This window comes from Streptomyces sp. NPDC045899, assembly GCF_056431485.1.
The window spans coordinates 1-181,202 of record NZ_JBWKKP010000016.1; the positions used below are offsets into that span (position 1 = coordinate 1).

A 181,202-nucleotide genomic window follows, 5' to 3' on the forward strand; every position below is an offset into this window, starting at 1 on the left:
ATCTGCCTGGCCGGCGGCTCCAGCACCGCCGTCCCCATATGCCGCACCTGCCCGATCGCCACACCGTGGCTCACACCGACGCCTCGCAGCGTTGTTCCCATCTCACCCGTCTCCGGTAGTGCGGCCTCCGCGCCGCGGGGCGGTTCGTCCTGCGCCTGCGCGCCGCCGTGGCGACGGCGGTGGCGTCACGTCCAGAGGAAGAGTCCGTCGCCGGACTTCACCTCGCCGTCGACGCGGACACCCGAGAGGGCGTCGGCGGTCGCCTCCACCGCCACGACCGGGGACACCGGAGACTTGCCCGCGGCCTCGACCGCGGCCGGGTTCCAGCGCACCACGGCCTGGCCGCGGAGCACGGTGTCACCCTTGCGGACCAGGAGCTCGAACCCCTCGCCGCCCAACTGCACGGTGTCGATGCCGAGATGGGTGAGCACACCGTGGCCCTCGTCATCGACGACCACGAAGGCGTGGTGGTGCAGGGACAGCACCACGCCGTCCACCGGCGCAACCGCCTCCTGCGGCTCCCGGACCGGATCGACGGCGGTACCCGGACCGACCATCGCGGCCGAGAAGACGGGGTCCGGCACTGCCGCCAAGCCGATGGCGCGCCCGGCAAGCGGTGACGTCACATGGGTCACGATGGCCCTCCTGAACAACGCGGCACGGGTCCGCGGCCAGATACGTGGGGGTGCGGCGACGGACCGCAGGGCCCGCCGCCGCACAGTGGTGTAGACCAGTTGTAGCACGGCGGCGACCCCGTACGGAACCTTGTCTCCCACCTTTTCGTAACCGTCTCACCCATGAGACACAGCACTGACCTGCAGTTTCATGGAGTGGCCAGAAATTGGTCCAGTCCTGTGCGGCTTTTGTGCAGACACCCAGGGCCCGGGCCGGAGCGATTCTCAGACCGGCTGCCTGATGCTCTCGATGATCCGGGCGAAGCCCTCCTTTCCGTGGCCCGCGTCGATCTGACGTCGAATCAGCTTCTGGACCATGGAGATGACCTCCGTACTGACGCCTTGCTCCTCCGTGGCCCGCACGAGCTCGTCGAGGCTGGAGAACTCCAGGCTCTGCTGTCCTTCGACGGTGTAGTCGCCACCATCGACCACCTCGGCGAACCCCGCGAAGGCCCCCGTCATGGCGGTCAGCCACGGCGCCGCCATGGCAGCGAACCGGCTCGCCGACACACCGGCCGGGGCGACCATGGCCGCGCCGTGCAGGAATCCGGCGAACATGACGTACATGCCCGCGAGCAGCGCGAAGTCATAGAGGGAGGCGAGTCCGGCGTCCTCACCGAAGTACGTACTGTCGCCCCAGAGTTCGAGCAACGGCCGGTGCCGCTGGAAGACGGCGGCCGAACCGCTGTAGAGGACCGACGCACCCGGCTTCCCGATCATTTCCGGTACGGCCATGATGCCGCCGTCCAGATAGTCGATCCCCGCCTCCGCCGCCCAGCCGGCCAACTCCCGTGACTGCTCCGGGGTGGTGGTCGTGACATTGATCAGGGTGCGTCCGGCCAGCTCGGCGGCGAGCGGATCGAGCACCTCATGGACCGAGGCATGGTCCAGCAGACAGGCGATCACCAGTGGGCCGGAACGGACCGCCTCCGCCGCCGTGGCGGCGGCGGCCGCGCCCTGGCCGACGAGGTCGTCCACCTTCCCGGCGGTCCGGTTCCAGACGGTGGTCGGGTGGCCGGCCCTCAGCAGTGTGTCCGCGAGGACACTGCCCATCGCGCCCAGTCCGAGGACACTCACCGGCGTGTTGGTGTTCGTGGTCATGGCGTGGGGCTCCCCCTCGTGTTGCGTGTTGATCGTCCGGCTTCGATCCTCGCCACCGCCGGTAGGGTTGACCAGTACGGACTTATAAGTCAGGTACTCACCTCCGGGTAAGTGCCCCCGGCCGGATCCGGAGGGGCGGATGGCACCGTCAGCGCGACGCGGTCCCTATTTCTGCGGTATCGACGCGGCGATGGACGTCGTCACGGGAAAGTGGAAATCGCTCATCCTCTGGGAGCTGGACCACCACGGGACGCGCCGGTTCGCCGAGCTCCGGCGCGGACTGCCGGGCGTCAGCGAGAAGATGCTGATCCAGCATCTGCGGGAGATGGAGGAGGACGGTCTCGTCCATCGCGAGGTCTACCGTCAGGTGCCGCCGAAGGTGGAGTACTCCCTGACCGAGCACGGTGTCTCGCTGAACGCCGCGCTCGCTTCCCTGGGGCGGTGGGGCACCGAGCGCATAGGGCGGATCGGGGCCGAGAAGATCATCCCTCGGGGCGATGCCTGAGACCGCCTACTTGGATTCGATCCGTCCGAGCGGATCAGGGCTGGAGGCCAGCGCGTCCCGCGCGGTCTGCCAGGCGGAGTCCTCGGGGTAGAACTCGCCGCGCAGATAGGCCACGGTGAGCCGCCCGACCGCGGCGACCCGCTCGGGGTTCTCGTCCGTGGTCTCGGCGACGTCGTATCCGGAGATCCCGCCGAGCCCGTGCTCCGCGCCGAACAGGGTGAGCAGGGACTTGGGGCCCGGGGAGAGGGCGTACGGGTCGGCGTGCCAGTCCGGGCCGGCGACCGTCAGGAAGGCGGAGTCGTCCTTGTCGCCCGCGACCACGAGGGCGGGCGCCGTCATCGTGGAGAAGTCCGTGTTCAGGAAGAACGAGTAGTTCTCGACGGTGAACTCGGTGAGGGCGTCACCGCCCCGGCCGGGCGCGGCAAGCAGCACACCCGCCGTGATCCGGGGCTCGGCGAGGTCCACCTCGGTTCCGTCCTGCGGATCGGTGAGGCGTGCCCCCAGCAGCAGGCTCGCGGTGTGCCCGCCCATCGAGTGCCCGGCCACCGCGACCCGGCTGTGGTCCACGCGGCCGCGGAGCTGCGGAACGGCGGCCTCGATCGCGTCGAGCTGGTCGAGGACGCGCGTCATGTCCTCCGCCCGGGTGCGCCAGTGCGCCACAACCGGCGACCCGCCGGAATCCCGGTTCAGCGTCCTGGAGTCCAGATGGGTCGGCTGGATCACGACGAAGCCGTGTGCCGCCCAGTGGTCGGCGAGCGGGGCGTAGCCGTTCAGCGAGGAGAGGTGGTGGGAGAAGCCGAGACCGTGCGAGAGGAGGATGACCGGAAGCTCGCCGCCGGTCATCGGGGCGGAGACGCGCACCTGCAGGTCCACTCCACGGCCGGGAGCCGGCAGCACCACCGGGCTGACCGAGAGGACAGGCGTGGGTGCACCGAGGGTCTCGGTCACGGAAAGGGGATTGCTCATGAGGAGTGTGCCTTTCGATGGCCCCTGCCGTCGGTCGCGTACGGCCGGCGGCGGGTAAGGCGGAGCACCCGCCTTCAGCTACCCTGAAAGCGGATCGTTGTTCCATTTACGATACGGAACACCGATCCGTTTCGTCAACGACGACTGGAAGGAGTGCGTGGTGCCTACGACAGGCCGGCCCAAAGGGGCGTCCGCCCGCAGCAAGCGGGCAGACGCGGTGCGCAACCAGCAGACGCTGCTGGACGCCGCCGCGGAGGTGTTCGTGTCCTCGGGGGTCGATGCGCCGATCCGGGAGATCGCGGCCCGGGCGGGCGTCGGACTGGGCACCCTCTACCGCCACTTCCCGACCCGGGCGGACCTCGTCACCGCCGTCTACCGCCACCAGATCGAGGCATGCGCCGAGGCGGGCCCGGCCCTCCTGGCCGACGCCAGCTCCCCGTTCGACGCGCTGCGCCAGTGGATCGACCTCTTCGTCGACTTCCTGGTCACCAAGCACGGGCTCGCGGACGCCCTGCAGTCCGACAGCGACCGCTTCGCCGCACTGCACACCCACTTCCTCGACCGGCTGATGCCCGTCTGCGGGGAGTTGCTCGACGCCGCCGCCGACGCGGGCGAGATCAGGACCGGCGTCCAGCCCTACGAACTCATGCGCGGCATCGGCAACCTCTGCATCGGACGGGACACCGACCCCCGCTATGACCCCCGTCGGCTGATCGGACTGCTCCTCCAGGGGCTGCGATCACCGCACTCACCCGGCGGCGGCGCGTGATGACCGGCGCGTGCGCCCACGCCGCCGAACTGCTTGGTCACCATCAGGTTCCTCGGTCACCAAAAAGTACGTTCTTCCAGGTCAGCGATAACTCTCCTACGGTTTCCCCGTCACCACGGGAGAGCACCAGCGGCCGGGGCGCACCCCCGGCTCCGATGACGAGGAGAACGCACCATGGCCATCACCCTGCTGAACCCCGAAGGACTGCCGACGATCGATGCCTACCGTCAGGTGGCGGTCGCGACCGGGTCCCAGCTGGTCTTCATCGCCGGGCAGGTGGCCTGGGACACCGATGGCGTCACGGTCGGCGAAGGCGATCTGGCCGCCCAGGTCGAGCAGTGCTACCTCAACGTGGGCACCGCCCTGGCCGGGGCCGGTGCTTCCTTCGGCGACGTGGCGAAGCTGACGCTCTACGTCGTCGACTGGACTCCCGACAAGATGCCCCTGCTCCTGGAGGGGATCGCCCGGGCGGCCGGGAAGCTGGGCGTCACACCGGTGCCGCCGGGCACGCTGCTGGGCGTCGCCGCGCTGGACGTACCCGAACACCTGGTGGAGGTCGAGGCCACCGCGATCATCGACTGAACTCCCGCCCACCGGGCGGGACGTCGCCGAAATCATGTTGCCGCCGCCGGCGGACGCATACGATCCTCCTGGCATGGACCTCCCACAGCAGGTGATCGAGCTGGACGGCCTCACGCTGCGCCGCTTCGACGGCGAGGCGGACCTCCCGGAGCTCTTCCGGGTCATCGAGGAGTCGCTGGAGCACCTGCGGCCCTGGACCCGCTGGCTCCCCGAGCACAGCCTGGCCAGGACCAGCACCTTTCTGTCCAGCCGCGCGGAGCGCTGGGCGAGCGGGGAGGCGTTCTCCTACGCGATGGTGCTCAACGGTGCGATCGTCGGCGCCTGCACGCTGTTCCGGCACGAGGACACCCCGGACCGCAGCTACGAGATCGGGTACTGGCTGCACCCCGCCGCCACCGGACGCGGGGTGGCCACCCGGTCCACCCGCGCCCTGATGGAACAGGCCTTCCGCCTTCCCGACGTCGACTTCGTCGAGATCGTCCACGATCAGGCCAACCATGCGAGCGGCGCCATCCCGGCCCGCCTCGGCTTCGTCGAACAGCTCCGCCGCCCGGCCGAGCGGCTCGCTCCGGCCGAGACCGGCGAGGACCGGGTGTGGCGGATGACGCGCGGCCGGGCCGAGTCGCTCACCGCCTCCGATACCCGATGAGGGGCCGGGCGGGACGACGGAGCGGGGAGGTCCGGCGGTGATCACCTATCTCCCCGAGTTCGAGCAGGTCTTCCTCCACACCTGGCGGAACGACCCGGAGGAGGAGACACCGTCGCTCCTCTCGGTGGTGTACGCACCGACGGCCACCGGACGGCGGTGGCTGCTGTGGGCCGGGCCGCCGTCCTTCCGGGAGTTCGTCCCGTTCGACGACGCCGATCACGTACGGGAGTTCGCCCGCGCCGTACTGGACCTCCCGGCCACGGCCGTACCGTACGAGCGGGAGGTGGACCTCGCCGAGGAGGAGCCGGAGGGCGGGGCGGATCCCGCCGGCCTGTGCGTGGCCACCGTGACCGTCGGCCGTGACATGTCCGCGGAGCACCGCCCCTACCTCGCCTACGGGTCGTACTACGTCCTGCCCGGCAGTCCGGACCAGTACGACCCGGGGCCGTCGATCCTCTGCCGTGATCCCGACGTCGGCCGTCTGCACTCCGAGGCCAGAGCACTGCTCACCGCACTCGACGGCGGTTGAGGTGGTCGGCGGTCGCGCTCGGGGGTGAGGCGCGACCGCCGGACCTCGGTTCCGGTCCTTGCGGCCGGTCCTAGTCCTTGCGGCCCGTCACCGCCACGCCGAGGCCGAGGCCGATCATGGAGAGCCCTCCGGCACCGCCCACCATCGAGAGCCGACGCGGGGAGCGGGCGAACCAGTCCCGTGTGGTGCCGGCCACCAGTCCCCAGACGCTGTCGCAGATCAGCGCGATGAGGTTGAACACCAGCCCGAGCAGCAGCATCTGCGCGGCCACGTTCCCTTCGTCGCGTTCGACGAACTGCGGCAGGACGGCGGCGAAGAAGACGATGGTCTTGGGGTTGGTGACACCGACGGCGAACCCCTCCCAGAAGGCGCGCCGCGTTCCTTGCTGATCACCGTCGAAGGACTGGAACGCCGTCAGCATCGACTTGCGCCGGCGCACCGCCTTGACCCCGAGATAGATCAGATAGGCGGCACCGACCAGCTTGAGCGTGGTGAAGACGAGGACCGACTGCTCGACGATGGTGCCGACACCCAGTGCCACGGCTATCACCAGCACATACGCCCCCACCGTGTTACCGGCGACGGTGGTGAGGGCGGCGCGGCGGCCCTGTGCCAGTGCCCGTCCGATCACAAAGAGGACGCTGGGCCCGGGAACGATGATGAGCAGAAACGAAGCGGCCGCAAAGAGGGCCAATCGATCGGGAGAGACCATGCGGCGATGGTAATGAGGGAGCCGCCCGCTCCCAACCGAATATTCACCGGGCGCGGAAAAACATGGGATCCCCCCCACCGGCCCGGAGCCGTCCGGCCGGGCTCGGAGCCCCGGCCGGACGAGAGCGACGGAGCCGGTGGCTAGTCCGCCGCCTTGGCGCAGGCGGGGTGGCCCCAGCCGTCGGAGTTCTTCATGATCGTCTCGCCCTTGCCGTAGGACGCGCCGCAGCGGCACCGACCGGGGAACTTCGCCGTGATGGACACCTTCGCGCGGGCACCGCTCCCCCGCTGCGCCGCCGCCTTGCGCGGACGCGCCGTGCCGGTCCGCCCCGCGCGCGCCGTCGGGGCCTCGGGCGGCGGCAGTGCGGACCCGAGAGAGGTACCCGCCGGCTCCTGGGTACGGGCGGTGTGGCTGGCCGCCTGGTCCGCGGCCGCGTTGAACGGGTCGCCGTCGACCTGGTGCGCGGCCACGTGGACGAACTCCACCGACCGCCCGTCCAGCAGTTCGTCGATGCGCATCACGAGCTCGCGGTTGGCCACCGGCGAGCCCGAGGCGGTCTTCCACCCCTTGCGGCGCCAGCCGGGCAGCCAGGTGGTGACCGCCTTCATCGCGTACTGGGAGTCCATCCGCACCTGGAGGGGCTGGTCCGCGTCGGTGGTCTCCAACAATTTGAGCAACGCGGTCAGTTCGGCCACGTTGTTGGTGGCGGTTCCGAGGGGCCCCGCCTCCCAGCGCGCCACCGAGCCCTCACTGTCCGCGACGACCCATGCCCAGGCCGCGGGCCCGGGGTTCCCCTTCGATGCCCCGTCACACGCGGCGATGATCTGTTCAGCCATACGCCGATACTGCCAGGACCCGGCCCGGGGCGGTGGCGCCTCCCCCGTCGGCGCCGTGTCCCCGGCCTAATATTTCCCCCGTGATGAATAACGGGCCCCGCCGGGGGCGGCGGACCGGGAGCCCGGACACCCGGACACAGATCCTGGAAGTGGCCCGGCGACGGTTCTTCTCCGAGGGGTACCAGAACGTGACCCTTCGTTCGATCGCCGCCGAAGCCGCCGTGGACGCCGCCTTGATCAGTTACTTCTTCGGCTCGAAGAAGGGGCTCTTCGGAGCGGTCCTCTCGCTGTCCGCCAACCCGGCCGACTTCTTCGCCCAGGCCCTCGAGGGAGACCTCGCCACCCTCCCCCAGCGGGTACTGCGCTCCCTGGACCTCGTCTGGGCGGACCCCGAGGCCGGTTCCCGGCTGCGTGCCGTCGTGAGCGGCGCCGCGGACGACGTGGCCATGGCCGCCCTGGTGAAGGAGGCACTGGAACGCGAGATGGTCGACCGGCTCGCCGCCCGGCTGGGCGGGCGCGCCGCCCACCGGCGCGCGGGGGCCTTCTGCGCCCAGGTGACCGGTCTGGTCATGACGCGGTTCGTGCTCCGGGTGGAGCCGATCGCCTCGATGCGCGCGGACGCGCTGGTCCGGCTCTTCCCCCCGCCGCTGCGGGCCGTGCTGCTGGAGCCCGGCCGACGTCGGCCGGGAGGCGACACGTCCGCCCCGGGCCGGAAGCGCTCCGGATCCCCCGGGCCGGATCAGTCCAGGAGGGCGCGCACGGCGGGTGCGTAGAGCTCGACGATCTCGTCGGGGGTGAGGGCCACGGCCGACGGTTCGCGGAGCACATAGCGGGCCGTGGCGAGGCCGATGAACTGGGCGCAGAGCAGCCCGAGCCTGCGCGCGTCGGTCAGGGCGGTCAGGGCCGGGGTGAGCTGGGTGGCGACGATCTCGCGGGCGCGGGCGGCCGCGTGTTCGTTGGTGACGGCCGAGCGGAAGACGACGAGCAGGACGTCATACCGGTCCACGCCCTCCCACAGCTCCAGGAAATGGCGGAGGAGCACACGCGGTACGTCCTCGCGGGGGACGCCGTCGAGGGAGGGCGGCCGAGTGTCGACCGCCGCGGCCGCGTCGAACAGCTGCTCCTTGCTGCCGAAGTGGCGCATCACCATGGCGGCGTCGATGGTGGCCTCCGCGGCCACCGACCGGATGGTGGTGCGCTCGTAGCCGCGTGCGGCGAACTGCCCACGGGCGGCTACGAGGATCGCGGCACGGGTGGCGTCGGAGCGTGAGGGAGTGCCGGTGCCGGTGCGGGGTCCGGCCTCGGTACCCCTGCCATCGCTCATGACCACCCACTGTAGGTCTCCGGCCGTCGGCGGCCAACCCGCCGCCGGGCGGCCGGAGTCGGAGCGGCTCGGCCGATGGGGCCGCGCCCGGGGCCACCGGGTGGACTCCGGCCTCCGGGCGCGTGCCGTGCGGGATGGGCGGTGCGGGGTGGGCGGTGCGTCCCGCCCACCGCTCACCGTTCACCGGTGTGTGCGCCTCCCCGCGGATGGCATGGAGCGCACCGTGCCGGTGGCTTCCGCACCGGGGTCCTCCGCGCTGGTCTCCGGTGTGCCGGTGTCCTGCGCGGGGTGGTGGGGACGCCCCAGCAGGACGAACACCACGACGGCGCACACGAGCGGCACTCCGGCGCCGCCCAGCAGGGCGCCGTGCAGACCGTCGATGAACGCGGACCGGGCGGGATCGACCACGGGTCCGCCGATGGCGGTGGCCGCCGCGAGCGAGGAACGGGCCGCCTCGGCCATGTGCTCGGGTATCCCGGGCAGTTCGAGGTTCTCGCGGTAGCCGGTGCTCAGCACACTGCCCAGTACGGCGATGCCCAGAGCGCCACCGAGCTCGCGGGACAGGTCGTTCATGGCGGAACCCACGTTCTGCAACGCCTTCGGCAGCGCGTCCGTGATCACCGTGGTGGCCGGGGTCGTGGCGATGCCCATGCCGATGCCGAGCGGGACCAGACCGGCGGCCACGAACGCGTAGGGACTGTCCTCCGTCAGCTGGGCGAGTGTCCCCAGACCCACCGCGACCAGGAGCAGACCGGTCACCCACGGGCCGCGTACGCCGAGCCGGGCGGTCAGCCGCGGGGCGAGCCGGGCGCTGGGCACCATGACGACGGCCATGGGCAGCAGACTGAGCGCGGCGATCAGTGCGCTGTCCTCCCGGATCATCTGGAGGTACTGCATCATCACGAAGATGTAGCCGAAGAACCCGAAGAACTGGAGCATGATCGAGAGCGAGGCCGCGGCGAAGCGGGGGTTGCGGAACAGCCGGGCGTCGAGCAGGGGATCGCGCCGCCGCAGCGACCAGCCGGTGAATCCGGCCACCAGGACCAGTCCCGCGGCGATCCCGCCGAGTGTCCGCGCGGCGCTCCAGCCGTGCTCGGGTGCCTCGATGACGGAGTACACCAGGACGGCGAGGCCCGTCACCACGAGCACCGCGCCGATGACGTCGACCTAGGGCGCGGCGGCGGCCGAAGCGGTCGCCCAGGGTGCCGGCGGGGAGCAGCAGTGAGGCGAAGACCAGACTGTAGGCGTCGATGATCCAGGACAGTTGGGTCTGGCTCGCGTGGGTGTCCCGCGCGATGAGCGGCAACCCCACGTTGAGTGAGGCCATGGCGGCGACCACGGCCCCCAGTGCCAGACAGGTGACGACGAGGACGAGGCCGTGGCGTACGGGTGGCCGGGCAGAGCTCCGGGCCTCGGGAGGGTGCGTGGCGGGCATCGGTGATCGGTCTCCAGGAGAGTTCGGCAACGTGACCGAGACTCGCCATCCGACCCGTGTCATTTCAACGCTGATGAATTAATTCCAGGGGCCCCGTCAGGCCGGAGCGCGGCCCCGGCCGCGGCCGCACCGTGGATGCCCAGGGCCCTTGGCGCGCACTGATGAATTAGGGTCCGCGCTGGTATCAAGGCCCCGCTCCTGGACTGCCCCGCGCAACCGCCCCCCGGGCGCTCAGCTCTGGAGGATGTCGGCCGCGGGCGCGGCGGCCGGGGTGGCCACCGGCGGTGTCGTCGGCCCCGACCGCTCCGCCCACCGCACCGCCGGTCCCATCGCGTACGAGGCGGCGACGAACAGCCCGCCCAGCACCAGCCATCCCGGTACCCCCCAGGTGACCAGCAGCGCGGTGAGCAGCAGGGGCCCGGCCGTACGGGCCACGATGAGCCCCGTTCCGAAGAAGCCCTGGTACTCACCCACCCGGCCGTCCGGCGCGAGACCGAAGGCGATGTGCCACGATCCGGCCGAGTGCAGCATCTCGCCCACCACGTGCAGCACCGCGCCCGCGAGCAGCGTCAGGACCGCCACCCACACCGGCGCGGCGGCCGCCGAGACCGCGCACACCACGCAGGACACCAGCAGGATCCAGCCCGAGCGGCGGACGGCCCGCATCGCGGTGCCCGTCGAGGAGACCCCTCGTGCGGCACGCACCTGGAACGCGGCCACCGCCAGGGTGTTGAGCAGGAACAGCGCGGACACCAGCCACTCCGGCGCCCGGGTGTGCTCACTGATCCACAGCGGTATGCCGAGGCTGAGCAGTGGCATCCGCAGCAGCAGCACCGCGTTGAGCAGGGTGATCAGTGTGAACGGACGGTCCCGCAGCACCGCGAGCGCCGGCCCCCTGGCACCGTTCGCCGGGGCGACGACGGGCAGCCGCCACAGCACCAGGGCACATCCCAGGAAGCTCACCGCGTCCATCGTGAACACGGCGAGGAAGCTGCCCCGGGTCCCGGAGTAGAGCGCGTATCCACCGAGTCCGGCGCCCACCGCGAGCCCGGCATTGAGGGTGGACTGCAGATGCGCCAGCACACTGGTCCGTTCACCGGGCGCCACCAGCCCGGCGAGCAGGGCCTGCCGGGCCGCCGCGAGCCCGGACTGCGCCACGGCGTAACAGCACGCCGCCACCAGGAACGGCCAGAAGGACCGGATGAACAGGAACGAGGCCACGGACGCGCTGGTGGCCAGTGCGAGCAGCACCGCGGTACCGCGCGGCCCCCGTCGGTCGGCGAGCGTCCCCAGCCAGACGCCCACCACCGCGCCGACCGCCCAGGCCACGGTGAGCCCGAGGCCGACGCGTGCCGCGTCGAGACCGACGACGGTGGTGAAGTAGAGCGCGGAGGTGGTGTAGAACGCCCCGTCGCCGAGGGAATTGATGAGCTGGGCGAGGGCGAGGGTTCGGGGCGGACCGGCGGGCGGCAGGAGGCGGTGTCTGATCACGCTACGACCCTAGAGGGCTGATCCCCCTTCCCCCAGGGCCACTTCATCGGAGATCGCATGGTCCACTTGCCCGCTTCCTCGTCCGGGCCACCGCCCTGGCCGCCGCCACCCCGGCCGTGCGAAGTCACCTGTCGCATGGCCACGTTGGAGTACGGCGTCGCTCTTGACCCCGGCAGGGACCACCCCCATAGTTACCCACTGGTAAGTCAGAGGTGCGGCGCCGTGGGGGCGCGGACCGGCACCGCGGAAACCCAGAGAACGGGATGGTGGACGGTGACGGACAACGCCCGAGCCGCGCTCGATCAGCTCCGCGACGCGAGCCACTTCGAGTGGTACGTGATACCGCTCCTGTTGGTGGTGCTCTACGTGTACGCGGTCGAGGTGGAACGCAAGAATTGGAACGTGTTGTTCGCCGGTCTCGCCCTGTGGGGCATGGACTGGTTCAACGAGATCTGGAACTCACTGGTCTTCCACTTCACCGATCGCGCCCCCATGTGGGGCGCGCGAGGCGAAACCGCGTATCAGATCCTCATCGGGCTCAACATCGAGATCTGCTTCATGTTCGCCATCATGGGTGTGGTGGCCGCCAAGTTCCTGCCGCCCCGCGAGGTGCGCATCCTGGGGCTGCCCAACCGTCCCGTGATGGTCGCTGTGAACTCCGCAGCGGCGGTGTGCGTCGAACTCATGCTGCACAGCGCGGGTGTGCTGACCTGGGACTGGTCCTGGTGGCAGGCGAGCTTCCCGCTCTTCATCTTCCTCCTCGGCTATGTGCCCTTCTTCATCGCCTGCTTCGCCGTCCACGACATGCGCACGGTGCGCGCGAAGGCCATCACGGTCGGCGCCATCCTCGGTCTGGACGCGGTGGCACTGATCGTGTTCGGGGCGCTCGGCTGGCTGTGAGCGGCACGGCACTCGACCGGCGCACCGCCGGACACCGTCGGCCGACTCCCGCGCACCGGCGCGCGCCAGGCCGGAACACCGGATCGGGGCAGGCGATGTTTGCTCTCCGGCCAATCGGTTACGCGGAGACCATGGCCGAATCAAAGAGCACACGCACCACTGACCGGAGCGCCACCGTGAACGCCAAGGCCGCCGCCACCAAGGCCAAGGAGACGACCGCCTCCCAGGCCAAGGCGGCGACGGACAAGGCTGAGGACACCGCGAAGGAGGCAGGGAAGAAGACGGCTCGGACCGCGAGTCGAGCGACACACGCCGCCGCGGAAAAAGCGCAAGCCACCGCGGGAAAGGCGGTCGCCACCGGCCGTACCGTGGCGGTCGAGGCACCCAAGAAGGCCGCGGCCGCGGCGGGTACCGCATGGATGGTGATCAAGGCACGGAAGATTCTGACCGCCGCCACCGGTGCCGGGGCAGCCGCCACGGCCGCCACGGTGGTCGTCCTCCGCAGGAGGGCAGCGCGGCGCCGTCGCCCTCTGGCACGGCTGACCGGTGGACGACTGGGCACCTGAGGTCGCCCACCACCAGGCGGTTCCCTTCCGTGATCCGCCGCCGTACGCCCCGGCAGCGCCCCGGCGGGCCCGTCGGCGCCGTACACGAGCGAGGATCACACCAGCTCGGCGAGGTGTCCGAAGACATCGTGTGCAGACCCCCCGCGCACAGGTCATCGGGCACCTCGTCGGCATATCAGGACCCCTGCCGGGCGTCGGCCGTTTCCGCGTGAGGTTTCCGTTCACACCGGGCCGACGTTCACACGTAGCGGTCGAAGAGGGCCTGGATGTAGTCCTCGAGCCTGCCGGTCAGCACGCTGGGCGTCAGATCCGCCCGGCCCAGCTCACGCCAGGGGACAGCCACCTTCTCCGCATCCGGGGCGAACGCCAGTGCGTCCAGGAGCCGCCAGTACAGATGGGCCGGACCCTCCCCGGTCAGGGTCCCGCCCGCCGCCGCATAGCGGTCGGCGAAACCCATGCCCGCCGGAACACCGTGCAGCAGGGCCAACGTGGTGGAGCAGTGCGCCACATCGAGATCGGCGGGCCCCCACGAGGTCTCCACCCAGTCCACGACACCACTGATCCGTGTCTCCTCGCCCTCACCCGTGAAGAGCACATTGCCCGGGTGGAAGTCGCGGTGCAGGAAGCGGGGTTCGAACGGCGGCGGATCCTGCCGGATGATGTCCACGGCCCGCCGCCACAGCCCGGGGCGGCGCGTGGCATCGGGGGGTGTCACCCGCTCGGGCGCGGTCCACGCCTGATAGTCCCGTGGCCGGGTCCCCTCCGTCACCCGCACCCCGTGGATACCGACCAGTTGACCGGCCAGCAGCGCGGCCCGCACATCGGCTCCATGGTCGGTCACACGAACGGTCCCGGGCAGCAGGGACATCAGCAGGGACGGGTGGTCGCAGTGTTCCGCCGTGGCATCCACGTCCACCAGCACGGCCGCGGGTACGTCCGTGGCGGCGAGCAGATCCAGCACTCCCGCTTCGCGGGTGAGCAGACCCTCGGCATGCCGCAGGTAGAACGGTTTCAGGAAGGAGCGGAGGACCAGCGAACGACCGCCGCCCGGACCTGAGAGGTCCAGCCGGCGCATCTGTGAGGTCCAGCCGCCGCGCAATCTGGTGACCGCTTCGATCCGGTCCCCCACGGGCAGCCGCTTCTCCACCCAGGAGCGCGTCGCGCTCCAGTCCTCCTCGCCACTGATCATGGCCGCCAGGCTAACCGCCGCCTCCCGGCCGGTCGACACCGCTCGACACCACCGCGATCCCGGAAACCCTAGGCTCTTCCCCATGAGTGAACGGAGTCCGGCCACCGGGGATCTGACGGCCGATGTCTCCCCGGCGGAGATCTTCGGCGACTCGGACCTGCCGGCGTGGCGCAACCGCGCGCTGCTCGTCTTCGACCGCGTCCCGATCCCGGCCGCGGTGTGCCGCACCGACGGCACCGTCCTGCTGGCGAATCCGGCCATGGCGGCCGAATGGCGCACCACTCCGGGACGGCTCCGGGGCCGCGATGTGCTGGAGCTGTTCCACCCCCGTTCCGTGGAGCAGGTCCAGCGCATCGTCGAGGCGGTGCGGCACGGCCATCGCTCCCGGTATCCGGTCCTGGTGCACTGGCCCGGCCCCGATGGACTGCAGCGGTACGGGGAGTTGACGGCGGACACGGTGAGCGATACGCCCGAGGCGCCACTGTGGCTGCTGGTGCTGCTGAGGGTGCTCGGTACCCAGGACACGCCCGAGGAGCCACCGCGCTCGCCCACCGAGAAGGTCACCGCCCGGGAGCGCACCGTCCTGGCACTCGCCGCGGGCGGCGCCACCACCGCCCAGATCGCCCGCGCGGTCGGGCTGACCACGGACGGGGTCAGCTATCACATCACCCAGCTCTCCCGCCGCTGGGGCGTGGCCAACCGTACGGCACTGGTGGCCCGCGCCTATGTGCTGGGCGTTCTGGACGCCGGTATCTGGCCACCGAAGGCGCGGGACCTGTGAGAAGGCCGCCCACATGACCCCCGAGGTCTCCCCTTCGGATACAGCGGCACCCGCCGCGGAGGCAAGAGTCAGGAGACCTGGGTCACTACAGATTCCGGTAGGAGCGGGTCTGCGGACACCCCGCCCGGAACGCCACGCTGAGGGATGCGCCGTACCAACGGCATCCACCCGCACGGCAGTTTCCGGCTTCCGGGGAAAGGCATCTCCATGACCGAGGTCATCCTCCCTCCGCACGACGGGGTCCGCTCCGGCCCTCCCGTCGTGGACATCTCCGCCACCGGCATGACCGCCACCCCCACCCTGCAGGCGATGGACCACGCACGGCGTCACGGTCCCGTCTTCGTCCAGCGGCTGCACGGCAGGGACACCCTGTTCGTCAGCGGCCTGGACCTGGTCACCGAACTGGCCGACGAACAGCGGTTCAGCAAGGCGGTCGGACCGGGACTGCGCTACGTGCGCGAGTTCACCGGCGACGGGCTGTTCACCGCCTACAACGACGAGGCCAACTGGGCCAAGGCCCATGACATCCTCATGCCCGCCTTCGCGCTGGGCTCGATGCGCACCTACCACCCGGTGATGCTGCGCGTCGCCCACCGGCTGATCGCCGGCTGGGACCGGCACGCCGCCGTCGGCACCCCCGTGGACGTCCCGGGCGATATGACCCGGATGACGCTGGACACCATCGGACTGGCCGGGTTCGGGTTCGACTTCGGCTCGTTCGACAGCGAGGAGGCGCATCCCTTCGTCGACGCGATGGTGCGCTGTCTGGCCTGGTCGATGGCGGGGCTGAGCCGGAAGCCGGGCGTCGACTACAGCGAGCGCGACGAGGCGTTCCGCCAGGACGCCGACTACCTGGCCTCGGTGGTGGACGAGGTGATCGCCGCACGCACCGCGCAGGGCGGCACACCGGACGAGGAACCCGCCGACCTGCTGGGTCTGATGCTCCGGGCCCCGCATCCGGCCGACGGCGCCACCCTGGACGAGGAGAACATCCGCAACCAGATCATCACCTTCCTGATCGCGGGACACGAGACGACCTCGGGCACCCTGGCGTTCGCCCTCTACTTCCTGGCCAAGCACCCGACCGTGCTGGACCTGGTGCGGCGCGAGGTGGACGGACTGTGGGGCGACACCGCCGGCCCCGAGCCGACGTTCGAGGACATCGGCAGGCTGCGCTACACCCGGCAGGTGCTCAACGAGACGCTGCGGCTGTGGCCCACCGCCCCCTCGTTCACCCGTACACCGCACCAGGACACCCTGCTGGGCGGCCGCATTCCGCTGCGCGCGGGACAGGACGTCCGGGTGCTCACCACGATGCTGCACCGCGATCCGGTCTGGGGCGACAACCCTGAGCTGTTCGACCCCTCCCGGTTCGCCCCGGAGGCGGAGGCGGCGCGTTCACCGCATGCGTTCAAACCGTTCGGCACCGGTGAACGTGCTTGCATCGGACGGCAGTTCGCCCTCCACGAGGCCACCATGCTGCTCGGCATGCTGGTCCACCGCTACCGGCTGATCGACCATGCCGACTACCGGCTCCGTCTCAAGCAGACACTCACCATCAAACCCGAGGGCCTCACCCTGACCCTCGTTCCGCGCACCGCCGCCGACCGCGCCCGCCAGGACACCGCACTTCCCACGGCCTCCGTCCCCGGGACCACCCCGGTCGAGGACAGCTCGCTGCCCGCGCGGGTGCTGCCGGACACCGGCCTGCTGCTGCTCCACGGCTCCAACTACGGCACCTGCCGCGACCTCACGGAACGCCTCGCCGACACCGCCGGGGAGATCGGCTGCGCCACGGCATGTGCTCCGCTGGACGCCCACACCGGCGCACTGCCCACCGACCGGCCCGTGGTCATCACCGCCGCCTCCTACAACGGGCAGCCCACGGATGACGCCTCCGCCTTCGTGCGGTGGCTGGAGAACGCCGCGCCGGGCGCCGCGGACGGTGTCACCTATGCCGTCCTCGGGGTCGGCGACCGCAACTGGTCCGCCACCTACCAGCGGGTCCCCACCCTGATCGACGAACGGCTCACGGCCCTCGGCGGCACCCGGCTGCTGCCCCGCGCGGAGGCCGACGCCTCGGGTGACCTGTCCGGATCGGTGAAGGAGTTCACCACGGCGCTGCGCACCGCACTGCTCGAACACTCCGGGGACCCGGCCACCGTCGGCGCCCGACGGGACGAGGTGGCCGACGACGGCGGCTACACGGTCACCGAGGTGACCGGCGGTCCGCTGGACGCGCTCGCCACCCGCCACGGGATGACGGAGCTGACGGTGACCGAGGCCGGGAGTCTCAGCCACCCCGCGTACCCGCGGGTCAAGCGGCTGGTCCGGCTGGCGCTTCCGGACGGTATGACCTACCGGACCGCGGACCACCTCACGGTGCTCCCGGCCAACGCCCCCGCGCTGGTGGAACGCGCGGCCCGGATCCTGGGCCTCGGGCTGGACAGCGTCGTCCAGATCACCACGCGCCGCCCGCGCCGCGACGGGCTCGCCGTCGACCGGCCACTGACCGTCCGTGAGCTGCTCACCCGGCACGTCGAGCTCCAGGACCGGCCGACCGCCGAGCAGTTCGCCACCCTGGCCGGGCTCAATCCGTGCCCACCGGAGCGGCGGGAGCTGCTGAGGCTGGCCGAGGACGCGACCGCGCGCGCCGCCGACCACCGCACCGTGCTGGACCTGGTCGAGGACCACCCGGCCCTGCGGGAGGCGCTCACCCTGCCGGTGGCACTGGAACTGCTGCCGCCGGTCCGCCCCCGCCACTACTCGATCTCCTCCTCCCCCGCCGTCAGCCCCGGCGTCATCGACCTGATGGTCTCGGTGCTCCGGGCTCCCGCACGCTCCGGACGCGGTACCTTCCACGGTTCCGGATCCGGCCATCTGGCCTCCCTGCGCCCCGGTGACACCGTGCTCGCCCGGGTCCAGCCGTGCCGTGAGGCGTTCCGCATCCGCCACGACGCACGGGCCCCCGTCATCATGGTCGCGGCCGGAACCGGGCTGGCCCCGTTCCGCGGTGCCATCGCCGACCGCGGCGCCCTGATGGCCGGTGGCGCCGAACTCGCCCCGGCCCTGTGCTACTTCGGCTGTGACGCTCCGGACGCCGACCTCCTGCACGCCGATGAGCTGCGCGCCGCGGACCGGTCCGGTGCCGTATCGCTGCGGCCGGTCTTCAGCGAAGCGCCGGTCGAGGGACTGCGGTTCGTCCAGGACCGCGTCATGGCCGAGGCCGACGAGGTGTGGCAGCTGCTGGAGGCGGGAGCGACGGTGTACGTGTGCGGTGACGGCAGCCGTATGGCGCCGGGTGTCCGCGACGCCTTCCGGGCCCTGTACACACGGCACACCCCGGGCGCCGGGGAGGACGCGGCACATGACTGGCTGCGGTCGCTGACGGTCCGGGGCCGGTACATCGAGGACGTCTACGCCGGCTGAACCGGCTCCGCCCGCGGCCCGCCCCCGGTGGACCGCGGGCGGACGCCCGGCTCAGCCGGGCGGAAGAGACCGTGGCGATGGGCCAGCACGATGGCTCAGGCGGCTGCCCCGGCGGACCGGTGACCCGCTACAGCACGGAGGCGCTGTCCAGCACCGCGTCCACTTCCTGACGCGCAGACTGCTGCGGCGACTCGGCAACGCCGAGGAGAAAGGCCACGCGGTCGTCGCGCACCGAGACCAGGGTCAGCCGCAGGTGGTTCTCGGTGCCGCCGTCGGCGTCGCGGACGGTCAGCGCCACCGTGTACGCCGGGCGGCCATCCACCTCGACCGCGCGGGACTCCTCCTGGGTGGAGCTGCCGTCCGGGTAGAAGTACTCCGCGTTCGAGCGCGCCGCGCTCTCCGTCCGCTGCCGCAGGGCGGACCGCGGCACCGGGTCGCCTCGGCCGGCGAGGACCACACCGCCGTCTTCCTCGGCGTCGTCCCCGGCCTCCGTGGCGTCCTCGGCGGGGCGCCGGCTGATGGACGAGGTGTAGGCGTCGACCAGGTCCTCGTCGGACTGCCGCCAGCCCTCGGGGACGGCATAGGACAGCCCCGCCGCGCGGTCCGTGACCCGCGGCCGCCCGGCCAGCGGTGCCCCGTCCTCGTCGTGGGTCAGCGACCAGGTCGCACCGGCGCCGGCGGCCAGGACGAGGAGCACCACGACGATCGCGGTCACCGTCCCCCGTCGGCCCCGCGGCGGGGCGTCGGGGGGCGGAGGCAGGTGGCCGGGGGCGGCCGGAGTGGACCACGGGGCATCGTGTGGAGCGGTTGTCATGGGGGCAGTATGCGGCGGTGCACCGGTCCGGGACGTGAGCGCTGCTACTCAGACGGCTACTCAGTTCTCCCCGGGGACACCGCCCGGGACACCGCGCGGTGCGGTGTCCGCGCCCTCGGCCGCCGGTGTGACGACTGATGGAAGGGCGCCGGGCTCGGACAGGGTGCGCAGCAGGAGCCAGCCGACGGCGGGCAGGGCGATCAGCGGCATCAGCGCGGTGTGCAGCGACGTGGCGTCGGCGAGGGCACCGATGGCCGGGCTCGCGACACCGCCGACGCTGACGGCCAGGCCCAGGGTGACACCGCTGGCCGTTCCCACCCGCCGTGGCAGGTAGTCCTGGCCGAGGGTGACGTGGAGGGAGAAGGGCACGTACAGACCGGCCGAGGTGAGCGCCACGCAGAGGTAGAGCGCCGGACCGGGGACGAACACCACTCCGGCGACGGCGAGAACGCTCAGGGCGTAGGACCACCGCACGACCGTGACGCGCTGGTGGCGGGCAGCGAGCCGGCCCCCGGCCACGGTGCCCACCGCACCGCCGAGGTAGAGCACGAAGAGGGCGGCGGTACCGGCGGCGCCACCTCCGCCGGTGCGCTCTCGGACGTAGAGCGAGATGAAGGTGCTCAGGCCGACGAAGACGATCGAGCGGCACACGATGGCGCCGGTGAGCCGGGTGAAGGAACGCCAGTCGTCGCGGCCGGCGGGCGTGGCCGCGCGGGCCGTGGCGGACGCGGCGGCGGGTGGCCGCGCCGCCCGCAGCGCGGCCGCACACAGCACGGCCCCGGCGACGGCGGGCACGGCCAGCAGGGGTGAGGCGCGCAGCCCGGCGGTGGCCACGACGGCGGAGACCAGCAGCGGGGCGAGGGCGAAACCGATGTTGCCACCGAGGGAGAACCAGCTCATCCCGGTGTGGCTGCCGCGGCTGATCTCACGGGCCGCCCGCGCCGCCTCGGGGTGGTAGGCGGCGACACCGATGCCGGTCACCGCGACGGCGAGGAGCGTGAGGGGATAGGAACCGCCGAGGCCGCTGAGGGCGACGCCCGTGCCGGCCGCCAGTGTGCTCACCGGCAGCAGCCAGGGCAGGGACCAGCGGTCGGTGACCGCTCCGAACAGCGGCTGGACCACGGACGACAGCAGGGTGGCGGCGAGCACGACACCGGAGGCGGCGGCGTAGGTGTATGCGCGCTCGGAGACGAAGAACGGCACCAGCGCGGCCACCGCTCCCTGGTAGATGTCCACACAGGCGTGTCCGACGGACATCAGCGTGATGGGCCGGTGGCGTGATGGGGTCTTGGTGGTCAGCACCTCTCGATCGTGGGCCGGTGGCGGGGTGTCCCGCTTCCGATAAAGTGCCAATCGATGCCGGATATCCGCCACACGCCGAAGGCCCCGACCCGCGCCCGGACACTGGCCGCCGGGGAGGGCATCGACGCGCACCGCCATGACGAGCACCAGATCATCTACGCGGGCTCCGGCGTGGTCGCCGTCACCACGGACGCGGGCACCTGGTTCGCACCCGGCACCCGCGCCCTGTGGGTCCCGGCGGGAACCGTCCACGCCCACCGTGCGCACGGCACCCTCGATCTGCATCTGGTGGGGCTGCCCGCCGATGACAACCCGCTCGGACTGGACGACCCGACCGTGCTCGGCGTCAGCCCGCTGCTGCGTGAGCTGATCCTCGCCTACACCCGCTCACCGGAGGACACCAGCGCCGAACGCGGCCGTCTGCGGGCCGTGCTGCGCGACCAGTTGCGCGCTTGTCCGCAGCAGCCCGTGCATCTGCCGACCCCCGGCGATCCGCGCCTGGCGGCGGTGTGCGCACTCGTCCACGACCACCCGGAGGACCCGCGCACCCTGGCCGCGCTGGGTGCGGTGGCGGGGGTCGGCGAACGCACGCTCAGCCGTCTCTTCCGCTCCGAGCTGGGCATGACGTTTCCCCAGTGGCGCACCCAGTCACGGCTCTTCCACGCGCTGCGGATGCTGGCCGACGGTACGCCCGTCACCTCCGTGGCCCACCGCTGCGGATGGGCGTCGACCAGTGCGTTCATCGATGTCTTCCGCCGCGCCTTCGGCTACACCCCCGGCACCCACAGCCGCCGCGGCTGAACGCCCGCCCGCGCCCGGACCGCGACGCGGTGGATGCCGAGTTAACTGACCTCGGGTCGTAAAAGTTGGTGCGATCTTGAAATATCTGTGTCTACACTGGGCCGCACCACCCCGGAGAATGAGGTGACCATGGGTTATAAAAGTGCCGCATCAGCCTCGAACACCACCCCCGCCAGGGATCCGGACGTCGGCGGCGACACACCGGACGACACCCCGATGGAACGCACCCTCCCCGGCGACGCCTATCTCTCGGCGGACGCATGGCACCGCGAGCGGGAGCGGATCTTCACCCGCGAGTGGTTCTGTGTGGGCCGGGAGGAGTCGCTGCCGGACCGCGGGGACTACCTCCGGGTCGATGTGGTCGGCGAGAGCGTCCTGGTCGTCCGCGACAGGGACGGATCCCTCAAGGGCTTCTACAACGTGTGCCGCCACCGCGGCGCCCAGCTGGTCGCCGACCCCCCGGCCGAGGCCGCCGACGGGGAACCGCCCTGCCGCAGCGGCCGTTTCCGGGGAGCCATCGTCTGCCCGTACCACGCCTGGACGTACGCGCTCAGCGGTGAGCTGCGCCAGGCGCGATTCCTCGACGAACGCCACGGTGTGCGCCGTGACCAGCTGTCCCTGCACGAGGTGGGCGTCGCCACCTGGGGCGGCTTCGTCTTCGTGAACCTCTCACCGGCAAAGGCCGGCCCCCTGGAGGAGCAGCTCGGCCCCGCCCCCGAGAACTTGCGCCGCTATCCCCTCGACCGGCTGCGGACGGCACGGCGGATCACCTATGACGTGGCCGCCAACTGGAAGGTGGTGGCCGAGAACTACAACGAGTGCTATCACTGCGGACCGGTCCATCCCGAACTCTGCGAACTGGTCCCGGCGTTCCGTGAGGACGGCGGCGCCGGGCTCGACTGGGAGGGCGGCGTGCCCCACCGGGAGGGCGCCTGGACCTTCACCTTCTCCGGCACCAGCGACCGCCGGCCGTTCCCGGAGCTGTCGGAGGAGGAACGGGAGCGGCACAAAGGCGAACTGATCTACCCGAATATGTTCCTCAGCTGCTCCGCCGACCACGTGGCGGCGTTCCTGCTGTGGCCGGACGGCCCCCATCGCACGATCATCACCTGCGACTTCCTCTTCGACCCGGCCGAGATGGAGCGCCCGGAGTTCGACGCGTCGGACGCGGTGGACTTCTGGGACCTCGTGAACCGCCAGGACTGGCGGATCTGCGAGAGCGTGCAGCGGGGCATGGGGTCCCGGCCGTTCACCTCCGGCTACTACGCCCCGATGGAGGACCACTCCCTGGACATCCGCCGCTACGTCCGGGAAAGGCTCGGAGATGACTGACCGACGGTCCGGACCCCGGAACGTGCGCTCAACGCACCCCGATGGCGCTGCGCACCAGCTCCAGGAACTGGGCCATCCTGGCCGACGTGGTCTCGCCCGCTCGGCCGGGGTGATGGAACAGCCCCGGGTCGAGCTCTTCGGTGACCAGGGCGTCCTGGATCCGCTCCACCAGCCAGTCGACCATGGCCACGATCATGTCGATGGCGATGTCGTCGCGGACCTCACCCCGTTCGACGCCGAACCGCACGAAGGCGAAGGTGCCGTACGGGTCCTCCTCCGCCAGGAACCGGTTGATCTCCCGCTTGACCGACAGCTCCACCGCGTGTGAACCGAGCAGGGCCACCCGGTAGGGCACCCAGTCCTCCTGGATGTACCCCTCGGTCCGGTTCAGCCAGTACTCCAGCGTGGCGAAGAAACCCTCGGCCAGCACCTCGTCCGGGGCGTCCAGATAGGCGGGAAAGGTCTCCACGGCCTTCCGGAACGCGGAGACGAACAGCTCCTCCTTGGTCCCGAAGTGCTGGAAGACCGACGCCTTCGAGATCCCGATCTCCCGCGCGACGCGATCGACCCGCGTCCCGTGGTAGCCCTCGTCGGCGAAGCGCCGCATGGCGACCTCGATGATGCGCTCGCGCGTCTTGATTCCGCGCGCCCGCCGCCGCACCGCGGGCTGTCCGGACGTCGAGGACGTCTTCGAGCCGGACGCCGAAGACGACTTCGGGTTCGCCGCCACAGGGACCACCGATGAGTGAGTGAAACAGAAGTGTGACCGGCGGTCAGCTTAGTGACCGCGCAGAACGAAGGCAAGTCACGGTGATCGACATGCCTCGGAGCAGGAGGAGGTGTTCGCCGATGGACGCCCACGGCACCGCGCCATCGAAAGAAGATCCGGCCGACCCGGTGTCCGTGGACATCCTGGTCGTGGGCGCCGGACCGGTCGGGCTCTACGCCGCCTATTGCGCGGGCTTCCGCGGCCTGAGCGTGGCGGTGATGGACTCCCTCCCCGAGGTGGGCGGCCAGATCAGCGCCCTCTACCCCGAGAAGCTGATCCACGATGTCGCCGGATTCCCCGCGGTCCGGGGGCGGCGGTTCGTCGAAGGACTGGCCCGGCAGGCCGAACAGTTCGGACCCCGGCTGCTGCTCGGACAGCAGGCGGACACCCTGTGGCACGCGCCGGAGGGGCGGATCGCGGTCGTCTCGCAGCAGGGGACCCGGGTGGAGGCCGGCGCCGTCGTCGTCACCGCGGGTATCGGCCGGTTCGCCCCCCGGCCGCTCCCGGCCGCCGCACACTTCACCGGCCGGGGCGTGGACTTCTTCGTCCCCGACCCCGAGGCGCACCGGGGACGTGAGGTGGTGGTGGCCGGAGGCGGCGACAGCGCCGTGGACTGGGCCCTCGCCCTCGCGCCCCTCGCCGAGCGGATCACCCTGGTGCACCGGCGCACGGCGTTCCGGGCCCACCGCGCCGGTGTGCGCGCGGCGGCCGAGGCGGGCGTGGACATCCGCGTGAACACGGAGATCGAGGCGGTGCTCGGCGGCGCCAGGGTCGACGGGGTGCGTCTGGTCGACCGGGCCTCCGGCGAGACCGAGGAGATCCCGTGCCAGTCGGTGATCGCCGCCCTGGGTTTCACCGCCAGCCTCGGACCGCTGGAGCGCTGGGGACTGGACATCGCGGACCGCAGGATCGTGGTCAACAGCCGGATGGCCACCAGCGTGCCGGGCATCTTCGCCGCCGGGGACATCACGGAGTACCCGGGCAAGGTCCGGCTGATGTCCGTGGGCTTCGGCGAAGCCGCCACGGCGGTGGCCAACGCGGCCGTCGGCCTCGACCCCGCGGCCGACCTCTTTCCCGGCCACTCCACGGATGACGCCGGGCAGTTCGGGAACACCCAGGAGAAGGAGACCGGCGATGCCCTACGCGATCGGTGAGAGCTGTGTGGATGAGATGGACGGCTCCTGCGTGGAGGTCTGTCCGGTGGACTGCATCTACGAAGGCCGCCGCAAGCTCTACATCCACCCCGGCGAGTGCATCGACTGCGGTGCCTGCGCCGAGGTGTGTCCCAACGGCGCCCCCGTGGTGGTGTGGCGGGGCTCCGCACCCGACCCCGTCGCCGCCGAGGACGCGGTGTTCTTCGCCCGCCCCCTGCCCGGCCGGGACATCGCGCTCGGCTCCCTGGGCGGCGCGTCGTCGGGCCCGCCGATCGGTGTGGACACCGAGGCGGTCGCGGCGTACGAGCCCCCGGCGGCCGACGGCAGCGGGTGACCGGAGGCGGCCGGGCTCGTAGGCTCACAGACATGCGCATCGTCTCCCTGCTCCCGGCCGCCACCGACATCGTGGCCGAGCTCGGTCTGCTCCCGGACCTGGTGGGCCGTACCCATGAGTGCGACTGGCCCGAGGGCGAGGTCGACCGTGTCCCGGTGGTCACCGCCTCCACCCTGTCCACCGACGCCATGACGAGCCGTGAGATCTCCGACGCGGTCGGCGGTGCCACCCACCGGGGCTCATCGCTGTACACGCTGGACACCGAGGTGCTCGCGGGCCTGGCCCCGGACGTGGTGCTCACCCAGGACCTGTGCGATGTGTGCGCCGTCTCCTACGACACGGTGTCCCGGGCGCTGCGGGTGCTCGACGGGGGTCCACGGGTGCTCAGCCTGGAACCGCGGACCCTGGACGACGTCCTGGACTGTCTGCTCCGGGTCGGGCAGGAGCTGGGCGTACCGGAGGTCGCGGAGGAACGGTGCCATGTGCTGCGGAACCGGCTGGCGGCGGTGGGACGGGCCACCGCCGGGCGCCCACGCCGCCGGGTGGCCGCCATCGAATGGCTGGACCCGGTGTGGCCCGCGGGCCACTGGGTGCCCGAGCAGATCGCGCACGCCGGTGGCGATCCGCTGCTCGCGGCGCCGGGCGAACACACCCAACCGGTGGACTGGGAGGCGGTGCGCGCCGCCCGGCCGGAGGTCATCGTGCTGATGCCGTGTGGCTTCAGTCCGCAACGCACCGAGCAGGAGAAGGAGTTGCTGTTCCGGCTGCCCGGCTGGGACGATCTGCCAGCCGTGCGCGCGGGTGAGGTGTGGGTGGTGGACGGCCCGGCGTACTTCAACCGGCCGGGGCCACGGGTGGTGCGCGGGGCCGAGGTCCTCGCCCAGGTGCTGCACTCCGTCACCTCGGGTGCCCCCGTCACCGGTGGTGAGGCGCACCGGCTGGCGCCGGGCTGAGAAGCCGGGCCCCGTCCCGTCGCCGGGACCTCGCCGCGCGGTCAGGCCGCGACGGCCGGCCGGATGTTCTGGTTGGCGTGGAAGAGGTTGTCGGGGTCGTAGGCGCGTTTGACGCGCGCGAGGCGGTCGTAGTGGTCGCGGTAGGTGGCGCGGACCCGTTCCTGCCCCTCCCCCGCGCCCATGAAGTTCACATACGAACCGCCCATGGAGTACGGGTGCATCTCCTCCCAGTAGTCCACGCACCACCGGGTGATGGCCCCGGCGTTGGCCGGGTCGGGGTCGACTCCGGCGAAGACACCGGACCAGACGGCGTCACGGTAGCTCCAGGCCGTGTCATCCGGACCCGGCCGGTGGGCCGCGCCGTCGACCGGGTACAGGTGCATCAGGGAGAGCGGGGTGGGGAGACGCTCACCGTACTTCTGGTGCACGTCCACGGCGGCGTCCGGGATGGAGTCGAAGAAGTCGCCCCGCCAGTACCACTGGTAGCCACTGGGGATCACCAGGTCGAGCATGCTCTGCAGCGCCGGATAGGGCATCGGCGACGTGAAGTGGAAGGCCGGGGGGCCGGGCTCGCGCACCGCGGCGAACGCCTCCTCGAAGTGGCCGAGGCCGCCGGTGTGACACCACACCACCCCGCACATCTTCCGCCCGTGGAGCTCCACGGGGAACGGTGGTGCGGGCGGAATGGTGAACAGGCTGAAGAAGCCGTACACATCGTCCGGCGCCTGGGGCAGGAACTCGCGGTACCACATGAGGACGTCCCGGGTGCGCTCGACCGGCCAGACCGTCATGCCCACCCCGACCGTGTCCACGGGGTGGAGCCGATAGGTGAAGGAGGTCACGATGCCGAAGTTGCCGCCGCCCCCGCGCAGCGCCCAGAACAGCTCCGGGTGTTCGGTCTCGCTGGCGGTGACGGAGCCCCCGTCGGCCAGCACCACGTCCGCGGACAGCAGGTTGTCCGCGGTGAGGCCGTACTTACGGGTGAGGTAGCCGTGGCCGCCGCCGAGGGTCAGTCCGCCGACTCCGGTCATCGAGATGATGCCGGTGGGGGTGGCCAGTCCGAAGGGGTGGGTGGCGTGGTCGAGGTCGCCGAGGTGGCTGCCACCGCCGACCTCGGCCGTCCTGGCCCCCGGGTCGACGCGCACCCATGTCATCGGCGACAGGTCGATGGTGACGCCGTCCTCCACCAGACACAGGCCCGGCCCGCTGTGGCCGCCGCCCCGGACGGCGAGTTCCAGTCCGTGGTCACGGATGAAGGTGACGGCGGCCATGACGTCGGCGACGTCCGCACAGGGCACGAAGGCAGCGGGATGCCGGTCGATCATGGCGTTGTACACCTGGCGGGTGCTGGTGTAGTCGGCGTCCCGCGGGCCGATGACCGGTCCGCGCAACGTGGTCCGCATCGCTTCGAGAGTTCCGGCGTCCATGGCGATCTCCAAGTTGTGCGCCGGCGCCCGGACACCCGTCAGCGGCCCGACGGGTGAGCGCACGCGGCGGGGCAGACACCTCCAGCATCCCGTCGGCCGCCGGAGCGCGCAACGTGGCCTGGTCGGCAGCGCGGCACGGCCGTGCGCGACGCACACGGCACGGCGCCGGACGCCTACTCAGCGTGGTCCGGGGTGGACTGTCACCACCCGTACCGGGAGGGTTGTTGTCCGATTGCGACAAGGTGGTAGTGGCGTCCCCCCGCCGCGGGCGAGGCTTGGTCCTGACCAGGAGACCGCCGTTCACGTGCCGCGATCTCACGGCTCCGGACCGCTGTTCACCGGCGGTGTGCCAGAGAGGGGAAGGGTATGGGCGGCGGGACACCGGATGCCGACCTGATCGACATCCGCAGGCTCAGATCGTTTCTGACGGTGGCACAGGAGATGAGCTTCACCCGGGCAGGAGCCCGGCTCTACCTCACCCAGCAGGCCGTCTCCTCCCAGGTGCGGGCGCTGGAACACGCGGTGGGCACGGAGCTGTTCCGGCGCACCACGCGGAACGTACAACTGACGGCCGCCGGGCGGGAGTTGCACGATCGCGTCCGGCCGGTGCTGCGGGCACTGGACGACGCCATCAGCGCGGCACGGGAGCTGGGGGCGCAGGACGGCGGCCGGACGGTGAAGGTGGGCCACACGCCGACGGCCGCGTACTGGCTGCTGCCGTGTGCCGCCGGGCTGCTCGACGCCGGGGATCCGGCAGTGCGGCTGCGGACCGAGGAGCACACCGAGACGGGTCTGCGCGCGGCGGTGGCCGATGGACGGGTGCACCTGGGGGTGGGCCTGGAGCTGGAGTCCGGGGCGGACGGACTGGCCGGGCATGAGGTGGGCGGCGAGCCGTGGTGCGCGGTGGTGGGCCCCGGCCATCCGCTGGCGGTCCGGCGCCGGGTACGGCTGGCGGAACTGGCCGGGTACGAGTGGCTGACCTGGCCGCGGTCGAGCCATCCGGGACACTGGCACGCGGTGCACGCCCTGGCGGCGTCGGTGGGCGGGGCACCGTCGGTCCACGAGACCTGGCTGAGCGTGGCCCACGCACGGCTCACGGCCGGAGCGACGGTGATGCTCCGGCCGGTGTCCTATACGGCCCATCCCCTGCTGGGACTGGTGGCGCTCGAGCTGGAGGACGCCCCGATGTGCCGCTACACCGCGGTGTGGAACGAGGCCGCGCCGCCCCCGGACCTGGCGGAGGTGCTCTCCGCGCTCACCGGTGCCGCGGAGCGGCTGGCCCGGCTGGGACTCGCGGGGGCCGGGGCGGGGCGGTGACCGCCACCGCCCCGCGCACCGGCCCTCAGTGGCCGCGGGCGATCCACTCCTGAAGCCGCGGCGCCTCGGCGTCGACGGTGGTGGAGTCCCCGTGGCCGGTGCGGACCGTGGTCCCGGGCGGCAGCGGGAGCAACCGGTTCCGGATCGAGTCGATGATGGTCGGGAAGTCGGAGAAAGACCGGCCGGTGGCGCCGGGTCCGCCCTGGAAGAGGGTGTCCCCGGTGAAGACGGTGTCCAGCGCCGGTGCGTAGAGGCAGACCGCGCCCGGCGCGTGGCCGGGCGTGTGCAGCACGGTCAGACCGATCCCGGCCACCATGAGCTCCTGGCCGTGGGCCAGCTCCCCGTCCGGTGCCCGGCCGGGGTGGGTCCGGTGCCACAGCTCCAGGTCGTCGGGGTGGAGCAGGACGGGCGCCCCGGTGCGTTCGGCGAGCGCGGGGGCGGCGTTGATGTGGTCGTCATGGGCGTGGGTGCACACGATGGCGGTGACCCGGCGGTCACCGAGCGCCCGGAGGACGGCTTCGGCGTCATGGGCGGGGTCGATGACCAGCGCCTCGGTGTCATCACCGACGATCCAGACGTTGTTGTCCACGTCCCAGGTGCCGCCGTCGAGACTGAAGGTGCCGGAGGTGACGAGATGGTCGATACGGGCGGCGCCGCTCACAGGACCACCACCGAGCGCAGCACATCGCCCTGGTGCATCCGGGTGAATGCCTGTTCCACCTCGTCGAGTCCGATGGTCTCGGTGACGAAGGCGTCCAGGTCCAGACGGCCCTGGGTGTACAGGTCGATGAGCATCGGGAAGTCCCGGGAGGGCAGACAGTCCCCGTACCAGGAGGATCTGAGGGCGCCACCGCGGCCGAAGACGTCGAGCAGCGGCAGTTCCAGCTTCATCTCGGGGGTGGGCACTCCCACCAGGACGACGGTCCCGGCCAGGTCCCGGGCGTAGAACGCCTGCTGATAGGTCTCGGGCCGGCCGACGGCGTCGATGACCACGTCCGCCCCGTTGCCGCCGGTGAGTTCCCGGATGGCGTCGACGGCGTCGGCGGTGGCGGAGTTGACGGTGTGGGTGGCGCCGAGTCCGCGGGCCGTGGCGAGTTTCCGGTCGTCGATGTCGACGGCGATGATGCGGGCCGCCCCGGCGAGGGCCGATCCGGAGATCGCGGCGGCACCGACCCCACCACAGCCGATGACGGCCACCGAGTCACCGCGGCCGACCCCGCCGGTGTTGATGGCGGCGCCCAGACCGGCCATCACCCCGCAGCCCAGGAGCCCGGCCGCGGTGGCCGCGGCGGCCGGATCGACCTTGGTGCACTGGCCGGCGGCGACGAGCGTCTTCTCGGCGAAGGCACCGATGCCCAGCGCCGGGGAGAGCTCGGTGCCGTCGGCGAGGGTCATCCTCTGATGGGCGTTGTGGGTGTTGAAGCAGTACCAGGGACGGCCGCGGCGGCAGGCACGGCAGTTGCCGCACACCGCACGCCAGTTGAGGATGACGAAGTCACCCGGGGCGACATCGGTCACCCCCTCCCCGACCGCCTCGACGGTTCCGGCGGCCTCATGGCCGAGGAGGAACGGGAAGTCGTCGTTGATACCGCCCTCGCGGTAGTGCAGATCGGTGTGGCAGACACCGCACGCCTGCACCTTCACCAGGGCCTCACCGGGTCCGGGATCCGGTACCAGGATCGTCTCGAGCCGGACGGGTTCGCCCTTGGCGCGTGCGACCACGCCTCGTACCTCGTGTGCCATGTCCTCGGCCTCTTCTTTCCGGTGTCGTTCGTGGGGGTGGTGGTCGGAGCAGGTCAGGGCAGGTTGCGGGAGATGACCAGGCGCATGATGTCGGAGGTGCCCTCCTCGATCTCCTCCAGCTTGGCGTCGCGCATCCACTGCTCCACCGGGTACTCACGGGAGTAGCCCCAGCCGCCGAGCGTCTGCACGGCACCCCAGGTGCAGAACATCGAGGTCTCGGAGGCGGTCAGCTTGGCGATGGCGGCCGCTCCGGTGACGGGCGCCCCGGCGTCGACCGCGCGGGCGGCGCTCAGCACCAGCAGCCGCGACGCCTCGATCCGGGCGGCCATGTCGGCGAGGCGGAAGGCGACGGCCTGGTGTTCGATGATCGGCTTGTCGAACTGGACGCGGGTGCGCGCGTAGTCGCGGGCGTACTCGTACGCCGCGCGGGCGGCGCCGACGGCCGCCGCGCCCAGGACGATGCGGGAGATGTCGAAGGTCCGCATCAGGCCGCGGAAACCCTGGCCCTCGTCGCCCAGCCGGTTCTCCTGCGCCACCTCCACGTCGGAGAAGAACACCTCGCGGCAGACGATGGCGCGCTGGCCCATCTTCCGCATCGGCTCACCGACAGTGAGCCCGGGGGTGTCGGCGTCCAGCAGGAAGGCGGAGACGCCCTTGGACCGCTGGGTGGGGTCGGTCTTGGCGAACACCACGAAGGACCTGGCCGTTCCGGCGTTGGAGATCCACGCCTTCTGGCCGTTGAGGACGTATCCGGTGCCGGTGCGGCGCGCGGTGGTCCTGATCGACGCGGCGTCGGAGCCCGAGCCGGGTTCGGTGGTGGCCAGCGCGGTCATCGGGGCCTCGGGGCCCGTCAGCGGGCCGAGCCACTTCTTCTGCTGCTCCTCGGTGCCCAGTTCCAGGACGGGGTCGGCGAAGAACCCGTTGGAGCACACCAGATTACCGATGCCCGGATCGCCGAAGCACAGCTCTTCCTGGACCAGACACTGGGTGAAGACATCGGTGAACCCGCCACCGCCGACGTCCGTGGGCAGCATGAAGTCGGTGATGCCGACCTGTGCCGCCTTCTGCCAGATGTCGACGGGGGTGACGACGTCCGCCTCGTCCACCTCGCGGGCGCGCGGACGGATCTCGTTACGGGCGAAGTCACGGCACAGGTCGATGATCGCGCGCTGCTCTTCGGTCAGCGGCCACGGTTCGGTCACGGCGTTCACGGTGTTCCTCCTGGCAGGTGGATGAGGGTGGGACGGTCGGAGCCGAGTCCGGTCCGCAGCGCCGTGGCCAGTTGTGCGGCGTCCTCGACGCGCACCCCGTGGCAGCCCATCGAGCGGGCCAGCGCCGGGAAGTCGGGGGCGGGCAGATCGACAGCGTGGACGGGGTCGCCGCGGTCGGCCATCTCGTTGCGGATCTCGCCGTAGCCGCCGTTGTCCCAGACGACCACCGGGAGCGGCAGCCGCAGCTGGGCCGCGGTGGCCAGCTCCTGGACGGTGAACATCAGGCCGCCGTCGCCGTGGAGGGCGACCACGGGCGCCTCGGGGCGGGCCACCTTGGCTCCGATGGCGGCGGGCAGGCCGTAGCCGAGGGTGCCCAGCCCGGTCGGGTAGAGGAACGAACGCGGTTGGTGCGCGGGCAGGTTGGACAGCGCACCGTAGTAGCAGGCCATGGTGGAGTCCCCGGCCAGGATGCCGTCGCGCCCCAGGGCCTGGGCGAGCGCCGCGGTGAGACCGAGGTAGTCGGCGCCCTCGGCGCGCGCGGCGGCGGTGAAGTCCCGGCGCGCGGCGGCGGCCCGTCCGGCGTCCGCCGGGCCGGTGGTGCGCGCCGCCTCCAGCCAGGTGCCGAGGGCCTTGAGGGCTTCGGCCGCGTCGGCGACGAGGCCGATGTCGGGCAGCGCGTTGGTGGTGAGCGCCTGCGCGTCGATGTCGACGCGGATGAGGGTGCCGGGGATGTCCAGCGGTCCGAACCACAGGTCGGCCGGGGCCAGTTCGGTGCCGACGGCGAGTACCACATCGCTGCCGGCCACCAGTTCGCGTACCGCGGTGTGGTGCAGTCCCGCGCCGATGGCCAGCGGGTGGCCGTCGGGGAAGGTGCCCTTGCCGTTGGCGGTGGTGACCACGGGCGCGCCGAGCCGTTCGGCCACGTGGCGCAGGGAGTGGGCGGCGCCGCTGCTGCCGCCTCCGGCGATGATCACCGGTCGTCGCGCGGCGGCGAGTGCCGTGGTGGCGGCGGCGATCTGGGCCCGTCCTGCGGCCACCGGGGCCACCGGTGTCGGTACGGCCACCTCGACCGGCGCGGTGGCGTCGAGCAGATCGAGCGGGATCTCCAGGTGTACGGGACGGGGCCGTCCGCCGGTCATCGCGGCGAAGGCGTGCGCGACGGCCAGCGGGATCTCCGCGACGCTGGTGACCCGGTGGCTGTAGGCCACGATGGCGTCGAGGGCCGCGCGCTGGTCCTTGACCTCGTGCAGATAGCCGTTGCCCCGGCCGGGGTGGCCCAGTGGCAGCCCCGGGGAGATGAGCAGGACCGGGACGGAGTCGGAGTAGGACTGGGCGGCCGCGGTCGCGGCGTTGAGGACGGCGGGCCCGGTGGTGGTGAGGCACACTCCGGGGCGCCCGGTGACCCGGGCCCAGCCATCGGCGGCGAAACCGGCGCCCTGTTCGTGGCGGGGCAGGATATGGCGGATCGGGGAGTCGGCGAGGGCGGCGTACACGGGCAGGTTGTGGGTGCCCGGGATACCGAAGACGGTGTCCGTGCCGTGCGCTTCCAGGGCGGCGACCAACGCCTGCCCGCCGGTGAGCTGGTCGGTCATCAGCGGTCGTCCTGTCCGGTGGTGTAGATCGCCTTGCCGAGCCACTGGCCCCCGTCCACGACGAGGACGTCGCCGGTGACGTACGCGGCGCGGTCGCTGACGAGGAACGCCGCGGATTCGGCCACTTCCTCCGGGGTGGTGAACCGGTCGGCCGGAACGCTGCCCATGACCCGGGCCCGCGCCGCTTCGGTGGGCCACAGGGCGGCGGAGGCGCCGTCGGTCTCGGTGGGGCCGGGGGCGATGCAGTTCAGGCGCACCCCGCGCCCGCCCCACTCCACGGCCAGGGTGCGGGTCATGGCGAGCACACCGGCCTTGGCGGCGGCGCTGTGCACGGTGCCGGGGTGGCCGTGCCAGGCGTAGCTGGCGATCACGTTGAGCACGGCGCCGCGGCCGGCGGGGAGCATATGGCGGGCGGCGGCGCGGGTGCAGTGGAAGGTGCCGTTGAGCACGATGTCCACGACGGCCTTCCAGCCGCCCGGGGAGAGGTCCTCGGCGGGCACCACGAAGTTGCCCGCGGCGTTGTTGACCAGGACGTCGAGACGGCCATGGCGGTCGGCCACCTGGTCCACGGCGGCGTCCACCGCGGCGGCGTCGCGGACGTCGCAGGTCACCGCGTCGGCATGGCCTCCCGCCGCCTCGATCAGGCCGACGGTCTCCCGCAGTGCCTCCTCGCGGCGCCCGAGGACGGTGACGTGGCCGCCACCGGCGGCCCAGCGCTGTGCGACGGCACGGCCGATGCCTGATCCGCCGCCGGTGACCAGTGCTGTCCGGCCGGTGAATTCGTCGGCCTGTATCTGGTGGCTCATGGGTTTCCCTTGGGGTCGGGGGCCGTGCTGGAGGAGGCCGCGCTGTGGGTGTGTCTGTCGGCCGGGCTGTCGGTCGGGGTGTCGGAGCGGTCGTTGGTGGCGCCGGGGACTGCGTCCAGGAGCAGGGCGTCGACGGCGAGGGCGCCGTCCGGTGCCACCCGGAGCGGGTTGATCTCCAACTCCACCTGTGAACCGTCGAGTTGTGCGATGAGACGAGAGACGGCGGCGACCACGTCGGCCAGCGCCCCGACATCGGTGGCGGGCCGTCCACGCCACCCCGCGAGCAGCGGGGCGCAGCGCAGCCGCCGGATCATCGCGTGGGCCCGCTCCGCGTCGACCGGTGCGCATTCGATGACCACGTCGCGGTGCAGTTCGGCTTCGGTGCCGCCCGCGCCCACCATCACCATCGGACCGAGCCGGGCGTCCCGGTGCGCACCGACGATCACTTCGACGACATCGGGGCGGACGTCCTGCTCCTCGAGCACATACGGTCCGTCGCCGAGCCTCGTGCGCATGCCGGTGAAGGCGCGCAGGGCTCCGGTGGCGTCCCGGAGGCCGGTCGCCACCCCGCCCGCCTCGCTCTTGTGCTCCAGCCAGGAGGCTTTGAGGACGTAGGGCGGATGGAGCCGTCCGGCGGCGGCTTCGAGTTCTCCGGCGTCATGGACCCGGTACGCCGCGGGGAAGGCGATACCGGCGTCGCGCAGCAGCGCGCGGGTGTCCCAGAAGCCCCGGGGCGAGGTGAGCCGGTCGGCCGGGGCGCCGCGCCGGGGCCGCCCGGGATGCTGGTGCAGAGCGTGGGCGCCGGCCAGGGCGGTGGTGGCGGAGTCGATGGTGGCGAAGACGGGGACACCGGCCGCCCGCAGGACGGCGGCGGTGTCGCTGTGGGCGCCCATGGAGTGGACGAGCAGGGGCCGTCCATGGCGCCGGGCCAGCTCGCCGAGCTCCCGCGCCACCTGAGCCTCCGCGGCTGCCAGCGGCGGGCTGTCCAGACCGTAGCTCCCGAAGTAGCCGGTGAGCACGACGCTGTCGACGTCCCCGGAGCCCAGGAGGGCCGCGACCACGTCGCGGTAGCTGGTGAGATCGCGTTCCCCGCCACCGGCGAGGTCGACGGGGTTGGCGGTGGCGGCGCCGTCCGGCAGCCGACGGGCCAGCTCCGAGGCGAGCGGTCCGCCGAGCTCCGGAACGGTCAGCCCGTGCCGGGTGGCGCGGTCGGCGGCCAGGGCGCCCTGGCCGCCGCTGTCACTGACGACGGCAATGCGCGGCCCGGTGGGCAGGGTGGTGGTCAGCAGCTGCGCCGCCACGTCCACCAGTGCCGCGGGGGTGGGGACGCGCAGGGCCCCGGCGGCCCGGCAGGCGGCGTCGACGAGTTCCATCGGCGAGGTGAGGGCGCTGGTGTGGGAGCGCGCCGCGCGGGCCCCGGCCTCGCTGTCCCCGGCGGCGAGCAGGACGACCGGCTTACCGGCCGCGCGCAGCGCGCGCAGGGCGTCGAAGACACGTCCGCCCTCGTGGAAGCTCTCGAGGTAGACCCCGACCGCACGGGTCAGCTCATGGTCGACGAGGTCTTCCAGAAGGTCGGCCATGGTGACGTCGAGCTGGCTGCCGACCGAGACGAAGCGGGATATCCCGAGGCCGGAGCGCTGGGAGAGCAGGGCTATCTCACTGCCCACCTGTCCGCTCTGGGAGACCACGGCCAGTCCCCCGGCGGTGAAGTCGCCCCAGGCGATGTGCAGGGAGGTGGCGGCATCGAACAGACCGAGGCTGCTCGGGCCGATCATCCTGGCACCGGCGGCGGCCACCTTGGCGGCGAGCCGCCGCTCGTCGTGGACCGCGGCGGTGATGCCCAGCAGGCCGCGTACGCCCAGTTCGAGCGCCTCGTCCACGACGGCGTCCAGCTGTGCGGCGGGGACGCAGAGCGCGACCAGTTCGGGGACCTCGGGGAGGTCGCCGAGCGAGGCGGCGGTGGGAGCGCCGAGGATCTCGCCACCGCCGCGGGTGACCAGGTGCACCGTCCTGCGGTCCCGCCCCGCCAGGGCGCCGCGGGCCAGCCAGTATCCCCATTTCGACGGATTGGCCGAGGCACCGACGACGGCTACGGATGCCGGATCGCGGAAGGCGGCGAGTCCGGTGCGCCGGGTACCGGCGGGGGGCGAGGTGATGGGCATGGGTGCTGCGGCTCCTCTCGGCGGAGGGGGCGGTGAGGGTGGCGCTGGGGAGAGGGACTGCCGGACGCCGTGGCTGCGGGCGGACCCGGAGGGGCCGGGGGCATCGGGGTTCCGGCGGCCTGGAGGCGCCGTTCCGATCCACTCTTTACTGACTGGCCGTACAGTTAATCCGTCAGCATCGTGGATTCTTCCTCGCACTTTGTCAATGACCCCGGGACACTTCGCTGGCCGCCCGTTCAGCACCCGGTCACGGCCGCAGCGGTGACGACCCCTGGGGCGGCGGCGGGGGATGTCCTATCCTCATGGCGTGACACGCAGCCGTAAGGACCCGAGTCTGCGCCGGGGGGAGATCCTTCGCGCCACCGTCTCCCAGATCAAGAAGCAGGGCATCCATCCCCTGCGGATCTCCGATGTGGCCCGCGAGCTGTCGGTCAGCCCGGCGCTGGTGATCTACCACTTCCAGAACAAGGAAACGCTGATCGCCGAAGCCTTCGCCTGGGCCGTCCAGCGCGAGCTGGACCACCTGGACCACCTCACCGCCGGGGTGCCGACCGCGCTGGAGCGACTGCGCACGGCGCTGGACTGGTATGCGCCGACCGGGCAGGCCAAGGGCTGGACCCTGTGGATCGAGGGCTGGGCGGGCGCACTGCGGGAGCCCACCCTGCGCAAGGTCGGCCGGGAGCTGGACCTGCGCTGGAAAGAGGCGCTGACCGCGATCATCCAGGACGGTGTGGACGCCAAGGAGTTCACCACCGACGACCCGCGGGGCGCGGTGTGGCGCATCACCGCCCTGCTGGACGGGGTGGCCGTGCAGACCATCGTGCACCGGGGCACCCAGGACCGTAAGCAGGCGGCCGACTGGTCGCGCCAGATCGTCGCTCGTGAGCTGGGCCTGAAGAGCGCCGATCTGGAGCGCGGCTGAGCGGCGCGGCCACGGCGCCCGCCGCGAGCGACCGCGGCTGTCCTCCGCGGTCGGGTTCGGCACCCTCCGCTGTCGAATCCAGCCCTCTTCCGTGAGCGGCACCGGTTTCCCGGGCCCCGGCCGGGCCCTCCTCTGCCTCAGCACTGCCTGGGCACTGCCTGAGCACGCCTTCCGCAGGACACGGCGGACACTCCGCCCGACCCTCCGCTATTGACAAGCGCGGAACGCGTACTACATCGTCGTTCAGTAACCGATAAGCCCGCGGGCCACGCGGCAGGGTCATCCCGTGCCTCGGCCACCGGGCCCAGCTCCTCACCACGAGTAGTTACCGAGCTCCCCTTCCGCCACCGTGGCTTCCCGCCTCATACACCGGGACACGGGTGGCACGAGCTCCGCGTCGAGAGGCCAATCCATGAACGCGCACCACGGGACCGAGTCGTTCGACGTCATCGTCGTCGGCCTGGGCGGTCTGGGCTCCGCCGCCGCATGGCACCTGGCCGCCTCCGGGCACCGGGTGCTCGGCCTGGAACAGTTCTCCTTCGGCCATGACCGCGGCGCCTCCCACGACACCTCGCGCATCCTGCGCCACAGCTACCACCGGCCCGACTATGTCCGCCTCACCCGGCACGCCTACGACGACTGGGCCCATCTGGAGCGCTCCGCCGACGAGCGGTTCGTCACCACCACCGGCGGTGTGGACCTGTGTCCGCGCGACTCCTCGATCCCGCTGACGGACTACTGGCAGAGCCTGGACGCCGAGGGCATCCCGTACGAGCTGCTGGACGCCGACGAGGTTCGGCGCCGGTGGCCGCAGATCTCCGTGCCCGAGGACACCACCGCGATGTACCAGGAGCGCACCTCCATCGTGCCCGCGGCACGGTCCACCGCCGCCATGCAGCGGCTGGCCGTCGCGGCCGGTGCGCAGCTGCGGGACAACACCCCGGTGACCGCCGTACGGCACGGTGCCCACGGCGTCGAGGTGGACACCCCGGCCGGCCGGTTCTCCGCCGGGCAGGTGGTGCTGTGCACCGATGCCTGGGCCAATACGCTGCTGGCCCCGCTCGGCCGCGAGATCCCGCTGACCGTGCTGGAGGAGCAGGTCACCTACTTCAAGCCCGCGGACCCTGCACCGTTCGCCCCGGAGTCGTTCCCGGTCTGGATCTGGCTGGACGAACCGTGCTTCTACGGCTTCCCCTGCTACGGCGAGGCCACCGTGAAGGCCGGACAGGACTGCGGAGGGCCCGAGGTGGGCGCCGACGCGCGGTCGGGCAGCACCGATCTGGACCTGCTGGACCGGCTCACCCGGTTCATGGGCGAGCGCTTCCCGCTCAGTGGCCGTCCCATCAGGTCCAAGCGCTGTCTGTACACCCTGACCCCGGACCGTGACTTCATCCTCGGCCCGGTGCCCGGTGCCGAACGCGTCCTGGTCGGCCTCGGAGCGGCCCACGCCTTCAAGTTCGCGCCGACACTGGGCCGGATGCTGTCCGAGCTGGCCGCGGATCCCAAGCTGGCGGACACCGAGGCGTACACCACCTTCCGGCTCGACCGGCCGGCGCTCACCGACAGCCGGTACCCGGTCAACTGGATGACCTGACCGGTGTGGTGGCCCCGGTCCGGGGCCGGGCCACCACACCTCCATCCGAACCCGCATTCCCCACCCCTGACTGAACGCGCATTCAGTGACGAGTGCCCGCACTGGACGGAAGCCATGACAGCGACCCCCCTGAGCACACCTCCCCTCACCGGTGCCACCCAGCCGCACCTCCAGCTGATCTGGACCGACCCGGTCACCGGACGGCGCGGCTTCGTCGTCATCGACCGGCTGATCCGCGGCGTGGCCAGCGGCGGGCTGCGGATGCGCGAGGGCTGCACCCTCGAGGAAGTGCGCGGTCTCGCGGCCGGGATGACCCGCAAGGAAGCACTCCACTACGACCCGGACAACCGCTACATCCCGCTGGGCGGGGCCAAGGGCGGTATCGACTGCAGTCCGCACGATCCGCGCGCCCGCGAGATCCTCTCCCGGTTCCTGGAGGCCATGCGCTGCGTCCTGGAACACCACTGGACCACCGGTGAGGACCTCGGACTGCGCCAGGACACCATCGACGAGGTCATCACCGAGGTCGGGCTGGCCAGTTCCATCCAGGCCATCTACCCCCTGCTCGACGACGACGCCCAGGCGCGCCGGCGGCTGGCGGACGCGTTCGCCATCGATGTCGACGGGGTGGCACTGCCCGAGCTGGTCGGCGGGCTGGGCGTGGCCGAATCGGCCCTCACCGCACTGGATGTGATCGGTCTCCCGCGCGCTTCGGCACGCGCGGTGGTCCAGGGCTTCGGCTCGATGGGCGGTGCGACGGCCCGCTATCTGGCACAGGCGGGTGTCACCGTGGTCGCGGTGGCCGACGCGCACGGTGTCATCACCAATCCGGACGGCCTGGACGTCGAACACCTGCTGCGCACCCGTGACCCGCTCGGCGGCATCGACCGCGGCCGGTTGCGTCCCGGGGACCGTGAGGCCGACGGTGACACCTGGCTGGACATCCCCTGCGACGTCCTGGTGCCCGCGGCGGTCTCGTACTGCATCGACGCGGTCAACCAGGCCCGGATCGACACCAGGATCATCGCCGAGGCCGCCAACATGCCCACCCTCCCCGAGGCGGAGGCGGCGCTGCATGCCCGCGGTGTCCAGGTGATCCCGGACTTCGTCGCCAACTCGGCCACCAACGCCTGGTGGTGGTGGACGCTCTTCGGCGACATCGGCGCCGACGCCGTCGAGGCCGACCGCAAGGTGCGCGAGTCCATGCGGCGGATCACCACCGACATGCTCACCAACGCCCGGCAGTTCGGCATCACCCCCCGTGACGCCGCGCTCGGCGTCGTCGGGAACAAGATCGCCGCCATTGACGCCCGTTTCGGTCCCGGCGGCGTCGCGGCCGACCCGGCACCCGGTGGAGGAAACCATGCCGCAGCGCTGTGAACTTGCCGTGATCGGCGGCGGGCTGATGGGCGCCGCCACCGCCTGGGCGGCCGGCCGCCGCGGTCTTTCGGTCCTGCTGCTGGAACAGTTCGACCCGGGCCATCACCACGGGAGCTCGCACGGCAGTGCGCGGATCGTCCGCCGGGCCTATGACGACGCGATGTACACCCGGCTCACCGGGCGCGCCTTCGAGCTGTGGCGCGAGCTGGAGTTCGACAGCGGGTCGCCCCTGCTGCGGATGCTGGGCGGGGTGGACTTCGGGGCCCGTTCCTACGTCGACGCCGTCGCCGGACAGCTCGCGGACGCGGCGGTGGAACACGAGGTGCTGGACGCGCGGGAGGCGGAGCGCCGCTGGCCGGGCATGGTCTTCGAAGGGCCGGTGATCCATCATCCGCAGGCCGGCACGGTCGACGCGGCGGCGGCCGTGACCGCGTTCCTGGACGGCGCCGAACGCCGCTCCGCCACACTCCGCTTCGGTACCGCGGTGCGGTCGCTCGAGGAAGGGCCCGGCGGAGTCCGGATCGTCCTCGACGACGGGGAGTCGGTGGAGGCCGCGCAGGTCGTGGTCGCGGCCGGGGGATGGACCGCGGAGCTGCTCGGCGATCGCCTCCCGCTGCCCACGTTGACCGTCACCCAGCAGGACGCCTTCCACTTCCCCCGGCTCGACGCGGCCGCCGACGCCTGGCCCAGTGTCATCCACGAGCACGGCAACGGCATCTACCACCTCGCCGGCGGCCGCGACGGCGGCCCGGGGGACGACCGGAAGATCGGCGAGCACTACGGCGGTCGCGGAACCACCGCGACCGGCCGGGACGGTGTCGTCACCGCCGCGACACGTCAGCGCCTGACCGAGTACGTCAAGCGGTGGCTGCCGGGGCTGGATCCCGTGCCACGGACCGAGACCACCTGTCTGTACACCACGACACCGAGCGAGGACTTCCTCCTGGACCGGGTCGGTTCGCTCATCGTGTGCTCGCCCTGTTCGGGGCACGGGGCGAAGTTCGCCCCGCTCATCGGTGAACTGACGGCGGACCTGGTGACCGGTGGCGAGGGCCCGCCCGCCGCCTTCCGGCTCGCCGCCCACACCGCCCACCGCGCCTGAGACACGGCGCCCGCGGCCGGCACATGGCGCCGTCGTTCCGGCAACGGCCGGAGCGGCGGCGCTCTCCGGTGTCCGCGGACACCCCGGCGAGGCTAGCCTGGTGTGCCATGATCGCTACGACGGACGACGCCTTCCTCGACCCCATCGCCGACCGGCTCGCGGCGCTGCCGACGGTGCGCGCGGTGACCCTGGGCGGCTCGCGGGCGCAGGGCACCCACACTCCCGAGAGCGACTGGGACCTGGCCGTGTACTACCGCGGCGCCTTCGATCCGGACACCTTGCGTGCCGTCGGCTGGGACGGTGTGGTGTCCGAACTCGGCGGCTGGGGCGGCGGGGTGTTCAACGGGGGTGCCTGGCTCACCATCCACGGGCGGCGCGTCGACGTCCACTACCGCGACCTCGATGTCGTGGAGCACCAACTCGCCGAGGCCGGACAGGGCCGGTTCCACTGGGAGCCGCTGATGTTCCACCTCGCGGGCATCCCGAGCTATCTGCTGGTCGCCGAACTCGCGCTCAACACGGTGCTGCGCGGCTCCCTGCCCCGCCCCGCGTTCCCCGACGCGCTGCGTACGACGGCCCCGCGGGAGTGGCGGGGCCGGGCCGCGGAGCGGCTCGCCTACGCCAGGACCGCCTACGCGGCCCGCGGGAAGACCACGGAGCTGGCCGGGGCGGTCGCCACCGCCGCCCTGGAGACCGCCCACGCTGTGCTGGCGGCGCGCGGGGAATGGGTCACCAATGAGAAGCAGCTCCTGATGCGGGCGGGGCTGCGCGGTATCGACACGATCCTGACGGGACTGCGCCCGGAACCCGAGGCGCTGACGCGGGCGGTCGACGCCGCCGAGGAGTTGTTCACGACGGCCGGATGACCCGCGCACCGCCGTGACATCAGCGGCTGTCGTCCTCGACGGGCGGGGCAGTCTCCGCCGGCCGTTCTCCGGTGGCGGCCCGTTCGGTCTCCTGCGACGGGCCCGGGTCGGCGATCCGCAGCGCGAAGCATCCGGCCAGCACCGCGCCGAAGGCCGCCGCGAGGAAGGTCATGGGCAGGCCCCACGGCTCGATGAGCACACCGGCCAGGGCTCCGCCCGCCGCGGCGCCCCCGTAGGCCACGGTGCCGAACCAGGTGAACCCCTCGGTTGCCCGGGAGCTGTCGGTGCTCCGGCTCGCCAGCATGTACTCCACGGAGGTGGCGGGCGCCATCAGCGTGCCGCCGACGGCGAGGAGCACGGCGAGCTGCCAGGGTTCGCGGGCGACAGCCAGCACGGCGAACCCAGCGGCGTTGGCGAAGATCAGAACGACGAGCTGGCGCACCAGGGGCGAGCGCGGCGCGAGACGGATGTAGAGGATCCCGCCCACGATGCTGGCGGACGACCACACACCCAGCAGCAGCCCGCTGGAGGACGGTGAGCCCGCCTCCACCGCGAAGGCGGGCACCAGGACTTCCAGGACGCCGTAGGCGACGGACATCAGGAAGGTGACCATCAGGATGCGGCGCATGGCGGGCGAGGCCAGCACATGCCCGCTGCGGGCCGGACGCGGGGTGTCCCGGCTGCTGTACGAGCGGATCACCGGGGCGCGGGCGAGATCGAGGGAACCGATCGTCACCGCGGCGGCGCCTACCAGCAGACCGGCCGAGGGGCTGGCGACCGCGCACACCAGTCCGGCCACCAACGGGCCCAGGACATAGAGGATCTCGACGACCACGGCCTCGAAGCCGAAGGCGACGGGATGGAGTCGGCCGTCGACCAGGTGGGGCCACACCGCCCGGGTGACCGCGGCGATCGGCGGCGCGACGCCGCCCGCCACCGCCGCGCCCGCCACGATGGCCCACACCGGGGCACCGTTGTGCACCAGCAGCAGGAAACTGGTGGTGGCCAGGGGATTGGCACAGCCCACGATCACCATGACCCACACCGCGTGGCCCCGGTCGATATACGGCCGTAGAAGGGCGACGTGGCGGCGAACGCGAGCCAGTTCGCCCCCATCGCCAGACCCGCCGCCCGGTAGGAGCCGGTGCTGTTCTGGACCAGCAGGACGAGCAGCACCGATGTCATCCCGACGGGCAACCGGGCCAGGATGGACGGCAGGACGACGGCGGGAACGCCCGGGGAACGCAACAGGGCCGGGTAACCGGCGCGCTCGCTGGACATGGCGGCTCCGGGAAGGGGACGTCGGGGCGGTGTGCGGTGGTGTCGGGGGCCCGGCTGTCGCTCTCGGGCGAGGTCGCCGCCCGTTGCCGTCAGGCGAGGTCGCGCGGCAGGGATCGCCGCCAGTCGCGTTCGAAGACCTGCTGGTCATCCTCGCTGGCCCGGACGGTGATGTCCACCTCGTACCGGTCGGTGTGGGCGGTCAGGAACAGATCGGCGGCGGTGGTCACCCGTGCCTCGGGCCAGCCCACCGTGTACACGCAGCGGGCCACCAGGGTCTGGTCGTGGGTGCGTTCGTCCACGGTGACCCGGCCGGTGTTGCGTGCCTCGCACACCGTGCCGTCGTGAGTGGTCCAGACGTCGGCGTAGTCCACGAAACAGGTGGTGGTGCGGGCCAGCACATCACGTTCGACGGTCCAGGTCACCCCCTTGCCGTCGGGGAGCGACTCGGGGGTCACCTCGTGGAAGACCGGCGGTGGACACGGACCCGGTCCGGCGGTGACGGGCAGGGTGAGCCCGCTCCCGGCCGCGTCCACGGTCAGCGTCAGCGGTGTGGGCGGGGCGAAGGTGTTGGGCCAGTCGGCTCCCGCGAGGGACAGCCGCAGCCGGTGTCCGGGGGGCAGGACGCACGCGGTGGCGTTCAGTTCGATGTCGACCGTCTCCGCGCGCCCCGGTGTCAGCGGACTCGGTTCGGCGTCATGGCCGTCCCGGTGGGTGAGGTTGAGCAGGGTCCGGGTGATCAGCGAGGAGGTGCCGTCGGGGAACACCTCGCTCAGCTTGGCCGACACATACGCCACCGGGGCGTCGGCGCTCACCTTCAAGCGCAGCCGGGGGTGGCCCAGAAGCTCCAGCGAACCCTCGGGCAGCGGCTGTTCGCCGACCGTCCACTCCCAGGTGAGGGAGTCGGCGTCGTCGTAACGCTGGTCGCTCGGCTGGCCCCAGGGCAGCGAACCGGCGCAGTCGATCCAGGCCGCCGTGCCGGTGGAGGGCTTGACGCGCAGCTCACGGGGCTCCCCGCGGAGGCCCAGGGTGACTTCCCGAGCACGGGCCGGGGGCCACTGCCGTTCGCTGCGCCACTCCCCCCGCAGTCGCGCGAGGTCCGGTTCGGGGCGGGTGGAGTGCCGGGTGAAGTAGGAGATCGGGGGTTCGCGGTCGACGCCGTTGTCGACCCCCCGCAGCCAGCGGTCGAACCACCGGGCCATCTCCGGCACCAGGTCGATCCACGGACCGGGCAGCGAACTGTGGGTGGACATATGGCTCCACGGACCGATCAGCAGCCGGTAGGGCGTGCCCTGGTCCTGGAGCCGGCTGATGGTGCGGAAGCTGTTGTTGCGGTATCCGTCGGCCCAGCCCTGGACGATCATCGTGGGGCAGCGCACCAGGTCGTAGTCGGGGCGGATCGAGCCGCGCCGCCAGAACGCGCCGTGGCGCTGGTTCTCCAGCCAGCTCAGCAGCCAGGGCTCCATGGTGTCCATCCGCTTGTGCCAGGTCGCGCGCCAGTCGGGACCGGCCAGTGCGGGCACCGGTGGCAGCGCGTTCATCGCGGCCAGGTAGAGCGGGTAGTCGATCAGGTCGACCATGCGCAGAGCGCCGCCCAGGTAGTGGACGTCGTCGGTGTAGCGGTCGTCGGAGCTGTAGATGGGGACGATGGCCTTGAGGGCGGCCGGGGCGCGCATGGCGGCGTGGAAGGCGTTGAACCCGCTGTAGGAGGTGCCGAACATGCCCACCGAACCGTTGCACCAGGGCTGTCCGGCGAGCCAGGCGATGACCTCGCACAGGTCCTCGGGCTCCCGTTCGGGGTACTCGTCGTCCGCGTACCCCTCGGAGCTGCCGGTGCCCCGCAGGTCCACCCGGCAGACGGCGAAGCGGTACTCGTCCCGGAAGCGCAGGTACTCGGGGCGGGCCTCCACTCCGAGGTGGTCGTCCTTGCGGTACGGAAGCGCCTCCAGCAGGACAGGGACCGGCTCCGGACCCGGTACGGGCAGATAGAGGGTGGCCGCGAGCCGGATCCCGTCACCGAGGGGGATGGTGGTGGTCTGCGTGGTGCCGGTCTCGGTGGTGGCGGTGGTCACGCGGGGTCCTCCTTCACATCGTGGGGCGGCCGTGCCGCGGGGGTGTCGATGTCCAGCGGCGGGCCGATGTGCCGCTGACGCGGGGAGATCGCCGGTACCGCGCCCAGCAGCCGCTGCGTGTAGGTGTGTTCGGGGCTGCGGGTGATCTGCTCGGCGGTGCCGCGTTCCACGACGGTGCCGCGCAGCAGGACGTCCACCTCATCGCTGATCCGTCGCACCACGTCGAGGTCATGGGTGATGAACAGGTAGGCCAGCTGCCGCCGGGACTGGAGGTCCAGGAGGAGGTTGAGGATCTGGGCCTGGACCGACACATCCAGGGCGGAGGTGGGTTCGTCGCAGATGACCAGATCGGGGTCGGTGGCCAGGGCGCGGGCGATACACACGCGCTGCCGCTGGCCGCCGGAGAACTTGTGCGGGTAGGCGTCGGGTTCGGCACCGTGCATGCCGACCGAGTCCAGCAGTTCGCGGACCCGCTCCTTGCCGCCGTCCCGGTACATGCCGTGGGCGCGGAGGGGTTCGGCGACGATCTCACCGATGGTCAGCCGGGGGTCCATCGACTCGTAGGGATCCTGGAAGACCATGCCGACGCTGCGCCGGAAGGCGTGGCGCGACCGGCGGCCGCGGATCGCCTCGCCGCGGAAGCGGACGGTGCCGCTGTCGGCGCTCTCCAGGCCGACGATGATACGGGCGAGGGTGGACTTCCCGGAGCCGGACTCCCCGACGATGCTGACCGTACGCCCGGTCTCGATGCGCAGGTCGACGTCGTCCAGCGCGGTGTACTGGCCGTAGCGTTTGGTGATCCCGGTGGCCTCCAGCAGCGGTGTGCCGGGGGCGGGCTGGGGCGCGCTCACGGTGTCTCCTCCAGACGGTGACAGGCCGCGGTGTGGTCGTGGCCGACCCGGCGGGGCGCGGGGAGTTCGGTGCCGCACCGGGCGTCGGCCTGCGGACACCGGGGGTGGAAGGGACAGCCACCGGGGGGACCGGCGACCGGCGGACTTCCGGAGATGGTGGTGAAGGGCTGCTTGGGCCCCGCGGTGCGGCCGCTCTGGAAGCAGGTGAGGAGGGCCTGGGTGTAGGGGTGGCGCGCGCCTTCGAAGAGCGTGAGCACATCGGTGTGTTCGACCAGCCGCCCGCCGTAGAGCACGGCCACGTGGTCGGCGAGTTCGGCGACCACCGACATGTCGTGGGTGATCCAGATGACGGTGAGCCCGCACTGCTGCTGGAGCCTGCTGACCAGGGCCAGGATGTCCGCCTGGACGGTGACGTCCAGCGCGGTGGTGGGCTCGTCGGCGATCAGCAGCTGGGGGCGGAAGGCGAGCGCGATGGCGATGATGACCCGCTGCCGCATACCGCCGGACAGCGCTCCGGGGTAGAGGCGCGCCACCCGGTCGGGGTCGGGGATGCCGACGTCGGCCAGCCCCTGCCGGGCCAGTTCGGCGGCCTCGGCCCGGCTCGCCCCGCAGCGCACCTGGTGCACTTCGGCGATCTGCTTCCCGACCCGGATGACGGGGTTGAGTGCGGCCGAGGCGTCCTGGGCGAGGTAGGCGGCGGTGTGGCCGCGGGCCTCACGCAGCGCCTTCCCCGTCAGCGCGGTCAGTTCGGTGTCGCCCACCGTCACCGACCCGCCGCTGATCGAGGCGCCGGGCGGCAGGATGCGTCCGGCGGCGAGCGCGAGGGTGGACTTCCCGGAGCCGGACTCGCCGACCAGGGCGGTGGTGGTACCCGCGGGAACGGTCAGGCTGACGTCCCGCAGGGCGGTGAAGTCGCCGTAGTCCACGGACAGACGGTCGATGGTGACCTCGCTGCCAAGGGTGGCGGCGGGAGCCGGGGCGGTGGTCATGGTGCCTCCGATGCGGCACGGGGGTCGATGGCGGACCGGAGCAGATCCACCAGGAGGTTGGCCGTGACCACGAGGGCGGCGGCCACGATGACGGTGCCGGTGAGCAGCGGGCGGTCCAGGTCCGCGAACGCCTCCGTCTGCATCTGGCCGATCCCGGGCCAGGCGAAGATCTTCTCGACGAAGACCACACCGGACAGGAACACGGCCACGTCCATACCCATCAGGGTGGTCACCGGGGAGGCGATGTTGCGCAGCACATGGCGGGAGACGATCCGCCTGCGGCTGAGGCCCTTGGACACCGCGGTGCGCACATACGACGAGGAGAGCGCCTCGCGCATGCTGTCGCGGACCACGTTGGCGTAGTACGGCGAGCCCATCAGCCCGAGGGTGACGGCGGGCAGGACGAGCTGGGCCGGGCCGGAGCCGCCGTCGATGGGGAAGATTGGCAACTGGTATCCGAACAGCAGCAGGAGCAGGAAGCCCAGGGAGAACACGGGCATCGACAGCAGACCGACGTTGACGGTGGCCAGCAGCCAGCTGCGCCTGGGCCGCAGCGCCTCCCACATGCCCCACAGACCGCCGAGGACGAGTTCCACCACCAGGGCGGCGGCGGCCAGGGCGGCGGTGGCGGGCAACCGCTCCAGGATGAGCGAGAGCACGGGCCGGTCGTTGGAGTAGGAGGTGCCCAGGTCGCCCTGGAGGACCGAGGAGAGGTAGTGGCCGAGCTGGGACCACCACGGGTCGTCCAGCCGCAGCTGTCCGCGGATCTCCTTGAGGACTTCGGGGGTGGCCTTGGGCCCGGCGATGCTGCGGGCCGGGTCGCCGGGGACGACGTACTGCAGCACGAAGGTGAGCAGGACGACCGCCAGGACGGTGAATGCGCCCAGCAGGATGCGGACGGCTATGCGTCGAGCCATGAGCGTCGCTCCGAGAGGGGGTTGCGGCGGTTGAGTCCCTCGGCGACCAGGACGAACGCCAGGACGGTCGCGATGACGAGGACGAGCGGGACGAACAGGGTGTGCGGTGCGTAGGTCATGCTGCTGGAGCCGTCGGCGAGCATGTTGCCCAGTTCGGGGGTGGGCGGCTGGATCCCGGCGCCCAGGTAGGACAGTCCGGCTCCGACCACCACGACGGCGGCGCCGTTGAGGGCGGCCACGTTGAGCAGGATGGTGGACAGGTGCGGCAGTACGTGGCGGCGCAGCGCGGTGTGGCGGCGCACCCCGTGGGCGAGGGCCGCCTCGACGAAGCCGCGGCCGCGCAGCCGTACCGTCTCCCCGTGCACCAGCCGTGCGGTCCAGGCCCAGTACAGGGCGGTGACCACGATGATGATGCCGGTGGTGCCGCGGCCGACGATGCTCGCCAGGGCGAGGCCGGAGAGCACGGTGGGGACGGACAGGAACACATCGACGATGCGCATCAGCACCTGTTCGAACCAGCCGCGGTAGAAACCGGCGACGAGGCCCACCACGGCGCCCAGGGCCACCGAGGTGAGATTGGCGGTCAGCGCGATGATGAGGGTGGCGCGCAGCCCGTATAGGGTCCGGGCGAACAGGTCACGGCCGATGGCGTCGGTGCCCAACAGGTGTCCGTTCTCGCCGACTCCGGCGGGCAGGCCCTGGCTGGTGAGACTGTCGGTGTGGATGGTGTAGGGGGATCCGGCCAGCGGGGCGCACAGCGCGAGGAGGACCAGGAACCCCAGTAGACAGAGCCCGGTGAGCCACAGCCGCCGTCCGGCGGTGCGCGCGGTGGCGCGGGCGGCGGGGCGGGGCTGGTCCGGCCGCGGGCCGGACGCGGCGGTCGCCACCGGGGCGGTGGCGGTCTGCGGTGTGACGGGAACGGTGCTCATCGTTTCACCCACAGCCGGTCGTAGTAGCTGCCGGTCTCGCCGCGCATCTGGTAGTTGCGCAGATCGGGCGAGCGCGCGGCGAGGAAGTTGAGGCTGCCGATGTAGATGCCCGCGGCGTCCTCGGTGAGTTCCTTCTCGACCTCGGCCAGGATGGCGTTGGACGCCTCGACGGTGGGTGCCTTGCGGGCCTTGGCCGTCAGCGCGTCCACGCGCTTGTTGTGGTAGCCGGTGTAGTTCTGGGCGGCGTCCGAGGTGAAGCAGGTGGTCACCAGTTCCAGTGCGCTGTCCAGGACGATGTACATATCGGTCCCGTACAGGTCGCCCTCGCCCTTGGAGGTGGCCAGTTCGAAGGCGGACTCGCTCATCGCGTCCAGGGTGATCTCCACCCCCACGCTCTCGAACTGCTGCTGGAGGACCTGGGCCATCAGCGGCCACGGGTCCTGGGTGCCGTGCAGGAACCTCAGCCGCAGCCGCCCCACACCGGCCTCCTTGAGGAGGGCCCGCGCACGCTCCGGGTCATGGGTGTAGGGGCGCGCGGTGCGGCGGTAGCGGTCGAGGTGTTTGGGGAAGGCACAGCCCCAGGGGTCGGAGAGGCCGAAGGAGACCCGGGTGAGCTGTTCGCGGTCCACCGCCCAGCTCAGCGCCTGCCGGACCCGGGGGTCCTTCAGCACGGGCCGCTTGTGGTTCGTCGTGATCCACTGGCTGCCGCGCACGGGTACGGGGTGGACGAAGCGTTCGCGCATCTCGGGGTCCGCGGTGAAGCGGGCCGCCTGGCTGGGCACGAGCCCTTCACCGAGCACATCGACCTTGCCCCCGCTGAGCTGGAGCGCCTGGAGTGGGTAGTCGATGCCCCAGCGGTACTCCAGGGTGTCGATCAGCGGGGTGCCGCGCCAGAAGTAGTGTTCGTGGGGGCGGAACAGCGCGCGCTGCCGCTTGCTGTCGTAGCGGGTGATCCGGAAGGGGCCGGTGCCCACCGGAGTGCGGGAGAATCCGGCGCCCAGGCGCTCCACCTCCTCCTTGGGCAGCGCGGCCATGTACGGCTGGCACAGCAGTGCCTGGAAGAGGATGTCCGGCTCGCTGAGACGGATTCGCAGGGTGTGGTCGTCGAGCGCCTCGAGCCCGCGGACCTTCTTCGCCTTCTTCTCGTAGACCTCGGTGGCGCCCTCGATGCCCAGCAGATAGCTCGACGCCCAGGAGGCCAGCTCCGGGTCCAGCACACGCGTCCAGGTCCAGACGTAGTCCTGCGCGGTGACCCGGCGGCCGTTGTGGAACCGTACGTCCCTGCGCAGGGGCACGGTGTACGTCCTGCGATCCGCGGAGACCTTGGGCATGGCGGCCGCGGCGTGCGGCGCGGGCCCGTCGACCGGTCCGGCGTACTGGTACAGCGGGGCGTGCAGCACCGTGGAGATGGCTTCCCAGCTGTGCAGGTCCCATCCGATGGCCGGGTCGTAGGACTGGGCCTCGTTGGACCAGGCGGTGATGACGTGTCCGCCGCGGCGGGCGCCGCTCTGGTCGCCCGGGCCGGGCGCCCAGGCACCGACGTGGGCCAGGGCCCCGGGGCGCGGGGGCGAGCCGGGCCCGCCACAGCCGGAGAGGAAGGCTGCCGCGGCTCCGGCGGCACCGAAGGTCAGCAGATGTCGTCGGCTCGGTAGGGGTGGTGGTCCGGCCATGGGTGTCCTCTCGTGAAGCTGCCGCTTCGCAAGATGACCGGGCGGCAGGGCGATGAGGACCTGACGTCGGGAGCGAAGGAACGGCGAGGGGTGATTCACGTGTGGGTGCGCCGAAGCGGCGGGCGGGGGCTGCGGTGTGCGGGCCCGGGGCGGGGGTGGCCCGGGACGGGGTGGAACGGTGGCCCGGTGTCCCCCGGGGTACGGGGTGTGTTCCGGGGTGCGCCGCGGCGTCGGCGGCGCGGTCCGGCAAGGGGCCGGGCGGCGGAGCGGACCGGTGCCGTACGGGGTGGGGCACGGGGCCGGGGCGGTGCGGGGTCCGTGGCGGGTCCGGTGGACACCCGGTGTCCCCGTCGGCGGCCACGGCGGACCGTGCCGCCGACGGCCGGGGACGGCGGGAGGTGTCCGGGAGCGCGGCCGGTCAGGCTCCGCCCGGTTCATCCTCGCCTGCGCAGGGGGTCGGTGTCACCATTGGATGGTCTTCGTTTCCAGGTATTCGACGAGGCCGTGCGCGCCCAGTTCCCGGCCGGTCCCGGACTGCTTGTAGCCGCCGGTCGGGGCCAGGACGTTGAACGTGCCGTCGTTCACGGTGATCAGCCCGGCGCGGATGCGGCGGGCGAAGTGTTCGGCGCGGAACGGATCGGCGCACCACACCGCTCCGGCCAGGCCGTAGATCGAGTCGTTGGCGATCCGGGCGGCCTCCTCCTCGTCCCGGTAGGACAGCAGGCACACCACCGGCCCGAAGATCTCCTCCTGGGCGATGGTCATATCGGGTGTGACGTCGGCGAACACGGTGGGCAGCACCCAGTGGCCGGCCGCCAGACCCTCGGGCCGCCGGTCCGCGGGCGCCTCGCCACCGGTCACCAGCCGGGCGCCCTCGGCCGTCCCCCGGGCGATGTGCGCGAGCACGCTGTCGTACTGCGCGGCGGTGGCGATCGGGCCGAGGTGGTCCCCGGGTCCGGCCGGATCCCCCAGCGGCCAGCGTCCGGCCCCCTCGGCGGCGAGCGCCACCGCCCTTTCGTACACCGCCTCCGGCAGCAGGACCCGGGTGCAGGCCGTACACGTCTGGCCCGAGTTGTAGAAGGCGTCGGCGAGGGCCGTGGCGATGGCACGGTCCAGGTCCTTGACGGTGGAGCCGTCGGGCTCGTCCGCGAGGATCACCCGGGCGGACTTTCCGCCGAGCTCCAGCCCCACGCGTTTGACGGTCTCGGCGGCGGTGCGCGCCACGGCGCGTCCGGCGCCGGTGGAGCCGGTGAAGGAGACGGCGTCGACACCGGGGTGGGCGGCGAGTGCCGCACCGGCCACCGATCCGGCGCCGGTGATCAGGTTGAACACCCCCGCGGGTGCGCCGGTCTCCGCACACGCCCGCTCGAAGACGGTGGCGAGCAGGAAGGCGTTCAGCGGAGCTTCGCAGCTCGGCTTGAGGACGACGGTGCAGCCGGCGGCGAGCGCGGCGGCCACCTTGGCCGCGATGAGGTAGAGCGGGTAGTTCCACGGGGTGATGGCGGCGACGACCCCCACCGGTTCCCGGACGACCTGGGAGGAGGCGATGCGCTCCTGCCACTGGAAGTCGGCGAGGACGGTGAGGTAGGAGTCGAAGACCTCGGCCGCGAGACGGGTCTGCACCTGGAGGGCGTTGTCCCGCGGGGCGCCCATCTCCGCGGTGATGACCGCGGCGAACTCCGCCTCGCGCTCCCTGATACCGGTGGCGACCGCGGCGAGCAGCGCCTGACGGGTCGAGACGCCGGAGGCGGCCCAGGCCGGGAAGGCGGCACGGGCTGCCGCCACCGCGGCGTCCACATCGGCCGCCGTGGCCTGCGGCACCCGGCCGATGGCGCGTCCGGTGGCCGGATCGGTGACCACCGCATGGGCGTCCCCGGAGCCCTCCAGCGGAGCCTGCCACATACCGCCGATCCAGAACTCCCGGCGGTCCGGGTCCAGTTGGACTGTCGGGGAAAGGGAGACCGGATTACCCATGGTCGTGCTCCTCGGGCGCGGACTGGGGTTTCGGTGAGAGAGACGGCGCGGGCTCAGAAGGAATGCCACGCGCTTGACTGGTTTCGAACCGTAGGACGCTACTGACTGGGGAGTCAACAGGCGTCACCGAATTTACTGACTGCCGGATCAATACCGCTCCTCCTGGCGGGCTCCGCCACGGGGCGGAGCCGGTCGTTCGCGGCGGGGCCACCGGCCGACGCGCAGCGCGCCGGTGGCCCTGCCGTGGCCGTGCGGGGGGCGAGGCCCATGGACGGCCGGTTGTCATGGCGCGCGGTCAGCGGCCGAGCACGGCCATGGCCGCGTTGTGTCCCGGCACCCCGCTGACCCCGCCGCCACGGGCCGCTCCCGCCCCGCACAGCAGGACGTTCGCGTGTCCGGTCTCCACTCCCCAGCGGCCCGCGCCGGGCTCGGCGTAGGGGAAGTCCAGATCGCCGTGGAAGATGTTGCCGCCGGGCAGCCGCAGATCCTCCTCCAGGTCCAGGGGTGTCCTGGCCTCGATACAGGGCCTGCCCTCGGCGTCGGTGGCCAGGCAGTCGGCGAGCGGTTCGGCCAGGTGGGCGTCGAGCTGGGCCAGGGTGGCCTTCAGCAGCGACTGGCGGGCGCCCTCGTTGTCCCCGGCGAACAGCCGCGCGGGGGCGTGCAGACCGAACAGGGTCAGGCTGTGCCAGCCCTGTTCCACGAGCCCGGGGCCCAGGATCGAGGGGTCGGTGAGCGAATGGCAGTAGATCTCCGAGGGGGGCGTGGTGGGCAGGCTCCCGGATACGGCCTGCTGGTACGCCTCCTCGAGCTGGGTGTAGCCCTCGGCGATGTGGAAGGTCCCGGCGAACGCGGTACGCGGGTCCACGGAGGTGTCCCGCAGCCGGGGCAGCCGCCGCAGCACCATGTTGATCTTCAGCTGGGCCCCTTCGGCCGACGCGGGCGGCCGCTCGCCCAGCAGCTCCGCCAGGGCCTTGGGCGAGGCGCCCACCAGCACATGGTCCGCGTCGACCACCAGCTCACGGTCACCGGGCAGCCCGTCACCGTCCACCGGTCGGAAGGTCACCTCCGCGCGGCTGCCGTCGGTGGCCACCCGCGTGGCCTCGGCACCGGTGACCAGCTCGGCCCCGGCCGCGCGGGCGGCGTCCGCCAGCGCGTCGGTGAGCGCGCCCATACCGCCCACGGGCACGTCCCAGTCACCCGTGCCACCACCGATCACGTGGTAGAGGAAACAGCGGTTCTGCCGCAGCGAGGGGTCATGGGCGCCGGAGAAGGTCCCGATCAGGGCGTCGGTGAGCACGACACCGCGGACCAGGTCGTCCTGGAACCGTGACTCCACGGCCTCGCCGATCGGGCGCTCGAACAGCGCCTCCCAGGCCGCGTCGTCCCCGACCCGGGCCTTGAGCTCGTCTCGGCTGGGCAGTGGCGAGGTGAGCGTGGGGAAGATCCGCTGCCCGACCCGCTCGGTCATCGCGTAGAACTCCTGCCACGCGGTGAACTCGCGGTCGGAGCCGGTCAGCCGGGTGAACGCGTCACGGGTGCGGGCGGCGTCCCGGTGCACCAGCAGCCCGGTGGCCCGTCCGTCGCGGACCGTGGGGGTGTAGGACGACACCGAACGGGAGCGCACCTGGAAGCTGAGTCCCAGGTCGCGCACGATGTGCTGGGGCAGCAGGCTCACCAGGTAGGAGTAGCGCGACAGCCGCGCGTCCACCCCCGGGAAGGGACGGGTGGACACCGCCGCTCCCCCGGTGTGGTCCAGGCGCTCCAGCACCAGAACGCTGCGCCCGGCGCGCGCCAGGTAGGCGGCGGCGACCAGCCCGTTGTGACCTCCGCCGACGATGACGGCGTCGTAGCGCGTCTTTCGCGGCTTGACTTCGGGAAGAGCGGACACGGTTCCCTCCAGACGGCACAGCAATCTCTTACTGATTGAGCGTTCAGTATTGGGCTACGCGGGACGGCCACGTCAACCCCCCGTCCGCACCGCGATACCGGTATCCGCGCAACGATCTTCGACAGACGCCCGGGCGCGGTGACACCACGGTGCGGGGGTGGCGGAACGCCATGGGAGAAGGGCGGGCGGACCACGGAAGGGGACACGGGGCACGCACCGCCGACGGACCGTTCCACCGCCCGGCCGGGGAGGCACCCACGGACACCGGCGGTAGCACGGGAGAGCACACGGCGCGGGGCGGGGCGGTGGCGCGACACGCGGCCCGCTCCGGCCCGGTACCGGCCAGGCCCTTCCGGGAAATGCCGGTGTGCGCCGGGGCGGCTTTCGGTGTGTCCGCCATCGGCTCGCGCGCCCGCTACACATGGGTGCGTTTCTCCGCGTGCACGGATCTTTTCAGGAATTCAAGGGGAGGGCACCAGGGAATTTCCCTAGTCACCTCCAGGGCCGCAATCCGGATTCAGGTGACATAGGCTGTCCGCACTCCCAGGGCACCCGAACCTTTGTACGCATATTCGCATCCGCCCGCCGGTGGCGTCCGAATGTCACCATGCGGGGGGGGCACCGCACCGGACCCCGTCCGAGACAAATGCACCGATCCCGTCGGATGGCCCCGGCGTGCCGCCGGAAATGACGTCGTTCCTCCGCGAACGCTGGGACGACGGAAATCATCGAGCCGTCAGCCCCCGTCGAGGACACCGGCGAACCAGCTCCCGGAGAAGACCATCGAGGCCCAGCTCGCCAAGGTGAACCGACCCGGCCGCCGGGATCGGAGGGGGTGGCCGCCGGCATCCGGCGGCCACCCCCTCCGGCGTCAGCCGACCACGGTGCCGAACCAGTGGAGGTCCCCGCACACCCGGCGGGCGTCACAGACGGCGGTGATGAACACCGTGTGTCTGCCCTGGACGGCCTGGACCTCGGCGGTGACGTCCTCCTGCTCCCCGTCCGCGGGGACGGTGACGAGGGCCCACGGCTCACTGTCCGCGCAGTCGAGCCGGAACTCCAGCCGCGCCCCGCTCTCACCGCCGTTGGACACCCGGGTGACCAGCCGGCCGTCCCCTTCCTTGCCGAAGTCGACCTGGTCGTAGCGGAGTTGGTCGCCCCCGCTGAGGCTTCGGGCGTGCCGGTAGCCGGAGCGGGAGCCTTCGGCCCCCTCCTGAGCCGAGTACTCGTCGGCGTTGACCCGCAGCCGCGCGGCCAGCGGGGGACCCGCCTTCGGCGAGGCCGTCGCCCCGGGATCCTGACCGCCCTGTCCGCAAGGGGCAGGGTCGGACGACTCCATCCAGCGCATCGCCAGGGTCCCGGTGAGCGCGGTGGCCACGGTGACCGTCACCGCGACGAAGACCGTCGTACGGTGGCTCGTCCCGCGCAGCCACATCACCGCCTTCCGGACCGGTCCTGCCTCGCGGTGCCGACGGCGGCCCGCACCCGCGGGACGGGGCGCGGGCGCGGCGCGCACCGGCCGTTCCCGCGGTGCCGCGGGGGCGGCGGCCTCCTTGTTGCGGCGGTACTCCTCGGCCGGCCACCATCCCAGCAGCCGCAGGGGCAGATGGCGTGCCGCGCGGGCATCGAGCCGCACCAGGTCCTCGTAGAGGGCCCGGCACCGGGGGCAGGCGGCCAGATGCGCCGCGACCTCGGGGCTCGGCGACGCGTACGGAAGACCGGCGCCCTCGCTGAGGATCTTGATGCAGTCCTCGCTGTCGACCCGCTCGAGGTACAGCTCCATCCGCGAACGCCGCAGACCCCGGTCGGCCGTCGCCAGGCGCGCCCGCAGCTCGCGGCCGGTGAGGCCGGTGATGCCCGCGAGGGCCGTCAGATCGTCCCGCTCGACCAGGGCGTGCCACAACAGGCACTGCTCCAGCGGGGTCAGCCCCTCATAAGCCACCTGCAACTGGCCGTCGTCGTGCATCGGCCACACCGAACCGCTGGCGATCCACGCCATGAAACCGGACGAGAAGGCGTGTGGATGGCGCAGGGCGTCGGCCACCGCGGCCAGCCGGGTGGACTCCAGGAGCTGGAGCCGGACGCAACTCGCGTGGCGGCCGCGGTCCAGCGGATGCGGCGAGGCCACCCGCTCCCCCAGTTTGGCGAACGCCTCCGACACCAGCTTCGCCGCGAGCGCCGGGGAGGTGGTGCAGGTCAGCGCGTAGGCACGGACGGACGCCTGGTGGCGTTCGTACACCTCCCGGAACAACGCGGTACGGCCCTCCCGGACCGCCCGGAGCGCCGCCATGTCACCGTCGACGGATTCACGGACCAGGGACGCCATCCCCGACCGGTTCATCGGCCGCCACCCCCGGGACACCCCGCCACCGGACCGGAGCCGGTGCCGTCACCGATCGGCGGGGGTGAGGGTGCCGCGCGCCGTAAGGCACTCTCTGCGGCGAGGGTGTCCTTCTTGGCCTTCCAGGCGAGCAATGGCATGGTCCAACCCCGATGGTGTAGTTCTTCGCAGTGCCCGCCTGCCACGATTTCGCCGGTCTCCGCGTGCGCGCTGGTTGGTCATTTTGCTTTCAACTTCGACGCGGGTTCCGGTGTGAGGGGGGAGCCGCCTCACACCGGGTGAGCGCGGGCATGGACCACGGCGGCCGGGGATCCGACAGCCGGTCCGATCGTGGGAGTTCTTCGGGTTGCGTGGTCGTCCGGGAACATCAGCATCTTATGCACCAGACGCCATTGTTTTCACCCGCCAGCAAGAAAACTTTCCTAACTTGCCAGTACGGTAACGCCGATGAAACGCCCGAGCGAGAAGTGCGACCATGTAAATCATTTCGTTTTGAAACATCTGTGCGTCGTCAACGCCGCATTCACCCCTGGCTGTTCCGTGTGATACGAGGGCGGTCCCGGGCGCCGTCCGATTTCCGGACGCATCACCGGGTCCCGGCAGTACACAGTGGTCCGCGCGGGGTCATAAGCTCCGGTCCTGCACCCGGTTGCGCAACTCCCGGCGGTTGCGCACCCCGAGTTTGCTGAAGATGCTGCGCAGGTGGTACTCGATCGTCTTCACGCTCAACAGCAACTCCTGTGCGATCTCCCGGTTGGTGTGGCCGAGCCCCACCAGACCGGCCACCTCGCGCTCGCGCGGGGTCAGCAGGGCTTCGAGCTCCCCCAGCCCCTCCCGGGTGCCCAGCGCCGCCAGATCGGCGCGGCAGGCGGCCTGGAACGGGATGGCGCCCAGCGCGGTGAACGTGGCCTCAGCCGCCTGGAGATGGCGCTGGGCGTCGGCCACCCGCCCCTGCGCCGCCACACACCGCCCGTACGCCTGTTCCAGCAGCCCCCGGTACAGGGGCACGTCCTGCTCCGGGCGCAGCGCGTCGGCCGCCGTGGCGTACACCTCTTCCGCGGCCTTCGGGTCGCCACCGGCCTCCACCAGCCGTCCGCGCAACCAGATGTCGGCCACGGCGAGCAGGGCGTTGTCCGGGTCGGTGTCCGGCGCCAGCGCGGTCATGGCCTGCCGCGCCTGTTCCAGCCGGCCGCATTCGATCAGCGCCTCGATCCGGAACGGCAGCCAGCAGGCGGCGAACAGCCGGGCCCGTTCCACGTACGCGGCCTGCTGGGCCACGTTCTGCAGGGCCGCCAGCACTCCGCGGAAGTCCCCCCTGGCCCGTGCCGTCATGGCCCGCGCCAGGGCGATGTGGAACTGCGGGCCCGCGTAGTCCAGGTCACGGGACGCCTCGGTGGCCAGTCCCACGCTCCGGGCGGCGGCGTTCTGGTCCCCCCGCGCCGACTCGATCATGGCAGTCATGGAGAAGAGCAGGGCCCGGTCGAAGACCCGCCCATGTGATTCGACCATCGCCAGACCGCGTTCCATGTCCCGGGCGGCCTGGTCCCAGTAGCCGGTCAGGAAGTGGCAGATGCCCAGGTACATCCGGGAGCACAGACCGAGGATGCGCTCGCCTTCCGGGCGCACCCGGGTCGTGGCGGCCGTGAGGTCGGCCTCCGCCTCGGCGAAGCGGCCCGACGCCAGGCGCAGCACACCGCGCAGCGCGAGCCCCAGCAGATCGTCGTCACGGACCCGGTCGGGCCGCTCGGGGAGGTAGCCGAACGAATCCAGGCCCGGGAGCGCTCCCTCGCGCAGCGCCCGGCCGTACGCCGCGAACGCCCGCGCGGCACCGGCCACTCCGCCAGGCACCACCGCTCCGCCACCGGGCGGCGTCCGCACACCGCCGGTGTCGGCCCTGCCGCCCCCGGCCGGCACCGCGGAGCCGAGCGCACGGGCGGGCCCGCGGGGGTCCCGTCCGGTGGCACCGCGTGACGCGCCACCACGGGCGTCGCGCGGGACACCGAGGGCGGTGAGGGCGGCCGCCGCGGCCCGTTCGACCTCCTCGCCTTCGCCGAGCACCGCGCACACCGCCGCCAACTCGGCCAGCAGCACAGCCACTTGGGGATCGCGTCCGGCGGTGGCCACCGTGCGGCAGGCCCGTCGCAGCAGGGTCCGCGCGGCGATCAGCCGTCCGGCGGCGAACTCCAGCAGCCCCAGTGCCTCGTCCCGCAGGACCGACGGACGCCGCGCGCACACCTCCTGGCCGCGGCGGGACACCTCCCCGTCCGCCCCGGCCCAGAACCACAGCCGGATCGCGCCGAACACCAGGCGGTCGCTGTGGTCCTCGTCCTCGGCCGCCAGCAGTCCGGACGCCCACCACAGATGGCGGGCGGCCGGGGCGAGTCTGCCCTCACGCAGCTCCAGGCCCGCGAACGTCTCCAGTTCCGCCGCCAGCGCGGGGTCCGGCGCCTGCGCCGAGGCCACCTTGTGCACCAGCGCGCCACGCCTGCTCACGGCCGCGCCCGCGGCACGGTGCAACTCCCTTCGCCGGGTGGGCGAGATGGCGCCGTAGACGGCCTCACGCTGCACCGGGTGGCGGAAGCCCACCGCCGGGAGGTCTCCCTCCACCGACCACTCCACCAGTCCGGCCTGCACCGGCGCGTCCAGAGCGGCGGTGCAGTCGCGGTAGCCGAGCACCCTGCTCAGCACCGCGACGGGCACCGCCTCCCCCAGGACGGCCAGGGCCTCCAGCACCTGACCGCTGTCCACCGGCAATCCCACCAGCTGCCGACTGACCACGTCCGCCAGCCGCGAGGGCACGGCCCCCTCGCCGGACACCACGTCCCATGCCTCCCGCCACCCGAGCGCCAACAGGTTTGCCACATACGACGGATGGCCACCGGTGTACCGGTGCAGCCGCCGTACCACCTCCCTACCGGCCCCGTCCCCGCCCGCCAGCCGGACCAACTCACCGACCTCGCCCACCGCGAGCCCCGACAGCCCCACCCGTACGACCGGCTCCACCCCCTCCACAGCCATCCGGGTCGGACCGTCCCACGACGGCGGCCACCGCACCCCCAGCACCACCAGCACCCGGCCGCGCCCCATCCGCCGCATCATGGACGCGAGCGCCTGGAGCGAGGCGGCGTCCACCCCCTCGGCGGAGTCCACCACCAGCGCCACCGGTGACGTCCCCTGCAACTCCCCCACCCAGCCGAGCAGTCGGCGCCCCACGACGCCGGGGGCCATCACACTTCCGCCGCCCACCGGCACCACACCATTGCCCGAAGCCCCACCGGCCCCGGACACCAACTCCCCCACACAGCCGTACGGCACACCCACGCCGTCCCCGGCGCCGCCCCGCGCCCCCAGCACCAGGAAATCATCCAGCCCCGCGACAAAACGCCGGATGAGAGCCGACTTCCCGGCCCCCGGCATCCCCTGCACCACGACGAGACCCGGCACACCCAGCCGAACACCCCGTGCCACCACACCCAGTCGGCGGAGTTCCATCTCCCGGCCCACGAAACCGTCCGGCGACTCGGAATTCGACAACCACCCGGAACCCCCCGAACAATCCACCCTGTCGATGACGACACAACCCTTCCCGCAAAGCCACAAACCCATAGCGCCGGAAAAATCCACGACACCCGTTAACACCACCACACCCTAAGCCACACCCATGACAAAACCACCCCAGCGCCCTACTAGGGACAATCACCGACCACACCCCACCACAACCCAGACAAAACAACCACGCGGCAAAACACCCCGCCAGTCCCTGATGGCGCCGACAACCCCCGCCAGCCCTGCCCTCGCCGCCCCGTCACCCCGGGGCGGACCAGAGTAGAATCGATTACACAGTGTTACCTCACCGGGAGAAAGAGACCGCGGGGGTGAACATGGAGGAAGAGGGCACCGAATCGTTCATCGGCCGAATCCACGAGCTGGACCAGCTGCGCCACAAGGCTCACGCCGCAACCCATGGCAGCCCTAAGGTCATCTTGTTGTCCGGGCCGACCGGAATCGGCAAGACCATGCTGGTCCAGCATTTCTCAGAAAACCTCGGGGACACCTTCACCGTCCTGCGGGCCGAAGGTAATCGAGCGGAAATCGATATCCCTTTCGCCGCCGTACTCAGGCTCCTGGACGACGTCACCACCACATACGGCAGAAATACCGCCGCCCCCGAATACTCCGGACAACAGCCGTCCGTTCTGGCCTTCGGAGGAGCGGCGCTCAGCGCACTCGACAGCGCGCAGCAGCACGCACCCCTGCTCCTGTGGCTGGACAACGCCCACGACATCGACCTCGACTCCCTCCAGGCCCTGGGGTTCGCACTGCTGCGGCTGCGCGCCGACCGCGTCCTGACGGTCGTGGCCACCCAGCGCCCCGCCCGCACCGCCCGCGACATGGGGCTGAACGGCCTGGGCAACGCGGTACAGCACATCGCGCTGGATGGTTTCACCGTGCCGGAGACCCGGCGGTTCCTCCAGGCCAGGAACGGCCGGGCACCCTCCGAATCACGGCTGCGCAACCTCATCGGCTGGAGCCGCGGCAACCCGCTCTACCTCCGGGCCGTCCTGGGCGCTCACGCGGGAGCGTTCCCCGACGATCCGGGAACACTGCGGATCCCCACCTCGCTGAGCGAGGCGGTCGGTGAATGGGCCCGTTCCTTCCCTCCGGCCAGCCGCCGCATCCTCGATCTGCTCGCCGTCCTCGACACGCCCGCCTCCGTCCCCCTCCTCGGCGAACTGCTCGCCTCGGAGACCGTGGTCACCGACGCCGAACCCCTGGTGCAGCAGCACGCGGCCCAGTGGACACGGACCGGAGGCGCGCCCCAGCTGCGGCTGATGCACACCGGCCAGCGGGAGGCGCTGTACGCCGCCATCCCGCAACCGGAGAAGACCCGGGCACACCGCGCCGTCGCCGACACGCTCGAACCACCCACCCGGTGGCGCCACCAGATCGCGGCCGCCCAGACCTACGACGCACCGCTGGCCGATGAACTGGCACACGCGGCGGACCGCGAACTCGAGGCCGGACATGTGTCGCTGGCCGCCGAGTACGTCCTGGCCTCCTCCCAGTGCGACCCCGACGGCGCCCGCCGGCAGGACGCACTGCTCAGAGCCGTGCGCATGCTCGTGATCAGCACCCAGTACCGGGCGGCGCTGCACCACTACGACCAGGTGTTGCGGACACCGTCCGGACCCCAGCGCCAGGAGGCGCTGGGGCTGCTGAGCTTCGCCGACGGGCAGGACACCAGGGCGAGCACCTATCTGCGCCGGGCCCGGGAGGAGTTCAGCGAGGCCGGGACGCCCGAGGACGCCGCCACCGCGGCCGCCGAACTCGGCGTCGCGCAGGGCTCCCTGGGGCTCGGACGGGAGTCGCTGGCCTCGTCCGCCTTCGCCCTGCGGCACACCCGGGACGAGGCCGTACGCGGCATGGCCCGTGCCACCACCGCCTACGGTCACGCGCTGCTCAGCGGACCGGCCGAGGGGCTGCGCCATATGGAGGGGCTCAGCGCGGACCCGGACCGGGTCCCCGTCCCGGACACCGACACCCTCACCTACCGCGGCGTGTTCCGCGGCCTCGCCGGAGACCTCACCGGGGCGCTGTCGGACCTCTCCGTGGCCGCCCGGCGACGCAGCCTGGGGGTGTCGCGGATCAGCAACGTCTCGGCGCTGCACAACGGCGCCTGGTGCCACTTCCTCCTCGGCGAGTGGCAGGAGGCCCGCCGCAGCCTCTCGGTGGGCTTCGACGTCGCCCAGACGACAGGGCGTTCGGTCGACTTCTTCACGCTGCACTGTCTCAGCGCCGTCCTCTACGCCTTCACCGGCCGTCCGGAGGAGACCCGGGCCGACCTCCAGGAGGCGCTGGAACTGGAGTCGACGGCCGACTACGCCGGGCCGGGCTTCCATCTGGCCACCACCCGGGCCGCGGTGGAGTTCACCCGGGGGAACGATGCGAAGGTGGTCGGCCTGCTGGCGCGGGCCCACGAGGAGCCCGCCCATCTGACCCGGTCACGGCTGTACGCCAGCCGGCACCTGCCCCTCCTCGGTGTCGCCTGCGCCCACACCGGCGACCTCGACCGGGCCCGGAGGGTACTGGCGGAACTGGAGTCGGCCCACCCGCACGGCGCCCTCCTCCCGGTGTCGGTCCAGTGGGTGAAGGGCAGCATCGCCGCCGCCACCGGGGACACCGAGGGCGCGGTGCGGGAGTTCACGGCCGGACTCGCGGTGGCCGCCCACGGCGGTGACCCGGTACTGCACAAGGCCGTCATCCGCCATGATCTGGGCGCCCTGCTGATGCGGGCGGGCGACGTCGAACGGGCACGGGAACAACTGCGCCGCGCGGGAAGGACATTCGAACGGCTGGGGGCGAAGCCGTACGCGAACCGCTGCCGGTCGCTGCTCGGCACCGCGGACAGCGCGCGGGAGCGGACGCTGTCCCGCGGTTTCTGGAGCTCGCTGACCGACCGGGAGAAGGACATCGCCGGTCTGGTGGCCCGTGGCTGGACCAATCGGGAGATCGCCGCGGAGCTGTACCTCAGCACCAAGACCGTCGAATACCACCTGAGCAACATCTACGCCAAGCACAACGTCCACGACCGGCGTCACCTGCGCAATCTGCTCCAGCCCGGCCGCCGTTGACCCACCCCCGCCGGAGCGCACGACTACCTGATCGCCGGCTCACCGGCCGGTGAGGGAACCCTGCGACGGAGGACGTCATACGCGGGTACGAGGACGACGGCGCCGGCGGGAGCAGACCCGGGAGCTCATCGCCGGTTCCCCGCTGCTGGACTTCCCCACCGGCTCCCGGGTATTGGACCTGTGCTGCGGACCGGGGCTCTACCTGGTGCCGCTGGCGGCGCGCGGCCACACCGTGACCGGGGTGGACTGAGCCCGGTGATGCTGGAGCGGGCCCGGATGGCGTGCGCGGACGCCGGAGTGGACGTCCGCCTCGTGCGCGCGGACATGCCCGACCACGTCGAACCGCGCGCCTACGACGTGGTGCTGAACGTCTTCACCTCCTTCGGCTACTTCGACGACCCAGAGGACAACGTCCGGGTGCTGCGGCAACGCCCATGAGTCACCGGCGCCCGGCGGACGGCTGCTGATCGACGTCATGGGCAAGGAGGTACTCGCGGGCTGGACCGGCCGCACCGCATGACCAAGGCACCGGTGGCCAGCGGCCGGACGCCAGTCCGGGTCGGTATGAGGACGATCCTCGTACTGCTCTCGGCCTTCCTGGCGGTCTCGGTGGTGGCGGGGGTGGCCCCGGTCCCACCGTCGTCCCCTTCGGCGATGTGCTGCACTATCTCGCCACGGCCGTCACCGGGGGCCGGATCGGGGCGGAGGAGGTCACGGACTACTCCGTGGTCTGGGAGATCCGCACCCCGCGGGTACTGCTCGCCGCGGTGGCCGGCGCGGGCCTGTCCGTCGTCGGGGTCGCCGTAGTGGCGCTGCTGCGGCAGAGCCGGGCGCTGGACGCCCTCCAGTGCCTGGCCCTGCCCCCGCTCCTGATCGCAACCCTGCGCCGGATGCGCTCAGCCCGCTGCGCGCGGGCCGCGTGACACCCCTCGGCCACCGCCGCTGCCGGGCGGACCGGAGGGAACAACTCCGCAGACACCGGCGTTAGAGCATCCGAGGAGGCGAGGATGAGCCACGCAGAGACGGACCAGAAGAAGACCCGGGACGCCGCCGAGGAGCGGCGTCATACGCGCTTCGGCGCACTGCCGGAGCGGGTGCGGCCCGAGGAGATGGTGGAGGAGCGCCCGGCCATCGCCCAGGACCCGGCGCGGAACGCGTACAACGACGAGGAGTGGATGGTCCGCTACGGACTGTAGTCACGATGGCGGTCGGCGGGCCAGCAGGTCCCTGAGAGCCGCGGTGACATCGGCGGGTGTCTCCTCGGCCATGAAGTGACCGCCGGTGACGGTGGTGTGGCACAGATCGGGCGCCCATGCCCGCCACCGGGCCTTGGCGTCGAAGCCGAGGGCGGCGCCCCAGTCCTGCTGGAGTACGGTCACCGGCATCCGCAGCCGGTGACCCGCCTGCCGGTCGGCCTCGTCGTGGTCGACGTCGATGCCCGCGGAGGCCCGGTAGTCGGCGACGATCGAGGGCACGGCCGCACGGGACGCGCCCAGGTAGGCGGCGCGCACCTCCGCGGGGACGGCCCGCGGATCACGGGCCCAGACATCGAGGAAGTGGCCGAAGAAGGCGTCCGGGCAGGCGCCGATCATCCGCTCCGGCAGCCCCGGGGGCTGGGCCATCAGATACAGATGGAAACCGACGGCGGCGGCGGTCCCGCCCATCACCTCCCACATGTCCACCGTCGGCAGCACATCGAGACAGGCGAGGTGGCTGACGGCCGCCGGGTGGTCCAGACCCGCGCGGAAGGCCACCAGCGCACCACGGTCGTGTCCGGCCAGGGCGAAGCGCTCATGCCCCAGTGCGCGCGCCGAGCGGACGATGTCGGCGGCCATGGTGCGCTTGGCGTAGACCTCCGCACCGGTGGCCTCCGGCTTATCGCTGTCACCGTAACCCCGCAGGTCAGGGCAGATGACCGTATGGTCGGCCACCAGGTCGGCCGCGATATGGCGCCACATCAGATGGGTCTGGGGGAAGCCGTGCAGCAGCACGATCGCGGGGCCTGAGCCCGCGACGGCCACATTCAGGGACACCCCGTCGGCGACGGGAATACGCCGGTATGTGAAACCGGCGAGGGCGGTGGCGGAGGTCATGGCGGCGTTCTCGCTTTCCGGGAGCTGACCAGGAGCCCTGTAAGCCTCCCGGGCCCGGATGAGCACGCGATGAGCACGCTAGCGTGGACCCGGCCACGGAGACCCGGAGTGTCCCCGGGGCGGCGGGGCACGAAGAAGGAGGTGGCCGGGGTGCGGGTCGTCTTCGGAGTGCTCGGACCGGTGACGGCGTGGGACGCCGCCGGACACCCCATCGCGCTCAAAGGGCCTCGTCACCGCGCCGTCCTGGCCCGGCTGATCGTGGCCCGCGGACGCGTCGTACCGGTGGGCCACCTGGTGGACGACCTGTGGCCGGACCCTCCCGCGGGCGCTGTGAGCGCGGTGCGCACCTTCGTGGCCGCGCTGCGCCGTGCGCTGGAGCCCCGGCGCACGCCCCGCACTCCCGCCCGGCTGCTGGTGACCGAGGGCCCGGGGTACGCGCTGCGCGCCGGCCGCGACACGGTGGACGCCTGGTGCTTCGAAGACGGACTGACCACCGCCGCGGCCCTTCCCCCCGAGGACGCGCTCGCACGGCTGGAATCGGGGCTGGGGCGGTGGCGCGGGCCCGCGTACGCGGAGTTCGCCGATGAGCCCTGGGCCCGCGCCGAGCGCTCACGTCTGACGGGCCTGCGGCTGCACGCCGTCGAGCGGCGGGCCGAGGCCCGGCTGGCCCTGGGCCACGCCGGTGAGGTGGTGCCGGATCTGGAGGCGCACACCGGGGAGCACCCATGGCGCGAGGACGCCTGGCGGCTGCTGGCCCTGGCGCTGTACCGCACCGGCCGGCAGGGGGACGCGCTGGCGGCGCTGCGGCGGGCGAGGGCCCTGCTGGTCGAGCAGTTGGGGGTGGACCCCGGTCCGGGGCTGCGCCGGCTGGAGCGGGACATCCTCGGCCAGGCGGACCACCTCGACACCGCGGACCGCCCCGCGCCCGCCGCCCGGCCCGACTCCGGCCCGGCGGGCGCGGCGGAGCGGGTGTGGGCCCGGACCACCGCGGCGTACGACCGTACCGTGGCCTCCGGGGCACGGAACCGGCTGGAGTCGACGGTCGGCCTGCTGCGCCAGCTCGCGGTGTCCGGCGGCGGCGGCCTCGAGGCCGCCCGTGAACACCGGGTGGCGGCCGTCGCGGCGGCCGAGGAACTGGGCGACCCGGAGCTGACCGCCCGGGTGATCGGCGCCTATGACGTCCCCGCGATCTGGACGCGCTCGGACGATCCGCACCAGGCGGCCCGGGTGGTCGCGGCGGCCGAGCGCACCCTGGAGGCCCTGCCGCACGGCGGACCTCCGTCCGCACGCGCCCGGTTGCTGGCCACCATCGCCATGGAGTCACGGGGCACCCGCTCGGCGCGCGGCCGCCAGGCCGCCGAACAGGCCGAGCGGATCGCCCGCGACCTGGACGACCCCACCCTGCTGGCGTTCGCCCTCAACGGCACCTTCCTGCAGAGCTGTTACCGCGCCGGACTGGCACCCCGCCGGGACGGGATCGGCGCCGAGCTGGTCGCCCTGTCCACCCGCCACGGTCTGACCACCTTCGAGGTGCTGGGCCACCTCATCCGCCTCCAGGCCCGCTGCGCGCTCGCCGACTTCCCCGGGGCCGACGGCCACGCGGCCGCCGCGGACCGGCTGGCCGAACGCCATGAGCTGCCGCTGGCGGGCGTGTTCACCCAGTGGTACCGGGCACTGCGGCTCGCCGCCGCCGGCGGCGGCCCGGGCACCGCACAGGAGTCGGCCTACCGGGCCGCCACCACCCGTCTGGACGGTGCGGGGATGCCCGGTGTGGAGCACGGTCTGCTGCCGCTCGCGCTGCTGTCCGTAGCGCTGCGCAACGGCTCCCCCGCCCCGGTCGGCGAACACACCGACTGGGGACCCTACGCGCCCTGGACCCGCCCGCTGGTGCTGCTGGCCCGGGGCCGCCGCGACGCGGCCGCGGCCGCGCTGCGCGACGCCCCCGACCCACCGGACGATCTGCTGTTCGAGGCGCTGTGGTGTCTGCTCGCCCGGGCGGCCGTGGACCTGGACGACCGGGAGACGATGGAGCGGGCGCACCGTGAACTGAGCCCGGCAGATGGGGAGTTGGCCGGTGCGGGCAGCGGGCTGCTGACCCTGGGCCCGGTCTCCGGACATCTGAACGCCCTCACCACGGCCCTGCGCCGCCCGCGGTGAAGCGGGGTCATCGCCGGACGACCACCAGGTCCACCTCGTAGGACTCCTCCACCTCCCCGTCCGGGAAGACATCGCGCAGGTGGGCGCGCTCCTCGGCGAGGAACGCCCGGGTGCCGGGCTCGCCGAGCACGAGGAACGCCGAGTGGCTGCTGATGTTGGACAGATGCAGATCGAGGGAGACGGTACGGCTCCAGCGCACCTGCCGCCGCGTCAGACGCAGCCCCTCGAGCCCCGCGAGCCGGGCGGCCTCGCGGTCGTCGGTGCGCCTCGTCGGGGGTGGTGTCACTCCGCAGTGGCGGGCGATGCGTTCGCTCTGCGCGGAGATCCACGGCACATCGGTCGCGGCGATGTTCCACCACAGCGCGAGCGCACCGCCGGGACGCAGCACGCGCAGCGCCTCGGGCACCGACCGGGCGGTGTCGGTCCAGTGCCAGGACTGCGCATAGGTGATCAGGTCGAAGGAGGCGATGGCGAGGGGCAGCGCGTCGCCGTCGCCCCGGACGATCGGCACTCCGGGGAGGGCGGTGCGGAACTGGGCCGCCATCCCGTCGCCGGGCTCGACGGCGACCACCTCGGCGCCGCGCTCGCACAGCAGGGCGGTGGCGATCCCGGTGCCCGCTCCGACATCGGCGACCCGGGCGCCCGCGAGGGAACGCCCCATGAGTTCCTCGACGGTGTCGAGGAGGGCGGGCGGATAGGACGGCCGGCTCGCCGCGTACTGGGCGGCGGCCCGGTTGAACGAATGCGCGCGTGTGGTCGTGGTCATCTCCCCATCCTCACCCCTCGACCGCCCGCGCGGGGTGGTGAACCTCCGGGGTCTCCGGCGGGGTTGACGGCCCGGACCCACCCCTGGGCCGGTGTGCGGCCAGCCACTTTCCGGCGTAGCCGACGGCGTCGGCCAGGGCGAACAGCCGTACCTCGGCCCCGCCCACCCGGCCGTGCACCACCGGGCGTTCCGCCTCGAAGGCCGCGCCCAGCTCGGCGAAGCGCTCCTCGGTGATGGAGGTGTCCCGGACGGTGTGCCAACGGCGTCCGCCCGGGGTCATGACAGCGAAGGAGACATCGACCCGTGGGGCCGGGATCCGGTATTCGGCGAGGTGGAAGGCGGTGCAGGCGTCGAAGCCCGCCCCCAGCAGCAGGATCCGCGCCCCCGCCTCCTCCAGCCGGGCGAGCGGACTGCGTTCGCCGAGCCGGCAGGCCGGGGCATGGCCGTCCACGATCGCGAAGGCACCCGCCCCGATGGCCGCGAAGGAGGTCTGCGGATGGGCGCTGCGCAGTGCGCCGGGCCAGGTGCGGACGGTCTCGGGGATCCGGCCGACACCGTGGGTGGGCGTGGTGCGCGGGTCATAGCCGGGCATCGCCGCGCGGATCCCGGCCCACCAGGACTCGGGCACCGGCGGATTGCACCAGTCGGCCGGATCGGAGTTGTCGCCGGAGTGCGTCGGCACCACCAGCGTTCCGCCCGGACCCAGGACGTCGAGCAACGCCTGGACCACGGTGACCGCGCCGCCGCAGACCCAGCCGAGCGCACTCAGGGAGGAGTGCACCAGGAGGGTCTCCCCCGGGCGCAGACCGAGCTCATGGAGCTGGGTCACCAGTGAATCGCGGGTACAGAGCGGGCCGCTGGGCGGAGTCGTCGGCATGAGGGGATTCTGCGGCCCCCCGGGTCGAGGGAACCACCAGTTTTCGCGTGCCCGCGACGGCGCCCCGGACCGGGCCGCTTGTCAGCCCATCACCCATGACAAGTTCACTAAGTCCGCCCTTGTTATAGAAAGGCAAAAAATGTCCGTATTGTGTAACACGCGGTGTTTCATGGTGTCTCCCCAGCATGCGGCGCGGCACAGTGATCTCCCCGGCCACCGCCGGGACCCGATCAACGGGACGGCCCACCGCCGTCCCCGCACACCAAGGGGTCACCATGACTCGACTCGCCCGCCTTGCCGCCGGCAGCCTCGCCGCCACCGCTCTGCTCGGCGCCGCCGCCCTTCCGGCCGGCGCCCACCCCACCACGCACCACGCGCGCGTGACCATCGGGGAGGTCCAGTACAACAGCCCGGGCAGCGACGACTACTCGCGCCGGAGCCTCCGCGCGGAGTGGGTCACCATCACCAACAACGGCCGCCAGCGCGTCGACCTCACCGGCTGGACCCTGTCCGACACCTCCCGCCACGTCTACCGCTTCGAGGACCTGACCCTGCGCGGCTACGAGTCGGTGCGGGTCCGGACCGGCTCCGGCACCGACACCCGGCGCGACGTCTACCAGGACTCCCGCACCTACATCTGGAACAACGACGGGGACACCGCGATCCTCCGCAACGACCGCGGCCGCGTCGTGGACGCCAAGTCCTGGGGACGCCAGGGCCACTGGCACCACCACCGCTGAGCCGGACCGGACCACCACCGCGGCCCCGGTGTGCCCCGTCCTCGGACCGGGCGCACCGGGGCCGTCCCGCGTACGCCCCGGCAGCCGGGGCCGCCTCAGCCGGCCGGCAGGTCCCACACCGCCATCACCGCGCGCAGCCGGTCCCGGTGGGCCGCGATCCAGCCGGCCGGAAGATCCACCGGCACCCGTACCGTGACCATCGAGACTAACTCGTCCACCACGACGACCTCGGGACAGCCCCGCTCCCCGGAGAGCCGGACGGAGAGCGTCGGACCTCGCTCCACCCCCATCCATGTGATGTCATGACCCGCTTCGAGCCGGTCCAGCGCACGGCCCCAAGCCTCCAACCGCGATCGCCACAGCGAGACATCGAGCCGGCCCCGCACGAACGGGGTGTCGAGGACGAGTTCGGCGGCCAGACCGTGCGGCACGGCCGGCAACCGCCCCACCACGGTGACGCTGACGCGATTGCCCTCGGCGTCGGCCAGATGGACCAGCTCCCCGGCCGGACGGGCCCCTTCAACACCCTCGATCTCCGTTCCCATGGGACGCGACTGTAGGTCACCGCCCCGGAACGGGCCGCGATTGAGGGATTTTTGCTCTGGCCTTCCGTCTCCCCGGGCTCTCATCCTGGTGGGTCGAACAACGGGACCCCACGGTGCGTCAGCACCGCGGACACCTCCCGCCCCCACACTTTCGGAGACCACAGCGTGATTCTGAAAACCCGCGCCCGGATCGCCCTCGCGACCGCCGTCGTGGCCGCCACCGTGCTGCCACTGTCCGGCGCCGTCCACGCCACGGCGGCCGACGGGACGTCAGCCGGCACCGCCGCCTACACGGGACTCCCCCAGGGGAGCAAGAAGACCAAGACACTGGTCATCGGCGTGGACGGCGCCACCTACGACGTCCTGGCCAAGACGCCGATGCCGCGGCTCAAGGGACTGATGGCGCAGGGGATGACCGCCACCAGCAACCTCTACGCCGACCCGTTCGCGCCCACCCTCTCCGCACCCGGCTGGGCCTCCATCGCCACCGGGGTGTGGCCGGACAAGCACGAGGTGACGAGCAACTTCTTCTGGGACACCAACTTCGAGGAATACCCCGACTACGCCACCCGGCTGGAGACCGCGGACCCCGCCATCTCCACCCTGACGGTGGGCACCTGGGAGCCCATCACCGACGAGATCTTCGGCGAGAAGACCGACCGGCGCATCGAGGGCGAGGACGACACCGACACCACGCGGACCGCCGCCGACTACCTGGCCCACGGCAACCCCGACTCCACCTTCGTCCACCTCAACGACGTGGACGAGGCGGGACACGACTCCGGCACCGCCAGCAGCGACTACACCGACGCACTCACCACGACGGACCAGCGGATCGGACAGCTCCTCGACGCCGTCGCCGCCCGGCCGGGCCGCGCCTCCGAGGACTGGCTCATCGTGGTCACCGCCGACCACGGACACACCGCGGAGGGCGGCCACGGTGACGACAGCCCCGCGGAGCGCAAGACCTTCGTCATCGCCAAGGGCGCCGGGATGCGCCCCGGTTCACAGCGCAACGACATCAAGCTCACCGACATCGCACCCACCGTCCTCACCCACGAGGGCGTCGCGATCAACCCGGCCTGGGGGCTGGACGGAGCGCCCATCCCCACCGTGACCCCCGACGACTTCGACAGCGTGCGCGGCGCGCTGCGCACCCGGGCGGACGAGACCGAGCCCGGAGCGGACGTCAAGGGCTGGACCACCACCCCGCCCCGCGGCTGGACGATCGACAACTCCCGGATGCCCGCGGGGGGTGTCACCGAATGGCGCGGCTGGTCCTTCGCCACCGACGAGTTCTGGACCAACACCGACCTCGGCCAGGGCCGTGAGGCCAACGTGCGCGCCCGTGACGTCTTCGCCGTGGCCGACTCCGACGAATGGGACGACAAGCCCCACGGTGACGGCCGGTTCGACTCGACCCTGGTCAGCCCGGCCTACCCGCTGCACGGATCCGGCGCCGTGAACGTCTCCTACGCCAACCACTACGAGATCGACGGACCGCAGACCGGAGATGTCTACGCGGTGTGGGACGGCGGCCAGCCGGTGCTGGTCAGGAGCCACCGCTCCGACTCCAACGCCGTCGAACACCTGAGGCTCACTCCGCCCCCGGGTGCCCGGTCGCTCCAGCTGCGGTTCCGCTACACCGGCGACAACAGCGCCTTCTGGACCGTCGACCGCGTCGCGGTGCGGCAGCCCACCGCCGCCCAGCCGTCCTCGCACTGACCCGCACGGTGGGGCCCGGGACCGTCCGTCCCGGGCCCCACCGCCGCCCCGACCAGCCGTCCGGGCCGTTCCCGGCCGCCACCCGCTTGGCACACTATTCATATGACGCCGCAGATGGGAGCCGGTCTCGGAAGCAGAGCCCGCATACCCGCACTACGCTCGGAGAAGAGGATCCGGTCGTCCGGAGGGAGGTACTCCCGTGTCGGTCACATCGTCCCGATCGTCTCCGGTCCCGCTGCCCCGCCACCGCGGCTGCCCCTTCGATCCGCCCGAGGAGTACGCGGGACTGCGCGAGGAGGGACGGGCCACCCCACTGGCCTTCCCCGACGGCAAGGCCGGCTGGCTGCTCACCCGCTACGAGGACGTACAGGCCCTGCTCGCGGACGAGCGGTTCAGCGCGGACCGCCGACGGGCCTCCTCCCCGGTCCGCTCCCTCCCGATCCGTGAGGAGGACTCCCGGCGGGTGGGGTCGTTCCTCGGTATGGACCCGCCCGAGCACACGCGCTACCGGCGGCTGCTGGCCCGGTGGTTCACGGTCCGGCGGATGCGCGGACTGCTGCCGGACATCGAGGAGATCGTCACCTCCCGTCTGGACGCGCTGGAACACGGCGGCCCGCCCGCCGATCTGGTGGCGGCGTTCGCCCGTCCGGTCCCCTCGCTGGTGATCTGCCAGTTGCTGGGGGTGCCGTACGAGGACCGGGCCGACTTCCAGCGGTGGACGTTCACCCTGTTCGGGATCGACCGGGAGGAGGCGGAACTCTTCGCCGCCCGGGACGCGCTGTGGGAGTACATGCGCGAGCTGGTGGCCGCCAAACGGCGGCGGCCGGATGACGCGCTGCTGTCCGGACTGGTGCACGGCGCGGACACCGCCGCCGACGGGGACGCCCCGCTGACCGACGAAGAACTGACCGGTGCGGGGCTGCTGTTGCTCGTCGCGGGACACGAGACCACCGCGAACATGCTGGGCCTGGGCACCTACGCGCTGCTGAGCCACCCCGGGCAGGCCGCGCTGGTGCGCGAACGTCCGGAGCTGGCCGACCACGCGGTCGAGGAGCTGCTGCGGTATCTGACCATCGCCCAGTTCGGCACCATCCGGACCGCCCGTGAGGACGTCGAGATCGCGGGGGTGCGGATACGCGCCGGGGAGACGGTGGTGGGCTCGCTCGCCGCCGCCAACCGCGATCCCTCGCACTTCCCCGTCCCCGACGACCTGGACGTCACCCGGGACGCCGGAGCGCACCTGGCCTTCGGCCACGGGATGCACCAGTGCCTGGGCCAGCACCTGGCCCGGATGGAGATGAGGACGGCGTTCCCCGCCCTCCTCCGCCGCTTCCCGGCACTCCGGCTCGCGGTGCCGCCCGAGCAGGTGCCGCTGCGGGACGACATGCTCGTCTACGGGGTGCACCGGCTCCCGGTCACCTGGGACCGGTGAGGGTGATGCGCGTCCGGGTGGACCGCGACCGGTGCCGGGGGGCCGGTCGGTGCGTCCTGGCCGCGCCGGAGGTGTTCGACCAGTCCGAGGACGACGGCCTGGTCGTGGTGGTGGGCGAACGGCCGCCGCCCGCGCTCCACGAAAGGGCCCGGCTCGCGGCACGGCTCTGCCCGAACAGCGTCATCTCCACGGTGGACACCGCCACCGTGGACGAGGACGGCCGGGGCACCGGATGAGACCGGCACCCCGCCCGGGCGACCCACCCGGTCAGGCGCAGGGGTGCAGCCAGCCGTGCGGATCGGTGTCCTCACCGGTCTGCCGCCGCAGCAGCGCCTCGCGCAGCCGCGTGGCCACCGGACCGGGCCGTCCGTCGGTGATCGTCCAGGAGCCGTCCACCGTCTTCACCTGGCCGACCGGGGTGATGACGGCGGCGGTACCGCAGGCGAAGACCTCGCTGATGGAGCCGTCGGCACAGCCGTCGCGCCAGTCGTCGACGCTGATCCGGGCCTCGCGGGTGGCGTAGCCCAGCTCCTCGGCGAGGGTCAGCAGCGAGTCACGGGTGACACCGGCCAGCAGGGTGTCGGTCAGCCGCGGGGTGACGATGGTGGCGTCGGAGCCGGTGCCGTACACGAAGCACAGGTTCATCACTCCCACCTCCTCGATCCACCGGCGCTCCAGCGCGTCGAGCCACACCACCTGTTCACAGCCCTGCTCCGCCGCCTCGGCCTGGGCGATCAGCGAACCGGCGTAGTTCCCGGCGCATTTGGCGGACCCGGTGCCACCGGGGGCGGCCCGGACGTAGTTCTGGGACACCCACACGGACACCGGCTCGACACCGCCGGGGAAGTAGGCACCGGCGGGGGTGGCGATGACCACGAAGAGATAGCTGGCGGCCGGACGGACGCCCAGGGAGTTCTCCGAAGCGATCATGAACGGCCGCAGATACAGCGTGTGTTCGGGCTCTCGCGGAACCCATCCGGCGTCCTCGCGGACCAGCAGCTCGCACGCCTCGACGAAGGTCGCCACCGGCAGTTCGGGCATGGCCAGCCGACGGGCGCTGAGCTGGAAGCGGCGGGCGTTCGCCTCGGGGCGGAACATGGCCGCGGTCTTGTCCGGCTGGGCGTACGCCTTGAGCCCCTCGAAGATGGCCTGCCCGTAGTGCAGGGTCATGTTCGAGGGGTCCATGGGGATCGGTGCGTAGGGCTCCAGCCGGGCGTTGTGCCATCCGTGGTCGGCGGTCCAGGCGATGGTCACCATGTGGTCGGTGAAGTGCCGTCCGAAACCGGGCGCGGCCAGGATCGCATCGCGCTCCGCGGCGGGCCGGGGTGAGGGATGGGGGTGCCGCTCGAAGGTGAGGTGAGGTGGTGTCACGCCGCGTCCTCGCAAGCGCTCGGGCCTGTTGCCAGGCGGAGTGGGGGTGGGGGGTACGGTCCGCGCCGCGGTCGGCCGGTCCGGTGGCGTCAGCGGGCGAGATGGCGGCTGATGACCAGCCGCTGGATCTGGTTGGTCCCCTCGAAGATCTGCATGATCTTCGCCTCGCGCATATAGCGCTCGACGGGGTAGTCACGGGTGTAGCCGTAGCCGCCGAAGACCTGGACCGCGTCGGTGGTGACCTTCATCGCGGCGTCGGTGGCGACGAGTTTGGCCACGCTGGCCTGGCGGCCGTAGGGGCGCCCCCGGTCACGGCGGCGCGCGGCGTCCAGGTAGGCGGCGCGGGCGGAGTCGACGGCCGCGGCCATGTCGGCCAGCAGGAAGCCGAGCCCCTGGTGGTCGATGATCCGGCGGCCGAAGGTGGTGCGTTCATGGGCGTAGTCGACGGCGGCGTCCAGGGCGGCCTGGGCCAGTCCGGTGGCGCAGGCGGCGATGCCCAGACGGCCGGAGTCCAGGGCGCTCAGCGCGATGTGCAGTCCCTGGCCCTCGTCACCGATGAGCCGCTCGGGCCCCAGGAGGGCGCCGTCCCAGAAGGCGGTCGTGGTGGGGATGGCGTGCAGCCCCATCTTCTCCTCGGGGCGGCCGAAGGTGAGGCCGTCGGCCCGCCCGGGAGCGAAGAAGCAGGATATTCCGTCGCTGCCGGGGCCGGTGCGGGCGAACAGGGCGTAGAAGCCGGCCTTGCCGCCATGGGTGATCCACGCCTTGGCGCCGTTGATCCGGTATCCGCCGGGGTCCTTGTCGGCGCGGCAGCTCAGGGCCGCCGCGTCCGACCCGGCCTGCGGTTCGGACAGGCTGTAGCCACCGACGAGACGCCCCGCCAGTACGTCCTCCGCCCAGGTGGCACGCTGCGCGTCGGTGCCGAACGTGAGCAGCGGGAAGGAGGCGAGGGTGTGGACGCTGACCGCGACGGCCACCGCCGCCCAGCGTGCGGCCAGTTCCTCCAGCACCTGGAGGTAGACCTCGTAGGGCTGGGCGCCCCCGCCGTACTCCTCGGGGCAGGGCAGGCTCAGCAGTCCGGCCTCGCCGAGCAGCCGGAACAGCCCCTCGGGGTAGCGCTCGGCGCGTTCGTGCTCCTCCACGCGGGGGCTGAGTTCCTTGTCGGCGATGTCCCGGACGAGGTCGATCAGATCCTCGGCTTCCCCGGTGGGCAGCAGACGGTCGACGGGCATGGCGGCTCCTGGGCTGGGCGTACGGATCAGGCGGAAACGGCCGTGGGGGTGCTCAGTCCGGCGAGGGCGTCGCGGGCCTGGTCGCGGAAGTCCGCGATACGGGCCAGCTTGATGTCCTCGTAACCACGGATGCCCTCGGCGAGCCGCACCAACTCCTCCACCTCGGCGGTGTTGTCCGGGGTCAGATGGGTCAGGGCGGTCCGGACCAGGTTCCGGTACTCCTCGATCAGGGCGCGCTCCTCGCGGCGGAGCCGGGCGTAGCCGAAGATGTCCAGCCGGGTGCCGCGCACCCGGCGCAGGGCGTACAGGGTGCGGAAGACGGCGGGGGCGGAGCGCCGCAGCCGCAGCTTGCGCTTCATGCCCATGGCGCGCAGGAGGGGCGGGTGCAGCATGACGGAGACCGAGGCACCGGGGCCGAACTCCTCGGTGACCTTGGCGCGTTCGACGGTGTCCAGGTGCAGCCGGGCCACGTCGTACTCGTCCTTGTAGGCCATCAGCTTGTGCAGACCGTGGGCGTAGGCCAGGGCGATGCGCTCGCCGTTCTCCTCGCCCGCCCGCTCGCGGGCGGTGGCGGCCACCTGCCGTACATCGGCGGTGTACTGCCGGGCGTACGCCTCGTTCTGATAGCCCATCAGGTCGGTGCCGCGCAGCGCCACCGTCTCCTGGAGCCGTCCGCCCGCGCCGACGGCGGTGGCGAGGGTGCGTGCCACCGGGGCGATGTGCACCACGGGCCGTTCGGGGGCGGCGGTGGCGCGCCGTACGGCCTCGGGGTCGATGACGGCGGCGCGCCCCCAGGCGAAGGCCGCCAGGTTGGTCTCCACGGCGGCGCCGTTGAGGCGGATGGCGTCCTCGATGGCACGTGCCGAGAGCGGCAGGCAGCCGCTCTGGAAGGCGGCTCCGATCAGCAGGGTGTTGGTCGGCATATGGTCGCCGAAGACGGCCTCGGCGAGGCCCTGGGCGTCGAGGTGGACATTGGCCTCGGGGCGGGTGGCGGAGGCGATGCGCTCCAGGGAGTCGTCCGGGGAGCCGGGGACGACGACCCGGTTGGTCACCATGGCGGCGGTGGGCACGATGGCCGTGTTGACGATCGCGATGGTGTGTCCGGGGCGGGCGACCTGGAGGTTGCTGTCGGCGGCGGCGCCGAGCAGGTCGAAGCCGAGCAGGACGTCGGCGGTGGCGCGGGAGGCACGCAGCGCACCGGTCACCGGTGTGCTGGAGATGCGTACGTCGCTGACGACGGGACCGCCCTTCTGGGCCAGTCCGGTCTGGTCGAGCCCGGCGGCGTGGCGGCCGTCGAGGTGGGCGGCCATCTGGAGGATCTGGGAGACGGTCACCACACCGGTGCCGCCGATCCCGGGCATCCGCACCAGGGTGTCGTCCACGTCGACCGCGGGGACGGGGTCGGTGAGCTCCACCGGGAGCCGCGGGACGGCGCGCCGCCGCTTGGTGGCCTCCTGGGCCCCGGCCTTGGGTTCGACGAGCAGGAAGGACGGGCAGTCGCCCTTCAGACAGCTGAAGTCGGAGTTGCAGGACGGCTGGTGGATCCGGGTCTTGCGGCCGAACTCGGTCTCGACGGGGTGGACCGACAGACAGGTGGACACATCGCCGCAGTCGCCGCAGCCCTCGCAGACCCGCTCGTTGATGACCACCTTCTCGGCGGGGGTGGGCAGCTCACCGCGTTTGCGCAGCCTGCGCTCCTCGGCGGCGCACCGGTCGTCGTGGATGAGGACCGTGACGCCCTCGGTGGCGGCGAGGGCCTTCTCCGCCGCGGGCAGGTCGTCGCGGTGGCGGACGGTGGCGATCGGGTCCAGGCGGATGCCCCGGTAGTCCTCGGGCTGCGCGGTGGTCACGACGACCTTGCGCACGCCTTCGAGGGCCAGCCAGCGGGTCAGGGCGGGGACGTCCAGACGGCCTTCGGCGCGCTGTCCGCCGGTCATCGCCACCGCGTCGTTGTACAGCAGCTTGTAGGTCATGGTGACGCCCGCGGCCACCGCCGCCCGGACGGCGAGCGATCCGGAGTGGTGGAAGGTGCCGTCGCCGAGGTTCTGGACGAAGTGGCGGTCGTCGGTGAAGGGGGCCAGCCCGATCCACTGGGCACCCTCGCCGCCCATCTGGGTGAGCCCGATCTGGTGGCCGCGGCCGGCGCCGTCGAGGGCGATCATCACATGGCAGCCGATGCCCGCCCCGACGAGGGTGTCGCTGTCGGTGCGGGTGGAGGTGGAGTGCGGGCAGCCGGAACAGAAGTACGGGGTGCGGGCGGAGAGGGTCGGCAGGGAGATACGGGCCGCGGGCTTCGGCGCGAGGGAGGCCAGATGGGCGGTGGCGGTGCGCGGCAGCAGCTCGGTCCCGATGCGGTCGGCCAGGGCCCGCGCGACGTGTTCGGCCTCCAGGGTGCCGCGCGCGGTGAGCAGCGGACGGCCGTCCTCGCGGTGGCGGCCGACCACGACGGGGGCGTCCTTGGTGCCGTAGAGGGCCTCCTTCAGATGTCCTTCGAGGAAGGGCACCTTGTCCTCGACGACGAGGACCTGGTCGAGGTCGCCGGTCATGGCGACGAGGTCCTCGGCACACAGCGGGTACGGCATCCCCAGCCGGATCAGCCGGAGCCCGAGCGTCTCCATGGCCGCCTCGTCGATACCGAGGTCGGCCAGAGCGCGCTGGACCACGGCGTAGGAGGTGCCGGAGGCGACCACGCCCAGGGTGGCGCGGGGGGCGCTGTAGGTGATCCGGTTCAGACCGGTGTCACGGGCGTAGGCACGGGCGAGGCCGAGGCGGCGGGTGAGCATGTCGAACTCGGCGTCCAGGGACGCGGGCCCGACGAGGGTCGGGAGGGTGCCGCGGGTGGTCCGGCGCGGGGCGGGGATGTCGGGGACGATCCCGTCGAGGTCGACGGTGGCCGAGGCGTCGGCGATATCGGCGACGATCTTCAGCCCGGTCCACAGTCCGGTGGCGCGGGAGAGGGCGACGGCGTGCAGCCCGAACTCGATGATCTCGGCGATGGAGCCGGGGGCGAGCAGCGGCATCGCCAGGCTCTGGCACATCGGCTCGCAGGAGCTGGGCACGGTGGACGACTTGCTGGCCGGGTCGTCGCCGATCCAGGCCACGGCGCCGCCGAGCGGGGCCGTACCGGCCACCGTGGCGTGGCGGATGGCGTCGGCCGCCCGGTCCAGACCGGGGTTCTTGCCGTACCAGAACCCGGTGACGCCCTCGTGGCGGCTCCCGGGCACCTGGTCCAGCAGCTGGGTGCCCGCCACCGCGGTGGCGGCCAGTTCCTCGTTGAGACCGGCCTGGAACACCACCCCGGCGGGGTCGAGGAAACGCTGGGCGCGGCCCATCTCCAGGTCGACGCCGCCGAGCGGCGAACCCTGGTAGCCGCTGACGAAGGCGCGGGTGTCCAGTCCGCGCTCCTCGTCGAGGCGGCGCTGTTCCAGCGTCAGCCGGACCAGTGCCTGGATGCCCGAGATCAGCACCCGGCCGCCGCGGGCCGTGTACTTGTCGTGCAGCGATACCGCGGCAGGTTCGGTGCTCACTCGAGCCTCCTCGTCGTCGTGGGGTTCGAGCGTTCAGGACAGCAACACCTCCCCCGGGGGCACAAGTAAGTTGCGAGAGATTGGTTCGAGGACGCAAAGGATTCCGCGATTGTGACGGTCTCGGTAAAATTAATTGCATCCAACAGGGGCTGCGGAGGGTGTGCCGATGACCGAGATAGACCAGGTGGACCGCCAACTGCTGCGCATGCTCCGCGAGGACGGGCGTCGTACGTTCTCCGAGATGGCGCCCGAGGTGGGGCTGTCGGTGGCGGCGGTCAAGCGCCGGGTGGACCGGCTGCGGGAGAGCGGGGTGATCACCGGATTCACCGTGCAGATCGACCACACCAAGCTGGGCTGGGGCATCGAGGCGTTCGTGGAACTGTCCTACACGGGCACCACCCCGGTCGGGGAGATCGTCCGCACCGCCTATGAGGTCCCGGAGGTGCAGGCGGTGTTCACCATCGCCGGTGACCCGGACGCGCTGGTGCATGTGCGCGTACGGGACATCGAGCACCTTCAGCAGATCATCGACGGACTGCGCCGGGCCGGGCAGGTCACCGGCACCAAGACACTGATGGTGCTGGGCTCCTGGACCCGCACCGCCTGAGCGGGCGGGCGGCCCGGAGCGTCCCGCGGCGGACTCAGTCCGGGCGGCCGGTGGCCGCCACCGTCACGCCCAGACCGACCATGGCGAAGCCGCCCGCTCCCCCGATCATCGACAGGCGGCGCTCGGAGCGGCCGAACCAGTTGCGGGCGGCCGAGGCCGTCAGCCCCCAGAGGGTGTCGGTGACCATGCCGATACCGATCGGCACCAGTCCGAGGATCATCATCTGGGTGGGCAGCCCACCGGCCGAGTGGTCCACGAACTGCGGCAGGGTGGCGGCGAAGAAGACGAGGCCCTTGGGGTTGGTGACACCCACCATGAACCCGTCGGCGATCGTGCGCAGATCACCGCGGGCGGGCTGTCCCGACTCCTCCGCGGTGACCAGCTTCATGTCCTTGCGGTGCCGGAACGCCTGGACGCCGAGGTGGACCAGATAGGCGGCGCCGGCCAGCTTCACCGCCATGAAGACCGCCGCGGACCGTTCGACCAGCGAGCCCAGGCCGAACGCGACGGCCACGACGAGGAGATAGGAGCCGAGCGTGTTCCCCAGGACGGTCGCCATCACGGTGCGACGGCCGTGGGCCAGCGCCCTGCCGATCATGAAGAGCACACTCGGGCCCGGGATCACGATCACCAGCAGTGACATCGCGGCGAACTCGAGCAACCGGTCGGTGAACATCGCGGCCCTCACCTCCACACCGTGGTGTGCGCCGGACTCCCGGCGCGCCACGTCTTCCGGGTGAGCGATCATACCGGTGGCGGCCGTGGGCGACCGGGCCCCCGTCACCCGGTCCACCGCCTCAGCCCAGGGCGATCTCCCGCTGCCGCAGCGCCTCGACCGCCGGGCCGTACATCCGGGCCTTGATCTGGCCGAGAGTGGGCCCGGCCTTGGCGGCGAGGGGGCGCGCGATCTCGATGGCGGCCGCCCGGACCCCTTCCTCGCCCTCGGCGCGGTCGACGATGGCGGCGGCGAGCGCGTCATCGCCGCCGTAGCGCCGTCCGGTGGTCATGGCCTCGTGGGCCACCTGAGGGGTCAGCCGGGACTGGATGAGGGCCGCCATCCCGTCGGTGAAGGGCATGGCGATGTCGACCTCCGGCAGACACCACCAGCCGCGGTCGGCCCGCATCACCCGGAAGTCATGGGCGAGCGAGAGCATGGCCCCGGCCGCGAAGGTGTGCCCCTGGAGGGCGGCCACGGTGACCACCGGCAGGGTGAGCACCCGGGCCATCAGGTCCTGGGCGCTGACGAGGTAGTCGCTCGCCTGATCGGAGTGGGCGAGCAGCCACTCCAGGTCGAGGCCGTTGGAGAAGAACTTGCCGGTGGCCGCGGTCACCAGGGCACGCGGTCCCTCCTCCTTCTCCACCTCGTCCAGCAGCGCGCCGACCGAAGTGATCCAGTCGGGGTGGAATCGGTTCTCGGTGTCCCCGAGATCGAGGACGAACACCTCGTCGTGGCGCTCCAGCGTAGGCATGACAGCTCCTTCGGGCAGAGATCATCTGGATGGGGGTGATACGGGGTACGGCGGTGTGCCGGGAGGACGGCGGTGCGGGGTCCCGGAGACGGGCCCCGGCGGTCACGGCCGCAGGGCGCGGCTCAGCAGATCGTGGATCTCCTCGGCCGCGGCCTCGAGCGGGGTGATGCTCTGCTCGGCCCGGCACATGATCACCGAGCCTTCGACCGCGGCGATGATGAAGGCGGCCAGCCGCCGGGACCGCTCCTCGGACAGTCCGTTGCGGAGGAACATCCCGGCGAGCGCCCCCTGCCAGCGGCCGAAGACCTCGGCCGCGGACCGGGCAAGCTGCGGGGCGTCATGGTTGGTCTCCACCGCGACCGCCACGATGGGACACCCGGCCCGGAACTCGCTGTCGACCAGCCGGTCACGCCACAGGGCGAAGAAGGCGTCGATCGCCTCCAGCGGATCGTCGGCCCGGGCGGCCGCCTCGATCATTCCGGAGATCACGTCCCCGGCGAACGCCACGGCCTCGTCGATGAGTTGTGCCCGCCCCCGGGGGAAGTGGTGGTACACCGAGCCCCGGGGCGCACCGCTGTGGGCCAGCACCCGGTCGATGCTGGTGGCACTGGCGCCGTACTCCCTCAGCAGGGCGACAGCGCTGGCGATCATCCGCTCCCGGGTCTCGGATCTGCGCGGACCCATACCAGGACAGCACCTCCCTCTGCGGTCGCCGGTCCGTCCGACACACCGACCCTACTGGTCGGTAACTATAGTGGATGGCATAGCCCATGGAAGAGGCGCGGCGGATTTTCCCGCTCCCGGCGCTACCCGTGAGGGCTGAGCAGAGCGGTGAGCATGTCCCTCAGCCAGGGCCGCAGGGTGGTGAGGTCCGGCTCCAGCAGCAGCCTGGTGGCCGCCGCGTCATGGACGGTGACGACCGCGGCGGTGAGGGCTTCGGGGTCCCGCAGGGCGGGCGGCATGGCGGTGAGATCCACCGCCCCCACGACGACGGGCTGGAGCGTCTCGCGGATGGCCTCGCGGTGCCGGATGAGCGCGGCCGCCGTCTCCGGATCACGGGCGGCGTGCAGCAGGAAGTCGGTGCGCACCAGGACCCAGGTCCGGTCGATGAGCAGGGCGCTGATGACCCGGTCCAGCAGGGACGGCAGCCCCTCGTCGGGGGTGGCACCGGCCAGCGCGGCGTGCACCTGGGTCATGGTGTGCGCGGCCTGCTGCTCATAGAGGGCGAAGAACAGCTCGTCGAGGCTGTCGAAGTTGGAGTAGAAGGCGCCCCGGGTGTACCCGGCCGTCTCACAGATCTCCTCGATGCCCGCACGGCCGAAGCCGCGCTCCGCGAACACCGAGAGCGCGGCGGCGAGCAGGCGCTCCCGGGTCTCGGCACGTCTGCGGGTGACACGTGCGGGGGTGCCGTCCGCCCGGCGGCCGGTGCGCAGCGCCCGCCGGTCGAGTGCGCTGTTACTGACGTCAGCCATGCGCCCATCCTAGCGTTCGATACATGAACGCATCCGATACACTCATGTATCGAAACGGGGACCGTCGAACGAACGCAGTCGCAGTGAGGAAGTGCAGTCGAGTGAGCCAGGCGGACACGGACCGCGAGGATCGCGAGCGCGAGGACCAGGAAGAGCGCACGGATCAGGAAGGGCACGCGGGCCGGGACGAGGGCGCCGGCCAGGACGAGGGCGCGGGCCAGGACGAGGCCGGGGAGCGGACGGAGAGCGCCACGGTCCCGGAACCGCGGGCCGAGGAGCCACGGACGGAGCCGAAGCCGACCGGTGACGCCGCCCCGGACGGCTTCTGGTCCGAGCTGCGCGCCGCGGTCACCCCGCGGATGGTGGCGATGATCGCGGGCGCGCTGCTGTTGCAGCTGGGCTTCGTCCTGTCCTACGTGGGCGCCTTCCACCACCCCCAGCCGCACCGGGTCCCGATCGCGGTCGTGGCGCCGCAGCAGACGGCGGAGCAGGTGGTGCGGAAGATCAACGCGATCCCGGACCAGCCGGTGAAGGCGACCGCCGTCGCCGACGAGAAGGCGGCCCGCGCACTGCTGGGCGACGGGGAGACCAGTGGCGCGCTGATCGTGAACCCCCGGTCGCACAACGACCGCCTGCTGGTGGCCGGCGCCGGGGGCGCGTCCACCGCGAACGCGGTGGAATCGGTGATCACGCAGGCCGAGAAGAGCCAGAAGCGCACGGTCTCGGTGACCGACGCGGTCCCGCCCCAGTCGGGGGACGCCCGGGGACTGAGCAGCTTCTATCTCGTGGTGGGCTGGACCGTGGGCGGCTATCTCCTCGCCGCGCTGCTCGGTGTCTCCAAGGGCGCCCGCCCCTCCTCGGTCCGGCGCGCCGGTGCGCGTCTGCTGGCGGCCGTACCGTACGCGGTGCTCTCCGGTCTGGGCGGCGCGCTGATCGTGGGCCCGGGGCTGGGTGCCCTCAATGACCACTTCCTCGCCCTGTCGGCGCTGGGCGCGCTGGTGGTCTTCGGCGCGGCGGCCGTCACCGTCGCCTTCCAGGTCCTCTTCGGCGTCCTGGGGATCGGCGTGACCGTGCTGCTGTTCGTGGTGCTGGGCAACCCCAGTGCGGGCGGGGCGTACGGCACCGATCTGCTGCCCCCGTTCTGGCGCACGATCGGTCCCGCGCTGCCCAACGGCGCGGCCACCCACGCCGTTCGCCACCTGGTGTACTTCTCCGGCCACGGCATCGCCGCGAACCTGGCGGTGCTCGTGACCTACGCGCTCGGCGGGGTGCTGGCCACCCTTGTCGCCGCCACGCTGATCCACCGGCGGATGTCCCCCGAGCTGGATCCGGCGGGCGCCCGCGCCTGACCGGAGGATCACCCCGGCCCGGGTCCGTACCGCTCCCCCGGTACGGACCCGGGCCTCGTCATGCGACCCGTGGGTCAGGCGGGTGCCTCGGACCGTTCCGCCTCCTGCGGGGCGGGGACCAGGCCATCGTCCACCAGCCCCGCGAACACCGCCGCGCCCAGCGTCTGCACCGCCGACTGCGGGCGGACCATCACGGTGAACTCCCGGATCCTGCCCTCCTCGTCGAACTGGAGCAGGTCGATGCCGTGGATCTCCTTGCCGTTCACCGTGGCCCGGAACAGCAGGACGGCCGACGGCAGCACGGCCCCGTCGGAGCTGGTCTGTGCCGTGCCGTCGAAGTGTCCGACGTAGCGGAAGTCCTCGAAGGTGCGCAGCAGGACACCGAAGAGCCCCAGCACCATGGGTTTGCCCTCGAACGGGGTGAACTTCACCGGGCTGTAGAACCGGATGTCCTCGGTGAAGAGGTCCTCCAGGGCCGCCGGGTCACCGTTCTCGACGGCGGCGCGGAAGCGGTCTGCGGTCGTCATGGCGAAGCTCCTCCCACTCATGAGACCGCGTCCGCGGCTACTCATGAAGATGATTAGTCATTTTCTTGAGTATCATGAGGGACGGCCCGGGGAACAGGGTCCGGGAACGGAACGGGAACGGCGCGGGAGGAGAACGGACCGATGGCATTGCGTCATGCCGTACTGGCGGCGCTGCTGCACGAGGAGCTGAGCGGCTATCAGCTGGCCAAGGCGTTCGACACCGGAGTGGCGAACTTCTGGCACGCCCTGCCGCAGCAGCTGTACGCCGAGCTGACCAGGCTGGAGGCCGACGGTCTGGTCGCCGGCCGTGAGGTGGTGCAGGACAGCCGCCCCAACAAGCGGCTGTTCACGGTCACCGACGCCGGCCACGCCGAGCTCGAGCGCTTCGCGGCGGCCACCGCCAAGCCCTCGTTCATCCGGGACGACCTGATGGTCAAGGTCCAGGCCGTCGACCATATGAGCGCCGACGCGGTGATCGCGCAGCTGCGGGAGCGGCTCGCGTTCGCCGAGGCCAAGATCGAGCTGTTCGGCTCACTGCTGCGGACCCTGCGCGGCGACCGGGACGAAGAGGAGTTCCTCCGCCACGGCGACCGGATCGGCCCCTATCTGACCTGTCTGCGCGGGCTGGCCTTCGAGGAGGGCAACCGGGACTGGTGTCTGCGCGGTGTGGCGGTGCTGGAGGAACGGAGGGCGGCCCGTGCCCGGGGATGAGTATCTGCGGTACGTCGCCCTCGGCGACAGCCAGACCGAAGGGCTCGGCGACGGCGACGACACCACCGGGCTGCGCGGGTGGGCCGACCGGCTGGCGGAGCGGATCGCGGTCCACCACCCCGGGCTGGCCTACGCCAACCTGGCGGTACGGGGCCGGGTCGCCGCCGAGGTGCACACCCAGCAGCTCCGCCCCGCGCTCGCCCTGCGCCCCGATCTGGCCACCGTCGTCGCCGGGATGAACGACCTGCTGCGGCCGCGCTTCGACGCGGACGAGACGGCGGGCCATCTGGAGGCGATGTTCGCCGGACTCACCGCCGCGGGCGCCCGCGTGGCCACGCTCACCTTCCCCGACATCGCACGGATCACCCCGCTCGCGCGCCCGCTCAGTCCCCGCGTCGAGGCCCTCAACCGGCGGATCCGCGCCGCCGCCGCGCGTCATGGCGTGGCGCTCGCGGAGACCGCGCACCACCAGGTGGTCACCGATCCGCGGCTGTGGAGCGCGGACCGGCTGCACGCCGCGCCACTCGGCCACGACCGGATCGCCGCCGCCGTGGCCGACGCCCTCCGGCTGCCGGGGAGCGACGCCGCCTGGGCGCTCCCGCTGCCCCCGCCGGACACCCCGCTTCCGGTCGGATGGCGGGCCCTGGGCACCGAACTGCGCTGGGCCGGGTCGTTCCTCGGCCCCTGGCTCGGCAGACGGCTGCGGGGGCGCTCCTCCGGCGACGACCGCGTCGCCAAACGGCCGGAGCTGCTGCCGGTGGCGTCCCCCCGGGGCCTCTCGGCACCGTGAGTCCGCCACCGGCTCGGACCGGTTCACCGGCGCGGCGGTCTCATACCCGACGGTGTTCCGCCCGGCACCTCAACAGAGTGGTGGCGATGGTCACTTGGGCGGGATCGAGAGCGGTCTCGCCGTCCTCGATGTCCCACAGGGCGTTCTGGAGCACCCGGCCGAGCGTCCAGCCGACCGCCCGCCGCCGGTCCACTCCGACGGCCTCGGTCAGCACGTCGAAGCGGCGGAGCACCGCACGCGGTACGTCGCCGGTGGCCACCACCTCCTCCCACCGGTTGCGCAGCGCGGGCAGCAGCTCGAACCCGGGGTCCCCGGCGATCGGTTCGGGGTCGATGACCAGCCAGGGCTCCCGTTCCCCGGCCAGCACGTTGTCGTAGTGCAGATCCCAGTGCAGCAGCCGGTCCCCCGGCTCACCGGTCAGCTCGGCGACGGCGGACGCGCAGGTGCGCACCAGCCGCCGTTCGGCGGGGTCGCTCAGCGCCGGGACCGCCCGTGGCACCTCGTCGAGCATCGCGGTGGCGATGCCGGACAGCCCGCGCATCCCCTCCGGGGCGGGGACGGCGGCCAGCCGGGCCAGCAGTCCGGCCAGGACGCACAGCGCCTCATGGTCATCGGAGACCGAGGACAACGGGCGGTCGGCGTCCAGCCGTTCCAGCAGCTGGGTGCCGCTCTCCTCGTCGTGGCCGAGCAGCCGCACCACGCCCCGGCCGCGCCACGCGCGCAGTCCCGCGGGAACACCGGCGGTCTCCTCCCGGAGGCGCTGGAGCTTGAGGACGGCCGGGGTGCCGTCGTCCTGGCGGACGGGCAGGACCAGCGAGGCCATACCGTGCGCGGGCGGGCCGTCCGGCCGCAAGCCCCAGCGGTCCAGGAACTCATCGCCCAGCCGGGGCAGTCGGGCCAGCCAGGCCCGTTCCTCGGGGCCGTGGGCACCGTAGGACGCGATGAACGCGTCGGGGACGTCGAAGCGGGTCGACGTGGTCATGCGAAAGCTCTCCTTCGTGGTGTCGGAACCCGGGAGCGCGCTGGCGCAGCCGGTCGCCGGAATCGGCGTGCGACGGACGAAGGAGTCGGCGGGGGTGCCCGCGGCGCGGGCAGGCGTCACAGCATGTCCCCCACCCTACGCACCCCCGCCCGTGCGCAACTCCCCTGCGCGGTCGGGCGAAAAGGGCAGGAGAAACCCACCCGGGGCGCACCATAATCAGCGCCATGAGTGACCAGCCATCCCCCGTACACGCCCTGCTCGTCATCGATATGCAGACCGCCTTCGTCTCCGGTCCCGGGGCCGTACCGGACGCCGCGGGGCTGCTCGAACACGTCTCGGACCTGCTGGACCGGGCGCGGGCCGCCGGGGCGCTGGTGGTCCATCTGCAGAACGACGGGCCGCGGGGCGAGCCGGACGAGCCGGGGACACCGGGCTGGGAGCTGTTCCTGCCGGTGGTGGAAGGGCCGCGGGAGGTCGTGGTCCGCAAGGCGGAGGACGACGGTTTCCACGGAACGCCCCTGGCGGAGTTGCTGACCGGGGCGGGGGTGCGGGCGCTCGCGGTGTGCGGGGTGATGTCCGAGATGTGTGTGAGCGCCACGGCGCGCACCGCGCTGGAGCGGGACCACCGGGTGGTCCTGCCGCACGACGCCCACGCGACGTACGACGTTCCCGGGGTGGCGGGCGTCAGTGCGCCGGTCCCGGCCGCGCTGGCGTCACGGGCGGCCGAATGGGCGCTGGGCGACGAGATCGAGCTCGTGGCGCGGGCCGCCGACGTCACCTTCGGCACCTCCCCGGGAACGGCCGTGGACACGGTGATCCAGGGGCGCGCCGTCCGGCTGCGCCGCGCGGTGCCCGGGGACGCGGAGCGGTTCGGTGAGATCCTCGGCCATCCGGCCGTGGCCCGCTGGTGGGGGGACGCGCACGAGGGGGCGGCGGAGACGTGTCATCCGCCGGAGGGCGTCCACGGCTACGCCATCGAGTCCGGAGGCACGGTGGTGGGGCTGATCCAGTCCTGCGAGGAGAACACCCCCGAGTACCGCAGCGCGGGGCTGGACATCGCGGTCCACGCGGACTGGCACGGGCGGGGCATCGGTGGCGACGCCCTCCACACGCTCGCCCGCCATCTGATCGAGGTGGCCGGACACCACCGGCTGACCATCGATCCGGCGGTGGACAACGAGCGGGCGATCCGGCTCTACCGGCGGCTCGGCTTCCGGCCGGTGGGCGTCATGCGGCAGTACGAGCGGCGCCCGGACGGCACCCTGCGCGACGGACTGCTGATGGATCTGCTCGCCACCGAGCTGGTGGCGCCGGACCACATCTGACCACGGGCGGGGCCGGACGGGTCGGCCGTGGATCCGGCCGGACCCCGGTCAGCCCGGGACGTCGTCCCACTGGTCGAGCAGGTCCTCCTCGTCCAGCGGCGGGGCGGCCACGCCGGTCAGGGGCAGCTCAGCCCAGATGATCTTCCCGTTGGGGGTGTAGCGGGTGCCCCAGCGCTGGGCGAACTGGGCCACCAGGAACAGCCCGCGTCCGCCCTCGTCGGTGGTGGCCGCGCGGCGCAGATGCGGTGAGGTGCTGCTGCTGTCGGACACCTCCACGATCAGGCTGCGGCCGCGCAGCAGTCGGACCCGGATGGGGTCGGAGCCGTAGCGGATGGCGTTGGTGACCAGTTCGCTGAGGATGAGCTCGGTGGTGAAGCCGACCTCCTCCAGCCCCCAGCCGGCCAGCCGGCGGTCGGCCTCGGTACGGATCCGGGCGACGGCGGCGGGTTCGGAGGGGATGTCCCACTCGGCCACCGCGTGCGGGTCCAGCAGCCGGGTGCGGGCGATCAGCAGGGCGATGTCATCGCTGGGGTGCGGGGAGGCCATGATCTCGAAGACCGCCTGGCAGGTCCGCTCGGGGCTCCGCTCGGGGTGCCCGGCCAGGGTGGCCTTGAGCATGTCGAGCCCGGCGTCGACATCGCGGCCGCGGTCCTCGATGAGGCCGTCGGTGTAGAGCACCAGCCGGGTGGCCTCGGACAGCCGCAGCTCGGCGGTCTCGACGGGCTCACCGCCCAGGCCGAGCGGCGGGGCGAGCGGGACCTCGGGGAAGGTCACCGTGCCGTCGGGGTGGGCCACGGCCGGACCGGGGTGGCCCGCCCTCGCCATCGTGCAGTGTCCGGTGACCGGGTCGTAGATGGCGTACAGACAGGTGGCGCCGGTGATGGCCGGGGCGTCGTTGTCCTCGGCGGCCTGGTCCTGGTCGAAACGGGTCACCAGTTCGTCGAGGTGGCCGAGCAGTTCGTCGGGCGGCAGGTCGAGCGCGGAGAAGTTGTGCACGGCGGTGCGCAGCCGCCCCATGGTGGCGGCGGCGTGCAGACCGTGGCCGACCACGTCGCCGACGACGAGGGCGACCCGGGCGCCGGGCAGCGGGATGACGTCGAACCAGTCACCGCCGACCCCGGCCTGGGCGGGCAGATAGCGGTGGGCCACCTCCAGGGCGTCCTGCTCGGGCAGTCCCTGGGGCAGCATGCTGCGCTGGAGGGTGACGGCCATGGCGTGCTCGCGCGTGTAGCGGCGGGCGTTGTCGATGGCCACGGCGGCGCGGGCGACGAGCTCCTCGGTGAGCGCCACGTCCTCCTCGTCGAAGGGCTCGGCCTTCTCGGAGCGCCAGAAGGTGGCCAGCCCCAGCGTGACGTCCCGGGCCCGCAGCGGAACGGTGATCATCGAGTGGATGCCGTAGTCGACGATCCGCGCGGCCTGCTCGGGATCCTGCACCTGCCAGCCGCCGAAGGCGCGCAGATCCGCCTCGAGCACCGGTCGTCCGGCGCCGAAGCCGAACGCCTGGGGCGCACCGCTGACGTAGGTGATCAGCTTGCCGATGCGCCACAGCGGGTGATCGGGCCGGACGCCGCTGGTGGCGGTGCGGCGCATGACACTGCCCGCGGGTTCGTTGCCGCGCATCACGGGTTCCACCAGATCGACGGTGGCGTAGTCGGCGAACCACGGGACCGCGAACTCGGTGAGCTCCTCGGCGGTCCGGACGATGTCCAGGGTGCTGCCGATCTTCGCACCGGAGTCGTAGAGCAGCCGCAGCCGCTTCTCGGCCACCTCGGCCTTGCCGGACAGATCGCGCAGCTCGGTGGTGTCGCGCACGGTGGTGACGGTGCCGGACTGGCCGCCCTCCCAGCCCGTGGGCCGCTGGTTGACCGCCAGCAGCCGGTCCCCGGCCAGATGCACCTCGTCGGTGGCCAGCCGCCCGGAGCTGAGCAGCTCCTCGGTGCGCGGATCCAGGCCCAGCCCGGAGACATGGCGGCCCTCGGCGTCCGGGGGGAGGTCCAGCAGCCGCCGGGCCTCGTCGTTGGCCAGCACCAGACGGCCCTGGTCGTCGACGATCAGCACCCCTTCGCGCACGGAGTGGAGCACCGCGTCATGGTGCTCGTACATCCGCATCATCTGGGCCGGGCCCAGTCCGCGGGTCTGGCGCCGCAGCCGCCCGCCGACCAGCGCGGTGCCCCCGGTGGCGAGGGCGAGGGCACCGGCGGCGGTGCCGAACACCAGGGGCAGCTGGTGCTTGACCCGGCCGCTGACGTCCTTGGCGGTCATCCCCGCGCAGACCACGCCCACGACCTTCCCGTCGGCCGCGCGGATGGGCACGGTGGCCTGCACCTCACGGCCGAGGGGGCCGTCCACAGTCTCGGTGACCACCTTGCCCCGGACGGCGGGCTGCCAGTCGGCGACGACCTCCTTGCCGATGTACTGCGGCAGGGGGTGGGTATAGCGGATGCCGTGCGTGTTCGCCGCCACCACGAAGTCCAGGCCGGCCCGTTCGCGGGCCATCTCGGCCCGGGGCTGGAGCACCGCGCTGGGGTTGCTGGAGGTCATGGCCGTCGCGGTGCCGGGTGAGGTGGCGAAGGTCTGGGCGACGGCGGTGGAGCGGTTGATGGCTTCCTGTTCGCTGTCGTTGCGCGCCTGGAGGACCAGGGCCACCGTCGCGACGACGATGAGCACGACGACGAGGACCACCTGTACGGCGAAGACCTGCCCGGCGATGCTGCGCATGCCCAGCAGTGAGCGGAGGCGCCGCCGGGAGGGGACGTGCCCGGACCGCCTCGATCGACCGAAAAATCCGATCACCCCCTATTCCTAACACTTCCGCCAGCGGGAGGTGAGGGGTTCGGGGAGTCGGATCGCGGGGCTCCGCTCAGCGAGACGATCCTTTCACAGGGCGCGTTCGCCCCCATGCGGTGGGTGTGCGGCCACCGGGCCGCGTGCGGCGGCCCGGTGGCGCGGGGTGCTCCCGCGGTGACGCGCGGCGATCAGAGGAAGCTGACGTTCTGGGCGAGGGCCAGCCGGCTGGAGTAGTTGATGGTGTTGGTCGCCGGACGCATATAGGCGCGCCAGGCGTCGGAGCCGGACTCCCGTCCGCCACCGGTCTCCTTCTCCCCGCCGAAGGCCCCGCCGATCTCGGCTCCGGAGGTGCCGATGTTGACGTTGGCGATCCCGCAGTCGGAGCCCTCCGCGGACAGGAAGTACTCGGCCTCCTGCTGGTCACGGGTGAAGATGCTGGACGACAGGCCCTGGGGGACGTCGTTGTGGAGCGCCACGGCCTCTTCGAGGGTGTCGTAGGTCAGGACGTAGAGGACGGGTGCGAAGGTCTCCTCCCGGACGACGGGGGTCTGTGCGTCGACGCGGACGATCGCCGGTTCGACGTAACCGGCGTGCGGGGCGCGGTCGGCCAGCCGCCGCTCGCCGCCGGCCAGCAGGGTGCCGCCTTCGGCCTGTGCGCGGTCCAGGGCGTCGCGCATGGTGTCGAGCGACCGGGTGGAGATCAGCGGGCCGACGAGGGTGCCCTCGTCGAACGGGTCGCCGATGGGCAGCTTGCGGTAGGCGGCGGTCAGCCGGTCGACCAGGGTGTCGGCGATGTCGCGGTGGACGATCAGCCGCCGCAGGGTGGTGCAGCGCTGTCCGGCGGTGCCCGCGGCGGCGAAGACGATGCCCTGGACGGCGAGGTCGAGGTCGGCCGACGGCGCGACGACGGCCGCGTTGTTGCCGCCCAGCTCCAGCAGGGTGCGGCCGAACCGGGCGGCCACCCGGGGGCCGACCTCGCGGCCCATGCGGGTCGAGCCGGTGGCGCTGACGAGGGCCACCCGCGGGTCGTCGACCAGCCGCTCGCCGATCGCGCGGTCGCCGAGCAGCAGCCGGTGCACATCGCGCGGGGCCCCGGTGTCCTCGGCGGCCCGCGCCAGCAGCCGGTCACAGGCCAGTGAGATCAGCGGGGTGAGCTCGGAGGGCTTCCACACGACGGTGTCACCGCAGGCCAGGGCGACGGCGGTGTTCCACGACCAGACGGCGGCGGGGAAGTTGAACGCGGAGATCACCCCAACCACGCCGAGCGGGTGCCAGGTCTCGGCGAGCCGGTGTCCGGGGCGTTCGGAGGCGATGGTGCGGCCGTAGAGCTGGCGGGACAGCCCGACCGCGAAGTCACAGATGTCGATCATCTCCTGGACCTCGCCCAGCGCCTCGGAGCGGATCTTGCCCGCCTCGATGGTGATGAGGTCGGCCAGGTCGCTCTTGTGGTCGCGCAGCAGCTCACCGAGGCGGCGGACGAGTTCACCGCGGCGCGGGGCGGGGGTGACGCGCCAGGTGAGGAAGGCGGCGCGGGCGGCCTCGAGCGCCTCCTCGGTCCCGGCCTCGGTGGCGGCGGCGAGCCCGAAGAGGTCCTCACCGGTGATGGGGGTGCGGGCGTGGAAGTCACTGCCCTCGGCGGGGGTGACGCCGACCCGGCGCAGGCTCGTCAGGGCGCGGTCGCGCAGGGCCTCGGTGGTGGGAAGGGCGGGGGTGGTCATGGTGCTCCCTGGTGGTGTCGGGGTGGTCGGGTGGTCGATCGCCCGGGGTACGGGGCGCGCGGGACGGGCCGGACCGTGGTCAGCGGGGCGCGGTGAGCAGGTCCAGCTCCCGGGCGACCCGGTCGAGGGACTGGTTCTGCTGCCGCTCGTAGAGGGCGTAGGGGTCCAGGACCTCGCGTCCGATGGCGCCGGAGAGCCAGGCACTGTCATAGGCGGCGCCCTCGTGCTCGGTGTTCTTGGAGCCCTCACCGCTGAGGTTGGACTGGAAGATCCCGGCCGCGGAGCGGGGCAGGAAGTCCTCGTAGACGATGGGTTCGGCGCGCACCCAGCCCTGGTCCAGGAGTTCTCCGAGGGTGGTGGGCGCGGGGCCGGACGGGCGGTCCGCGGCGGCGTGGTAGGTGAAGTAGCCCAGACCGCGCCGGGCCAGTTCGGCCTCGCTGCCGGGGAAGTCCTCGGCCCACAGGGCGCGGGCCAGCTCGCCGCGGTCGGCGGCGGGGTGCCGGGCGGCCTGTTCGTCCGTCCGGGCCAGCAGGGCGTCGTAGCGGGCGCGGCCCTCCCGGGTGAGGGCGATGCCGCGCGCTTCGACCTCGCCGAACCGGACCCGCAGGGCGCCGCTGGTGACGCTGCCGTCGGGGGCGCGCAGGGCGCGGGGTTCGGCCAGGGCGCGGAAGGAGGTCTGGCGCAGCAGGACGTCGGGGCCGCTCCAGCGCGGGGGTCCCTGGATGGTGTCGATCATCTCGATCCCGCGGTCGGTCATCCGCCGGTACAGCTCGTCGATGTCCAGCACCCGGGGGGTGAGGTGGTTGATGTGGGTGCTGCGGACACCGCCGATGTCGGCGGCGACGGCGGAGACCTTCTCCAGCGTCTCGTACCAGCCCCGGTCGATGGGTTCGCGGGACAGCTCGAAGGACCGGACCGCGAGCCGGAGGAAGCGTTCGGCGTCCTCATCGGGGAGGCCGCGGTCGGCCGCCGCGCGGTCGGCGAGGGTGAGCAGCTCCGGCGGGAAGAGCGTGCGGGAGGCGAGGAAGGTCTCCAGCCGGGCCCGCAGTGCGGCGTCGAAGAACCGGGGGTCGGCGGGGGTGAGCATGGAGGTGAAGACGCGGAAGGGGTTGCGCGCCAGTTCCTCGCCGTCGACGGGGCGGAAGGCGGTGGAGACGACGGGGACGGCGCTGGCGGCGGCTTCGCGCAGATCGTAGAAGCCGACGGGGTGCATCCCGAGCGCACCGAAGATCCGGGCGACCTGTTCCAGTTCCGCCGGGGTGCCGACCCGGATGGCGCCGTGGCGTTCGGCGGTGACGCGGCTGATGGAGCCGAGGCGTTCGGCGCCCGCGCCCTCGGCGCGCAGCACGTCCTCGTTCACCTCGTGGGAGACGTCCACGAGGGTGGTGTAGGCGGGGACTTCCTGGCCGTACATGTCCGAGAGCCGCCTCGCGAACGCGGCTCGCAGCTGCCACTGGCTGATCATGTGCGGGGCTGCCTTTCGGTCGGGTGCGGATGCGTACCGGTGGTGCGGGGTTCACACCACATGGGCCTCGGGGCGGGTCTCGGCGCCGCTGGTGAACCGGTCGGCTCCGAACGGGGTGACATCCACGCAGGGTTCCCGTTCCAGGTGCAGATCGCGCACGATCTCGCCGACGGCGGGGGCCTGGAGGAAGCCGTGGCCGGAGAAGCCGGTGGCGTAGAGGAAGTTGCCGACCTCGGTGGAGCGGCCGATGAGCGCGTTGTGGTCGGGGGTCACCTCGTAGAGCCCGGCCCATCCCCCGGCGATCTCCATATCGGCCAGCTCCGGGGCGAGCAGCCGGGCGCGGTCCCGGAACAGCTCCAGCCACTCGGGGGTCCAGGTGGTGTCGAAGCCGTCGGGCTGGCCGGGGTCGGCCAGGCCGAGCAGCAGACCGTCATCGCTGTTGTGGAAGTACGCCGAGGAGGCGAAGTCGATGGTGAACGGGATACGGGGGGCGGCGCACGGGGCGGTGAAGGCGAGTTGGCGGCGGACCGGGCGGACCGGGAGGCTGACCCCGACCATGTCGCCGATCCCGGCGGACCAGGCGCCCGCGGCACAGACCACGGTGGCGCAGGAGATGGTGCCGCGGTCGGTGTGCACGGCGGTGACCCGGTCACCGGTGGTGTCCATCCCGGTGACGGTGGTCCCGGTGGCGAAGGTGACGCCCGCGCGGGCGGCGGCGGTGGCGTAGCCGTGGACGACCAGACCGGGGCGGGCATGGCCGTCCTGCGGTGAGTGGACGGCGGCCAGCACGCGGTCGGTGGTCACGTACGGGCACAGTTGCCGGGCCTCGGCGGGGCCGATCACACGGCTGGGGACGCCCAGCGCGTTCTGGACGGCCACGCATCGCTCGAAGTCGGCCACCTGCCGCTCGTCGGTGAGCAGGAAGAGGTAGCCGACGGTATCGAGCCGGATGTCCGCGCCGGGGCGGCGGGGGAAGTCCTGGTAGGCGCGCAGACTGCGGCTGCCCAGTTCGATGTTGAGGGGGTCGGAGAACTGGGCGCGGACGCCGCCGATCGGTTTGCCCGAGCTGCCGCTCGCCAGCTCGGCGCGTTCGACGACGACGATGCGCCGCACGCCCGCTTCGGCGAGGTGGAAGGCGACGGAGGCGCCCATGACGCCGCCGCCGATGATCACGACATCTGCGGTGGCCGGGACGGTGCCGCGGGTGGGTGAGATGGACAAGGGCCGATCCCTCCAATGGCCGGTGCCGGGGCCCGGGGACGGAGTCCGCGCGGGGGGCGGCAGGGGCAGCGGTGCGATTGCTCGAGGTGCTGATCAGCTGGCTGCCCGTCATCGTGACCCACCCCGACCGTTGACGTCCATGAACGATGAGTGCGGCTTTTCTTTTAGGATCCGTATATGGACTGGACGAGTGCCCAGTTGCGGTCACTGGTGGAACTGACCCGGCGCGGCACCATCACCGCGGTCGCGGAGGCGCTGGGATACACCCCCGGCGGGGTGTCCCAGCAGATCGCCGCGCTGGAGCGGGCCACCGGGATGGAGCTGCTGCACCGGGTCGGACGGCGGGTGGAGCTCACCGACGCGGGAGTGACCCTGGCTCGCCACGCCGAGCGGATCCTGGCCACCGAGGCGGAGGCGGTCGAAGCGCTGGAGCGGTCCCGCAACGAGGTGTCCGGGGTGCTGTCGGTGGGCCTGTTCGCCACCGCGGCGGCCGAGATCCTGCCGCTGGCGCTGCGCCGGGCGCGGCTCAGCCATCCGGAGCTGACGGTGCACAGCCGCGACATGGACGTGGACGAGGTGTACGACGCGGTCGCCACCGGTGGTGTGGACCTGGCGCTGGGCCTGGACTATCCGGATGTGCCGATCCCCCGTGACCCGGCACTGCGGGTGATGCAGCTGTACCGGGAGCGGTTCTCGCTCGCGGTGCCCACCGGGACGATGCCCGGCCGCGCGGTGGTGGGTCTGGCGGACACCCAGGACCTGGGCTGGATCCTGCCGTCGGCGGAGAGCTACTACGGGCGCGCGGTGCGCACCGCCTGCCGCCGGGCGGGTATCGAGCCCGATGTGCGCCATGTGGTGACGGACACCGCGGCGACCCTGGCCCTGGTGGAGGCGGGCATCGGGGTGAGCACCGTGACGGATCTGATGCTCAGGCTGCGTGCCTCGCGGTTCGACGTGGTGGAGCTGAGGGAGCGGGTGGAGCGTCACATCGTGGTGGTGTTCCGGTCCTCGGCCGAGCGCCGTCCCACGGTGTCCGCGCTGGTCGAGGTGTTGCGGGCGGTGGCAGCCGACCGGGGCGGCGGCCGCGGCTGAGGGGCCGGGGCGGCAACGGTCCGCCACCGGCCCGGCCGCCGTGCGCGGGTGGTGCACCAGGACCCCTTGGTCTCAGGGCCGCAAGGTGTCGCGCTGCCACGTCTTTTGCGGGCGGCGGGTCGTGGGCGAGGGTTCCGGCCAGTGGTGACCCACACCACGACGCCGGGCCGTCGTGCCCGTCGTTGCCTGACAGGGAGCGATCGATGTCCCCCGCCAACACACCGAAGCCGCCGCGGTCGGCGCTGCTGGGCAGCGGACCGCGGGGAATCTTCCGGCGCACACTCCCCTCCGAACAGCCCGCGGGCGAACGCATGGTGCGCACCCTGGGCCTCACCCAGCTGACGATGATCGGCATCGGCGCCATCATCGGGGCCGGGATCTTCAGCCTGGCCGCGGCCGTGGCCCGTGATGTGGCCGGTCCGGCGGTGCTGATCTCGTTCCTGGTAGCGGGGGCGGCGTCGCTGTGCGCGGCGTTCGCCTACGCCGAGTTCGCGGGGATGGTCCCCAAGGCGGGCTCCTCCTACACCTACTGCGCCGCGGTCCTGGGGGAGGTCGTGGGCTGGATCGTGGGCTGGGACCTGCTGCTGGAGTACACCGCCATCGTGGCGGTGGTGGCCATCGGGATGTCGGGCTATCTGGGGTTCCTGCTGGACGCGGTCGGCATCCATCTGCCGACGTGGGCGCTGGGTGCGCCAGGCACCGGCTCGGGGCACCGGATCGACCTGCTGGCGGTGGCGATCTGTCTGGGCGTGGCCTGGCTGCTGACCCGCGGCACCCGTACCTCGGCCCGGGTGGAGACGGTGCTGACCATCGTGAAGATCGCCATCGTGCTGGTGGTGATCGTGGTCGGGTTCACCAAGGTGGACTCCGGGAACCTGCATCCGTTCGCCCCGTTCGGTCTCGGCGGTGCGTTCACCGGGGCGGCGACCGTGTTCTTCGCGGTGTTCGGCTATGACGCGCTGAGCACGGCCGCGGAGGAGTCGGTGGAGGCCCGCAGCAAGCTGCCGAAGGCGATGATGCTGTCGCTGGCCGTCTCGATGGTGCTCTACGTCCTGGTGTGCGTCGTGCTCACCGGGATGCAGCACTACAGCGAGCTCAACCCCAGCAGCGGTATCTCCAGCGCCTTCCAGAGCGTGGGCCTGAGCGGACTGGCCAATGTGATCGCGGTCGGCGCGGTCATCGGCATCGTCACGGTGACGTTCTCGTTCATGATGGGCGCCGCCCGGCTGTGGTACGCGCTCAGCCGGGACGGGCTGATGCCCGCGTGGTTCGGCGCCATCCATCCCAAGCGCAAGGTGCCGCACCGGGCCACCTGGCTGATCGGCATCGTCTCCGCGGTGCTGGCCGGACTGCTGCCCATCAACGCGGTGGCCGAACTGACCAATATCGGGGTGCTGCTGGCGTTCGTCGTGGTGTCCGCCTCGGTGCTGGTCCTGCGCTACCGCAAGCCGCAGCTGACCCGCACGTTCCGGTGCCCGGGGATGCCGGTGGTTCCGGTGCTGGGCATCGTGTTCTCGGTCTGGCTGATGTCCTTCCTCCAGTGGCAGACCTGGGTGCGGCTGGGTTGCTGGCTGGTGGTGGGGCTGGTGCTGTACGCCGCGTACGGATACCGCCGTACCCGTCAGGTGATGCCGGGCGGTTCGGTGGACCTGGACGCGCTGGAGCACATGTCCGACACCGATGACATCGATGACACCGGAGCGCGCGGTGACGGCGGCGGGGACACCGCCCCGGCCTCGGCCCGCTAGCGCGGACGGGGACGGGGACGGGCCGGTGGCGATGTCGCCGGGCCGTCCCCTCCGCCGTCCTCCACCGCTCCGACGGGCCGCAGATACGGCTCCTCGCGGGGCACCGCCCGCCGCAGCGCCTCCAGCACCGTGCCGAGCAGCGGGTTGCTGTTCTCGTCACGGTGCAGGGCCAGCACGGTGCGGTGGGCGGAGCGTCGGGTGAGCCGGGTGGCCTCGATGGGCGCGCTGTCCTTGTGGCCGAGGGCCGGGACCACGGCCACTCCGAGGCCGCTGGACACCAACTCCCGGACCACGTCGTAGTTGTTGCTGCGGAAGACCACATCGGCGTCGAACCCGGCCGCCGCGCACAGCCGGGTCAGTGACACCGCCCCGCCGGTGTCCTCCCGGCTGGTGATCCAGCGGGCGCGGGCCAGTTGGGGCAGCTCCGCGCCGAGTCCGCTGCCGCGGGCGCGCAGCAGGACCAGGTCCTCGCGCAGCAGCGGGTGGCGGGTGAGTCCGTCGGGCCAGTGCCGGGGGCTGAGCCCGTACTCGTAGACCACGGCGATGTCCAGATCGCCCTGGACGAGCAGGGCGATCAGCTCGTCCGGTTCGCCCTCGGCGAGCTGGATCTCCGCCCGGGGCAGGGCGGCGACCGCCGCGGACAGGGCGGCGGGCACCAGCCGGACCCCGGCGGTGGGGAAGGTGCCCAGCCGCAGCCGTCCCACGGTGCCGGTGGCCAGCTCCCGCACCTGGTGGTCCAGGTCGTCCAGGGCGGCCAGGACCCGGGCGCTGAGGTCGACCAGCCGGTGGGCGGCGGTGGTGGCGCGGATGCCGTGCGGCTCGCGTTCGAACAGCACCAGGCCGGTCTCCTTCTCCAGCGCGGAGATCTGCTGGGAGATGGCGGACGCGGTGTAGCCGAGGTCGCGGGCGGCGATGGCGAACGATCCGCTGCGGACGACGGCCTTCAGGGTGATCAGATGCAGAGGCTTGAGCATTCCGGCTCCCCAGGGCGCTCCTGAATGACAGGGGGACCGAGCATAAGCGCACTCCGCCCAGCATAAGCGTTCCTATGTCTCGCACCTCATTTCCTTCGCGCTGCTGGCCCTTGTGGTGGCCCGGAGCGGGCGCGGATCGTGGTCGGGACCCGGCCGCGGAGCACACGGCCGGTGCGTCTTCCCCGGAGGAGCGGACACACGTGACGACGTCAGCGCAGGACACCCGCCGGACTCCCGAGGCGGCGGCGGTGGCCGAGGCCCTGGACCGGGCGGACTGCGGTGAGGTGGCCGGGGACGCCGGGCGCCGTGCGCAGTACGCGGCCGACGCCTCCAACTACCGGCGGGTCCCGCTGGCGGTGGTGTTCCCGCGCGACCGGGAGCAGGTGCTGCGCGCGGTGGCGGTCTGCCGCCGGCTGGGGGTGCCGGTCACCGTGCGCGGCGCGGGCACCAGCACCTCGGGCCAGGCCGTCGGATCGGGTGTGGTGCTGGATGTCTCCCGCCACTTCAACAAGCTGCTCTCCCTGGACCCGGTGGCCCGCACCGCGACCGTGCAGCCGGGGATCGTGCTGGACGAGCTCCAGGCGGCGGCCGCCGGACACGGGCTGCTGTTCGGTGCCGACCCCTCCACCCACAGCCGCTGCACCCTGGGCGGGATGATCGGCAACAACGCGTGCGGATCGCATTCGGTGGCCTGGGGCCGCACCGCCGACAACGTGGTCGAGCTGGAGGTGCTGACGTACCGGGGCACGGCGGTCCGGCTCGGTCCGATGACCCGCGCCGAGATCGACGAGGCGGTCGCCGCGGACGACGACCGCGGACGGCTGATCGGCGCGCTGGACACCCTGGCCCGGCGCCATCTGGAGGTGCTCCGCACCGAACTGGGCCGGTTTCCGCGGCAGGTGTCGGGCTACGCGCTGGAACACCTGCTGCCCGAGAACCGGTTCAACCTCGCGCGGGCCCTGGTGGGCAGTGAGGGCACCCTGGCCGTGGTGCTCTCCGCGACCGTGCAGCTCATCGCCCCTCCCCCGGCGCGGGCGCTGGTGGTCCTCGGGTACCGGGACGTCTACGCCGCGGCCGACGCGGTGCCCGCCCTGCTGGAACACCGGCCACTGGCCCTGGAGGGGCTGGACCACGCGCTCACCGACATCGTCACCCGGCCCGCGACCCGGGCGGCCGTCGACTCCCTGCCACCCGGCTCCCGGGCCTGGCTGTTCGCCGAACTCGGCGGCACGGCCGAGGAGTTGGATGCCCGGGCGGCGGCCCTGAGCGCGGCGGCCCGGGAGACGGCCGGGTTCACCGGCGGTGAGGTCGTCACCGACCCCGGGCGCGCCCGGCGGCTGTGGCGGATCCGCGAGGACGGCGCGGGGCTCGCGACCCGGCTGCCGGACGGGTCCGAGGCGTGGCCCGGCTGGGAGGACGCCGCCGTACCCCCCGAGCGGCTGGGCTCCTACCTGCGCGGGTTCACCGGTCTGCTGGACCGGCACGGACTGCGTGGAGCGGTGTACGGACACTTCGGCGAGGGCTGTCTGCATGTGCGCATCGACTTCGACTTCGGCACCGGGAAGGGCACCGCGGCCTTCCGCGCCTTCGTCACCGCCGCCGCCGCGCTGACGGCCGCGCACGGGGGTTCGCTCTCCGGTGAGCACGGGGACGGCCAGGCCCGTTCGGAGCTGCTCCCCCTGATGTACGGGCCCGGGGTCATCGGGCTCTTCGAGGAGTTCAAGAACATCTGGGATCCGGACCACGGGCTCAACCCGGGCATCATCACCCGGCCGTTGCCGCTGGACGGCAATCTGCGCGTCGCCCACCACCGCACCCCGCTCCCCCTGGCCACCGTCTTCCCGTTCCGCGCCGACGGCGGTGACTTCGCCAAGGCCACCCGCCGCTGCGTGGGTGTCGGCGCGTGCCGTTCGACCGCCCAGCGCGGCGATGTGATGTGCCCGAGCTACCGGGTGACACGGGACGAGAAGGACTCCACCCGCGGCCGGGCGCGGCTGCTGTACGAGATGACACAGGGTGAGGTGATCACCGACGGCTGGCGGTCCACCGAGGTCCGTGACGCCCTGGACCTGTGTCTGTCCTGCAAGGGATGCAGCAGCGACTGCCCGGTCGGGGTGGACATGGCCACCTACAAGTCCGAGTTCCTGTACCACCACTACCGGGGGCGGCTGCGCCCGGCGTCCCACTACTCCATGGGCTGGCTGCCGCTGCTGTCCCGGGTGGCGGCGCGGATGCCACGGCTGGTCAACGCCCTCACCGCCTCCCGGTTCGCCCCGCTGCTCAAACGGCTCGGCGGAATCGCCCCACAGCGGGAGATCCCGCGCTTCGCCGACCGCACCTTCCTGGAGTGGTTCCGCCACCGGACCCCTCAGGGCGACGGCCGGCGCGGTCCGGTGGTGCTGTGGGTGGACTCGTTCAACAACCACTTCTCCCCGGAGGTGCTGCGCGCCGGGGTGGCCGTTCTGGAGAGCGCCGGATACCGGGTGCGGGTCCCCGACGGCACCCAGTGCTGCGGACTGACCTGGATCACCACCGGGCAGCTCGGTGTGGCGCGCCGGATCGCCGGGCGCACCGCCGCCGCGCTCGGTCCCGCGGCCCGGGCCGGGATACCGGTGGTGGGTCTGGAGCCGAGCTGTACGGCGGCGCTGCGCGGTGACCTGCCGGAGCTGCTGGACGGCGACACGGACGCGGCCGCCGTCGCACAGGCCACCGTCTCCCTGGCCGAACTCCTTCTCGAGCACGCCCCGGACTGGCGGCCCCCCGAGGTCGCGGCCCGGAGCATCAGCCAGACCCACTGCCATCAGCACGCCACCTCGGGTTTCGGTGCGGACGCCGCGCTGCTGCGCCGGATGGGCGTGGACAACACCGCGCTGGACTCCGGATGCTGTGGGCTGGCGGGCAACTTCGGCTTCGAGCGCGGGCACTACGAGGTGTCCGTGGCCGCGGGGGAACAGGTGCTGCTGCCCGCGGTGCGCGAGGCCGCCCCCGATACGGCCGTCCTCGCCGACGGTTTCAGCTGCCGCACCCAGATCGGCCAGCACACCGACCGCCGCGGGCTGCATCTGGCCCAGCTCATCGCGGCGGCCCTGCCGCCCCCGCCGGCCGCGGACACCGCCCGCGCGTCCCGGGGACCCGGCTCCGACCAGGGACACACCTCCGAGGGACAGGAAGACACCCGTGACTGACGCACTCTCGCTCATCGACGACTGGGGCCCGGAGAAGGTCGTGGTGGTCTCCCACCGGCGCACCGGTATGAAGGGCGTGCTGGTCATCGACAACACCGCGCGCGGCATCGGCAAGGGCGGTACGCGGATGGCGCCCGGGGTGACCGTCCAGGAGGTGGCGCGGCTGGCCCGGGTGATGACCTGGAAGTGGGCGGGCGTGGACCTGTTCTACGGGGGCGCCAAGGCGGGCATCGTGGCCGATCCCGCCTCCCCCGACAAGGAGGCGGTGCTGCGTGCCTTCGCGCGGGCGCTGTCCAACGAGGTGCCGCGCGAGTATGTGATGGGTCTGGACATGGGGCTGACCGAGTGCGACGCGGCCATCATCCAGGACGAGCTGGGCGACCGGGGGGCCGCCGTCGGCACCCCGGAACACCTGGGCGGCGTGGCCTACGACAAGCTCGGTGTCACCGGCTACGGAGTGGCCGAGGCCGCCGACGCGGCGGCGGGCGGCCTGGGGCTGCCGCTGGCCGGGGCACGGGTGGCGATCCAGGGGTTCGGCGCGGTGGGCAGTGCCGCCGCCCGCCGCTTCGCCGAGCTGGGCGCCGCCGTGGTGGCGGTGTCCACCGCCCACGGCTGTCTGCACGATCCCACCGGGCTGGACGTGGCGGAGCTGCTGGCCGCCCGTGAGGAACACGGCGACCATTTCGTCACCCGCCACCGCGGGGGCACCGCGCTGCCGCCCGGCGCCGAGCTGACGGCCGACTGCGACGTCCTGGTCCCGGCCGCGCTCCAGGACGTCATCAGCCGGGACACCGCCCGGCAGATCAAGGCCCGGGTGGTGGTGGAGGGGGCGAACCTCCCCACGTCCGAGGAGGCGCAGGGCATCCTCGCGGAGCGGGGTGTCACCGTGATTCCCGACTTCGTGGCCAACGCCGGGGGCGTCGTGGCGGCCGCCTTCGCCATGGACGCCCGCTACTCCGGCTTCCGCCCGGACACGGCCGCCATCTTCGAGACGGTGTCGGCGCGGCTGCGCGCCAACGCGGTGACCGTCCTGGCGGAGGCGCGCCGCCGGTCCACCACCCCGCACACCGCAGGCCGCGGTCTGGCCGAGGAGCGGGTCCGCGCCGCGATGCGCAGCAAGGGGCGGCTGCCCCGCGGCTGACCGGTCCGCGCGCCGGCGGCCGGGCCCGGCACGGGGCGCTGCGCGCCGCCCTGGGTCACGCTGGAGGGGGGACGGTGACCGTGGGGCGGGAGGCGGCTCCCGCACCGCACCGGACACAGGAGGCGTGGGTGCACTCGAGGTGACGGTCTGGAACCGGTGGTCCCGGCGGCTCCAGGAGGCCGTGGAGCGGCCGGTGACCGCCGAGGGCCTGATGGCGGAGCACCAGGGCAGGGCGGGACTGCTCGCCCTGGTCCCCGGGCTGCTGATGGCCGGGGGTGTGCTGGCGGACATGCTCGGCCCGGTGCCCTACACCGGGCTGCCGCTGCTGGCCGCCGCCCCGCTCGTCGGGTGCATGGTGCTGCCGTTCCGGGGTGCCGTGATCACCGCGGTATGTGCCTGTGTGGTGTCGGTGGCCACGGACCTGCTGGTGGACCGGCCGGTACTGGCGCTGGTGGTGGATCTGCTGGACGTGGCGGTGATCAGTGTTATCGCGCTGTGGCTGAAGTGGGTGGTGCGCCGCCAGGGGCGGCGGTTTGCGGCGGTGCGGGCGGTCGCCGAGGTGGCGCAGCGCGCCGTGCTGCCACCCCTGCCCGCGCGGGTGGGAGCGCTGTCGGTGGCCACCCGGTACGAGTGCGCGTACGCGGAGGCGCAGATCGGCGGCGACTTCTTCGCGGTGCGCTCCTCGCCGTTCGGGGTCCGCGCGCTGATCGGGGACGTCCGCGGCAAGGGGTTGCCCGCGGTGTCCGCGATGGCGGTGGCGACCAGCGCCTTCCGGGAGGCGGCCGGCCGGATGCCGTCGCTGGACGCGCTGGCGGACCACCTGGACCGGGGGCTGGCGCGGTTCGCGGAGGACACCGGGGACGGCCCGGACGCGCTGGAGCGGTTCGCCACCGCGGTGCTGGTGGAGATCGAGGTGGCGGACGGGGTGCTGCGGGTGTGCAACCGGGGCCATCCGCCGCCCTATCTGCTCCGGGACGGCACGGTGCGGTCCCTGGAGTCCGCGGAGGCCGGGCTGCCGCTGGGGCTGGGACTGCCCGAGGGCGAGCTGCCGCCCGGCACCGACACCTTCGCCTTCCGCCGGGGCGACTACCTGCTGCTGGTGACGGACGGGGTGACCGAGGCCCGGAACAGCGAGGGCGCGTACTACGACCCGTGCGCCGGACTGTCCGGCCGGGGTTTCCGCGGGGCGTCGCACCTGGTGGACACGCTCGTCGCGGAGGTCACCGCCTGGACCGGCGGCCAGCGGCAGGACGACATGGCGATCCTGGCGCTCACCCCGGACCCCGTCCCGCGGTCCGCGTCACCGTCCCCGCCGTAGCCTCCCGTCCCCGGTCGCGCGCGTCAGACGTCGAGCCGCAGCGCCACCTCGGACATCGTCGCGCGGGCCGCGGCCAGGTCGACCCGGCCGCGGTCGGCCACCAGGTACATGAACACGCCCTGCCGGGCGCGCTGGCTGAGCGGTCTGATCACGTGGTACTCGGTGTCCAGGGTGACCACGATGTCCTCGAGGCGGTCGGGGCTGTAGCCGAGCAGTTCGAGGGTGGAGAGCTTGGCGCGCAGCACATCGGTGTCGCCGTAGGCCACCTTCTCCAGGTCCGGCCCCTTGGTGGTCTGCGCGGCTCCGAGGGTGATCCGGCTCAGATAGTCGACGAGCGAGGCCGCCAGCACGCCCTCGACACGCATGACATCACGCAGCGCGTCCTCGATGTCGGTCATGGCCCATCGTCCTCCCCGGAGGTGAGAGGGTGCGATGCCGACCGGACGGTCCTGGTGCGCCCCGTACGGCCCCCGATCGTGGAATGCCCTCATCTCAGGTCAGGACAAATCCATATATCATCCTTGCACAAGGTGGCGTCCGCCGGAATCCGGGAGGCCCCGGGGCGGCCCCGGGCCTGGCCCCGGCTCAGTAGCCCACGGTGAAACGAACCCGGTGGTGGCGGGGGCGTTCGGCTTCGTCGACGAGGGCCACGGCGAGATCCTCCATGGAGATCGCGGACCGGCCCGCCGCATCCACCAGCAGCTCATCGGTCCCGGTGCGATAGCCGCCGGTGCGTGCCCCGGGCTCCAGCAGGGCGGGCGGGCTGAGGTACGTCCAGTCCACCCGGCGCTCGGCACGGCAGACCTCCAGCTGCCGTGCGCAGGCGAGCGCGATGGGGCGCACGTCCGCGGGGAAGCCGGGGGTGTCGACGACGGTCAGCCCCCCGGTGCCGGGCACCGTGAGGGTGGCGGCGCCACCGACGAGCAGCAGCCGGACACCGGTCGGGGCGAGCCCGGTCAGCAGTGCCTCGGTGACGGCCACGAGTTCGTCCTCGCGGCCGGCCACCGGACGGGTCGCGCCGATCACGATGTCCTGTCCCGCCGAGAGCCGGGCCACGTCCCCGGTGTCGGAGGCGTCGCCGGTGCGGACGGCGGCGCCGGGTGGCAGCACCCCCTCGGCGGCGGGACGGCGCGAGACGGCGCTGACCTCGTGGCCGCGGCGCAGGGCCTCGGCCACCACCCGGCGTCCGACGGCGCCGGTGGCTCCGAAGACGGTGATGCGCATGACGGGTACTCCTCGGGTTCGGTGGCCGGGGTGAACACCTTCGGCGGACAGACCGGCTGAGCCGGTGTCAGGAGACCCCGCGGCCGCGGCGCAGCAGGGTGCGCACGGTATGCGGGGACAGCTGCGCGGCCGCGATGGAGAGCAGGGCGAGGGCGAAGCCCAGCGCCTGGGCGGCGGTGAGGGTCTGGTCCAGGGCGAGCCAGCCGAGCGCGGTGGCCACGGCCGGGGAGAGCATCGGCAGGAAGGACAGCGCGCCGACGGGGAGCCGCTCCACGCCCTGGAACCACAGCGCGTAGGCGAGCAGGGTGCCGACGACCGCCAGCCACGCGTACCCGCCCAGAGCCCCGGCGTCCAGCGCGGGCGGCGGCCCCTCGACGGCGAGCGCGAGCGGCGCCAGCAGCAGTCCGCCCGCGGTCAGCTGCCAGCCGGTGAACGGCAGCAGCCCGACCGGGCGCCCCCAGCGCTTGGTCAGGACGACCCCGGTGGCCATCGCCAGGGTGCCGAGGAGTCCGGCCAGGACCCCGACCGGGTCGAAGGCGGCCTCGCCACGCAGCACCATCGCGGCGACCCCGCCCGCCCCGGCCACGCCCCAGCCGAGCTGCCAGGCGGTCGGGCGCTGGTGGAGCAGGGCGAGGGCGAGTCCGGCGACCAGCAGCGGCTGCGCCGCGCCCAGGGTGGCCGCGACCCCGCCGGGGAGCCGGTAGGCGGAGAAGAACAACAGGGCGAAGAAGGCACCGATGTTGAGGGTGCCGAGCACGGCCGCCCGCCACCACCAGGAGCCGCGCGGAAGCGTGCGGGTCACGGCGAGGACCGCCAGGCCCGCCGGGAGGGCGCGTATCGCGGCCGACAGCAGCGGACGCCCCGGCGGCAGGAACTCGGTGGTGACGAGGTAGGTGGTGCCCCAGGACACCGGCGCCAGCGCGGCGAGGCCGGTGAGCCTCCAGGCCGGTACCACCGGCCCCGGAACGGCGGTGGGCGGAGCGCCGACACCGCTGGTACGCGGACTCACACGCACAGGAACTCCTCAATGCTGAACTGTTTAACGTTGAGAAAACTATGCGCACTGATACCTTGCCGTCAAACACTTCAACGTTGAGGAATCGCGTGAGGGACACCGCATGAGGGACAACGTCGACCGGGTACTGGACCAGTGGAGGGCCGAGCGGCCGGACATCGACCCCGCACCCATGGGCGTCGTGGGCCGCATCGCCCGCGCCGATCGACTGCTCGGCCTGGAGCTGCGCGACCACTTCGCCGACCACGGCCTGCAGCGCTGGGAGTTCGACATCCTCGCCACGCTCCGCCGCTCCGGAGCCCCTCACCAGCTGACGGCGGGCGCCCTGGTCGAGACGTCGATGGTCACCTCGGGCGCCATCACCAACCGGATCGACCGGCTGGCCGGCCGCGGCCTGGTCACCCGGGAGACCGACCCCGGCAACCGCCGCAGCGTGCTCATCACGCTCACCGATGAGGGGCTGCGCCTGGTGGACACCGTGGTCGCGACGCATGTCGCGAACGAGGAGCGACTGCTCGCCCCGCTCTCCGGACGCGAGCGGAACCAACTGGCCGGACTGCTGCGCAAGCTCCTCGTCGGCCTCGGCGACACCCCCGGCCGCTGACGCGGGCGCCGCCCGTCCGGCTCAGGCGCCGCCCACGCCCTTCTGACGGGCGGAGTGGCGGCGCGCCTTCACACGGTTGCCGCACACGCTCATCGAGCACCAGCGGCGGCTGCGGTTCTTCGACACGTCCCAGAACGCCTCCGCGCAGGTGTGTTCGGCACACCGTTTGAGGCGCACGTGTTCACCGGTCGTGACCAGCTCGTTCCAGGCGATCGCCAGCCGCGCCAGGGCCTGCCGGACCGGCGGCAGACCGTCCGCCGGGCGGGCCGCGCCATGGACGGTGACGCACACCGCGAGCCGGCTCAGCGCCGCATCGGCGGCCGCCAGGGCCTCGGTGTCCGGCTCGTCCCCGACATGACTCCCCAGCCGCTCGCGGATCCCGGCGCGCAGCGCCAGTCCCAGGGCGTGGTCCTCGGCTGTGACCCGGCGCGGACGGTCGAGCAGCCCCCGCTCCCGCAACCAGTCGGCGAGCCGGGCGGGCGTGGTCAGCGCGTCGGTGTCCAGATGCACATCAAGGGTGTTGGCGAAGTCCTCGACCAGCCGGGCCGAGGCGGGTGCGTCACGCATGGGCGGCCTTCCTGATAACCGGCTATCCAGTTTACCGGTAGCGCGATCCCGTCCGCGGATGGCACACTCGCCCTCGCGGCGCTGAAACCGCCAAAACGAGTTAGCCGGTTATCCCGGCAGAGGGGTGGGGCGATGACCGACCGAACGGCGCCGTTGGCGGCGCGGGAGGTACCCGTGGTGGCGGCCGGTGACGCGGCACCGCCCGGCACCCGCAACACCGCCGTCCTCCTGGTGTTCACCGCCGTCACCAATCTCGCGGACGGCGTGACCAAGGTCGCGCTGCCCCTGCTGGCCGCCCAGGTGTCCTCGGCGCCGTCCCAGGTGGCCGCCGTCTCCCTCACCCTGACCCTCCCCTGGCTCCTCCTCGCACTCCACGTGGGCGTCCTGGTGGACCGGTTCGACCGGCGGCGGCTGCTGTGGATCGCCGACGGGCTGCGGCTGGCGGCGGTGGCGGCGCTGCTCCAGCTGACCGCCGCCGGCGCCCTGTCCATCACCGCGCTGTGCGCGGCGGGCACGGTGCTGGGGGTCGCGGAGGTCATCGCGCTGACCTCCGCCGCCGCACTCGTGCCCGCCGTCGTCCCGCCCGCGGGCCGCGAACGCGCCAACGCGTGGATCACGGGTGCCGAGACCGTCTGCAACGAGTTCGCCGGGCCGTTCGCGGGCGGGCTGCTGCTGGCCGCGGGGACCGGTTTCGCGCTCGGCGCGACCTGGTTCTCCTATCTGGCCGCGTCCGTGGTCCTGCTGCTGCTCACGGGCTCCTTCCGCGCCCGCCGCCCCGGCCCGGTGACGCCAGGGACGCGGGAGACCGTCGGCCACCAGATCGTCACCGGCCTCCGTCATCTGTGGGGCCACCGGCTGCTGCGCACCATGTCCCTGATCCTCACCGTGCTGTGCGCCTCCTGGGGCGCCTGGCTCGCGCTGATGCCGCTGTACGCCACGGAGTCGATGGGGCTGACCCCGCGCGGCTACGGCACGCTGCTCAGCGCGCTCGGGGTGGGCGGGCTCGTCGGCGCCCTCGCGGTGTCCCGGCTCAACCGGCTCCTGGGCCGTCGCCGGGTGATGGGCGCCGATCTGGCCGGTACCTTCGCGATGATGGCCGTCCCCGCGCTGACCGGCGAACCGTGGGCGGTCGCCGCCGCGGCGTTCGCCGGGGGCATGGGCGGCACCCTGTGGGCGGTCAACGCCCGGACGATCGGCCAGCGGCTGGTCCCCGACCATCTGCTCGGCCGCTACAACGCGGTCACCCGCCTGTTCAGCTGGGGGGCGATGCCGGTGGGGTCCGGGCTGGTGGGGCTGCTGGCGCAGTGGCTCGGACCGCGGCCCGCCTTCCTGGTGTTCGCGGCCCTGGTGGCACTGGCGGTCCCGGCGTTCCTGCGCGCCCTCACCTCCGGCGCGCTGTCCGCGGTCTCCGGTCCGGACGCCTGACCACCGGTCACTTCCGTTTTCTGCCGGGCGCGGGCGCCAGCGCCACCGCGGCCTCGCTCGTGTACATCAGGAACGTCAGCGTCTCCTGGAAGTACAGCCGGACGCGGTTCTCGTCGTGGGAGAGGTAGCCGATGGACACGTCCTGGCCGAGGTGGAGTTCGAAGTCGCCGCCCCGGGTGGACAGCAGGAAGGCGCCGTCGATCGCGGGTGCCCAGATGATCTCCCCGTCCAGCACCCGGTCGATGTGCTTGTGGATCGGATAGCCGTGGTCGGAGGTCTCGTTCACGGCCGTGTACGCGTCCGCGCTCAGCGCCAGGGTGTACGCGCCCTCGACCCCCGCGAGCCGCAGGATGCTGACCGCCTGGCTGATGGCGTTGGGGTAGTCCCGCACCTCCGACGGGAGCGTCAGCTCCGGATGGGAACTGCCGCGCCGGATACCGGTGATGCCCGCCGCGGGGTACCCCTCGAACACCGCCCGGTCCTCGGCGAACGCGATTCTGCGCGCGGCGTCCTTGACCGGCTGCCAGTCCGCGTCCTTGGCGCCGCGTTCGACCGAGTCGACCTGGCGGCGGTCGACGACGAACGGCACGCGCAGTTCGACGACCGGCTCCGACCGCCGGGTGTGCGCCACCACGCCCTTGGCGGGCGGATCGACGGCCGTCAGATGTCCGGTGCCGACCGCCGCCAGTTCCAGTCCGGCCGGATCGGGCACGTCCACGACGCGGCGCCCGGCCACATGGCGTCTGAAGGTACGCCGCGCCTCCTCCTCCAGATCCGCCCACGCCGCGTCGGAGACGGGCGCCAGTTCACGGTGCAGGTTCTTCATCGGGGGCGCTCCTCTTCACATCGCCGATCCCCAGGGAACCGTCGTGCGCCGGTGAGCCGGACGGTGCGGTGAACCGGACCTCGGGGGCCGGTGGTGCCGCCGCCACCTCACGGTCCGCGTCGGCGGACGCCGCGGCGGCGGGCGGATCGGGCAGTTCGTCCAGGAAGTCGGCGCTGGGTACGAAGAACAGCGAGCCGGTCACGGCCGTGGAGAAGTCCAGGATCCGGTCGTGGCCGGCCGGCGGACTGCCCAGGAACATGTTCTCCAGCATCCGTTCGGTGATCGACGGCGTACGGGCGTAGCCGATGAAGTAGGTGCCGAACTCGCCCTGTCCGGCCCTGCCGAAGGGCATGTTGTCCCGGAGGATCTGCCGCTCGGTGCCGTCGGGGTCGGTGATGGTGGTCAGGGCGACGTGCGAGTCGTCCGGCTTGACCGCGTCGTCCAGTTCGATGTCGGACAGCTTGGTCCGGCCGATCACCTTCTCCTGGGCCTCCACCGGCAGCGCGTTCCAGGCGCGCAGATCGTGCAGGTACTTCTGCACGATCACATAGCTGCCGCCCGCGAACGGCGCGTCCTCGTCGCCGATGAGGACCGCCGCGCTCGCCGCGGGCCCCTCCGGATTCTCGGTGCCGTCCACGAAGCCGAGCAGATCGCGTACGTCGAAGTACTTGAAGCCATGGGTCTCATCGCGGACCGTGACCGCGCCGCGCAGCCGGTCCATGATCTCGGTGGCCAGCCCGAAGCACAGGTCGAGCCGGCCGGCCCGGATGTGGAACAGCAGATCACCGGGGGTGGACACGGCACGGTGGCGGGCGCCGACCAGTTCGCGCAGCGGATGCAGTTCGGCCGGACGCGGCCCGTCGAAGAGCCGGTCCCACACCTGGGACCCGATACCGACGACACAGCTCAGCTCGCCGTGGGGAGCCCGGAACCCGACCGCCCGCTGGAGCGCGGGGACCTCGGACAGCAGATCCCGGGTATCCGCTTCGCCGCCGGGGTCGACGGTCACCACGAGGAAGATGGCGGCGCTGGTGAGCGGGGTCAGCACCGGCTGCGGGATCACCTCCCGCGGGGCGGGAGAGGACATCGCCCTCCACCTCCTCCCGTCCGGTGGACCCGGGACCGGCCACCCTCGATTCTCCCCCGGGGCCGCGGAGGCCGCATCCGAGGGCCGGACGGGCGGTGCCGGAGGGCCGGTGGCCGGTCGCGGCACACCCTCCGCTCCCGGCCACGGCCCTCCTCGTCCAGCGGCGTGGGACCGCCGGTCAGCCGGTGTCGCCCAGCGGCTGACCGCCACCGTCCAGCGGACCGGCTCCCTGCGCGGCGTCCGGTTCGAGGCCCATGTGCCGGGCCAGCCCGACGGCCAGGGCCGCGACGGTCGGGTGCTGCCAGACGAAGTTGCCCGCCAGTTTGACGCCCAGCCCCGATTCCAGCCGGACCCGCAGCTCCATGGCGAGCAGGGAGTCGAAGCCCAGGGACTTCAGCGGGGTCTCGGGGTCGAGGGTGGTGCTGCTCAGCCGGAGCACGGCGCGGATGTGCTCGCCCAGATACGCCTCGAGCGCCGTCCGCCGTGCGATCCCGGCCGGGAGGGCGGTGATCCGGGCGCGGACGTCATCGGTGGCCCCGGGTGTGGCCGGGTTCTGCTCGTCGTCCGGGGCGAGCCGTGCGAACAGCGAGGAGTGGCGCCCGGCGGGGAGGATCCAGCTGTCCGGCTCACCGGGGATCACACCGGTCTGCACCCGGCGGTGGGCCAGCAGAGTGCTCAGCGCGCGCAGACCGTCCTCGGTGGGGATGGTCTCGTAGCCGCGGTCGGCGAAGCCGGTGGCGACACCGGTCTCGCCCCACGCGCCCCAGTTGACGGCGAGAGTGGGGGCCCCTCGGGCGGAACGCCAGGCGGCGAAGGCGTCGAGCCAGGCGTTGGTGGCCGCGTAGGCGCCCTGGCCGGGGTTGCCGAGCAGGGAGGCCATGGAGGAGAACACCGCGAACCAGTCGAGCCGGTGTCCCGCGGTGGCCTGGTGCAGCCGCCAGGCCCCGGTGACCTTCGGGGTCCACACCCGGCCCAGCTGGTCCTCGCGGACGGTGGTGACGGCCGCGTCGTCCAGCACCATGGCGCAGTGGACGACTCCGCGCAGCGGGGCGTCCGGGTCGGCGGTGGCGGCGGCCACCAGCCGGTCGGCCGTACCGGGGCGGCCGATGTCACCGAGGATGACCGTCACCCGCGTTCCGGCGGCCGACAGGTCGGCGAGGGCCCGCGCGGTGGCGGCGGTCGGCGCGCTACGGCCGTTGAGCACCAGATGGCGGGCGCCCTGGGCGGCCAGCCAGCTCGCGGTGGCCAGGCCCAGACCCCGCAGCCCGCCGGTGATGACGTAGGTGCCGTCGTCGTGGACCGGGAGCGGCCCGTCGGGCAGCACGGCGCGGATCTCGCCCTCCTGGGGGACGGTCAGCACCAGCTTGCCGATGTGGCGGGCCCCGGCCATCTGCCGGAAGGCGTCGGTGGCCTCCGCGAGCGGGAGCACCGTGCAGCGCAGCGGCTTCAGCCGTCCGGCGGCGAACTCGTCCAGCACCTCGCGCAGCAGGGTGGCCAGCACCGCGGGCCGCACGGTCTGGAGTTCCCGCAGGTCCACCGTGCTGAAGGTGATGTTGTGCTGGAGGGGCGCCAGACCGAGCGGGGCGTCGGAGAGGATGTCGCGGACACCGAGTTCGAGGAAGCGGCCGAACGGGCGCAGACATTCCAGACCGGCGCGGATGGCCCCGCCGGACAGCGAGTTGAGGACGATGTCCACGCCTTCGCCGCCGGTGGCCTCCTTGACCTCGTCCCGGAAGTCCAGCGACCGGGAGTCCATGACGTGGGCGATGCCCATACCGCGCAGGAAGCGGCGCTTCTCCTCGCTGCCCGCGGTGGCCAGGACCTCGGCGCCGAGCAGCCGGGCGACCGCGACGGCCGCCAGTCCGGTGCCGCCGGTGGCCGAGTGGATCAGCACCCGCTCCCCCGCGGCGAGGCGGCCGATGTGGCGCAGCGCGTACCAGGCGGTGAGGAAGGCGATCGGCAACCCGGCGGCGGTGGCCGGGTCCAGGCCCTCGGGGATCGGCCCCGCGCAGTCGGCGGGGACGACGGCGAACGAGCCGAAGGCGCCACCGCGGACGTCGACCGCGACCACCCGGTCGCCGGTGCGCAGATGGTCCACCCCGGGGCCGACGGCGGTGACCTCACCGGTGCATTCGAAGCCGATGCGGTAACGGATCGCGTCGGGGTCACCGGGCAGCAGGCCCATGACGGTGAGGACGTCACGGAAGTTCAGGCCCGCGGCGAGCACCCGCAGTTCGACCTCGCCGGGACCCGGTGGGCGGCGCCGGGTGGCGGCCAGTTCCAGGGTGTCCAGGTCGCCCAGGCGTCCGGCGCGCAGGCGGAAGCCGTCCGCACCGCAGCGCGCGGTGCGCGCGGCGGCCCCGGTGCGCTCCGCGTCGGTGAGCGGTGCGTAGACCAGCTGGGCGACGTGCCGTTCGCCGTCGCGCAGCGCGATCTCGTCCTCGGGGGCGTCGGCGAGGAGTTCGGCGACCAGGTCACCGGTGCCGTCCGGGTCGGTGTCCACGAGGGTGGCGCGCAGTTCGGGGTGTTCGAAGGCGAGGACGCGCACCAGACCGCGCAGGGCGCCCTGACCGGGGTCCGCGGGCTCGCCGGGCGCCAGGGCGCGGGCGCCGCGGGTGACGGCGTACAGCCGGGGCGGTTCGGGGCACCGGGCGGTGAGCGTCTGGGCGGCGGCCAGCAGCCGCCGGGTGCGGGAGAGCGCGTCGGCGCGGCCGGGGGTGTCATTGCCGGGGGGTGGTGCCGCGCACAGCAGCACCACGCCGCGCAAGCGCTCTCCGGGCCCCGCGAGCCGCCCGGAGAGGGCGTCGCGGAAGGCGTCCAGGCTCTCGTCGGTCAGGGCCGGGTCCCAGACCCGGGCCTCGGCTCCGGCGGAGGACAGGGCGTAGGCGAGGGTACGGGCACCGCCGTCGGCCTCGCCGATCACCAGCCACCGTCCGGGGCGCGGGGTGCCGGACGCGGCGGGCCGGTCGGCGCGCTCCCAGCCGACCTCGAGGAACCAGCGGTCGACCTCGGTGGCGGCCCGGGGCACGGTCCGGCGGGCCAGCCGCAGTCCGTCGAGGGCGAGCACGGGTCTGCCCTCCGCGTCGAGCAGCCGGATGTGTCCGACGACGCTCTCCGGGGTGGCCTCGGCCATCCGGGCGTGGCAGTGGACCGCGGTTCCCGGGTCGCCGAGGATCCGTGCGCTCTGCACCCGTACCGGCAGCACCAGCCCGGGGTCGTCGCCGTCCTCGAGCATTCCGGCGACGAGCAGTTGGGCGCACAGGTCGACCAGGACGGGGTGGACCCGCAGTCCGTGTCCGGGGGCGCGGGAGGCGTCGGGGACTTCCACCCGGGCCCAGAAGCTGTTGCCGTAGCGGGAGGCGTGCACCGCGGTGATACCGCTGAACGCGGGGCCGTGTTCCAGGCCGCGGGCGCGCATGTTGCCGTAGAGGGCACCGGGTTCGACGGCCACCGGGTGGCGCAGGGCGAGGGTCTGGACCGAGGCGGGGCGGGAGCGCGGCGGGGCGCTGAGCCTGCGCAGGACGGCGGTGGCCTGGCACACCCAGGTGCCCTCGTCGCCGCGTCCGAAGATCTCGCACTCGGCGCGGTCGGTGGCGGCCACCGTCACGGTGGTGCTGAGGTCGGTGCGGTCGGCGAGCCGCAGCAGTTCACGGAAGCGCAGATCGGTGACCTCGACCTCGGTGGGAGCGGTGTCGAACACCTCGCAGGCGGTGGTCAGGGCGATGGCGTAGTAGGCGGCACCGGGGAGGACGGGGGTGCCGTGCACCCGGTGGTCGTCGAGCCACGGCAGTGCCGCGGTGCCCGTGGTGGCGCGCCAGACGTGGCGCGGCGGCTGCCCGGGCACTTCGGTGTGGGCACCGGGGAGTTCACCGGCCGTGCGGAGCTCCGCGGTCCCGGCGGATCGGTCCGGGAGGGTGGTGTCGGCCCAGTGGTGGGTGCGGTCGAAGGTGATGACGGGGACGTCGGCGAGGGCGGCGCCGTCGTAGAGCCGCGTCCAGTCCACGGGGACACCGGCGCAGTGCAGCGCGGCGAGGTGGGTGCGGAAGGTGACGGTCTCGTCGGTGTCCCGGCGCAGGGTGGGCAGGACGACGGGGTCGTCGACGAGTCCGGTCAGACTGCGGGTGATCGGGTGGGTGACCACGGGGTGCGGGGAGATCTCGGTGTAGACCAGGTGGCGATCGGCCGCGGCGGCGGCCACGGCGGCCGAGAACCGCACCGGGCGCCGCAGATTGGCGCACCAGTAGTCGGCGTCGAAGGCCGGGACGCTGTGCGGGTCGTCCAGGACGGTGGTGTAGAAGGGCACCCGGGGCCGCATGGGGGTGAGGTCGGCGAGCGCCGTGCGCAGATCACCGAGGAGCGGATCCATCTGCGGGGAGTGCGAGGCCACGTCGACGGCGATGAGCGCGGCGGGCACACCGCGGTCCTCCCAGTCGGCGACCAGCCGTTCGACGGTGGCGGTGTCCCCGGCCACGACGGTGGAGCCGGGCGCGGCCATCACCGCCACGGTGACCGCGTCGGCGGCCCCGGCGGCCTCGAGTCCGGCCTGCGCCTCGGCGGCGGCCAGACCGACGGTGGCCATGGCCCCCCGTCCGGCGACCCGGGCGAGCAGGGCGGAGCGGCGGCAGATCACGGCGGCACCGTCGGCGAGGGAGAGCGCTCCGGCCACCACGGCCGCGGCCACCTCGCCCATGGAGTGGCCGATGACACCGGCCGGTTCGACGCCGTGGGCGCGCCAGGTGGCGGCCAGGGCGGTCTGGAGGGCGAACAGCACGGGCTGCACCCGGGCGCAGCCGGTGACCGGTTCCCCCGCGCGCACGAGCTCGAGGACCGAGAACCCGGCCTCGGCGGCGATGAGTTCGTCGGCCTCGGTGAGGGCGGCGGCGAACGCCGGGTCCCGCTCCAGCAGGTCGCGTCCCATACCGGGCCACTGCGATCCCTGTCCGGAGAACACCCACACCGGCTGCCGGGAGACGGCCGCGCCGACGGACCCGGACACCACGGCGTGGTGGGCCTGTCCGGCGGCGAAGGCTCTGAGCGCCTGGACCAGGTCCGCACGTCTGCCGGTGGTGACACCGAGACGGCCGCGGCCGCCGGAGCGGCGCAGGGCCAGGGTGTGGGCGATGTCGCGCAGCGGTACCCCGGCCCCGTCACCCTCCAGCCAGTCGGCCATGCGGTGGGCGGCGGCGGGCAGCGCGGCCCGGGAGCCCGCGGGGACGAGGAACACCTGCGGAACGGTCCGGGTGGTGAGCCGGGGGCGGTCCGTTCCGGCGGGGGCGGCCGGCGGCTGCTCCAGCAGCACATGGGCGTTGGTGCCGGAGAAGCCGAAGGAGGAGACGGCGGCCAGCCGGGGGCCGGTCCGCACCGGCCAGGGGGTGAGCTCACGGGGGATGAAGAACCGGGTGCCGTCGGCGTCGATGGCCGGGTTCCAGCGGGTGAAGTGGAGGTTGGGCGGGATCTGCCCGTGCCCCAGGCAGAGGATCGCCTTGATCATGCCGGTGACCCCGGCGGCGGGCTCCAGATGACCGAGGTTGGTCTTGACCGAGGCCAGTGCGCAGGGGTCGGGTCCGGTGCCGTAGACCTGGGCGAGGCTGGTGAACTCGACGGGGTCGCCGACCGGGGTGCCGGTGCCGTGCGCCTCGACCATGCCCACGTTCGCGGCGTCGATCCCGGCGCGGCGCAGCGCCTCCTCGTACAGGGCGCGCTGGGCGGGGGCGGAGGGCGCGGCGAGCCCGTCGGAACGGCCGTCCTGGTTGACGGCGGAGCCGCGCAGCACGGCGAGGACGCGGTCCCCGTCCCGTTCGGCGTCCTCCAGACGCTTGAGGACGACCATGCCGCAGCCCTCGCCTCGGACGAAGCCGTCGGCGGCGGCGTCGAAGGCGTGGCAGTGGCCGGCGCGCGAGAGCATGCCCATGCGCACGAACGAACGGGTGGTCCTGGGCTCGAACATGAGCGTGACACCACCGGCGAGGGCGAGGTCGCACTCGCCCGCGCGCAGGGCCTGGGCCGCGAGGTGCACCGCGACCAGGGAGGAGGAGCAGGCGGTGTCGAGGGCCACGCAGGGGCCGTGCAGCCCGAGCAGGTAGGAGATCCGTCCGGCGGCGACGCAGTGGGCGTTGGACAGGGCGGAGCCCTCGTTCTCCCGGGGGTGCCGCTCCAGGCGGTCCATGTAGTCGTTGTAGCTGAGGCCGGTGAAGACGCCGGTGGCGGTGCCGCTGAGCCGGTCCGGCGGCATTCCGGCGTGTTCCAGGGCCTCCCAGGCCACTTCGAGGAGCAGCCGGTGCTGCGGGTCGAGGACGTCGGCCTCGCGGCCGGAGACGCCGAAGAAGTCGGCGTCGAAGCGGGAGACATCGCGCAGATAGCCGCCGTGGGTGGGCAGTCCCGAGTCGGCGCCCGGCTCGTCGGGCCACAACTCCCGGCGTTCGGCGGGCGGTTCACCGACGGCGTCACGGCCTTCGGTCAGCAGGTGCCACAGGGCCGCGGGCGAGTCGATGTCACCGGGGAGCCGGCAGCCCATGCCGACCACCGCTATGCGGCTGGGTGCGGATATGACATGACGCATCGGAGTCTCCGTGGGGGGTGCTCGGCCGGGGTGGGGCCGCGTGGTCCATGGGGAGGTGGCCGGGGGACGGGGCCGTGGGGGATGCGCGCGGGACGCACGCGGGAGGTGAGGGGGTACGCAGCCGGGGCGCCGACTCAGGTGGCGTCCGGGCCGCCCAGCAGCATCACGTGCTTCACGCCACCGATCTGGTAGTTGAAGCTCAGCGCGTAGTCGAAGTCGAGCGGGCGGGTGCGGTCGCCCGGGACGGGGTCGAAGGGGAGCCCGTCCAGGGGCTGTTCGCAGTTGGCGGTGGGACACACCTCACCGAGTTCCATCATCATCAGCGTCAGGGCGGCGCCCAGGCACCCGGCGGGCGAACCGTGGTGGCCGAAGCAGCCCTCCTGGGAGGACATCAGAACGGTGCCGTCCGGTCCGTAGAGCTCCCGGACGGTGCTGGCCTCCATGGCGGTGACGGCCGCGCCGCCGTCGCTGGCGCCGTTGACGTAGGGCACCTGGTCGATGCTCCAGCGGTCGCCGAGGCAGGCCCGCACCGCGCGTACGAGCTGGGCGCCGGTGTGGTCGGCGGCCAGCGGATTGGCGAGTCCGTCGCGGGTCATGGCGGTGGCGAGCACCTGGCCGTAGAGGTGGGCGCCCCGGCGGACGGCGTGCTCGCGGCTCTCCATGATGACGGTGGCGGCGCCCTCGCCGTGGTTGATGCAGTCCGCCCGCCGGTCGTAGGGGCGCATCAGGGAGTCGAAGGACGGCAGGAGGTCGGGCATCCCGGCGGCGTCCATGGAGTCGTAGGCGTGCTGGGCGCCGCGCAGCAGCCGCTGCCCCTTCTGTATCAGCCCGAGGTTGAAGACGTCGACGCCGGTGACGACGGCGATGTCGGTCTCCCCGCTGGCGATCAGCCGGCGGGCGATGCCGATCTGGACGGCGGCGGAGGAGCAGCCGCAGGAGACGGTGTAGCAGGGGCCGACGGACTGGGTGAGGGCGCCCTGGACGACCGCCACATCGGAGGGCGACACGGCCTGCTCGGCGGCGACGAACATCTCCAGGGCGTCGAAGACGGAGGTGCCGTCGGGGTCGACGTTCAGCAGCGCCAGATAGCTGTCGACATTGGCGTCCACACTGCCGCGGCCGACGAGGATCGCCGATTCCCGCAGGTCTCCGGCGCGGAAGTCCAGTTCGGCGTCGGTGCACGCCTCCACCAGGGAGACCAGGCCGAGCCGGTGGGCGGCGGTGTAGTGGCGGGAGAAGAATTCGGGGATGTCGGGGAGACGCTGTTCGAAGTGCTCGGTGGTGAGGTTCACCGAGCCGTAGTAGATGTCGTGCTGGACGAGTGCGGAGCGGCCCTGTGAGGCGATCTCCCAGACCTGCCCGGCGGTGAAGACCGGTTCCTCACCGCCGGGCAGACAGAAACCGAGGCCGGTGACCACGGCGTCGCGCGCATTTCCGCCGCCTTTCTTCATTGCGATCCCTTTCACGTGAGCAGACCGCGGACGCGCCGCTGCGCGGCGGGCCCTACTCTGCTATGAATGTGCGGTAGCACCACCGGTAGACAGGGATCAGCTCACCCTCGAATTCGGCGCACTCGCCCGCGGATTCGAAATGTTCATAACCGTTGCCCCGCTGGATCTTGACTCGCTCTCGCCTCCAGATGGAGGGAGCGGTCCATACCTGGGGGGTTCCGGGGGGTCCGCCGACGAGGAGGACAAATGCCGGTTGAGACATGGAATGGACCCTCGGTGGATCAGGAGCAGATCGTCGCTCGGAAACGATGTGTGGAATAGATGACACTACGCCGTCAAGAGGGCCTATCGGTAGGTGGTGTCGAACCACCCGGGCGGATTCGAGCGATCCGCCACTCTGCTTTGCACGCCCGGCGCCCATCACACACCACCGAGCGGACAATGCGGTCCGGCCGTCGCCTCACGCCCCCTCTTGCGGAAACTTCCTGCAAGCGGACAGAAAGCGGACAGCAAAATGCTGGCTTCGTGGAACGCTTTACAGAACCTTTGAGCATTGCGGGCATCTCATCGGCACGTCGTCTTGGCAGTTTATCACCTATTGTTTCCGGCGCGGATACCATTGGGCGGTTTGCGCGCGTGACAGAGTTCTCTTCCCGGCACCCGGGACGGCTGACTGCAAAGGATGACAAAAGATGGCAAATCAGTCCGTGCCGTTCGACGACCTGGACCGCAAGATCGTTGCGGCGCTGGTCGCGAACGCCAGGGCGAGTTTCACGGAGATCGGCGCCACGATCGGCCTGTCCGCCTCCGCGGTGAAGCGGCGGGTGGACCGTATGCGGGACAACGACGTGATCACCGGGTTCACCACCACCGTGCGCCCGGCCGCCCTCGGCTGGCGGACCGAGGCGTATGTGGAGGTCTACTGCGACAGCGCGGCGCCACCGCGGCGGATCGCGGAGGTGGTGCGGGACTATCCGGAGATCATCGCGGCGATGACGGTGACCGGCGGGGCCGACGCCCTGCTGCATGTCATGGCCACCGACGTGGAGCATTTCGAGGAGGTGCTGGAGCGCATCCGGGCCGAGCCCTTCATCCGGAAAACGATCAGTTACATGGTGTTGTCCCACCTGCTCACCGGCAGTCCGGAGGCCGGTGCGACCCCCGCCACACTCCCCACGCAATGAACCGGCGCCGCGGCGCCCCAGTACGCAGCATCACTGCGTGTGTGCGCAGCTCTCCATTCTTGTCTCCGCTCTCCTCCCCTTCCTACCGTTGAAAGCATCCCCCGGTCGCCTGCGGAAGCGAGAGGAATCCGTCCGTGCCCCACGAGCGCGTGCCGCGCCCCCGGCGCTATCTGACCTGTCCTCCCAGATATTTCGACGTGCGCTATGCCATCAATCCCTGGATGCGCGAGGACGCCGAGGTCGACACCGACCTCGCCCGCTCGCAGTGGGAGACGCTGATCCGCGTCTACCGTGACCACGGCCATCAGGTGGAGACCATCGAACCGGTGGCGGGCCTGCCGGACATGGTCTTCGCGGCCAACTCGGCCCTCGTTCTGGAGGGCCGGGTGTTCGGCTCCCGCTTCCACGCCCCGCAGCGGCGCCCGGAACAGCTGGCCTACGAGACCTGGTTCAAGACGGCCGGCTACGACGTGCATCCGCCGGAGTCGGTGTGCGAGGGCGAGGGCGACCTGGTCCCCGCGGGCCGGTTCATCCTGGCGGGCACCGGTTTCCGCACCACCCGGACGGCCCATCAGGAAGTGCAGGAGTTCTTCGGGATACCCACGATCAGCCTGCTGCTGGTGGACCCGTACTTCTACCACCTGGACACCGCGCTGTTCACCCTCGACGACGAGAACATCGCCTACTACCCCGAGGCGTTCTCGCCCGGCAGCCGGGAGGTGCTGGAGCGGCTCTACCCGGACGCGCTGCTCGCCACCCGGGAGGACGCGATGGCCTTCGGACTCAACTCCGTCTCCGACGGCCGCAACGTCTTCGTCGCCCCCCAGGCGACCGGCCTCATCGACCGGCTCACCGAGCGCGGTTACGTCCCCGTCCCCGTCGACCTGTCGGAACTGCACAAGGCCGGCGGGGGCATCAAGTGCTGCACACAGGAGATCCGCTGATGACCGCCCCCACGCGCACCGCCCCGGACCACGGCTCCCGTTCCGCGCGGTCGTCACAGGAGCTGATCCGCGCCGAGGAGTCCTCGCTCGCCCACAACTACCACCCGCTCCCGGTGGTCGTCGCCCGCGCCGAGGGCGTCTGGGTGGAGGACGTCGAGGGCCGCCGCTACCTCGACATGCTGGCCGGGTACTCGGCCCTGAACTTCGGCCACCGCCACCCGGCGCTCATCGCCGCCGCCCACCGGCAGCTCGATGAACTCACCCTCACCTCCAGGGCGTTCCACAACGACCGGCTGGCCGGCTTCGCCGAGGGCCTGGCGGAGCTGACCGGTCTCGGCATGGTGCTGCCGATGAACACCGGCGCCGAGGCCGTGGAGAGCGCCATCAAGGTGGCCCGCAAATGGGCCTACGAGGTCAAGGGCGTCGCCCCGGACCGGGCCACCATCGTGGTGGCCGCGGACAACTTCCACGGCCGCACGACCACGATCGTCAGCTTTTCCAACGACCCCACCGCCCGGGAGGGGTTCGGCCCGTTCGCGCCCGGCTTCCGGGTCGTGCCCTACAACGACCTCGCCGCCATGGAGGCGGCGATCGACGAGACCACCGCCGCCGTGCTGATCGAGCCGATCCAGGGCGAGGCGGGCGTCATCATCCCCGACGACGGCTATCTGCGCGGGGTGCGGGAGCTCACCCGGCGGACCGGGGTGCTGTTCATCGCCGATGAGATCCAGTCGGGTCTGGGGCGCACCGGCACCACGCTGGCCGTGGACCACGAGTCGGTCCGGCCCGATGTGCTGACGCTCGGCAAGGCCCTGGGCGGCGGTATCGTCCCGGTCTCCGCAGTGGTCGCCGACCGCGAGGTGCTCGGGGTGCTGCGCCCGGGTGAGCACGGTTCGACGTTCGGCGGCAACCCGCTGTCCGCGGCGGTCGGCACGGCCGTGGTGGACCTGCTGCGCACCGGGGAGTTCCAGCGCCGCGCGGCCGAGTTGGGCGAGGTCCTCGAGGACGGTCTGGCGAGGCTCACCGGCAAGGGCGTGGTGGGCTACCGCTGCCGCGGACTGTGGGCGGGCGTCGACGTGGACCCCGCGCTGGGCACCGGCCGCGAGGTGAGCGAACGCCTCATGGGCGAGGGGATCCTGGTGAAGGACACCCACGGTTCGACGATCCGGCTCGCGCCGCCGCTGACCATTACCCGTGAGGAGCTGGAGTCCTCGCTCGCCGCCCTGGAGAAGGTGCTCGGCTGACCGACTCCGCACCACCGACAGCACTCGAGCGCCGGGCCGCATTCAGTCTCATACGGCCCGGCGCTCCGCTGTGTTCACCCTTCGGCGGGAATTTTCTCCACGCCGTGCGAACGGGCAAGCGGAACCTAAGATAACGCCCAGGTCACGGCTACCCGTCCGAGAATTTATGTACGTTGTTGAGCATTCCAACGGTGCCAACCATCCCTTGTGGAACACTTCTTTGCGTCTTCACCGGCCGACCTGCTGGAAAGCCGGAAGCCCTCGCGGGTCGAACGCGGTGGAGAGGTCCCCGCCCTCGGCTTCCCGCGAGCGGTCGTTGGGACGCCTGTCCGGGGAGAGCGACGTCCGGGCAGCTTGAATGCAGGGAGGCAATCCGGATGGAATCGCTGAGGACGCTCCTCATCGATAATTATGACTCGTACACGTACAACCTCTTTCATCTGCTGACCGAGGTCAACGGCGAGGAACCGGAGGTGCTTCTCAATGACGCACCGGAGTGCGCGGACATCGACCTTTCGGAGTTCGACAACATCGTGGTGTCCCCCGGTCCGGGACATCCGGCCGACGGGCGGGACTTCGGCGCCGCCGCCCGGCTGATCGACCGCTCCCCCGTCCCGGTGCTGGGGATCGGCCTCGGCCACCAGGGCATCGCGCTGGGCGCGCAGGCGCGAGTGGTGCCCTGCCCCGAACCCCGGCACGGGCACCTCTCCCGGATCAGCCACGGGGGCCGCGGACTGTTCCGCGGCCTGCCGCCGGACTTCACCGCCGTCCGCTCGCATTCGCTGTGCGTGGCCGAGCCGTTGCCGCTGGGGCTCCAGGGCATCGCCTGGTCCGAGGACGGTGTGCTGATGGGGCTGCGGCACCGGGCGCGTCCGCTGTGGGGGGTGCAGTTCCACCCGGAGTCGGTGCTCACCGGATTCGGCTACCGCATGTTCGTCAACTTCCGCGATCTGACCGTCGAGCACGCCAACGGGGAATCGGTCACCTCCATCACCGATCCCCGCCGCGCCCGTCCGGCGGGCGTACCGGCCCCCGCACCGCCGCCGGAGCGGACCCCGCCGCCCGTGGCGAGCGCCCCCGCCCGCACGGCCCCGGCGCCCGCACGCCGGACGGACGGGGAACCAGCCCCCGAACGCCGCTACCGGCTGCACGCCCGGTGGCTGGCCGACGCCACCGACACCGAGGCGGCCTTCACCCGGCTCTACGCGGCTGCCCCGGGCGCGTTCTGGCTGGACAGCGCCCGTACCGGGACCGGTGAGGCCCGTTTCTCCTTCCTCGGTGACAGCCGGGGCCCGCTGGCCGAGTTCGTCCGCTATGACGTCACCCGCGGGGTCTGCGAGATCGAGCGGACGGGACGGCCCGGCGCCCGGTTCGAGGGCAGTGTCTTCGACTACCTCGAACGGGAACTGACCTGCCGTCAGGTGACCGCCCCCGACCTCCCCTTCGACTTCACCGGCGGCTACGTCGGGTACTTCGGCTACGAGCTCAAGGCCGACTGCGGCTCCCCCAACCGGCACCGGGCGACCACCCCCGACGCCTGCTGGCTGTTCGCCGACCGGTTCGTCGCGGTCGACCACCAGGAGGGCGTCACCTATGTGTGCGCGCTGGCCGAGGACACCCCCGAGGGGCAGCGGGGGGCGAAGGACTGGCTGGACGCGACCGTCACCGTGCTCACCGGAGTGCCGACGGCCACCGCGCCGCTCCCCCAGCCGCCGCCGCTCACCTCCACCACCGCCGTGGAACCCTGGCTGGTCCGGGACCGGGAGAGCCACGCCGCCGCGGTCCGCGCCGCGCTGCGCGAACTGCGCGCCGGGACGAGCTACGAGATCTGCCTCACCGACTCCGCCTGGCTGCCCGCGCCCGGCGACTCCTACGCCTTCTACCGGGCCCTGCGCCGGTCCGACCCCGCCCCGTACGCCGCCTATCTGCGCTTCGGCGACATCGACGTGGCCTGTGCCTCGCCCGAGCGCTTCCTCCGCATCACCCCCGACGGGCTCGCGGAGGCCAAACCGGTCAAGGGCACCATCGGCCGCGGCGAGGACGCCGAACAGGACGCCCGGGCGCTGGCGGCCCTCGGCACCAGCCCCAAGCCCCGCGCCGAGAACCTGCTGATCGTCGATCTGCTCCGCAACGACCTCGGCAGGGTCTCCCAGCCCGGCAGCGTGTACGTACCGCGGCTGATGAACACCGAGACCCACGCCACCGTGCACCATCTGGTCTCCACGGTGCGCGGACGGCTGCGCCGGGGCACCTCCGCCGTCGACTGCGTACGGTCCTGCTTCCCCGCCGGGTCCATGACCGGCGCCCCCAAGACACGCACCCTGGAGATCATCGACTCCCTCGAGACCGAGGCCCGCGGGGTGTACTCCGGGGCCATCGGCTTCCTCAGCTGCAACGGCGCCGCCGATCTCAACGTGGTCATCCGCACGGCCACCTTCACCGGCGGCCGGATGCACCTCGGCGCGGGCGGCTCCGTCGTCCTCGGCTCCGACCCCGCCGAGGAGTACGAGGAGATGCTGCTCAAGACCGCCGCGGCGATGCGCGCCCACGACGCCGTACGGTCCGGGTCCGGCGGAGCCCACGACGGTCCGCACGCCCCGGCGGCCGGGGCGCACGACGGCCTGCTCGTGGGGACCGCGCCCGCCACCGCGACCGACTTCGAACGGTGAGGTGACCCGGACATGTTGCAACGGCTGCTCCCCGAGCGCGGGTTCTATCCGGGGCTCGCGTTCCAGGAGGCCGCGGTCCGCCACGGCCGGGTCCGCGTCACCCTCGACCGTCCCCTGGACATCGCGCCCGGCGCCGGCACCGACCTGGGCTACCCCGAACTGGCCGATCTGGTGGACGACCTGGCCGGACGGCTGTGGTCGGCCGGGGTCCGGCCGAGCGAGCATGTGGCCGTCCTCAAGCGGGACAACGCGGACGTCGTCTTATTGGCGTGTGCCGTCTCCCGGATCGGGGCGGTTCCGGCGCTGCTGTCGCCCGCCCTGGAGGGCGGGGTGGTGGCGGTGCTGCTGGACCGGCTGCACGCCCCCTGGCTGATCACCGACCGGGAGACCCTGCTGTCCGCCCTCGGCGGGGTGGACACCACCCTGGCCCGCGGGGTGCTGACGGTGGACGAGGCGCCGGGGAAGACCCTGGCGCTGGCGGGGCTGGCCGGTGTGCCACGGCGTCCGGCCATCCGGCTGCACCCGCATGAGCCCTCGCTGATCACCCATGGCCCGGGGGCCACCGGAATCCCCCGGCTGGAGGTGCACTCACCGCATACGCTGTGGAACCGGCTGGTGCCGCAGCAGGCGCTGGGCCGGGCCACCCGTGGTGAACCGGCCGCGCTGCACCTGCCGTTCGCCTCCTCCCGGATGCTCCAGCAGCTCGGAGTGCTGCTGCACTTCGGCAGTCCGCTGCTGCTGCTCACCGATCCCGACCCCGCGCAGGCGGGCCCGCTGCTGGCGGCGCAGCGGCCCGGCGTCGTCGAGACGGATCCGCACACCTTCGCGCTGTGGGAGGAACTGGCGGACGCGCCCGGCGCGCCGCTGTCCCGGGTGCGCTCCTACGGCTGCCCCTCCGACACCGTTCACCCGCGCACCGTGCGGCGGCTGCTGGACGCGTCCCGGCGCCGCGACCCCCGGCTGCTCCAGCTCTACGGCCAGGGCGAGACGGGCCCGATCGCCTTCGGCTGGTACACCCGGCGGGGCGTGGACCGGGCGCACTGCCGCCGGGTCGGCACCGGGATCCCCGGCTTCACCCGGATCCGGGTGGTCGACGAGGGCGGGCGCGCGTGTCCGCCCGGTGCGCCGGGGGCGGTCGAGGTCCGCACCCGGGGCCGGATCCTCACCTATCTGGGCGCGCCGGAGAGTTACGCCCGGCAGGTGGACCGGGGCTGGTGGCGGATGGGCGACACCGGCTACCGGGACCGGTGGGGCGCGCTGTACCTGCTGGACCGCGAGGGGGACGGGGTGTCCCCGGCCGAAGGCGATCTGGACGTCGAGGACGAGCTGCTGTCACGGGTGGCCGAGCTCCGTGAAGTGATCATCGTCCGCGGTCCCGGACGGGAGGCGGTACCGGTGGTGTGCACCCGCGGGGACGTCCCACTGGACACCGGTCGGTGGCTGCGGGCCACCGGGGACCTGACGTCGCTGGCGTCACCCGTGCAGTGCCGTTTCGAGGACCTTCCCCGCACCCGCACCTGGAAGGTCAGACGGCTGGAGATCGCGCGGCTGCTGGCCACCGGTGAACTGCCCGTGCTGAGCGGGGCGCCGGCCCATGGGTGAACGGACGCGGCAGTGGGGCGGCGGGCTCCAGGGCTACCGGCCCGACCAGAAGCAGTGGACGCTGATGTGGCGTGAGGACGGCGGGCTGATGCCCTCGCGCTCGGTGCCCGACAGCGCGGTGCTGGCCGCCGACTCCTGGCTGGTGGACGACGGACGGGTACGGGCGCTGGACCGGCACCGCCGCCGCTTCCTGGCCGCCTGCACCGAGGCCACGGGCGATTCGCCCGCACGGATCGAGAGCTTCTGGCGGGACGCGATGACGATGGTGCCGCGTACCGACCGCTGGTTCCCCCGGGTGGAACTGGCGGGCCCGGAACCGGCCCGGCTGTTCCTGCGGATCCGTCCGGCACCACCCCGGACGGCCAATGTGACGGTGTGTCTGACCGAGGAGTTCGATCCGCGGGCCGCCCCCCGGCGCAAGGGGCCCGATCTCTCGCTGCTGGCGCATCTGCGCGAGCGGGCGGCGGCGCGCGGCGCACAGGAACTGCTGCTCACCACGGACACCGGGCTGGTGCTGGAGGGCACCGGTGCCAGTGTCCTGTGGTGGGAGGACGATGTGCTCTGTCTGCCGGACCCGGAGCTGCCACTGCTCGCGAGTGTCACCTCGGCGCTGATCGGGGAGCGCGCGGCGGAGCTCGGGCTGCGGCTCGAACACCGCAGATGCACCCCGCATGCGCTGGACGGCCGGGAGGTGTGGCTGGTCAACGCGCTGCACGGGATCCGTCCGGTCACCGCGTGGCTGGGCCGTCCGCTGCGCGCGGGTCCGGCGCTGCGCGCCCCCGACTGGCAGACCTGGCTGGACGGCAGCGCCGAACCGTTCGTCACCCCGAACGGCGTCCACCGATGACGGCCGTCCCCGCGGCCCGCGAGGCGGCGGCCCCGACCGTACCCCGGCACCCGCTGGAGGCCACACCATGAACACCCATGGACCGCGACGTGACGTCGGGACGCACCGGCCCCGGGCCGTGGCCCGGGGGCGGAATCCGCTGCGGCGCCGGTCGGACCGGATCCAGTCCTGGTGCACCGCGCTGTTCCTGCTGACGCTGGTGTGCGGGATCCCGTTCGCCGCGCTGAGCGTGGCCGGCGCGGCGTACGACTCACAGCTGCGGGTGGTGCACGCCGAGGAGGCGGCGCGCCACCGGGTCACCGCGCGGCTGGCCGAGGACCCGCCGGGCGGACCGCGCGGGGCGGAGGGGGCGCCGACCCGGCAGGCGCGGGTGCGCTGGACCGGCCCGGACGGCGCCCGCCACTCCGGCCTGGCCACGGTGACGGGCGGTTCTCGGGCGGGTGACGCCGTGCTGGTGTGGGTGGACCGTGCCGGGGCGCTGGTACGCGCCCCGGCCTCGCCCTCGACCGCGCGGACGGTGGGCTGGTTCACCGGCTGTCTGAGCGCCGCCGCGGGGCTCGCCCTCACCTGTGCCGCGCGGTCCCGGGTCCGGCGGGCGCTGGACCGCGGCCGGTACGCGCGGTGGGAGGCAGAGTGGAAGGAGGTGGAACCCGCGTGGTCCGGCAGGAACCGTCGCTGATCCGGCCGGTGCCCGCGGGCCCGGCGGACGCAGGTGCAAGGTGAGGAGCGGACATGTCGCACACAGTGGAATGGCGGGTGCACCTCTTCCTCTTCGAGGACGAGGGCAGGACGAAGGCGCGGATCGAGCTGGACACCGGGGAGTCGGCGCTCACCGGGCGCGGGGTGGCACGCTGCAACCCCGATGACGAGGACGTCCCGGCGATCGGTGACGAGCTGGCCGCGGGCCGGGCGCTGCACGACCTCGGGGAGCAGCTGCTGCGCGCCGCGGAGCACGACATCGAGCGGGTGGGCGCGCCGCCGGCGTCGCCCCGGCCGCGCCCGGGGTACGGCTGGATCGCCTGACGGCGCAGGCGTACGGCCTAGGGCGTGTCCTCGGCCGCCCCGGCGAGCAGGTCGAGCATCGCGCCCTCGGCGCGGGGCGCGTCCCGGTCCCGTACGGCCTCCAGCACCCGCCGGTGGCCGGACACGGGGTCGCCGGCGCCGTCGCGGCCGCGCACCGGCCGGGCGGGTCCGTCCGGCGCGGGCGCGAGGACCAGCTCGAGCCGGGAGAGCAGTTCATTGCCGGTGGCGGTGTGCAGGGCGTGCTGGAAGGAGGCCGCTGCCGCCGCCTCCGCCGCGGGATCGCCGCGGCCGCGCTCCATGGCGGTCAGCGCCGCCTCCAGGGCGGCCAGGTCGGTGTCGCCGCGGCGCAGCGCGGCGCGGTGGGCGGCGGCGGGGGCCACGGCGGCGCGGACGTCGGTGAGGTCGCGCCACAGCCGCTCGCCGTCTCCCCCGGCCAGCCGCCAGCGGATCACATCGGCGTCCAGCAGGTTCCAGGCGGAGCGCGGGCGGACGAAGGTGCCGCGTTTCTGGCGCGCGTCGATGAGTCCCTTCCCGGCGAGGACCTTCAGGGACTCGCGCATCACGGTGAGGCTGACGTCCAGCTCCGCGCCGAGGGCACGCACATCCAGGATCTCGCCCTCGGCGAGCGCTCCCGCGACGATCCGGGCGCCGAGCCGCTGGACCACCCGGCCATGGACACCTCTGCCCGCGTAGGACGTCATGGGTGCGCTCCTCCTGTCCGCCGGCCCCACCCGTACGGAATCGCCCGTACCACGCGTTATTTATGAATACATCCTGGCACCGGGACGGCGGCCGCCGGAGGTCGCTCACCGGATTAAATGTGAATTAACGGCACGCGGCCCGGCCCTCACTCCGGGAGCCGGGATCCGGGATCCGGGACCGACGGCATGCACATCCGGCATATCCGCCTATTTCCGCTTAGCGTGGCAGGTGCGGAGTAACATTACGCTTCACGTGCTGGAGGCAGAGCGAAAGCGGATCTCATGGGCGACAGCACCTTCCGCGGGTGGCCCCACCATCTCCCCGATCTGGTCTCCGAGGCCGTCGCCGTGGTCGATGAGCGGGGTGTCCTCGCCGGCTGGAGCCTCGGGGCACACCGGCTGCTCGGGATTCCCGCGGAAGAGGCCGTCGGACAGCCCGCGGCCGGGCTGTTCGCGGACGGCGCCGAACCGCCGCACGGAGTGGCGGCGTACACGGCGCCCGGGGGAAGAGCGGCCGTACTGCGCCACCGCGACGGCGGCGAGATACCCGTCGTGCTGTGGGCGCAGCCGTGGGCCCCCGGTGACGGGGGCCGCCACTGGCTGGTGCAGGCGACCCGCGAGGAGGCGATGCGGCAGCAGGACGTCGGCCGCGCGCTGCTGGACAGCCTCGGCACGGACGCGCCGGTCGCCATGAGCGTCTACGACACCGACTGCCGCTGTCTGATGCAGAACGCCGCCCTGCGCAGGCTGAGCGGGCTCACCGACGAGGAGCGCATGGGCCGCACCCTCCGGGAGTCGCTGCCGGACCTGGAGGTCACGGAGATGGAAGCGCTCCAGCGGCGGGTGCTCGGGGGCGGCAGCGCGGTGGGGGACGTGGAGGTGCACGGCCGGGTACCGGCCGACCCCGGCCGGGAGCACTCCTGGTGCAACTCCGTCTTCCCCCTGAAGGACCGCTCCGGGGACGTCTTCGCCGTCTGCCACGCGGTGGTCGACGTGACCGCGCAGGCCCGCGCCCGGGAACGGCTGGCGGTGCTGAACGACGCCAGCGCCCGTATCGGCAGCACCCTGGACCTGCTGCACACCGCCCAGGAACTGGCGGACGTGGCGGTTCCCCGGCTCGCCGACTTCGCCTGCGTCGATCTGATCGACTCCGTCTTCGAGGGCGAGGAGCCGCCGTCCGGCCCGGTGACCCGGGAGGCCGCGTTCCGCCGCGCCGCCCACCGCTCCATCGTGCCCGGCTCCCCGGAGGCGGTGGCCGCCGTGGAGGACGTGGACGTGCACGCCTCCGCCCCCGACTCCCCCTTCGCCCGCGCGCTCGCCACCGGGCAGCCGGTGCTGGAGTCGGCGAACGGCCCGGGGCCGGTCCCCGCCTGGCTCGCCGACGATCCCGCGCGGGCCGCGGGCATCCGGGTGTGGGGCATCCACTCCTGGATGGTGGTCCCGGTGCGGGCGCGCGGCAGCACGCTCGGGGTGGCGGTGTTCCTGCGCCGACAGCGCCCCGAGCCGTTCGAGGAGGACGACCTGCTGCTGGCCGACGAGATCGTGGCACGGGCCGCGGTCTGCATCGACAACGCCCGCCGCTACACCCGGGAGCGCGGTACGGCCCTCGCCCTCCAGCGCAGTCTGCTCCCCCAGCGGCTGCCCGAACAGGCGGCCGTGGAGGCGGCCTCGCGCTATCTGCCCGCGAGCGGCCGGACCGGGGTCGGCGGCGACTGGTTCGATGTGATCGCGCTGTCCGGGGCCCGGGTGGCGCTGGTGGTGGGGGACGTGGTGGGACACGGGATGAAGGCGGCCGTCACCATGGGGCGGCTGCGCACCGCGGTGCGCACCCTGGCCGACCTCGACCTCCCGCCGGACGATCTGCTCACCCATGTGGACGCCCATGTGCGACGCCTGATCGCGGAACAGGCCGATGAGCACCGGGACTTCGCCGAGGCAGGGCCGCCGCCCGCCGAACCGGCCATCGACACCTGGGCGTTCGGGGCCACCTGTGTCTACGCGGTCTACGATCCCGTCACCCGGTGCTGCACCTTCGCCCGCGCCGGACACCCGCCGCCCGCCGTGGTCTTCCCCAACGGCCGGACCCGGTTCCTGGACTCCGCCGGAGGACCGCCCCTGGGGGTGGGCGGCCATCCGTTCGAGCGGGCGGAGGTCGAACTGCCCGACCGCAGCATGCTCGTGCTCTACACCGACGGCCTGGTGGAGTCCCGGGACCATGACATCGACGCCGGTCTGGAGCGGCTGCGGGGCGCCCTGGACGGCGGCTGCCACGAGCTGTCGCTGGACTCGGTGTGCGATGCGGTGGTGGGCGGACTCCTCCCGGAGCATCCGCCCGATGACGTGGCCCTGCTGGTGGCCCGTACCCGGGCGCTGGACGACGACCGCTGCGCCTCCTGGGAACTGCCCCCGAAGCCCGCGGTCGTCCCCCGGGCCCGCTCCTACGTCGCCCAGCAGCTCGCCCGGTGGGAGCTGGGCCATCTGGTGCACACCACCCAGCTGGTGGTCAGCGAACTGGTGACCAACGCGATCCTGCACGCCGGCGGTCCGATTCAACTGCGGCTGGTCAGGAACGAGGCCCTCATCTGCGAGGTGTCCGACAGCAGCGCCGCCGCCCCGCATCTGCGCCGGGCCGGACGGCTGGACGAGGGCGGACGCGGTCTGTTCCTCATCGCCCAGCTCAGCAGGCGGTGGGGCACCCGGTACGCCGGGGACCGCAAGACGGTCTGGGCGGAACAGCCGCTGGAGGTCCCCGAGCCGTAACCACCGCCGTCACGGGGTACCCACTCCACGTCCCCCGCCCGGCGGTGCACGGCTGAAAGGGCCCGATGTGACCAGTCCCCTCCCCGACCCGGCCGGTTCCCTCCCGCACCGCACCGGGTCCGGCCGTCCGGTGTCCGCGCCCGCTCCGCGCCGCGCGCTGGTGGCCGGTTCGGTCGGCAACCTCATCGAGTGGTACGAGTTCGGCGTCTACGGCTACTTCGCGACCGTCATCGCCGCCAACTTCTTCACCCCCAGCGGCGGGAGCGAGCTCGAGGGCCTGGTCAAGACCTACGCCTCGTTCGGGCTCGCCTTCTTCTTCCGGCCCCTGGGCGCCGCGCTGTTCGGACGGGCCGGCGACCGGATCGGCCGCCGCCCCACGCTGATCCTGGCGCTGCTGCTGATGACCGGCGCCACCACACTGATCGGTCTGCTGCCCACCTACGCCACGGTGGGCGCCGCCGCCCCGTGGCTGCTGACGCTGCTGCGGGTGGTCCAGGGCCTGTCCGCGGGCGGGGAGTTCGGCGGCGCGGTGTCGCTGATGACGGAGTTCGCACCGCCGGGCCGCCGGGGGCTGTACGGGGCGTGGCAGTCGTTCACGGTGGCGCTGGGACTGCTCGCGGGGGCCGGTGCGGCGGCGGTGCTGGCCACCGTGCTCGGTGAGCGCGCGCTGCACGACTGGGGGTGGCGGCTGCCGTTCCTGCTCACGCTGCCGCTGGGGCTCGCCGCGCTGTGGCTGCGGCTGAGACTGGAGGAGACCCCGTCCTTCCGGGCCGCGCCCCCGGTGGCACCGGCCGGGGCGAGGGCGGACCGGAAGGAGGTGGCGCGCGCCGTCGTGCTGGGGGCCGGACGTGTCATGGGCTGGGCCGCGGCCGGTTACACCTTCCTGGTCGTCATGCCCTCCTACCTCCAGAGCACCCTGGACGCCTCGTTCCGGCAGGCGCTGGTCGCCACCGTGGTGGCCAATCTGGGGTTCGCCCTGTCCATCCTCCCGGCGGGGCTGCTCAGCGACCGGATCGGACGGCGTCCGGTGATGCTCACCGGGGCGGCCCTGGTGGCCGTGCTCGCCTTCCCCCTGCTCGACCTGGTCCAGGATCCGCACGGTTCGGCCGTGGTCCGGGGAGCCGCCGTGTTCGTCGCGGGCGCCGCCGTCGGGCTGATGGCCGGACCCGGTCCGGCGATGCTCGCCGAGATGTTCCCGGCCCGGGTCCGCTGCACCGGGCTGGGGCTCGCCTACGCGCTGTCGAACGCGGTGTTCTCCGGGTGCGCGGGGCTCATCATCACCGAGGCCATCCAGCGGACCGGCGACGCGGACATCCCCGCGTACTACGTGACGGCCACCTGTGCCGTCAGTCTGCTCGCCCTGCTCGGACTGCGCGGCGACCACCACCGCGGGGCGCTGCGCGAGACCACCGGGACACCGCGGGACCCCGGAACACCACGGACACCGAAGGAGACGTCATGCGGGTGATCGGACTGATGTCGGGGACCTCCCACGATGCGATCGACGCCGCGGCCGCCGATCTCGTCCTCGACGGCGACACCCTGATCCTGGCCCCGCTGGGGCTGGTCAGCGATCCCTATCCGGACGCGCTGCGCGGTGCGCTGCGGGCCGCGCTGCCACCGTCGGCGACCACCATGGAGGAGGTGTGCGCGCTCGACACCCGGATCGGCCAGGCGTTCGCGGCACTCGCCGCGCGAGCCGCCCGGGAGCTGTGCGGCGGGCGGGCGGACCTCATCGCCTCGCACGGCCAGACCGTGTACCACTGGGTGGCGGACGGCCGGGCGCTGGGCACCCTGCAACTGGGCCGGTCCGCCTGGATCGCCGAGGCCACCGGGGTGCCGGTCGTCTCCGATCTGCGCTCCCGGGACATCGCCGCGGGCGGTCAGGGCGCCCCGCTGGTGAGCCTGGTGGACGCGCTGTGGCTGAACGGACGGCCCGGGGTGTGCGCCGCGCTGAACCTCGGCGGTATCGCCAATCTGACCGCGGTGCCCAAGGGCGGCGCGCCGCTGGCCTTCGACACCGGCCCGGGGAACGCCCTCATCGACGCGGCCGCCACCGAGCTGACCGGGGGCCGGCTCGGCTATGACGCGGACGGGGCGATGGCGGCGCGCGGCACGGTCCACCCGGGACTGCTCGGGCGGCTGCTGACGGAGCCGTACTACGCCCGCTCCGCGCCCAAGACCACCGGGAAGGAGCTGTTCCACCCGGCGTACCTGCGGGCCGCCCTGGCCGAGGCCGGTCCGGTCGCGGCGGACGACGTCCTGGCCACGGTCACGGAGCTGACGGCCCGTACGGTGGCGGACGCGGTCCGGTCGGTGCACGCCACCGAGGTGATCGCCTCCGGGGGCGGCGTCCGCAACCCCGTGCTGATGGCGGCGCTGGACCGGGCCCTGGACGGGATCGCGCTGCGGTGTTCCGACGACCTCGGCCTCCCGGCGGACGCGAAGGAGGCGTACGCGTTCGCCGTGCTGGGTTTCCTGACCGCCCATGGACTGCCGGGCACCGCACCCGGATGCACCGGCGCACACCATCCGAGCCTGCTGGGCTCGCTCACCCCGGGGCGGCGTCCGCTGCGGCTGCCGGAGCCCGCCCGGAACGCGCCGTCCCGGCTGGAGATCTTCCGGCGCTGACCCACCGGAAGCGGATGTCCGGAGCACAGACCGGATCAGAATGGGTGAACGCGGGTAAACTCAGCGTAGTTGACGGGGGGCGGGGGCGCGTGGGGGAGTCGGGGATGGGTGTCGGCCTCAGAGGCCGGAGCGGAATCATCAGTCTGGCCGAGGAGTGCCTGCGGCTGCCACCGGAGGCCGAGCGACCGGTGATCATGCTGCTCGGTCCGCGCGGCAGCGGCGCCAGTGAGGCGCACAGCGCGCTGATGGAGCGGTTCGGCCCCGAGCACCCCTTCGCCTATGTGAACCTCGGCGGGGAGCAGTCGCTGCTGCCGCGCTACGCCCTGGCCCTGCTGGCCCGCCAGTTGGAGCGCAAGCTGCCGCGCTACCGCCGCTCCCACTTCCCGCGGCTGACCCTCGGGCTGCTCGCCTCCGACCACCAGTTGCGGATGACCAGCCTGGCAGAGGGGCGGCGCACCATCCGGCGGGAGCTGGACGCGTTCCAGGAGCAGGCCGAAGCGCGTTACGGCGACTACCTGGCCGCCTTCTTCGAGGTCGCCGGAGGGGCGGTGGGCGCCCCCGACGGTGCGTCCACCGCCGCGCTGGCGCTGCTGCGGGACGCCCTCCGGCGCGGTCGCCGACGGCTGCCGGGGCGGAAGTTCACCGGCAGCGCCGCCTGGTACGGCGGCCACCGGCTGCTGCACAGCCGCGATCCGTGGGAGGCCCTGGTCGAGCTCAACTTATGGCGCCATGAGGGCGACGCCCATGATCTCGAGCGGCTGGACCAGGTGCTGTTCTCCGCCTTCCTGGAGGACCTGCGGAGCAACGCGGACCGCTCGTTCATGCCGCGCTCGTATCTGCTGCTGCTGGACAACTCCCATACGGAGTACGGCCGTCGCTTCCTCGACCTGCTGATCCGCTCGCGCCATGACGACGCCGTGGTGGCGGGCGCGGCCTGCGATCCGCTCACCGTGGTGGCCAGTTCCAACCGCTGGCTGCCGCGCTGGGGCCCGGCGACCGGCGACCAGTGGCCGTGGCAGCTGCGCGGTCCCGACCGGGCCTCGCTGGGCGACTGGGAGGAGCACCGGCCCACCCGTGACAGCGATGACACCTGGTGGTACCCGCTGCGGCTGCGTGATCTCAACCTGGACGAGGTGCGCATCCGGATGGAGCTGGAGCTGCGCCACCACCCCGACCTCGCGCCGTACACCCGGCTCGCGCCCTTCGTCCACCGGCTGACCGCAGGGCTCCCCCGGGCCGTGTCCCAGGTGCTGGAGGTGTTCCGGCAGTCGGACCTGCCCGCGGAGGACGGCTCCGAGCAGGACCGCTGGCTGCGTACGCTGCCGGACCGCACCCTGCGCGACGGCGAGGACACCCGCCCGCTCGCCGAGTCCGCCCTCGGCCATCTGCTGAAGGGTTTCGACCCCGGGCAGCGGCTCGCCCTCGCCGAATGCGCGGCCGCCCGCGACCTGTCCGTCGGCACCCGGCTGCTCGCCTCGGGCGAATCGCTGTTCGGCGGGATCCGCGACCGCTGGCTGCTGCTGACGCCGGGCACGGTGACCCCGGCGCTCCACCCGTGGCTGCGGCGGCTGCTGCTGTGGCGGCTGGCCGGACGCCCCGGGGACTGGGACACCGTGCACGAGCTGCTGGCCGAGCACTTCCGGGCCGAGGGGCGCACGGTGCACGAGATGTACCACCGGCTGGCCGCGGAGCGGATCGACGAGGTGACGGGGTATCTGGTGGCGCGGTTCCCCGCGGTGCCCGCGGCCCAGTGGATCAGCGAGTTCAACATCATCACGGCCGCACCCGGGCGGTTCCCGGCGGCGGGCGGTCCGCTGGACCTGCTCGCGGCGCTGGCCCCGGAGAACCCTCCGGAGGCGGTCACCGCCGTGTCGGTGATCCGGGAGCTGATCACCGCGCGCTGGGTGTGGAGCGATCCGCTCGCCGACCCCGGCAGACGGCTGGGCGGGGTGCTCGCCGACGGTTTCAACCAGCTGTCCCGGCTGAGGAGGAACGACATCGTGGCCCTGTTCAACGAGGCGGAGCGATACCGCCACTGGCGCCATCCGCTGACCTCCGCCGGCGAGGGGTGAGCCCGGTGCCCAGACTCGAATGGCCGCTGCACATCGTGCGGCGGGTGATCGTGGGGGTGGTGGTCGTCGCCGTGCTGGCGGTGGCGGTGCCGCTCACCGCGCACTGGATCCAGGAGAAGCGGTCGCGCTGCGCGGCGGGCGTGGTGAAGCTGGGCGACGGCGACGAGTGCGTGGGCGTCACCGACGGCTCGTACGCCTTCGCCGGTCATCTCGGCGCGGTGGAGGAGAAGATCAAGGCGGAGAACGACCGGGTGACGGCCGGTGCCGACAAGGATCCGTACGTCAGCGTCGCCTATATGACCTCCTTCACCCTGACCGACGACGACAGCAACTCGGAGGAGTCGGTCCGCCACGAGCTGGAGGGCGCCTATCTGGCGCAGTACCGGCACAACCGCGGCGATCTGTCCTCCACCCCCAAGATCAAGCTGCTGATCGCCAACACCGGCAGCAACGCGGCCCACTGGGCGCACACCACCGACGAGCTCATCGGGCGCATCGGCGCGCCCGACAACCTGGTGGCGGTGACCGGGCTGGGGCCGAGCACCGACCGGACCCTGGAGGCGCTGCGCCGGCTGTCCGACCACGGTCTCGCACTGGTGGCCAGCACCATGACGGCCACCAACATCAAGGGGATCAACGGTTTCGTGCGGGTCTCGCCGACCAACGTGGACGAGGCGCAGGCCGCGTCGGCCTATCTGAAGCAGCAGAAGATCCGCACCGCGGTGGTGGTGCAGGACGACGCGGAGAGCAACTACTACGCCAAGACGCTGGGCGACGCCTTCACCGATGTCTTCCAGGACACCGAGGGCCACCGGCTGGTGGCGGACCGGATGACCTACGACTCCTCGGTGCGCAGCGCCTGGCAGAACGAACTGCGCTATATGCCGGGGCAGTTGTGCGACCAGAAGCCACAGGTGGTCTACTTCGCGGGCCGCGGCCGCCATCTCACCCGCTTCCTGGACTCCCTGGCCAACCGGCCCTGCCAGGGGCGGAAGTTCACCGTCATCGCGGGCGACGACACCTCCAACCTCACCGCGCGGCAGCTCGCGCACGCCGCCGAGAGCGGGGTGCGGGTGCTGTACACGGGTCTGGCCCATCCGGACATGTGGCGCCAGGATCCGCTCCATGTCTCCGGTCCGTCGGCCCGCCACTTCCAGCCGGACGGCTCACTGGACCGCTGGTTCCCCAATGACCCCCGGTACGACGGGCAGGCCATCATGGCGCATGACGCGGTGCTGACCGCGGCGCACGGCATCCAGATGGCGGCGGGCTGGCAGGGCGAGGTGACCGGGGACGCGGTGGCCCGGATGTTCCATCAGATGGACGGCCGGCAGCAGGTGGCGGGGGCGAGCGGGTTCATCTCCTTCCGGAACGACGGCAATCCGCGGAACAAGGCGGTGCCGATCCTGCATCTGACCCGGACCGGCCGGGCGGAGCTGCTGGAGGTGTCGGCACCGCGCGGGGAACCGCCGCGCAAGCAGTGACCGGCGCGGGGCCCGGCAGGCGCCGCCGGGCCTCAGTCGTCGGGGATCTCCATCCGGCGGCCCTTGGGCAGTTGCTGTTCGAACCAGACCACCTTGCCGGTGCTCAGCCGGGTGGCGCCCCAGCGCTGGGCGAGCTGGTTGACCAGGAACAGCCCCCGGCCGCCCTCGTCGCCGGGCCGGGCGTGCAGCATCCGGGGCACGAAGGGTGAGTCGTCGCCCACTTCGCAGCGGAGCACATCGGTGCGCAGCAACCGCAGCGACAGCGGACGGCTGGCGTAGCGCACGGCGTTGGTCACCACCTCGCTGACCATGAGTTCGGTGGATTCCAGCAGGGACTCCAGCCGCCAGCGCTGGAGTGTTCTGCGGGTGAGCCCCCGGGCCCGGCCGGGGGTCCGCGTCTCGGGCTCCAGGAACCAGTACGCCACGTTGTACGAGGGGATCCCGTGGAAGCGGGCGGCAAGCAGGGCGATGTCGTCGTCGCGTTCGCTGCCGGGGCCGACCCCGCCGACCACCGCGTCGCACAGCAGCTCCAGCGGTGGCGGGGTGAGCACCAGGGCGGTGGCGTGCAGCCGGTCGCGCAGCAGCTCCACGCCGGTCCACACATCGGTCTCCCGGGACTCGACCAGTCCGTCGGTGTAGAGCAGCAGGGTGGCGCCGGTGGGCGCGTACATCTCCACGGTCTCGAAGCCGACGCCGCCCACCCCGATGGGCGCGCCGGGCGGCACCCGCAGTACCTCGCCGCGGCCCTCGGGGTGCAGCAGCACCGGTGGCGGATGGCCCGCGTTGGCCACCTGGAGCCGGTGCGCGATGGGGTCGTAGATGGCGTAGAGACAGGTGGCCATGTGCTGGCTGCCCAGCCGTTCGGCCTGTTCGTCGAGGTGGTGCAGCACTTCGTCGGGGGTCAGGTCGAGTCCGGCGAGGGTCTGCACGGTGGTGCGCAGCTGGCCCATGATGGCGGCCGAGGTCATGGAGTGGCCCATCACATCGCCGATGACGAGCGCGACGCGGTTCCCGGGGAGCGGAATCGCGTCATACCAGTCGCCGCCGATCCGGGCCGTCTTCGAGGAGGGCAGATAGCGGCTGGCCAGCCGGACGCCCATCGGCTCGGGCAGCGAGGACGGGAGCATGGTGCGCTGGAGGGCGTCCGCGACGGACGCCTCGCGTCCGTAGAGCACCGCCTTGTTCATGCCCAGGGCGGTGTGGGTGGCGAGCTGGGAGGCGACGAGGAGATCGTCCCCGGTGAAGGCCGGACGGTCGGCGTGGCGCACCAGTACGGCGGCGCCCAGCACATGGCGGCGGCCGCGCAACGGGGCGATGATCAGCCGTCGGCCGGGCGGCAGGGTGCCGGGGCCGCCCGCGTCCGGGCCGAGCAGCTCGGCCGCGGCGGCGGCCACCGCGGGGCTGTCGCAGAAGGCGGGCCGTCCACCGTTCAGCAGGTCGGCGAGGCCGCCGCTGATCGTCCGGCGGGTGGCGTCGGGGGGTACGGGTCCGGTGGGGGGCAGTCCGGTGGCGGCCGTGATCACGCCGGGGGTGCCACAGGGCGCGGGGTCCGGATCGACCGCGCCGATCGGTCCCGTGGAGTGCGGGCGCAGTACCAGGGGGCCGGGGGAATCGTCGTCCCCGGCGGGCAGCGGGTCCCGCAGATGGATCACGGCCGCGTCGGCGAAGTCGGGGACGGCGGCCCGGCACAGCTCGCGCAGCGTCTCGTCGAGGTCCATTCCGCGGGCGATCTGCCGGGTCGCGGTGTCGAGGTAGCGCAGCCGGTCGGTCTGCGACTGCGGCCCGTACGGGGTCTCGTCCCGGGTCCGCTCCGCGGGGGTCCCTGGCGGCGGGGTGCCCCGGCCGCGCTGGGGCGGTGGCTGCGGTGGCGGGCCGCCGGGTCCGGCGGCCGGGGGCTGCTGGCCGCGGCCCCGGAGCGCGGCCCTCCCCTGCGCCCGGCCGGTGGGGTGGTCCGGGCCTTCGGGGGGAGGGGGGTGCGCAATCACACGAGTCGTTTCCGTCCGGTGGGGGCCACGCCGGGGCGGCCGAGCGGTGTCAGCCGCCCCGTCTGCAGTGGAGGAAGAGCTGCTCCTCGGGGGGTACGTCCGAGGTCGCCGGGGCGTAGCTGTAGGAGGTCTCCCCGAGGATCTCGAAACCGGCGGTCTCGGTGACCCGGCGCAGGTCCTCCCGCAGATAGCCGGAGACACGGATGGTGCGGTGGAGGAACGGGATGGCGTAGTCGTCCACATCGGCCTCCACCATCGACAGGGCGAACAGGCCGCCGGGGACCAGCAGCCGGCGGATGGTGCCGAGGGCGTGCGGGATCTCGGCCCGCGGCAGCATGAGCAGGGAGAAGAAGGCGGCGACCGCGTCGAAACGGCCGAGGTCATGGAGGCCGCCGGGGCGCAGATCAGCGAGGTCCAGCCGGTGGAACTCCGCGCCGGGGACATACTCCCTGGCCAGCCGTACCATTCCGGCGGACAGATCGACGCCGACGACGCGCAGCCCCGCGTCGGTCAGCTGGCGCGCGGTCGGCAGCCCGGTGCCGCAGCCCAGGTCCAGCACCCGGGATCCGGCCGGGAGCTTTCCGATCAGCCACTCACCGGCGGCGAGCTGCCCGTCCTTGTGCGGGAACGCCTCGTCGTAGCGGGCGCCTATGGCATCGAATGCCTCGGCCTGACCCGTGCGGTCGAGCCGTATGTCGTCGTAGCCGGTCTCACTGGTCCCGTTGCTCACGCGTACATCCTTGAGGTACTCGGTACCCAATATTTTCATAATGCTCCCGTTTTGCGCTACGACCCCTTCGCGGCGAACCACCGGCAGGATCGTGCGGGCACGGGCCGTGTGCGCAGGTCAGCCACCACCACCCGGGGGCTTGTCCTCGTCGACGATCTCGGCGTCGACGACCTCGTCGTCCGACCCCGCCGGGCCGCTGCCGCCACCGTCACCGGCGCCTTCCGGCCCTGCCGGCCCTCCTCCGCCGTCGGACGGCGGGCGCGCCTGCGCGTAGAGCGCGGAGCCGATCTTCTGTCCGGCCGCCGCGGTGCGTTCGGTGGCCTCCCGGATCGCGGTGATGTCCTCGCCCTTCAGCTTCTCCTTCAGATCCGCGACGGCCGTCCCGGCCTCGTCCCGCGCGTCCTGCGGAACCTTGTCGCCCTGGTCCCGGAGCAGCTTCTCGGTCTGGTACACGAGCTGCTCGGCCTGGTTGCGGGTCTCGGCGGCCTCACGGCGCTCGTGGTCCTCCTCCGCGTACTGCTCGGCCTCGCGCATCATGCGGTCGATGTCGTCCTTCGGCAGCGCGGAGCCACCGGTGACGGTCATCCGCTGCTCCTTGCCGGTACCCAGGTCCTTCGCGGAGACATGCATGATCCCGTCGGCGTCGATGTCGAAGGCCACCTCGATCTGCGGCACCCCGCGGGGCGCCGGGGGCAGACCGGTGAGCTCGAACATCCCCAGCTTCTTGTTGTACGCCGCGATCTCCCGCTCCCCCTGGAAGACCTGGATCTGCACGGACGGCTGGTTGTCCTCGGCCGTGGTGAACACCTCGGAGCGCTTGGTCGGGATCGTGGTGTTGCGCTCGATCAGCTTGGTCATGATGCCGCCCTTGGTCTCGATACCGAGGGACAGCGGAGTGACGTCCAGCAGCAGGACGTCCTTGACCTCACCCTTGAGCACACCGGCCTGGAGGGACGCGCCGATGGCGACGACCTCGTCCGGGTTCACACCCTTGTTGGCCTCCTTGCCGGTCAGCTCCTTGACCAGGCCGGTCACCGCGGGCATACGGGTCGAGCCGCCGACGAGGATCACGTGGTCGATGGCGGAGGTCTTGATCCCGGCGTCCTGGACCGCCTGGTGGAAGGGGGCCTTGCAGCGCTCCAGGAGGTCCTCGGTGAGCTGCTGGAACTGCGAGCGGGTGAGCTTCTCGTCCAGGTGCAGCGGGCCCTCGTCCGAGGCGGTGACATAGGGCAGGTTGATCGCGGTCTCACTGGCCGCGGACAGTTCGATCTTCGCCTTCTCGGCCGCCTCACGGAGGCGCTGGACCGCCATCTTGTCCTTGGACAGGTCCACCCCGTACCCGTTCTTGAACTGCTTGATGAGATGGTCGACGATCCGCTGGTCCCAGTCGTCGCCGCCGAGGTGGGTGTCACCGTTGGTGGCCTTGACCTCGACGACCCCGTCGCCGATCTCCAGCAGGGAGACATCGAAGGTGCCGCCGCCGAGGTCGAAGACCAGGATGGTCTGGTCGTCCTTCTCCAGGCCGTACGCCAGGGCCGCGGCCGTGGGCTCGTTGATGATCCGCAGCACCTTCAGCCCGGCGATCTCACCCGCCTCCTTGGTGGCGGTGCGCTGGGTGTCGTTGAAGTACGCCGGGACGGTGATGACGGCGTCCGTGACATCGTCACCGAGGTACGCCTCCGCGTCGCGCTTGAGCTTCTGCAGCACCCGGGCGGAGATCTCCTGGGCGGTGTAGCGCTTGCCGTCGATGTCACCCGTGGCCGGGAACCGCCACCCCGCGTCCCCCATGTGGCGCTTGGCGGACCGGGCGGTGCGCTCGACGTTGGTCACCGCCTGCCGTTTGGCGACCTCGCCCACCAGCACCTCGCCGTTCTTGGCGAACGCCACCACCGAGGGGGTGGTCCGGGCGCCCTCGGTGTTGGTGACGACGGTCGGTTCACCGCCCTCCAGGACGGACACCACCGAGTTCGTCGTTCCCAGGTCGATACCGACTGCGCGGGTCATCTCGGCCCTCCTCCCGATCTGCCTCCCAGTATCCCAAAAGGGATGTATCAGGCTTGATCCATGGGCCGGGCCACCGGCGCCCGCCCCGGGCCGCGGATGCATCGGTGGTGCCGGATGCGCCGGTGGCGCCGCCCCGGCGGACGGCGCGGGCGCGGTTCACTCCCGCAGGTGCTCGATCTCCCGTATCCGGTTGGTCGCGTCCAGGGCGGCCACCTTGTAGGACTCGGCGAACGTCGGGTAGTTGAACACCGCGTCCACCAGATAGTCGACCGTGCCGCCGCACCCCATGACCGCCTGGCCGATATGGATCAGCTCGGTGGCACCGGTCCCGAAGCAGTGCACGCCGAGCAGCCGCCGGTCCTCCGGGGACACCAGCAGTTTCAGCATGCCGCTGGAGTCACCGACGATCTGGCCCCGGGCCAGTTCGCGGTAGCGCGACACCCCGGCCTCGAAGGGCACCCGCGCCTCGGTCAGCTGGTCCTCGGTCCGGCCGATGAAGCTGATCTCCGGAATGGTGTAGATCCCGATGGGCTGGAGGTCGTGGATCGGGTTCACCGGCTCGTCACACGCGTGGTACGCCGCGCTCCTGCCCTGTTCCATCGAGGTGGCGGCGAGCGCCGGGAAGCCGATGACATCGCCCACGGCGTAGATATGCGGGACGGTCGTGCGGTAGTGCTCGTCCACCGCGATCCGGCCGCGCCGGTCGGCCGCCAGCCCGGCCCGCTCCAGATCGAGCCCGTCGGTGAGGCCCTGGCGGCCCGCGGAGTACATCACCGCCTCGGTGGGGATCTTCTTCCCGCTCTCCAGCACGGTCAGCGCGCCGCGCGGATGCCGCTCGACGGCGGCGACCGTCTCGCCGAAGCGGAAGGTGACGGCGAGGTCGCGCAGCCGGTACTTCAGCGCCTCGACGATCTCGACGTCACAGAAGTCCAGCATGCCGTCGCGCTGCTCGACCACGGTGACCTTGCTGCCGAGGGCCGCGAACATCGAGGCGTACTCGACGCCGATCACCCCGGCCCCCACGATCACCATCGAGCGCGGCACCCGCTCCATGTTCAGGACGCTGTCCGAGTCCATGATGGTCCGCTCGTCGAACTCCACGCTCGACGGACGGGCCGGGCGGGTCCCGGTGGCGATGACGATATGACGTGCCGTCAACAACTGCTCCCGGCCCTCCGGATCGACCACGGCCACGGTGTGGTCGTCCACGAACCGTCCGGTGCCGGAGAACAGCGACACACGGTTGCGGGTGAGCTGACTGCGGACGACCTCCACCTCACGGCCCACCACATGGCGGGTGCGGGCGGTCAGATCCGCGACGGTGATCTCTTCCTTGAGCCGGTAGCTCTGACCGTACAGATCCCGCTGGGTCAGCCCGGTGAGATAGAGCACCGCCTCACGCAGGGTCTTGGAGGGCACGGTCCCGGTGTGCAGGGAGACCCCGCCCACCATGTCGGGACGGTCGACGACGGCCACCCGGCGACCGAGCTTGGCTGCCGCGATGGCGGCCTTCTGTCCGCCGGGGCCGGACCCGATCACGAGCATGTCAAAGTCGGTCACGGAAAGGAGTCTGACACCGGGAGCAGCGGCCCGGAAGAGCAACCGTCACCCAACCTCACGGGGTCCCCCGCGGGACCGGGGCGCCGATCGAGCCACCTACCAACGCCGCCCGGCGGCCGGACCCTTGAGCGCGGCCCGCCACGCGCCGAACGGCCCTGCGCCCGGCGGCGACGCGCGACCGGCTTTCGGCACACGGATCGAGCGAGGCGACCGGGGGGACCGGTTCGAGGGCCCACCGGATCGGAAGATCGCGCGGCGAGCGCCCGCCGACACGGAGCAGGTGCGCTCCGCGCCGACCGTGGCGACGGGCTCCCCGGACGGGCCGTCCGCCGGTCGGCCGCCGCGGCCGGTCACCGTCCGCGCCGCGCGGTCAGCGCTGGTGCGGCCAGAGCCGGCCGTCGGCGTCCCTGGCCAGCGGGGTGAGCGAGGCCAGCAGGACCAGGGCGACCAGTACGGTCGGCAGGGCGGGCGCCGCTCGGGCCGCGTTGGTGACCAGCAGACCGCCGCAGGCCGCTCCGGCCACCAGCGCCACCAGCAGGGACAGGTCCGCCCAGCGCGCCCGGCCGCTGCGGGCCACCTCGACCAGCAGTCCGGTCAGGATGCCGGTGAGATACGTGGTGGAGAACCCCGGCGGGCAGATCGCGCGCACCAGCCCGCTCTGGCCGCCCATGGCCAGCGCGGCCACGGCGAGCAGCGCCAGCTGACGACCGCCGGAGGGATGGCCCCCTGCGGAGCCCCAGACCGCCCACAGCGCACCGAGGGCGAGGAGCTCACCCGCCAGGGCCCAGCGGGCCCGCCGGGCCGTACCGCGGCCCCGGATGATCCGCCCGCTCATCAGCGCACCGATGACGTAGCCGCACAGCGCCACCGCGGCGTCCCGGGCGAGCGTGGCGTCATGGGCACCGGTCGACAGGCCGAGCAGGGAGAGATTGGCGGTCATGACGCTGGTGAAGACACCGCCCAGGGCCAGAAAGCTGATCGCGTCCATGGCGCCGGTGGCCACCGTCAACGCCACGGCGGCGGTCATCCCGCCCGCTTCGCCGACTCCGCGCGGGCCGCCCGGCCGCCCGCGCGGGACCGCATCCCCCTCGGTCGCGTCTGCCATCGGCACTCCTCCGGCCGCCCCGCGGGTGCCCCCGCCGCCGGACGGGAAACAGCGGAAGACGCGCTTCCGCACATCCCCGGGACGACCTCGGAAAACGCCCCGAAGCTGATGGATCCTCAGGAAATAACGGCCCCGAGTCCGGGTACGACCCCTTGCCAAACCGAGATAGTACGTGTTCGGATTATCTCCATCGGGCCCCTAGCGCCCCTGCGAAACCGCTGCTCAGACCCGGTTCCACGGGTCGAGACCGGTCTGTTCGGTCGATGTGTCGGTGTGCCGATATATCGACTTGTTGCCTCTGCCCGTCCTCCGTCGTTTCCCGGAATCCTCCCCTCGCGTCCCCGCGGTCCACGTCCCCCGCACCGACCGGGACGGCCGCCCCCGGCGCTGTCTGGTACCACCCATCAGTCCTTGGAGGGACCCCGTGTTCGATCTTTCCTCCGTCGACCTCCTCGACGCCTTCACCCGTGAGCTGGAGCTGTGCAAGCTCCGCGAAGGGGAGCATGTGGTCGTCCTCGCGGAACCCGCCAGCCGCGGCGACTACGTCGCGGCCGCCTTCGGCGCCGCGAAGGCGTGCGGCGCCCATGTCATCGCCGCCACGGTTCCCGGCGGCAGCCCCGCCCCGATGCCCAGCACCCACACCGGCGCCGGGCCCGGACTGACCTCCGTGCTCACCGACACCACCGCCCAGGACCTGCTGAAATCGGCCGACCTGGTGGTCGACCTCACCCAGGAGGGCTTCATCCACGCCCCCGTCCAGCAGGAGATCCTCCGGGCCGGCACCCGCATCATCTTCGTCTGTGACGCCCCCGACGTGCTCATCCGCAATCTGCCCCGCCCGAAGGACAAGGACGAGGTCCTGGAGGGGGTCGGACTGCTGAAGCGGTCGGAGACCATGCGGGTCACCTCCGCCGCGGGCACCGATCTGACCGTCCGGCTCAGCGGCGCCAAGCCCGAGTTCCAGTGCGGCTTCGCCGACGATCCGGGCCGCTGGGACCACTGGCCCAGCACCATGGTGCTCTGCTGGCCGGAGATCTCCGACGGGGAGCTCGTGCTGGCCCCCGGCGACATCCTGCTGCCCTTCAAGGAGTACGTCCGGGACCCGGTCACCCTCCGGATCGAGGGCGGGCACATCGAGAAGGTGTCCGGCGGCGCCGAGGCGGATCTGCTCAACACCTTCTTCGACGACGCCCAGGACCAGTGGGCGCGCAGCCTCTCGCACATGGGCTGGGGACTGATGCGCACCGCCGACTGGTTCGCCACCGCCATGTACGGCAAGGGCGATCTGATGGGCATGGACGCACGGGCCTTCGCGGGCAACTTCCTGTGGTCCACCGGTCCGCATCCGGTGCTGGGCCGCGAGTCCTACGCCCATCTGGACATCGCCATGCGCGGCTGCACCGTCTCCGTCGACGGCACCGACGTCGTGGTGGACGGCGTCCTCCAGGACCGCTGACCCGCATCTACGCATCGCACCGCGGCCGTGGCCGAACGGACCGCATTCGGAAGCTGGAGGAGAAGTGGCGTCCACTCAGTCGTACGAAGTCACCATCGTGGGCGGCGGGCTCGGCGGGCTGACCGCGGCGCTCGCGCTGCGCCACCGCGGACTGCGGGTCACCGTACTGGAACAGGCGCCCGAGCTCGGCGAGGTCGGCGCGGGCATCCAGACCGCGCCCAACGCCAGCAGGATCCTGCTGGGCCTGGGTCTGCGGCACAGGCTGGAGGCCATCCACACCGAACCCCTGGACCAGGTGCGGCGGCGGTGGAAGGACGGCAGCGTCATCGGGCTGACCTCCCTGGGCGAGCGCTGCACCAGCGCGTTCAACGCCCCCTACTGGCACTACCACCGGGCCGATCTGCACCGGGTCATCATGGACGCCTGTGTGGACCCCGCGGGCCCCGGCCCGGTGGTGGCGCTGCACACCGACAGCAAGGTGTCCGGGCTGGACACCACCGAGCCGCGCCGGCCGGTGGCCGTCACCGAGGACGGACGGCGGTTCGCCTCGGACGTGGTGATCGGCGCGGACGGGGTGCGGTCCCGGGTGCGCGATCTGATGGGGGCGCCGGACACCCTGGTGTTCTCCGGCGAGATGGCCTTCCGCACCCTGATCCCGGGCGAGCTGATCGCCGCCGATCCGGCGACCCGCTGGCTGGTGGACCGCTTCCAGAGCACCATCTGGTACGGCCCGGACCGCCATCTGGTGCACTACATGATCCGCGGTGGCGAACACCTCAACGTCGTGGCGTGCGTGCCGTGCACCGAGGAGGTGGCCCGGCGCTGGACGGCGGTCTCCTCCGCCCGGGAGCTGGTGGACGCCTTCCCCGGCTGGGACGACCGGGTCCCGGCGATGCTGTCGAAGGCCAAGGACGACGTCACCTGCTTCGCCCTGTACTACCGCCGCCGGGACCCGGTGTGGACCGACGGCCGGGTGGCCCTGCTGGGGGACGCCTGCCACGCCATGCTCCCCTACCAGGCCCAGGGCGCCTCGCAGGCGATGGAGGACGCGGCGGTCCTGGCCGAGGAACTGGGCGCGGTCACCGCCGACGGCGCCACCGGGGCGCTGCGCCGCTACGCCGACCGGCGGGCCAAGCACGCCGGGATGGTCCAGGAGGCGTCCCTGCGCAACAAGACCCTCTACCACCTCCCCGACGGGCCGGAGCAGCGGGCCAGGGACGAGAAGCTGCGCCGCAGCTTCGACGGGGAGTCCGACCTCTCCTACGACTGGCTGTGGGGCGGCACCCCGCTCAACGACCCCGATCTGGGGGCCTTCGGCTACCAGTTCGCCCGCTGACCCGGCCCGCCGGGGCCCGCGTCCGGATCACGTCCGCCATGGTGCGGCACGTGCTCAACACGAACGACACCATGGAGCGCACGTGAAGACGGGAAGTCAGATCGTCCAGGATCTCCCATGGAAGTGGAGAGTCCAGGGCAGGATCTTCATCATCGGTGGCCTCGGCTACCTGTTCGACGCCTATGACATCGCCCTCAACGGCTTCCTGATGCCGCTGCTGGGCAAGGAGTTCGGGCTCTCGCTCTCCGAGCGCGGGCTGGTGGCCACCGCCAATCTCATCGGCATGGCCGTGGGCGCCATCGTCTGGGGCGGCATCGCGGACCGGATCGGACGCAAGCGGGCGTTCAGCGTCACCCTGCTGATCTTCGCCGTGTTCTCGGTACTGGCCGCCTTCTCCCCCACGTACTGGCTGTTCCTGGCGCTGCGCTTCCTCGCGGGGGTCGGCCTGGGCGGCTGTATCCCGGTGGACTACGCCCTGGTGGGCGAGTTCTCGCCGAGGAAGTACCGGGGCCGGGTGCTGACCGCGCTCGATGTGTGGTGGCCGGTCGGGGTGACGCTGTGCGGGGTGGTGTCCACCGCGATGCTGCCGCTGGACGGCAACTGGCGCTGGATGCTGGCCACCATGACCCTGCCCGCCCTGCTGCTGTTCTGGGTGCGGCGCGGCATACCCGAGTCCCCCGTCTACCTCGCCGAGAAGGGCCGGGAAGCGGAGGCCCGGGAGGTCATCGACGATCTGGTGGCCAGGACCGGGGCGCCCGTGGAGCCGTATGTGATCCCGGCCCCCGAGCCGCGCGACGAGCGGGTGCGGGGACTGGCCGCCGCCACCGAACAGCTGCGTGGCATCTGGCGGTTCAGCCCGCGGATCACCTCGGCCTCCTGGCTGATCTTCGCCACCGTGATGCTGGTCTACTACGCGGCGCTGAGCTGGATGCCGTCCATCCTCAAGGAGGAGGGCCAGGGCGACACCGCCGCCTTCTTCGGCACCACGCTGATGAGCGGGGTGGGCATCGTGGGGGTACTGGTCTCGACCGTCCTGGTGGACATCGTGGGCCGCAAGTGGCTCATCGGTGTCACGGCCCCGCTGGCCACCCTCGCGCTGGTGGTCTTCGCGATGGTGATGAAGATGCCGACGGCGCCGCTGGTCGCCATCGCGGTGTTCGGCTTCCTGATGCAGCTGACCATCCCGGCCATGTACGCGTACGTGTCCGAGCTGTACCCCACCGCGCTGCGGGCCAGTGGCTTCGGCTGGGCCTCCTCGGTCAGCCGGGTGCTCACCGGATTCGCGCCGATGCTGTTCGGCTCGCTGATGTGGCCGGTGCTCGGACTGCCGCTGACCTTCGCGGTGCTGGGGCTGGCCGTACTGGCCGCGGTGGTGTGGATGGCCGTGGCCGCTCCCGAGACCCGTGGCCGGGCGCTGGACGAGACCGGTGAGGCGACCGCCGCCCCGGTCCGCCCCGCTCCCGAGGAGGCGGTCCGCGCCTGACCGGCGAGGGACCGCACCACACGACAGGAGAGAGATGAAGCCCGCCCCGTTCATCTACCACCGGGCCCGTGACGCCGTCGGCGCCACCCGGCTGCTGGCCGAGCTCGGTGATGAGTCGAAGGTCATCGCGGGCGGCCAGAGCCTGGTCGCGATGATGAACTTCCGGCTCGCCCGGCCCCGCCACCTGGTCGACGTCGGCGGACTGAGGGAGCTCGACTACCTGCGCACCGGCCCCGACGGGGCGCTGCGTGTCGGGGCGCTCACCACCCACCACACGGTGGAGACCGCCTCCGGCGAGCGGCTCGGCAGCGGATTCGCGGTGCTGCGCGCGGCGATGGAGTGGGTCGGCCATCTGCCGATCCGCACCCGCGGCACCGTCGGCGGCAGCATCGCGCACGCCGACGCCACCGCCGAGTGGTGTCTGCTCGCGGTGGCGCTGGACGCCGAGATGGTGGCCCTGGGACCGGACGGTGAACGCCGGATCCCGGCCGCCGGCTTCTTCCAGGGCTACTACACCACCGCCCTCGACCCCGACGAGCTGCTGGTCGAAGTGGTCTTCCCGCGTCCGGCGCGGTACGCGGCGCTCACCGAGTTCGCCGAGCGGCGGGGGGACTTCGCGACCGTGTCCACCGTGGTGGCGCTCGATCTGCGGGACGGCGCGGTGCACGGCGGCCGGGTGGCGCTGGGCGGTGTCGCGCCGCTGCCGGTCCGCTCCCCGGAGGCGGAAGCGGTACTGGCGCGCGGTGGCCCGGCCGGTCCCGAGCTGTTCACCGCGTGTGCCGGGGCCGCCGCGGCGGCGGCCGGCCCGCCGGACGGCGCGTCCGGCGACGGTGACTACCGCGCCGCACTCATCCGCGAACTGGTACGGCGCGCCTGCGAGGAGGCGGTTTCCCGGTGAACGACGTGAACGACGTGAACGACACCACTGCGGCACACCAGCGGGCCACCGGGCACGGCGGCCCGACGGCCCCCGGCGGGGCGTGGATCGGCGCGTCGGTCGGCCGCCGGGAGGATCCCCGGCTGCTCACCGGCCGCGGCCGGTTCACCGATGACATCCAGCTGCCGGGCATGCTGCACGCGCAGTTCGTCCGCGCCACCGTGGCCCACGCGACCGTCACCGGGATCGATCTGTCGGCGGTGCTCGACGTCCCCGGTGTGGTGGCCGCGTTCACCGCCGAGGACCTGGAGCTGGGCGACATCACCGCCCGGCTGGGACGTCCGGCCTCCGAGTTCGTCGCCACCGCGATGCCGGTGCTGGCCCGGGACCGGGTCCGGTTCGTCGGCGAGCCGCTTGCCGTCGTGGTGGCCCGCGACGCCTATGCCGCGGAGGACGGCCTGGAGGCGGCGAAGGTGTCCTACGAGCCCCGCCCCCCGGTGGTCTCCGCGGCCCGGGCGCTCGCCCCCGGTGCACCCCTGGTGCACGACGAGGCGCCGCTCAACACCCTGCTGGACGTGTCGATGTTCGCCACCGAGGGCATCGACGCCGTCTTCGACGGCGCCCCGCACGTGGTGCGGGTCCGGGCGAGCACCGGACGGCAGAACGCCCTGCCGCTGGAGACCCGGGGCGCCGTGGCGAGCTGGGACGCCCGGGAGGACCAGCTGCTGCTGCAGACCTGCACCCAGGTGCCGCACCAGGTCCGCACGGTGGCCGCGCGCTGCCTGCGGCTGGACGAGCGCGCGGTGCGGGTGGTCGTCCCCGACATGGGCGGCGGTTTCGGGCTCAAGTGCGTGGTGGGGCGGGAGGAGATCGCGGTGGCGGCGGCGGCGCTGCGACTGGACCGCCCGGTCAAGTGGATCGAGGACCGCAAGGACGCGCTGACCGCGTCGTTCCTCGCCCGGGAGCAGCACTACGACGCACGCGCCGCCTTCGACGCGGACGGCCGGATCCTGGCGCTGGACGCCGATGTCGTATGCGACATGGGCGCCTACTCCTGCTATCCGTTCACCGCCGGGATCGAACCGCTGATGGCCTCCGCCGAGATGCCCGGGGTGTACAAGGTGCCCGCCTACCGGGTCCGCGGTCGTGCGGTGACCACCAACAAGGCGCCCACCGCGCCGTACCGCGGAGTCAGCAGACCGCAGTACGTGATGGTCATGGAGCGGCTCTTCGAGCGCGCCGCCCGGGAGCTGGGGATGGACCCGGTGGAGATCCGGCGGCGCAACGTCATCACCGACTTCCCCTACACCGGTGTCAACCGCATCACCTACGACCCGGGCTCCTACCGTGAGTCGCTGGACCTGTGCGAACGGCTGGTGCGGGAGGAGGGCTGGTACGCGGCCCGGGAGGAGGCGGCGGCCGAGGGACGCCATCTCGGTATCGGCTACGCGTGTTTCAGCGAGCGCACCGGCTACGGCTCGGCCGCGTTCGCGCAGCGCAAGATGGAGGTGGTCCCGGGCTTCGACATCTCCGAGGTCCGGATGGACACCAGTGGCGCGGTGGTGGTGACCACCGGGACGATGAGCCACGGGCAGAGCCACGAGACCACGATGGCCCAGATCGTTGCCGATGAACTCGGCCTGGACATCACCAAGGTACGGATCCACCAGGGCGACACCGACCGCGTCACCTACGGCTGGGGGACCTTCGCCTCCCGGTCCATCGCGGTGGGGGGCAGCGCGGTCCGGCTGGCCGCGGCGAAACTGGGCGAGAAGCTGTGCCGGATCGCCGCGGCCCGCTGGGAGCTGTCCCCCGACGCGGTGGAGCTGGTGACCGGCGGGATCCGCAGGCGGGACGGGACCGGGGAGGTGGTGGGCTTCCCGGAACTGGCGGACATCGCCTACCTCAAGGCGCATCTGCTGCCCAAGGACGTGGAGCCGGGGCTGTCCGCCACCGCAACCTTCGACGTGTTCAACGACGGCACGTTCTCCAACGCCACCCACGGGGTGGTGGTGGAACTGCACCCGGGCACCGGTCAGGTGGAGATCCTGGCGTACCTGTGCGTCGAGGACTGCGGAGTGGCGATCAACCCCCAGGTGGTCGAGGGCCAGTGCCGCGGCGGTATCGCCCAGGGCATCGCAGGCGCGCTGTTCGAGCAGGTCACCTATGACGACCAGGGCGAACCGTCGGCCACCAGCTTCATGGACTACAAGGTCCCCACCGCGCACGAGATCCCGGACGTGCTGATCCGCCATCTCCAGACGCCGTGCGCCTTCACCGAGACCGGCGCCAAGGGCGCGGGCGAGGGCGGCACCATCGGGGCGCCCGCGGCCGTGCTCAACGCGGTCAACGACGCCCTGCGGCCCACCGGAACCGAACTGGACACCACCCCCATCACCCCGGAGACCGTGCAGCGGGCCTTCGGCCGGACCGTGGAGCACCTCTCATGACCGACACCGCCCCGCGGGAGCGGCAGCTCATCACGCTCGACGTCAACGGCGAACGCCACGAGCTGCTGATCGAGCCGCGCCGCACCCTCGTCGACGCCCTCCGCCATGACCTGCTGCTGACCGGCACCCATGTGGGATGCGAACACGGCATCTGCGGCGCCTGCACCGTCCTGGTCGACGGCGCTCCGGCCCGCGCCTGTCTGATGTTCGCCGCCCAGGCCGAGGGCGCCCGGATCCGCACCGTCGAGTCCCTCGCCGAGGACGGCGAACTGGGCGATCTGCAGCGGGCGTTCACCGAACACCATGGACTCCAGTGCGGATTCTGCACCCCCGGGTTCCTGATGCTCGCCGAGGGGTTCCTCGCCGAGCGCCCGGCGGCGACCAAGGAGGAGATCCGCGAGGTCGTGGCGTCCAACCTGTGCCGCTGCACCGGCTACCAGACCATCGTCGAGGCGATCGACGACTGCGCCGCCCGGCGCCGGAAGGAGACGTAGATGCACCTGTCCAACACGGTCCCGGTCCCGGCGCCGCCGGACGCGGTGTTCGCCCTCGTCAACGATGTGGAGCGGGTGGCCTCGTGTATGCCGGGCGCCACGCTCGACGGCCGGGACGGCGACACCTGGCGCGGCCGGGTGAAGGTCAGGGTCGGCCCCATCACGGCCGCCTACGCGGGCACCGTCCGCTTCCTGGAGGTCGACACCGCGCGGCGGCGGCTGCGGGTGCAGGCACGGGGCGCGGACGAGCACGGCAACGGCGACGCGGAGGCCGAGGTCACCCTGGAGGTGGCGGAGGCCGCCGAGGGCGCCCGGCTGGAGATCTCCACCGACCTCGTCATCCGCGGCAAGATCGCCCAGTTCGGCAAGGGCGCGATCGGAGCGGTCTCCGACCGGATCCTCCAGCGGTTCGCACAGAACCTGGGCGGGCTGCTGGACGGGGACCGGGCCGCGGGTCCGCCGGTCTCCCCGGCCGCGCCCGGGTCCCCGGAACCGGCGGCCGCCCCCGCGGCGGACACCGAACTCGACGGGCTGTCGCTGATCGCCGGTCCGGTGCTCACCAAGTACGGGCCGCTGGCCGCGGCGTTCGCCTTCGGGCTGTTCGAGGGCTGGCTGCTGGGGCGGCTGACCACCCAGGAGAAGCAGCTACGCGCGGCGGGGAGGATCCGGTGACCGGGGGCGTCCACGGCGAGGGGACCGACCGCACCTACGAGCGGGCCGGATTCGGCGCACCGGTCCGCCGGGGCAGCCGTCCCGCCGTCGTCGTCGTGGATCTCACCCGCGGTTTCACCGAGGACACCTTTCCCTCGGGCGCCGATCTGACCGACGTGGTGGCCGCGACGTCGGCACTGATCGAGGCGGCCCGCCCGGCCGCCGTACCGGTGCTCTTCACCGCCATCTCCTACTCCCCGGCGGAGGCCGCCGGGGACGCGGTCACCTGGCTGCGCAAGGCGCCGGGGATGCGGGCGATGGCCGAGGGCAGCGACGCGGTGGCGCTCGACCCCCGGCTGCCGCGGCGGGAGGGGGATCCGCTGGTGGTGAAGAAGGGCGCCTCGGCGTTCTTCGGCACCTCGCTCGCCGCCGTGCTGACCGGCCTCGGCCGGGACACCGTGCTGGTGTGCGGGGCGACCACGAGCGGCTGTGTCCGGGCCACCGCGGTCGACGCCGTGCAGTCCGGCTTCGATGTTCTGGTGCCGCGCGAGTGCGTGGGCGACCGCGCGGCGGGGCCGCACGACGCCAGTCTCTTCGACATCCAGGCCAAGTACGGCGATGTCATCGACCTCGCGGAGGCCGTCGGCTATCTCGGCCGGCTGCCCGCCGCCCGTCCCGCCCCGGTCCTGTGACCGGCCGTCCCCCGGAGGTGCCCGTGTCCGACCGGTCCGTCCTTCAGTCCGCGCTCGCCGATCTGGCCGATGTGCCCGCCACCGGCCGGTGGGTCCGCTCCGGGCGGACTCGACTGCATGTGCTCGACTACGGCGGTCCCGGTGTGCCGCTGGTCGTGCTGCCCGGGATCACCTCACCCGCCGTCACCCTGGACTTCGTCGCCCGTGAACTGGTCGGCACGGTCAGGCCGTTGGTGGTCGACGTACGCGGACGCGGGCTGTCCGACGCGGGCGGCGCGTACGGCCTGGCCGAGTACGCCGAGGACACCGAGGCGGTGGTGCGCGGACTGGACCTGGACCGACCGCTGCTGCTCGGCCACTCCATGGGCGCGCGGATCGCCGCGGTGACCGCGGCGCGCGGCGCGGTACCGCTCCGGGGCACCGTGCTGGTGGATCCGCCGATGAGCGGGCCGGGGCGGGGACCGTACCCGACGACCCTGGAGACCTTTCTCGGCCAACTGGACCAGGCGCTGCGCGGCACCGACGCGGACGAGGTGGCCCGCGCCTGGCCGCGCTGGCCGCGCCGGGAGCAGGAACTACGGGCCCGCTGGCTCTCGAGCTGCGCCCAGGAGGCGATCACCGCCACCCACCGGGGTTTCGAGACCGAGGACTTCTTCGACTGGTGGCCCTCGGTGCCGGGTCCCACCGCACTGCTGTACGGCGCGGAGAGTCCCGTGGTCACGGTGGCGGACGCGGAGGAGGCCGCCCGGATGAATCCCCGGGCGCGTCCGGTGGCGATTCCCGGCGCGGGCCACATGGTGTTCTGGGACAGTCCGGCCGCCGCGCTCGCGGCCGTCCGCGAGGCGCTGCGACCCATGCTGGAGTGAACACGCCCCGCGCACCGGCCGCGGGACGCGACACGGGTCGGAGCCGGTTCACCGCCCGTGATTGAGTGAGGCCATGTCTGACGAAACCGCACCCGCCGAGTCCCTGCCGATAACTCCCGCCGCCCTGACCGCCGCCCCCGGCTATCAGGTCCGCCGTCTGTACCAGGCGTATCTGGCGGTGTGGGTGCGCGCGGTCGACTCGACGCTGACCGGTCCGCAGTTCGCGGTGCTCACGGCGGTGGACGCGGCACCGGGCCGTGACCAGCGGTCGATGGCGTCGGCGGTGGCCCTGGACACCTCGACCATGGCGGACGTGGCCCGGCGGCTGGAGAACCGGGGACTGATCACCCGGCGGACGGCCGCGGAGGACGCCCGCCGCAAGCTGCTCTTCCTGACCGAGGAGGGCCGACGGACGCTCCGGGCGGCCAACGAACGCGCCCGTGCCCTCGACGAACGGCTGATGGGGCCGTACGGACCGGAGGGCCGCGACGAAGTCATGCACCTGCTGACGTCCCTCGCCGACCACTGGGAGGGGCTGACCGAGGAGCCCTAGCGCCACGCGCCGGAACGGCACGGGGTGTACGGGCTCCCCCTGACGGATTTCCGTGGAGGACCCCGTGCCGGATCATCACATAGGGCTGATCGTGCCCAGCTCCAACCTGACGATGGAGACCGAACTGCCGCGGATGCTGCGCGCCCGCGAGAGCGTGCTCCCGGAGGACCGCTTCGTCTTCCACAGCAGCCGGATGCGGATGCGGCACGTCACGCCCGAGCAGTTGCGGGAGATGAACGCGCAGACCGAGCGGGCCGCGCTCGAACTGGCCGACGCCCGGCCCGATGTGGTGGCCTCGGCGTGTCTGGTCGCGCTGATGGCACAGGGTCCCGGCCACCACGAGGTGGCGGAGGCGGAGATCGCCGCGGTCCTCGACGGCCAGGGGGCGAAGGCACCGGTGGTCTCCAGCGCGGGCGCCCTGCTCAGCGGGATCAGGGCGCTCGGCGCGCGGCGGGTGGCCCTGGTGACTCCGTATATGAAGGAGCTGACCGGTCTGGTGGCCGGGTGTGTCGAGGCCGCGGGGATCGAGGTGGTCGACGCGCTGAGCCTGGAGGTGGCCGACAACCTCGCGGTGGCGCGGCTGGATCCGGCGGACCTGCGCGAACACTGGAAGCGGCTGCGGCTGGACGGGGCGGACGCGCTGGTGCTGTCGGCCTGTGTGCAGATGCCGTCCCTCGCGGCGATCCAGACGGTCGAGGACGAGGCCGGACTGCCGGTGCTGTCGGCCGCGACCGCCACCGCGCACCGGGTGCTGGACGCGCTCGGTCTGCCGACGGTGGTGCCGGGCGCGGGACGGCTGCTGAGCGGCACCGTCTAGGGCGGTGGCGGCGCCGCGGCCTCGCGGGCACCGCTCCGCCTCGCGCGGCGTCGCCGCTCCGGCGCTCTAAAGTAACCCCTCATACGGATATCAAGGAGGGGGCATCATGAGGATCGCCGTGGTCGGGGCGGGAGGCGTCGGCGGGTACTTCGGCGCGCGACTGGCCGCCGCCGGAAGTGACGTCACCTTCGTGGCGCGGGGCGGCCATCTCCACGCCATACGGGAGAACGGGCTCACGGTGCGCAGTCCGCTGGGCGAGTTGCGGGTGTCCCCCGATGCGGTGGTTCCGGCCATCGCGGACATCGAAGGGGCGGATGTCGTCCTGGTGGCCGTGAAGCTGTGGGACACCGAGGACGTGGCGCGGCAGTTGCGCCCGCTCGCCGAGAGCGGCACGACGGTGATCTCGCTCCAGAACGGTGTCCAGAAGGACACCGTGCTGCGCCGCCACCTCCCGGCGGAATCGGTGCTGGGCGGGGTCTGCTACATCTCGGCGTTCATCGAGGAGCCGGGGGTCGTGGTGCACAACGGCACCCTGCAGCGGATGGTGTTCGGCGGATACGGCGGCGAGGAGTCCGGCCCGGCCCGCGCCCTGCTCGATCACGCCCTCAAGGCGGGGATCGAGGCGGAGCTCAGCCCGGACATCGAGCGCGCGATCTGGGAGAAGTTCGTGTTCCTGGTGGGTGTGTCGGCGGCGACGACGGCCGTGCGGCAGCCCATCGGGGTGATCCGCGGGGACGCCGGGTCGCGCTCGCTGCTCCACGAGGTGATGCGTGAGGTCGTCGAGGTGGGCCGGGCCAGGGGGGTCGCCCTGGACCCCGGGTTCGCCGATGACCGTCTCGCGTTCTGCGACACCCTGCCACCGTCCATGACCTCCTCGATGCACAACGACCTGGAGCGCGGCCACCGGCTCGAACTGGCCTGGCTCAGCGGCGCGGTGGCCACGCTCGGGGAGGAACTGGGCGTCGGGACACCGCGCAACCGCACGGTCGCCGACATCCTCTCGCCGTACGCGCTGGGCGCACCGGCCGTTCCGGAGGCATAGCGCGCACCGCGACCGGGCCGCTCGACCGCGGCGGCCCGGGCCGGTTTCTTGGAACGATCAAAGCCGTGGAAGACCGCCGCCGCGCCGACCCTTGACGCTCCCTCATCGGGTCCGTAGCTTCAATTCAACTTCTGAAGATCCACCCGTCGACAGCACTCAACGCTCTTCAAGGAACGAAGGCCATGAATGGTGTGCGTAGACGTACGGTGCTCGCCGCGGCCGGTGGTACGGCCGTTGCGGGCGGAGCCGCGACCGGCACCGCCCGAGCCGATGGACCCGCCGGTGCGGCGGCCTCCGAGCGAGGGGCGGCGGCTCCCGGCCCCCGTGACACCTCCCCCCGGGGCCCGCACGAGGCGAAGGTCCGGGCGCTGCTGGGGCGGATGACGGTCGAGGAGAAGCTCGGCCAGCTTCAGCAGTTGACCTGGGCCGGGAACACCGGGCCCGGCGGGGGTCAGACCGAGGCGGCGGAGGAGGCGGCCCGCAAGGGCAGGCTCGGGTCCGTGCTCAACATCTACGGGGCGAAGTACACCAACGCCCTCCAGCGGATCGCGGTGCAGGAGTCCCGCCTCGGTATCCCGCTGCTCTTCGGACTCGATGTCATCCACGGCTTCTGGACCACGTTCCCCATCCCGCTCGCCCAGGGCGCCGCCTTCGATCCGGCGGTGGCCGAGCGGGACGCCGAGGTGTCCGCCAAGGAGGCGCGCTCCAACGGGGTGCACTGGACCTTCTCCCCGATGATGGACGTCACCCATGAGCCACGCTGGGGGCGGATCGCCGAGGGCAACGGCGAAGACCCCTTCCTCACCGCGGCGTTCGCGGCAACCAAGACCCGCGCGTACCAGGGAGATGACCTGGCCGCGAAGGACCGGCTGGCCGCGTGCGCCAAGCATTTCGTGGCCTACGGCGGCGCCGAGGGCGGACGCGACTACAACACCGTGGACGTGTCCGAGGCACGGCTGCGCAATCAGTACCTCGGTCCGTTCCGGGCGGCGGTGAAGGCCGGGATCGCCACCGTCATGGCGAGCTTCAACACCATCAGCGGGGTGCCCGCCCACGGCAACACCCATACGCTCACCGAGATCCTCAAGCGGGAGTGGGACTTCGACGGCTTCGTCGTCAGCGACTACACCGGCGTCCAGGAGATGATCGCTCATGGGTTCGCCGCCGACGGCGCGGACGCGGCGCGGCTCGCGCTCAACGCCGGTGTGGACATGGAGATGGTCAGCACCCTCCTCGTGGACCACGGCAAACGGCTGCTCAGGAGCGGCCGGATCACCATGGCCCGGCTGGACGACGCGGTGGCGCGGATCCTGCGGCTGAAGTTCCGGCTGGACCTGTTCGACCACCCCTACGTGGACGAGGACGCGGCCATCCGCAAGCCCGGCAAGGAGGCGCGTTCGGCCGCCCGTGAGACCGCCGCCCGCTGCATGGTGCTGCTGCGGAACGAGGAGTCCGCGCTGCCCTTGAGCGCTTCGGCCGGTTCCCTCGCCGTGGTCGGCCCGTTCGGCGACTCCACCGACCTCCTGGGCACCTGGGCCGGCCCCTGGGGCGAGTCGTTCCCCGCGGTCACGGTCCTCGACGCGGTCAGGGACGCCGTGCCGGAGGCGAAGGTGACGTACGCCAGAGGGGTGGACGCCGACGGCGAGGACACCGGTGGCATCGCCAGGGCGGTGGCGGCGGCCAAGGGCGCCGAGGCGACCGTCGTGGTGGTGGGAGAGGCGGCCGCGCTCAGCGGTGAGGCGAGCGCGCGCAGCGACATCGGTCTGCCCGGCGCGCAGGAGAAGCTGATCGGGGCCATCGCCGCGACCGGCAAGCCGTTCGTGGTGGTCCTGGTCAACGGGCGTCCGCTGACCATCGGCGGCTGGCTGGAGTCGGCGCCCGCCGTGCTGGAGGCGTGGCACCCCGGAATCGAGGGCGGGCACGCGATCGCGGACGTGCTGTTCGGGAAGGTCAACCCCGGTGGGAAGCTGCCGGTCTCCTTCCCCCGCTCGGTCGGTCAGATCCCGGTCTACTACAACCACGAGAACACCGGCCGCCCCTACGACCCGGACAACAAGTACACATCCAAGTACCTCGATCTGCCGGACGGTCCGCAGTTCGCCTTCGGCCACGGGCTGAGCTACACCACCTTCGACATCGGGGAGCCCTCGCTGCCGGTGCGCCGGATCACGGCCGAGGCGCTGCGCCGGGGCGACACCGTCGAGGTGGCGGTGACCGTGCGCAACACCGGGCGGCGGAGCGGGGACGAGGTCGTCCAGCTCTATCTGCGCGACCCGGTGGCCGGCATCGTCCAGCCGGTGCGCAGACTGTGCGGCTTCCGCCGGATCACCCTCGGCGCGGGGAAGTCCACCACCGTGCGCTTCCGCCTCGGCGCGGAGCACCTGGGCTTCTGGACCCATGACCGGGACGGTGAGTTCGTGGTGGAGAAGGGCGAGATCCGGCTCTACGCGGGCAACAGCTCCCTGGCCCGGGGCGAACGCACCCTCACCATCACCTGAGACCGCCCGGCCGGTACGTGCCGGGGCGGCCCCCCACCGCCCCGGCGCGCGCTCCACCCAGGGCACGGAAGGTTGGTTGTAGGGTGCATGCTGACCGCCCCGTCTGACGGAGAACACCTCCATGACCGTCGCCGTGCCCCGCCACCGCTCCCCCGCGCCCGGCCCGGCGGAGGTGTCGTGGGCGGTGTGATCACGGGCTTCGGTGTCATCGCGAGCATCATCGTCACCGGCTATGTGCTCGGCCGGCGGGGCTCCCTGGGCGAGCACGGCCGGGAGGTGCTCACCCGGCTGTCCTTCGACGTGGCCTCCCCCGCGCTGCTGTTCACCACGCTCTCCCGGGCCGACCTCTCGGTCGTGCTCTCCGTTCCCCTGCTCGTCACGGCGCTGAGCACCTGTGTGGTCGCCGGGGTGTTCATCGCCGTCGGTGCCGTACGCCGGTGGAGCCTCGGCCGCACCACCATCGGCGCGCTGTGCGCGAGTTACGTCAACGCGGGCAACCTGGGCATCCCCATCGCCATGTACGTCCTCGGTGACGCCGGGGTGGTCGCTCCCGTACTGCTCTTCCAGCAGCTGGTCATGACCCCGATCGCGCTCACCGTCATCGACCTCGGCCGTCCCGGTGCCCGGCCCTCGGTCGTACACCGGCTGACCACCCCGTTCCGCAATCCCATCGTCATCGGCTCCCTGTGCGGTGTGGCGGTGACGGCGGCGGGGTGGCGGATCCCGGGGCCGGTACTGGAGCCGCTGACCCTGCTGGGCGGTATGGCCGTACCCGCCGTCCTGCTGGCCTTCGGCATCTCCCTGCCGGGCACCGCGCTGCCCGGCACGGGCGAGGAGCGCGGACCGGTGCTGCTGTCGGTGGCGCTGAAGTCGTTCGCCCAGCCGGTGGTGGCGTGGGCGATCGCGGCCGGGGTGTTCGGACTCGGCGGGCCCGCGCTCTTCGCGGCCGTCGTCACCTCCGCGCTCCCGGCGGCGCAGAACCTCTTCACCTATGCCACGCGCTATGAGACGGCCACCGTACTGGCCCGTGAGTCGATCCTGCTCTCCACGCTCCTCGCGGCACCGGTGCTGATGACGGTGGCCGCACTGCTGGGCTGAGACCCCGCGCCCGCGCCACCCGCACTGGCCCGTGGCAACTCCCCCGCGAAGCCACGGAGAATCGATGGTTTGCCCCCAGGTCCCGAGGGCAGGCGGTATTTCGTGCTTCGGACCGGAGGCACGCGCCGCGGGAGCAGTGTGACGTCCCGCAGGACGCGGCCCCCACCCTGTCCTGCGCGCATGCCTCCGCGATGCGGACCTTTCGGTCCCGGCAAGCCCCATCAGACATCGCAGGAGGTGTGTTCCGTGACGACCGCAGCGCAGCAGAACATGGCACGGCCCCAGACCGGCCCCACGAAGCACTCGCACGACGACGCACCTGACACCAGTGCCGAGTTCCACGAGATTGCCCGTCTGCCGGACGGGCCCGAGAAGGAGGCATTGCGCCGGCGGGTGGTCGAGGCGTGGATGCCGATGGCCGAGCGGCTGGCCCGCCAGTACCGCAACCGCGGCGAGTCGCTGGAGGACCTCCAGCAGGTGGCCGCGCTCGGCCTGGTGAAGGCCGTCAAGCGCTACGACCCCGAACACGGCACGGCCTTCGCCGGGTTCGCGGTGCCCACCATCGTCGGCGAGATCAAGCGCCACTTCCGGGACCACCTGTGGGTGCTGCACGTCCCGCGCCGGGTCCAGGACCTGCGCAACCGGGTCCGGGTCGCGCACCGTGAGCTGTCCCACTCCCTCGACGACCGCCCGCCGCGCACCGAGGAGATAGCCGAGCGCACCGGTCTCACCGAGAAGGAGGTGCGCGCCGGGATGGAGGCCCTGGGCAGCTTCACCCCGCTGTCCCTGGACGCGCAGCTGACGGGCGCGGACGACGGCTACTCCCTGGTGGACACCCTCGGCGCCCAGGAGCCCGCGTACGACCGGGTGGTGGACCGCGAGGCCGTGCGCCCGGGGCTGACCCGGCTGCCGGACCGGGAGCGCCAGATCCTCTACATGCGGTTCTTCTGCGATATGACCCAGAGCCGGATCGCCGAACAGCTCGGCATCTCCCAGATGCATGTCTCCCGGCTCATCAACCGCACCTGCTCGACCCTGCGCGCCGAAGCGCTCGCCGAGACGGCCTAGACCGTCCCGTCCGGCTCGGCCGGGCGGGGGAGCCGGGCGCGCCATCAGGGTGATCGTCGCCCGCGCCGGTGTCCCCCGCCGACCGGGAGCCGCGCACCGCGTGACGATGAGCTCCGGTGACGGTCCGCCGCCCGGCCCGAGGAGTCCCGGGTCCGGCGGCGGCCGGAAGGAGGACGTCATGGGCGCCACCGACGAACCGCCGGGCCGGGCGCTGCGGACGCCACGGGCCGCCGGGGCCGCGGGGATCCTTTCCGCGCTGCTGCTGGGCACCGTGGTGGTCCTGGTCCACGCGGCCATCCCGGACCACCCCAGCGACGCGGGCGCCTGGCTCGCGGACGGCTCCAGCCGCGATTCGCTGAACGTGGCGCTGCAACTGGTGCCGTTCGCGGGCATCTTCTTCCTGTGGTTCATGGGCGCGGTACGGGACTACGTGGGCGCGGCGGAGGACAAGTTCTTCGCGACCCTCTTCTTCGGCAGCGGAGTGCTCTATCTCGCGGTGATCTTCGTTCTGGCGGCGGCCGTCGGCGGGCTGCTGGCGCTCGCGGGCAGCTCGTCCTCCGCGCAGTTGCGGATGTGGGAGTACGGACGCCATCTGACGCTGGTGCTGCTCTCGTCGTACTCCACCCGGATCGCGGCGGTGTTCGTCCTGTCGGCCACGACGCTCTGCCACCGGCTGGGGATGTTCCCGCGCTGGCTGACGTGGTCCGGCTATGCGGTGGCGGTGGTGCTGCTGTTCGTGGTGAGCACCGCCGCCTGGTTCGCGCTGGTGTTCCCGCTGTGGGTGCTGGTGGTCAGCGCCCGGGTGCTGCGGGTGGCGCTGCGCCCCGGGACACAGCCGGAGTGACCGCACCGGGCCGGGTCCGGCGGCCCCCGGTCCGCCGGACCCGGCTCAGTGCGTGAGGGTCGCCTTGGCGGCCACGATGACCAGCCCGAGCAGCAGATTGCCCGCCCCGGCCACCACGGTCAGCCGCAGGGAGGCCCCGGCGCGCCGCACCGCCACGCTCGCCCAGCCGACCTGTTCGGCCACCGCCACGGCCAGTGCCAGCCAGGTGGTGCCCTCCATCCCCAGTCCCAGCAGCGGGCTGATGGCCACGGCGGCGGCGGGCGGTACCGCCGCCTGCACGATGGGCCACTCGTGGAGCGCGACCCGGCGCACCTCCCGTGCGGTGAGCTGCCGTTCACCCAGCCGCTCCCCCGCGAGCCGGGCGTAGACGTGCGCGGCCCAGAACACCAGCCCGGTGATCAGCAGCAACGCGATCAGCTGGAGCCGGGGGTAGGGGCCCGAGGCCCCGGTCCCCGCCACCACGGAGGCGGCCAGCAGCGAGCCGTAGACCGCCCCGGAGTAGTCGCGGGGTCGTGCGGGCGCGGTGCGCACCCGCTCCCCGGCGGTGCTCATGCGGTGCTCTGGCCCAGCACGGGTCCCACCCATCCGGAGCCGTGGTCGAGCTGGTAGTCCAGGTTGACCGCGGCGTTGACCAGGGCGAGATGACTGAACGCCTGGGGGTAGTTGCCCAGTTGCTCACCGGTGAGCCCGATCTCCTCGGAGAACAGCCCCAGATGGTTGGCGTAGGTGAGCATCTTCTCGAACGTCAGCCGCGCTTGCTCCAGCCTGCCGGAGCGGGCGAGCGCGTCCACGTACCAGAAGGTGCACATCGAGAAGGTGCCTTCCGAGCCCGCGAGACCGTCGGGTGAGGCGGCGGGGTTGTAGCGGTAGACCAGGCTGTCGGACACCAGCTCGTCGTTCATCGCGTCGAGGGTGGACAGCCACATCGGGTCGCGGGGTTCGACGAAGCCGATGAGCGGCATCAGCAGCAGCGAGGCGTCGAGCACGGGCGAGCCGTAGTGCTGGACGAACGCCTGACGCGTCCGGTTCCAGCCGCGGTCCATGATCTGCTGGTAGACGGAGTCCCGGGTGACCCGCCACATGGTCTGGTGGCTGGGGCGGCCGCGGCTCTCGGCGAGCCGGACCGCGCGGTCCAGGGCCACCCAGGACATCATCCGGCCGTAGGTGAAGTCCTGTCGGCCGCCGCGGGTCTCCCAGATGCCCTCCTCCGGGCGGTCCCAGTTGTCACAGAGCCAGTCGATCACCCGCGACATCTCGGACCAGCCCCGGTGGCCGACGGTGATCCCGTGGGTGTCGGCGTGGTAGAGCGAGTCCATCATCTCGCCGTAGATGTCGAGTTGCAGCTGGTCGGCGGCGCCGTTGCCGATCCGGACCGGGCCCGAGCCGCGGTAGCCCTCGAAGTGGTCGAGGGTCTCCTCCACCAGATCGGAGCTGCCGTCCACCCGGTACATGATCTTCATCGGACCCGAGCCGTCGCCCGCCTTCTCCACCACGCGGTCGCGCAGCCAGTTGGCGAACGCCTCGGCCTCGGCGGTGAAGCCCAGGCCGATCAGCGCGTAGACGGAGAACGAGGCGTCCCTGATCCAGGTGTAGCGGTAGTCCCAGTTGCGCTCTCCGCCGATCTGTTCGGGGAGCGCCGCGGTCGGGGCGGCCACCAGCGCTCCGGTGGGCGCGTAGGTCATCAGTTTGAGGGTGATGGCGGACCGGGCGACCGTCTCCCGCCAGCGCCCGGTGTACCGCGAGCCGCGCGTCCACCGGCGCCAGAAGTGGGTGGTGTGGTCCAGCATCCGCAGGATCTCGTCCTCGGGCACCCGCCGGGGGGCGACCGCGTGGCCCGCCGCCGCGGTGTCCAGGACGACACCGGCGGCCTGGCCCGCGGTCAGGTTGAGGGTGGAGCGGATGTCGCCGTCGGCGGCGTGGATCTCGGTGTGCTCACTGACCCGGTCCCCCGCGGGGTGCAGGGTGATGTCGACGGTGTCGCCGTGGAAGATGGCTCCCTCGTCGTGGACCTTCAGGGTGTGGCGTTCCCGCCCGTACCCGGGGCGGGGGCAGCAGTCCAGCTCGAACCGCATCTGCCCGCGCACCACGCGGATCATCCGGATCAGCCGGTGACGGTCGGTGGCGGTGGCCGGGGCCACCGGCATGAAGTCGTACACCTCGCCGACACCGTCCGGGGTCATGAACCGGGTGATGAGGATGGCGGTGTCGGGGAGGTAGAGCTGTTTGGTGATGTAGTCCGGATGTCCCGGGGTGATCCGGAAGTGTCCGCCGCGCCGCTGGTCGAGCAGGGCGGCGAAGACGCTCGGCGAGTCGAACCGCGGACTGCAGAACCAGTCGATCGTGCCATCGGTGGCCACCAGCGCCGCGGTCTGGAGATCTCCGATGAGCCCGTGGTCACTGATGTTCGGATAGGTGTCCATCGTGGGGTCCTCCCACCGGATTCGCCACCCGTGCTCAGCCTCGCACCATCGTCGCACCGCGTGCCCGGTCCCGCTCGCCGACGGCGACCGCTCCGGCTCACCCCGCGTTGCGCCGCTGGAACGATGTGCATCGGCTCAGTGGGTGACCGTGGTGCCCGTCGTGGGCGGCGGCGCCGTCCCGGGCTGCGAGGGTCATTGCGCCACCGGGACGTCACCGCGAAGGAGAGCGCCAGTGAACGCCAGTGCCGACCAGCCCCGTCCGATCCCGCTGCCACCCCTGCTCACCGGGCAGAAGGCCCTGGTGACCGGGGCGAACTCGGGCATCGGCAAGGCCACGGCGCTCGCCCTGGGCCGCGCGGGCGCCGATGTGGTGGTCAACTACATCTCCGACCGCCCCGCGGCCGAGGCCGTGGTCAAGGAGATCGAGGGCCACGGGGTGCGGTCCTACGCCCACCAGGCGGATGTGTCCCAGGAGGACCAGGTGGTCGACATGGTCGGCGCCATGGTCGACCGGTTCGGCACCATCGACGTCCTGGTGTCCAACGCGGGACTCCAGCGGGACGCCCCGACGGTGGAGATGACGCTGGCGCAGTGGCGACAGGTCCTGGACGTCAATCTCACCGGCCAGTTCCTGTGCGCCCGGGAGGCGACCAAGGAGTTCCTGCGGCGCGGGGTGGTGCCGGAGGTGTCCCGCGCGGCCGGGAAGATCGTCTGCATGAGCTCGGTCCACCAGATCATCCCGTGGGGCGGCCATGTGAACTACGCGTCGTCCAAGGGGGGTGTCGGGATGATGATGCAGACCCTGGCCCAGGAACTCGCCCCGCAGAAGATCCGGGTGAACGCGGTGGCGCCGGGTGCCATCAAGACCCCCATCAACCGCGACGCGTGGGAGACCCCGGAGGCGCTCGCCGATCTGCTGACCCTGATCCCCTACGGCCGGATCGGCGTCCCGGATGACATCGCCAACGCCGTGGTGCTGCTCGCCTCGGACCTGACCGACTACGTGGTGGGCACCACCCTCTACGTGGACGGCGGGATGACCCTCTTCCCCGGTTTCGCCACGGGCGGCTGACGGATCGCCGCACCGCCGCGTCAGGCTCGGTCGAGGGCGGTGTGCACGGCGGTCGGGGCGTGGCCGGGCACGGTGGCCGGTTCCTCGAACTCGACGACGTTGTCCAGTTCGGTGCCCATGGCCACGTTGGTGACCCGTTCCAGGATGACCTCCACCATCACCGGCACCCGGTACTCGGCCATCAGCTTCTTGGCCTCCTCCAGCGCCGGGAGGATGTCGTCCGGGGCATGGACCCTGAGCGCCTTGCAGCCCAGCCCCTCCACGACCTTCACATGGTCGACGCCGTAGCCGCCCAGCTCGGGGGCGTTGACGTTGTCGAAGGAGAGCTGGACGCAGAAGTCCATGTCGAAACCGCGCTGGGCCTGGCGGATCAGCCCCAGATAGGCGTTGTTGACGACCACGTGGATGTACGGGATCCGGAACTGCGCCCCGACGGCCAGTTCCTCGATCAGGAACTGGAAGTCGTAGTCTCCGGAGAGCGCCACCACGGTGGCGTCCGGATCGGCGGTCGCCACTCCGAGGGCGGCCGGGGCGGTCCAGCCCAGCGGACCGGCCTGACCGGCGTTGATCCAGTGCCGCGGGCGGTAGACGTGCAACAGCTGGGCGGCCTGGATCTGGGAGAGGCCGATGGTGCTCACATAGCGGGTCTCCCGGTCGAAGGCCCGGTTCATCTCCTCGTAGACCCGCTGCGGCTTGACCGGTACATCGTCGAAGTGGGTCCTGCGCAGCAGTGAGCCCTTGCGCCGCAGACAGCTCCCGGCCCAGGCGGAACGGTCCGTGAGCGCTCCGCCGCGCCGGAGCTCCCGGGCGGCTTCCACGAAGAGCTCCAGGGCCGCCCCGGCGTCGGAGACGATGCCGAGGTCGGGCGCGAACACCCGGCCGATCTGGGTGGGTTCGATGTCCACATGGACGAAGGTCCGCCCGCGGGTGTAGGTCTCGATGCCTCCGGTGTGGCGGTTGGCCCAGCGGTTGCCGATGCCCAGGACGAAGTCGGACTCCAGCAGGGTGGCGTTGCCGTACCGCTGGGAGGTCTGCAGGCCGGCCATGCCCGCCATCAGCGGATGGTCGTCGGGGATGGAGCCCCAGCCCATCAGGGTGGGCACCACCGGCACCCCGGTCAGCTCCGCGAACTCCACCAGGAGGGCGGACGCGTCGGCGTTCACCACTCCGCCGCCCGCGACGATCAGCGGGCGTATCGAGGCCTGGAGCATGGCCAGGGCCTTGTCGATCTGGGCGCGGGTGGCGGAGGGCCGGTAGACGGGCAGCGGCGCGTAGGTGTCCGGGTCGAACTCGATCTCGGCCAGCTGGACGTCGATGGGCAGGTCGATGAGGACCGGACCGGGCCGTCCGGAGCGCATCAGGTGGAACGCCTGCTGGAACGCACCCGGCACCTGGGCGGGTTCGAGGACGGTCATGGCCATCTTGGTCAGCGGTCCGGCCACCGAGGCGATGTCCACCGCCTGGAAGTCCTCCTTGTGCAGGGCTGCCACCGGAGCCTGCCCGGTCACGCACAGGATCGGGATGGAGTCGGCGCCCGCCGAGTAGAGCCCGGTGATCATGTCGGTTCCGGCCGGGCCGCTGGTGCCGACACACACCCCGATGTTCCCGGCCCTGGCCCGGGTGTAGCCCTCGGCCATGTGCGAGGCGCCCTCGACGTGCCGGGCGAGGACGTGGGTCAGGCCGCCGTCGCCGCGCATCGCGGCGTAGAAGGGGTTGATCGCCGCACCGGGGAGGCCGAAGACGTGGGTGGTGCCTTCACGCTTCAGGATCTCCACCGCTGCCCGGGCCGCGGTCATGCGCGCCATGAGGTTGCTCCTGGGGTAGGACCGTCTCTCCGGATGCGTCATCCTGCTATTCCGCATCGCGGAAACTTAATTTTGCTTGACGGAAAAGATGGTCCACGGGTGGAGGGAGCCCGTCAAGGGGCGCGCGGTGGACGCTCAGCCCTCCCGCCGGTAGAGGTCGGTCAGCAGCGCCACGGCGGCGGGGGCGGCCGGATGGGGGTCGTCCCGCCACCAGATGAGCCGCACGGGGATGGGCGCGGCGTCCCGCAGCGGCCGGAACACGATCCCGGCCCGCGGGTACTGGGTGACGGTGGATTCGGCCGTGATCCCGACGCAGCGGCCGGTGGCGATCACCGAGAGCCAGTCGTCGACGTCCTGGGTGTACTCCATGGCCGGGCGGCGGTCCGGCGGCCACAGATCGGCGGTGGTGGTGCCGGTGCGCCGGTCGATGACCAGGGTGCGGTCACCGGTCTCGGCGAGCCGGAGGGAACGGCGGCGTGCCCACCGGTCGTCGGCGGCCATCGCGCAGTAGCGCCGCTCCAGGCCCACCACCACGCTCTCGATCCGCCGGTCCTCGGGATCGGTGCGCACCACGGCGATATCGCACGCGCCCTCGGCGAGTCCGCCGGTGGCGGAGTTGGTGCGCACCAGGTGCAGTTCGACATCGGGGCGCGCGGCGGGCCAGCGGCGCTGGAACTCCAGGGTGTGGCGGCCCATGGCCGACCAGGCGTGGCCGATCCGCAGCCGGCGGTGGCCGCTGGCCGCCTCGCGCACCAGGTCGTCGGCCTCGGCCAGCAGACGCCGGGCGCGGGAGAGGACCTGGGTGCCGGCCGCGGTGGGCACCACCTCACGGCTGGTGCGGCGCAGCAGCCGTACACCGAGCACGGCTTCGAGCGAGGCGAGGGTACGGGAGACCGCGGCCTGGGAGACGCCCAGGTCGATGGCGGCGTCGGTGAAGCTGCCCGCGTCGGCGATCGCGACGAGACAGCGGAGCTGCCGTAGTTCGAGATGCATAACCCAAGCGTATGGATAACGCGTCTCATGCATTTTGCGGAAGCGTGGAGCGGCCCCACGCTCGGTGCATGCGGACGATGGCACGCGGGCAGCGGACGGCCCGGACCGAGGCGGAGATCGCGGTCGCGGGCGGGGAGACGGCGGTTCCCGGCAGGGACGGCGAGCGGCGCGGCCGGCTCGCGGGGATCGCCATGATGTGCGGCAGCGGACTGTCCAATCAGACCGGTGCCGCCATCGGCGCGCTGGCCTTCCCGGTGATCGGCCCGGCCGGGGTGGTGGCGGTGCGCCAGTGGGTGGCGGCGGTGCTGCTCCTGGCCGTCGCACGGCCCCGCCTGCGGTCGTTCACCGCCCGGCAGTGGCGTCCGGTGCTGCTGCTGGCGGCGGTGTTCGCCACCATGAACCTGTCGCTGTACAGCGCGATCGACCGGGTGGGGCTGGGCCTGGCGGTGACACTGGAGTTCCTCGGCCCGCTGGCGGTGGCGCTGGCCGGTTCCCGGCGGGCCGTGGACCTGGGGTGCGCGCTGGTCGCGGCGGGCGGGGTGGTGGCCCTGACCCGCCCGCAGCCGTCCACGGACTACCTCGGGATCGGGCTCGGCCTGCTGGCCGCGGTGTGCTGGGCGTCCTACATCCTGCTCAACGGGACGATCGGGCGCCGGCTGCCGGGAGCGGAGGGTTCGGCGGCCGCGGCCGGAATCTCGGGGCTGCTGTTCGTACCCGTCGGGATCGTGGTGCTGCTCCACCGGCCGCCGACCGGAGGGGCGCTGCTCTGCGCGGCCGTCGCGGGGGTGCTGTCCTCGGCGGTGCCGTTCCTCAGCGATGTGCAGGCGCTGCGACGGGTGCCCGCGCGGTTCTTCGGGATCTTCATGAGCGTCAACCCGGTGCTGGCCGCCGTGGTCGGACTGGTGGTGCTGGGCGAGTCGCTGACGTGGAGTGCCTGGGCGGCCATCGCCGCCGTGGTGGTCAGCAACGCGGTCAGCGTCCTGGCGTCGGGGCGCCGCGCCGGGTGACGCGTCGGCGGCGGGGCTAGTGGGTCTGCACCCACCAGGCCATCAGACCGATGGCCGCGGTGCCGCACGCATACGAGGCGCCGCGGACGAAGTTCGCGGCGGCGAGCCGGCCGTATCGACGCCATCTGCTACGGGAACGACTGGGTACGGGTGGGCGAACCTCCATCGTGTGCATGTGGAGCCCCTTTCGTGAACGGGGGGACGACGCGCTGAAGAAAGCATACAAAAGTGTGAACTTGCACTATGTATCGGACTCGCCGGGAAAAGAGAATTCCGACCAAATGTCAGAACCGGACGACCGACAGGACTTGACCGCGGCGGGGACCCCACACCGCGCCCCGCGCCGTCCCACGCGCCCTGACACACCTCGGCCGTGTCCCCGCGTCACCGCCGCGGGGACACGGCCCGGATGTGTCAGGCGCCGTGCCAGCGCAGGACCGCGCCCAGCCCGCCGGCCGGGCCGGACACCCCCTCGGGCACCAGCAGCACCTCGGTGTCCGCCACCGCCGCCGAACGCATCAGCGCGTCATCCGCCCGCGCGGGCTCGGGGGTGCTCACCCCGAGCGCCCGCGCCTGGGCGCGCTGTACCGCCACCTGATCGGCCGCGGGGCCGACCCACACCTCATGGCGCATATCGCCGCCCGCCTGGCCCAGCAGCAGGGTGGCCGCCTGATGGCTGCGCATCGCCTCGATCACGGCGGGCACACCCTCCGCCGCGCCGCTGGGCGCGCTGCCGTCGTGGCCGCTCTGGGCGCCCGGACGACCGCGTCCGGCGCGGAAGGCGTCGAGGACGGTCTCCAGGTGGGCCCGGGCGTGCTCGGCGCGGGCGTGGTCGATCTCCGCCTCCAGCAGCTCCCGTGAGCTCGCCCCGGCCCGGCTGCCGCGCTGCACCTCCACCGCCCGCTCGCGCAGCGGCTCGGGCAGCCGGTCGCGCACGGCACGGCGCTCCCGTGGGTCACCGGTGAGGATCAGCAGCTGCGCGGGACGGTCCGACCAGCGGCGCATCAGCTCCTCGGCGACCTGGTCCGCGGTGTGGTCCCAGGTGTTCTCCATCCGGTTGCGATAGCGCCACTCGTACCGGTCGGCGGGGACGGACCGGTGTCCCCGGCCCTGCGGGGTCCCGCCAGAGGTGTGACACACCGGATGGATGCCACCGGCGTCCAGCAACTCCAGATCGGCGCCCGCCCGGTCGACGTGGGCCAGCAGGCAGGACGGCCACTCACCGCGCAGGGCGGCCAGCGGCGCCACACGTGGCAGCGACGTCCACGAGGTGGCCACATCGCCCGGCGACACGGCCAGCGGCATGTCCAGGACCACCTCACCGCCCGCGGCGAACAGCGCACGCCCCGCGGTCGGCCTGGTCACCCGCTCTCCGGCGAGTCTGCCGACCACCGCCTCGCAGGTGGCGGGGTCGGCGCCGAGACCGGTCAGCTGATCGGCCACATAGCGCTCCCGCAGCTTGCGGCGGCGGGGCGCGTCCTCCGTGGTCCGCGAGGTGTCCATGTAGACACACGCCCACGGACCGGGACGATCGAACAACGGCTTCAGGAAACCAACGTCCATGACCTCCCCCAACCCGGGGAAACGCACGGCCGGAACCCTTCGACCGGAAGCCGTCCCGGTCGCGGTCCCATTCCTGCACACCAGGATCCCTCCACCTCACCGGGATCGCCAGAGCCGACTAGAATCACTGCCATGGCTCGCTCCAACGAGGAGGTCGAAGCCCTCCTGCGCGAGTACGCCGATCTGCTGCTGATCACGGGCGGGGACGCGTTCCGCGCGCGCGCCTACGAGAAGGCCGCGCGGGCCATCGGCGGTCATCCCGTGGACGTGGCGCGGCTGGACGAAAAGGGCCTGCGCGCGATCCCGAACGTCGGCCGGTCCATCGCCGACAAGGTCCTCGAGTTCCTCACGACCGGGACCGTGCCCGCCGTCGAGGAGGCGCGGGCCGCCATCCCCGCCGGGGTCCGCGAGCTCACCGCCATCCCCGCCCTCGGCCCGAAGAAGGCCATGCTGCTCTACGAGGAGTTGCGGATCTCCTCGGTCGACCAGCTGGCGGACGCGATCGAGCAGCACAGACTGCGTGATCTGAAGGGCTTCGGACCGAAGTCCGAGGAGAACATCCTGCACGGCATCGGATTGCTGCGGGCCGCAGGGAGCCGGATTCCGCTGGACGAGGCCATGGAGGTGGCCGATGACATCGTGGCCGCCCTGTCCGCGGTGCCCGGCTGCCGGCGGTGTGCGTACGCGGGGTCGCTGCGGCGTATGAGGGAGACGGTCGGGGACGTCGACATCCTGGTGGCGGCGGCGGAATCCGCCCCGTTCATGGAGGCGTTCACCGGGCTGCCGTTCACCGCCGAGGTCATCGCGCACGGGTCGAAGAAGACCTCGATCCGCACCACGAAGGGGCTCCAGGTGGACCTGCGGGTGCTGCCGCTGGATGCGTGGGGCGCGGGAATGCTGTACTTCACCGGCTCCAAGGCACACAACATCCGTGTCCGCGCCATCGCCGTACGGCACGGTCTCAAGCTCTCCGAGTACGGCCTCTTCGAGGCCAGGAGCGGGAAGAAGATCGCCTCGCGCAGCGAGGAGGACGTCTACGCCCGGCTCGGCATGGAGTGGATCCCGCCGACGCTGCGCGAGGACCGCGGGGAGATCAAGGCCGCCCTGGACGGCAGTCTGCCCGCGCTGGTCCGGGAGTCCGATCTCCGCGGCGACCTGCACACCCACACCGATCTGACCGACGGACTCGAACCGCTGGAGAACATGATCGCCAAGGCCGAGGGACGGGGGTACGCGTACTACGCCGTCACCGACCACGCCCCGAAGCTGTACATGCAGCAGATGACCGAGGAGAAGATGCTGGCCCAGCGGAAGCGGCTGCGGGAGCTGGACCGGGGGCGCGGCCACCGGGACACCCGGCTGCTGCACGGGGTGGAGCTGAACATCGACGCCGACGGCGAGGTGGACTGGCCGGGCGAGTTCCTCGAGGACTTCGACGTGTGCGTGGCCTCGGTGCACTCGCAGTTCGGCCAGGACCGGGACACCATGACCCGGCGGCTGGTGCGGGCCTGTGAGAACCCCCATGTGAACATCATCGGCCACCCCACGACACGGCTCATCGGCAAACGGCCGGGCGTGGACGCCGACTTGGACGAGGTGTTCGCCGCGTGCGCCCGCACCGGCACCGCGCTGGAGATCAACGCCCATCCCGACCGGCTGGACCTGTCCGACGAGAACATCCTGCGGGCGAAGTCGCACGGGGTGGTGTTCGCGCTGGACAGCGACGCGCATTCCACCCGCGATCTGGACCATATGCGCTTCGGGGTGGGCATGGCCCAGCGCGCCTGGCTCACCACGGACGATGTCATCAACACCTGGTCGCTCACCCGGCTGCGGCGCTTCCTGCGCACCAAGCGCACCGGCGGCGGCCGTTGAGCCGCACCGCGAGCCGGGTCAGCGGCCGGTGGCCCGGGTCAGCGCCCGGTGCGGTCGCGCTCGGGTGCGAGCAGACCCACCACGGACAGCGCGGCCCAGCCCACCGACACGGCGACGGCAGCGGCGCGCCGCTCCCGGCCGGGCAGGGTGCGGCCCAGCAGCCCCGCGTCACCGAGGTCCGCGGCGATCCGCAGCGCGGTGGCCGTGGTCAGCGCGGGACCGCGCGGCGCCAAGGCCATGGCGAGCCCGCTGGCCGCCTCCCTCAGCCCGAGCGGGCGCAGCGAGACCCGGGTGGCGGGCTCCGTCCGGCCCTGCGCGTCCACCAGCCCCGAGGGTCTGGCCAGCAGCGCGGGCCATGCCGTCACCGCCACGCCGTAGAGCGCCGTGGCCGTACCCACCGTCCGCAACAGGCCCACCCGCATCGCCCGTGTCACCCTCTTCCGTCTCCGTGATCGTCATGGTCTCTGCCCCGCATGCTACGAGGCCTCATCATCGGACGGGAACGGTCCGTCAACTCCGTCAGCCAGGAACCCCTATGGCCCAGCCCGAACATGACAGCGACCCCGCATCCGGCACCTGGCCCGCCCGGAGCGCGCCGGGCGCCCGCGACCTGAACGAACTGGACGCGCGGATCTGCCGCTGCCGGGCGTGTCCACGGCTGGTGGAGTGGCGGGAGGAGACCGCCCGAACCAAGCGCCGTGCCTTCGCCGACTGGGAGTACTGGGCCCGGCCGGTACCGGGGTTCGGACCGCCGGACGCCGCGCTGGCGGTGGTGGGTCTCGCCCCGGCCGCGCACGGTGGCAACCGCACCGGCCGGATGTTCACCGGTGACCCCTCGGGGGACTTCCTGTACGCGGCGCTGTACGCCGTGGGCCTGGCCGGCCAGCCCACCTCCACCCACCGGGGAGACGGTCTGGAGCTGCGCGGTGTGCGGGTCACGGCGCCCGTGCACTGCGCCCCGCCCGCCAACCGGCCCACCCCCGGGGAGCGGGACACCTGCCGTCCGTGGCTGGCCCGGGAACTGACACTGCTGCGGCCGGGGCTGCGCTCGGCCGTGGTGCTCGGCGGCTTCGGCTGGCAGGCGGTGCTGCCCGCGCTGGACGCCGCCGGGTGGCGGGTGCCCCGGCCGCGTCCGGTCTTCGCGCACGGCGCGCGCACCAGTCTGCCGGCGGCGGACGGGGGCGCGCCCCTGGAACTGTTCGGCTGCTATCACGTGAGCCAGCGGAACACCTTCACCAAACGGCTCACACCGGAGATGCTGCGCACGGTGCTCCGCGGGGCGGCGGAAGCGGCCGGGTTGCCGGTGTCCGGCGCGGACTGACCGCACGGCCCGTTCCGCCGGAGCGGGACGGGCCGTGCGGAGGAGGCCCCGGGCACTGGGGCAGGAGGGCGCCCGGGGCCCCGTTCACGGGTTCACCCGCGGTCAGTTGAGCCCGGCGCCCGCGTCGGCGGCCCCGGCGTCACCGGCACCCGCGTCGCCACCGGCGCCCGCGTCGGCGGCACCGCCGTCGTCACCCGCGCCCGCGTCGCCTCCGGCACCGCCGTCGGCCTCACCGGCACCGCCCTGGTCACCGGCACCGCCCGCGGCTCCGGCGCCACCTTCTTCGCCCGCGCCACCGGCGCCACCCGCGGCACCGCCGTCGTCACCGGCGCCACCGGCGCCGCCCTCGTCACCGCCACCACCGGCGTCAGCGCCGATCACGGCACCGGTGGCCTCCAGCGCGGCGGTCACCGGCTGGAAGAAGGTCTCGCCGCCCTGGGTGCAGTCACCGCTGCCACCGGAGGTCAGACCGACCGCCGCGTCCTCGGCGAACATCGCGCCACCGCTGTCACCGGGCTCGGCGCACACATCGGTCTGGATGAGGCCGTTGACGATGTCACCGTTGCCGTAGTTCACCGTGGCGTTGAGACCGGTCACCTGACCGTCGGAGAGTCCGGTGGTGCTGCCGGAGCGCTGCACCTTCAGGCCCACGCTCGCCTCGACCGCGCGCCCGATCTCCTGGGTGCTGCCGTTCTGGAGGTCGACCGTGCTGGCCGCCTGGGTGTTGGCGTCGTCGTACATGACGAGCGCGAAGTCGTTCTCGGGGAACTTGGAGTCCTGGACGGTGCCCACCTGCTGGGCACCCGCCTCGTCCGAGGTCCAGGTCTGCGAGGCGTTGCCGCAGTGGCCCGCGGTCAGGAAGCCCGGGGCGCCGTCGACGGTGACGTTGAACCCGAGGGAACACCGGGCGCCACCGCCGAAGATGGCGTCGCCGCCGTCGAGACCGCCCGCGGCCTCGCCACCGCCACCGGCGTCGTCGCCACCGGCACCTCCGGCGCCGCCCGCACCGCCTTCGCCACCGGCACCGCCCGCACCCTCGTCACCGGCACCACCGGCACCACCGGCGCCCGCGTCACCCGCACCACCGGCTCCTGTGTCACCGGCGCCCCCGGCACCGCCCGCGCCCGCGTCACCGGCGCCTCCGGCGCCACCGGCCCCGGCCTCGTCGCCCGCCCCGGCGTCACCGGCCGCGCCGCCCTCACCACCCGGCTGGGCCGGTTCCTCACCGTCGAAACGCTTGAACTCGCCCTTGGAGCGCTTCACGCTGACCAGGCCGTCCATCGCGTCGGTGGCCTTGGTCAGGGTGGCCCACTTGGCACCGGTCACGGTGCGGTCCGCGGTGACCCGGACCTGGTTGGTCACCGGGTCGATCGACCACGCCGTGCCGGGCACCGAGGCATCGCTGCTCAGTGTCTTGGTGGCGCCCTTCAGGTCCGCCATGCTGTTCTTGACGATCTTGGCTACGGCGCCCTTGGCGCGGACGTCCTCGGCGGAGTTCTCGTCCGTCACGTTCATGACCAGCTTGCGCGAGCCGTTGTCGTAGTACCAGCCCGCCCCGCTGTCGCCGAGGTCCGTGGCGAGGGAACGGGCGAGCTTCACCGCCGCCTTGGACGAGAAGGTCCTGGCCTCCGACGACTTGTCCGGGCTCGCATTGGCGTTGGGCAGCAGGATGGCTGCCGCCCCGAGCGCGGCGATGGCCGCTCCGCCGATGGCAACGTTGCGCTTCTTCACACGTCGGTGGCTCAACTGAGTGACCTCCGGTAGGGGGAGCGCGGGTTCCGCGTGGAGGTCCGGTCGACCGTGTTCTCCACGCCCCGCGCGGGGCCACCAGGTCGTACGCGGAGGCGTTTGATCCGTTCTCACCACCACTCACACTGTGATGAAAGGCTGCGCCGGGCCGTCCGTTTGAGTAAGCTCCGCCGCTTTCTCACGCCGTTGACCGTTCCAATCATCCTGGTGATTGATTCTGATTGGAAGAGCTTCGCAACGAGCAACTCTTGACAGGCGCTGTCGTCGCCATCAGAGTCATCCCCGCTGCTTACCGGATACGGAGAGCCAGGAGTGATGCCTGATGCGCCAAATCCCCGCGGTCTCACGTCGATTGCTCCTGGGCGGCGCCCTTGCCACGGGCGCGCTGGCGGCGGGCACGGGGCAGGCGGCGGGTGCCTCCGCCGGGTCCGCCGCCCCGGTGCTGACGTCGGCGGCCCCGAAGCGGCGGACCGGCCAGAAGTCCATGATCGGCGTGGCCTATGAACCCCGCCGGACGGTCCGCACCGCGGTGATCGGACTCGGCAACCGCGGCTACGAGATGTCCGCGGGCTGGTCCGCCATCCCCGGCTGCGCGGTCACCGCCGTCTGCGACATCCGCGCCGACCGCGCCAAACGCACCGCCGACCGGCTGGTCCAGCTCGGCGCACCGCGCCCCGCCGAGTTCGGCGGCTCGGACACCTCCTACGCCGAGATGCTCGAACGCGATGACATCGACCTCGTCTACATCGCCACCCCGTGGGAGTTCCACTACGAGCAGGGCAGGGCCGCGCTGCTGGCCGGGAAACACGTCATCGTCGAACTCCCCATCGCCACCGAGCTGGACGAGCTGTGGGACCTGGTGAACACCTCCGAGCGGACCCGCCGCCATCTGATGCTGTCCGAGAACTGCTGTTACGGACGGAATGAGCTGGCCATGCTCAGAATGGCGCACGAAGGGGTGTTCGGAGAGGTCACCAACGGCCACGGCGGCTATCTGCACGATCTGCGCGAGCTGCTGTTCTCGGACACGTACTACACCGACGCATGGCGACGGCTGTGGCACACCCGCAGCACCGCCTCCTTCTACGCGATGCACGGGCTGGCCCCGGTCGCCGCGGCGATGGACATCAACCGCGGTGACCGGATGACCGTACTGCGGGCCACCTCCACCGAGCCCAGGGGGCTGGCGGACTACCGCAAGCGGTTCGTCCCGCGCTCCCATCCGTCGTGGAAGGAGACGTACATCAACGGTGACCTGGTCACCTGTCTGATCGACACGGCCGCAGGACGTGTGATCCGGGCCGAGCACGACGTCAGTTCACCGCGCCCCTACAGCCGCATCAACAGCCTCGCGGGCAGCCGCGGCATCTTCGAGGACTACACGGGCACCTCCAAGACCGGCGGGCGGGTCTATCTGGAGCCGGACCACAGCGGCCACACCTGGCACGACTTCGAGTCCTACCGCAAGGAGTTCGACCACTGGCTGTGGCGGAAGCTCGCCGACGACGCCGCCGACGGCGGCCATGACGGCATGGACTACATCCTCCAGTGGCGCACCGTCCAGCAGATGCGCGCGGGCCTGGTGCCGGACATCGACGTGTACGAGTCGGCGGCGTGGTGCTCACCGGTGCCGCTGAGCGTCACGTCCCTGGCGGCGGGCGGGCGCCCGGTGGCGATGCCGGACTTCACCCGTGGCCAGTGGGTCAATCACCGCCCGGGGCTGGACTCACGGGCCACGGAGATGCCGCCGGCCGGCTGACGCCGCGGACCCCGACGAGGCACCGGACGGCGGTGGGGGGGGGGGGGGGGGGGGGGGGGGGGGGGGGGGGGGGGGGGGGGGGGGGGGGGGGGGGGGGGGGGGGGGGGGGGGTTGGGGGGGGGGGGGGGGGGGGGGGGGGGGGGGGGGGGGGGGGGGGGGGGGGGGGGGGGGGGGGGGGGGGGGGGGGGGGGGGGGGGGGGGGGGGAG

At 72.4% G+C, this 181,202-nt stretch carries 147 protein-coding genes and 3 pseudogenes; 78 read left to right on the forward strand and 72 right to left on the reverse strand.

Annotated features, from left to right (window positions below; all coding sequences use genetic code 11):
* Positions 1-185: 185 nt before the first annotated feature.
* The gene (locus AC07FT_RS23260) at positions 186-635 is read right to left on the reverse strand and encodes a PTS sugar transporter subunit IIA (RefSeq protein WP_479177910.1); all 450 of its coding nucleotides are present in this window, start codon (positions 633-635) and stop codon (positions 186-188) included.
* 264 nt (positions 636-899) lie between these two features.
* On the reverse strand, positions 900-1,775 hold the full coding sequence (locus AC07FT_RS23265; RefSeq protein WP_479177911.1) for an NAD(P)-dependent oxidoreductase: 876 nt from the start codon (positions 1,773-1,775) through the stop codon (positions 900-902).
* A 139-nt stretch (positions 1,776-1,914) separates the two neighbouring features.
* Between AC07FT_RS23265 and AC07FT_RS23270 the strand changes: the two genes are divergently transcribed.
* Positions 1,915-2,280 (forward strand): winged helix-turn-helix transcriptional regulator, encoded by a 366-nt coding sequence (locus tag AC07FT_RS23270; RefSeq protein WP_479177912.1) that lies wholly within the window; start codon positions 1,915-1,917, stop codon positions 2,278-2,280.
* A gap of 6 nt (positions 2,281-2,286) precedes the next feature.
* Here the strand turns inward: AC07FT_RS23270 and AC07FT_RS23275 are convergent, their stop codons facing one another.
* Positions 2,287-3,246 (reverse strand): alpha/beta hydrolase family protein, encoded by a 960-nt coding sequence (locus AC07FT_RS23275; RefSeq protein WP_479177913.1) that lies wholly within the window; start codon positions 3,244-3,246, stop codon positions 2,287-2,289.
* Between the two features lie 160 nt (positions 3,247-3,406).
* Between AC07FT_RS23275 and AC07FT_RS23280 the strand changes: the two genes are divergently transcribed.
* The 4 genes from AC07FT_RS23280 to AC07FT_RS23295 all read left to right on the forward strand — a co-directional run bounded on the left by AC07FT_RS23280 (position 3,407) and on the right by AC07FT_RS23295 (position 5,775).
* The gene (locus AC07FT_RS23280; protein WP_479177914.1) at positions 3,407-4,015 is read left to right on the forward strand and encodes a TetR/AcrR family transcriptional regulator; all 609 of its coding nucleotides are present in this window, start codon (positions 3,407-3,409) and stop codon (positions 4,013-4,015) included.
* A 174-nt stretch (positions 4,016-4,189) separates the two neighbouring features.
* On the forward strand, positions 4,190-4,597 hold the full coding sequence (locus AC07FT_RS23285) for a RidA family protein (protein WP_479177915.1): 408 nt from the start codon (positions 4,190-4,192) through the stop codon (positions 4,595-4,597).
* Positions 4,598-4,670: 73 nt separating this feature from the next.
* On the forward strand, positions 4,671-5,246 hold the full coding sequence (locus tag AC07FT_RS23290; RefSeq protein ID WP_479177916.1) for a GNAT family N-acetyltransferase: 576 nt from the start codon (positions 4,671-4,673) through the stop codon (positions 5,244-5,246).
* Between the two features lie 37 nt (positions 5,247-5,283).
* Positions 5,284-5,775: a hypothetical protein gene (locus AC07FT_RS23295; RefSeq protein WP_479177917.1), complete on the forward strand. Its 492-nt coding sequence runs from the start codon at positions 5,284-5,286 to the stop codon at positions 5,773-5,775.
* 70 nt (positions 5,776-5,845) lie between these two features.
* Here AC07FT_RS23295 and AC07FT_RS23300 read toward each other — a convergent pair whose 3' ends face one another.
* On the reverse strand, positions 5,846-6,487 hold the full coding sequence (locus AC07FT_RS23300; protein WP_479177918.1) for a LysE family translocator: 642 nt from the start codon (positions 6,485-6,487) through the stop codon (positions 5,846-5,848).
* A gap of 140 nt (positions 6,488-6,627) precedes the next feature.
* On the reverse strand, positions 6,628-7,323 hold the full coding sequence (locus tag AC07FT_RS23305) for a ribonuclease H family protein (RefSeq protein ID WP_479177919.1): 696 nt from the start codon (positions 7,321-7,323) through the stop codon (positions 6,628-6,630).
* A gap of 83 nt (positions 7,324-7,406) precedes the next feature.
* On the opposite strand from AC07FT_RS23305, the gene AC07FT_RS23310 reads away from it, so the two are divergent.
* Positions 7,407-8,096, forward strand: coding sequence for a TetR/AcrR family transcriptional regulator (locus AC07FT_RS23310; RefSeq protein ID WP_479178028.1), 690 nt, complete (start codon positions 7,407-7,409; stop codon positions 8,094-8,096).
* Here the strand turns inward: AC07FT_RS23310 and AC07FT_RS23315 are convergent.
* The 4 genes and pseudogenes from AC07FT_RS23315 to AC07FT_RS23330 form a co-directional block, all read right to left on the reverse strand.
* Entirely contained in the window at positions 8,063-8,647 is a 585-nt protein-coding gene (locus AC07FT_RS23315; protein ID WP_479177920.1) for a TetR/AcrR family transcriptional regulator, read from the reverse strand. The two genes, AC07FT_RS23310 and AC07FT_RS23315, sit on opposite strands and share 34 nt — an antisense overlap.
* A gap of 180 nt (positions 8,648-8,827) precedes the next feature.
* A complete protein-coding gene (locus tag AC07FT_RS23320; RefSeq protein ID WP_479177921.1) occupies positions 8,828-9,796 on the reverse strand; it encodes an MFS transporter in 969 nt (322 codons plus the stop codon).
* A 31-nt stretch (positions 9,797-9,827) separates the two neighbouring features.
* Positions 9,828-10,145, reverse strand: a pseudogene (locus AC07FT_RS23325) (MFS transporter); the annotation flags it as partial.
* Positions 10,146-10,313: 168 nt separating this feature from the next.
* The gene (locus AC07FT_RS23330) at positions 10,314-11,570 is read right to left on the reverse strand and encodes an MFS transporter (RefSeq protein ID WP_479178029.1); all 1,257 of its coding nucleotides are present in this window, start codon (positions 11,568-11,570) and stop codon (positions 10,314-10,316) included.
* A gap of 276 nt (positions 11,571-11,846) precedes the next feature.
* Between AC07FT_RS23330 and AC07FT_RS23335 the strand changes: the two genes are divergently transcribed.
* Both AC07FT_RS23335 and AC07FT_RS23340 read left to right on the forward strand, forming a co-directional pair.
* Positions 11,847-12,473, forward strand: coding sequence for a hypothetical protein (locus AC07FT_RS23335; protein WP_479177922.1), 627 nt, complete (start codon positions 11,847-11,849; stop codon positions 12,471-12,473).
* A gap of 131 nt (positions 12,474-12,604) precedes the next feature.
* On the forward strand, positions 12,605-13,039 hold the full coding sequence (locus AC07FT_RS23340) for a hypothetical protein (protein ID WP_471199028.1): 435 nt from the start codon (positions 12,605-12,607) through the stop codon (positions 13,037-13,039).
* A gap of 238 nt (positions 13,040-13,277) precedes the next feature.
* Here the strand turns inward: AC07FT_RS23340 and AC07FT_RS23345 are convergent, their stop codons facing one another.
* On the reverse strand, positions 13,278-14,228 hold the full coding sequence (locus AC07FT_RS23345; protein ID WP_479177923.1) for a phosphotransferase family protein: 951 nt from the start codon (positions 14,226-14,228) through the stop codon (positions 13,278-13,280).
* 82 nt (positions 14,229-14,310) lie between these two features.
* Here AC07FT_RS23345 and AC07FT_RS23350 point away from each other — a divergent pair, with 82 nt between their 5' ends.
* A complete protein-coding gene (locus AC07FT_RS23350; protein WP_479177924.1) occupies positions 14,311-15,009 on the forward strand; it encodes a LuxR C-terminal-related transcriptional regulator in 699 nt (232 codons plus the stop codon).
* Positions 15,010-15,216: 207 nt separating this feature from the next.
* Entirely contained in the window at positions 15,217-18,438 is a 3,222-nt protein-coding gene (locus AC07FT_RS23355; RefSeq protein WP_479177925.1) for a bifunctional cytochrome P450/NADPH--P450 reductase, read from the forward strand.
* Positions 18,439-18,565: 127 nt separating this feature from the next.
* Here AC07FT_RS23355 and AC07FT_RS23360 read toward each other — a convergent pair whose 3' ends face one another.
* Together AC07FT_RS23360 and AC07FT_RS23365 are read right to left on the reverse strand one after the other, a co-directional pair.
* Positions 18,566-19,252: a hypothetical protein gene (locus AC07FT_RS23360; RefSeq protein WP_479177926.1), complete on the reverse strand. Its 687-nt coding sequence runs from the start codon at positions 19,250-19,252 to the stop codon at positions 18,566-18,568.
* A 60-nt stretch (positions 19,253-19,312) separates the two neighbouring features.
* Positions 19,313-20,509 (reverse strand): MFS transporter, encoded by a 1,197-nt coding sequence (locus tag AC07FT_RS23365; RefSeq protein ID WP_479178030.1) that lies wholly within the window; start codon positions 20,507-20,509, stop codon positions 19,313-19,315.
* Between the two features lie 99 nt (positions 20,510-20,608).
* Here AC07FT_RS23365 and AC07FT_RS23370 point away from each other — a divergent pair, with 99 nt between their 5' ends.
* Complete coding sequence (locus AC07FT_RS23370; protein ID WP_479177927.1) at positions 20,609-21,355, forward strand: AraC family transcriptional regulator; 747 nt, start codon at positions 20,609-20,611, stop codon at positions 21,353-21,355.
* Positions 21,356-21,484: 129 nt separating this feature from the next.
* The gene (locus AC07FT_RS23375; protein WP_479177928.1) at positions 21,485-22,687 is read left to right on the forward strand and encodes an aromatic ring-hydroxylating oxygenase subunit alpha; all 1,203 of its coding nucleotides are present in this window, start codon (positions 21,485-21,487) and stop codon (positions 22,685-22,687) included.
* A gap of 28 nt (positions 22,688-22,715) precedes the next feature.
* On the opposite strand, the gene AC07FT_RS23380 is transcribed toward AC07FT_RS23375, so the two are convergent.
* Positions 22,716-23,294 (reverse strand): TetR/AcrR family transcriptional regulator, encoded by a 579-nt coding sequence (locus tag AC07FT_RS23380; RefSeq protein WP_479177929.1) that lies wholly within the window; start codon positions 23,292-23,294, stop codon positions 22,716-22,718.
* Here AC07FT_RS23380 and AC07FT_RS23385 point away from each other — a divergent pair.
* The 4 genes from AC07FT_RS23385 (at position 23,293) to AC07FT_RS23400 (ending at position 25,897) form a co-directional block, all read left to right on the forward strand.
* Entirely contained in the window at positions 23,293-23,436 is a 144-nt protein-coding gene (locus AC07FT_RS23385) for a hypothetical protein (RefSeq protein ID WP_479177930.1), read from the forward strand. The genes AC07FT_RS23380 and AC07FT_RS23385 overlap by 2 nt on opposite strands.
* Positions 23,437-23,536: 100 nt before the next feature.
* On the forward strand, positions 23,537-24,610 hold the full coding sequence (locus tag AC07FT_RS23390) for an NAD(P)/FAD-dependent oxidoreductase (RefSeq protein ID WP_479177931.1): 1,074 nt from the start codon (positions 23,537-23,539) through the stop codon (positions 24,608-24,610).
* Positions 24,591-24,944, forward strand: a complete 354-nt coding sequence (locus AC07FT_RS23395; RefSeq protein ID WP_479177932.1) for an indolepyruvate ferredoxin oxidoreductase subunit alpha — start codon at positions 24,591-24,593, stop codon at positions 24,942-24,944. Before AC07FT_RS23390 ends, AC07FT_RS23395 begins: the two co-directional genes overlap by 20 nt.
* Before the next feature lie 32 nt (positions 24,945-24,976).
* Positions 24,977-25,897, forward strand: a complete 921-nt coding sequence (locus tag AC07FT_RS23400) for a cobalamin-binding protein (RefSeq protein ID WP_471199071.1) — start codon at positions 24,977-24,979, stop codon at positions 25,895-25,897.
* Positions 25,898-25,938: 41 nt separating this feature from the next.
* On the opposite strand, the gene AC07FT_RS23405 is transcribed toward AC07FT_RS23400, so the two are convergent.
* Positions 25,939-27,324, reverse strand: a complete 1,386-nt coding sequence (locus AC07FT_RS23405) for an FAD-binding oxidoreductase (protein ID WP_479177933.1) — start codon at positions 27,322-27,324, stop codon at positions 25,939-25,941.
* A 366-nt stretch (positions 27,325-27,690) separates the two neighbouring features.
* Here AC07FT_RS23405 and AC07FT_RS23410 point away from each other — a divergent pair, with 366 nt between their 5' ends.
* Positions 27,691-28,641 (forward strand): LysR family transcriptional regulator, encoded by a 951-nt coding sequence (locus AC07FT_RS23410; protein WP_479177934.1) that lies wholly within the window; start codon positions 27,691-27,693, stop codon positions 28,639-28,641.
* 25 nt (positions 28,642-28,666) lie between these two features.
* Here AC07FT_RS23410 and AC07FT_RS23415 read toward each other — a convergent pair whose 3' ends face one another.
* The 6 genes from AC07FT_RS23415 to AC07FT_RS23440 are packed head-to-tail and all read right to left on the reverse strand — an operon-like array spanning position 28,667 to position 36,155.
* Positions 28,667-29,302 (reverse strand): MBL fold metallo-hydrolase, encoded by a 636-nt coding sequence (locus AC07FT_RS23415; RefSeq protein ID WP_479177935.1) that lies wholly within the window; start codon positions 29,300-29,302, stop codon positions 28,667-28,669.
* Positions 29,299-30,384 (reverse strand): S-(hydroxymethyl)mycothiol dehydrogenase, encoded by a 1,086-nt coding sequence (locus tag AC07FT_RS23420; protein ID WP_479177936.1) that lies wholly within the window; start codon positions 30,382-30,384, stop codon positions 29,299-29,301. The genes AC07FT_RS23415 and AC07FT_RS23420 overlap by 4 nt, the downstream gene beginning before the upstream one ends.
* 53 nt (positions 30,385-30,437) lie before the next feature.
* Positions 30,438-31,595, reverse strand: coding sequence for an acyl-CoA dehydrogenase family protein (locus AC07FT_RS23425; RefSeq protein ID WP_471199086.1), 1,158 nt, complete (start codon positions 31,593-31,595; stop codon positions 30,438-30,440).
* On the reverse strand, positions 31,592-33,187 hold the full coding sequence (locus AC07FT_RS23430) for a 5-guanidino-2-oxopentanoate decarboxylase (protein ID WP_479177937.1): 1,596 nt from the start codon (positions 33,185-33,187) through the stop codon (positions 31,592-31,594). Before AC07FT_RS23430 ends, AC07FT_RS23425 begins: the two co-directional genes overlap by 4 nt.
* On the reverse strand, positions 33,187-33,993 hold the full coding sequence (locus AC07FT_RS23435) for an SDR family oxidoreductase (RefSeq protein ID WP_479177938.1): 807 nt from the start codon (positions 33,991-33,993) through the stop codon (positions 33,187-33,189). The genes AC07FT_RS23430 and AC07FT_RS23435 overlap by 1 nt, the downstream gene beginning before the upstream one ends.
* Positions 33,990-36,155: an acetate--CoA ligase family protein gene (locus AC07FT_RS23440; RefSeq protein WP_479177939.1), complete on the reverse strand. Its 2,166-nt coding sequence runs from the start codon at positions 36,153-36,155 to the stop codon at positions 33,990-33,992. Before AC07FT_RS23440 ends, AC07FT_RS23435 begins: the two co-directional genes overlap by 4 nt.
* 307 nt (positions 36,156-36,462) lie before the next feature.
* Between AC07FT_RS23440 and AC07FT_RS23445 the strand changes: the two genes are divergently transcribed.
* From AC07FT_RS23445 to AC07FT_RS23465, 5 genes are all read left to right on the forward strand, one after another.
* Positions 36,463-37,077 (forward strand): TetR/AcrR family transcriptional regulator, encoded by a 615-nt coding sequence (locus AC07FT_RS23445; RefSeq protein ID WP_479177940.1) that lies wholly within the window; start codon positions 36,463-36,465, stop codon positions 37,075-37,077.
* A gap of 412 nt (positions 37,078-37,489) precedes the next feature.
* Entirely contained in the window at positions 37,490-38,671 is a 1,182-nt protein-coding gene (gene solA / locus AC07FT_RS23450) for an N-methyl-L-tryptophan oxidase (protein WP_471199100.1), read from the forward strand.
* A gap of 114 nt (positions 38,672-38,785) precedes the next feature.
* Positions 38,786-40,051: a Glu/Leu/Phe/Val dehydrogenase dimerization domain-containing protein gene (locus AC07FT_RS23455; protein WP_479177941.1), complete on the forward strand. Its 1,266-nt coding sequence runs from the start codon at positions 38,786-38,788 to the stop codon at positions 40,049-40,051.
* Positions 40,035-41,153, forward strand: a complete 1,119-nt coding sequence (locus AC07FT_RS23460; protein WP_479177942.1) for an FAD-dependent oxidoreductase — start codon at positions 40,035-40,037, stop codon at positions 41,151-41,153. Before AC07FT_RS23455 ends, AC07FT_RS23460 begins: the two co-directional genes overlap by 17 nt.
* Before the next feature lie 107 nt (positions 41,154-41,260).
* A complete protein-coding gene (locus AC07FT_RS23465) occupies positions 41,261-42,019 on the forward strand; it encodes a nucleotidyltransferase domain-containing protein (RefSeq protein ID WP_479177943.1) in 759 nt (252 codons plus the stop codon).
* A gap of 19 nt (positions 42,020-42,038) precedes the next feature.
* Here the strand turns inward: AC07FT_RS23465 and AC07FT_RS23470 are convergent, their stop codons facing one another.
* The 12 genes from AC07FT_RS23470 to AC07FT_RS23525 form a co-directional block, all read right to left on the reverse strand.
* Complete coding sequence (locus tag AC07FT_RS23470; RefSeq protein ID WP_479177944.1) at positions 42,039-43,055, reverse strand: MFS transporter; 1,017 nt, start codon at positions 43,053-43,055, stop codon at positions 42,039-42,041.
* Positions 43,049-43,300: a hypothetical protein gene (locus tag AC07FT_RS23475; protein ID WP_479177945.1), complete on the reverse strand. Its 252-nt coding sequence runs from the start codon at positions 43,298-43,300 to the stop codon at positions 43,049-43,051. Before AC07FT_RS23475 ends, AC07FT_RS23470 begins: the two co-directional genes overlap by 7 nt.
* 89 nt (positions 43,301-43,389) lie before the next feature.
* Complete coding sequence (locus AC07FT_RS23480; RefSeq protein WP_479177946.1) at positions 43,390-45,369, reverse strand: CocE/NonD family hydrolase; 1,980 nt, start codon at positions 45,367-45,369, stop codon at positions 43,390-43,392.
* Positions 45,366-46,220: an ABC transporter ATP-binding protein gene (locus tag AC07FT_RS23485; protein ID WP_479177947.1), complete on the reverse strand. Its 855-nt coding sequence runs from the start codon at positions 46,218-46,220 to the stop codon at positions 45,366-45,368. The genes AC07FT_RS23480 and AC07FT_RS23485 overlap by 4 nt, the downstream gene beginning before the upstream one ends.
* A complete protein-coding gene (locus AC07FT_RS23490; RefSeq protein WP_479177948.1) occupies positions 46,217-47,209 on the reverse strand; it encodes an ABC transporter ATP-binding protein in 993 nt (330 codons plus the stop codon). Before AC07FT_RS23490 ends, AC07FT_RS23485 begins: the two co-directional genes overlap by 4 nt.
* The gene (locus AC07FT_RS23495) at positions 47,206-48,126 is read right to left on the reverse strand and encodes an ABC transporter permease (RefSeq protein ID WP_479177949.1); all 921 of its coding nucleotides are present in this window, start codon (positions 48,124-48,126) and stop codon (positions 47,206-47,208) included. The genes AC07FT_RS23490 and AC07FT_RS23495 overlap by 4 nt, the downstream gene beginning before the upstream one ends.
* Positions 48,111-49,055, reverse strand: coding sequence for an ABC transporter permease (locus AC07FT_RS23500; protein WP_479177950.1), 945 nt, complete (start codon positions 49,053-49,055; stop codon positions 48,111-48,113). Before AC07FT_RS23500 ends, AC07FT_RS23495 begins: the two co-directional genes overlap by 16 nt.
* Entirely contained in the window at positions 49,052-50,725 is a 1,674-nt protein-coding gene (locus tag AC07FT_RS23505) for an ABC transporter substrate-binding protein (protein ID WP_479177951.1), read from the reverse strand. Before AC07FT_RS23505 ends, AC07FT_RS23500 begins: the two co-directional genes overlap by 4 nt.
* Positions 50,726-51,187: 462 nt before the next feature.
* Entirely contained in the window at positions 51,188-52,699 is a 1,512-nt protein-coding gene (locus tag AC07FT_RS23510) for an aldehyde dehydrogenase family protein (RefSeq protein ID WP_479177952.1), read from the reverse strand.
* Between the two features lie 295 nt (positions 52,700-52,994).
* Positions 52,995-54,587: a phytoene desaturase family protein gene (locus tag AC07FT_RS23515; protein WP_479177953.1), complete on the reverse strand. Its 1,593-nt coding sequence runs from the start codon at positions 54,585-54,587 to the stop codon at positions 52,995-52,997.
* A gap of 871 nt (positions 54,588-55,458) precedes the next feature.
* Positions 55,459-56,928, reverse strand: coding sequence for a carbohydrate-binding protein (locus AC07FT_RS23520; protein WP_479177954.1), 1,470 nt, complete (start codon positions 56,926-56,928; stop codon positions 55,459-55,461).
* Positions 56,929-57,552: 624 nt separating this feature from the next.
* Entirely contained in the window at positions 57,553-60,462 is a 2,910-nt protein-coding gene (locus AC07FT_RS23525) for a helix-turn-helix transcriptional regulator (protein ID WP_479177955.1), read from the reverse strand.
* A gap of 347 nt (positions 60,463-60,809) precedes the next feature.
* On the opposite strand from AC07FT_RS23525, the gene AC07FT_RS23530 reads away from it, so the two are divergent.
* The 4 genes and pseudogenes from AC07FT_RS23530 (at position 60,810) to AC07FT_RS23545 (ending at position 64,756) form a co-directional block, all read left to right on the forward strand.
* Positions 60,810-63,560 (forward strand): helix-turn-helix transcriptional regulator, encoded by a 2,751-nt coding sequence (locus AC07FT_RS23530; protein ID WP_479178031.1) that lies wholly within the window; start codon positions 60,810-60,812, stop codon positions 63,558-63,560.
* A 49-nt stretch (positions 63,561-63,609) separates the two neighbouring features.
* Positions 63,610-64,071 (forward strand): annotated as a pseudogene (locus tag AC07FT_RS23535) (class I SAM-dependent methyltransferase); the annotation flags it as partial.
* A gap of 145 nt (positions 64,072-64,216) precedes the next feature.
* Entirely contained in the window at positions 64,217-64,483 is a 267-nt protein-coding gene (locus AC07FT_RS23540) for a hypothetical protein (protein WP_479177956.1), read from the forward strand.
* Between the two features lie 84 nt (positions 64,484-64,567).
* Positions 64,568-64,756: a hypothetical protein gene (locus tag AC07FT_RS23545; RefSeq protein WP_479177957.1), complete on the forward strand. Its 189-nt coding sequence runs from the start codon at positions 64,568-64,570 to the stop codon at positions 64,754-64,756.
* On the opposite strand, the gene AC07FT_RS23550 is transcribed toward AC07FT_RS23545, so the two are convergent.
* Positions 64,757-65,653, reverse strand: coding sequence for an alpha/beta fold hydrolase (locus tag AC07FT_RS23550; RefSeq protein ID WP_479177958.1), 897 nt, complete (start codon positions 65,651-65,653; stop codon positions 64,757-64,759). It abuts the gene before it with no gap.
* A 150-nt stretch (positions 65,654-65,803) separates the two neighbouring features.
* Between AC07FT_RS23550 and AC07FT_RS23555 the strand changes: the two genes are divergently transcribed.
* Positions 65,804-67,810 carry an AfsR/SARP family transcriptional regulator gene (locus tag AC07FT_RS23555; RefSeq protein WP_479178032.1) on the forward strand — a complete coding sequence of 669 codons (2,007 nt, stop codon included), beginning with the start codon at positions 65,804-65,806 and terminating at the stop codon, positions 67,808-67,810.
* Positions 67,811-67,817: 7 nt separating this feature from the next.
* On the opposite strand, the gene AC07FT_RS23560 is transcribed toward AC07FT_RS23555, so the two are convergent.
* Positions 67,818-68,576 (reverse strand): class I SAM-dependent methyltransferase, encoded by a 759-nt coding sequence (locus AC07FT_RS23560; RefSeq protein ID WP_479177959.1) that lies wholly within the window; start codon positions 68,574-68,576, stop codon positions 67,818-67,820.
* Between the two features lie 10 nt (positions 68,577-68,586).
* Positions 68,587-69,453, reverse strand: a complete 867-nt coding sequence (locus AC07FT_RS23565; RefSeq protein ID WP_479177960.1) for an AAC(3) family N-acetyltransferase — start codon at positions 69,451-69,453, stop codon at positions 68,587-68,589.
* Positions 69,454-69,728: 275 nt separating this feature from the next.
* On the opposite strand from AC07FT_RS23565, the gene AC07FT_RS23570 reads away from it, so the two are divergent.
* On the forward strand, positions 69,729-70,193 hold the full coding sequence (locus AC07FT_RS23570; RefSeq protein WP_471199169.1) for a lamin tail domain-containing protein: 465 nt from the start codon (positions 69,729-69,731) through the stop codon (positions 70,191-70,193).
* Between the two features lie 95 nt (positions 70,194-70,288).
* Here AC07FT_RS23570 and AC07FT_RS23575 read toward each other — a convergent pair whose 3' ends face one another.
* The gene (locus AC07FT_RS23575) at positions 70,289-70,738 is read right to left on the reverse strand and encodes a DUF5959 family protein (RefSeq protein ID WP_479177961.1); all 450 of its coding nucleotides are present in this window, start codon (positions 70,736-70,738) and stop codon (positions 70,289-70,291) included.
* A gap of 165 nt (positions 70,739-70,903) precedes the next feature.
* Between AC07FT_RS23575 and AC07FT_RS23580 the strand changes: the two genes are divergently transcribed.
* From AC07FT_RS23580 to AC07FT_RS23590, 3 genes are all read left to right on the forward strand, one after another.
* Entirely contained in the window at positions 70,904-72,463 is a 1,560-nt protein-coding gene (locus AC07FT_RS23580; RefSeq protein ID WP_479177962.1) for an alkaline phosphatase family protein, read from the forward strand.
* 199 nt (positions 72,464-72,662) lie between these two features.
* Positions 72,663-73,895: a cytochrome P450 gene (locus AC07FT_RS23585; protein ID WP_479177963.1), complete on the forward strand. Its 1,233-nt coding sequence runs from the start codon at positions 72,663-72,665 to the stop codon at positions 73,893-73,895.
* A 5-nt stretch (positions 73,896-73,900) separates the two neighbouring features.
* A complete protein-coding gene (locus AC07FT_RS23590) occupies positions 73,901-74,131 on the forward strand; it encodes a ferredoxin (RefSeq protein ID WP_479178033.1) in 231 nt (76 codons plus the stop codon).
* Positions 74,132-74,162: 31 nt separating this feature from the next.
* On the opposite strand, the gene AC07FT_RS23595 is transcribed toward AC07FT_RS23590, so the two are convergent.
* The 3 genes from AC07FT_RS23595 to AC07FT_RS23605 all read right to left on the reverse strand — a co-directional run bounded on the left by AC07FT_RS23595 (position 74,163) and on the right by AC07FT_RS23605 (position 80,022).
* The gene (locus AC07FT_RS23595; RefSeq protein ID WP_479177964.1) at positions 74,163-75,266 is read right to left on the reverse strand and encodes a branched-chain amino acid aminotransferase; all 1,104 of its coding nucleotides are present in this window, start codon (positions 75,264-75,266) and stop codon (positions 74,163-74,165) included.
* An 89-nt stretch (positions 75,267-75,355) separates the two neighbouring features.
* On the reverse strand, positions 75,356-76,495 hold the full coding sequence (locus AC07FT_RS23600; RefSeq protein ID WP_479177965.1) for an acyl-CoA dehydrogenase family protein: 1,140 nt from the start codon (positions 76,493-76,495) through the stop codon (positions 75,356-75,358).
* Between the two features lie 26 nt (positions 76,496-76,521).
* The gene (locus AC07FT_RS23605; RefSeq protein WP_479177966.1) at positions 76,522-80,022 is read right to left on the reverse strand and encodes an indolepyruvate ferredoxin oxidoreductase family protein; all 3,501 of its coding nucleotides are present in this window, start codon (positions 80,020-80,022) and stop codon (positions 76,522-76,524) included.
* A gap of 166 nt (positions 80,023-80,188) precedes the next feature.
* Here AC07FT_RS23605 and AC07FT_RS23610 point away from each other — a divergent pair, with 166 nt between their 5' ends.
* A complete protein-coding gene (locus AC07FT_RS23610) occupies positions 80,189-80,629 on the forward strand; it encodes an Lrp/AsnC family transcriptional regulator (RefSeq protein ID WP_201880467.1) in 441 nt (146 codons plus the stop codon).
* Between the two features lie 34 nt (positions 80,630-80,663).
* Here AC07FT_RS23610 and AC07FT_RS23615 read toward each other — a convergent pair whose 3' ends face one another.
* From AC07FT_RS23615 to AC07FT_RS23630, 4 genes are all read right to left on the reverse strand, one after another.
* The gene (locus tag AC07FT_RS23615; protein WP_479178034.1) at positions 80,664-81,305 is read right to left on the reverse strand and encodes a LysE family translocator; all 642 of its coding nucleotides are present in this window, start codon (positions 81,303-81,305) and stop codon (positions 80,664-80,666) included.
* Between the two features lie 121 nt (positions 81,306-81,426).
* The gene (locus AC07FT_RS23620) at positions 81,427-82,098 is read right to left on the reverse strand and encodes an enoyl-CoA hydratase-related protein (protein WP_479177967.1); all 672 of its coding nucleotides are present in this window, start codon (positions 82,096-82,098) and stop codon (positions 81,427-81,429) included.
* Between the two features lie 102 nt (positions 82,099-82,200).
* Positions 82,201-82,782 carry a TetR/AcrR family transcriptional regulator gene (locus AC07FT_RS23625; RefSeq protein WP_479177968.1) on the reverse strand — a complete coding sequence of 194 codons (582 nt, stop codon included), beginning with the start codon at positions 82,780-82,782 and terminating at the stop codon, positions 82,201-82,203.
* Positions 82,783-82,904: 122 nt separating this feature from the next.
* Complete coding sequence (locus tag AC07FT_RS23630) at positions 82,905-83,570, reverse strand: TetR/AcrR family transcriptional regulator (RefSeq protein WP_479177969.1); 666 nt, start codon at positions 83,568-83,570, stop codon at positions 82,905-82,907.
* Between the two features lie 101 nt (positions 83,571-83,671).
* Between AC07FT_RS23630 and AC07FT_RS23635 the strand changes: the two genes are divergently transcribed.
* The gene (locus AC07FT_RS23635; protein WP_479177970.1) at positions 83,672-84,919 is read left to right on the forward strand and encodes an ABC transporter permease; all 1,248 of its coding nucleotides are present in this window, start codon (positions 83,672-83,674) and stop codon (positions 84,917-84,919) included.
* Between the two features lie 74 nt (positions 84,920-84,993).
* Here the strand turns inward: AC07FT_RS23635 and AC07FT_RS23640 are convergent, their stop codons facing one another.
* Complete coding sequence (locus AC07FT_RS23640; RefSeq protein ID WP_479177971.1) at positions 84,994-85,446, reverse strand: nuclear transport factor 2 family protein; 453 nt, start codon at positions 85,444-85,446, stop codon at positions 84,994-84,996.
* Between the two features lie 141 nt (positions 85,447-85,587).
* Here AC07FT_RS23640 and AC07FT_RS23645 point away from each other — a divergent pair, with 141 nt between their 5' ends.
* Together AC07FT_RS23645 and AC07FT_RS23650 are read left to right on the forward strand one after the other, a co-directional pair.
* Positions 85,588-86,157: a PadR family transcriptional regulator gene (locus tag AC07FT_RS23645; RefSeq protein WP_479177972.1), complete on the forward strand. Its 570-nt coding sequence runs from the start codon at positions 85,588-85,590 to the stop codon at positions 86,155-86,157.
* Positions 86,144-86,947, forward strand: coding sequence for an SGNH/GDSL hydrolase family protein (locus AC07FT_RS23650; RefSeq protein WP_479177973.1), 804 nt, complete (start codon positions 86,144-86,146; stop codon positions 86,945-86,947). Before AC07FT_RS23645 ends, AC07FT_RS23650 begins: the two co-directional genes overlap by 14 nt.
* A gap of 40 nt (positions 86,948-86,987) precedes the next feature.
* Here AC07FT_RS23650 and AC07FT_RS23655 read toward each other — a convergent pair whose 3' ends face one another.
* On the reverse strand, positions 86,988-87,929 hold the full coding sequence (locus tag AC07FT_RS23655; protein WP_479177974.1) for an aminoglycoside phosphotransferase family protein: 942 nt from the start codon (positions 87,927-87,929) through the stop codon (positions 86,988-86,990).
* Positions 87,930-88,153: 224 nt separating this feature from the next.
* Between AC07FT_RS23655 and AC07FT_RS23660 the strand changes: the two are divergent.
* Both AC07FT_RS23660 and AC07FT_RS23665 read left to right on the forward strand, forming a co-directional pair.
* Positions 88,154-88,585 (forward strand): annotated as a pseudogene (locus tag AC07FT_RS23660) (isochorismatase family protein); the annotation flags it as partial.
* A gap of 156 nt (positions 88,586-88,741) precedes the next feature.
* Positions 88,742-89,254, forward strand: coding sequence for a GNAT family N-acetyltransferase (locus AC07FT_RS23665; RefSeq protein ID WP_479178035.1), 513 nt, complete (start codon positions 88,742-88,744; stop codon positions 89,252-89,254).
* 48 nt (positions 89,255-89,302) lie between these two features.
* Here the strand turns inward: AC07FT_RS23665 and AC07FT_RS23670 are convergent, their stop codons facing one another.
* The 4 genes from AC07FT_RS23670 to AC07FT_RS23685 form a co-directional block, all read right to left on the reverse strand.
* Positions 89,303-91,972, reverse strand: coding sequence for a SpoIIE family protein phosphatase (locus tag AC07FT_RS23670; RefSeq protein ID WP_479177975.1), 2,670 nt, complete (start codon positions 91,970-91,972; stop codon positions 89,303-89,305).
* A gap of 257 nt (positions 91,973-92,229) precedes the next feature.
* Positions 92,230-93,759: an L-piperidine-6-carboxylate dehydrogenase gene (gene amaB, locus AC07FT_RS23675; RefSeq protein ID WP_479177976.1), complete on the reverse strand. Its 1,530-nt coding sequence runs from the start codon at positions 93,757-93,759 to the stop codon at positions 92,230-92,232.
* 79 nt (positions 93,760-93,838) lie between these two features.
* A complete protein-coding gene (hglS, locus tag AC07FT_RS23680) occupies positions 93,839-95,224 on the reverse strand; it encodes a 2-oxoadipate dioxygenase/decarboxylase (RefSeq protein WP_479177977.1) in 1,386 nt (461 codons plus the stop codon).
* Positions 95,225-95,275: 51 nt separating this feature from the next.
* Positions 95,276-96,445: an NAD(P)/FAD-dependent oxidoreductase gene (locus AC07FT_RS23685; protein WP_479177978.1), complete on the reverse strand. Its 1,170-nt coding sequence runs from the start codon at positions 96,443-96,445 to the stop codon at positions 95,276-95,278.
* Positions 96,446-96,622: 177 nt separating this feature from the next.
* Between AC07FT_RS23685 and AC07FT_RS23690 the strand changes: the two genes are divergently transcribed.
* Positions 96,623-97,537, forward strand: coding sequence for a LysR family transcriptional regulator (locus AC07FT_RS23690; protein WP_479177979.1), 915 nt, complete (start codon positions 96,623-96,625; stop codon positions 97,535-97,537).
* Between the two features lie 311 nt (positions 97,538-97,848).
* Positions 97,849-99,285, forward strand: coding sequence for an amino acid permease (locus AC07FT_RS23695; RefSeq protein WP_479178036.1), 1,437 nt, complete (start codon positions 97,849-97,851; stop codon positions 99,283-99,285).
* On the opposite strand, the gene AC07FT_RS23700 is transcribed toward AC07FT_RS23695, so the two are convergent.
* Positions 99,282-100,259 (reverse strand): LysR family transcriptional regulator, encoded by a 978-nt coding sequence (locus tag AC07FT_RS23700; protein ID WP_479177980.1) that lies wholly within the window; start codon positions 100,257-100,259, stop codon positions 99,282-99,284. The genes AC07FT_RS23695 and AC07FT_RS23700 overlap by 4 nt on opposite strands.
* A 200-nt stretch (positions 100,260-100,459) precedes the next feature.
* On the opposite strand from AC07FT_RS23700, the gene AC07FT_RS23705 reads away from it, so the two are divergent.
* From AC07FT_RS23705 to AC07FT_RS23715, 3 genes are all read left to right on the forward strand, one after another.
* The gene (locus tag AC07FT_RS23705) at positions 100,460-103,444 is read left to right on the forward strand and encodes an FAD-binding and (Fe-S)-binding domain-containing protein (protein ID WP_479177981.1); all 2,985 of its coding nucleotides are present in this window, start codon (positions 100,460-100,462) and stop codon (positions 103,442-103,444) included.
* The gene (locus tag AC07FT_RS23710; protein ID WP_479177982.1) at positions 103,437-104,585 is read left to right on the forward strand and encodes a Glu/Leu/Phe/Val family dehydrogenase; all 1,149 of its coding nucleotides are present in this window, start codon (positions 103,437-103,439) and stop codon (positions 104,583-104,585) included. Before AC07FT_RS23705 ends, AC07FT_RS23710 begins: the two co-directional genes overlap by 8 nt.
* 124 nt (positions 104,586-104,709) lie before the next feature.
* Positions 104,710-105,903, forward strand: coding sequence for a PP2C family protein-serine/threonine phosphatase (locus AC07FT_RS23715; protein ID WP_479177983.1), 1,194 nt, complete (start codon positions 104,710-104,712; stop codon positions 105,901-105,903).
* A 23-nt stretch (positions 105,904-105,926) separates the two neighbouring features.
* On the opposite strand, the gene AC07FT_RS23720 is transcribed toward AC07FT_RS23715, so the two are convergent.
* From AC07FT_RS23720 to AC07FT_RS23730, 3 genes are all read right to left on the reverse strand, one after another.
* On the reverse strand, positions 105,927-106,301 hold the full coding sequence (locus AC07FT_RS23720) for a hypothetical protein (RefSeq protein WP_479177984.1): 375 nt from the start codon (positions 106,299-106,301) through the stop codon (positions 105,927-105,929).
* Positions 106,302-106,488: 187 nt separating this feature from the next.
* Positions 106,489-107,127, reverse strand: a complete 639-nt coding sequence (locus AC07FT_RS23725) for an NAD(P)-dependent oxidoreductase (RefSeq protein WP_479177985.1) — start codon at positions 107,125-107,127, stop codon at positions 106,489-106,491.
* 67 nt (positions 107,128-107,194) lie between these two features.
* Complete coding sequence (locus AC07FT_RS23730) at positions 107,195-108,136, reverse strand: EamA family transporter (protein ID WP_479177986.1); 942 nt, start codon at positions 108,134-108,136, stop codon at positions 107,195-107,197.
* Between the two features lie 109 nt (positions 108,137-108,245).
* Here AC07FT_RS23730 and AC07FT_RS23735 point away from each other — a divergent pair, with 109 nt between their 5' ends.
* The gene (locus AC07FT_RS23735; protein WP_479177987.1) at positions 108,246-108,746 is read left to right on the forward strand and encodes a MarR family winged helix-turn-helix transcriptional regulator; all 501 of its coding nucleotides are present in this window, start codon (positions 108,246-108,248) and stop codon (positions 108,744-108,746) included.
* A gap of 21 nt (positions 108,747-108,767) precedes the next feature.
* Here AC07FT_RS23735 and AC07FT_RS23740 read toward each other — a convergent pair whose 3' ends face one another.
* The gene (locus tag AC07FT_RS23740; protein ID WP_479177988.1) at positions 108,768-109,313 is read right to left on the reverse strand and encodes a CGNR zinc finger domain-containing protein; all 546 of its coding nucleotides are present in this window, start codon (positions 109,311-109,313) and stop codon (positions 108,768-108,770) included.
* A 132-nt stretch (positions 109,314-109,445) separates the two neighbouring features.
* Between AC07FT_RS23740 and AC07FT_RS23745 the strand changes: the two genes are divergently transcribed.
* Positions 109,446-110,738, forward strand: coding sequence for an MFS transporter (locus AC07FT_RS23745; RefSeq protein ID WP_479177989.1), 1,293 nt, complete (start codon positions 109,446-109,448; stop codon positions 110,736-110,738).
* 7 nt (positions 110,739-110,745) lie between these two features.
* Here the strand turns inward: AC07FT_RS23745 and AC07FT_RS23750 are convergent, their stop codons facing one another.
* From AC07FT_RS23750 to AC07FT_RS23770, 5 genes are all read right to left on the reverse strand, one after another.
* Entirely contained in the window at positions 110,746-111,564 is an 819-nt protein-coding gene (locus AC07FT_RS23750; RefSeq protein WP_471199259.1) for a family 1 encapsulin nanocompartment shell protein, read from the reverse strand.
* On the reverse strand, positions 111,545-112,651 hold the full coding sequence (locus AC07FT_RS23755; RefSeq protein WP_479177990.1) for a Dyp-type peroxidase: 1,107 nt from the start codon (positions 112,649-112,651) through the stop codon (positions 111,545-111,547). Before AC07FT_RS23755 ends, AC07FT_RS23750 begins: the two co-directional genes overlap by 20 nt.
* Positions 112,652-112,829: 178 nt before the next feature.
* Positions 112,830-119,210, reverse strand: a complete 6,381-nt coding sequence (locus AC07FT_RS23760) for an SDR family NAD(P)-dependent oxidoreductase (RefSeq protein ID WP_479177991.1) — start codon at positions 119,208-119,210, stop codon at positions 112,830-112,832.
* A gap of 134 nt (positions 119,211-119,344) precedes the next feature.
* Entirely contained in the window at positions 119,345-120,661 is a 1,317-nt protein-coding gene (locus AC07FT_RS23765) for a beta-ketoacyl synthase N-terminal-like domain-containing protein (RefSeq protein WP_479177992.1), read from the reverse strand.
* A gap of 52 nt (positions 120,662-120,713) precedes the next feature.
* Positions 120,714-121,082 carry a DUF5988 family protein gene (locus AC07FT_RS23770; protein WP_479177993.1) on the reverse strand — a complete coding sequence of 123 codons (369 nt, stop codon included), beginning with the start codon at positions 121,080-121,082 and terminating at the stop codon, positions 120,714-120,716.
* A 271-nt stretch (positions 121,083-121,353) separates the two neighbouring features.
* Here AC07FT_RS23770 and AC07FT_RS23775 point away from each other — a divergent pair, with 271 nt between their 5' ends.
* The 8 genes from AC07FT_RS23775 to AC07FT_RS23810 all read left to right on the forward strand — a co-directional run bounded on the left by AC07FT_RS23775 (position 121,354) and on the right by AC07FT_RS23810 (position 130,174).
* Positions 121,354-121,845: an Lrp/AsnC family transcriptional regulator gene (locus tag AC07FT_RS23775; RefSeq protein WP_479177994.1), complete on the forward strand. Its 492-nt coding sequence runs from the start codon at positions 121,354-121,356 to the stop codon at positions 121,843-121,845.
* A 134-nt stretch (positions 121,846-121,979) separates the two neighbouring features.
* Positions 121,980-122,789, forward strand: coding sequence for a dimethylargininase (gene ddaH / locus AC07FT_RS23780; RefSeq protein ID WP_479177995.1), 810 nt, complete (start codon positions 121,980-121,982; stop codon positions 122,787-122,789).
* Entirely contained in the window at positions 122,789-124,033 is a 1,245-nt protein-coding gene (gene rocD, locus AC07FT_RS23785; protein WP_479177996.1) for an ornithine--oxo-acid transaminase, read from the forward strand. The genes ddaH and rocD overlap by 1 nt, the downstream gene beginning before the upstream one ends.
* A gap of 377 nt (positions 124,034-124,410) precedes the next feature.
* The gene (locus AC07FT_RS23790; RefSeq protein ID WP_479177997.1) at positions 124,411-126,702 is read left to right on the forward strand and encodes a chorismate-binding protein; all 2,292 of its coding nucleotides are present in this window, start codon (positions 124,411-124,413) and stop codon (positions 126,700-126,702) included.
* A gap of 12 nt (positions 126,703-126,714) precedes the next feature.
* Complete coding sequence (locus AC07FT_RS23795; RefSeq protein WP_479177998.1) at positions 126,715-128,304, forward strand: AMP-binding protein; 1,590 nt, start codon at positions 126,715-126,717, stop codon at positions 128,302-128,304.
* Positions 128,297-129,151, forward strand: a complete 855-nt coding sequence (locus tag AC07FT_RS23800) for an aminotransferase class IV (RefSeq protein ID WP_479177999.1) — start codon at positions 128,297-128,299, stop codon at positions 129,149-129,151. The genes AC07FT_RS23795 and AC07FT_RS23800 overlap by 8 nt, the downstream gene beginning before the upstream one ends.
* A 67-nt stretch (positions 129,152-129,218) precedes the next feature.
* Complete coding sequence (locus AC07FT_RS23805) at positions 129,219-129,830, forward strand: Rv1733c family protein (RefSeq protein WP_479178000.1); 612 nt, start codon at positions 129,219-129,221, stop codon at positions 129,828-129,830.
* Positions 129,831-129,883: 53 nt separating this feature from the next.
* Positions 129,884-130,174 (forward strand): DUF1876 domain-containing protein, encoded by a 291-nt coding sequence (locus AC07FT_RS23810; RefSeq protein WP_432014367.1) that lies wholly within the window; start codon positions 129,884-129,886, stop codon positions 130,172-130,174.
* 17 nt (positions 130,175-130,191) lie between these two features.
* On the opposite strand, the gene AC07FT_RS23815 is transcribed toward AC07FT_RS23810, so the two are convergent.
* A complete protein-coding gene (locus tag AC07FT_RS23815) occupies positions 130,192-130,875 on the reverse strand; it encodes a FadR/GntR family transcriptional regulator (protein WP_479178001.1) in 684 nt (227 codons plus the stop codon).
* A 282-nt stretch (positions 130,876-131,157) separates the two neighbouring features.
* On the opposite strand from AC07FT_RS23815, the gene AC07FT_RS23820 reads away from it, so the two are divergent.
* The 5 genes from AC07FT_RS23820 to AC07FT_RS23840 all read left to right on the forward strand — a co-directional run bounded on the left by AC07FT_RS23820 (position 131,158) and on the right by AC07FT_RS23840 (position 139,822).
* On the forward strand, positions 131,158-133,635 hold the full coding sequence (locus AC07FT_RS23820; protein ID WP_479178002.1) for a SpoIIE family protein phosphatase: 2,478 nt from the start codon (positions 131,158-131,160) through the stop codon (positions 133,633-133,635).
* A 67-nt stretch (positions 133,636-133,702) separates the two neighbouring features.
* Positions 133,703-135,103: an MFS transporter gene (locus tag AC07FT_RS23825; protein ID WP_479178003.1), complete on the forward strand. Its 1,401-nt coding sequence runs from the start codon at positions 133,703-133,705 to the stop codon at positions 135,101-135,103.
* On the forward strand, positions 135,094-136,266 hold the full coding sequence (locus AC07FT_RS23830; protein ID WP_479178004.1) for an anhydro-N-acetylmuramic acid kinase: 1,173 nt from the start codon (positions 135,094-135,096) through the stop codon (positions 136,264-136,266). Before AC07FT_RS23825 ends, AC07FT_RS23830 begins: the two co-directional genes overlap by 10 nt.
* A gap of 104 nt (positions 136,267-136,370) precedes the next feature.
* A complete protein-coding gene (locus AC07FT_RS23835) occupies positions 136,371-138,338 on the forward strand; it encodes a hypothetical protein (RefSeq protein WP_479178005.1) in 1,968 nt (655 codons plus the stop codon).
* 5 nt (positions 138,339-138,343) lie between these two features.
* Positions 138,344-139,822, forward strand: a complete 1,479-nt coding sequence (locus AC07FT_RS23840) for an ABC transporter substrate-binding protein (protein WP_471199306.1) — start codon at positions 138,344-138,346, stop codon at positions 139,820-139,822.
* Positions 139,823-139,854: 32 nt separating this feature from the next.
* On the opposite strand, the gene AC07FT_RS23845 is transcribed toward AC07FT_RS23840, so the two are convergent.
* The 5 genes from AC07FT_RS23845 to AC07FT_RS23865 all read right to left on the reverse strand — a co-directional run bounded on the left by AC07FT_RS23845 (position 139,855) and on the right by AC07FT_RS23865 (position 147,206).
* Positions 139,855-141,804, reverse strand: a complete 1,950-nt coding sequence (locus AC07FT_RS23845) for a SpoIIE family protein phosphatase (RefSeq protein ID WP_479178037.1) — start codon at positions 141,802-141,804, stop codon at positions 139,855-139,857.
* A gap of 52 nt (positions 141,805-141,856) precedes the next feature.
* Positions 141,857-142,537 carry a class I SAM-dependent DNA methyltransferase gene (locus AC07FT_RS23850; protein ID WP_479178006.1) on the reverse strand — a complete coding sequence of 227 codons (681 nt, stop codon included), beginning with the start codon at positions 142,535-142,537 and terminating at the stop codon, positions 141,857-141,859.
* Between the two features lie 117 nt (positions 142,538-142,654).
* Positions 142,655-144,541 carry a molecular chaperone DnaK gene (gene dnaK, locus AC07FT_RS23855; protein WP_479178007.1) on the reverse strand — a complete coding sequence of 629 codons (1,887 nt, stop codon included), beginning with the start codon at positions 144,539-144,541 and terminating at the stop codon, positions 142,655-142,657.
* Between the two features lie 156 nt (positions 144,542-144,697).
* Positions 144,698-146,101: a Si-specific NAD(P)(+) transhydrogenase gene (gene sthA, locus AC07FT_RS23860; RefSeq protein WP_479178008.1), complete on the reverse strand. Its 1,404-nt coding sequence runs from the start codon at positions 146,099-146,101 to the stop codon at positions 144,698-144,700.
* Positions 146,102-146,471: 370 nt separating this feature from the next.
* Entirely contained in the window at positions 146,472-147,206 is a 735-nt protein-coding gene (locus tag AC07FT_RS23865; RefSeq protein WP_479178009.1) for a YoaK family protein, read from the reverse strand.
* A gap of 424 nt (positions 147,207-147,630) precedes the next feature.
* Between AC07FT_RS23865 and AC07FT_RS23870 the strand changes: the two genes are divergently transcribed.
* The 16 genes from AC07FT_RS23870 to AC07FT_RS23945 all read left to right on the forward strand — a co-directional run bounded on the left by AC07FT_RS23870 (position 147,631) and on the right by AC07FT_RS23945 (position 165,431).
* Positions 147,631-148,662, forward strand: a complete 1,032-nt coding sequence (locus AC07FT_RS23870; protein WP_471199320.1) for a 2,5-dihydroxypyridine 5,6-dioxygenase NicX family protein — start codon at positions 147,631-147,633, stop codon at positions 148,660-148,662.
* Positions 148,663-148,726: 64 nt separating this feature from the next.
* The gene (locus tag AC07FT_RS23875; RefSeq protein WP_471199323.1) at positions 148,727-149,998 is read left to right on the forward strand and encodes an FAD-dependent monooxygenase; all 1,272 of its coding nucleotides are present in this window, start codon (positions 148,727-148,729) and stop codon (positions 149,996-149,998) included.
* 82 nt (positions 149,999-150,080) lie between these two features.
* Positions 150,081-151,481 (forward strand): MFS transporter, encoded by a 1,401-nt coding sequence (locus AC07FT_RS23880; protein ID WP_479178010.1) that lies wholly within the window; start codon positions 150,081-150,083, stop codon positions 151,479-151,481.
* Between the two features lie 34 nt (positions 151,482-151,515).
* The gene (locus tag AC07FT_RS23885; protein ID WP_479178011.1) at positions 151,516-152,379 is read left to right on the forward strand and encodes an FAD binding domain-containing protein; all 864 of its coding nucleotides are present in this window, start codon (positions 151,516-151,518) and stop codon (positions 152,377-152,379) included.
* A gap of 86 nt (positions 152,380-152,465) precedes the next feature.
* Complete coding sequence (locus AC07FT_RS23890) at positions 152,466-154,808, forward strand: xanthine dehydrogenase family protein molybdopterin-binding subunit (RefSeq protein ID WP_479178038.1); 2,343 nt, start codon at positions 152,466-152,468, stop codon at positions 154,806-154,808.
* A complete protein-coding gene (locus AC07FT_RS23895) occupies positions 154,805-155,302 on the forward strand; it encodes a (2Fe-2S)-binding protein (protein WP_479178012.1) in 498 nt (165 codons plus the stop codon). The genes AC07FT_RS23890 and AC07FT_RS23895 overlap by 4 nt, the downstream gene beginning before the upstream one ends.
* Positions 155,303-155,974, forward strand: a complete 672-nt coding sequence (locus tag AC07FT_RS23900; RefSeq protein ID WP_479178013.1) for an SRPBCC family protein — start codon at positions 155,303-155,305, stop codon at positions 155,972-155,974.
* Positions 155,971-156,645: an isochorismatase family protein gene (locus AC07FT_RS23905; RefSeq protein WP_471199338.1), complete on the forward strand. Its 675-nt coding sequence runs from the start codon at positions 155,971-155,973 to the stop codon at positions 156,643-156,645. Before AC07FT_RS23900 ends, AC07FT_RS23905 begins: the two co-directional genes overlap by 4 nt.
* Before the next feature lie 23 nt (positions 156,646-156,668).
* Positions 156,669-157,511: an alpha/beta fold hydrolase gene (locus tag AC07FT_RS23910; RefSeq protein WP_479178014.1), complete on the forward strand. Its 843-nt coding sequence runs from the start codon at positions 156,669-156,671 to the stop codon at positions 157,509-157,511.
* A 73-nt stretch (positions 157,512-157,584) separates the two neighbouring features.
* Positions 157,585-158,064 (forward strand): MarR family winged helix-turn-helix transcriptional regulator, encoded by a 480-nt coding sequence (locus AC07FT_RS23915; RefSeq protein WP_479178015.1) that lies wholly within the window; start codon positions 157,585-157,587, stop codon positions 158,062-158,064.
* A gap of 64 nt (positions 158,065-158,128) precedes the next feature.
* A complete protein-coding gene (locus AC07FT_RS23920; RefSeq protein ID WP_479178016.1) occupies positions 158,129-158,881 on the forward strand; it encodes a maleate cis-trans isomerase family protein in 753 nt (250 codons plus the stop codon).
* 106 nt (positions 158,882-158,987) lie between these two features.
* Positions 158,988-159,923, forward strand: a complete 936-nt coding sequence (locus AC07FT_RS23925) for a ketopantoate reductase family protein (protein WP_479178017.1) — start codon at positions 158,988-158,990, stop codon at positions 159,921-159,923.
* 182 nt (positions 159,924-160,105) lie between these two features.
* Positions 160,106-162,421 carry a glycoside hydrolase family 3 N-terminal domain-containing protein gene (locus AC07FT_RS23930; protein WP_479178018.1) on the forward strand — a complete coding sequence of 772 codons (2,316 nt, stop codon included), beginning with the start codon at positions 160,106-160,108 and terminating at the stop codon, positions 162,419-162,421.
* Positions 162,422-162,598: 177 nt separating this feature from the next.
* Positions 162,599-163,519 (forward strand): AEC family transporter, encoded by a 921-nt coding sequence (locus AC07FT_RS23935; protein WP_471199357.1) that lies wholly within the window; start codon positions 162,599-162,601, stop codon positions 163,517-163,519.
* A gap of 270 nt (positions 163,520-163,789) precedes the next feature.
* Entirely contained in the window at positions 163,790-164,587 is a 798-nt protein-coding gene (locus tag AC07FT_RS23940; protein ID WP_479178039.1) for a SigB/SigF/SigG family RNA polymerase sigma factor, read from the forward strand.
* 178 nt (positions 164,588-164,765) lie between these two features.
* Positions 164,766-165,431 (forward strand): hypothetical protein, encoded by a 666-nt coding sequence (locus AC07FT_RS23945; protein WP_471199359.1) that lies wholly within the window; start codon positions 164,766-164,768, stop codon positions 165,429-165,431.
* A 45-nt stretch (positions 165,432-165,476) separates the two neighbouring features.
* Here the strand turns inward: AC07FT_RS23945 and AC07FT_RS23950 are convergent, their stop codons facing one another.
* A complete protein-coding gene (locus AC07FT_RS23950) occupies positions 165,477-165,983 on the reverse strand; it encodes a hypothetical protein (RefSeq protein WP_471199361.1) in 507 nt (168 codons plus the stop codon).
* The gene (locus AC07FT_RS23955; RefSeq protein WP_479178019.1) at positions 165,980-167,851 is read right to left on the reverse strand and encodes a glycoside hydrolase family 15 protein; all 1,872 of its coding nucleotides are present in this window, start codon (positions 167,849-167,851) and stop codon (positions 165,980-165,982) included. Before AC07FT_RS23955 ends, AC07FT_RS23950 begins: the two co-directional genes overlap by 4 nt.
* A 277-nt stretch (positions 167,852-168,128) precedes the next feature.
* Between AC07FT_RS23955 and AC07FT_RS23960 the strand changes: the two genes are divergently transcribed.
* Positions 168,129-168,923, forward strand: a complete 795-nt coding sequence (locus AC07FT_RS23960) for an SDR family oxidoreductase (protein WP_479178040.1) — start codon at positions 168,129-168,131, stop codon at positions 168,921-168,923.
* Positions 168,924-168,943: 20 nt separating this feature from the next.
* On the opposite strand, the gene gcl is transcribed toward AC07FT_RS23960, so the two are convergent.
* Together gcl and AC07FT_RS23970 are read right to left on the reverse strand one after the other, a co-directional pair.
* A complete protein-coding gene (gene gcl / locus AC07FT_RS23965; RefSeq protein ID WP_479178020.1) occupies positions 168,944-170,728 on the reverse strand; it encodes a glyoxylate carboligase in 1,785 nt (594 codons plus the stop codon).
* Positions 170,729-170,863: 135 nt separating this feature from the next.
* Positions 170,864-171,721, reverse strand: a complete 858-nt coding sequence (locus AC07FT_RS23970; RefSeq protein WP_479178021.1) for a LysR family transcriptional regulator — start codon at positions 171,719-171,721, stop codon at positions 170,864-170,866.
* Positions 171,722-171,789: 68 nt separating this feature from the next.
* Here AC07FT_RS23970 and AC07FT_RS23975 point away from each other — a divergent pair, with 68 nt between their 5' ends.
* A complete protein-coding gene (locus AC07FT_RS23975; RefSeq protein WP_479178022.1) occupies positions 171,790-172,728 on the forward strand; it encodes an EamA family transporter in 939 nt (312 codons plus the stop codon).
* A 414-nt stretch (positions 172,729-173,142) separates the two neighbouring features.
* Here the strand turns inward: AC07FT_RS23975 and AC07FT_RS23980 are convergent, their stop codons facing one another.
* Positions 173,143-174,291: a baeRF2 domain-containing protein gene (locus AC07FT_RS23980; RefSeq protein WP_479178023.1), complete on the reverse strand. Its 1,149-nt coding sequence runs from the start codon at positions 174,289-174,291 to the stop codon at positions 173,143-173,145.
* A 132-nt stretch (positions 174,292-174,423) separates the two neighbouring features.
* On the opposite strand from AC07FT_RS23980, the gene polX reads away from it, so the two are divergent.
* Positions 174,424-176,166 (forward strand): DNA polymerase/3'-5' exonuclease PolX, encoded by a 1,743-nt coding sequence (gene polX, locus AC07FT_RS23985; protein ID WP_479178024.1) that lies wholly within the window; start codon positions 174,424-174,426, stop codon positions 176,164-176,166.
* Between the two features lie 38 nt (positions 176,167-176,204).
* Here polX and AC07FT_RS23990 read toward each other — a convergent pair whose 3' ends face one another.
* A complete protein-coding gene (locus tag AC07FT_RS23990; RefSeq protein WP_479178041.1) occupies positions 176,205-176,588 on the reverse strand; it encodes a hypothetical protein in 384 nt (127 codons plus the stop codon).
* A gap of 113 nt (positions 176,589-176,701) precedes the next feature.
* On the opposite strand from AC07FT_RS23990, the gene AC07FT_RS23995 reads away from it, so the two are divergent.
* Positions 176,702-177,487, forward strand: a complete 786-nt coding sequence (locus tag AC07FT_RS23995; RefSeq protein ID WP_479178025.1) for a uracil-DNA glycosylase — start codon at positions 176,702-176,704, stop codon at positions 177,485-177,487.
* Positions 177,488-177,589: 102 nt separating this feature from the next.
* Here AC07FT_RS23995 and AC07FT_RS24000 read toward each other — a convergent pair whose 3' ends face one another.
* Complete coding sequence (locus tag AC07FT_RS24000; protein ID WP_479178026.1) at positions 177,590-179,233, reverse strand: S1 family peptidase; 1,644 nt, start codon at positions 179,231-179,233, stop codon at positions 177,590-177,592.
* 325 nt (positions 179,234-179,558) lie between these two features.
* Between AC07FT_RS24000 and AC07FT_RS24005 the strand changes: the two genes are divergently transcribed.
* Entirely contained in the window at positions 179,559-180,995 is a 1,437-nt protein-coding gene (locus tag AC07FT_RS24005; protein WP_479178027.1) for a Gfo/Idh/MocA family protein, read from the forward strand.
* The last annotated feature ends 207 nt before the right edge of the window (positions 180,996-181,202 follow it).

What these genes read in the sequence shown, in the direction of transcription:
- AC07FT_RS23475 (WP_479177945.1), bottom strand. Translation starts at nt 43,300, where the DNA reads ATGTCCAGCGAGCGCGCCGGTTACCCGGCCCTGTTGCGTTCCCCGGGC.
- AC07FT_RS23645 (WP_479177972.1), top strand. Translation starts at nt 85,588, where the DNA reads ATGGCATTGCGTCATGCCGTACTGGCGGCGCTGCTGCACGAGGAGCTG.
- AC07FT_RS23615 (WP_479178034.1), bottom strand. Translation starts at nt 81,305, where the DNA reads ATGTTCACCGACCGGTTGCTCGAGTTCGCCGCGATGTCACTGCTGGTG.
- AC07FT_RS23865 (WP_479178009.1), bottom strand. Translation starts at nt 147,206, where the DNA reads ATGGCAGACGCGACCGAGGGGGATGCGGTCCCGCGCGGGCGGCCGGGC.
- AC07FT_RS23750 (WP_471199259.1), bottom strand. Translation starts at nt 111,564, where the DNA reads ATGAAGAACCTGCACCGTGAACTGGCGCCCGTCTCCGACGCGGCGTGG.
- AC07FT_RS23340 (WP_471199028.1), top strand. Translation starts at nt 12,605, where the DNA reads ATGGCCGAATCAAAGAGCACACGCACCACTGACCGGAGCGCCACCGTG.
- AC07FT_RS23945 (WP_471199359.1), top strand. Translation starts at nt 164,766, where the DNA reads ATGGGCGCCACCGACGAACCGCCGGGCCGGGCGCTGCGGACGCCACGG.
- AC07FT_RS23290 (WP_479177916.1), top strand. Translation starts at nt 4,671, where the DNA reads ATGGACCTCCCACAGCAGGTGATCGAGCTGGACGGCCTCACGCTGCGC.
- AC07FT_RS23620 (WP_479177967.1), bottom strand. Translation starts at nt 82,098, where the DNA reads ATGCCTACGCTGGAGCGCCACGACGAGGTGTTCGTCCTCGATCTCGGG.
- AC07FT_RS23925 (WP_479178017.1), top strand. Translation starts at nt 158,988, where the DNA reads ATGAGGATCGCCGTGGTCGGGGCGGGAGGCGTCGGCGGGTACTTCGGC.
- AC07FT_RS23390 (WP_479177931.1), top strand. Translation starts at nt 23,537, where the DNA reads ATGGACGCCCACGGCACCGCGCCATCGAAAGAAGATCCGGCCGACCCG.
- AC07FT_RS23365 (WP_479178030.1), bottom strand. Translation starts at nt 20,509, where the DNA reads ATGTCCGTCGGACACGCCTGTGTGGACATCTACCAGGGAGCGGTGGCC.
- AC07FT_RS23465 (WP_479177943.1), top strand. Translation starts at nt 41,261, where the DNA reads ATGATCGCTACGACGGACGACGCCTTCCTCGACCCCATCGCCGACCGG.
- AC07FT_RS23745 (WP_479177989.1), top strand. Translation starts at nt 109,446, where the DNA reads ATGACCGACCGAACGGCGCCGTTGGCGGCGCGGGAGGTACCCGTGGTG.
- AC07FT_RS23950 (WP_471199361.1), bottom strand. Translation starts at nt 165,983, where the DNA reads ATGAGCACCGCCGGGGAGCGGGTGCGCACCGCGCCCGCACGACCCCGC.
- AC07FT_RS23310 (WP_479178028.1), top strand. Translation starts at nt 7,407, where the DNA reads ATGAATAACGGGCCCCGCCGGGGGCGGCGGACCGGGAGCCCGGACACC.
- AC07FT_RS23755 (WP_479177990.1), bottom strand. Translation starts at nt 112,651, where the DNA reads ATGTCCTCTCCCGCCCCGCGGGAGGTGATCCCGCAGCCGGTGCTGACC.
- AC07FT_RS23800 (WP_479177999.1), top strand. Translation starts at nt 128,297, where the DNA reads ATGGGTGAACGGACGCGGCAGTGGGGCGGCGGGCTCCAGGGCTACCGG.
- AC07FT_RS23285 (WP_479177915.1), top strand. Translation starts at nt 4,190, where the DNA reads ATGGCCATCACCCTGCTGAACCCCGAAGGACTGCCGACGATCGATGCC.
- AC07FT_RS23315 (WP_479177920.1), bottom strand. Translation starts at nt 8,647, where the DNA reads ATGAGCGATGGCAGGGGTACCGAGGCCGGACCCCGCACCGGCACCGGC.
- AC07FT_RS23470 (WP_479177944.1), bottom strand. Translation starts at nt 43,055, where the DNA reads ATGGTGATCGTGGGCTGTGCCAATCCCCTGGCCACCACCAGTTTCCTG.
- amaB (WP_479177976.1), bottom strand. Translation starts at nt 93,759, where the DNA reads ATGACCACCCCCGCCCTTCCCACCACCGAGGCCCTGCGCGACCGCGCC.
- AC07FT_RS23560 (WP_479177959.1), bottom strand. Translation starts at nt 68,576, where the DNA reads ATGACCACGACCACACGCGCGCATTCGTTCAACCGGGCCGCCGCCCAG.
- AC07FT_RS23350 (WP_479177924.1), top strand. Translation starts at nt 14,311, where the DNA reads ATGAGTGAACGGAGTCCGGCCACCGGGGATCTGACGGCCGATGTCTCC.
- AC07FT_RS23915 (WP_479178015.1), top strand. Translation starts at nt 157,585, where the DNA reads ATGTCTGACGAAACCGCACCCGCCGAGTCCCTGCCGATAACTCCCGCC.
- AC07FT_RS23815 (WP_479178001.1), bottom strand. Translation starts at nt 130,875, where the DNA reads ATGACGTCCTACGCGGGCAGAGGTGTCCATGGCCGGGTGGTCCAGCGG.
- AC07FT_RS23670 (WP_479177975.1), bottom strand. Translation starts at nt 91,972, where the DNA reads ATGCGCAGCATCGCCGGGCAGGTCTTCGCCGTACAGGTGGTCCTCGTC.
- AC07FT_RS23740 (WP_479177988.1), bottom strand. Translation starts at nt 109,313, where the DNA reads ATGCGTGACGCACCCGCCTCGGCCCGGCTGGTCGAGGACTTCGCCAAC.
- AC07FT_RS23720 (WP_479177984.1), bottom strand. Translation starts at nt 106,301, where the DNA reads ATGACCGACATCGAGGACGCGCTGCGTGATGTCATGCGTGTCGAGGGC.
- AC07FT_RS23700 (WP_479177980.1), bottom strand. Translation starts at nt 100,259, where the DNA reads ATGCTCAAGCCTCTGCATCTGATCACCCTGAAGGCCGTCGTCCGCAGC.
- AC07FT_RS23300 (WP_479177918.1), bottom strand. Translation starts at nt 6,487, where the DNA reads ATGGTCTCTCCCGATCGATTGGCCCTCTTTGCGGCCGCTTCGTTTCTG.
- AC07FT_RS23725 (WP_479177985.1), bottom strand. Translation starts at nt 107,127, where the DNA reads ATGCGCATCACCGTCTTCGGAGCCACCGGCGCCGTCGGACGCCGGGTG.
- AC07FT_RS23970 (WP_479178021.1), bottom strand. Translation starts at nt 171,721, where the DNA reads ATGCATCTCGAACTACGGCAGCTCCGCTGTCTCGTCGCGATCGCCGAC.
- AC07FT_RS23370 (WP_479177927.1), top strand. Translation starts at nt 20,609, where the DNA reads ATGCCGGATATCCGCCACACGCCGAAGGCCCCGACCCGCGCCCGGACA.
- AC07FT_RS23995 (WP_479178025.1), top strand. Translation starts at nt 176,702, where the DNA reads ATGGCCCAGCCCGAACATGACAGCGACCCCGCATCCGGCACCTGGCCC.
- AC07FT_RS23420 (WP_479177936.1), bottom strand. Translation starts at nt 30,384, where the DNA reads ATGGCACACGAGGTACGAGGCGTGGTCGCACGCGCCAAGGGCGAACCC.
- AC07FT_RS23510 (WP_479177952.1), bottom strand. Translation starts at nt 52,699, where the DNA reads ATGGGTAATCCGGTCTCCCTTTCCCCGACAGTCCAACTGGACCCGGAC.
- AC07FT_RS23795 (WP_479177998.1), top strand. Translation starts at nt 126,715, where the DNA reads ATGTTGCAACGGCTGCTCCCCGAGCGCGGGTTCTATCCGGGGCTCGCG.
- hglS (WP_479177977.1), bottom strand. Translation starts at nt 95,224, where the DNA reads ATGATCAGCCAGTGGCAGCTGCGAGCCGCGTTCGCGAGGCGGCTCTCG.
- AC07FT_RS23355 (WP_479177925.1), top strand. Translation starts at nt 15,217, where the DNA reads ATGACCGAGGTCATCCTCCCTCCGCACGACGGGGTCCGCTCCGGCCCT.
- AC07FT_RS23695 (WP_479178036.1), top strand. Translation starts at nt 97,849, where the DNA reads ATGGTGCGCACCCTGGGCCTCACCCAGCTGACGATGATCGGCATCGGC.
- dnaK (WP_479178007.1), bottom strand. Translation starts at nt 144,541, where the DNA reads ATGACCCGCGCAGTCGGTATCGACCTGGGAACGACGAACTCGGTGGTG.
- AC07FT_RS23830 (WP_479178004.1), top strand. Translation starts at nt 135,094, where the DNA reads ATGCGGGTGATCGGACTGATGTCGGGGACCTCCCACGATGCGATCGAC.
- AC07FT_RS23395 (WP_479177932.1), top strand. Translation starts at nt 24,591, where the DNA reads ATGCCCTACGCGATCGGTGAGAGCTGTGTGGATGAGATGGACGGCTCC.
- AC07FT_RS23385 (WP_479177930.1), top strand. Translation starts at nt 23,293, where the DNA reads ATGGCGACCTCGATGATGCGCTCGCGCGTCTTGATTCCGCGCGCCCGC.
- AC07FT_RS23625 (WP_479177968.1), bottom strand. Translation starts at nt 82,782, where the DNA reads ATGGGTCCGCGCAGATCCGAGACCCGGGAGCGGATGATCGCCAGCGCT.
- AC07FT_RS23955 (WP_479178019.1), bottom strand. Translation starts at nt 167,851, where the DNA reads ATGGACACCTATCCGAACATCAGTGACCACGGGCTCATCGGAGATCTC.
- AC07FT_RS23265 (WP_479177911.1), bottom strand. Translation starts at nt 1,775, where the DNA reads ATGACCACGAACACCAACACGCCGGTGAGTGTCCTCGGACTGGGCGCG.
- AC07FT_RS23980 (WP_479178023.1), bottom strand. Translation starts at nt 174,291, where the DNA reads ATGGACGTTGGTTTCCTGAAGCCGTTGTTCGATCGTCCCGGTCCGTGG.
- AC07FT_RS23565 (WP_479177960.1), bottom strand. Translation starts at nt 69,453, where the DNA reads ATGCCGACGACTCCGCCCAGCGGCCCGCTCTGTACCCGCGATTCACTG.
- AC07FT_RS23760 (WP_479177991.1), bottom strand. Translation starts at nt 119,210, where the DNA reads ATGCGTCATGTCATATCCGCACCCAGCCGCATAGCGGTGGTCGGCATG.
- AC07FT_RS23545 (WP_479177957.1), top strand. Translation starts at nt 64,568, where the DNA reads ATGAGCCACGCAGAGACGGACCAGAAGAAGACCCGGGACGCCGCCGAG.
- AC07FT_RS23520 (WP_479177954.1), bottom strand. Translation starts at nt 56,928, where the DNA reads ATGAACCGGTCGGGGATGGCGTCCCTGGTCCGTGAATCCGTCGACGGT.
- AC07FT_RS23275 (WP_479177913.1), bottom strand. Translation starts at nt 3,246, where the DNA reads ATGAGCAATCCCCTTTCCGTGACCGAGACCCTCGGTGCACCCACGCCT.
- AC07FT_RS23765 (WP_479177992.1), bottom strand. Translation starts at nt 120,661, where the DNA reads ATGAAGAAAGGCGGCGGAAATGCGCGCGACGCCGTGGTCACCGGCCTC.
- AC07FT_RS23895 (WP_479178012.1), top strand. Translation starts at nt 154,805, where the DNA reads ATGACCGACACCGCCCCGCGGGAGCGGCAGCTCATCACGCTCGACGTC.
- AC07FT_RS23530 (WP_479178031.1), top strand. Translation starts at nt 60,810, where the DNA reads ATGGAGGAAGAGGGCACCGAATCGTTCATCGGCCGAATCCACGAGCTG.
- AC07FT_RS23550 (WP_479177958.1), bottom strand. Translation starts at nt 65,653, where the DNA reads ATGACCTCCGCCACCGCCCTCGCCGGTTTCACATACCGGCGTATTCCC.
- AC07FT_RS23630 (WP_479177969.1), bottom strand. Translation starts at nt 83,570, where the DNA reads ATGGCTGACGTCAGTAACAGCGCACTCGACCGGCGGGCGCTGCGCACC.
- AC07FT_RS23810 (WP_432014367.1), top strand. Translation starts at nt 129,884, where the DNA reads ATGTCGCACACAGTGGAATGGCGGGTGCACCTCTTCCTCTTCGAGGAC.
- AC07FT_RS23600 (WP_479177965.1), bottom strand. Translation starts at nt 76,495, where the DNA reads ATGCCCGTCGACCGTCTGCTGCCCACCGGGGAAGCCGAGGATCTGATC.
- AC07FT_RS23735 (WP_479177987.1), top strand. Translation starts at nt 108,246, where the DNA reads ATGAGGGACAACGTCGACCGGGTACTGGACCAGTGGAGGGCCGAGCGG.
- AC07FT_RS23345 (WP_479177923.1), bottom strand. Translation starts at nt 14,228, where the DNA reads ATGATCAGTGGCGAGGAGGACTGGAGCGCGACGCGCTCCTGGGTGGAG.
- AC07FT_RS23360 (WP_479177926.1), bottom strand. Translation starts at nt 19,252, where the DNA reads ATGACAACCGCTCCACACGATGCCCCGTGGTCCACTCCGGCCGCCCCC.
- AC07FT_RS23835 (WP_479178005.1), top strand. Translation starts at nt 136,371, where the DNA reads ATGGGTGTCGGCCTCAGAGGCCGGAGCGGAATCATCAGTCTGGCCGAG.
- AC07FT_RS23790 (WP_479177997.1), top strand. Translation starts at nt 124,411, where the DNA reads ATGGAATCGCTGAGGACGCTCCTCATCGATAATTATGACTCGTACACG.
- AC07FT_RS23805 (WP_479178000.1), top strand. Translation starts at nt 129,219, where the DNA reads ATGAACACCCATGGACCGCGACGTGACGTCGGGACGCACCGGCCCCGG.
- AC07FT_RS23430 (WP_479177937.1), bottom strand. Translation starts at nt 33,187, where the DNA reads ATGACCGACCAGCTCACCGGCGGGCAGGCGTTGGTCGCCGCCCTGGAA.
- AC07FT_RS23435 (WP_479177938.1), bottom strand. Translation starts at nt 33,993, where the DNA reads ATGAGCCACCAGATACAGGCCGACGAATTCACCGGCCGGACAGCACTG.
- AC07FT_RS23885 (WP_479178011.1), top strand. Translation starts at nt 151,516, where the DNA reads ATGAAGCCCGCCCCGTTCATCTACCACCGGGCCCGTGACGCCGTCGGC.
- AC07FT_RS23570 (WP_471199169.1), top strand. Translation starts at nt 69,729, where the DNA reads ATGACTCGACTCGCCCGCCTTGCCGCCGGCAGCCTCGCCGCCACCGCT.
- AC07FT_RS23460 (WP_479177942.1), top strand. Translation starts at nt 40,035, where the DNA reads ATGCCGCAGCGCTGTGAACTTGCCGTGATCGGCGGCGGGCTGATGGGC.
- AC07FT_RS23590 (WP_479178033.1), top strand. Translation starts at nt 73,901, where the DNA reads ATGCGCGTCCGGGTGGACCGCGACCGGTGCCGGGGGGCCGGTCGGTGC.
- AC07FT_RS23405 (WP_479177933.1), bottom strand. Translation starts at nt 27,324, where the DNA reads ATGGACGCCGGAACTCTCGAAGCGATGCGGACCACGTTGCGCGGACCG.
- AC07FT_RS23940 (WP_479178039.1), top strand. Translation starts at nt 163,790, where the DNA reads ATGGCACGGCCCCAGACCGGCCCCACGAAGCACTCGCACGACGACGCA.
- AC07FT_RS23270 (WP_479177912.1), top strand. Translation starts at nt 1,915, where the DNA reads ATGGCACCGTCAGCGCGACGCGGTCCCTATTTCTGCGGTATCGACGCG.
- rocD (WP_479177996.1), top strand. Translation starts at nt 122,789, where the DNA reads ATGACCGCCCCCACGCGCACCGCCCCGGACCACGGCTCCCGTTCCGCG.
- AC07FT_RS23690 (WP_479177979.1), top strand. Translation starts at nt 96,623, where the DNA reads ATGGACTGGACGAGTGCCCAGTTGCGGTCACTGGTGGAACTGACCCGG.
- AC07FT_RS24005 (WP_479178027.1), top strand. Translation starts at nt 179,559, where the DNA reads ATGCGCCAAATCCCCGCGGTCTCACGTCGATTGCTCCTGGGCGGCGCC.
- AC07FT_RS23440 (WP_479177939.1), bottom strand. Translation starts at nt 36,155, where the DNA reads ATGCCCATCACCTCGCCCCCCGCCGGTACCCGGCGCACCGGACTCGCC.
- AC07FT_RS23770 (WP_479177993.1), bottom strand. Translation starts at nt 121,082, where the DNA reads ATGGGCGCCGGGCGTGCAAAGCAGAGTGGCGGATCGCTCGAATCCGCC.
- AC07FT_RS23455 (WP_479177941.1), top strand. Translation starts at nt 38,786, where the DNA reads ATGACAGCGACCCCCCTGAGCACACCTCCCCTCACCGGTGCCACCCAG.
- AC07FT_RS23930 (WP_479178018.1), top strand. Translation starts at nt 160,106, where the DNA reads ATGAATGGTGTGCGTAGACGTACGGTGCTCGCCGCGGCCGGTGGTACG.
- gcl (WP_479178020.1), bottom strand. Translation starts at nt 170,728, where the DNA reads ATGGCGCGCATGACCGCGGCCCGGGCAGCGGTGGAGATCCTGAAGCGT.
- AC07FT_RS23500 (WP_479177950.1), bottom strand. Translation starts at nt 49,055, where the DNA reads ATGAGCACCGTTCCCGTCACACCGCAGACCGCCACCGCCCCGGTGGCG.
- AC07FT_RS23400 (WP_471199071.1), top strand. Translation starts at nt 24,977, where the DNA reads ATGCGCATCGTCTCCCTGCTCCCGGCCGCCACCGACATCGTGGCCGAG.
- AC07FT_RS23610 (WP_201880467.1), top strand. Translation starts at nt 80,189, where the DNA reads ATGACCGAGATAGACCAGGTGGACCGCCAACTGCTGCGCATGCTCCGC.
- AC07FT_RS23495 (WP_479177949.1), bottom strand. Translation starts at nt 48,126, where the DNA reads ATGGCTCGACGCATAGCCGTCCGCATCCTGCTGGGCGCATTCACCGTC.
- AC07FT_RS23575 (WP_479177961.1), bottom strand. Translation starts at nt 70,738, where the DNA reads ATGGGAACGGAGATCGAGGGTGTTGAAGGGGCCCGTCCGGCCGGGGAG.
- solA (WP_471199100.1), top strand. Translation starts at nt 37,490, where the DNA reads ATGAACGCGCACCACGGGACCGAGTCGTTCGACGTCATCGTCGTCGGC.
- AC07FT_RS23820 (WP_479178002.1), top strand. Translation starts at nt 131,158, where the DNA reads ATGGGCGACAGCACCTTCCGCGGGTGGCCCCACCATCTCCCCGATCTG.
- AC07FT_RS23900 (WP_479178013.1), top strand. Translation starts at nt 155,303, where the DNA reads ATGCACCTGTCCAACACGGTCCCGGTCCCGGCGCCGCCGGACGCGGTG.
- AC07FT_RS23410 (WP_479177934.1), top strand. Translation starts at nt 27,691, where the DNA reads ATGGGCGGCGGGACACCGGATGCCGACCTGATCGACATCCGCAGGCTC.
- polX (WP_479178024.1), top strand. Translation starts at nt 174,424, where the DNA reads ATGGCTCGCTCCAACGAGGAGGTCGAAGCCCTCCTGCGCGAGTACGCC.
- AC07FT_RS23655 (WP_479177974.1), bottom strand. Translation starts at nt 87,929, where the DNA reads ATGACCACGTCGACCCGCTTCGACGTCCCCGACGCGTTCATCGCGTCC.
- AC07FT_RS23775 (WP_479177994.1), top strand. Translation starts at nt 121,354, where the DNA reads ATGGCAAATCAGTCCGTGCCGTTCGACGACCTGGACCGCAAGATCGTT.
- AC07FT_RS23990 (WP_479178041.1), bottom strand. Translation starts at nt 176,588, where the DNA reads ATGCGGGTGGGCCTGTTGCGGACGGTGGGTACGGCCACGGCGCTCTAC.
- AC07FT_RS23305 (WP_479177919.1), bottom strand. Translation starts at nt 7,323, where the DNA reads ATGGCTGAACAGATCATCGCCGCGTGTGACGGGGCATCGAAGGGGAAC.
- AC07FT_RS23380 (WP_479177929.1), bottom strand. Translation starts at nt 23,294, where the DNA reads ATGCGGCGCTTCGCCGACGAGGGCTACCACGGGACGCGGGTCGATCGC.
- AC07FT_RS23975 (WP_479178022.1), top strand. Translation starts at nt 171,790, where the DNA reads ATGCGGACGATGGCACGCGGGCAGCGGACGGCCCGGACCGAGGCGGAG.
- AC07FT_RS23490 (WP_479177948.1), bottom strand. Translation starts at nt 47,209, where the DNA reads ATGACCACCGCCCCGGCTCCCGCCGCCACCCTTGGCAGCGAGGTCACC.
- AC07FT_RS23505 (WP_479177951.1), bottom strand. Translation starts at nt 50,725, where the DNA reads ATGGCCGGACCACCACCCCTACCGAGCCGACGACATCTGCTGACCTTC.
- AC07FT_RS23640 (WP_479177971.1), bottom strand. Translation starts at nt 85,446, where the DNA reads ATGACGACCGCAGACCGCTTCCGCGCCGCCGTCGAGAACGGTGACCCG.
- AC07FT_RS23375 (WP_479177928.1), top strand. Translation starts at nt 21,485, where the DNA reads ATGGGTTATAAAAGTGCCGCATCAGCCTCGAACACCACCCCCGCCAGG.